The organism is Euzebyella marina (genome assembly GCF_014855515.1).
In the GTDB taxonomy this organism is placed as follows: Bacteria; Bacteroidota; Bacteroidia; order Flavobacteriales; family Flavobacteriaceae; genus Euzebyella; species Euzebyella marina.
In genome coordinates this window covers 1153433-1384118 of sequence record NZ_JACYFK010000001.1, presented here as the reverse complement: position 1 = coordinate 1384118, position 230686 = coordinate 1153433, and the positions used below count along the sequence as shown (strand labels likewise).

Sequence of the window (230686 nt, the reverse complement as noted above, 5' to 3'; positions counted from 1 at the left end):
AACTCGACTTTTACAGCCTCTCTCTTTATTTGCGGCGTACTAAAAAGAAGAAATGAGATTATTATTTACTGTTCCCCTAGCGTTTTTCATGACGCTACAATTACTGGCCCAAGACAAGGGGAGTATTGGGGGAAAACTGACAGACAAAGAGTTCAACAACGAACCGTTACCATTCGCCAACGTTATTATCAAAGGCACAACCACAGGAACCACTTCAGACTTCGACGGTCTTTATGAAATTTCAAACTTAGAGGCAGGTACCTACACCGTTCTATTTAGCTATTTGGGTTATGAAACGATAGAAATACCGGACGTTGTGGTTGAAGGTGGCAAGGTAACCACTATTGATGTGCCCATGAGCGCATCTGAAGGTGTTTCGTTAGACGAGGTAGTCGTAACTACGGTTGCCCGTAAAGATTCAGAAGTAGCTTTACTTTTAGATCAAAAGAAAGCTGTTGAAATCAAAGAAAGTATTGGCGCACAGCAACTGGCCAAAATAGGTGTTTCAGATGCGGCTACGGCAACTACAAAAATTTCCGGAGTATCGAGTAGTGAGGCTTCCGGTGATGTTTTTGTAAGGGGACTTGGGGACAGATATCTTTCAACAACCCTTAACGGTCTTCCCGTACCTTCCGACGACGTAGAAAGAAAGAATATCGACTTAGGCTTGTTCCCAACAAGGGTTATAGAAAATGTGAGCGTAAGTAAGACCTATGGGGTTCAAACTACCGCTGACCAAGCATCAGGTGTGGTCAATATTACCTCAAGAGAACTTCAAGGTTCAAGCGATATCAGTATAGGCGTAAGGGCAGGTGTCAATTCGAACGTCGCTAAAAGCGGGGTTTTCGATAGCTATAAGATATCTCCTAACTCCGATGATATCATCGGTGGTTTCTATACCCAAGACAACCCTGTAAGAAATCAGCTGACCCAACAAGGTTGGAATACATCGGAAGAAAGCGCCCCCATCGATTACCAATACAACATAACGGTTGCAAAAAAGTTCAAAGAAAAGTTTTCAGCTCTTTTGACCGCTTCTCAATCGCGCTCGTACGATTATGCCGAAGGTCTGTTCAGACAGTTCAGGTCTAACTTTATCGATGATACCATCACCGACGCGACCACTTACACAAAACAATTAAATACTAGTGGTCTATTAGACCTTACGTACTACATCAATTCTGACAACAAAATTAAATCGAGCACTTTCTTTGTGAACAAGGTGTCCGATCAGGTTTTTGAAGGAGGTAGAAATGGTGAAGCGACCATTTTTGAAGAAACCGATCCTGCCGAAGGGTTATTCCAGTTCATTCGTGACCAAAACGTTAAACAAACCCGCTTATTGGTAACCCAACTATTGGGTACGCATCGTCTTAAAGAAAACAATTTCTTAGAGTGGGCAGGTGGTTTTAACAAGGTAGACGCAGATGAGCCCAATCGTATTCGTAACGAGGTCAACTTTGACCCTGACGGAAGTTTCGTTCAGTTGGGTAGAACCGGTGGGTTTCAACAACGAAAGTCGAACCAACAAATCGATGACCAAGAATTTAATGGGTACCTAAGGGATATCATCAATGTCATCAATGAAGAAGACAACCAAAAGTCTTTTGATATTGAGCTAGGTTTAAACTACAGAAACAAAGAGCGTGATTTCAGCTCAAAATTTGTAGGTGTCGAAGAACGTAGCACTAACACCATCAACCCATCATCTATTGATGATTTAGGAAGCATTTTCACTTATGAAAACTTCTTGAGTGGCGACCTACAGATAAATGAATTACAGCCGGATACCTATTTAGGTGAATTGGAATCGAAAGCGGCCTATGCCAACTTTAATATCGGTTTGAAAAAATGGCATTTTAACACGGGTATGCGTTTTCAAAAAGATATAATCGATGTCTCTTATGATGTAGGTAATATTCCCGGTAGAATCGGTGAAAGCACAAAAGAGTATGCCAATCTCTACCCAAGTGCCAATATTAAGTACGATATCAGCGAAAAAAACGCCATTCGCTTGGCAATGAGCCGTACCATTACCCTACCTGAGTTTAAAGAGATTGCTCCTTTTGAGTATGTTTCCCAAACCGGGCAGGTAACAAGAGGTAACCCAGACTTAGAGGCTTCTCTTGACCTCAATTATGACCTTAAATGGGAATATTTTCCTTCTAACGGCCAATTGATTTCGGTAGCGGCTTTCTATAAAGACATATCAGACCCCATCAATAAGGTTCAAGATAGAGGTTCTGCAGGTGTATTCTCGTATTTCAACTCTGGCGATAAAGCCGAAGTATACGGCTTGGAAATTGAGACCAAGATTGACCTGATAACCATTGATGATTCAGGTGAGACCCCAAGGGGCTATGACCTTAATCTGAACTTTAACGCCACCCGCCTTTGGCATAGTCAAGACCTAAAGGAAATCAGGGATGAAAATGGCACTTTCATCAGAACCTTCAGATACAACGGTCGTACAAAAGCCGATTTACAAGGCGCTTCCGATTACATAGTAAATGCCAGCCTTAATCTAAGTACCGCTTCAGAAAATCCGTTCTCGGCCTCTTTGACCGCTAATTACGCATCGGATAAAATCTTCGCATTGGGCGCTCCTGAAATTCAAAGCCAGAGCGACCGGTTCTACAATGAGTCAATCGTAGAAAAAGGATTTGCCGTACTCGATTTAGTAATGACCAAAGAATTCGGTGAACACTGGACCTTGAGATTTATGGGCAAGAATTTATTGAACCCCGAAATAAAGAGAACCCAATTAGTAAGACCTAGCACCACAGGTATCGAAACGGAAGAAATCGTTCGTTCGTACACTGGTGGAAGCTCTTTGACCTTGGGTTTGAATTATAGCTTTTAACAATTGGATCTAATATTTAAAACAACAATTATGAAAACGAAAACAATCAAATTTTCAATGATTTTCGCCATGGTTTCAGGGCTTTTCCTTGCCAGCTGTGGTAATGATGATGGGGGCACTACTCCACCCCCACCAGCAGCGGCCACTTGCTCCGATGGTGTTCAGAACGGTGATGAAACAGGTGTTGACTGCGGTGGATCTTGCGCCAACTCTTGTGAGGCTGCTGAAGATACTGCCTTAACAGGTTCTATGACTGAAGACAGAGAACTAGACCCATCTAAAGAATATACTATTACCGGAGTATTCAGTGTTGAAAGTGGTGCTACCCTTACCATTCCTGCTGGAACAAAAATCGTATCAGAAACTGGTACTGATAGATATATTGTAGTTCAAAAAGGTGCTATGATCGATGTTCAAGGTACTGCTGCTGCTCCTGTAATTATGACTTCAGCCAATGAAACTCCTGGAGACTGGGGTGGTTTGGTAATCGCTGGTAACGCTGAAACTACTGAAGGTGTTGACGCAACTGCCGAAGTAGGTGGTATTCTTTACGGTGGTTCTGCCAATGATGACAACTCTGGTTCTATTAGCTACTTGGTAATTAATTATGCCGGTGCTCAAATTAACTCAGAGTCTCAATACAATGGTCTTACTCTTTACTCTGTTGGTTCTGGTACAGCTATCGACAATGTTGCTATCTTGAACGGTACCGATGACGGTGTTGAGTTCTTTGGCGGTACCGTTAGCGCTACAAATCTTTACCTAGAAAACAACGAAGATGATGCTGTTGACTGGACAGAAGGATGGAGCGGTTCTATCACCGATACTTACGTACTTCATACCAATGCCGGTTTCTCTACTGCTATCGAAGCTGACGGTGTTAATGCCAACCCAACTATCACGAACTTCACTGCCGTATCTACAAAAGGTGGTACTGCCCTTCAGTTCAAGAAAGAGTCTGGTGCAACTATCACAGGTCTTTCTTTGACAGGTTACCAAACTTCTGTCGATATGCCTAACGATGGTCCTTTGGCCAACATTCAAATCGATGGTGCCGATGCCGATCCAGCAATGACTTATTTAGCTGATCCATCAGTTGATATTTCTGCTTTCGCATGGGTTTCTACTGAAACTTCAGTTGAAACTATGGATTTAGTAGGTACTGTTGATGCCGATATGGAATTGGATTCTGACATTATCTACAGATTGACTGGTAGCCTAAGCGTTGAAACTGGTGCTACATTGACTATACCTGCTGGTACCGTAATCATTGCCGATGCGGCTGAAGGTGAATCAACAAGTACTTATATCGTAGTTAAGAAAGGTGCCATGATCGATGTTCAAGGTACTGCTGAGGCTCCGGTAATCATGACTTCTAGCGACCAAAACCCTGGTGATTGGGGCGGTTTGTTACTTTTAGGTAACGGTGTTACTTCAGAAGGTGTTGATGCTACTGCAGAAGTTGGTGGCTTCCAATACGGTGGAACTGACAACACAGACAACTCTGGTTCTATCAGCTACTTGGTTATCAACTATGCCGGTGCTCAAATCAATTCAGAATCACAGTACAACGGTCTTACTCTTTATGCAGTAGGTTCAGGTACTACCATTGAAAACGTAGCTATCTTAAACGGTACCGACGATGGTGTTGAGTTCTTTGGAGGTGCTGTTAACGCAAGCAACTTCTACCTAGAAAACAACGAAGATGACGCTGTAGACTGGACAGAAGGTTGGAACGGTACTTTGACCAACACTTATGTTTTACATAGCGTAGCTGGTTTCTCTACTGCGGTAGAGGCCGATGGTGTTGATGGTGCCGATCAGGCAAACAACCCAACATTAGAAAACTTCACTGCTATTTCTAGTGTTGACGGTACTGCTCTTCAGTTCAAAAAGACTACTGGTGCTACTATCACAAATCTTTACTTAGAAGGTTATGCTACTTTGGTAGATATGCCTAACGATGGTCCTTTGGCCAATATTCTAATCGATGGTGCTGCCGCCACTACAGAAGGTCCTTATACTTCTGGCACTCAAGTTGACGTTGCAACGTTTGCTTGGGCAACTGGTGAGTAATCACGATTAAAAAGCATAACAAAAACCCCGCAATTGCGGGGTTTTTTACTTTCTATCCAGAAAATGAGACCGTTTATACGATCGAGCAACGAAGGATATAAAGATTTAGTATATTTGTGGTACATTTTTTGTTTAACCTACCATATGAAGCACCTTTACCTACTAGTTACATTGCTTTTTGTTTCCTTTACGTACGGGCAAGATCGTAACGGTAAAGCCGATATTGATGGGTTCAAGCTATACCCCAACCCAGTAACCGATGGTAAGGTTTATATCAGCACTACGAAAAATGCCCCTAAGCAAATCGCTATTTATGACGTTTTAGGAACCAAGGTTCTCGAAACAAAAATTACCGGCAAAGAATTATTCTTGGCCGACTTAGACGCCGGGGTATACGTACTTAGAGTATATGAACTCAATAATGTTGCCACCAGAAAGCTGATTATCAAATAGGTTTCATATTTCAATTCAAGGCTACTGGTCTTCCGCCGCTGGATGTGCTTTCCCGAAGACAATCCATCACTTAATAACATACATTTATAGCCATTTGACAACATTTTTAGTGCTTCAATTGAAGGTATCGCTATCTTTAAGGTATTGATCCCAAATCAATTACCATGCGCCTACTCTTTATTTCTATGGCTTTCTTATTTTTCACTCTAAACCTATCGGCGCAGGAGAGTGAATTAAGAATGGCAAGTGAACAATTAAATCGACCAGAGTTAAAATTATATCCCAACCCAGCCTACGGCGAATCGGTAGAATTGATTACCCATAGCAAGGCCACTAAAGAAGTGAGGGTGTATGATGTTTTTGGCAAGATTGTTCTTGAGCAAAAGGTATTTAGAAATACCCTTGTCATTTCAAGTTTAGAACCTGGTATCTATGTACTTCAAATAAAGCAAGAGCAGCACAGTTTTAATCGAAAACTTGTTATAAAGTAAAAGCCCCGCTTGTGCGAGGCCCTATAAATTACCAGAAGTTTATACTTACTATAATATTTCTACTACTTCTAGATCAAAAATCAAATCTTTTCCGGCGAGTGGGTGATTGGCATCTACCACTATTGAATCTTGTTTAACATCTTTCACGATAAGATTCATTTTTTGTCCGTTCGGTCCTTCCGAAACTAGACCCATTCCTATTTCCGGCTTTATATCTTGAGGTAATTGACTTTTAGGCACTTCTTGTATCAACTGCTCGTTCGTTTCACCATAAGCTTCGGCCTTCGGAATATTTACGGTTTTCTTTTCGTTCACTTTCATATCGATTATACCCTTTTCAAAACCGGGAATAATTTGTCCTTGCCCCACGGTAAATTGCAATGGCTCTCCTCTTTCAATTGAACTATCGAAAACTTGACCGTCTTCCAATTTTCCTGTATAATGTACTTTTACCGTATCATTATTCTTTACCTGACTCATACTTTTTAGTTTAAGGTTTGACCGAAAATTCGGTTAAGCGGCAAAGGTATAGGTCTGAAAACGGACTCAAAATATTCAGATAGTTATCCTTCTTATTTAATAAAGGATTAACGCCATACGTGCCAGATGTTAATTTTCTTAACATTAATTTACTCTAGCTCTATCAGCCTATCTACTATCGGAGATTCGTACTTTTGTGAAGGATTAGAGTATGGCAAATCAATCAATTTTTAATATTGCTACAACTGAGGAATTCGAAAGTGCCACCATGGAGACTTTTCAATTTCAATATCAGAACAATGAGGTCTATCGCTTGTTTTGCGACTACTTAGAGAAATCTCCCAATATTATCTCAAAGATTGAAGACATTCCCTTTTTACCCATCTCGTTCTTCAAAACACACCCGATTATATCAGGTATAGGCCAGGCAGAAACTGTTTTCACCAGTAGTGGTACTACCGGAAGCCAAACGAGCAAACACCAAGTTCTTGACCTGAACCTTTACGAGGAAAGTTTTTTGAAGGGGTTTGAACTATTCTATGGCGATATTTCAGACTATTGTATTCTAGCACTGCTTCCCTCTTATCTAGAGCGCAATGGCTCTTCGCTCATTTATATGGTAGACCGGTTGATAAAGGAGAGTAAACATGAGGCGAGCGGTTTTTACCTAAAGGACCTTACTTCTTTGGTAAGCAATCTATCCTCCCTAGAAAAAAAGAGTCAAAAGACATTACTTATTGGCGTTTCTTTCGCTCTTTTAGATTTAGTCGAGGAGTATGGACTTAGCCTTGAACATACTATTGTGATGGAAACAGGAGGGATGAAAGGACGTAGAAAGGAACTGATTCGGGAAGAGTTGCACGAAATTCTCACCAAAGGTTTTGGTGTAAGGCAAATTCATTCGGAGTATGGTATGACAGAACTCCTATCTCAGGCTTATTCTAGCGGAAAGGGTATTTTTAAAACTCCGCCTTGGATGAAAATTCTGATTAGGGATACGGAAGACCCGCTAAGTTATCAAACCATCGGAAAAACCGGTGGCATCAATGTTATCGATCTGGCCAATAGAGATTCTTGTTCGTTCATAGCAACCCAAGACCTGGGTAAGTTACACTCGGATGGCAGTTTTGAGATATTAGGCCGATTTGACCATTCAGATGTACGTGGATGTAATCTAATGGTTCTTTAGAGACCTAGAATTTTAGCATCCACAAAAAAAGTAGAGTTCACTTCGATTTCATGGTCTCTACTAATGGCTTCATCGGTTACTGTATATAACCGTAAACTGAACTTATCTTTCTTAATGTATTCTTTTAAATCGATATCGATAACATCTACATCAAGCGTATTACCCGTGTTGGGGTCTACCTGTGCCTCTTCAGCAATCTTTATCTCATCAAGATCTTCGGCCGAGATGTAAATCTCAATCGATTCTAAAAAACTAAAGTCAGCGTCTTCAGGAGAAGTAATCTTCAAGACCAACTGCTTAAGGCGAATTTCTTCTATTAAATCTTTACGAGTATCATTGACTTCAAACTCAGATTCTGAGTTCGTTTCTACATCGGGAGTAAAAATATCGAAAGGTAAATCAACCCCCATGGTTGAAGGTATCGTCACGTTACTTTTGTAGTCGATATCAAATTTGGTAAGCTCATCTATCTTATCACAACTCACTAAAAGAAAGATAGCGATTACGCCATAAATTAGGTTTTTCATTGCAATCAGTTTTCTTTTTCTGAAAATTCTAACGCAAGAAAATTTAAAATATTGGCTAAGAGCTTATTGTAAAATCAATTACTTTCTTAGACTACGACAAGAACGAAATAATTTTTCTTACCCCGTTGCAACAAAACGAACTTGTTGTTGATCAAGTCGGTATCTGTAATCATGTAGTCAGCTTTCACCTTTTCTTTGTTAACAGAGATAGAGTTCTGCTTAAGCTCTCGCCGTGCCTCACTATTAGAACCTAGAAATCCGGTCTTGTCTGCCAAGGCACCGATCATATCAAGACCGCCTTCTAATTCGGATCTAGAGACCTCAGCTTGGGGCACACCCTCGAAAACATCTAAGAATGTCTTTTCATTAAGCTTTCTCAAATCTTCTGAAGTTGATTTCCCAAAGAGAATATTACTGGCCTTTTGTGCATTTTCCAAATCATCTTCTGAATGAACCATTACCGTGATTTCTTCGGCCAAACGCTTCTGAAGTTGTCGTAAATGCGGAGCTTCTTTATGCGATTCAACTAATGAAGCCACCTCATCTTGACTCAAAAAAGTAAAAATCTTAATGTACTTTTCAGCATCTTCATCTGAAGTGTTCAACCAGTATTGGTAAAAGCGATAAGGTGATGTTCTCTCGGCATCTAACCAAACATTACCACTTTCGGTCTTTCCGAATTTTGTACCATCGGCCTTGGTAATTAACGGACAGGTAAGGGCAAAGCCCTTGCCGTTACCGATTCTTCGAATCAATTCGGTACCGGTAGTAATATTTCCCCACTGGTCGCTACCACCCATTTGCAGTGTGCAATTGTACTTTTCGTACAGATACAAAAAGTCGTAGCCCTGAACCAACTGATAGGTAAATTCAGTGAACGACATACCTTCTTTTGCTTCCGCAGAAAGTCTCTTCTTCACCGAATCTTTGGCCATCATATAGTTGACCGTTATATGCTTGCCAACATCTCTAATAAAGTCAAGAAAGGAGAAATCTTTCATCCAATCATAATTATTGACCAATACGGCACTGTTGTCAGTATCGCTATCAAAATCTAAAAAACGGCTTAACTGCTCTTTCAGGGCATTTTGATTATGCCTTAAAGTAGCTTCATCAAGTAAGTTTCTTTCTGCAGATTTCCCCGAAGGATCACCAATCATTCCTGTGGCACCACCGATCAATGCATAGGGTTTATGACCGGCCAACTGAAAATGGCGAAGCATCATCACCCCTACCAAATGCCCGATGTGCAAAGAATCTGCCGTAGGGTCGATACCTACATAGGCAGACTGAATGCCGTTCATCAGATGTTCTTCGGTTCCGGGCATTGCATCATGCAACATTCCCCTCCATTTTAATTCTTCAACAAAGTTTGATGCCATTTTAAGCTGTTTCTTAAATTTCATGCAAATATAAAGGTTAATAACCGCCTTGCCCTGTAAGTTTAAAGGAATTTATACGGCCCTATTGCCTATTTTTGAAACATGATTCTAGTTACAGGAGGTACCGGATTGGTAGGTGCGCATCTATTATTAAGATTGACAAAAGAAAACGATTCGGTACGGGCCATTCGAAGAAAAGAGAGTGATCTGGAACAGGTTAAAAAAGTATTCAGCTATTATGAAAACGACGTAGCGACTCTTTTCAATAAAATTCAGTGGATTGAAGCAGATGTAACTGACATTCCCGCTCTCGAAACAGCTTTTGATGGCATTGATTTGGTATACCATGCCGCCGCCCTTATTTCATTTGATCCGGCAGATTACAAAAAACTTTACAAAGCCAATACCGAGGGTACGGCCAACATCGTAAATCTTTGTATAGCCAAAAAAATTCGTAAGCTCTGTTATGTAAGCACCATTGGTGCTATCGGAAAAAGCTTGAAGGGAAAAAATGCCGATGAAAACAATGCCTGGACCAGCCAAGACGCAAATGTTTATGCCCTTACCAAACATGCCGCAGAAATGGAGGTATGGCGTGGCTCTCAAGAAGGCTTGGAAGTTGTAATAGTAAACCCCGGAGTTATTATCGGCCCTGGGTTTTGGGAAACCGGAAGCGGTTCCCTTTTCAAAATAGCCAGCAAACAACATCAATTTTACCCTCCGGGCGGTACAGGGTTTATCATTGTTGACGATGTGATAGAAATGATGGTCGGCCTAATGAATTCAGACATCAAAAACGAACGGTTTATTGCCGTAGCAGAAAACCTGACCTACCTAGAGATACTCACACGAATAACGAAAGCCATGAATCTTAAACCGCCGTTTAAAGAATTGAAAAAATGGCAGCTGGAGATAGGAAGATGGTTCGATTGGCTGAGAAATCTATTTATTAAATCGGGTAGAAGAATCACCAAGAACTCGGTTCGTTCTCTTCACAATCGAGAACTATACCAAAATGAAAAGATAAAAGAACGGATGGGCTTTCAATTCCAGCCGCTTGACCCGCTTATTTCGTTTTGCTCTCGGAAATTTCTCGAAGAGAATCCTTAACCCTTTGAGCCTCTTCTTGCTTACGCTCTAACTCTATTCTCTTGATACTATCTTGAACTTCTTTGGCTTCTTTAAAGACATTCTGGTCTTTTTCCAATAAAGCCTCCACATTTAGATACATGGTCTTATATTCTGCAGGTAACGATGCATAATATTTATCGCTCTCAACAAATTGCAGGCTATCAACGTCATACTTCGCATAGATATACTCCATAATATCAACATTGTTTTCACGAAGCACACTTACATTCGTTGTTTTGGCCGCATTAATGATCGCTACATCTTTCAATATCAAGACCATCTTATCTTTACCAATAAGGTTCTCGGGCGGTTCAATCAACTGGTCATTGCAAGCGCACAAAAGAACCACGGAGCAAAACAAAACTATTTTTAATTTGATAGCCATCGTTACCTAACGGTTAAAAGTGAGTCTACGACCATGGGTTTCGGGGGAGAATTTACCGTTTGCATAAGCCATATGCCCGTTGACAAAAGTATGGGTAATTTTAGAACCAAAGGTATGGCCCTCAAAAGGTGACCAACCACACTTGTAGGCGATATTGCTTTTCTCTACCTTCCAAGGATTGTCTAAATCGGCCACTACCAGATCGGCATAATACCCTTCCCGCAGATAACCTCGATTTTCTATATCAAAAAGAATAGAGGGGTTATGGCACATTTTTTCGATAATTTTTTCAAGTGAGATTACTCCTTCGTGATATTTATCGAGCATAGCGGGCAAAGCATGTTGTACCAACGGCCCTCCTGAAGGTGCTTTGGTATACACATTCTCTTTTTCTTGCAACAAATGGGGTGCATGATCGGTAGCGATTACATCAAGCCGGTCGTCAAGCAAAGCTTCCCATAATCGAGATCTATCTTGAGCCGTTTTCACGGCCGGGTTCCATTTGATAAGCGTGCCCTTCTCATCATAATCTTCATCGGCAAACCAAAGGTGGTGTATACAAACCTCTGCTGTAATCTTCTTATCTTTTAAAGGAATGTCATTTCGAAAAAGTGAAGTCTCTTTACCTGTAGAGAGATGAAAAACATGAAGCCTTGCACCCGTTTTCTCAGCCAAGGCTATGGCTTTCGAAGATGATAGATAACAAGCTTCTTCACTACGAATCAGGGGATGAAATTTAACGGGAATATCATCTCCGTATTTTTCTTTGTATTTCGCTAAATTAGCTCGAATGGTGCCTTCGTCTTCACAGTGCGCCGAAATGACCATTTCGGTGCTGCTGAAAATTTTCTCTATGACCTCTTCATTGTCAACCAGCATATTACCTGTAGAAGAGCCTAAAAAGAGCTTGACACCGGAACAAGCTTTTTTGTCCAACCGCTTGATTTCTTCAAGGTTGTCATTGGTACCACCAAACAAAAACGAATGATTGGCAAAAGCGCTTTTTGCGGCCATGGCAAATTTCTCTTCGAGCTTTTCAATGGTCACTGTCTGCGGATTGGTATTCGGTTGCTCCATAAATGAAGTAATACCTCCGGCGACAGCAGCGCGACTTTCAGATGCGATATCACCCTTATGCGTCAAGCCTGGCTCCCTAAAATGAACTTGGTCATCTATTATTCCCGGCATTAGGTACTTTCCGTTTACATCTAATACCTCTGCCGATGCCTCGGTAATGTCACGGTCGATTCTTTCTATTCGATCGTCTTTCAATAGAACATCACTTTCGTAAACCTTATTCTCATTTACAAGAATCGCGTTCTTGATCAAGATCTTTTTCATACTAAAACTTACTTTTTTGAAACAAGCTTCTCAGTTTCATCATAAAAACTCCGATTACGGCCTCATTGATGATGGCCGAGCTCATCTTCGATTTGCCCTTGACCCTATCCCTAAAAATAATCGATATTTCTTCAATTTTGTAGTTCTTGAGATAAGCCCTGAATTTCATTTCTATTTGAAAAGCATACCCCACAAAACGTACCGAGTCAAGATCTATATTTTCCAGAACATGCCTCTTGTAACAAACAAAGCCGGCAGTAGGATCATGTACACGCATACCGGTAATCACCTTTACATAAAATGAGGCCCCATAAGACAAAAGAACTCTATAGAGTGGCCAGTCGACCACATTAACCCCTTTTTTATACCTTGATCCTACAGAAACATCTGCCCCGTTCAGACAAGCCCTGTACAATCTTGGAAGATCCTCAGGATTGTGCGAGAAGTCAGCATCCATCTCAAAAATGAAGTCATATTTTTTAGCAATGCCCCATTTAAAACCGTGAATATAAGCGGTACCCAAACCTGACTTCTCGGTACGTGTCTCTAGAAACAAGCGGTCGCTATATTCTTCTTGCAGCTCATTTACCTTGCCTGAAGTGCCATCTGGCGAGTTGTCATCTACAATTAAAACATGAAAAACCTTGTTCAAAGAAAATACAGCCCTGATGATGGCCTCTATATTCTCAATTTCATTGTATGTGGGTATAATTACAAGACTATCTGACATACGTGGGTCAATGGTTGCGCAAAAATAGTGTTTTCGAGGCTGTTGGGGCAGACCCGTGTAGGAATTGTGAAATTTTTAGACATTGTTGAAATATCATAATTCGTAATTTTGCCCGTTGTATAAGCAAATGCCCACCTTTAAACTGAATTCATCGAACCAATAATGAAGTCCAGCCTTTCCCGAAAATTCCTTCTTTTGCTAGGAGTCATTTTTGTGCTCAACCTAATTCAGTCGTATACCACCCCTTTAATTTTTGATGAGGCCTATTATTGGCATTACGCCCAAAATTTAAGTTGGGGGTATTTTGACCATCCGCCTTTTGTGGCCCTTATGGTCAAGTTGGGCGGTCTTGTTTTTGAAGGAGAACTTGGGGTTCGTTTCGTCAGCTGCATTCTCTCGGCAGCGATGATGATTGTTTTATGGTTATGTATCGACGATGAGCGAAAGAAAAATTACGAAGTTCATTTCTTTGTCTTGGTGTTTTCTATGGCGCTTTTGAATGCCTATGGTTTTTTTACCCTGCCCGATACACCCCTTTTGTTCTTCACGGCACTGTTTCTCTATGTTTATAAAAGATTTCTTGAGCATGGCACTTGGTTATGGTCATTAGCACTTGGCCTAACGATGGCGGGTCTTATGTATAGCAAGTACCACGCGGCATTGGTCATTTTCTTTGTTTTGTTCTCCAACCTCAAATTGACTTTGAACAAATATGCTTGGGGTGCCGTTCTTATAGCATTGGCATGCTACGTTCCTCATTTTATCTGGCTTTTTGACAACGATTTTGTTACCATTAAATACCATCTTTTTGATAGGCCGAACGACCCCTATAGTTTTACTAAATACACTTTAGGTTACTTTGTAAATCTTATCGCACTATTCGGGCTTACTTTCCCTTGGGTTTATTGGTCGCTGTTCAAGACGAAGAATACCGATAAATTCACCAAGGCATTATTATTTCTGACCTACGGCATTATCATTTTCTTTTTCGTATCGAGTTTCAACCGCCGTATTCAAACACAATGGATTATTGTTATCACCATTCCTTTAATCTTATTGGTTTTTAGACAAATAATGGCTCATAATTCCATAAGAAAATGGATTTTTAGAACCGGAATCGCCAACGGAATTTTAATACTATATCTTAGAGTTGGTCTCGTCTATGAGTCTATCTCTCCCATCTATTATGAAACCCATGGCAATAAAGAATGGGTAGCGCAGATTAAATCTGAAATTGGCGATATGCCGGTAGTTTTTGAGAACTCGTACCGCAATGCGCCCATGTACCAATTTTATGCTCATGTACCTACCTACTCACTGAACAATCTGATGTACCGCCGCAATCAATATTCCATTGATGATTCGGAAAGCAAGGTACAGCACCAGAAAATCTTGTACATTTCAAGAAGACCTTCTAATGCCGATCTAGAATTCCCGAAAGGGGACGGCAAAATGTATTACGGACAGTTTATTGATGATTTTGAATCTTTTCGAAAGTTAGAAACTTTGATTGAAGAGCCTGTCTCACTCAATTTTGAGCAGAACCAAACGTTTAAGGTATACAATCCGTATAACGAACCGATAGACTTGAGTAAACTAAAGTTCAATATTGCCTATTTGACACCCTATAAAGACGTGAAAGACCGTATGGCAATTAAGGCAACACCTCTTGAAAAGAATATAAGCTCATTGCCGGCCAAAGACACAGTTTCGTTTAGTTTCAAGTTTCCCAAACCCAAAATGTCAGATCCTACGTATTTTAGGATAGGTATTTCTGAAAACGGACTCATACACGGCATTAATGGCGTAAACACAAAATTTGAATAATGGAACCTATACTACGTACCGTCGGAACCGCTGATTGGATGACCATTATTCTAGTGACCAGCCTCGTCTTCTTGGTATTGGCCAAGCGACTTTTTTACACACGGTTTATGAATTTCATCATACTGCCCTTCAACAACAAGTACATATTTATGTATAATAAGAAAGAGAAATTAGTCAGCTGGTTTCATATTTTCTTTACCATTTTTCAAACATTGAATTTTGCCTTGTTCGTCTATTTGGTCAGAAAGGTCTTGATTGCCCCTTCGACCGACGAATACCCTTTTATGTACCCAATTATATTAGGGTGCATCGTAGGTTTTTTGGTCGTGAAAATGGTTTTACAGCTAAGTAATGGCTTCATTTTTGGCTCGAACAGAACCATAGGTGAGTTAATTTTTAAGAAATTGTCATACTTAAACTACAGCGGCTTAGTTATGTTCATTGCGAATTTACTAATGGTATATGTAGTAAAAAACTCAATCGTTATCGTTTATGCTTCAATTCTAATCATTCTCCTCATAAATATAATTGGTTGGGCCACAGTACTGAGGAATCATCAAAAATTTATAACCAACTACTTTTTCTATTTTATTTTGTACCTTTGCGCTCTTGAAATTTCCCCGTTTATTATTATTGGCAGTTATCTGAAACTTTAATTCGACTTATATGAAAGTAAAGACGATTTTGGTCTCTCAACCGGAACCAAAAATGGAGAATTCGCCTTACTCAAGGCTGATTGACAAGGAAAAAGTCAAAGTTGATTTTAGGCCTTTCATCCATGTTGAGGGGGTTGATGCAAAAAATGTCCGCCAGCAAAAAATTGATCTTAAGAACTACTCCGCTATCATTTTGACCAGTAGAAATGCTGTAGACCACTTCTTTAGAATTGCGGAAGAAATGCGCTTTAAGGTGCCGGACACCATGAAATATTTCTGTCAGTCGGAAGCTGTAGCCTACTATTTGCAAAAATATGTGGTTTACAGAAAGAGAAAAATTTATGTAGGGCAGAGAAACTTCCAAGACCTGGTTCCTTTGTTCAAAAAGTATAAAAACGAAAAGTTTTTACTTCCTTCTTCCGATGTTTTAAAGGAAATAATTCCTACAACTCTAGATGAAGTTGGTGTTGATTGGAAACGCGGTATTTTTTACAAAACCGTCATCAGCGACCTTTCAGACCTTCGTGATGTATACTACGATATCTTGGTTTTCTTCAGCCCTTCAGGCATTGAATCATTATTGAAGAATTTCCCTGATTTTGAACAAAAAGAAACCCGTATTGCAGTATTCGGTAATTCTACCATTACAGCAGCGACCGACGCGGGTCTTCGAATCGACATTAAGGCACCGACACCTGAAACCCCATCAATGACCATGGCACTTCAAAAGTATATTACTACGGTAAACAAGAAGTAAAAAGGTTCTACAAAACACATTAAAAAAGCCCGTTACATCAACGGGCTTTTTCGTATCTAAAACTAAAAGGCATACCGCTGCGGACCGCCACGACGAATTTCTTCGCTGGCATAAGACTCAAACTTTTTAAAGTTCTCACGAAATGCATTGGTCAATTTAAAGGCAGTGGTATAATATGCCTGATCATCGTTCCAAGTGGCCCTCGGGCTCAAAACACTGGTAGGCACACCTGGGCACTCACGAGGTTGCGCTACACCAAAAACCGAATGAATATGGTAATCATCATAGTTGTATAGACCAAGGTCTCCGTTTAGAACGGCATTGATCATGGCCCTTGTGTATTTCAGTTTCATTCGCGTACCAACACCATACGGTCCACCCGTCCATCCGGTATTCACCAACCATACGTTCACTTTTGCTTCCTGCATTTTCTTACTTAGCATTTCGGCATATTTCGCAGGATGCAAAGGCATAAACGGAGCCCCGAAACAAGCAGAGAAAGACGGGATGGGTTCAACCACACCAGCTTCGGTTCCGGCCACCTTAGCAGTGTAACCCGATATAAAGTGGTAGGCCGCCTGGCTCGGTGTGAGTTTAGAAATGGGAGGCAGAACACCAAAGGCATCCGCCGTTAAAAAGAATATATTTTTTGGGTTCTTGCCAATAGATGGCCTTTGAACATTTTCTATATGATAGATGGGATAGCTAACACGGGTATTTTGGGTAATGGAGGTATCGGAGAAATCAACCCTTCCATGTGCATCCATCACAACATTCTCAAGAATGGCGCCTTTCTTGATCGCACCGTAAATTTCAGGTTCATTTTCCTCTGATAGATTGATTACTTTTGCATAACAGCCTCCTTCAAAATTAAATACGGCATTTTCATTGTTCCAACCATGCTCATCATCACCAATTAATTTTCGGGAAGCGTCAGTAGAAAGGGTGGTTTTACCTGTTCCGGAAAGACCAAAGAAAATAGCTGTATCACCTTTGGCACCAACGTTCGCCGAGCAGTGCATGGGCAAAGTATTCTTTTCAACAGGCAAAATAAAGTTGAGCGCCGAAAAAATGCCTTTTTTGATTTCTCCCGTATAACCGGTGCCGCCAATCAAAGCTATTTTTTGTGTGAAGTTGAGAATGGCAAAATTATGTTGTCGCGTACCATCGACCTCTGAGTTCGCCATAAAACCTGGGGCATTGATGACCGTCCACTCCGGGTCGAAGTTTCGTAATTCTTCCTCGGTAGGGCGAATGAACATATTGTAGGCAAACATATTCGACCATGGGTATTCATTTATTACCCTAATATCCATACGGTAATTATGGTCGGCGCAGGCATAACAATCACGTACATACAATTCTTTACTGTTCAAATAAGCGATTACTTTTTTATAGAGCGCATCAAACTTATCCGCTTCAAAAGGTATATTGATATCTCCCCACCATACCCTATCTTTCGTCACCTCATCTTTAACAATAAATCGATCTTTGGGCGATCGTCCGGTAAATTCACCTGTTTTGATAGCCAATGCTCCCGAAGAAGCTACTTCGCCCATACCTTTTTCTAAAGAGATTCGATGAAGTTCTTTCGGTGGCAATTGATAATGAAAATTGTCATGTTCGATACCGTAGGCCTTCAAAGAAATGCGAGACCTATTGTTCTTTAAGTTGTTCATGAAGTTGAGTTTATCTGTAGTTAAAGTTTTTTAGTCCAAACTTTTATATACCCTGTAGCCCAATAACCCCCAGCCTACAATCAAAAGAGTGCCCCCAATAGGCGTAATAAAAGCTATTGACTTAAAATCAAAACCCGTCAATGAATTGGTCGCCAATAGATAAATGGAAAAGGAGAAAAATACGATTCCAACAAGCAGCAACCAGAATACGCTCATTTTAGATTTTTTGGAGAGATTAGGCATAATAGCCACTAAAATCATGAGCAAGGCGTGGTACATTTGGTATTTGACTCCTGTTTCAAAAGTCTGAAGAGCCCCATCGTCTAAAACCTTTTCAAGACCGTGCGCCCCAAAAGCACCAATAATTACGGCCAGCATTCCTAATGCGATTCCCGACAAACAAATTGTTTTGTTCATAACATCAAATATATTCTTTTTTGTATTTATAACAATTGATACCTTAGTAGTACGAATGTTGAACAAAAATAATGGCCTATGCGTAAAATATTGGTCCTTGGAGCTGGCAAATCAACTTCTTACCTTCTTGACTATTTTTTGGAGAAATCTGAATCGGAAAAAATTAGAATCACTATCGGTGACCTACACCCTGAAGCGATTGCTCCCCATATCAGAAACCATCACGCCTGTGAAGTAGTTTCGTTAGATATTTTTGAGGAAGCATCTCGTCTGCAATTGATATACCAAAGCGATATTGTAGTCTCAATGCTTCCTGCAAGTCTTCATTACATTATCGCCAAAGATTGTCTCATTAAAGGCAAACACCTCGTTACCGCTTCATACATCAGTTCTGAACTAAAAAAGCTTTCTAAAGATGTGGAGCATAAAGGGCTGATCTTTATGAACGAAATCGGCTTAGATCCCGGCATCGACCATATGAGCGCCATGCAGGTTATCGACCGTATTCGAAATCAAGGTGGAAAAATGATTTTATTCGAGTCTTTCACTGGAGGATTGGTAGCACCCGAGAGCGACAACAACCTATGGAACTATAAATTCACTTGGAACCCGAGAAACGTAGTGCTTGCAGGACAAGGCGGAACCGCCAAATTTATTCAAGAGGGCACCTATAAATACATACCGTATCACCGCTTGTTCAGGCGTACCGAATTTTTTGACATTGAGGGGTATGGGCGTTTTGAAGGATACGCCAATCGCGACTCGCTCAACTATCGAGAAGCCTACGGACTCAAAGATGTTCTCACCCTATACAGGGGTACCTTAAGGCGTGTCGGCTTCTCAAAAGCATGGAACCTATTTGTACAGCTGGGCATGACCGATGATAGCTATATAGTTGAAAACTCAGAAGGAATGTCTTACCGTGACTTCACCAACCTTTTTCTGCCCTATTCACCTACCGATTCGGTTGAACTCAAATTACGTCATTACCTAAAAATCGATCAAGACGATATCATGTGGGAAAAGCTACTGGAGCTAGATTTGTTCAACCCCGAAAAAACCGTTCCCTTGGAAAATGCCACTCCCGCCCAAATGTTGCAATACATTTTAGAATCATGTTGGACTTTGAGCGATACTGACAAAGATATGATAGTCATGTACCACAAATTCGGATATGAGCTTGATGGAGAAAAATATCAGATAGACTCCAATATGGCGGTTATCGGCGAAAATCGCACACATACGGCCATGGCAAAAACGGTGGGCCTTCCAGTTGCGATGGCAACGTTGGCCATATTAAACAAAAAAATTACCACCCCCGGGGTGCAAATACCGCTTAAAAGCGAAGTATATGAGCCTATTTTGTCAGAACTTAAATCATACGGAATAGCATTTAAGGAGTACGAAGTGCCCTATCTCGGTTACAACCCTGAAACTTTCATTGTTTAATAGCATCTTCCAAGTTATCGATTCACTATATTTTCGTTAATTTGAACATCAACTTGAAACGAAATCATGAAATCTGATAACGAAAATGTCAAAATAGATGGCATTGACAAAAAAATACTTAGATATCTCATGGAAGATGCGCGTAAACCTATTCTTGAAATAGCCCGAAAAATCGGTATTTCAGGGGCGGCCATTCATCAACGTCTTCGAAAGTTAGAGGCGTCCGGCCTTTTATCGGGGTCTAAGTTTGTCATCAACCCCAAAGTAATGGGCTATACTACGATGGCCTATATTGGCATTTATTTAGATAAGGCCATGAGCAATCCGGCAGCGGTAAAGCAACTGGAGAAAATTCCCGAGGTGCTCGAATGCCATTACACCACTGGCAACTGGTCGATTCTTATAAAAGTGCTTTGTAGGGATAACGAGCATTTGATGCATGTTTTAAATAAAGAGATCCAACAAATTGAAGGTGTATCAAGAACTGAAACCTTTATTTCGCTCGCACAGCAAATTGATCGACAAATTCAGATATAATATTTGTATTAAATCTAAATAAGGATTATTTTTGTCCTCAATGGAGCTAATTCACTCATCGAACTACTACGCTTTTTTCCAATCGGATAAGGAAAGATGCTTTTATATTGATTTTGGCCAGAAGGTGGTACGACTATCTTTCTGCCAGTTGTTGGCTTTACGACAAAAAGTATGGGCCATTCGTATAGAAGACCATTTCGATGGTGAACTCAATGCCCACGGATTCGAAATTTTAGCCCTTTGTAATAAAGAACACCTTTTTGTTCTTAATACTTTAGAAATTTTAGACCTTAAAGAACTTCTTATCGGAGCTTTCTCTTTTTTCGATATCTGCGTTCCTACTTCAACCCGAGCCCAAAGGGTCTAGTTCTTCACTAATTTTTAATCAATCTAAAACCAGTTACAAACTAGCCTGACTAGTAGCTAAATAGCTATTTCTTTGGTATCTTTGGTGTAGAAAGTTAGATACCATGAAAGATATAGCTAGACAAAGTTTGAGTATAAAGGTCGAAAGTATGGACCTACTCAACAATCAGATAAAAATGGAGGCACACGCCTCTGCAACATACTTGGCCATGGCCTCTTGGTGTGATCAAAACGGATTTTTCACCGGCGCCAAATTTTTCTATAAGCAAGCGGAAGAAGAGCGCGAGCATATGATGAAAATTTTTCAATTTGTCATCGATGCCGGCGGAAATGCCATTTCGCCTGAAATAGGTGGAATTTCACATGAATATTCTTCTATTGTAGATATTTTCGAGAATGCTCTAGATCATGAAATACGAGTGACCAAATCAATTCATAATATTGTGATGAAAGCCCGTGAAGTGGGTGATTTGGCTACAGAGCGTTTTCTAGACTGGTTCGTATTGGAGCAAGTGGAAGAAGAGAACACCATTCGCGATATTCTCGATATGATCGAGTTGACCGGCACCGAAGGCGTAGGTCTACAAATAATCGATGGCAAAATTAATGATTGGATAGACTAATTTATCCAAAAAGAAAAAAGCTTATAAACTAAAAGACCCCGAACCAATGGTTCGGGGTCTTTTTTTATTTTTCTGAACGAAACTTAATCCCTTCCGCCAAGTACCTGCATTCCCCAATAGACCAATGTTGCCAAAGAACCTATAGCAGCCACCAAGTAGGTTCTAGCCGCCCATTTTAAAGCATCTTCTGAACCCTTATATTCTTCCGGGGTTACCATGTTCTTGTTTTTTAGCCAAGCCAGGGCACGGTTACTGGCATCATATTCAACAGGCAATGTCACAAAACTGAACAATGTGGCAAAACCCATCATTACCAAACCTGCTATGGCAATCCAAAAACCCAAACCGACTCCGGCTGCCGCACCAAGCATCAATCCACCAAAAACAACCCACATCGAGAAACTGGAAGTAACACTAACTATTGGCACCAATTTAGATCTCATCGTCAACCACTCATAGGCCTGTGCATGCTGTACCGCGTGGCCGCATTCGTGTGCCGCAACCGCTGCCGCCGAGGCATTTCTCTGACTATAAACACCCTCACTCAAGTTTACGGTTTTGTTCTTCGGGTTGTAGTGGTCGGTCAACATTCCAGGAGTTGAAATCACCTTTACATCACGAATGCCGTGGTCTGCCAACATCTTTTCGGCAATTTCGGCTCCGCTCATCCCGTTTCGTAAATGCACTTTAGAATAGTGCTTGAACTTACTTTTTAGTTTGCTACTTACGAGCCAGCTCACCAAGGCAATGGCTCCGATAAGTATATAATAACCCATCATAATTTTCTAATTTAATCGTAATAAAGATACTAAGTTTCCCCATCCAATGGGAAACCTTCTTCACTTAACGTCAAAAACCCCGCCATATTAGAACGGGGTGCTCCTTACTGACAAAATGTACATGGTCAGGCTTTCGTTCCCGTCCAATTGAAGGCCTCTATAATTTCCCTATAAACCACCTTCCCATCGGTGATATTAAGTCCCTTTTGCAAAGAACTATCCATCTCACAGGCTTTTTGCCAACCCAAATTGGCCAACTTAAGAACATACGGCAGGGTAACATTCGTCAAAGCCATAGTCGAAGTATAGGGCACGGCACCGGGCATATTGGCTACCGTGTAGTGCAACACATCATCAATTATATAAACAGGGTCTTCATGGGTAGTCGGCCGTGTAGTTTCAACACAGCCACCTTGGTCAACGGCTACATCTACGATAACGGTGCCCGGCCTCATTTCGCTCAACATATCTCTAGTGATTAGATTGGGGGCTTTTGCGCCTTTGAGCAACACTCCGCCAACTATGAGGTCGTGTGACCTTATGTGCTTTCTAATATTGAATTCATTTGAAAACTCGGTTACTACGTGCGGTGGCATAACATCGTTTACATAGCGCAATCGTTTCAAATTAATGTCAAGAATGGTTACGTGGGCGCCCAATCCTGCTGCCATTTTAGCAGCCTGAATACCAACGACTCCCGCCCCTAACACCAGAACCTTACCAGGTGCTACCCCAGGCACACCACCTAAAAGTACCCCTCTACCCTTGGCCGGTTTCTCCAGGTATTTGGCTCCCTGCTGAATCGCCATTCTACCGGCCACCTCTGACATCGGTGTCAACAAGGGCAGGGTGCCGTCTTCATCTTCTACCGTTTCATAGGCAATACAGGTCGCACCACTCTTAATCATGGCCTTGGTCAAGGCTTCACTGGATGCAAAATGAAAATAGGTAAATATTACTTGCCCTTTCTGCACCATCTCATACTCTTCTTCAATTGGCTCTTTTACCTTCACGATCATTTCGTTCATGGCATAAACATGCCCGATGGTATCTAAAATGATAGCACCGGCCTTTTTATAGTCGTGGTCGTAGAAACCACTGCCTTCTCCGGCACCCGATTGAACATGAACGCTATGGCCATTTTTTACCAATTCGTAAACCCCGGCAGGGGTCATACCCACTCGACCTTCGTTGTTTTTGATTTCTTTTGGTACACCTATTTTCATTTGAGTTGCCTTTTAAGTTCCTTCAAAATTGGAATAAAAATTGGGCAACTGAAAACAAAGTCGTTAAAAACTAATGCTTAATAGGCTAGAAAACACATTTTTATAACAAAACACCCCTCAAAATAGAGGGGTGTTAATTTCAAAAGTTGATATTTTAGGAATTTCTAATAATAGAATAGCCGTTAGCCAACGATATTTACGATTTTACCGGGCACCACAATTACCTTTTTGGGGGTTCGCCCTTGTAATTGCTGCTGCGTTTTTTCGTGGGCCAATACAGCGGACTCAATATCTTCTTTAGACATATCCAAAGGAAGCTCTAGTTTAAAACGCATTTTTCCGTTAAAGGAAATAGGATATTCTTTGCTACTTTCTACCAAGTACTTCTCCTCAAATTTAGGGAAAGGCGCCTCAGAAATAGATTCTGTGTGACCCAATTTTTCCCAAAGTTCTTCAGCGATATGAGGCGTATAAGGCGATACTAGAATAATCAAAGGCTCTAAAATTTGACGACTGGCGCATTTTTGAGACGATAGTTCGTTTACGGCAATCATAAAGGTAGAAACCGAGGTGTTAAAGCTAAAGTTCTCAATATCTTCCTCTACTTTTTTAATGGTTTTATGAAGCGTTTTCCAAGAGTCTTTACTAGGTTCTTCGTCATTGACCATAAAAGCACCATCGACACCACCATGGTACAAACGCCAAAGTTTTTTCAAGAAGCTGTGAACACCGGTGATTCCGGCTGTATTCCAAGGTTTGGATTGCTCCAACGGACCCAAAAACATTTCATACAAACGGAGGCTGTCTGCCCCAAACTCTTCACAAATAGCATCTGGGTTGACTACGTTGTATTTGGACTTGGACATTTTTTCTACTTCGCGGGCAACTATATAACCATTTCCTTTCCCTATTATTAGCCTTCCAGTATCATCTACAAATATAGCTTCTGCGAATTCAGGCCGCCACTTTTTAAATCCTTCAATATCTAATTCGTCCGAAGCATTTACCAAAGAAACATCAGCGTGTATTTTCTGAATATCATCAACTCTTAAACTTACATTGGCAAAACCTTTCCCATACTTTCCTGTAAAAATATCTTCGAGTGAAGTTTGCAAATCGGCAGCAACGTCAGCATCTTTTACCAAACTAGAAACTAAGGTATAACTGACAAAAATCTGAGTATTGAGAACTTCATTTTTAATATTATAAGTCTCATCGAGGTTTTCTTTATCAAAACCTAACGTAATGGGCAACCTATAAACAAAGGCACTTGTCCCCGTAATCATCCCCTGGTTGATGAGTTTTTTGGCAAACTCGTCTTTGGGCACCAGGCCCTTATCGAACATAAACTTTTGCCAAAAACGGCTATACAACAAATGGCCGGTTGCGTGCTCGCTACCGCCAATATACAAGTCCACATCTTGCCAATAATTAATGGCATCTTGGGAGAAAATCTCTTGACTATTCTTGGGGTCCACGTTCATATATATATTGAAGTACTGCGAGCTACCTGCCCAACCAGGCATAGTATTCAAATCTAAGGCGAAGACCGTTTCGTTATCTATCTTACTGTTCGCCACTACTTTTTTGCTTACGGTATCCCAAGCCCACTCGGTGGCGTTACCCAAAGGCGGTTCTCCCGTTTCTGTTGGCAGATACTTATCCACCTCCGGTAAAGTTATTGGCAAATACTCTTCTTCGATCATGTACGGCAATCCATCGGCATCATAATACACCGGGAAAGGCTCACCCCAATAGCGTTGACGGCTAAAAACGGCATCACGAAGGCGGTAATTGACCTTGCCTTCTCCCTGGCCTAGTTTCTCCAATTCGGCAATCACTTTTTTGGTCGCCTCTTTATAGGGCAATCCGTTCAAGAAATCAGAATTGGCAATCACTGTATTTTCTTTGTCCGCAAACGCCTCCTCAGAAATATCAACACCTTCAAAAATATTCGGTATGTCGATATTAAAATGCTTAGCAAAATCATAATCGCGCTGATCGCCACAAGGCACGGCCATCACGGCACCTGTTCCGTAACCGGCCAAAACATAGTCTCCAATCCAAACAGGAATCGGTTCTTTCGTAAAAGGATGTTCTGCATACGCACCGGTAAATACTCCCGAAATGGTCTTTACATCTGCCATTCGCTCGCGTTCGCTTCGCTTGGCCGTAGCCTCGATATAGGCATCTACAGCCTCCTTTTGCTCAGGGGTGGTGATTTTTACCACCAAATCGTGCTCGGGAGCAAGAGTCATAAAACTTACCCCAAAAATAGTATCAGGTCTTGTTGTAAAAACTGAGATAGTATTCTCAAAATCCTTTAAGTTAAAGTCTACGGAGGCTCCAACGCTGCGACCAATCCAGTTGGTCTGTGAATCTTTTAAAGGCTGTGGCCAATCTACTTTTTGAAGTCCGTCTAACAATCGCTGGGCATAGGCGGTAATTCGCATGCTCCATTGGGTCATTTTTTTACGAACCACCGGGTGACCACCACGCTCAGAAACACCATTGACAATCTCATCATTTGCGAGCACGGTACCCAAGGCAGGGCACCAGTTCACTTCGCTTTCGGCCAAATAGGTCAGACGGTATTTTAGTAATAGTTCTTGTTTTTCCTTTTCTGAAAAAGCTTTCCAATCTTCTGCACTAAAAGAAGGGGTGTCTTCATCGCAAACGGCATTGATATCGGTGTTTCCGTTCTTCTCAAAAGCAGAAATTAAATCTGAAATATCTTCGGCCTTATCGGTATCGGTATTGTACCAAGAATTGAACAATTGAATAAACACCCATTGCGTCCATTTGTAATAATCGGGGTTAGAGGTACGCACCTCACGGCTCCAATCGAAAGAGAAGCCCATGCGGTCTAATTGATTGCGGTAACCCTCAATTTTCTTTCCTTCCTTATCAACTCCCCCTTCAATATTTACCCGAGTGGTATCGGCCGGATGCTGGCCTGTTTGAATGGCATACTGCTCCGCCGGAAGTCCGAAAGAGTCATAGCCCATGGGGTGCAGCACGTTAAAACCCTTATGCCTTTTATAGCGTGCATAAATATCACTGGCAATGTACCCCAAAGGGTGCCCCACATGCAGACCTGCACCGGAAGGATAGGGAAACATATCAAGCACATAAAACTTCTCTTTCTCAGAGTCGTTGCTGGCTTTAAATGTTTGATTTTTGGCCCAATATTCCTGCCATTTTTTCTCTATGCTATTGAAATCGTACTGCATGGGTGTGCTTTATTTTCTATGTCGCGCAAAAATAAGTTTATTCAATTTACTTTCCTAAATTTACGGCTGTATAGGCGTGTATGGGAAAATCATTTGAACAGTATCAAAGGCAGAAATTGATATCATCGTACTTCTCGGTGGCGTTAAGTATCGGGCTCGTACTGTTTTTGTTAGGTATTCTAGGCCTTTTGGTGCTCAACACCAAAAAGATGGCCGATCATTTTAAAGAGCAAATTACCATTTCTGTTTTTCTAAAGGATGAGGCGAAAGAATCGGAAGTCGACCAGCTTCAAAAAACGCTTATGCAGGCCGAACACACCAAAGCGGCCATTTATGTTTCAAAAGAAGAGGCCGCCGAACAGCACAGCGAAGAAATTGGTGAAGATTTTCAGGATTTTTTAGGTTACAACCCTTTAAAAAATTCCATAGACGTTCAATTGAAGGCCGATTTCGTTACCCCCGAACAAATTGAGCAAATTGCCCAAAATTTATCGGAGAAAAGTTATGTAGAAGAGGTGAGCTATGACAAACCTTTGGTAGGTCTTCTAACGGATAACGTGAAAAGAATCAGTTTCTGGATCCTGGTGGCCAGTGGTATTTTCACATTCATCGCCTTTCTTCTTATCAACAGTTCGATTCGTCTATCGATTTATTCAAAAAGATTTATCATCAAGACTATGCAGATGGTCGGGGCCACCAAAATGTTTATTCGTCGGCCTTTCATCTGGACGAACGTTAAACTTGGTATGCTCGGAGCACTTATCGCCATTGGGGTTCTGATCGCTTCATTGTACTATCTCGACCAAAATTTTCCGGAGCTGCAGCTTTTTGAAGAGTTGGAGATACTTGGCATGCTTTTCGGCGCCATCTTTTTGTTAGGTATACTAATTTCACTGGTCTGCACGTTTTTTGCAACACAGCGATTTCTCAATCTTCGTACCGACGAACTCTACTATTGATGTCGATGGTACGCTGAATTGTCAAGAAGTTCATAAAAAGTGACAACCAATAACTTTTTCCCTAAATTTGCAGCATGGGTAAAAAACATCAGAAGCAGGCCAATCAACCGCAGCGTCAAGAATTTATATTCCAAAAAAAGAATTACACTTTTATGTTCATAGGGGTGGCTTTCATTGCTTTGGGCTTTATTCTTATGAGTGGCGGTGGCAGCGATGACCCTAATGTATTCAACGAAGATATCTACAGCTTTAGAAGAATACGCTTGGCGCCTACCCTGGTATTGATCGGGTTGGGCATTGAGATTTATGCCATTTTGTTGAATCCGCACAAGAAGAAAAAATAACTTTGGATACTTTAGACGCCATCATTCTCGGAATCATTCAAGGATTGACCGAATTTTTACCTGTATCATCTAGCGGACATTTAGAACTGGGGAAGGCTATTTTAGGAGACAACTCCGTACCCGAAGAGAGTCTGTTGTTTACAGTTTTGCTCCATTTTGCCACTGCCTTGAGTACCTTGGTAGTCTTCAGAAAAGATGTTTGGGAAATTATCAAAGGTCTTTTGAGCTTTAAATGGAATGAAGAAACCCAATTTTCATTGAAAATTATTGTTTCAATGATTCCCGCTGTTTTTGTGGGGCTCTTTTTTGAAGAGCAGCTAGAAGCATTTTTCGGCGGCAACATTCGTTTTGTCGGTTTTATGCTATTGATCACGGCAGTACTTCTTTATTTGGCCGACAAGGCGAAAGACACCGATAAAACAGTGAGCTTTACAAATGCATTCATCATCGGTGTATCACAGGCAATTGCCATGCTACCTGGTATTTCAAGAAGTGGTGCCACTATCTCTACTTCCGTTTTATTGGGCGTCGATAAGACCAAAGCCGCACGTTTTTCTTTTTTGATGGTAGTTCCGTTAATTTTCGGAAAGATTGCCAAAGACCTGTTAAGCGGTGACCTTACCTTTAGCGGTAACAGCGGTATGGCCATGGGCGCTGGGTTCATTGCAGCTTTTTTAGCGGGATTGGCCGCCTGTACCTGGATGATACAATTGGTCAAGAAAAGTAAGCTATCGTATTTTGCCATTTACTGCCTTATCGTAGGCCTTATTGCTGTGGCATACGGATTTTGGGGATAGTTTTCCGCTTCCCATTTATTTATTTCATAATTCAATCAGGTAATGGATACCCGTACCAAAGAAGATTTTCTTAGCGGTCAGATTTTGCTCATTGACAAACCATTGAAATGGTCTTCATTTCAGGCAGTGAATAAATTAAAATGGGCCATCAGAAAGAAATTCGGCCTTAAAAAAATTAAGATTGGCCATGCCGGCACTTTAGACCCCTTGGCTACGGGTTTATTGATTGTTTGTTGTGGTAAGTTCACTAAAGAAATTCCCGAACTACAGGGTCAAGAAAAAGAATATACCGGCACAATTGTGTTGGGAGCCACCACCCCTTCTTATGATTTAGAAACCGAAATCGACCAAACCTTTTCCATTTCACATATTACCGAAGACTCTATACATAAAGGGGCTCAAAGCTTTATTGGAGAAATCGAACAACTACCTCCTGTATTCTCGGCCATAAAAAAAGATGGCAAACGACTCTACGAATATGCCAGAAAGGGTCAAGATGTAGAAATAAAAGCTAGAAAGGTTCATATTTCTACATTTGAAATAACAGAAATAGCATTGCCAAACCTCCAATTCAGGGTAGTTTGCAGCAAGGGTACTTATATTCGGAGTTTGGCACACGATTTGGGGCAAAAGTTAGGGTCGGGAGGCCATTTAAGTCAATTGAGAAGAACCAAAATAGGTGATTTCAACGTAAATAAAGCCCTAGACCCCAATAGCTTTGCCGAAAATTTATTGGGCCGACAAGAAGAGGAATAGTTTGATGTAAGGAAGGACTCCCGTTCGTCGACAAAACAAAATAATTTTAAAAATTTGTGGTTATAAACATAGTATGAATCTCAACCGTAAACAGTTATCGTTATTAATTACCTTTTTCTCAATGGGTATCGTAGTGCTTTGTCTCTATAATATTCATTTGGGAGGAATGGAAAAGGAAGACGAATATGTTGTTGAGATGGTACTGGACCAAGAAGAGCTGGAAGAAATTGAAGAGGAAGAGCCCGAAGAAGAAATGTCTGAGGCAGAAGCTATTAAAAGTCACATGGCTTACAACGAAGCTGCAAAACCCAGTTATGGCAATCCAGAACCACTAAAAACGTTACAAGAGATTTTAGAGGAACGCGAAGCTTCGGAAGAGGGCGAAACAACCGATGAACTTTCAGATTCTGATTATGCATCCCGCGTTGAGGAACTTCGTAAAAAAAGAGAAGAAGCTGAGCAAATGTTAGGCGAAAAGGAAGCCCAAAAGCAAGAATTCACCAATAATCTGGCAAAGCGCAGAACATCCGTATCATTTTCTTTGGTCGAGCGCAGCGGTTATAGATTACCCCCGCCAATATACACTTGTATCGAAGGTGGCAAAGTGGTCATCAATATAGAGGTTAATTCGGCGGGCAATGTGGTCGATGCCGATTTCAATTCAAAAAGCTCGGGCACATCGAATGGTTGTTTAGTAGATAATGCCATTGCTTACGCCTACAAAGCCAAGTTTAGCTCGGCGAGCAAATCTTCCCAAAAAGGAACGATCACGTACTTATTTCAGGGCAAGGCTCGCTAAAACCTCCCTTGCAATAGTTTGACCTTTGTCTTTATTATACCATTGCTGAAGCTCTTCTTTGAGTTCAGGCATAATTTTACCAAATTTCTCTTTGTGTTCGGTAACCATTCGTGCCGCCGGTTCAGGCCTAGGGCCCCATTCTTCGACCACTTCGTTTGAATTCTTATCGATTACAAGAAGTTTCGGTATCGAACGCGCACCATTGGTCAAAAACTCATCCATCAGTTCTAGGTGTTCATCCCGCAATACCACTTTTAAATCAACAACATCGCTTAACTCGGCAACCTTGTTCATAACAGGTAAGGCTGGTGACGCATCTCCACACCAACTTTCGGTCAAAACCAACAAAGTCAACGGCCTGTCTATATTTTCGATATCGCTTATTGTTTCGTCCGACAATTTAACGGTCTTATCAAACCGCTTCATGCGTCTATCGTTCAACATGGTATAATTGGCCAAAGCTTCAGTTTGATTCGGGCCGGTCGACCTACCCTCTAAAGCCAACTGGTTTACCATCTCACGATAATCGGGGTATGAAACGGCCTGCGAAAGGGCTTTCTTAATCAAAGTGGTCTGGGCTTCGTTTTCGGTAGATATTGACATTCTCATTTATTTTAACTGCCTTGTTGGTAGATTAAATTTCAAAAACCTTACAAAGGTCTTAAATGCTTTCCGTGATAAAAAATGATAAGAGTTTCTTTAACGGAAAGACCTCTCATTCACCTTGGCTTTTTAAAGTTTAGCCTATCTTTATTCAAAAAATTCACCCATGGAAAAACACCGCTGCGGATGGTGCGCCGGAGACGAGCAATACAAAGCATATCACGACCAAGAATGGGGCGTTCCCGTAAAAGATGATGATACACTTTTCGAGTTTTTGTTATTAGAATCTTTTCAAGCCGGATTAAGTTGGATCACCATTTTAAGAAAAAGAGAAAATTTTAAAAACGCTTTTGACAGTTACGATTACCGGAAAATCGCTACTTATTCACAGGAGAAAAAAGATGAGCTACAACAAAACGCCGGAATCATTCGAAACAAACTAAAAATAAATGCAACGGTCGGCAATGCACAAGCTTTTATGAAAGTGCAAGAAGAATTTGGTAGTTTTAGCAATTACATCTGGGGCTTCGTCAACCACCAACCTATTAAGAATTCGGTGGAAAACTATAAGAGCGCACCTGCCACTACCACTATTTCCGACGCGATAAGCAAAGACCTTAAAAAGCGGGGGTTTAAATTTGTTGGCAGCACCATCGTCTACGCATTTATGCAGGCAGTAGGCATGGTCAATGACCACGAAACTTCTTGCTTCAGGTACAACGAAGTTTAAACAACTATTTATGTTCAGTAAAAACCATCATAAAACCATTCTAACGGCCCTATTAATCTTCGTAACCACTTGGGGCTTTACCCAACATAAATACGAATGGGAACACCGCATTAGAAAAGCACAATTTCCTGATGAAGCGTTGCAATTGATTTCAGAAAAACTTCAAGATGCTAAACGCGTCAAGTTTTACAAAGAAACCGATAGCACAAAAGTGAGCTACGAAGCCAAATTCAAAAAAGACCGTTTGCACTACAGTATAGAGTTCGATGAAAATGGCGTACTAGAGGATGTTGAGATTCTTATTAAACCTGTAGATATACCGGATGATTCATACACCAAAATGACCAACTATCTCGGTAACTCCTTTAAAAAATACCGCATCAGAAGAATGCAGCAACACTATTCGGTAGGTAAAGAAGGTGTGGAGAAGACTTTGAGAAATGCTTTTCAAAACCTCATGCTGCCAAGTATCAAATATGAGTTGATAGTGGCTGGTAGAAAAGACGATGGGTATGAACAGTTTGAGATACTTTTTGATGCTGAAGGCAATGTTGAAAAAATAAGAAAGTCGCTACCACCGAACTATGACCACGTACTCTATTAAAAACTGGCTTTTTCTTATTTGCTTTCTTTCGGTTTTTCGGGTTTTATCTCAAGATGGAATAGTGGTGTATTTTGAACCGACCATGGCCTTCAACTATAAAGTGGCCACTAATTATTCCCACAACTTTGAGATTGGTAATCGTAACTACCTCTATGATGAAGAATTTCAATATAAGGTACGGCAGCTTGAAATAACTCATTTCTCTAAGTTGAATATTGGTATCGACCAAAGTATTGCTTTGGGTATCAGATACCGTTTTAGAGAAAATTTCGAAAACGATAAGGAGAACGAATTGCGACTTACAGAACAATATAACATTACCGACCGATTTAGAAATATGAGAATCGGTAACCGATTGAGGGTCGAGCAACGAATTAGTCCATCATTGACCACTCATAGATTTCGTTACAGGTTTGCTGTGGATGCACCTCTAAACGGAGAAAAGCTTGATGTAGGTGAAGCGTACGTAGTGGCTTCAACAGAAAGTCTTTTGAGCGCTGCCCAAGGGAACAAGCCTGAGTTTGACCAAAGACTGACCGGACATATCGGTTGGCTCTTGACCCCTGACACCAAATTACAGACAGGGCTTGAATACCGTGTCGAAAACTATGGTCAAACCCCCCAATACGTTATGCTTTTATTGACCAGCCTTGTTTTTTCTCTTTAGAATCTTTATAAATTCTTTTCTTGGTAGTTCTTTGGCCCCCAAGCTGGCCAAATGCTCGGTATACATTTGGCAATCGATAAGTTCATAGCCCTTTTCTTCGAGTTCTAGCGCCATTTTTATAAAAGCGTATTTTGAAGCATTGCTTTCTTTACTAAACATACTCTCACCACAGAAAACATGTCCTAAATCGATACCATAAAGTCCACCAACTAGGTTGTCCCCGTTCCAGACTTCATACGAAGTAGCCCAACCTTGTTCGTGCAGGGTGCTATAGGCTTTTTGCATACGATGGGTGATCCAAGTGCCGTCTTGGTCTTTTCGCTCTATTTTAGAACAGTTTTTCATTACCTCGGCAAAACAGGTATTCTTCGTTAACCTAAAATTACCCGTGCGAAGAACCTTTCTCATACTTTTAGAAATCTTCACCTCAGATGGCTTCAATACCATTCTTTTGGCAGGTGACCACCAAAGAATTAAGGCATCATCATTGAACCAAGGAAAAATACCGTTCGAGTAGGCCAATACAAGGCGTGCTACCGAAAGGTCTCCACCTACGGCCAACAATCCCTCGCTATTAGCCTCGGACACTGGAGGAAATTCTAATTTTTGCTCGACTACGTACATTATCGCTGTCTTTGTTCCAAAAATATTAAAATCAAAAAAATAGAAGCCCTAAAGTTCAAGTCTCTAAGAAAGTACTGGCAGGCAAGGCTTTTATCTAGAAAACAAAAAACCCGTAGCCTTTAAAGGCCACGGGTTTCGATTTTATCGGCCACTTGAACTAGAACGGTAGATCGTCGTGGTCATCTTCGTTTAAATCATCAACTGGGGCAAAAGCTTCCATAGGTGGTACCGGTGGCATTTGGCCTCCACTTGGCTCTTGCTGAAGGTTCTCGATACGCCAACCTTGAATAGAGTTGAAGTATTTAACCTCACCTTGTGGGTTGGTCCACTCCCTACCTCGAAGATTGATGCTTACCTTCACATCTTGCCCTATATTGTAGTTGTTCAAAAGGTCAGTTTTATCTTGAACGAACTCGATCATCAAATGCTGTGGGTACTGTTCTTCAGTCGTTATCACCACCTCACGCTTTCTAAAACCATTGTTACCAAAGGTTTGAACATCCCCGATTTGCTTAATTTTTCCCTGTACTTCCATGACTACGAATTATATGTTAACTAAATACTTTAATTTTTAAAAGTAGGGTTATTAGAAGTTTTCACCTAACAAAAACAACATAAGTTATCAATGATTTTCAAGCTAGCCTCGCACCCCTTTAAACTATTCAATTTGAGCGGATTGGCAAGCCCAAAACATAGCTGCCCATTGCTTTCCCGTTCGGCTTCAAGGCTTTTCCTTTCTTCCAAAGGTATTCTTTGGAATGAAGGCCTTTTAGCAGTTCGTCGATATCATTCATGCTATACATTCGGGGCAGCGAAGCCTGCCCATCCCAAGCGTAACAAATGGGAATGACAGGAATCAAATAAGTAAAAATAATCTGCTTAACCGTAAGCGGTTTAACGAAGGGCGTCATAAAGAAAACCATAATTATTAAAATCAATAAAGAAATCGGCAGTAAGAGCCACCAAAGAAGTAACGGCATCTTATTTTCTGCCATTTCATAAATCAACAAAGGTTCTTTATTGGTGGTTGCGGTCTCTAAAATTTGCCGTGCTTCTTTAGGTGGCATATGGTGAAAGCTATTGACCATGGTTTTTAATCCCTCAGGCACATCTGACAAATCTGTTGCGTTGATAGGTTTGGGATGATATTTTATCAAACGGTCTCCTTTGTCAATAAATCGCTGCACCACATTTTTATTGGGAAAAAGGTCTGTCATTAACAAACGTACTTCTGAAAGATCTTGTTCTTTGTGCAATTCCTTCATCACTTGGGGCATACAGCCACCGGAACCTGACCCTAAATCAACAATCTGATTGATATGGTTTTCTCGTAAAACCCCTATCAAAAGATGGGAGAGTACGCTAGGGATACCGGTCATTCGGTGAAGAACTGCTATCAAATTGGTCATACCAGTTCTTAAAAAGCTAGGGAACCAATGCAAATCTTCGAACTCAAAAAGTTGAACCCTTTTCATGGCGCCAACAACGTTTTTAAAGCTGCCTGCACGTCATTATTCCTTAAATATTCCTGGGCCCTAACCTCTAAATCTTTTCTTTCCCCTCCGCTGATAATTGACCTGATTTCTATGTTTGAATCGATAAACTCATCAACTTCCTTTTGGGAAGGTATCTTTTCAACATTGGCCAACATACCCAAATCATTACCGGTCAAAACTTTGCTCAATCTTATCTGAGACGGTAAGGCGTCTACACCAACACCCATGGTAGACAGAGGTTTTGCTACTTCAAAAAGACCCATATTGGCTCGACTGTACCAATTACCCCCCATACGCGCCACTTGATCAATTTTAGCTTGGTCGATAACTCCCTCTTCATCTAAAATGGCCTTGTCAATATGTACTTTCAATACTTCCGAAAAAATCAAATTACCGGCACCACCCTCTTTTCCCAATGCCTCGACTTTCGTCACCTTACATTCAAATTGAACTGGTGATTCACCAACCCTGAACGGTTTTACCAAGTCTGACCGAACCATGGTGAGTCCTGCTTTTTTAAACTCATTTTCACCTTTCGGATATTCTGTACTGGAGAGCGACATCTGTTGAACCATGTTATAATTCACGATATTGATGACCACTTCTTTCGTCAATAAGACATTCTGCAGTGTATGTTTGGTGGTATTATCACGCACCCTTCGGGCCGGAGAAAAGATAAGAATGGGCGGTTTGCTACCAAATACGTTAAAAAAACTGAAGGGCGAAAGATTGGGTCGGCCCTTTTCATCTACCGTACTGGCAAATGCAATGGGTCGTGGGCCAATAGCACCTAACAAATAACCATGTAACCTACCTGTAGAAACCTCATCGGGTGTAACTGAAATCATTTCTTTTGCCATACCCTTAAAGGTACAAATTTTAGAACCCCCGCCATGTCCCACGTAAGGTATTCATATACCAATTTGCCCGCAATTACGTTATATTTGAAGAGAACCCTATGAAGATGAAAAACGGGTTGTATAAGACTATTCACTGAATGAACTTTAACCCTAAAAAAAAGACTTCAAACCTGTTTTTACTGATAGCGTCATTTGTTATCGTAAGTCTCATTCTTTGGAATACGAACAGCTTTTTCAAAAAATTCAAGGAGGAAGAACGCCTAAAAATGGAAATTTGGGCCACGGCCCAATCAGAGTTTCAACAGTCTTCCGAGGATGCCGATTTGGGTAACTTGCATTTGAAGGTATTTCAGAACAATACCTCAACTCCCATGATATTGGTAAACAAAGACGGGTCTATCAAAACCAACAATATGCCTGCCGATAAAATTACCGATACGGCATACATACAACGGCGAATTTCAAAGTTCGAGAACGAAAACACGCCTATTTCAATTGACCAACAAGGTGAACATCTGGCCACTTTGTATTACGGTAATTCAGAAGTGCTCAACAAATTGAAATATTACCCTATCGCCCTGCTATTGATTATATTTCTTTTTGGGGCGGTCATATTTTTCTTTTTTAAGACCAATAAGGCTTCTGAGCAGAACAAACTGTGGGCAGGTATGGCGAAAGAGACCGCCCATCAAATAGGCACTCCTCTTTCTTCTCTTTTAGGATGGAATGAATTATTAAAGGCCGAAAACATCAACCCAGAGATAACACAGGAAATTCAAAAGGATATTTCTCGACTCGAGACCATTACCGAACGATTTTCAAAAATAGGTTCGTTACCAAAACTAGACCATCAAGACATAGTAAAACAGACTAAGGAAGCTTATGAGTATTTAAAATTAAGAAGCTCAAGCCTCATACGATTTACCTTTGATAGCCAATTAAACAGTGCCCCAGTATTACTTAATCCGTCACTATATCACTGGACCATTGAAAACTTGGTCAAAAACGGAATCGATGCCATGAAGGGCAAAGGCGAAATAGGCATTAAAATCCTTCCTGATGGAAAGAACGTACATATTCAAGTATCGGATACCGGACACGGCATTCCGAAAAGTGATTTTCAAAGTATCTTTAACCCCGGTGTAACCTCAAAAAAAAGAGGCTGGGGCTTAGGTCTATCACTCGTAAAAAGAATAATAGAAGAATACCACCAAGGTAAAATAAAGGTGTTGTCGTCGAATAAAGAAGGCACCGTTATGCAGATATCGCTTAAAAGAATGGATATCTAGCACTGGATACCCGGTGCCCGCTTAAAAATGATATTATGGCGAAGGAAAAATTAGTACTCTTAAAAGAGGCAGATTTAACCAATAACTGCCCAGAATGCTTTAATCAAGATTTGAAACTATCGTTTTACCAAAAGCATTACCACACCAAGTTTGCAAGAAGAACCAGCAATGAAATAACACATGAATTGATTTGCAATAAATGCAAATGCCATATCTACCCCGTTAGCTGGACGGAAGATATTGAACGCACTTTTGACTACTATCAAAAAATGGTTCGGCCCAAGCCAAGTTCTTTAAACCTCACCACTCTCTTTTGGGTATTGTTATTCGTACTTATAGCGGTAGTAGGCATAGGCGTATACCTACTCATTCAGCAAGAAATTGTATAGCTAATCTATTTACAACTTTGCTCGAATAGCCTCTGCTGTAGCAACGAAGTCATTTTTGTCAAGATTCACTTTTTTCTGAAAGGTAGCGTCTTGCATGCCGTTAAGTGGAATCAAGTGAACATGTGCATGCGGCACTTCAAGCCCAATAACGGTAAGACCGACCCGTTGGCAGTCGATAGCTGACTCTATCGCCAAGGCCACTTTTCTCGAAAAGGCCATTAGGCCCATGTAGGTTTCTTCATCCAAATCGGTCAACTTATCGACTTCTTTTTTGGGTATACACAAGGTATGCCCCTTGCTATTCGGATTGATATCTAAAAAAGCGAAATAGTTTTCGTCTTCGGCAATCTTATAACAAGGTATTTCTCCGTTGACAATTTTCGTGAAAATAGAGGCCATACAAGTACTATTACTAGTTTCGGGTAATTTCTAGAATATCGAATTTAAGAGTCCCGTTCGGAACGGTAATTTCGGCCACTTCACCTACCTTTTTACCCAACAAGCCTTTACCTATGGGCGAGTTCACCGATATTTTACCCGATTTTAAATCGGCCTCACTCTCGGCCACCAAGGTGTATTTCATTTCCATACCATTGTTCTGGTTCTTTAACTTGACCGTTGAAAGTACCAACACCTTTGAAGTATCTAACTGCGACTCATCAATCAAACGTGCATTGGCCAAGATATCTTCCATTTTTGAAATTTTCATCTCCAAAAGACCCTGTGCTTCTTTGGCGGCGTCATATTCGGCATTTTCGGAAAGGTCACCCTTATCTCTAGCTTCGGCAATTGCCTGTGAAGCCTTTGGCCTTTCAACATCTTTTAAATGGTTCAGCTCGTCTCTTAATTTTTTGAGACCTTCAGCCGTATAGTATGAAACTTTACTCATAATATTCAGTTTATAAACCCGGGTTCTTGCTGCAGTAAGCGTCAATCGGCTACTAAAAAATAGCCTGCCAAGACACCAAATGGCAAATTTAGGGCGAAGACACCTGACCTTGATTTTTCAAGACCTTGATTTCTTGTGGTTTACTACGTGCCCGTGAAAATTGCTCCGATTTCATGGCCGCAATAGCGGCAGAACCCATTAAAGTAATAAATAAGAAAAATCCTCTACTTATTCCGAGTCTACCCCGGCTTTTTTAGAGAGGATTTAACGCAAATATACATAAATTTTAGTCACTTTTGTGCTGTATTGATGATTTTGAATCTGTAAGATGCCTCGTTTAACCAGTGTTCTACTTTTGCTTTTTTTACTCTCTTGTGACAATGATCGAGGAGAGCGAAACCCCTATTTGCAGGAAATAGGCTTTCGTTTTGATATGAACCTTAACCTACCTCTTTACAGCCCTTTGACCAATTTGGGAAATGCTGTATTTGTTGATACCCCAGGCACCGGAATCAAAGGTATTTTCGTCATCAAATCGAATTTCGACCAGTACCGTGCATTTGAGGCCAGTTGCCCGAATCATATTCCGAATGAGTGCTCAACGATGTCGTTAGACGGACAAATTGTAACCTGCAATTGTGAAGGCTACGAATACTATCTTTTTACGGGCCAACAAAAAGATAGGCCCGATGATGGCCAACGCTATTACAACCTCTTGGAGTATCAGGCAACCGTAAGTGGTAACGTGGTAGTGGTAACCAACTGACCACTTATTTCTATTCATTTCTATACCGCTCCATCGTCGACTTAAAAAGTTCACCGGTACTCGGTGGCGTATATGAAATAGCATTGGCCCCTGCCGCGATAGCGTTTGCAATGGTCTCTTCCGTTTTTCCTCCTGTTGCAATTATGGCCACCTCGTTATTCATGTCGCGAATCTTTTTTATGATATCGGATGTTTTTGTAGCCCCGGAAACATTAAAAATATCGACCCCTGCATCAATTCTTCCCTTAATATCATCCCTTTCGGAAACTACGGTAACCGTAACGGGAATATCAATTTTATCCTTCAACCTTTTAATCAAATCATTAGGCGCAGGTTTATTAAGAACCACCCCTAAAGCACCTTGAAAATCGGCATGAACAGCCAATTCTACAGACCTGTTACCCGTAGTAATACCTCCTCCTACACCGCAAAAAATAGGCTTATCAGCCGCCAAAATCAAAGCTTGAGATATTGTAGGTTGAGGTGTAAAGGGGTAGACGGCTATAATGGCATTGGCATTCGTATTTCTGATAATGGCCACATCGGTGCTAAAAAGAAACGACTTGAGAAGTTGCCCAAAGACCTTGATACCCGAGCAGGTGTTAATCACTTCGGGAACCGTAACAATATTCTTTCGCAGTTTGCTGCCAAACTCCGGTATTTTTTCCATAGCCTTCCTGAATTTATTGGTCTCACCAAGCTGTAAGACCTTAATTAAAAGTAATTCAGAAAATGATATGGAAAGTCATAAAAATTAAAGGTGACCCAAAATTTTATCCATTACCCAACTGGTGTGCAAAGCGGTCGTTCCCGTAGACGGATGCTTATCTCCACCAAATAGGTCTTCTTTTAGGGCAGCCACATGAAATTGTTGAACGTGCTTAGGGTGCGCTATAAACTCTTTAAAAGTGCCTTTCTCATTATGTAATAGAACATCTTCATCTTCAAAAACGGCAAAGCTGATCTTACCCTTACTACCAAAAATTTCAACCTTATCTTCTCGGCGGTCGCAACCAAAATTCCAAGTACCTGTACCAGTAATTCCGTTCTGGTGTACCCAGGTACCAGTTATAGCGTCTTTTGCCGTATATAGATTTTGTTGATTCAAAGAGATGCCGAAAACCTCTTTAAATTCCCCAAAATAGTAACCGAAAAGATCCAGCCCATGACTGGCCAAATCATCAAAATAACCGCCTGGAGCAACACTGGCATCGGTTCTCCAATTATATTCTCCTTTCACGTCAATTTTGCTAGGTGTTTTACTTAACATCCAACTGATGTGCCGAACTTCACCAATAGCACCATTATCGAGCCATTGCTTAACTTTTAAGAAGCGGGGCAGGGTGCGCCGGTAATAAGCAACAAAAAGAGGAAGCCCCTTTTCTTCAAAGGCCTTATGTATGGCTATGCTTTCTTCATAACTGGGGGATAATGGCTTTTCGATACAACATGGTTTGCCCGCGGCAGCTACTTTCAGGGCATACAACTTATGGCTATCGGGCGGTGTAGCGATATACACGGCATCTATATTGTTATCGTTGATCAATTGATCGGCGTTCGAGTAATAAGATGGCACTTCATGCCTTTTGGCATAATCAGCAGCCTTCGATTCATCTCGACGCATTACCGCTTCCAATTTAAAACCCTCGGTCAATTGATAGGGCGGGCCACTTTTGACTTCCGTCACGTCTCCGCAGCCAATAATTCCCCAACGTATATTTTTTTTATCCATACTATTCATAGCCTTTGTTATGCCGTTATTAATTCACTCCTTGAAAATAAGGAATAAATATGAAGCTTGCCGCAACACTGTTCAATAGTATTATTCCCTTTTTAATTGGATTAGAAAAAGAAAGCCACCGACCAAATGGCGATGGCTTTCAACCTTAATAAAAAGTCAACTTCTAAAAGCGCGCTGTGGCTCCCAATAAAAAGTTGATACCGGCCTGAGGGTAGTAGCCTGCACCTTCATAGGTAACTACAGACCCAGTTGAATCATCATCGTAGGTATAGAAATAGCCGTTGGAGACAATATCAGCGTCAAAAACGTTGTTAACTAACGCTGATAAAGTGATACTCTTTAAAACCGATTTAAAATCTATGGTATACTGTACGTTTAAATCTGACTGTGTATAGGCATCTAAAGTCGAATCTTCAGAGTCGATATTGCCCATATACTGCTTGCCGACATATTTGGTCAAAAAAGTAGCTTGCAGATTTTCTGTAGGCATGTAAGTTAGCCTATTGCCTAACACTACATTTGGTGAGTAAGCGATGTTTGTATTACCTAGATTTTGTAATTGCCCATCTCTTTGAAATACGAAGTCGACATTTTTATTGGTGCTTAGGGCAACGTTAGGACTCAACCGAAAACTATCGCTCAACAACAAGTTGGCATCGAGCTCTAAACCGGCGCGATAACTATCACCCACATTGGCACGCAAGGGTGCACCCACATCATTTAATTCACCCGTTAAGACCAATTGATCTTTATAACGCATGTAGTAGGTATTCGCATTCAATTGAAATTTGGGTGACACATATCGCCAGCCCAGTTCAAAATCGTTCAGTCGTTCGGGTTTTGGATTGCCACTCTCATAATCATTGCGATTCGGCTCGCGATTGGCCACAGCATAACTGAAATAGAAATTGTTATTACGGTTCAGGTCAAAAACGATACCTGCTTTAGGATTGAAAAATCGGAAAGTATCATCGACCAGACCGGTATCTTCACCATTGGCCGAATAACCGACCCTTCTATACTGTAAATCACCGAACAAACTCCATTTCTCATTCAGCCCATAGTTGGCTTTCGCATAGAGATTAAAATCACTCTTATTGGAATCGTTATCATAATACCTATCCCTAAGCTCACTATTCGAGGCATATCGCGCCCAAATAACTTCCCCGAAATGGGCGCCTTGGTAAGAATTCCATCCTCCACCTGCAATAATATCAAGATTATCTTTCGAATAATTAGCGGAAAAAACCGTCCCGTAAAAGGCATTATCGAGCCATCTCCTGCGTACTAAATCGGTCGTATTCAAAGTTTCACCATCAACTAGTAAAGGAGCAAAACCATAGTCGGAAAAAGCATCGTCTTCCCTGAACTGTTCAAAATAACCCCTGCCATTCGTGAAATGCAATGCAACATTGGTACTCCAATACGGAGAGAGTTGTTGGTTCCAAAGCAGCTGGGCATGATCTTGTCTGTAATTGTCCTCTTCCTTATCATAGAAACGCTCATTTCCGTTTTCATCGGTGTATGCTCCCGCAGAATTATAGGTTCTATCCGTCTTAAGGGTTTCGCCATCAATGCCGTTCCATGATTGATAGGTAATCTCATGCCCACCGAAAATAAGGGCCTTCAGAAGCGTATTGCCATCTTTGTAAGCCGCTTGCAAGAAGTAAGATTCCAGTTTTGACGAGGCCCTATCGATATATCCATCTGAGGTTATTCTTGACAACCTACCTGATATTTCTACATGATCGTTTAATAGCCCCGTACTAAACTTAATATTGTTACGAAGCGTATTAAAGCTACCGACCGATGAAGATATTTGGGCATAGGCCTGTTCAGCTACTGCGTCGGTCAGAAGGTTAAGGCTCGCGCCAAAAGCACCGGCTCCATTGGTTGAAGTACCGACACCTCTCTGCAACTGCAAGCTTTCGGTCGAAGAAGCAAAATCGGGCATATTGACCCAAAAGGTACCATGAGACTCAGCATCGTTGTAAGGTATTCCGTTGATGGTAACGTTCACCCGAGTAGCATCGCTACCCCTTACCCTTATACTGGTATAACCAACACCGGCTCCGGCATCGGACGTCGTAACCACCGCAGGCAAGTAATTCATCAAAATGGGTATATCTTGACCCAGATTACGCGGAGCGATTTCTTCCTTTTTAAGGTTGGAATAGGTGACCGGCGTTTCATTGGTTACCCGTACCGCTTGCACCAAAACTTCATCAAGCACCACCTTGGTGCCTTCTAAAGAATCGGTAGGTTGCTGTTCTTGGGCCAATGAATAAAAGGCCTGCCCTACTGCCAAGGCCAAAATAAAATGATTTCTTTTGCGACCTTTTGAAAAAGTTTTTGGTCGTCTTTTTTCACTGTTGTAAACAGCTTGCTTAGAATTGAAAATGGTAAAAGGTATTTTCATCCGTACTAATAATTAGTTACGAATAAAAGGGGCCATTATTCTAATGATTAAACATGATTTTTGGTTTCCAATAGGAAACCTTGGAAATTCCAAATGGCGAACTTTTCGCCTCCCTTGGCAGCATTACCCGCCCAGGTTCATTGGGTATAATCTCAGCCTTTTCGAGTTTTTTACCTTGAGAAGGAATATGAGTTTATATAACTCTTTCTCTTGGCATCTAACGGGAAAAAAGCACCCCTTTGAGACGCGGCAAATATAAATTGGGCTTATTTAATATCATAACAAATTGTTTAAAATTTAGTAACTCTCTTGAGAGCTAAATAATTAACGGTTCGTTATAAACCCTAACAGCTTTATATACGTACTTTTAGAAACTGCTTTGAAAAAGAATACTATGGGAACGGAAACAGGAAGATCTAAAAATAAATTCACCCTAAAAATCATTGCCAGTTACCTCGTTTTGGCATTGCTCACAGCAGGTGTCGGTTATTTTATCTATACTGAGATACAGACCTATATTTCTACCGAAACCAATGACACCAATGATGAAAAGCTTTTGCGAACCAGCTCATTGGTGACTAATTTGTACGAAGCCGAAAGTCTCTCAAAACTGGCCATTCAAAACGGCAATCAACTTTCTTTTAGCGCATATTCCAAAAAAATCGATTCGGTTCAAACGCAAATCGACACGCTCAAACAGCTCATGTTGGGCCAGGAGCAGAAAGACCTTTTAGACAGTCTTCAAGTACTGTTAAAGCAAAAAGTAGCCAATAACGGTGAACTTCGAAAGCTTAAAGTGAGTAGCGCCAACAATAATTCATTGGATAAGGCCCTAAAGGAATTCGAAAAGATAGAGGAGTCTTTTGGGAAATTTTCAGCCGAGAATCTTTTTTCAGAGTTTGATAAGTTATCGCCCCAAGTACAACGTTCGCTAAGGGAATATGCAGCGCTCATTAGCAGCAATGCCCCCCAAAATGGTGATGCCACCCAAAATGCGGCCTATGTAGATTCTATATTGAACGTCTCTAAAACGATGATCCGAAAGGCGAAGTTGGCCGACACCCGATCGCAACGATCGCTGGCTTTAAAAGAGATTGAAATGAGCCGCAACGACCTCGAACTTTCGCAACAGTTACAGAACATAATTGCCGCGTTCGAACAAGAGGTCATAACAAGTAGTTATAACAATAGTCTTAAAAAAAGGGAAACCTTAAGAAGAACCACTCGAATTGCCGGCCTTGCCGCATTACTTGGCTTTGTTATTGTTGCCATTTTCTCATTCTTGATTACCCGCGATTATTGGAAAGTACAGACTTATCGTGCCAAATTGGAGAAAGAAAAGAAGTTTTCAGAATCGCTTCTTAGAAGCAGAGAACAGCTGATTTCAACGGTTAGCCATGATTTAAGAACACCCTTGAACACTATTGGAGGTTACTCAGAATTATTGGAAAGTACCGAGCTTTCGCAAAAACAAAAAGGCTACATTAAAAATGTAAAATCGGCCTCTCAGTACGTAGGTAACCTGGTCAATGATCTGCTCGATTTCTCGAAACTGGAAGCAGGCAAACTCAATATAGAAAATGTTCCTTTTATACCTGCCAATCTTATTCAAGAAACAGCGGAAAACCTACAGGCTATTCACAAAGACAAGGGACTCAAACTTATTTTGAATATCGACCCCGTGTTCGAGAAAACGGTTTTAGGCGACCCTTTTCGTATAAGACAGATTCTCACGAACCTATTGGGCAATGCTTTTAAATTTACCGAAGAGGGTCATGTTAAAGTGAATGCCATTGCTGAAAAAGGCAAAGCTCGAGGTATTTTGGCAAAAATATCGGTTTCGGATACGGGCATCGGAATTGCCAAAAACAAGCAGCATTTAATATTCAAAGAATTTACTCAGGCCGAAAAAGACACCGAGAAAAAATTTGGAGGTTACGGGCTCGGTCTTACCATTTCGAGAAAATTGGCAGAACTGCTCAAAGGCAAGCTTACTTTAGAAAGTGAGGTCGGTAAAGGCAGCACCTTCACGCTTGCCCTGCCTTTAGAAATAACGGATGCCGTAAAAGAGACCGACAAGTCTATGCCTTATATGGCGCCCAAATTACGAATGTTGATTATCGATGACGATACCGCTTTGCTACATATGTTACGCGAACTGGCCGAAAGTATGGGTATCACCGTTCATACATACACCAATTTTCTCTCTATCGAACAAGATTCGCATTTAGCGTATGATATAGTACTTACCGATATTCAAATGCCCCAGGTTACGGGTTTTGAAGTTTTGAAAAAACTTCAATCGGGCAACTACAAACACTATAAAAAGCAACCCATCATTGCGATGACGGGAAGAAGAGACCTTGGGCCAGAGGCCTATATTGGCGTAGGGTTCTCCCAAGTTTTGCAAAAACCTTTCTCAAAAGGCGAACTCGTTGCGACCTTAAAACTAATGGGTATCGTAACGGAGCCTGAAGAGAAACCATCGACAAAAAGCAATGTAGAAGTTGTAGTTAAAAAGGAGGAAAAAGAAACTTCACAGCTATACAATCTAGATATTATACATTCATTTTTGGGCACTAACGAAGATGCCATTTTTGATGTATTGGCAACTTTTTTGAGCGATACCAAAACCAATATGTCGCTTTTAGAGCAGACGGTAAGCTACAGAGATTACCCTCAAGTCAATCAAGTGGCCCATCGTATGTTGCCGATGTTCAGGCAATTGAAGGTGAATAAAAGTGTCGGCATTCTTGAGAACCTCGAATTGGCCAAGCCTGATAAAATGGAATGGGGCGAGATGGATGAATCTTTTACCGAATTAAAAAGGGAAGTGGCCCTATTGACCAAAGAGCTGGAAGAACGGTTGGCTACAAGTCCAAATTATAGTGGTTAATCTTATTATACAGCGTTTTACGGGTAACCTGCAGTAATTTTGCAGCTTTCGATTTATTGAAATTCGTCTTTTTCAGGGCCTTTATAATTCTTTCTTTTTCAAACTCCGACTTTGAAAAACCCTCTGCCACCGTAACTTTTTCTTGTGGTTGCAAGACTTCTTTAGGTAGCGCCGAAATCTCGACCTCGTTTCCGGCAGTCAATAACACCGCCCTTTTGATAACATTTTGAAGCTCCCGTAAATTACCTGGCCAATGATATTGCTGAAAAGCTTCTAAAACTTCTTTTGAAAACCCTTGTACATTCTTATCTAAACTGGCATTAGCCTTATCAAGAAAATTCTCCGCAAAAAGCATTAAGTCTTCAAAACGGTCTTCTAAAGAAGGAATTTCAATAGAGAATTCGTTAAGTCTATGATAGAGATCTTCCCTGAAGTTTCCTTTTTCAACGGCATCGGTCAAATCTTCATTTGTGGCAGTGATAATGCGTACATCTACATTAATTTCCTTTGTGCTTCCCACTCTTTTTATCTTCCTCTCCTGAAGCGCCCTTAAAAGCTGAATTTGGTTTTCGTAGCTAAGATTTCCTACCTCATCCAAGAACAAAGTTCCCTTATTGGCAGCCTCGAAATTACCTACCTTATCTTCAACAGCTCCTGTAAAACTACCTTTAATATGGCCAAAAAACTCACTGGTTGCCAGTTCTTTGGGAATGGCACCACAATCTACGGCCACAAAATTGAAATCTCTTCTTTTACTGTTATCGTGAATCGCCTTGGCAGTAACTTCTTTACCTGTTCCGCTCTCTCCGGTAATCAAAACAGACATATCGGTCGGTGCCACCAACTTGATGTAATCATCTAATTTTTTAGAGGCATCGCTGATACCCTTAACCACTTTAGAGCCTCTAGACCTTACCGGTGGGGTGCTGACACCCACATTTACAGGTTCTTCAATTTCTTCATCATCTTCAACCTTCGCAGGAATCTTCGCCTCTACTTTCATGGCGTTGTCTAAGACCATGACTATTTCATCGGGTGTAAAAGGTTTAGAGATGTAGTCGAATGCTCCCTTTTTCATGGCATTCACCGCAGAACCTACCTCGGCGTAGCCCGTCATAACAATTACTTGGGTAGCCGGGTTTACAGCTTTGATATCCGATAGAAGTTGTATGCCATCATAATCGGGCAAACGAAGGTCTGTAAGTATGAGATCAAAATTGCTCTTTTGAATTTTTTGCTTGGCATCAGGAGCGTTGAAACTGGTCTCAACTTCGTAACCGCGTTTGGTCAAAAACTTTTGCAGCATTTGGCAAAAAGCTGCATCATCTTCAATAATAAGAAGGTTTGGCATACGGGAAATATAGGTTCTATTTCTATTTACGTAAAAATAACACAAGATAGCTGTTTCCTGTCTTAATTTCTCTTAAAAGATACCCTGCCCTGAACTCTATGAAAATAAAAAAGGGCCCGAACGAATCGGACCCTTTTTTAACCGGGAGCTTACTCCCAAGAAAGAATTAACTATTCTTATTGCTCTACAGCATTACCTTCTTCATCAACGATAAGAGCACCTGAAGTACCATCTTCTAGAGAAACTTCGATTTTATATTGGTTCTCTTCGTTTTTAGCGGCTTTATTGATTGTTGCACCAGGATAGTTGGTCTCAATCATTGTAGTCACAGCCTCAGGAACTTCTTCTAGGGAAATTTCAGAAAAACTATCTTGAGCTACAGCTTCAGTAGCAGCAGCCTCTTGTTGATCAGCAGCTTGCTCTTCTTGAGCGAATGCAGTTAAACTTCCCAAAGCGAATACGGTTGTGATAAATAACTTTTTCATGATGTTCTAATTTTAGATATTATAATAATTTATTAATCAAATTCACTTAGTACATTGAAAATATGATACCAAAACAGACGAAAAACACAACTATCTAATTTTCAATCGCTTAAAATTTTTAAAGGATTTTTAATCTGTGTATTAGTGTGAAACCAAATGGTGAGTGGGTAATTTTTTCACAAAAATAGCTGGAACCGATAACCATATTTCCCTCTTAGTAATTAACGGCATAACGACCTTACTTAATAGAGATGTCGGGAAGACCAATCCCTTAAATGCAAAAATCCATCACGATTGATGGATTATCTAAAGGAATTGAAGCGAAGGATAAAAGTGTCGTGATACTTTGTTATTTATTATGGAAAGTCATATCTAGGAATTAAACTGCTCTTCTTTTTGGGAACCCTCTCTCCAATTAACTTAAAATCTCAGTATCTAATACTAAGAAGGATAAAATGTTATGACAGAAGAAATAATTACAAATAGAAAGGGATCGCTATAAGCGATCCCTTTCCGACCAAACCAACTTGATACAAAACAAATAACTCAAGTTATTACATTTCAATCCAGTTACCATTCTCGTCAGCGTACAGAGTACCAGCAGTACCATCTTCTAGAGAAACCTCTAGTTTATATTGCTTAGCTTCGTTTACATATGCTTTATCTATAGACGCGGTAGGATAGTTTTTAGAAACAGCAGCTGTTACAGCTTCAGGTAGTTCTTCAGCAGCAACCTCTGAAAAATCATCTTGAGCTACAGCCTCAGTTGCATTTTCCTCAACAGCAGTTGCTTCTTCTTGAGCAAAAGCAGTAAGTGTTCCTAGTGCGAATACAGTGGTGATAAAAAACTTTTTCATTTTCTTAGAGTTTATGTGATTAACTGATTACAGTAAAGAAATAATGATACCAAAAATCAAAAAATTTATAATTTATTGAAAATCAGTTGTTTAATAAATATCGTGTAATATTTATGTGTGTAATAGTGGATACTGCATTTAAAAAGTGTGTAACCAAGTAAACACGTTACACATTAGGTTTATAAAGCCGAGGTTGAATCACTCGGTAAAACTGAGTAATTAGGCACAATAAAAAAGTCCTATCTACTTTAAAAGTTGATAGGACTTTCTTCACCGATTAATTATCGGCTATCTGCTCGAGGAATTACTTTTCAATCCAGTTACCTTCTGCGTCAGCGTATAGCTCAGCAGTTTCACCGTCTTCTTTAGCAACCTCTAGCTTATATTCAGCTTCTTCATTCATAAAAGCCTTAGAGATGGTAGCACCTGGGTGAGCAGCTTCTAGTGCTTCAGTAATAGCAGCAGGAACTTCTTCAGCAGCTATTTCGGTGTAATCATCTTGAGTAGCTTCTACTTGTTCAGTAGCAACTTCTTCTACAGTTGTTTCTTCTTCTTGAGCGAAAGCAGTCATTGTACCTAAAGACAATACTGCAGCAAACATTAAATTTTTCATTTCTAATAGTGTTAAGATTAATTTATTTGTTTTGATATTCGCTTAGTATAGAACTAAAAAGATGCCAATTGCTTCGCAGTATACTTTTTTTAGTTTAAAAAACTGATTATCATATATTTAGATAAATAAACAATTTTTAATGAACTGAGTAGCAGTGTGTAACGAACTAAAAAAGTGTGTAAAACTTACACACTTTTTTATTACTTTAAGAGCATTAGGTTTGTTCTACTATTTATTATTTACTTGATGGGCAGGTCTCAATAAATCATTTACCGTTTTTACTGGGTTAAATGTAATGGAAGGTACTTCTACGAAAATGGTATTCCAAAATGCCATGGCACCGTTCCATAGCCCTGGTAGCTCAAGTGCCTTCAATTCTCTTCCTTCCTTAGTTTTTCCTGTAATGAAACCTTGCTTAGGGTCTACATATTCAAGCAGGTCGTATTTTTCGCCTTTATAATTTCTAACCCCACAGACCAAATCTACCGGGTTAAAGTGTGTTGCATTTTGTAAAATACTATTCTGCTCATCGTCTGCGGTATCTATTTGCGCCGATTCGATAATCTGTAGCGAGATATTTCCTTTTCGATTATCGATCCAAAAAGGGCCACCGCCAGGTTCCCCTTCATTCTTTACCATACCACATATTCTGATAGGCCTGTTGATAGATTGTTTTAGAATTGTCAACTGTCCCTCTAAATCGCTATCGGCATATTTCTGCGATACCTTTACGTTCAATTCACTTTCGAGAAAGCTTCTTATCTCGGCCAAGTCGTCTGAAGACAGTTCTTCATCATCTAATTTTTTGGCATAATCAAATGCCTTTTCTTGAACACTCAGTAGTACACCTGCGAGAACTTTTTTGCTATCGGCAACCTCATCGGCATATCTAGGCACCGTAACATTGTCGATGTTTTTTATGAAGATGATATCGGCATCTTGCTCATTCAAGTTTTCGATAAGCGCACCGTGCCCTCCTGGTCTGAACAACACAGAACCATCTGAGTTTCTGAACGGTTCATTATTCATATCTACGGCGATGGTATCGGTAGATGGCTTTTGATAAGAATAGCTGACCTTGAACGAGGTTTTAGTTTCAGAAGAAACCCTTTCTTTTACAGCTGCAAATTCAGAATTGAACATATCGCCATGTTGCGGCGATATAGTGAAATGCAGTTCGGCGGTATCACCAGATTTTGAGTAAGCGGCCGCTTCTTTAAGATGCTCTTCAAAAGGGGTTGCCGTATTGGCTACATACTTATGAAATGGTAAAAGACCCTTCGGGTAGAAACCGTAATTCAAGGCTTCTTCTGACATCATCTCTTTCACGAACAAGTATACTTCTTCATCTTTTGAGTTTGCTTGACCCGATATTCTTTTTTTAACCAAATCATAAAACGCAAATTCTGTAATACCATCTGCGAACACCTCTAAATCTTTATCACCGGTTCTCTCAAAGTAAGCATCAAGAGATTCTTCCTTTGGATTATAAGCGTCAAGAAAATTGAACAAAGCCTTGAACATACGTGACGCAGCACCCGATGCGGGTACAAATTTCAGTAGAGAAAGTCCGTTTTTAGCTGATTCTTCAAACTTACCAATCATGTTCTTTTCTTCTTCGGGAGTAAATTTCGATATGCCATCGCCAACCGTAACAGCTTTTTCAAGCTGTACAAATGGTATTCCCTCTTTAAAAGTTTCGATTTGTTGAGTTACCTTCTCTTGTGAAATTCCCTTTTCAGAAAGAAATGTCAAGTCGTTCGCAGTTAAATTCATGTCTTATTCAATAATTGGTCAATATATTCAATGGCCGTAGCCAAACGTTCACTATTAGTGCCTTTCAAGATAGTGAAATTCCTTTCATAGCGCTTTAAGGTATCTTTAAAATAAGTATACATTCTTTCCCTTTCAGTAGGTTTGTCACGCAGGTCATCTGCAACCCACGGTACATCTATATAGGTAAGCAAGTACAGATCATACGTATTCTCTAGCGCATATTTCTCAAGAAGTGGGTCACAATATCCTAAATAATAAGCTTCGGAATATACTTTAGTCTCTAGAAGGTCTGTGTCGCAAACAAGAAGATTTGTAGCTTTTTTGGTCATTTCGTTTTCCATCTTAACCTGACCCTGTGCTATCGGAATTAAGTCTTTCGGCTCGCAGGTTTTCTGCTCTCTGTTCCACTTTTCCTGCAAATATTCGCGGGCATACTCAGGCACCCATAAAGTGCCATAATGTTCAGCCAATTGACGGCTCAACGTGGTCTTTCCTGTAGATTCAGGACCAAATAATACTACCTTAATAAGGTTTGAGGGCTTTTGTTTAAGCGTTTCTTCCATGCCAGATAACCGAAGACTGCAATAATGGTTAATACAAAATATAAAATGGCACTAAATATAAGCCCTTTATATAAATAGAGCGGAACGGTAATAACATCACCGACAATCCAATAAACCCAATTCTCTAGCTTCTTCTTGGCCATCAACCACATACCGACGAAAAATATGGCCGTCGTAAAAATATCGGTATAAGCCGTCCAGCTATTGAATCTATCAGTAAAAGAATAAACTAGGGCGACAAAAACTATGGTGCCTATAAACAATAGAACCGACCATTGCTTTTCTTTGGAAGTGGTCAGCGTTACGGGAATATAATGATCTTCATCCACTTTTCTCGTCCATTCATACCAACCAACAATACTCATTATGAAGTAGTAGGCATTGATAAACATATCACCCAATAAACCGTAGATCCATAAAATATAAACTGCGATACCAGTACCTACGATACCCGTGGGAAACACCAAGATGTTTTCCCGTTTTGAGTAGACCACACTTAAAAGCGCAAAAACTACGCTGATCAGCTCTAATACGACAATATGATTCGGAACTCCTTCGTATTGGGCGAAAAGCCAATCAAAAATGTGGCTCATAATCGCTTCTGTCAGATTTTACCAGTTTCATGTACATAAGCCCCCTATCCATCAATTCAAAAGCATCTTTGATTTCATTCTGTAACACCTCCATAACGGTATCATAATCGCCATATACCTGGGTACTCAACGGGTTTTCTAGAACTGTTAGATTAGAGCTTCTTAACTTTTTGATGAATTTCATTATATGTTCTTCAAAATCATCCTGTAAAGGGGAAAAAGTAAGCTCGACTGATATTTTCATTATTTGGTTGGAATATGAACCCTGAATGAGGGCCTAGTATTAAATATTTTTAGGTTCTAAGTGCATAAACACAGGTAAAACCTTCGAATTCAAAAAAACGGATGTTATAGAAAGAAGAATCGCCATGATATAAAATTTCGGCAGTGGTTGCCGAACTATCAAAAGAGAAGTCTTTAACATCTATGTGATGTATAAAGCTCAGACCTGGTTCTGCATAAATTTTATAGAGCGCCTCTTTGCATCCCCAAACAATCGTCAATTTTCTAATCAAAGCATCTGTATTGGCGATGGTTTTGTATTCTTCGATCGGTGTAAACTTATGCGCGATCCGTAAAATCTTTTCACGTTGTTTTTCAATATCAATGCCCACTTCATGGGTACTACTGACAATAATCGCCGTAAAATTGTTCGAGTGGGTTATAGAAATTTTATTACCATCCTTTAAATGGGGCTTACCGACTTCATCATAATATAAATCTGCATCAACATAGCCTGCTTCGGCCATGAGGTGCCTGATACTGAGAAAAGCGCGTCGGTGAAGTTCAGACTTCATACCGTTCATGCGGTTCTGGCAATGATCGGTCAATGTAACTTTTTCTGCAAGCGCCGCTTCACTTTCGACCACATTCCATATATAGACCGTAGTCGAAGCATTTACCTTGAGTATCTTATAAATAGGCATAACTTTCTGTACCTTTTTCTTAACTTTGCCACCACAAAATGTAGTACGTATCGGTATTACGAAAGTAAAAAATAAAAAAGACTATGGATACCAAAACTGTTTCCTATCTACCGTATAAGGTTAAAGATATTTCACTAGCGGATTGGGGAAGAAAAGAAATTGAACTTGCCGAGGCCGAAATGCCCGGTTTGATGTCACTTCGTGAAGAATACGGAAACGAGCAACCTTTGAAAGGCGCAAGAATTTCCGGTTGTCTTCACATGACAATTCAAACCGCTGTACTTATAGAAACCTTGGTAGCCTTGGGTGCCGATGTTACTTGGAGCTCATGTAATATTTTCTCTACCCAAGACCATGCAGCTGCTGCTATTGCCGCTGCCGGAGTTCCCGTGTATGCTTGGAAAGGCATGAACGAAGAAGAGTTCGATTGGTGTATTGAGCAAACCCTTTTCTTTGGTGAAGACAGAAAGCCTTTGAATATGATTTTAGACGATGGTGGTGACCTTACCAATATGGTGTTAGACAAATATCCTGAATTGGCCAAAGACGTAAAAGGCCTATCGGAAGAGACCACTACAGGTGTTCACCGTTTATACGAGCGCATGAAAAAAGGTACTTTGCCAATGCCCGCCATCAATGTAAACGATTCGGTTACCAAATCTAAATTCGATAATAAATACGGTTGTCGCGAAAGTGCGGTTGATGCCATTAGAAGGGCCACCGACACCATGCTTGCTGGAAAAAGAGTTGTAGTTTGTGGTTATGGAGATGTGGGCAAAGGTACCGCAGCCTCCTTTAGAGGTGCCGGGTCTATCGTTACCGTTACGGAAATTGACCCTATCTGTGCCTTACAGGCCTGTATGGATGGTTATGAGGTGAAAAAACTTGAAACGGTGGTCAGCAATGCCGACATAGTTATTACTACAACCGGTAACAAAGATATCATTAGGGCAGAGCATTTTAAAGCCATGAAGGATAAGGCAATTGTTTGTAATATCGGTCACTTCGATAATGAAATAGACATGGCGTGGTTGAATTCTAACTTTGGGGCTACCAAAGATGAAATTAAACCCCAAGTAGATAAATATACTATTAACGGAAAAGACATTATTGTTCTTGCCGAAGGTAGATTGGTCAACCTAGGTTGTGCGACGGGGCACCCTAGTTTTGTAATGAGTAATTCATTTACCAATCAGACCTTAGCGCAAATAGAGCTTTGGAACCATAGTGACAAATACGAAAATGAAGTATATATGCTTCCTAAGCATTTAGACGAAAAAGTGGCGGCCCTTCACCTCTCTCGTTTAGGAGCTGAGCTTACCGAACTAAAGCCAGACCAGGCGGAATATATTGGTGTTACCGTAGAAGGTCCGTTTAAACCTGAGTATTACAGGTACTAAGACTGAATGTCGCGCGTATAAAAATGAAAGCCCTTGTAAATACAAGGGCTTTTTATTTTTTTAAAAAGTTTTATCAATTACTTAAAATCTTACTGATAGCATTACCTAAACTCAGAAGTTCCGCTTTCTCTTTATCCGTAAAATCGTAAGGAACGGGTTTAGCAACACCTAGAGTACCGTAAAGCTTTTCATTTAGCAACATAGGGGCTGCAATTGAACCCTCTACCTTTGTCTCTTTCGCTGCTGGCCTGGCAACTCCGGAATCATCGGTTTGCAAGTTGCACATTTCAACGGCCTCTTTTCTTTCTGCGGCAATACCTGCCATACCCTTGCCAACAGGAATAGTTTCCAATTTCGGAATGAGAAACGGGGGTATACCTTTTTGTGCCTCTAACTTTAATAGTCCAGATTCTTGATTTAGAAAGTGAAGAGTACCGGTAGAACAGTCAAAATAAGAGATAATGGATTCCAAGACCTGATTCCAATCTCTATTTCCATTTTCTATTTCAGTATATATTTTACTAAGGTCAACAGCTTCGGCGGAGTTCATAAATATGAAAGTAGTTTGAATTTTAGATTTAATCATTTATCAGCCGTGCCCAAAAAGTCAATAACTTTCAGGGAAGGCGTATTAGAGCATTCAGAAGAAATTAGGTCAACTGGTTATATTTTCTCATCAATGCCTTGTACTTTTCGGTGTCTTCTACCGAATGGTTTCCAAAGTCATCAATAATAGAGTGCTCAATATTGTTGGTCTTTAAAAAAATAGAAACCCGCTCAAGCTTCTCGGGCGTACCCTTAATTTCAATTTTAGCCATTGTGGTCAATGTTTAATTTGAACTTCGTTGAAAATGAGTGATATGGGGGCGCCTTCTTTGTTGTTAAAAAAGAAGCGGACAACAAATTTAAACAAATACAGCATACAAATTACGCCTTTTTGAAACCAAAAAGCCCCAAGCTGAACTTTAGCTTGGGGCTTTTTAAATTCTTAAAAAGTTTGCTTACGCAGTAAAAGGTTCGATTGAAACGAACGACTTTCCGCCAGCTTTCTTTTCAAATTTCACGATGCCATCTATTTGGGCATGTAAAGTATGGTCTTTTCCGGCATACACATTCTCACCAGGATTGTGCTTAGTACCACGTTGTCTAACGATGATATTTCCGGCAATAGCGGCCTGACCACCAAAAATCTTAACGCCCAAGCGTTTCGATTCTGATTCTCTACCGTTTTTAGAACTACCTACACCTTTTTTGTGTGCCATGATATTTATTTTTTGTTGTGTATGGCCTTAACGGACAAACACGTGATTAAATTTTAGTTCAAGCGTAAAACTTATGCCTTACCACCATCCAATTCATCTTGCCATTTCTTAAGCTCATCCCACTTACCTTCGGCAGCGAGTTTTGCTTGAGCTGGCCATGTATCGGTAACATGGTTACCACGTACATCTGAAATGATTTCGGCGATTTTGGTAGCATCTGTAGCAGCCAATTCAGCGAAAGTGGTAATACCTGCCTCCGCCAATGTCTCGGCAATTTTCGGACCGATACCCTCAACTTTCTTAAGGTCATCACCTTTAGCCGATTTCTTTGGAGCCGCTTTCTTAGCCTCTGTCTTTTCAGCCTTTGGTTTTGATGCTACAGAAACATCTACATTCGCATCTTTACCTTTGGCCTCAGGTTTAGCAGCTTTCGGCTCTTCTTTCTTGGCAGCCTTTTTAGCTCCTTTGGCTACAATACTCTCAATAACTATCTCAGTTAACGATTGTCTGTGACCATTTTTCTTTTTGTAACCTTTACGTCTTTTCTTTTTAAAGACGATTACCTTGTCACCCTTCAGGTGCTTCACGACTTTAGCCTCTACAGCTGCGCCGTCTATAGCCGGGGCGCCAACAGTGATATCAGAACCATCTGCCAAAAGAAGAACATTGTCAAAAACAACTTTCTTGCCTTCTTCGGTCTGCAAACGGTGCACATACACTTTCTGGTCTTTCGCAACTTTGAATTGCTGCCCTGCCATCTCTACGATTGCGTACATAATGTATATAAATTAGTTTTTACAAACACTTATTTTTCAATAAGCGGATGCAAATATACGTCTAATTCATTAATGTACAACACAATCAGTTAGATTTTGGCATGTAAAATCGCCCAATCACTACTTCTTAATAGCAAGAGAGTAACTAACGCTCCAAATTACTTGTGTTATCATTGACTACCAACGCATTGGAACTATAACCCCATACGGTTAGAAATGGGCTTTTTTCGAATATTGTTGCTTGTTTTGAACAACTGCATGAATGAAAGAGTCAAAACCAAACTAGTTACAAAGCCCATAATAGCTACGGTAAAGAAAACAATACCTTCAAAATTCTTAAAGTCATTGAACCAAACGGTAGTCAGCTCTTGCAAAAATGCTATGTTTATCTCGGTTGCATAAAGTGCAAAAAACAAAGTAAATATAAAGGTGGCCACAAAACCGGTTACCAGACCGGCGGTAAAACCCTTACCATAATCAAAGCTGTTCTGCTTTTCCATCTTATAGTATTTAATGGCCTCGTAAATTCCAAAACCGGTTATTACGCCATTGAAAAGACTATAAAAGACATTGGTATGCAAATCAAATAGGGATAGAATCAAAAAGTAGGCAACAAGACAGCCACTTGTGGCTACTCCAAAACGAATGGGTAAAGCAAACTGTTTCATAATCCAAAAATTTTTAGGTTCACACATTTAAATTACTGAAAATTAAGAACATATTTTTCACAATTCTTGTTAAATTGAAATACCCCAGAAGAAATTTTTATCAAAAATCGATAAACTTGTAACGAGAACATCTTAATCGCTACCAATAGGTATCTAAACACGCTACTATGACCAAATCAGCTTTCGTAGCCCTCATTGCCCTTTTAACGGCTACCCATCTCGTAAGCCAAGAAGTAACTTTCGAAGAGTACGATCTGAGCAATGGCCTGCACGTAATTTTACATAATGACGACACGGCTCCATTAGTGACCACGTCGGTCATGTACCACGTCGGTGGAAAAGACCGCACCGAGGGACGCACGGGTTTTGCCCATTTTTTCGAGCACCTGTTGTTTGAAGGCTCTAAAAACATAGAAAGGGGAAAATGGTTCGAAATCGTTTCCTCAAATGGCGGGCAAAATAATGCCAATACTACCCAAGACCGCACGTATTATTATGAAGTATTTCCATCGAACAATTTAGAACTGGGCCTTTGGTTAGAATCAGAGCGAATGTTACATCCGGTCATTGACCAAATAGGTGTAGACACCCAGCAAGAAGTTGTTAAAGAGGAAAAAAGACTCAGTTATGATAACCGCCCGTATGGCCAACTTATTATCGAGGTAGGTAAGAGTCTGTTTAAAAAACATCCTTACAAAGACCCGAATATAGGCTATATGAAAGATTTGGATGCCGCCACCTTAAACGATGTTGTTGCGTACAATGCCAAATATTACGTGCCGAACAATGCGGTGTTAGTAGTGGCGGGCAACATCGATATACCACAAACCAAAAAATGGGTCAAAGCATATTTCGGTGATATACCTCGGGGAGAAGCCGTAACAAGAAACTATCCGAAAGAAGACCCAATTACCCAAGAGTCAAGAATTCAAACTTACGATCCGAACATTCAGATTCCCGCCTATGTAATCGCCTACAGAACACCCGGTTTCAGAGAAAGAGATGCCTATGTTTTAGATATGATTTCAACTTATCTGAGTGATGGTCAAAGCTCAAAACTTTATAAAAAAATGGTAGACGACCAAAAACAGGCCGTACAAGTAGGTGCTTTTAATGTGGGGCAAGAAGATTACGGCATGTATTTGGTCTATGCCCTACCGGTTGGCGAAACCACAGGTGAAACGCTCATTGCCGAAATGGAAGAAGAAATAGCCAAAGTAAGAACAGAGCTCATTACCGAAAGAGACCATCAAAAGCTTCTCAACAAGTTTGAGAACAGTTTTGTCAACTCGAATTCAAGCGTAGCAGGAATTGCCAACTCTTTAGCGCGCAATTACCTTTTGTACGGTGATACCGATCTCATCAACAAAGAAATCGAAATATACCGCTCTATTTCCCGCGAAGAGATACAAGAAGTAGCCGATAAGTACTTCAAACCAAACCAACGTGTGATAATCGATTATTTGCCAAAAGAGGCTCAAGCTAACTAGAAACAGCCTAATACATCAAAATAAAAGTCATGAAAAAGTCACTTACCCTCTTGTTCATAACGCTGATTACCATTGGGCTTAATGCACAGATAGACAGAAGTCAAATGCCCCAACCAGGGCCAGCTCCCGAAATAAATTTACAAGACCCCCAACGGTTCGAGCTACAAAACGGTCTAGAAGTTTTGGTGGTAGAAAATCACAAACTACCAAGGGTTTCCATACAGTTACGAATCGATAACCCCCCGGTTTTAGAAGGTGATAACGCCGGCGTTTCTTCCCTAATGGCAAGTTTGCTGGGCAAGGGATCAAAAAACATACCTAAAGACGAGTTTAACGAAGAGGTAGATTTTCTAGGGGCAAGAATCAATTTTGGCTCTCAAAGTGCCTTTGCTACCTCACTTTCGAAATATTTTCCGAGAATTTTGGAGCTCATGGCAGATGCGGCCATTAACCCCAATTTCACGCATGACGAATTCGAAAAGGAAAAACAAAAGTTGTTGACCAATCTCAAGGCAGGTGAAAAGAATGTTCCCGCCATTGCTCGACGTGTGAGCTTGGCCTTGGCCTTTACCACAAAGCACCCCTATGGTGAATTTATTACTGCTGAGAGTGTCAATAAAGTTTCGCTCACCGATGTAATTCAGTTTTATGAAAATTACTTTGTGCCGGCGCATGCCTATTTGGTGGTAGTAGGCGACATCAACTTTGAACAGGTAAAAGAATTGGTCGAAGAAGAATTCACGCCATGGACCAAAGCCGCTCCACTATCGTTTCAATTTTCGAGACCTTCCGATGCGCTATACACCCAAATCAATTTTATTGACATGCCCAATGCGGTGCAGTCAGAAATAACGGTCGAAAATTTGGTCGATTTGAAAAAAAACGACCCTGATTACCTGTCAGCAGTCATAGCCAACGAAATATTGGGCGGTGGCGACGGTCGTTTATTCTTGAATCTTCGTGAAGATAAGGGTTACACATATGGATCTTATTCACAAATAGGATATGATAAATATGCCCCTTCAAGATTTCGGGCCACTGCCAGTGTTAGAAATGCCGTTACCGATAGTTCGGTGGTAGAAATACTCAAAGAAATTGACAAAATCAATTCAGCACCAATATCGGAGGAAGAGCTTAAAAACACCAAGGCTAAATATACTGGTAGGTTCGTAATGGCCCTAGAGGACCCAGCGACCATTGCTGAATATGCCTTAGATATTGAAACTGAAAATCTTCCAAAAGATTTTTACAAAACTTACCTGGAAAAAATTAATGCCATCACTATTGAAGACGTTCAAAAAGCGGCAAAGAAATACCTCAAACCATCGAATCTCAGAATTGTGGTGGCCGGAAAAGGAAGCGAGGTCCTCGAAAACTTGGAAAAAATAACATTTAAAGGTAAGGCCTTGCCAGTGAGCTATTACGACACTTTCGCCCGTAGTGTCAAAAAACCCGATTACTCTGCAGAAGTACCCGCAGATGTAAACTCCAACGATATTCTGAACAAATATATAGATGCCATAGGCGGAAAAGAAAAACTGAACGAAGTAAACAATTTTACGCTTTTGGCCGAGGCCGAACTTCAAGGTATGAAACTGAATCTTGAGATGAAAAAAACCTCTAAGAACCAATTTTTCCAAGAAGTAAAAGTTGCCGGCAACTCAATGAGTTTACAAGTTTACGATGGTGAAAAGGGTTATATGGTAATACAGGGCCAAAAGAAAGAGATGGGCGATGATGAGTTGATAAAGGTTAAGGAAGAAGCTACTCCATTTCCGGAAATTGAATATTTGCAGAAAAACTTAGAGTTGGAAGGTGCAGAGCCCATTGATGGCAAGACCGCCTATAAACTGAAGGTTTCCGATGAGAAATGGCTCTATTTCGACAAAGAGAGCGGCCTTAAGGTTCAGGAAGTCAACATAAGCGATATGGGTGGCCAAACGGTTACCAGCACCATCAATTATAATGATTATCAAGAAGTGAACGGGGTTCTCTTTCCCTTTAGTATAAGCCAGACAGTCGGTCCGCAGAGTTTTGAATTCAAGGTTTCAGAAATAAAGGTCAATGAAGACCTAACCGATGCCGATTTTGAATAAATCTTATTTTGACAATCATTTACCCCATTAAATACATCTTTGACGAATAGCGAGACGGGACTAATTTCTATCTTTGTATAAAATCTGGGTTTATGAGAATATTAATGGTATTGGCAGTCTTCACGCTATTTTTTGGCTCTTCTTGTAAAGAAGAGAAAGAAACCTCCCAAATGAAAGAGGTAATGGCCATACACGATGAAGTAATGCCAAAGATGAGCCAACTGGGTGATTTGGTAGGTGAACTGAACTCAAAGGAGAACGACAGTACCGAAATCGGCTTGAAATACATGGAAGCCCGAAAAGAATTACAATCGGCACACAAATCGATGATGGATTGGATGCAGAACTTCGGAAATCGTTTTGACCCAGATGAAATCTTGAACGGAAAAGAGTTATCCGCACAAAAACAAGAATGGCTCGATGAGGAAGAAAAAAAAGTAAAAGATTTAAAAGAAGAAATCAACGCCAGTATCGCGAATGCCAAAGAACTACTTGGCATTACGGAGTAATCATCACACGTTCATCGAATTAAGCTCTTCATTTAAAGAAGGCTTTTGGTAAAACTTACCTGCGGTTATTAATTTAACGGCTTCTAATAATCATTAAAGATGACAAAAGGCCTTCGTACCTCACTACTGATTTTGATGTTGACATTATTTGTTTCGGTAAGCCATTCGCAAGAAAGTGGTGAAGAACCCAACAAAATGATTTCGGTCATGGCTTCTCACGACGAAGTTATGAACGATATGCCCAAACTATCCAAGCTCATTAATAAACTGACTACTAGGGCCAATGCCTCGTATAAAAAGGAAAAGTATGAGCTTGCTATAAAAAATCTAAAAGCTGCCAACCAATCTATGGTAAGCTGGATGGAAAATTTTAGCGAACGTTTCGATGCAGACGAAATGATGAAGGGCAAGCAACTGACAGAAGAGAAGAAAAAATGGCTTCTCGAAGAAGAGAAAAAAATTGCCTTATTAAAAGAAGAAATCGATTTAAGTATTTCCCAAGCTGAAAGAATACTTAATAATTAAAGGTAAGCCTTATTCACTAATCTTGCCTTAAATCTACTTCCATTGAAGGCTTTCCATAATCGCCCTAATATCTTTTCTTAAATAGACCGCTGCGGGGTATATCGAGTCGTAATTTGGCTTGGTATAGAAGTACAAAGACCCGGTTACAAAATGCTCTGTACTATCGGTGACATAAAACTGCGCCTGTGAGGCGGCATCGCCACTTACTTCATAGAACATTCCGTAAACTTTATCATCAGAATTAATAAACGGTTGCTCAAGAATTCCGTCTGCCTTCACCGAATGTTCGTAACTGAATTTCTGGGCGTCAGATAGAAGTTTTTGCAAATTTGTCTCCACCGATTTGTAATTGATAAAGATTTCACCTTTCATTTCGGGGTACTCTAACGTCAATGAAGAAGCATTGGTATTTTTCACCTTTGCTAACCCGTTATAACGAAAGCTGAAGTAATCGGTATCGAATTTCACAGGTTCAGGATTAGGGTATTCTAACCTCAACTCTGCCTTTGGCTTTGGCAAAACATCTTCCTTACAACTCGAGAGCACGACCAAAACCGACATCAAAGGCAATAATCTCAATGGCCAACTTGGTTTTTGTCTAAAATTCAAGAACATGCTACGTTGATTTTGAAAGTTACCATTATATCTATTGAACTGATTCGGGTTTGGGCAAGGTTACCTTTATCTGTTTTAGTCTCTTCTTATCCATACTTTCAACGATGAAGGTATGGTCGTTAAATGCAATTTTTTCTCCTCGCTTCGGAAAACTTCCAGCAATTTCAAGAACAAAACCTGCCACGGTTTCAGCTTCGCCCTTTTTCTCTTCAAACTCATCTTCGTTCAAGATTTTGGTGACCTTATAAAAATCTCTCAGCGCCGTTTTGCCATCAAATACAAAGTTATAATCGTCGAGTTTTGAAAAAATAAGGTCTTCATCATCAAACTCATCAGTAATATCACCGACTATTTCCTCTATGATATCTTCTAAGGTAACAATACCGGAGGTACCACCATACTCATCAACAACGATGGCCAAGTGGTTCTTTTTTTCCTGAAACTCTAAAAGCAAATCATCTAACTTTTTGTTCTCCGGCACAAAGAAGGGCTCACGAATGAGACTCATCCAATTGAAAGCTTTACGGTCGATATAGGGCAGTAAATCCTTTACATACAAAACTCCCAGAACATTATCCATATTCTCAGAAAATACCGGTATTCTAGAGTATCCGTTCTTTTTGACCTCGAGCATAACCTCAGGAAACTTCATATCTTCGCTTAAGGCAAAAATATCTATCCGAGGGCACATAACTTGTTTGGTATCGGTATTACCAAAAGAAACGATACCCTCTAATATTTTTTGCTCTTCTTTGGTTGTATCGCCTTCATCGGTGAGCTCTAAAGCCTGAGAAAGATGGTCAACACTAAGGTTAGACCTTTGCTTACCCAATTTATTGTACAGAAACAACGTTCCGGCCCGCATGGGCAGGCTTAAAGGTGAAAAAATCACATCTAAGACCTTTAAGGGAAAGGACATGAAATGGGCAAAGGCCACCCTGTTTCTATTGGCATATACCTTCGGCAAGATTTCACCGAACATCAAAATCAAAAAAGTTGCGACCACCACCTCTAGCACGAAACGAACCCATTCGATATCGACATTTACAAACAAAGTTTCGCCTACATCGCTAAAAAGCAGAACCACCCCAATATTGATTGCATTATTGGCTATCAGAATTGTCGCCAGCAACTTTTTAGGTCGGTCGAGCAATCTTTCAATTATGCCACCCTGAGTGGTTTTTTTCTCGATGATATCTTTTAAATCGGTAGCGGAAAGGCCAAAAAATGCTACTTCGGCACCTGAAATAAGGGCTGAGCAAATAAGAAGTAATATTAAAACCGCTATTTGGAAGGCAAAAGTACCTCCGGAGGCCATAAAATTCGGAAGAACACTAAGAGGGTCAGGGTCCAATCGTTAAAATTTATTTGTAAAACGCGATTTACTATTAATAAGTATTCGGTTATTTAAATATGGAATATGAATATACAAAACACTACCTTAATTTTATAGCGTATTTCAATAGCTTAAAACGGCAAATCATCTTCTTCCGGCTCATTGACTGTATGTTGCTGAGCCGTATTTCTCTGTGCAGGTTGTTGCCCCCCTGATTGTGCCACAGGTTGAGATGAATTACTTTGGCTATTCTCCATACTCTCCTTTTTAGTGGTCAAAAAAGTAAAGTCTTGCACGTGTACTTCAGTCGTATAACGGGTATTGCCATCTTCACCCTGCCATTGCCTGTTCTTTAAACGGCCCTCAACATATATCTTATCGCCCTTGCTCAAATACTTCTCGCATATTTCGGCAGCTTTGTTGCGCACAACTACATTATGCCAATCGGTGTTGGTCACTTTTTCTCCCGTCTGCCTATTTGTATAGGTTTCATTGGTCGCAATCGGAAACCTACCGATGCATCCGCCTCCTTCAAAGTAGTGCATTTTAACCTCATCGCCCAAATGCCCTATCAACATCACTTTGTTTAATGTACCGCTCATAATCTGCTGTCGTTTAATGGCCAAAAATACGAATTTTTAAGTCTTTTCAAGAACTCATCTATTAAAACAGGAACGGGATATTGCTCAACTTTTTCAAAAGGAATGCCTCCATTGGAAATATCGTTCAATTCTATAATCCAAAATACCGTATGAATGTGGCGATGCGACAGTTTATGTATAATCGACATGGGGTCGAACCTTGAAACATTTAATGCTTTTGAAAAATGTTCAGATGCTTCAAGTTGAACTTTCAATTCTTTCAATTCAAGTTCTTTTTTAGATTCGAGCAACGGAAACTGCCAAAGGTTGCGCCAAATTCCATTATCGGTTCGTTGTTCCAAGATAGTCAAACCACCTTTAGATATCGGAACCAAGTAATTAAAGTAAAGTGTTTTTACCTTGGTCTTTTTCAATTTCACGGGCAAACTTCCTACAGTGCCCTCTTTTAAAGCCTTACAGCTTGAACTTAACGGACAGACCTGGCAATTCGGGCTTTGAGGCACACATTGCATGGCGCCGAACTCCATTATACCTTGATTATAATCCCTTATTCGTTCAAGGTGCATAACTTCCCGGGCCAATTGTTTAAAGTATTTGACACCTTCGGTACTATTAATAGGTATGTCGACACCGAAATATCTAGAAAGAACGCGATAGACGTTACCATCAACCACCGGTTCAGGTCGACCGAAACAGATAGAAGCTATGGCACTTGCTGTATAATCGCCCACACCTTTGAGCGCGAGCAGTTCTTTATAGGTATCAGGAAATTGCCCATCATATTCGTAGGCTACCATTTTAGCGGTCGCATGTAGGTTTCTGGCCCTAGAATAATACCCCAACCCTTGCCAGAGTTTGAGAACTTTCTCTTCGGAAGCCTCGGCCAGATCTTCCACAGCAGGAAAATTCTCAACAAACTTTTGGTAGTAGGGCAAGCCTTGGGACACCCTTGTTTGCTGCAACATTATCTCGGAAAGCCAAATATTGTAGGGGTTTGTCGTTGTACGCCATGGCAAATCGCGCTTGTTACGCTCGTACCAGGCCAATATTTCATTTGCAAAAGTCATTTACCTCTAAAATGGATGGCAAAAGTAAAGGTTTAACAACCAAAGCAGATAGCCTATATAGGTAAATTGATAAATGTAGAGTTGAACGACTTAAAATTAGTTTGTTAGCGAAAAAGAATGAATTTAATTTATATATTTGCATCCCAAAAAATTTATACTGAAAATTTAACACGACAAATGACGAAAGCAGAAATTGTATCAAAAATCTCAGACAAGCTGGGAATTGAAAAAGGAGATGTTCAGGCGACTGTAGAGAGCTTTATGGAAGAGGTGAAGTCTTCCCTAGAAGGTGGTGACAATGTTTACTTGCGTGGTTTTGGTAGTTTTATCATCAAGACAAGGGCAGAAAAAACCGGAAGAAACATCAGCAAGAATACCACTATCAAAATTCCGGCACATAATATTCCGGCGTTTAAACCAGCTAAGGTTTTTGTAGAAGGTGTTAAAAGCAACGTACAGGTTAAATAATAATAATCATTAAATAGGAATCTATGCCGAGTGGTAAGAAAAGAAAAAGACATAAGGTGGCTACCCACAAGCGTAAGAAACGCAGGAGAGCCAACCGACACAAGAAAAAATAGACCGTAAGGGCTAAATAAAAAGGGCTGAGATTTTCAGCCCTTTTTATGCTGAACCCTTTTGTTTTTTCTTCCCCTACGTTCATTGACATAGAAATTCAAATAGAAATTTCGGCGGATCGGTAATTTACTATCCGTTTCAACCATTGTTTAATCGATCCCGACACATTTCGGGATACAAATACATTCAGGTGAATAGAGAATTAATCGTAAGATCTAGTTCCGATGCCGTTGATTTTGCCTTATTAAAAGACGGTAAGCTCACTGAACTGCACAAAGAGGAAGACAACAATAATTTTTCCGTTGGCGATATATTTCTTGCCAAAATACGGAAACCCGTTACCGGCTTGAACGCCGCGTTCGTCAATGTTGGTTATGAGAAAGATGCCTTTCTACATTACCATGACCTAGGGCCACAATTGTCTTCATTGCTTAAGTTCATCAAACAAGTGAGTACTGGAAAATTGAAGGACTATTCCCTTGGCAACTTTAAATTCGAAAAAGACATTGACAAAAATGGCGTGATAACAGATGTTGTCAAAGCCAACCAGTCCATTTTGGTTCAAATAGTAAAAGAACCCATTTCTACCAAAGGACCAAGAATCAGCTCAGAACTTTCCATTGCTGGGCGTTATTTGGTTATGGTACCCTTTTCAGACCGTGTCTCGGTATCACAGAAAATAGCGAGCAACGAAGAAAAAGATAGACTGAAAAGGTTAGTTAAAAGTATTAAGCCTAAAGGGTTTGGTGTCATCATTAGAACAGTTGCCGAAGGCAAAAAAGTAGCGGAACTTGACAAAGATCTAGAAAACCTGTTGGCCAAGTGGTCAACGATGTGTAAAAAATTATATAAAGCACCTACTCCCTCTAAAGTATTGGTCGAGCTAAATAGGGCATCTTCTATACTTAGGGATATTTTCAACGATACCTTTACAGGAATTCATGTTGATGATGAAACGCTTTATGGACAAATTCAGGACTATGTTGAAGAAATAGCTCCTGGAAAAGATTCTATAGTTAAACTATACAAGTCTAACGTTCCCATTTTTGAAAAGTTTGGCATAGAACGACAAATCAAAACTTCATTTGGTCGTACTGCCAGCATGAGTAAAGGCGCCTATCTAATTATAGAACACACTGAAGCGCTTCATGTTATCGACGTCAATAGCGGCAATCGTTCTAACAAGGCAAAGAACCAAGAAGAAACGGCCTTGGAGGTCAACCTCCTCGCTGCTTCAGAAATTGCCAGACAGTTGCGTCTAAGAGATATGGGCGGTATTATCGTAGTCGATTTTATAGATATGGTAAAAGCCCCCAATCGAAGAAAACTTTATGACCATCTAAGGGACGAAATGAAAGATGATCGGGCGAAGCACAAGATACTTCCTCCGAGCAAATTCGGACTGGTTCAGATAACTAGACAACGGGTAAGACCCGAAATGAATATCAAAACAACCGAAGAAAACCCAAACGGCACCGGTAAAGAGATTGAAGCGCCTATCGTTTTAATCGACAAAATAAATGCCGATTTAGAGCGGTTACTCAAAGGGCCCAAAAAAGATAACGGAATAACGCTAAACATACACCCGTTTATCGCAGCCTATTTGATGAAAGGTTTTCCATCCATTAGATCCAAGTGGTTTTTGGAACATAAAAAATGGATTAAAATACAACCTAGAGATGCGTACACGTATCTCGAATACCGTTTTAAGGATAAAGACGGTAAAACCATTTATTAAAGACTTATAAAAGCGGCTTTCGTTCAACGGAAGCCGCTTTTTTTATACTCCAATATTATCTAGCTTAGCCATAAATTGCCCAAACCTTATCAAACATGAACAAGGCCTACACCCTTCAAGAAGCTACTACCAAGATGGAAAAATACTGTGCCTATCAAGAGCGCTGCCATAAAGAGGTCGTTGAAAAATTGAGGTCTATGCGCATGATTCCGCAAGCTATCGACAAAATCGTAGTTCATTTAATAGAGGGAAATTATCTGAACGAAGAACGCTTTGCCCAAAGCTTTGCCAGAGGTAAGTTCAATATTAAAAACTGGGGCAGAAAACGAATTGTAAGAGAACTTAAAATTCGAAATATTTCTACTTATAACATCAATACAGCCCTTAGTGAAATTGAAGATAGGGCATATTATAAAACCCTTGACAATTTGGCCCAAAAGCGCCTATCTCAGATTACCGAAAAGAACCCTCAGAAGAAAAGGAAAAAACTGGCCGACTATCTCTTATACAGAGGATGGGAATCTCATCTGGTTTACGAAAAAATCAAGGAATTAATTCCTTAGAAAATTTGTCCAAAACCTATTAAAGAAAGTTAAAGGACACCCCAATATTTACATTGAACTGATTGTGAAACTTATCGGAGAGCGTTAGGTCTTCTGTCTGATATTTAGCAATTGGAAAACCGAATTCGGTGTAAACACCTAGCCCTTCAGAAAAGAAATAACGCGCTCCTGTATGAAAGCCGAAATTCTTAAGTCCTAAATCCAATCCCGGATATATATCAAAAGCTGGCGATACGTCAATAATGGGCCCTAAATGTGCGCTAAAGCGAACCTTTGCGTCGAATCGCTCTCTGGTATCATCATCAATTCCGCTTGCTATACCCAAAAGGTATGTAGAAACGGCCCCAACCGAAATATTTTCTCCTAGACCATAATCGTACGAAGCAGTTATTCCGGTACCGTTCTCTTGAAAATTGGCGCCCACCTGAAACTTTTGGTCACCCCTACCTTCGTAGGCTTGAGAATACATAAAATTGGTAAATACAAATATTGTTAAAAAGGGTAATAGGTATTTTTTCATATCAATTTATTCAAGATCAAACCAATACCGCCCGCTTAGTGCGTTCGATTGCCTGACTGTTTTTATAATCTATCCATTTTTGGCCCTTAAGCCGGCGCATGGCCACATCAAAACTACGCATAACCAAAATATTATAGATGGCATGCACGAAATTCTTCGGGTTTTTTGGCCACGACCTTAGACTCATTGAAAATCCTGGAGTTATATATTTCATATAGTGCCAGTAACCTTCGGGCATATACAGCACCTCACCATGCTGAAGCTCGGTTCTATAACCCAAGACCTTTTCTAGAGCCGGCCATTTTTTATAATCCGGGGCCGAGAAATCGATGCTTTCATGAGTAATCAACGAGTGTGGAACCTTGTACAAGTATTTGGTTTCCGATTGCGGAAATAGTATAACATCTTTTTTTCCATCGAAATGAAAATGAAAAATATTTGCCATATCGATATCATAGTGCATGAAAGTGTACGAATCGCGCCCACCAAAAAACAACATGGGTAATCTTTTCTGCAGTCTTAACCCGAAATCAGGAAAGTCATAATCTTTTTGAAGTAGGGGCACTTCCTTTAAAATATTCCAAAGAAAGATTCGGTATTTGGTGGGTTCCCTTTTGAGCAAATCGATATATTCCGCCATTTTCATTTCGGCGTGGGGCTCATTAAACCCATCTTCATGATTAACGGGCCTATCATCGTACAAGGGTACGGTCTTCTCACCGGCAACCTGTTGCATATAGGCCAAGTTCCATTTTTTAATGGCCGGCCAATGCCCAACTGCACTTTCAATAACTACTGGCTTCTGTGGCTTGAAATAGTGCTCTAAGAAATCTTCCTTAGTAATGGAACTTACCCGTGGAATAGCTTCTAATTTCAATACTATATAGGTTGAATTTAAAGACCAAATTTAATTAACCTTTTGTAAAGATTTTCTTAAAACAAAACTAATATTGGCCTATTCGACGAGCTTAGACTTTGCTTTTGCCTCTTCGTTTCTAGCGATGGAATGCCCGGGCCTCGTCCACTTTGGCTTCTCGCCCAAATCTTTGAATTGCGACTCTGAAGCTTCTACCGTTTTTGGTTGTGACACTTTTGTAAATGGCTTTTGCGGATTCAAACCGAGAAGCTTGAACATTTCCATATCTTCATTCACATCGGGGTTGGGAGTCGTCAATAATTTATCGCCTGCAAATATAGAATTGGCTCCGGCAAAGAAACACATGGCCTGCCCCTCTCTACTCATTTGCGTACGGCCAGCAGAAAGCCGTACTTGTGTTTCGGGCATAACTATTCGGGTAGTAGCGACCATACGAACCATTTCCCAAATAGAAATAGGCTCCATATCTTCCATTGGTGTACCTTCGACCGCTACCAATGCATTGATCGGTACCGACTCAGGCTGAGGATTAAGGGTGGCCAAAGCCACGAGCATACCTGCACGGTCTTCGATAGCCTCGCCCATACCAATTATACCGCCACTACAAACGGTTACATTACTCTTGCGAACATTATCAATGGTATCTAATCGGTCTTCAAATGCCCTTGTAGAAATAACATCTTTATAATAATCTTCAGAAGTGTCTAAATTATGGTTGTAAGCGTAAAGACCTGCCTCTGCCAAACGCTGTGCCTGATTTTCGGTCAACATGCCCAATGTACAGCAAACCTCCATATCCAATTTATTAATGGTGCGAACCATTTCTAAAACCTGATCGAACTCCGGCCCATCTTTAACATTACGCCAAGCAGCACCCATACATACACGAGAGCTACCGGAAGCTTTGGCACGTAAAGCTTGTGCCTTTACGTGAGAAACCTGCATTAGGTCGTTACCTTCAATATCTGTGTGGTAGCGCGCCGCTTGCGGGCAATAACCACAGTCTTCAGGGCATCCGCCAGTCTTTATAGACAATAGCGTAGACACTTGAACCGTATTGGGGTCATGAAACTTTCTATGAACGGTGGCTGCTTCATAAAGCAGTTCCATTAGGGGCTTATTATAAATTTCTAGAATTTCCTGCTTGGTCCAATCGTGCTTTTGTTCGCTCATACTCATATCTAAATCTGGGTCAAAAATAACCTTTAAAAAATTGAAATTACAAAAATGCCTTTCAAATGTTGTTCTATGGCAAGGTCAACAAAACGCTGACAGCATTACCTCCGAAACCAACGGCATTTACCAGAACCTTCTTTATTTCCTTTAAATCAGTGTTGTTTTTGAAGGGAGTTGATATAAATTTTTGTTTTTGAAGCATCAATACAGCCAACTCCATACTTAAAAGCCCCGAACTGGCAAACGTATGCCCCAATTTCCATTTATTGGAAGTCATCAGCGGAATCTTATTTCCAAATACCTTCTCTATTGCCAATAGTTCAGAAGAATCGCCCTTTATCGTACCGGGCGCATGCATCACCACTACGTCTACCTCATCGGGTGAAATACCCCCCAAGGCCATTTTCATCGAACGCTGAAAGCAAAGTGCATCCGTAGAAATAGAAATATTATGTTTTAACGGTTCGGTAGCGTAACCCACTCCGGAAATCAAGGCCATGGCATTTTTCTTTTGCCCAACCTCTAGACATGCTACCGAAGCTCCTTCACCAAGCACCATCGTGTTTTGGGTCTTATGCATATCCAATGCCAAGCAAGGAAAGGCAACCTCCTCATCCAACCCTATTCTAGAATAAACCTTTAGCGCTTTCATTTGAGAAATGGTAAAAGGTGTCAATGGTGCCTCACTACCACCTACCAAAAACTTATCGGCCATACCGCTTTGCAGCCAAGCTACACCGTTAAGAACGGCATGCAAACCTGTGGAACAAGTAATGGAATGCGAAATTTCTGGGCCATGTGTTTTTAGGTCATGTGCCAACCAAGATGAAATATTTCCTAATGTAGTGGTCGGTGAGGATAATGTGGAACTTTTACCCTGCGCCAAAAATTCTTCGTGATAGGTTTCAAAAAGTTCGGTAGCCCCGCGCGATGATCCGATATTTATTCCGAAGTCGTCGTTTATGGTCCATCCTGCATCGGCAACGGCATTTCTAGATGCAAACAAAGCATAAAGCACGGTTTTGTCAAGATTCTTATATTTTGGGTCGGAATGACGAACCTTTTCAATGCCTCTTTGGTTTTCTTCAGAAATAGCTGAAACCCACTCCCATCTTTCATTGAACTTTCTTTTAGATAAATAATGGTCGGGCGAAAGGTATGCTTGCCATATTTCTTCTTGGCTACTGCCCAATGGAGAAATTGAAGAAACCGCGGTGATAGAGATTGGTTCTTTCACTAAAATAATGATTAAAGTGCCTCTAGGGCCGATTTAATAGTGTCGTAAATCTTATGAAGTTGTTTGTCTGAAATGGTAAAGGGGGCAGAAATATAAATGGTACTGCCCAATGGTCGTAAAAACACACCATTATCCATAAAATGTTTGAAAAGTTGATCCCTTAGATTTCCGTAGCGTTCCATTTTTACATCGAGATCAAGTGCATAAATAATTCCGCATTGACGAGTCGAAGCTACTTTTGAATGGTTTTTTATCTCTTTATCAAAACTTTTATGGGCTTCCGTAATCCGATGAATACTCTCTTGTATCTCATTCGATTTCAACAACTCTATTCCTGCCAAAGCTGCTGTACACGCCAATGGATTGGCTGTATAAGTATGCCCATGAAACAGCCCTTTACCGATATCATCACTATAAAAAGCATCATACACGTCTTGGGTACAACTTGTGACAGCCATGGGCATTAAACCCGCTGTCAACGCTTTCGACATGCAGATAATATCCGGTTTGTTAAGCATGCGGTCTGAAGCAAAAAAAGAGCCTGTTTTGCCGAAACCCGTCATCACTTCATCGGCAATAGCCAAAACCCCATTCTTTTTCAATAAACCTAGTATCCTATCAAGGTGCTTGGCATCGTGCATTTTCATGGCAGCGGCCCCTTGCACCAAAGGCTCGTATATAAAACCAGCTATATCGCCCTTTGCTAATCTAGTCTCCAGAAATTTTAATAGATGCTCGATGTTTTTTTCGTTGGGCACCGGTAACCGCTCCACACTTATAAAAAAATCTTCAAACGGACCATTGTACACAGATAAACCAGAAACGGACATGGCCCCAAAAGTGTCACCATGAAAACCTTCTTCAAAAGCTACCAGAACAGGACGCTTCTCACCTCTATTAAAGTGATATTGCAAAGCCATCTTTATCCCGATTTCAGTGGCTGTAGAGCCATTATCCGAAAAGAATAGCTTTTGCTGATTACCAGGTAAAATATCTATAAGCTCTTCTGAAAGGCGCACTGCAGGTTCGTGGGTAAATCCACTAAAGACCACTTGATCCAGTTTTTGCATTTGTTGATGCACCTTGTCAAGTATATAATCATTGCAGTGACCGTACATACAAGTATACCATGAAGCGATGCCATCAATATATTCCTTTCCCGACTCGTCGTAAAGAAGAGCCCCTTTGGCCTTCTTTATACCCAACATCGTAGGGTGTAATTTATGCTGTGTGAGAGGATGCCAGATGTGCTTTTTATCCCTTTCGGAAATACCTTCGGATATCATCGTACCTAAATCAAAATCATTATCCATCTTGCAAAGATGAGGAATAATTGACTTCTATATAAAGATTTTGGGCATCTTTGACTTTGAAAACCTACCAAAACCATGAATGCTATTGATAGAAATTCTTCAAAGCTTGACAACCCGAAAAGCCTTCAATGGTTATCAATAGGCATTTTTTCGCTATATATCATTTCTCTATTCTATAACCTCGGCGTACCACCTATACATACCGAGGAACCCAGAAGAGCCATTGTAGCCATGGAAATGCTCTTCAACAATAATTATGTGGTTACCTCAATTTTCAATGAAACCTTTTACGACCACCCTCCATTGTGGAACATCATACTTGCCGGAAGCATTAAGCTTTTCGGTGGCAATGCATTTGCATTGAGATTGCCCGCGGCCGTATCACTGATACTTACCGGACTGTTACTATATTGGATGAACAGGAAATATATAGGCCAAAAGTTCGCCTTGTTGAGTAGCTTGTACTATTTAGTATGTGCCGACATCTATTTTTATTTTTCCGTTACCGCCGAAATTGACCTTTTTTATTCGTTACTGGTAGTACTTTCGATATTCAGCATATTTCATTTTTACCAAAAAAAGCGGCTATTTCTATTATTTGGCGGTGCGTACTTTTTTATTACCCTAGCCTTTTTCACCAAAGGTTTCGCGTCTTTCGCCTTTCTTTTCATCACATTATTTTTCTATTTATACCAACAGAAAAATTTAAAAATACTTTTTTCACCAGCTCATTTTACTTCTATACTTCTCTCGGCAATAGCCGTCGGGCTCTATTTTTATTGGTACAGCCTACATGAAGATTTAACGACCTACCTTTCTGATATGTGGGGACTCACCAGTCAACGAACGCTACTTGAAAGGGATTTTCTTGAGCTTATAGGCCATCTCTTTTTCTTTCCCATGAATTTTTTGGCGGTTCTCTTTCCGGCAACGCTTTTTATATTTCTCTGGCGGAAAGAATTCATTCAGAAAATACTCAAGCACCCGTACCTATCCTTTGTTTTAATTGCCTTTACTGCCAATTTTATGGTTTATTGGGTATCTCCAGGAGCACGGATTCGATATACTTACATGTTTTTCCCTTTGCTTATCACTCTACTTACCTACCTAGCGTATAACCAACTCAATAAAATGAAGCTGATGCACCTGCTCTTCAAGATACTCATGGGCCTTGCCATAGCATGCTGTATTGCAATTCCGTTTCTACCGTACTTTGAGCAAATACCAAATATAAGATGGACTCCCTTGTTTATACTATTTCTCGGTGCTTTGTTGTGGATGACATATAAAACCACAGACTACGGCAAACACTTGGGCATTATATGTTTTTTAATTGTGGGAAGATTAATTTTTGATCACGTTGCCCTTCCACTAAAAGCATTAAATTCATCAAGTGCCGTTCAAAAAAAGTATGCGGTAGAAATTGAAAACCTGATAGGCGAAGAACCGCTTTATGTTTTCTCTCAAGAAGATACACGAACCCATTGTCAAATACCCTTTCGGTTTTATGAAACAGGCGCTTACCTTGAACTATGGCGGCAAAAACCCCTTATAAAAACTCAACAATGTCTAATACCAGGCTACTACATTTTCAACAAAAACAATTTAGAAGGAAGAAAAAATCTATTGGCCTTCAACATCGGTGATACCGAATTGGTTCTTACTTATATTGAAAATTAGAGGGTTTCTAGAATAGGTTTGAATTTTTCAGCGTATTTTTTAATGACTGCTTTATCGAAAGATTCCTCCTCGTCTATTCGACCGATCATTGAAACGCCCGTTTTATGAAGAATTATGTTCTCGGTCTGAGGGTTGGCATTACCACTAAATAATACGGAAACATCATAGCCCTTTTGAGACAGCCAATTAATGGTCAACAGAGTGTGGTTGATACTACCCAAATAATGTCTTGACACCACAATTACCTTATAAGTAGGCATAATTATATCGAGTACCGTATCGCTGCTATTAAAAGGCACTAAGATGCCCCCACAGCCTTCTATCACAAGATGGTTATCGGTCTTGGGCTCGTTTATATGTTCCCTATCGATTAAGACACCTTCGTTTTCAGCCGCTGCATGAGGGCTCATAGGTTCTTTTAATTCGTAACTGCTTTTATGAATAACCGTTTTACCGTTAGACACCAACGATTTGACCTTGTCACTGTCGGTATTATCAAGTTCACCTGCTTGAACGGGTTTCCAATAATCTGCTTCCATGGCTTCTGCTATGATTGCAGAAGCAATTGTTTTGCCTACTTCCGTAGAAATTCCAGTTACGAAAAATTGTGTCATACTACTCTTGGGTTTGTGATCATGCCACAATTTAGGCATTTGTATTTTCTTTTCTCAAAAAACGGGAAAAGTTTATTTAAAACGCCCTTTCTATCGTAGTAAACCTCTGATTTTTGCGCTTTACAGTTAGGGCAAGTTCGAGGGTTACCCAAATCATCAATGGCGAAAGCCCTAATTTGGTCGTAAATTTCTAAAGCCGACTCTTTATCTTCACTGTACACCTGCAATTTTACACCCCCTATCGCATTGCTAATGATGGGGTCGGAATTCAAGGTGTTTTCATCTCGCAGAAAAACAGGAATACCCTCAGATTCTAACTTACTTTTTAAAATCTGAACATCTGCCGGAAACTCGAAAGAAGCAACAGTGAAAAATTTTTGTGCCATTCAATTTTTAAATAGGTCGACCAGATTTTCAAGCATCGTTTTAATTTGGTCTTCGGTATTGTAGCTATGCAAACAAATTCTTAATCGCTCTTGCCCCTCGGGCACCGTTGGTGAAAGAATAGCCCTAATATCAAAACCCAACTTTTTCATAGCGCCTGACAGTTCTTTGGCTTTCTTGATATCACCTACCAAAAAACAGTGAACTGCCGAATCGCTATCTATAAAACGGTCATCAGCACCTAATCTTTTTATTTCAAGTTTAAAAAATTCAATGTTATTCCGCAACCTTAAAATATCACCAACCGGTTGACTCATAAAGCGATAAGCAATGAGAATAGTGGCCAATGAATGGGGTGGCATACCTGTAGTATAGATAAAGCTACGGGCAAAATTCACCAAATATTGCTTTAGTTCTGTACTGCCCAATATAGCGGCACCATGACAACCAAGGGCTTTGCCAAAAGTCATTATCCGTGCAAACACCTTTTCGTGCAAGCCTAAACACTGTACCAAGCCAGCGCCATTACCTCCGTAAACGCCGAGAGCGTGGGCTTCGTCGATTACCAGCCTTAAGTCGTATTTTTTACAAAAATGGACCATTGCCTCTAAATCAGGCGAGTCTCCGTCCATAGAAAAGACAGATTCTGTAACGACATAAACCTCTGCATCGCTGGGCACTGTTCGTTTTAATTTATCAAGTTTTACAGACAGGTCATTTAGATTGTTGTGGGCAAACTTCTGAGCTTTGGCATTTCCTAAAGTGATACCGTCTCGTATACTGGCATGACTGAACTCATCATACAGCACTAAATCGCCTCTTTGCGGTACGGAAGCAAAAAATCCTAAATTGGCATCATACCCTGAATTGAAAAGCAATGCTGCCTCTACTTGATGAAAGTTTGCCAACATTTTCTCTACTTCATTATGAAGAGGATGGTTACCAGAAATGAGTCTTGAACCCGTAGCGCCGTTACTGTTTATATAATTGCCTGCCAAAAATTGACCGACCGCATCAAAAAGCTCAAAATTACTGGCCAGACCCAGATAATCGTTCGATGAAAAATCTATCAAGGAGTCATCGGAAAAAGGTAACTGGCGAAGAGACCCCTGTTCTTTTCTCAACAGTAGTTTGCGCTGCAATTTTGATGGTAAACTTTTCACAGACCAAAAATATAACCTTTCTTAAAACAAATCTTTTTCACTGAAAAAGTCTAGTTCAAGACCCAGGCTTTTGGTGAAAAAAGTGTGCTCACCTAAAAAGAGGTTTTCCTCAGAGGTAAAAAGTACTTGATTATCTTCTCCATAAATATTGACAATCAATTCGCTTTCGGTCTTAGAGACGGAATAATAACTCATATTCTGACCGCCGTATCCTTTATTTAGATAAACAACCCCATTTTGCAGCTCACCCCTTTCAAAATTAGCCTGAGCTAATTCAATACCATTTTTATCGAACTTGACCACTACACCACTCAGATATCCCTCGAACATCTGATATTGATATTTTACTTGGTCAGAATCTTGATAATAGCTTTTGCATTCAACATTTTGTTCGTTCAAATACGTCTTGACCAATAAGGTATCATCCGTTTTAATTTCTTCTTTGATGAGTTGCCCATTTTTGTAGGTCTGTAAAGATTTTTCATTTTTATAATTGACCGATACCGTGCGCATGCCATTCATCGGCTTACCTTCTTTATACTCCATTTGAGCGATCTCATCCCCTTCATTGTTGTAATAAAAGGCTTTACCATTTAGGTGGTCATTGGCATAGTTTTCCTTTGAAACCACCATTCCGTCATAAGTATACGTCTTGAAAACACCCTCTTTTTTATTATCAACAAAAGAGCCCTCGGCAATTACATTCTTGTTGTAATCGAACTTTTTATAACAACCCGTTTTCTTACCTTTTTGAATTTGATATAATTCTTTTGTCGCAGGGTCGTACAAATCACCGCTCCAGGGTTTCTCATCTTTGAACTGTATCTCTGCCAGCAAGTTCCCCTCCCTATCATAATAAGAGGCGCAACAAGTAATATCAAAATCTTCAACTAGAACTGGGTCTATACTGCCATAAGAGACATTATTACCATAATCATATTTTTTGAAGGCCAACTGTTTACCATTGCTGGTCAACTCATATTCTTGAACTTCATCTGAATCACCAAAAAACTGATATCTAGCGCCATCTTTTTTCTCAAAATCATACTCGCCCATGATTTTGCCGTCTTTATCATAATAGACACCTTTTAACTCTTTGTAATTTCTATAGGTGATATCACTTTGCTTGTGTCCGTTACTATAGAAAAGAATCTCATTTATTTTATTAAAACCAGAGGCATCATATTTCTCTATTCTTTTAAACGTATCAGAATTTTCTTCGCTTATTTTTCGTTTTCTCCAAGAAGTTTTTTGCACAATGGCGCCTTCTTCATACTCTTCTATAGAACTTACCGTACCATCATAATAATCATAGCGAAATCTTTTACCCTTCCATGGTTTTGGATAAGAAGCACTATTTTCCATAGTTAGCGTACCTAGCTCATCTCCCTTACTGTCAAAATAAACTTCCTTTTCAGGAGTTTTAGAGACTTGAACCATTTCGGTTTTCGGGAAATAAACCTCTTCTTTGATCAGCTTGCCATTAGCATAGGTGGCTCGACCCGTCTCTCTTATTTCAGTACCATTAAACGGACTGTAATTTTCATATTCCATTCGGGCCAATTCAGTGCCGTCTTCGGAATAACTTATTTGAAGCGTCTTTTTGCCTTCTTCATATTTGGTAAGCGACCTTAGTTTATCGTTTTCATAATAGGTTGCGTCTTCTTGTACCTTACCATTTTCATAAACCGTTTTTCTTTCTACGCGGTATTCATCGGCGTAATCGTTCTTATGCACACCATACCCGAACCTGAAAACCACACCCTCTTTTGGTAAAATACCATAATTATCGATTTTGTATTCTACCCTTCCCATTTCTTCACCTTTGGGCGTATAATAGACATGGGCCAATTTCGGTTCTTGAAGAAATTCAGCTCGAACCTGACCATTAGGGTAAAAATCTGTCTGCCCTAAGACCTTGCCCCTACTGTAATAGGTGATACTTTTGACCCTCATGGGATCGTATACATACATTACTTCAACACCCTTCGTGTAACCATCAGAACCTGGTTGTTTTTCTCCAAGAAATTCACCCCCCTGCCCATAGTATTTACTATAGAGCTCATATTTTTTATTGGTACCTACCCGCTCTTGCCTAATACCATCTATATCATCTTGGTAAATAATTTCACGAATGGTATCCCCTACTTTTTGCATGTAGAACATACTATTGCCATAACCGGTATTTCTCTCACCCGAGATAAATTTTCCGTTTTTATATTTTGCAACCAACTTGTTCTTATTAAGAAAAGTAACAAAATCTCCATCTAGATAGCCATTGGCGTAGTTGCCTTCTTGTTTGATAGAACCATCTTCATTAAACCAAACCACCTTACCCTGCCATACTTCTTTAGTTGGCGATTGTGAAAAGCCCTTCATTTGCTTTTTCCCTGAAATAAAGAAATCTTGTATGTGGTACAAGTCACCTTTTTTGGTAACTGGCAAGCGATAGAAAGAAGCACTGTCTTTCTGCTGAACCAACTTCCAGTTCTCACTGTAATAGATAGTATCATTTTGAGCGTAGCTCGAATAAATCGATAAAAAGAGAATGAATAATGAGAAGCACTTTTTAATGGTTGTAATCATAATGCGTATTTTTCTTTTGTTGGAACAAAATTAAATCTGCAATAATTCTTACCTACCCCTTTTTTCAGGGATTTTCACTCAAAAGGCACTTTTGATTGGATTATTCAGTAACGGTAAACTCCCACAGCGCTTCTTCTTCATTTGAAAATTCATGGCGAATATCAAGATAGATTTCGTTGGCCTGATTATAACCATTATGAAAGATAACATGGCTTAGATTGAGCCTGAAGCTACCAGCTTCAGCCAAAACAATTCCGAATCTTGATTCGTACGCATCTCTTGAAGAATTGAGTAATGCCAAAATTTCTAGAGAATTATAGCCCCCATCATCTTTGTTGCCTAAAATAAACTGAGGGTCGAGATTAACCCAATTGTAGTCTTGCGAAAGATTTGAATATTTTTCTATTTGAAAGCTATAGCCAAACTCCTCATCTTTAGTAGTTTCATAAACATCTAACAGCTCTTCGTAGCCTTCTTCCGGTAGATATCTACTAAAATATTGTTCAACATAAAGTGTATCGCCAACCGAAAACTCATTTTGCAAAGGAAAGTCAAAAGCATTTTGTGCCGTTAACCAGATAGGCCTATATTCATCATCATCTGTTGACAAGCAACCCAAGAACAACAATGATGAGAAAAGAGATAGAAAAAATTTGAAAAGCCTCATAATTACAACCTAAAAACGATATCCTATTTTAATTCCGGTTCGTACAAAAGCAGCATTCAAGAACACGAAATCTACGTCAAAATTGGTTCGTAATCCTATCTGCGCTTCTAACACTACTTTTCTCCGGTAAAACAAAAAGCGATATCCGTAACCAACTCCTAACCCGCCGACCGAAAAGCTTTTTGAACCGACAGAATAAACACCATAACCCTCTTGATTCACATGCCTTAAATACCTACCAGATTCTTCTACCTGACTTAAAGACCCAAACACCTCTAGAAAATGACTTCTCTTTTGTGACCCATTAAAATAGATTCTTACAAAAGGGGTAATCTCGTAATTTGTTATGCGCTCGTAATAAGAGTCGTAAGTACTTAAATTTTGGAAACCTTCGCCATAGAGAGCAGCACCTATTCCTACAGCCCATTTATTGGCCACAATACGTTCATAGCTCAAATCAAAACTACCCGTTATCGGCAAAACTAGATTAGTGGAAATCTGATTATTAAGGTTTTCAGAAACCGATTCATTTTGTGCTACAACGGATAAGGAGAAAAAGAAAACGAGAATTTGAACTAAAGTTCTTACCATGAACCCAATCGATAGAAAAGTGTTTAAATAACCGACGAATCGGGTGCTTTTAAAATGGATTAAAGCGTACAACAAATTTAGTGTATGCACTCTATTAACCCTATATTAGCTCTAAAAATATTCAAATGAATTTGAATCTTCTTCTGATACTGTTTGCTTCCGCCTTTGTTTCTGCACAGACCAACACTTACACTATTTCTTTTGAAAATGCGGTACACCATGAAGCGACTATTCAGGCAAAATTTACAAACTTAGAAAACGACACCCTTTCCCTAAGAATGAGCCGAACATCTCCGGGCCGATATGCCCTGCACGAATTCGCCAAAAATGTATATGGCTTTAAAGCCACCGACAGTTCGGGAAAAGAATTAACGGTTATCCGGCCCGACCCTTATCAGTGGTTGGTTAGCGGCCATGATGGCACAATCAATATTCAATACACTCTATTTGCGAATAGAGGAGACGGCACGTATTCGCAAGTTGATGAAACCCATTCACATTTGAATATACCCGCCACTTTTATGTTTGCCCCAGGCCTCAAAGAAAGAAAAATAGAGGTTGATTTCAATGTTCGGGAAGACCTTGGGTGGAAGGTGGCCACACAGTTACCCTTAGTGTCAGGAACCACCTATAGTGCACCGAACCTATATTATTTTATGGATAGCCCTGTAGAAATAAGCAACTATTCCGTTAGGGAATTTAAAGTGGGGCCCAATAACAATGAACAGACCATTCAATTGGTGCTTCATCACAACGGAAGTGAAGAAGAACTAGATCAATATTTCGAGCAGGTAAAAAGTGTGGTAATTGCTGAAGAAAAAGTATACGGCGAGTTACCTAAATTCGATTACGGCCGTTACACTTTTTTGGCTTGTTACATACCAAATGCTTCAGGTGATGGTATGGAACACCGTAATTCGACCATTTTAACTAGCACCACGGCTTTGGCCGACGGGGGAATGAAAGGCAATATCGGCACGGTTTCGCACGAGTTCTTTCATGCCTGGAATGTAGAAAGGTTACGACCCAAAGCATTGGAGCCTTTTGATTTTGAAGAGGCCAATATGAGCGGAGAACTTTGGTTTGCAGAAGGATTCACCAGCTATTATACCGGTTTAAGCCTATGCAGGGCGGGAATATTATCGGCAGATGAATACATAGAAGGCATAACGGGAACGTTCAATTATGTGTGGAACTCTCCGGGTCGTCAATTTTTCAATCCAGTTGAAATGAGCTACCAAGCCCCCTTTGTTGATGCGGCCACTTCGGTAGACCCTGTCAACAGAGGCAACACTTTCATTTCGTACTATTCTTACGGAAGCATTCTCGGCCTTGCATTAGACCTATCACTGCGCGAAAACGATCTCACTCTAGATGATTATATGAAACACATGTGGTCAACGATGGGTAAACCTGAAAAGCCGTACACATTGCATAACCTACGTGAAGGACTTCAAGTGTACGCAGGTGAAAATTTCGCCGACCAATTTTTCGACAAGTACATATTCGACAGCCAAATGCCCGATTACCGATCACTGCTTGAAACGGTGGGCGTAATATTGGAACAATCAAAATCGCGACCTCATTTTGGGGTCAATGTAAGTCTTAATGGCGATGGTAATGGCGAAATCAGTTCGACACCCAAAATAGGTTCTCCCGCTTATAGAGCCGAACTGGAGGAAGGTGATATCATCACCCAAATAAATGGTGAAAACTTCCCGAACGGTCAACAGTTTACCGAATTCATAGGTGGTCTTAAAATTGGCGATCAGTTAAATATAACCTTTGAGAGATTCGGGATTCAGAAAAGTACACAAGTAACTTTAGAAGCCGACCCATCGTATTCCCTTTACACCTTTGAAAAAAAGGGTCAAAAACCATCGAAAAAGCAACTTAAAAAAAGAGAAAATTGGCTGTGGAGCAAGTAAATTTAATTACTTACAAAAGTTGTAGCTCAGATAGTGAGTTACAGCAAATATTATCGCTGCAGCAAAAAAATCTACCTAGCGCCCTGACTGAGGAAGAAAAAAGCAAAGAAGGATTTGTTACGGTTGTTCACACCTTTGAGATTTTAAAGAAAATGAACGAAGCCTGCCCCCACATTATAGCCATTGCTAATGATCAAGTAATAGCCTACGCGCTCAGCATGCACCCCAAGTTTGGCAACCAGATTGAGGTGCTTGTACCCATGTTCAATGAAATAGAAAAGTTAGAACTTACTGATTTTATAGCTATGGGACAGATTTGTATAGATAAACAATTTAGAAGAAAAGGCGTGTTCAGGCAATTATACCAAACTATGAAAACTACCGTTTTCCCCGAGTTTTCATCTATCGTTACCGAAGTTGATGCTGAAAACAAGAGGTCTCTAGCGGCCCATCAAGCGATAGGTTTTACCGACTTAACGGGTTATTGGTCTGGAAGCACATTTTGGAAAATCATTCAATTGAAGTAATTCAAATCGGGCTTTCAAATTTTACTTTCTATGGAAATAATATTGTAAATCTCTATATTGTAGACCATAATAACTTTAAACAATTAGAATTCCCCTGAAAAAGAGTTATTGTCAAATATGAAAGTAGCCCCAGAACATGAGAAGGAAGCTGAACGGCTAGAGCTTTTAAATTCCTATTCCATTTTAGACACCTTACCGGAAAAAGATTATGATAATCTGACCAAACTGGCTGCTGAAATTTGCCAAACACCTATTTCTCTGATTACCCTTTTAGATGACCACAGGCAATGGTTTAAATCGAACCATGGTTTGAACGTTAGGCAAACCCCCAAAGAACAAGCCTTTTGCAGCCATGCCATTCATCATAAAGATAGGGTATTTATGGTGAATGACTCCCGTGAAGACGAACGGTTTTTTGATAACCCTTTGGTAACGGGAGACCCCAATGTTATTTTTTATGCGGGGGTACCGCTAAAAGATTCTTTAGGGTTACCATTAGGAACCCTATGTGTAATCGACCATAAACCCCATTCGCTTAGTCAAAGCCAAATTGAAGCCTTGAACATTTTGGCCGAACAGGTAATGAATCTGCTCGAACTAAGAAAAAGCAGGCTAGAACTGGAAAAGAGAAACAACGAACTAACACTGCTCTCCAAAGATTTGGAAAATAAGGTGAAGATGCGCACCCAAGAGCTTAAAGCCCAAAATGAAGAGCTTGAAAAGATGAATGCCGAACTTCAATCGTTCGCCTACATTTCGAGCCATGACATGCAAGAACCCTTGCGCAAAATACAGACTTTCGTATCGCAAATTTTGGCAACCGAACATAAGAACCTTTCAGAAAAAGGTATTTATAGGTTCAATAGAATGCAATTGGCCGCTAATAGAATGCAGACCTTGATTCAAGATTTATTATCATATTCCCGTGCGGAAAAGTCAGGTCAACTGTTTATAGAAACCAAATTCGAAACCTTGATCAAAGAGGTAAGTGAAAACCTTAGAGAAGAACTTCACGATAAAAAAGCGAATTTAAATCTAAAAGGTTCGTGTAAGGCAGAAGTGATACCTTCACAATTCAAGCAGTTGTTCGTTAATCTTATTATCAATTCTCTAAAGTTCTCAAAAAAAGATATGCCTTCGGTTATCGATATTGAATTACAGGAGGCAATGCCAGTAGATATTAAAGGCTTACCCCTTAACCAAGAACGATCATATAGCCTTTTAACCTTAAAAGATAACGGAATAGGCTTTGATCAAAAATATGCCGAACAGATCTTTAAAATATTCCATAGACTTCATGACCGCAAGCAATATGAGGGTACGGGTATCGGCTTGGCCATTGTTAAAAAAATAGTTCAAAACCATCATGGCCATATTCGGGCCAAAAGCACCTTGGGTCAAGGGGTAACTTTTGAAATCTTCATACCCAAAAAACAGGATTTTTAGGTTTTTCGCAGTTAATTATATTCTATTACCTAAATAAAGTGAACCAAAAAAGCCCAAAAGATAACTTTTGGGCTTTAAAATTATTTGGCAATTATAATTAATCTGCCAGAACTATCACTTTATTGTCCTTCATTTCGACGGTACCACTTTTTATGTGCAAAAGGGTCTTACCATCTGAATCTTTAGAGAATTTAGAAGCATGTTCTTCATCGACGACAACATTGCCATCTACTTTCACATTACCTTCTTGCAACAATGAAATAATCGGTTCGTGATTATTTAACATCTGAAACTCTCCATTTACACCGGGTACGGTTACCGAGGTAACTTCTCCTGAAAAAAGGGTTGCTTCTGGTGATACGATTTCTAAATACATCTCTTATTAGTTATAAGTTCTAAGCTTTAAGTCAAAAGCCAAAGTACCTAAACCTTGAACTATTAACTTATAACTATTTACGCTTCTGCCAACATTCTCTCACCAGCCTCCATTGCTTCTTCAATGGTTCCTTTTAGGTTGAAAGCCGATTCTGGAAGATGATCCAATTCACCGTCCATAATCATATTAAAGCCTTTGATAGTTTCTTTAATATCAACCAAAACACCTGGAATACCTGTAAATTGCTCAGCTACGTGGAATGGTTGAGAAAGGAAACGCTGAACACGTCTTGCACGACCTACGGCCAATTTGTCTTCCTCAGACAATTCTTCCATACCCAAGATGGCAATGATATCTTGTAATTCTTTATATCTCTGTAAAAGCTCTTTTACGCGCTGTGCACAGTTGTAGTGGTCTTCTCCTAAGATTTCGGCAGTAAGAATCCTAGAAGTAGAATCCAATGGATCCACTGCAGGATAAATACCTAACTCAGCAATCTTACGAGACAATACGGTTGTAGCATCCAAGTGAGCAAACGTTGTTGCAGGAGCAGGATCCGTAAGGTCATCCGCAGGTACATATACCGCCTGTACAGATGTAATAGAACCTCTTTTGGTTGAGGTAATACGCTCTTGCATAGCACCCATTTCGGTAGCCAATGTAGGCTGGTAACCCACCGCTGATGGCATACGACCTAAAAGAGCCGATACCTCAGAACCTGCTTGGGTAAAACGGAAAATATTATCAACGAAGAAAAGAACATCTTTACCTTGCCCGTCTCCAGCACCATCACGGAAATACTCAGCTATTGTCAAGCCTGAAAGAGCCACACGAGCACGTGCCCCTGGTGGTTCGTTCATCTGACCGAATACGAAAGTTGCCTTTGATTCTTTCATTGCAGCTTTATCTACCTTGGTCAAATCCCATCCGCCATCTTCCATACTGTGCATGAAATCTTCACCGTATTTAATAATACCGGACTCCAACATCTCACGAAGCAAGTCATTACCCTCACGGGTTCTTTCACCTACCCCTGCAAATACGGAAAGACCACCATGGCCCTTGGCGATATTGTTAATCAATTCTTGAATCAAAACGGTCTTACCGACACCAGCACCACCGAAAAGACCAATTTTACCACCTTTAGCATAAGGCTCGATAAGGTCGATTACTTTAATACCAGTATAAAGAACTTCTGTAGAAGTAGATAAATCTTCGAATTTAGGTGCTTCTCTGTGGATAGGAAGCCCCTTCTCTCCAGCTTTTGGCAAGTTGCCCAAGCCATCGATAGCATCACCAATTACATTGAACAAACGGCCATAAACATCATCACCGATCGGCATTTGAATGGCATTACCGGTCGCCAATACATCAGTTCCGCGGCTTAGACCATCGGTTGAATCCATAGAGATAGTTCTTACCGTATTTTCACCTACGTGAGATTGAACCTCTAGCACCAACTTAGAACCATCCTTATTGGTGATTTCCAATGAATCGTAGATTTTAGGAAGGACATCACCTGATTGGAATTCAACATCCACAACCGGCCCAATAATCTGCGAAACTTTACCTGTAACTTTAGACATTACCTTTTCGTTTAAAAATTCAATTGATTAACTATTGATAGACAGTTTTTTTCACCTGTGTTTTTCAGGGTGCAAAGGTAGCTTTTTCAATTTTAACTAAAAACTACTTTTTGTTCTTTTTTAAACACAAAAAACGGCACCTTACAATAGCACCGTTTTTTGTTGATTTTCTCACACTTACCTATCGCAAACTAGGTGAATAATTGGTTGGGAAATCTCCTATATTGTATAGACTTCCGGAAGCCTCAAAGTTCGATTCATAAGTGGCGTCGATAGCTTTCATAAACTCATTTGCCAACAGGGCATAACCTCTAGCGGTAGGGTGAACACCATCAAGTGAAAAGGCGCCCCCTGTTACTAAATTGGCAGATAAAGTGAAATCACCATCGGTGACGCCGCCATTTGCCAAGTCTTGCATAATAGCGTTTGCATCAACGAAAGCCAAGCCGGCACCTGAGGCAGCTGCAGCAATCGTAGCATTAAAATTATCTATTGCCGTGCTAATTTCAGCTTGCTCTTCAGGGGTCAAAACCCACTTATCGGCCAAAGGCATACTAATACCTTCAACAGAAAACTGGCCGGCAATTTCCATTGGCAATCCTTGAGACATTAGAAAGGCAACCGAGTCTGTATTCACCGTTCCGATGATCTTACTACTAGGTAACACCAAAAGGTCTTCTTCGGTTGCTTGTCTGGTCTGCCCGTAAGTAACCCCTAAAAGATTAGCTACAATAGGCGCCGCCTCTGAAGGAAGACCGAATTGTTGAACGAACAAAGGAAAACCAGGGTTTGCATTTAATGCTCCGGCAATTTGAGCCGACAAATCGGTTAAGTTTTCATCTAAAATGACCACCGCACTGGCTTCTGTTTCGGAAAATGTTACAATTCTATCAGTTTCTCCCAGTGCCGTATAGATTTGATTGAGCGTACCAAAAATAGTATTCAATGTAGGAATCTGAGGTCCGAAATCCGGGTTTGTAGGATCTAATGGATTATGAGGTACGGTCGTAAAATGAGGTATGGAAGTCACATAAGGTATGTTGGCCATTACTCCTTTTGCACCATTGCCAGTCAAACTAGTGACCAACGTACTGATGGCCACATCAAAAGTGGCTTGATCAGTAATCGGGTTGGTACCGTCACCACCAGAGGTGGCATACCCGAGCACATCATTATTACCTGCCCAGAGGGTGAAAAAAGTAGGGGACTGTGCCAACGCAAGCTCTAAAATTCTTGCATCGGGCGTACTGCCCGTCATTCTAACAAAAAAAGGGTTCGCTAATTGAGCCTCAAGATTAGCAATATTTCCATACCCCGGTGCCAAAAGATGAAAACTCTTAGCTCCAGGAACTCCTAAATTATTAAATGGCCCCGATGGATTGTTCAGTACTATATCGGTCGTAGGACTTATAGGTCCGACTACTTCCTCTAAATCAACCGGTCCGGCACCACCGAAAACCAACCTCGGCTTAAAACCTTCTAATTGAGCACCGCCTACCAACAGACCGCCAATATTATCGTTCGCCAATGGCTGGGTAAACGCTCCGCCTCCTACCAAAGAAAATTTGGCCGCAAGTAGATTTGGCATTGAATTTTCTTGACCTGCAATAAAAAGTGCGTTATCGGTATAACCTGCCGTAAGGGAATTTCCTAAAGAAACATAAGTTGAAAAGTCTGCCGACCCAGCTGTGAGTTCGGGTATTTCTGCCACCTCTTCGGTGCGGTCAAAATCCTCTTCAGTATTACAAGCAACAAAGACCAATGACATGGCCATTAATGCAATATATCTAGTTTTCATCATCATATTCTATTATAGGTTGTTGATTGTCCAAGAAACATAATACATCGATCCGATAAATCCGGTACCAAAAGCGGTAAAGTATTCATCGCCCAGCAAGTTGGTAGCACCAGCCTTAAAAGATGATTTAATTTTTGGCACTTTGTAGCTTATCTGAGCGTCCAATACATGAAATTCGGGCACGACGCCATTACCAAAAGTTGCCTCCCAGAAATAATCATCACTAAAACGATAGGCAAGATTGAACCCAAAATTTTTGAACACATCGGTATTGCCCAACGAGGCCTTGAACTTGTGCTCAGGCGTATTGAAGTTGCTCATAAAATCAGGATTCGCCTCTTGATCAAAATCTTGCTTGGCATAGGTATAACTTCCACTTAAATCATACCCTCCAAACAATGAAGCCGTTAAACCAATGGAAGCTCCGTAAGAAGATATATCAACATCTGAATTGGTATAAGCGCTGTATGCTTGAAAATCATCATTGACTATGGCCGCCACAGAAAGAGAACCGTCTCCGACCGTTCCGTAATAAGGTGCTATTACCACCTCTTGCGAAATAAAGTCTTTGTAGTTGTTATAATAAGCACTAAAATCAATGACTAACTTATCTATTTTACCACGGTAACCTACCTCTACCGAGGTTACCTGCTCAGGCTTCACCACTTCTGGGTTGGCTATGACCAAATCGGCCGGATTGCCAGTAACCCCAAGTCTTTGCACAGAGCTTAAGGAATATGAATTCTCATAAGCCGCTTTACCGGTTTGAGTAATGGCAGCGGGCTGCTGAAAATTCTGTTGAGCTGCACCACTGACTTCGAAACTTCTTGAATACCTATCTAAGTTATCAGGTGCCGAACCTACAAGAATTGCCCGACCGGCATCAAGACCGATAAAAAGGTCTTGTGTAGTCGGATTTCTGAAGCCGGTCTGTACAGACGCACGAATATTGTGGTCTCTGTTCAACGTCAAACCTGCGGATAACCTCGGGGAGAAGAAACCATCAAAAAACTCCGATTTATCATAGCGCACAGAACCCGTTAGTTTTAGGTTCATGCCTTCGTTGAAGTCGATTGTTTTTTGAACTTGGGTATACAGTCCAAATTCCGAATAATCGATAGTTCCATCATAGTCTGTATAAATGGTGCCGAACGAGTTTAGGCCATATCTTCTAAACGAACCACCGACCTGAATTTCGGCAAAATCTACCAAATGGCTGAAATTATAATTACCATCTACATGATAATATTTGGAAGCATCTCTAAATTGAGATCCGGTAGACAAATTAGGATCATTGATACTTCTGTTAAAGGCCGCTTCAAATTCTGGTGTACCCGGTTCAAATCGACCAGATTCGGCTTGGGCCCTTGCCGCCGCATGAGCTTGCTCATTCGTAGCTCCTGCCAAAGTCGCTTGTACATAGGCCCCAGTATACTCTCCGAACCAAGTTTGGTCATCTTTCCAAGCCCTATTGATATTTATTCCCGTAAATACCATGTCATAAGAATCACCAGCCTTATCGGCCACCATATAACCTCTTAGAAAGAAATTATCGTTTCGAAATTCTATTTTATGCTGTTCTTGAAAGAAGTTATTGATGTTATAGCGGTTGGTACCTTGATAAATGGTTGATCCTGTACCTACCTTACCCACATAAGCAATTTCAAAATCGTTCTCCCAAGGCCGGTAATAAAGACCCCAATCCGCCTTAACACTTTCTGCGTTGTAATTAGTAAGGTATCTTTCATTGTAACCCGTTCTACTTACTTCTTGGGATGGAACCAAAGCATTAGCGCCAGCTGGCAATAAGCCTAAACCCTCCAATGTTACCGCTACATCTTTGATATCGGCGGAAACCTCATCCCCATAAACGTTGATACCATCATAGTTAAGATCGGACCTTGTACCTCCAACGCGAGTTTTGTCCACTTCACTGGTGGCGGCCCAGTCGGTGCCTTTCAAGTATCCGAAGTTCACTTTACCGGCAAACTTCTCACTAAACTTATGGGCGGCCCTGATACCAAAATCGGTGTACGGATTATCGCCTGCGGCTTCTTGAGAAGTGATACCTCTTTTAATATAACCACTCAACCCTTGGTGGTCGAATGGATTTTTACTTCTCATAAAAAGAATTCCGTTAAAGGCGTTGGCCCCATAAAGCGCAGAAGATGCCCCTGGCAAAAGTTCAACACTTTGTACATCGGTCTCAATCATACCGACCAAGTTACCTATAGGAAAGTTCAAGGCAGGTGTTGAGTTATCCATTCCATCTACCAACTGCATGAAGCGCGTGTTTGCAAAGGTGGCAAAACCCCTAGTATTGACACTTTTAAAGGTTAAACTGTTGGTGTTGACATCAACCCCTTTAAGATTTTCTAGTCCGTCATAAAAATCCGCGGATGCCGTATTCCTAATTTCCTGTAAACCAAAACGTTCAACGGTAACTGGTGATTCAAAGATACGTTCCGGAGTTCTAGATGCCGAAATGACCACCTCATCCAAAAAAGTTTGGGTTTCAGAAAGTACAATTGTAAGTGTTTGGTTGTTTGAGGTTACTTCCTCGGTTGCGGAAGCATAACCGATACTGGTAATAGTTAACTGAAAGGGGGGGACTTCAGAAGTTTCAAGAGTAAAATCCCCATCGAAGTTCGCTGTTGCCCCAATCGCTTTTCCAGTAATCACGATATTCGCACCAGGTATGGGCTCATTGTTCTGATCTACCACTTTCCCGTTTACCGTCGTTTGGGCGATAGCAAATCCACCAAAAAACAGCAATGCCAAAAATAGTACTCTTTTCATGTTAAGTTTAAGTTAAATAGGTTCGTATAGGCAAGTTACATTTTTTTTCACTCCAAAAATACTAATTTGAAAAAAATTATGCGCGCATAATATATTTTTCTCAATCAGAACGTGCAAATATTAAGAAAACCCAATAAAAAAGGCCACGGTAAGAACCGTGACCCTTAAAAAATATTGCTTATAAGTTGTTAAAATTACTCTACCGTAACCGATTTGGCCAAATTTCGTGGCTGGTCAACGTTGCAACCCCTCATTACCGCAATGTGGTATGATAATAGCTGCAGCGGAATGGTAGTAAGTAATGGCGAAAGACTTTCCAAAGTTTCTGGAACCTCTATAACATGATCGGCCAATTCTGTTACTTGCTCGTCACCTTCGGTAACGATAGCTATGATTTTTCCTTTTCTAGATTTTATCTCTTGAATATTACTGACCACTTTTTCATAATGCCCTTTTTTGGTAGCGATTACAAAAACCGGCATTTGATCATCTATTAGGGCTATGGGACCATGTTTCATTTCAGCCGCAGGATAACCTTCTGCATGAATATAACTTATCTCCTTCAACTTAAGTGCGCCCTCGAGTGCTACAGGAAAATTATACCCTCTACCCAAGTATAAACAATTGGTCGCATCTTTATAAACATCAGATATAATTTCAACTAGGGGATTTGATTCCAAGGCCTTTTCAACTTTGGCGGGAATAGTTTCCAACTCTGTTAAAAATTCATGGAACTTAGATTCTGAAAATTCACCTTTTTCCTTGGCCAATTTTAAGGCTATTAGCGTCAAAACTGTGATTTGAGTAGTAAATGCCTTGGTAGAAGCCACCCCAATTTCCGGCCCGGCATGCGTATAAGCTCCCGCATCGGTTTCTCTAGCTATAGAAGAACCAACTACATTACAAACGCCAAAAACAAACGCACCTTTTTCTTTTGCAAGTTTGATAGCTGCCAAGGTATCGGCAGTTTCTCCAGATTGCGAAATAGCAATCAAAACATCTTTATTTGTTATCACAGGATTTCTGTAACGAAATTCAGAAGCATACTCGACCTCGACCGGAACCCGTGCTAAATCTTCAAAAATATATTCGGCTACAAGACCGGCATGCCAAGACGTACCACAGGCAACGATAATTATTCTATTGGCATTCATGAATTTTTCTAGATGCTCATCAATACCGGCCATCTTGATAATACCTTGATCGGCACGCAAACGACCTCGATAGGTGTCTAAGATAGCCCTAGGTTGCTCATAAATTTCCTTCAACATAAAATGGTCATATCCGCCCTTCTCGATCTGTTCAATATTCATTTTGAGTTCAAGAATATTGGGGTAGGCTATCGCGTCATCCTTAATTTTACGTAATTTAATTTCTTTGCCCAGTCTTACAATGGCCATTTCTTCATCTTCAAGATAAACGGCATTGTTAGTGTACTCGATGAAAGGTGACGCATCCGAAGCGATAAAGTACTCATTTTCACCAATACCGATTGCTAAAGGGCTACCTAATTTAGCCACTACTATCTCATCTGGTTTTTGTTTATCAAATACGGCAATGGCATACGCGCCAACAACTTCATTTAAGGCTATTTGAACGGCCTTACCTAACTTTACATCTTCCTGTTTTTTGACTTCTTCAATCAGGTTAACTAGAACCTCGGTGTCGGTGTCGGACTGAAAAGTATAGCCTCTTTTTATCAACTCTTTTTTTATGGATTCATAGTTTTCAATGATCCCATTGTGTATAATGACCAAATTACCTGAATTCGAATAATGGGGGTGTGAGTTAACATCGTTGGGCACCCCGTGTGTTGCCCATCTTGTATGTCCCATACCTAAAGCCCCTGAAGTAGATATTGATTTATCGGCTTTCTTTTTAAGGTCTTCTACCTTCCCTTTAGTTTTTGATAAGTTGATATCTTCCCCGTCATATAATGCAATACCAGCACTATCATAACCTCGATATTCAAGTCTTCTAAGTCCTTTAATTATAATCGGATAAGCATCTCTATGACCGATATACCCTACTATTCCACACATATATTAGTAATTTATAGCTGAAGTGAGTTAGTGTTTCAAACAAATGTACAAGAACCTTTTAAAAACAACGGTTCTATAAAATGTTAAACGGGGTATTTTCTTGAATAGTATGTTGAATTCAAGAGAAGAAAATTGACGCTAACTACTCTACTCTACCTCAGTATAGAATATTTCAAGCTTAAGCTTTTTATCTAAATTTTCAGGGGCAACATTGCTGCCGTAAAGTACAGTTCCTAATGGGCTGAGGGTTGACGTTAAAGGAACTTCTTCCTCGCTATCATCGGGCAAAATGGAGTTACGCAACCCCGTTCTGTTTAATGCGGAAGCTATAGATAAACCTAACGTGGCATTCTGAGCGTCTCTAACAATCAAGTCATTAATGTGCTCGGTAATTTTAATGGTATATTTTAATGCTTTACCAGCACTTGTTCTTTCAAGCTTGCCATCATAATCAAAAATTCTGACTGATTGATCATTCTGATTTGAAGGTATTCCATAGACCGGATAAGTGGTCTCTGTATTGTACAAATACAAACTAGGAGGCGTAGCAACATCACTATTATCATCTACATACAATACTAAATTGGCCTCATTAATAATCCAATTGTTTGACTTAATCTGATTAATTACAGAACGGCCATTCTCTTCATCAAAAAGCTTTATTTCGGCCATTGTACCTGAGCCACCCTTAAGGTATATCTTTTCTGCATTTTCTTCACTTGTAATAGCATCAGAAATTTCAGCTGGGTAACTTTCATTAATATAGGTATTGGCAGCATTGCCATTAACCTGACCAGTAGCCTGACCAGTACTACCAACCACAGCAGTTAAAAAATTCAAGACATAATCACGCTTGCCATTACCTTCTGTTACAACACCATTAGAATCGGCAGTGTCGTAACTGTATGAAATGGTAATATTTGCATTCTTAATGTCGAACAGCATCATTACCTCATTAGACACCCCGTTTAACGATAAATGAATACCCCGAAAAAAGTCTTTGAAATTTTCTTGATTCAAGAGCTCTGCACTTCCCTCTTTATTAATGAAATTATTTTGGAAAAATTCATTGCTTAATTGAACCCTGATCCCAGGATTCAGATAAGTGAAGTTTTCCGACTCATCGACATCTTCAGTTGAAGCATCATCTCTACTTTTAAGAGCTATCTGATCTGGGTTAATTGTTACTTCCCCGTCGAATAGTAAGCTATCAACAAAAGTTGGAGAAAATTCTTGATTGCTATAATATTCTTGAGCCTCTTGAAAGTTAGCATTAGGGTCTAAATCACGCAGATAGTAGCTTGACCTTTCAACTCTTAAATTTAAGGGGCCTACCGCTGTAGATGGGCCATACAATTTTCCATCCACAAAAAGACTATCAATATCAAGTGTTTTTTTGTATTGGTTGGCGGTAAAATCATCATCTTCTGCATCTCCAATATTATCGTCGTCGGTATCAGAATCATTAGGGTCGGTTCCACGATTTATTTCTTGCGCATCTGACAGTCCGTCACCATCAGAGTCACCTGCCGGGTCATCGGGATACTGGTCCAGTTCATCTACCAGCCCGTCACCATCAGAGTCCCCTCCTGGGTTTGTCAAAAAAGGTATATAGAGATAAACAGAGTCGATTTTTTCGTTTTCGGGAATTTGCGTAGCGATTGTACTACTCGGATTATCTTCTTGAGCTTGTGAATTTATCCCAAAAGTCGGATTTACACTTGACAACTGCACTTGCGAAGTTACACTAGCCGTTGTTTTACCATAAACAGGATGAGTAAAAGAACCCAATTGATAAATAGGCAATTTATTGGTACTTACGGCCTTTATCTTTTTGTTGTAGGCATAAACATCAAAAACAGCCTTATCAGTAATAAAAGGTGAACTGCCAATTACCCCAGACCCAATAGTGGTAGGATCCTGTTCGCAAGACACTACAAAGGCCATTAGAAAACCCACTGCCAAAGCAGCAAAAATTGAATTCTTTAAAAATGTCATTCGGACTATTTTAAAACTTCAGTGTTATAAAAATTAGCATACGCTTCTTCAAACTCTTGCAAAGAAACGTAAGGCAACACCGGTTTTTCTAGGTTGGAAATATGGTCTTTCAAGTCTGCCGGAATTTCTTCCGCGGCTAAAATAACGGCATCGGAATGATCTACGGCAACTTTTAACAAATTATTATACGTAGGGGTTTCAAGAGCAGAAATACTTTCTTCGGGTATACCATCGAAAGCTATTTTTTTGATCATATCTTTTTCCAATTCACCCTCGAATGACTTACCGTAAACAGAAATTACGATTTTACTTGTATCAAAAAGAGGCTCATCGGCGTAATACTTTTTCAGATATAGAGGCAAAAGAGAGGCCATCCAACCATGAACATGTATAATATCGGGAGTCCAATTCAACTTTTTCACCGTTTCGACAACGCCCTTGGCAAAAAAGATAGCTCGCTGGTCATTGTCGGGAAATAAATTGCCGTCAGCATCGGAGAAAGTCGCCTTTCTTTTGAAGTATTCGTCATTATCTATGAAATATACCTGAATTCTTTCTCTGGGAATAGAAGCCACCTTGATAATCAAAGGCATATCCATATCATTGATAACCAAATTCATGCCCGACAATCGAATGACTTCATGCAATTGGTGCCTTCTCTCATTGATATTGCCGTACCTTGGCATAAAAATCCGAATCTGGCCACCGTTACTGTTTACCATCCTCGGAGTTTCGTAAGACATTAAGGAAACTTCGTTCTCCGGAAGATAGGGTACTAATTCCGACGATACGAACAATATCTTTTTACCATTCATGTATTTTGCTTTTTTCTTTTGGTGTAACGTGGCTGCAAAATTACAAAAATTATGCAGATTAGCTGTAATATAGTAAGTTTGCTCGCTTTTAAATAAAACCCATGTTGATTTGCAGCACCAAGAATGAGTTAAAAAAAGCGGTAGCAGGCTTAGAACCAACGAACACCTTAGGCCTTGTCCCTACTATGGGCGCCCTACATCAAGGGCATATTTCTTTGGTGAAAATGGCCGTCGACGAAAACGCACTAACTGTCGTAAGCATTTTTGTAAACCCGACCCAATTTGACAAACAAGAAGATCTTGAGAAGTACCCCAAAACGCTCGAGGCCGATCTCGACCTTCTTAAGAACGTTTCCGATGAGCTCATAATTTTCACCCCCTCAGAATCGGAGATGTACGGAAATCAAGTAGAATCAAAAGCCTATGATTTCGAAGGTTTAGATCAAGTTATGGAGGGTGCCTTTAGAGACGATCATTTCAATGGTGTCGGAACCATAGTGGAGGCCCTTTTAAGATTGGTCGAACCGAACAAAGCCTATTTTGGGGAAAAAGACTTTCAGCAGTTGCAAATTATAAAGAAACTGGTTGAACAAAAACAGATTCCTGTAGAAATAATACCCTGTCCGATAGTTAGGGAAGCGCACGGTCTGGCAATGAGTTCGCGCAATGAAAGGTTGGGCTCTGCTCTTCGACTAAAAGCAGGTTTTATTTACGAAACCTTGTTGACTGCCAAGACAAAATTTGGCATGAAAAGTGCTATTTATGTGAAGGATTGGGTGACTAGCGCATTTGAAAAACAACCGGAATTAGAACTGGAATATTTTGAAATCGCCAATGTTAAAACATTGAAACCGATCGAAGAAAAACTGAAATCTGAAAAATATAGGGCCTTTATTGCCGTTTATGCCGGAGGGGTGCGACTGATAGACAACATTGCCCTTAACTAATGACCTTTGAGCAACCGAAAGCCAGAAGTGTCATCGCAAAATTTATATTTACCTTTGTGCCATGCAAATAGAAGTTGTAAAATCTAAAATTCACCGAGTTAAAGTTACTGGCGCCGACCTAAATTATATCGGTAGTATTACTATAGATGAAGACCTTATGGACGCTGCTAATATCATCAGGGGCGAAAAGGTACAAATCGTTAACAATAACAACGGTGAAAGGCTAGAAACTTATGCAATACCAGGACCAAGAAACAGTGGTGAAGTAACCTTAAACGGGGCAGCAGCCAGAAAAGTTGCCGTTGGCGACATACTGATCTTAATCACCTATGCTTGGATGGATATCAAAGAAGCGAAAGAATTTAATCCCGCCTTGGTTTTTCCTAACGAACAGAACAACTTGTTGAATTAATCATTGAAGACGACCCTCACAAAAATACTTAAGACCTTACTCCCAATTGCATTGGGAGTTTTTTTGGTTTTATACTGGTACTATTCCACATCAGAAGAGGAGATAAAGCAAATTATTTTTTATATCAAGAATGCTGATTTGCTCTGGGTAGGTGCTTCGATGATACTTGGCATTCTAGGCCATATCTCAAGAGCTATACGATGGAATTGTCTTTTACAGCCTTTGGGCTATCGGCCAAAAATCATCAATAACACTTTCATCATTTTAATGGCCTACCTCACCAACCTTGGCATTCCCAGGGCTGGGGAAATTTTGAGAGCCACGGCACTAACCACCTACGAAGGGGTTCCGTTCGATAAAGGAATCGGAACGATTATTACCGAAAGGGTTATCGATGTAATCATGCTTTTGCTTGTTATACTGATAACGTTATTATTACAGACCGATATTATTTTAGGTTATTTAGACAACATTGGCATACCCTTAAATAAAATCTTGTTATTACTGGCATTGGCTGTTTTAGTCGGTATTCTTTTCTTGGTTTTCATTAAAAAGTCTACCAAACCTTTTGCAGTTCGGTTAAAATCATTTCTAAAAGGCCTTTCGGACGGTGTTCTGAGCATTTTTAAAATGGAAAAAAAGTGGGCGTTCATTGCTCACACCGTGTTTATTTGGGCATGCTATATTGGCATGCTGTGGGTCATTAAATTTACGGTGCCCGAGACATTGGGCCTTACCACCAGCGAACTGCTTGTCGCCTTCTTAGCCGGCTCTCTGGCGATGATGTTTACCAATGGCGGTATAGGGCTATATCCACTGGCCATCAGCAAAGCACTCGCCATTTACGGAATCAGCAAGGTTTCGGGAGACGCTTATGGTTGGATTATGTGGATTGCCCAGACTTTAATGGTTGTTGTATTTGGTGCAATATCTTTTCTGCTATTACCGTTATTGAACAGAAATAGATAGCCAAACATTTAACCATGCTACGCAAATTTACTTTTATCGCACTTTTGGTGTGTTCCGGTATATACGGTCAAGTTACCCAAGAAATATTCGAATCTTTCAAACTACAAGAAAGAAGAGATGTGAGATATTATTTTCCAGAGGACTATGACAAGGAAAAAAAATATCCTCTTATTGTAGTGCTCGATGCCGAATATTTGTTCGATCAAGTGGTAGCCAATGCCAAATTCTACAACCAATTTCATGGTATGCCCGCGAGTATTGTAGTAGGTATCGATCAAAGTAAAAAAAGCATACGTTTCGATGATTGCGCATGGAATGAAGAAGATGGTCTTCCTTCAGAAAAAGGAAAGTTGTTTTTCGAATTTTTAGGAATGGAAATCATTCCATATCTAGACTTGAACTACAGTACGGCGCCATTTAAGATGGTAGTTGGTTATGACATTACAGCCAATTATACCAATTACTGGTTGTTTAAAGAAAACTCTCTTTTTAATGCCTACATCAATATTTCTCCCACTTTGGCTCCAGAAATGGAAAATAGGGTTCCTTCTCGCTTGTCGGCTTTCGATAAACAAATGTTCTACGAACTAATAGTGGAAGGCGAAAAAAATAAAGATACCCCCAGAATAATGGCAATGCACAATGCTATTAAGGCAATCGAAAAAGAAACCCTGCACTACAACTTTCATCAATATGAGAGTGCAGACCACATTTCTGTAGCCACCTATGGTATCGGTAAGGCCTTCGATAATATATTCGGCATGTTCAAACCCATAAGTCCAAAAGAATATAAAGAAGAAATTTTGACCTCAGAAGACCCTGTATTTAAATATTTAGAGAATAAATACAAGGGCATTGAAGAATTGTTCGGCATTCAAAAGACAGTCGACCTCAACGATATAATGGCCATCTACGCGGCCAGCAGAAAAAAGGAAGATATCGAATCGTTAAAACCGCTATCAGATCTTTGCAAGAAAGAGTTTCCTGACACCATGATGGGCTTTTATTTCGAAGGAGAATATTATGAGCAATTAGGGGAACCTAAAAAAGCTCTCAAAACTTTTGAAAAAGCTTTCGGAATGGATGAGATTGATTTCTTGACCAAAGAAATGGCCCTTGAAAAAATTGACGCTTTAAAGGCTGACTTCGGGTATTAGAATTTAACCCTTAAACTCCTATTTATCACCTACCTTTAAAAGACATTAGACAACTAATTAATTGACGTAGTTACTATTGGTTTTTGTATCTTCAAAGGAATTTACCTTTAAATTCTCTTCCTGAAGGAAACCTTACAACCTCCCTTGGGGCAGACCAACAACCAAGAACTGTCAAAATGATTAACAAAATTAGGGTGTACGCATTATGCCTAATGTGCTTACTATCCCACCTAATCCTGTTTAGTAACGAGCTCGATTTACAAACAATCAAGAAAAGGGTTGTTTCCTCTATATTAGACCCAGTATCAAACAACGATGTCGAAAAAATTCTTTCTTCAATAAAGGATAACGGCACATGGCCAGAAATTGACTATAGCGATGTATCAAGAGAAGGTTTTCTACATCGTTTTCACGCCAGCAACATTCTTACCCTTGCAAAGTCATATAGAACAGATTCTTCCCGGTTCTTTAAAAAACCTCAAGTTAAAAATACGATTATAAAGGCTCTTAAACACTGGGCTGACAATGATTACATATGTGATAACTGGTGGTATAATCAGATTGGCATTCCTGATTTAATGGTAAGAATATGTCTGCTTATGAATGACGATTTACCTTCAGATTTAATTAATGAGCTACAACCTATTATCAACAGGGCCAATGTGAATGCTCAAGGGGCAAGACCTGGGGGCGACAGGGTAAAAATAGCCGGTATTGAGGCTAAAAATATGTTGTTTCTAGATAATCATGAAAATTTCAAACATGTCATTAAAGTGATTGAAAATGAAATAAAGCGTGTACCATGGATTGGTGACACTTTTGGTTATGGATTTAGAGACGGCGAAGGAGGTTTTGGTAGCAGAGAAGCAAATGGTAGGGGTATTCAGTACGACAATAGTTTTCACCATAGAGGAGATGGGGTCAACAATACCTTGTCATACGGTCTGGGATATGCCAGTGCATTTATCGAGTGGGCCGTCTTTGTTGATGACACCCAATATTCATTTTCAAACTCCAAAATAGAAGAGTTGACCGATTACTTTTTAGATGGTATTTGTAAGACCTCCATATATGGCAAATTTCCTGATCCAGGTGCTAAAAATAGAAGTATGAGCAGACCTGGATCTCTAAAACCTTTTAATCCTGACATGCCTGAAAAGCTATTATCGCTTTCCGATTATAGAAAAAAAGAATTACGGTCGATAATTAATCTTAGGCAAGATAAAAAGGGCGATATAATTTCCCACGCCACCTATTTTAGACATTCCGAGCACTTTACATTTCAACGTCCAAATTTCTTTACATCTGTGCGAATGTATTCTACCAGAGTGCACAACATGGAAGAACCTTACAATAGTGAAGGATTAATGAACCACTACAGGGGCGATGGTGCCAACCATATTTCAATTTCTGGTGATGAGTATTTCGACATCTGGCCTGTCTACGATTATCGCAAGATTCCTGGAGCCACCATTGCCCAAAATGACAAAATGCCAACCCCTAAAGAAATTACTAAATTAGGGCATACAGATTTTGTAGGAGCGGTAACCGACGGCACATATGGCGCGGTGGCATTCGACTTTAAAACATTAAGCGATACTCTAACTGCCAGAAAATCTTGGTTCTTTTTTGACACAGAGTTTGTTTGTCTAGGGGCCGGTATTTCGGCCGATAATGATAGTGATAAAATCGTAACAACATTAAATCAAACATTGCTACGAAGTCAACCTGCTGTTTTCAGTAATAATACCCTACTAGAATTAAAACCAGGTATAGAAAAGATTGATAACACCAGCTGGGTATTTCAAGATGGCATAGGATACGTATTTCCCAAACCAACAACGGTATATGTAAAAAATCAACAAGAAAGTGGAAGTTGGTGGAGAATCAATAAACAAGTCACATCCTCCAAAGAACAAATTTCCAAAGATGTGTTTGCCATATGGTTAGATCATGGGGCGAAACCCAAAAACCTGTCTTATCAATACATAGTAAAGCCGGCAACCACAATAGATAACTTAAAGAATTCAGATATCAACGAGGCTATATCCATCCTTTCAAACACCCCTTACCTACAGGCCGTAAAAAATAACGACCTAGGCATTTATCAAGTGGTTTTTTATAAGGGAGGCACAATTAAACTTAACGAATATCTAGAACTAACCTCAACTACTCCGGGAATAGTTATGCTAAAAATCGATGGAAATAACATAAACCAAATATCAGTTTCTGATCCAAACAGAGAACTTTTACAAATGCAGCTTACAGTATCTGCCAAAATAAACGAACAAGGGGAGCACTTTTCGGCAAAGTGGGAAAAACGTGAAAAACAATCCCACATAAAAATTAATATGCCAGTGGGTGTTGATGCCGGCAGTACAGTTACCCTGCAACTTTAATCTAATGACCATTTAACCACATTCACTTCTTAAGAAGCCAAGTAATCTATAATTTACTCATTACCTTTACCCTATTCTTAAAAGGTAGTTCATGCCCAAAACAAAAACCGCTTATTTCTGTCAAAATTGTGGTGCCCAGTACTCCAAGTGGGTCGGTCAATGTAGTTCTTGCAAACAATGGAATACAGTTGTAGAAGAGTTAGTTCAGAAGGAGGAAAAGCAAAGTTGGAAAACTACTTCGAACACCGCCAAAAAAGTTTCTAAACCCCTTCGTGTAAATGAAATTAGCACCGATAAGGAACTGAGGTTAAATACTTTTGACCTTGAGTTCAACAGGGTTCTAGGCGGAGGTTTGGTTCCTGGTGCTTTGGTGCTATTGGGTGGCGAACCTGGTGTTGGAAAAAGTACATTATTACTGCAAATCGCTTTAAAACTACCCTATAGAACATTGTACGTTTCGGGGGAGGAAAGCCAAAAGCAGATAAAAATGCGTGCTGACCGCATACACCCCGATAGCGAGAATTGTTATATTCTGACCGAGACAAAAACACAGAACATTTTTCGCCAAATAGAAGCCACGGAACCTGATATTGTGGTAATCGATTCCATTCAAACCTTACACTCCGATTATATAGAATCTGCCGCCGGAAGTATTTCTCAAATTAGGGAATGTACCGCCGAACTGATGAAATTTGCCAAAGAAACGAATACCCCGGTCATTTTGATCGGTCATATCACCAAAGACGGATCAATAGCCGGCCCTAAGATATTGGAGCATATGGTAGACACGGTTCTACAGTTCGAGGGAGACAGAAATTACGTCTACAGAATTTTGCGGTCTTTAAAAAATAGATTTGGATCTACCGCAGAACTTGGTATTTACGAAATGCAGGGCGCTGGCCTTCGAGAGGTCAATAACCCTTCTGAAATATTGATCTCAAAAAACGAAGAGAAACTAAGTGGTACGGCAATCGCTTCTACTATCGAGGGTATGCGGCCATTAATGATAGAAATACAGGCATTAGTCAGCACTGCAGTTTATGGCACCCCGCAAAGGTCGACTACTGGCTACAACGCAAAAAGACTTAATATGCTTCTGGCCGTCTTGGAAAAAAGGGCCGGTTTTAAACTGGGGGCGAAAGACGTCTTCTTGAACATTACAGGTGGAATATCTGTTGACGACCCCGCTATTGACCTTGCCGTAATTGCCGCCATACTCTCAAGCAATGAAGATATTCCAATTGAAAAGGGAGTCTGTTTTGCCGCCGAAGTAGGTCTGGCAGGAGAAATAAGGCCCGTACAACGAGTTGACCAACGAATCTTGGAAGCTGAAAAATTGGGCTTCACCTCGATCTACGTATCAAAAAACAATAAGATTAGTTTAAAGAATACAAAAATAGCCGTTCACAAAGCTGCTAGAATCGAAGATGTTGTTGGCGATTTATTCGGCTAGCGCCTATCTCTCATAATTCTAGCGCAAACTAAAATGACCAAAATTACCAAGACAATTAGCACCAATTGCCCTAACCCTACTTTTAAGAAAATCATACTTATGGTGCCGGATTAGGGATTTGATTATGAATCTCTTCTATACCTTTTAGCACATCGTCTGTCAGTTTAACATCGATACTACCTATATTTTCTTTCAATTGAGTCATGGTAGTCGCACCCACTATGTTGCTTGTTACGAATGGTCGCGTATTAACGAACGCCAAAGCCATCTGAGTAAGCGACAGGTTGTTTTCTTTTGCCAGTTGATGATACTTTTCCGTAGCTTTCACCGCCGTTTCACTACTATATCTATTGTATTGCGGAAAAAGACTGATTCGTCCGTTAGCTGGTTTCATTCCACCTAGGTATTTTCCTGATAAGGTACCGAAACCTAAAGGGGAATAGGCCAACAATCCGATTTTCTCCCTCATGGAAATCTCAGAAAGACCTACCTCGAACAATCGGTTCAATAAATTGTAGGGGTTTTGAATAGTCAAGGAGCGTGGTAGCCCAGCATGCACCTTACTTTCCATCAAAAAACGCATCGTACCCCATGGGGTTTCGTTCGATATTCCTATGTGTCGAATTTTCCCTTCCCTTACCAAATCACGAAGAGTTTCCAATACTTGATGAATGTTGTCTTGCCAATGGTCAGAAACATCGTGTTTATAACCCCTCTTTCCAAAATAGTTGGTGTTTCTTTCTGGCCAATGAAGTTGATAAAGGTCGATATAGTCTGTTTGCAAGCGACCCAAGCTACCTTCGACCGCCTCAATTATCGACTCTTTACTAAAACCCGTTGTGCGAATGAACTTGGTCATCTCCGCCTTTCCGGCAATCTTCGAGGCCAAAATAATTTTATCGCGATTGCCGTTCTTCTTAAACCAAGTGCCAATAATTTTTTCTGTGACCGAATGCCTATCGGGATGGGCAGGAATGGGATAAAGCTCGGCGGTATCAAAAAAATTGATTCCTTGATCAACAGCATAATCCATTTGCTCATGACCTTCAGCCTCCGTATTTTGATTTCCCCAGGTCATTGTACCTAGGCAAATTTTACTTACTTCAATATCGGTGTGCGGAAGTTGGGTGTACTTCATGTTGTTTATTTGGGGTGTTGTTTCTTGAAAAACCCAAATTTAAGCAAAACCTATGGCCTAAGTCTGTTGCTCAGGTTAATTTTCGATTTCTAGTAAAATCGGACAGTGGTCACTATGTTTGGCATCTTTAAGAATAACAGACCTTTTAAGTTGATCCCTTAATGGTTCGGCTACCATGCCATAATCAAGGCGCCAGCCTTTATTGTTTGCCCGGGCATTGGCCCTATAACTCCACCAAGTATAATTATCAGCTTCTTTGTTGAAGTGACGAAAACTATCTATAAACCCGCTATTAATAAAATTACCTATCCATTCACGTTCAACAGGTAGAAACCCTGATACGTTTTTTAAGCCTACAGGGTTGTGAATATCAATTGCCTTATGGCAAATATTGAAGTCGCCTACAACAACAAGGTTCGGATGGTTCTTTCTGAGCTCTTCGGTATATTTCTGAAAATCGGCCATATAGGTCAATTTATGTTCAAGACGGGCTAAGTTAGTACCTGATGGCAGATACATGCTCATGACCGACAAATTTCCAAAATCGCACCTTATGTTCCTTCCCTCAAAATCCATGTAATCAATGCCGGTGCCAACTTGTATGAAATCGGGTTTAATCTTTGATAAAATGGCCACACCGCTATAGCCTTTCTTTTGGGCACTGAACCAATAATGATAAGGAAAGCCTGCGGCTTCAAAAAGGGTAAGATCAAGCTGCTCTTTCATGGCCTTTATCTCTTGTAAACAGACAACATCAGGTTTGACGGCCTGCAACCAATTCAAAAGACCTTTGTTTAAAGCTGCACGCACCCCATTTACGTTATAAGAAACTATTTTCATGCATTTGAAGAATTAATGGCAAAATAGGTATTAGCCCAGTATTAAAAAAACGTGTGGTGAGTTTACCCGTTCTCCGCTTATTTCAAAGAAGCACTCTATTTACGACTGGTTAAGATTTTAGCCGTATTTTTGGTACTTACCCAGCCTCATAAATGAAAGCACTTACATTCCCCTTTTTACTTTTTACCGCCTTAGTCTTTGCCCAAAACAATTCACAAAATGATAGTATCACCCAACTGGATGAAGTGATATTGTTAGATGCCTTGAAAACCAAAAATGCCATAGGTATTGAGCCATCTTCGGTTATATCGGCCCAAATATTCCAGAATTATAGCCCTGCCGATTTGGCTTCTTCGGTAAATCAAATACCGGGAGTTTTCATTCTCTCCGGAGCTTTGAACACCAACCGTATAACTATTAGGGGTATAGGCAGTAGAACTGCTTTTGGCACCGATAAGCTCAAATTATATTATAACGATATTCCTGTAACAGATGGTTCAGGTTTTTCGACCATCGAGGCCTTTGACTTAGAAAACCTGAGTCAGATTGAGGTCATTAAAGGCCCGAAGGCATCTTCTTTTGGCTCCAACCTTGGGGGCGCCATAATTTTAACACCAAAAAAGGCCATTGGCAATTCGACCAACCTGAATAACAATTTTACAGTGGGCTCATTCGGAATGATAAAGAACAATCTTTCGTTCAATCATAATGACGGCAAGTTACGGGTCGGCCTTCAGTATGGCCATATGGAAACTGATGGCTATCGTGATAACAGCCGTTTTGACAGAGACGGATTGTTGCTTAATACATCTTACAAGATCAATGATAAAAATACGCTTGGTCTCTTGGTCAACCATATTGACTATACTGCGCACATCGCCAGTTCTATCGGAGCAACGGCGTTTGCAGAAGACCCAACACAGGCCGCCGCCAATTGGGGAGGCGTTTCGGGTTACGAGGCAAATAACTATACTTTGGTAGGCTTGAACTATAAACGCTCGATCAGTGAGCATTTGTCGAATTCTACCAGTGTTTTCTATAGTTATTTAGATCACTTTGAAAAAAGGCCCAGACCTTTAGGTTTTCTTGATGAACATACAAATGGTTACGGAATTCGAACCAACTTTACCGGTGATTTCTCCATTTTCGAAACGGTTACGGAATATTCTTTTGGAGGGGAGCTTTATAAAGATGAGTATGATTGGGCCTTATATGAAACTCTTGAAACAGAAAGTAACGGCAGCCTACAAGGCAATTTGTTCGCTGACAATAAAGAGTTCAGGAGGCAACTCAACTTATTTGGCACTGTATTATTTCCAATAACAGAAAAATTAAGTTCACAGTTGGGCTTCAACATCAATAAGACCAGCTACGATTTTCGTGATAAATTTAATACGGGTGCGGCCAATACGAGTGCAGAACGAAGTTTTAAAACCATCTTTTTGCCAAGTTTGAACCTTCAATATAGCATGAACGAAGACCTGCAATTCTTCACGAATATCAGTAGAGGTTTTTCTAACCCTACAGTCGAACAAACTCTCACCCCAGAAGGTGTGATCAACCCAGATATAGCGCAAGAAATCGGCATCAATTATGAAATCGGAACAGAGCTGTTTTTACATCAAAAACGGTTTCATTTAAATCTAGTGGGCTATCAAATGGATGTAAAAAACCTTTTAGTGGCCGAAAGAGTTGCCGAAGACCAATATATTGGCAGAAATGCAGGTAAGACCAAACACAGGGGGTTAGAAATCACCATGGATTATAGGTGGAATATAAATTCAAACATAGTTTTATCGCCATTTTTGAGCTTTACCCTCAATGACCATAAGTTCGTAGACTTTGTTGACGAAGATGAAGTGTATTCTGGTAACCCTTTGACAGGAGTGCCAAAACAACAAAGAACAGCCGGTATTCAGCTGCGTTTGTTCCAAGACTTTTATTGGAATATTACCCACAGACATGTTTCGGAAATTCCCCTACGGGATGACAATAGTTTGGAAAGCGATCCTTATACCGTATTTACTACCAGATTAGGATACCACAAAAAATTGACACCCAAATTTACATTGGGTGCCGATTTCGGAATCAATAATATTTTTGATGAAGTTTATGCCTCGTCAGTTCTTATCAATGCCGGAAGTTTTGGCGGTGAACCCCGCTATTACTATCCCGGTGATGCAAGAAATTATTACGGCAGCCTACGATTGGGTTATCAGCTGTAATTATTTACTTGGAGTAAGGCCAGATTCCTTTTAAAGTTTAAAGCATCTTTTTAAGCCACCCTTTCATATCGACCTCTTGATGAATGATACTTTTCAAATCATCAATGGCCACACGCTCTTGCTCCATACTATCCCGATAGCGGATTGTAACGGTTTTATCTTCTAGAGTTTGGTGGTCAACCGTGATACAGAAAGGGGTACCATTAGCATCCTGTCTTCTATAACGTCGCCCCACAGCATCCTTTTCATCATAAAGAACATTGAAATCCCATTTAAGGTCATCAACAATCTCTTGGGCAACTTCCGGCAGACCGTCTTTTTTAACCAACGGAAAAACTGCCGCTTTTGTAGGAGCCAAAACAGCCGGTAATTTCAAAACAGTTCTAAAAGTTCCGTTCTCCAGTTCTTCTTCCTGTAGAGAATTTGCGAAAACGGCCAAGAACATACGATCAAGACCAATTGACGTTTCTAATACATAGGGCACATAGCTTTCACGAGTTTCGGGGTCAAAATACTGTAGTTTTTTTCCTGAATACTTTTCGTGGCTGCCCAAATCAAAATCGGTTCGAGAGTGTATGCCCTCCAATTCTTTAAAGCCAAAAGGAAATCTAAATTCTATATCGGCAGCGGCATCTGCATAGTGGGCCAATTTTTCATGGTCATGAAAACGATAGTTATCCTCTCCCATTCCTAAAGAAAGATGCCACTTCATACGGGTTTCTTTCCATTTCTCGTACCATTCTTGCTGGGTTCCCGGCTTAATGAAAAACTGCATTTCCATTTGTTCGAATTCCCGCATTCTAAAAATAAATTGCCTCGCGACAATCTCGTTTCTAAAAGCCTTTCCGGTTTGTGCGATCCCAAAAGGAATTTTCATCCTTCCCGTTTTCTGTACGTTCAAGAAGTTGACAAAAATACCTTGCGCAGTCTCTGGCCTAAGATAAAGATCCATAGCACTTTCGGCAGAGGCACCGAGCTTGGTTCCGAACATAAGATTGAATTGCTTAACATCGGTCCAGTTTTTTGAACCTGACATTGGGCAAGCTATCTCAAGTTCTTCAATCAACTTTTTTACATCGGCCAAATCTTCCTTTTCCAAGGATCTGGCCAATCTTTTAAGTATCGTATTTGCTTGTTCTTGATAATCAACAACACGTTGGTTGGTTGCCAAAAATTGCTCTTTGTCAAACTTATCGCCAAATCTCTTGGCTGCTTTAGCAACTTCCTTCTCGATTTTTGCTTCGATTTTTGAAACATAATCTTCTACTAAAACATCGGCCCTATACCTTTTTTTAGAGTCTTTGTTATCAATAAGCGGATCATTGAAAGCATCTACGTGGCCCGAAGCTTTCCACGTGGTGGGGTGCATAAATATGGCAGCATCTATACCGACGATATTATCGTTCAGTTGCACCATGGCCTTCCACCAATAATCCCTTATATTTTTCTTAAGTTCAGAGCCATTCTGAGCATAGTCATAAACAGCGCTCAACCCATCATAAATCTCACTTGATTGGAATACATAACCATATTCCTTAGCATGGGAAATTACCCTCTTAAAATCGTCTTCTTGTTTTGCCATGCGGCAAAAATAGGATATTACGGAAAGTCAAAAAAAATTATTTCAGTTCAAATTCTGTGGAAGACAACAGTTTCTGGCCTTCAAAAATATTAAGCCTGTACGTACCTTCTTCCAACGAACCCTGAGGAATGGTTATAAAATCGCAGATAGTGGTTTCTTCACCATCAAAATTGAACTCGACCCTTTTGCTGTATACGTTGCCGTTAAATGAGATTGTATTGGCGTTGTCTTCTATAACCTTCATATTGGGATCTAGAAACTGATAGTAAATAACCTTAGTGGTATTCATCTCGGTTATATCGGCAAGTACAGTAACACAGCCACGTAACTTTTCGATAATCGAGGCTTTATTGGTATTGATAGGACGGCCACTTCTCAAACGGAAACCACTGCCTTCTGTAGCCTGTAGACTTAAATAACTCTTTGATTTAAGCTCTCTATTAAGTTCTTGAATTTTTTGTCTTTGCAAAGCTTCGGCCTCTGCCAACGATATACTCTTGCCCTTTAATTGCTCAAGCTCTTGTTTCGTCTTTTCGTATTTTTCGGTAAGCAGAACATTGTTATATCTCAAGAAATTATTCTTAAGCTTAAGACTATCGTTCTTGGCTTCTAACCTGCGGAGTTCGGTCTTGTATTCCCTTAGCTTTTCAACCGTAAAGTTCAATTGACCGACAGAATCCAATAATTGCTGAATTCGATACTTTGAACTTTCCAGTTCTATTTCATTTACCTCGTTGAGAGCCGATAATCGATCTACATCGGTCTTCATAAGGCTTAAATCTTGCACCAAGATCTGCTTTTCCCTTTCCAAGAAAGCTATTTCGCTTCTTGATTGGGCATAGCTATAATAGAATGCAATCAAAATACCTATAATCACAGCGACTAAGGCAGCAAAAATTATCTTGTAATTGAATTTGTTATCTTGAACGTTCATTGGGAACGGATGAGCTTTAGGTAAGTTGGGCTTTAAGACTTAAGATTTTGCTGTACAAAAAGTTAACAAATATACTAATAGATATCAATTCGGTTTTGTTTCCAAGGGTGTGTTTTGGATGTAATGACCATTTAATCAGAGGAGAGGAAACGCTCTGTACAGTTTGTCGGAACAATTTGCCACTCACCGATTATACTTTTAACGAAGAAAACCCAGTAGACCGTATATTTTATGGTAGAATTAACATAGAAAAGGCCAGTTCGTTCCTCTTTTTCATTGAAAAAGGCATCGTTCAACAAGTCATACACAACCTAAAATACAGAAACCAAGAACATATAGGCGATTTTCTAGGAGACTGGTATGGGCAACAGCTACTAGAAAACCACGAGCTCAAGAATACTATTGATTTGGTTATACCCGTACCCCTACATTTCAAAAAACTAAGAAAAAGAGGCTATAACCAAGTTTCAAAATTTGCCCAGAAACTCGCATTCTATCTAAAAGCTGAATACGTTGATAATCTTTTGGTCAAAACATCAAATACCAAAACACAAACACGTAAAAGTAGGGTGGGCAGATGGCAACAAGAAAAATCACTTTACAAATTGCAAGACCCATCGCGAGTCAACAACAAAAGAATACTATTGGTTGACGATGTAATTACAACCGGAGGAACTATGGAAATTTGTGCCCAAGCACTATCAAAAGGCACAAATACCACCATCTATATAGCCAGTATGGCAGTGGTTCCTAAAACTGGCAATTGAAAAATTAGTTGTTTCTTTGTGGCCTAGATTTTACGATTATGGTTCGTAGGTTGGTGGCCTTTCTCTTCTTAGTTTTCATCGCTCTTACTGTATGGCAATGCGCCAGAAAAGGCAGCCCTTCGGGAGGGCCGAAAGATATAACGCCGCCTAAATTGGTCAGAACCGAGCCCGATAGCATGACTATCAATTTCAAGGCGAGTAAAATTCGCCTCTACTTTAATGAACTCATCAAATTGGAGGATGTACAAAATCAATTAATAGTTTCCCCTCCATTGAAATATCAGCCTGAAATTACGCCTCAAGGGGGTGCCAACAGATATGTTGAGTTTAAATTTAAGGATACCTTACGAGAAAATACCACTTACACCCTCAACTTTGGGCAAAGCGTTCAAGATAACAATGAAGGCAACCCAAGTAGTTTCTTAACCTATGTTTTTTCTACGGGTGATTATATCGACTCTTTAAGATTATCTGGGGCGGTCAGAGATGCCTTCAAAAAAAAGGCTGATGATTTTATCAGCGTAATGCTATACGAAATCGATACGGCATATACCGATTCTACTATTTTTCAGAAACCACCCAACTATATCACCAATACACTTGATAGTGCCGTAATCTTTAGATTAAAAAATTTGAAGGAGGGTCAGTACAAGTTATTCGCACTCAAAGACGCAGGAAAGAATAATATTTTCGATCAAAATGCCGATAAGATTGCCTTTTTGAACGACACGATTACTTTGCCCACAGATTCTACCTATGTGCTGACACTGTTCAAAGAAGTGCCCAATTTTAGTATGGCAGTGCCCAGTTTAGTGGCTAAAAACCGGATTCAATTTGGTTATTATGGGGATGCCTCAGGTGTGAAAATCGAACCTCTTACGGCCTTACCCGATACTGTAAGGACGAAAGTGGTAAAAGAACGTGATAAAGATACGCTCAACTACTGGCTGACACCCTTTGAAATGGACTCTCTCATTTTCACCGTAACCAATGAGCGTTTAATGGTCAGGGATACCTTTACTGTTAAAAACAGAAAAGTGGGTATTGATTCTATGCGATTGAACCCTAATCAAAGTGGCTCCTTAAGTTTTAGTCTGCCTTTCTATATAGCATCAAACACACCTATCAGTGAGGTCGATACCACAAAAATGAGCATGATGAACCAAGATTCGCTGCCCGTTTCCTATTTGGCATCTTTAGATAGTATAGAGAATAAAGTTGACTTTAAGTTTGAACGAGAACCCAATCAAAGCTATCAATTAGACCTTCTACCAGGTGCTATAACCGACTTTTTTGGTCAAAGCAATGATACTACCGCTTATTTTCTTTCCACTGGCAGTTATGCCGATTATGGAAACCTCAGATTTGAAGTAAACGTCAAAGAAGATAGATACCCTTTAATAGTTCAACTCACGGATGAACAAGGCACCCTCAAAAGGGAGATTGTCGCAAGAGAGCCCCAATCATTTGAATTCAACCATTTAGAGCCAGCGATGTACCTGCTAAGGGTTATTTTCGACACTAATGATAACGGCAAATGGGATACTGGCAGCTACCTCAAAAAAAGACAACCCGAAAAAATAAGTTACTACCCAGACGTTATCGAGATTCGTGCCAACTGGGAAAAAGTGGAAACCTTTACTATTCGAGAGTAAAGTCATCCATATCTTCTAAGAATTTTAATTTCTCTCTAGTTTCCTCGATGTGGTTTCTTTCGATAGTTGAATAGAGAATAGCTTCCCTTTCGGAGTACGCCAATTGCTCGCCCAAGCAATCGTATGTAGCAGAGTGGCCGGAATATTTATGCCCCTTCTCGTCTACACCTACTCTATTGACGCCAACACAATAGGCCATATTTTCAATAGCCCTAGCCTTTAAAAGTGCATCCCAGGCTCCGACTCTGGGTTTTGGCCAATTAGCTACATATAGCAATACGTCATATTTCTCGACATTTCTGGCCCAAACCGGAAATCTTAAATCATAACAAACCATCGGGCAAATCTTGAAGCCTCTAAAATTGACAATCAACTTTTTAGCACCCGAGTTATATACTTCGTTTTCACCTGCCAAGGTAAAAGTGTGCCTCTTGTCATAATAGTCAATTCCGCCATCCGGCTTCACAAAAAACAAACGATTGGTAAAGAATTCTTGTGCCTCATAAACAATGCTACCAACAATGGCGGCATTCTGTTTTTGGGCCAACTTTTTCATCCATACCAAAGTGTTTTCTCCTTCTGAGCTGTGGATATTTTGAGGGGTCATGGTAAACCCAGTCGTGAACATTTCCGGCAGAATCATCATATCAATTTCCTCATTTACATCAGCCAATTTGTTCTCAAAATAGTTTCTATTGGCTTCGGGATTCTCCCAAACAAGAGGTGCCTGTATCAACGCAATCTTTAGCTGGTCTTTCATTTTAGTCGAAATAAACTTGATTTGAACCATTATTGGTCAATTCGAACAGGTGTTCAATTTGAGATTTCAAAATTCTGTCCTCCGATAGCTCGGGTAATTTATCCACATCAAAATAATCAGCTCCTTGCATATCGAATCCGTGGTTTAGATGACCTCCTTTAACTTCGCAGTAAAATATAAGCTTATAAATATAAAATGGTTGCGGTGGGTGCGGGTGACAACGCTTATCATAAACCGCCAACAACCGTTTCACCTCGGCCTCCAGCCCCGTCTCTTCTTTAATTTCTTTCAGTACAGCTTCCGAAGGCGTATCGCCGATATCGGCCCATCCTCCAGGAATCGTCCATTTACCATCTATACGCTCTTTTGCCAAAAGTATTTGCTGTTTGTCATTTAGCACAAAGGCCCTAACATCTACCTTTACGGTTGGATAATCTTTCTCAGGTAAAAAGAAATTGTCTAAAACTGATAATTCAGAATTTGACAAATGACTCAATAATTGAAGGCTTATTTGTCTTATTTCGGTATATCGCTCTTCGGAATAATCGCTTTCAGCGTACACAAGACCTGTTTCGGCTATAGCCTTTAATCGTTTTATTAAAGTAAGCTGATCTTCATTCGTTAAACCCATCAATCTCGCTCTAAAAGTTGCACCAACTCATCGGAACCCTGAAGTTTGGCGTGATCAAGGGCTGTTTGACCCCGATTATCTTTTACCGATTTATCAGCGCCGTTTGCCAGTAATAACTTTGCTATCTCAGGCCTCTTAAAAGTTGCGGCGTAAATAAGACTAGTACCGCCCATTGCATTTCTATGATTGACATTCGCTCCGTTTTCGACCAGAAGTTCGGCCAATTGGTCATAGCCTTTAAAACAGACTCCCATTAAGGCGGTATTGCCCGCCCCGTCAACTTCGTCTACCCCGGCCCCTTGGTTTAAAAGTAATTGGGCAATATCAAATTGATTGTAGTAGGTTGCCAATATTAAGGGTGTAGAGCCGCGTTGGTCTTTTAGACCTATCAATTCTGGATTTTGTTGAACCTTCTTCTCTACCTTGGTCACATTACCCTCCCTAATGTCGTTTAAAAAATCTTCATTCATGTTTGCCATAATAATTCACCCGAAAAAGCAGTTAATCTATAGTATTAAGTTGTCATTGTAAATTACGAAAATCGATGTTTACAAAGTTTATAAAGCGTATTTTAATATTATGGCTTCATCGCTTTTGTTTATAGTTTGAAAGCTGACTTCGTACGACGTCGGCAAAAAATTTGAAAGAAATGTCCATAGCCAGTTAGTTATTTTCCTACTTTAAACTTTATTTTTAACTTCACACTAACCAAATTCCCCTAAATAATTGGATGCACTGACCGTTGATTCACTTATAAAAGATTCTCCAGTAGCCATTGCCCTACTTGATGAGGACTGTCGTTTTCAAAATTATTCCACTGTTTGGCTACATCAATTCTGCCCTGATCATACAGATATCGAAGGAAAGTTTTTCTTCGACATTATGCCAAATTTACCCTTAGACCTTAACGATGTGCTTCCGTTGGCACTTGAAGGACAATCGAGTGAACATACCGGCAAAAAATTTCTTTCGGACAATGGGGCCTTTAAATGGCTCAAGTGGAAGGTGAACCCTAAAAAGAATTCAGCGGGTGAAATAGACGGTCTTATAGTTGTTCTTGAAGATGTAACGGAACAGCGCAAAAAAGAAGTCATTCACCAACGCGCCTTGGAGGTAGCCCGTATCGGAGGATGGGAAATCGACCTATTGACCAATGACCTTTTCTGGACTGATATTACCAAAGAAATTCATGAAGTTCCCCTCGATTATGTACCCAAATTAGAAGAGGGTATTAATTTTTATAAAGAGGGAAGACATAGAAATACTATCAACAAGGTGGTGGATAGGGCTATAACCACAGGGACACCATGGGATGTCAAGCTGGTCATAGTAACCGCCAAAGGAAGGGAAAAATGGGTCCGGGCAATGGGCGATGTTGAAATGCGTGACGGCAAGTGTGTTCGTATCTTCGGAACATTTCAAGATATTGATGATGAAAAGAAAATGGAGCTCAAACTTAATGAGGTCTCCAATAGGCTGGCGATAGCCACAACCGGGTCTAAAATCGGTATTTGGGAATATGACCTGACTACTGAAAACATTGTATGGGATGACAACATGTATGCCCTTTACGGGGTAAAAAGGAAAAAATTTAATCCTAACAATACGGAGGATTGGACATCGATAATGACGCCCGAGGATATGGAAGCTCTATCTAAAACCCATGCCGCCGCACTAGAAGGAGAAAAAGATTATAACACCAAATTCAGGGTGAGATGGCCCGACGGACAAGTAAAACATATTGGTGCTAGGGCCGTCATTCTAAAAAATAGTAAGGGCAAACCAATCAAAATGATTGGTACCAATCTTGATATTACAGAACTCACTCAAACTCAAATGATGCTTGAAAAGAGCGAAGAATCTTTTCATGAGGCATTTGAACGATCCAATACGGGTATGGCATTGGTCGGCATCGAAGGTAATTGGATCAGAGTTAATAAAAGATTGTGCGAAAAGCTGGGGTATTCGCAAGAAGAACTTCTAAAGACCACCTTTCAAGATATCACACATGTAGATGATCTGGATAAAGACCTACAACTTTTATATGAGGTTATCGATGGCAAAAGAGACAGTTATAGAATAGAGAAACGATACCTGCATAAAAAAGGGCATACGGTATACGCCATTTTAACGGTGACCGCTGTGAGAAATATCGATGGCGACCTTTCGCACTTCGTATCTCAAATTATGGACATTACCCATCGAATTAGAGCTGAAAAGGAATTGACCCGATTGCTTGAGGTGACCAAAAACCAAAATGACAGCCTCTTGAATTTTGCGCACATCGTCTCTCATAATCTACGATCGCACGCCACCAATCTATCAATGCTTACTGGTTTCTTAGCTGGCGAGAAAGACGAAGCGGAAGTGACAGAAATTCACTCAATGTTGAAGGATGCATCAGAAAGTTTGAATGAAACAGTCATTCACTTGAATGATGTGGTACAATTAAAGGTAGGTGCCTCAGAAAAAATGGTACTGGTCAATTTATACGATACCTTGTTCACCGTTAAGAAAAATCTGAGCGTACTCTTTCAAGAAAAAGATGTTACATGCCAAGTTGATATGCCCAAAAATTTGAATATCATGGGCATACCAGCTTACGTAGATAGTATTTTTCTTAATTTACTTACCAACGGAATTAAATACAGCTCGCCCGATAGAGCGCCTTTGTTGAAGATATCTTCAGAAATTACTGATAAAAATGTAATTTTAAGCTTTGAAGACAATGGTTTGGGCATTAATCTAAAGAGACACGGAAAGAAAATCTTTGGAATGTACAAAACCTTTCATAGAAACAAAGATGCCAAAGGCATTGGCCTTTTCATTACCAAAAACCAAATTGAAGCGATGAACGGTCATATTGAAGTTGAGAGTGAGGTTAACAAGGGAACCACTTTCAAATTATATTTTGACAGGACTCAAATTAAATAGAGATGGCTAAAATTAACACTACTTGTATTATTGACGACGACCCCATTTTTGTTTACAGCACGAAGCGAATAATGAAGGAGGTCGATTTTAGTGACGAAATCATTGTATTCAACAATGGCCAAGATGCCATTGATGGATTATCAGATATGGTTGAGGATAATTTGAAACTGCCTCCGGTAATTTTTCTCGATTTAAATATGCCCATAATGAATGGGTGGGAATTTTTAGATGATTTTGTTCAAATACCCAACCCTAATCGTGAACAGGTGGTCATTTACATCATCAGTTCTTCTATCGATCCCCGTGACTTAGAGAGAATCAAAAACTACCCTGCCGTCAACAATTATATTCTTAAGCCAGTGGTTCGCGAAGACCTGCATACGGTTTTAGAGCAGATAAGTGGCGTTCAGAGTAGTTAAAGTACTTTTTGTGTCGTATTTTTAAATCATCCCCACACAGAATAAATAAAACTTAACTCTTGATGCAAAAAGGTTTTGAAAACATCTGTATAGTCGATGATGATGCCATATCAATTTTCGGGCTTAAAAGGGCCCTTCGAAAATTCTGCCCCGATTGTGACCCCGAACCTGAAGTTTTTGAAAATGGTTTGGATGCCCTTGAGACCTTCGAACGTAGAGTTGAAGTGAATGAAGAATTACCCTCCATCATTTTTGTTGATTTGAACATGCCGGTAATGAACGGTTGGGAATTTGTTGAAGACATCAAAAGAGATGAAAGTTTGAAGCATCTTGCCCCTCATATCTTCATTATGAGTTCGTCAATTGATCCTGCTGATAGAAATCGCGCCAAAATACTGGGTCTAGAGAAAAACTATCTTTCTAAACCGGTTACCTATGAAACCTTAAAAGCTAGGTTCTCTACCTAATTATTCCCTTTTGAGCTTTACAATTAATCCCTGATTCCAGGAGAGAAATCACTCGGTGCTATTTGAGGCTGATTTATAGTACCGGAATCACCTGTATCATTAAATATCTGCCATTCGGCAGCATTAAAATTAGAGTTTGCTCTTAAGACTTCCGGTAAGCGCACAGCGCGGCCATCTTCAAATTCATGGTCGGTTCCCGAACCGTCCTCGCCAATACGGCCAAATGTATCTATAACGTTTCCGAAAGGGTCTATCAATTGTAAATTATCGTCTCCATTAGAGTCTGCAGGCGTATTGGTACCTACTGAAATATCCGCCGGAAAACCATAAACGATTTCGAATTCGGTAGCATTGGGCGATATAACCATAGTAGATTCCGGCTCTATGTAATAATCGGATAAATCAATAATTGAGCTCAAATCTGAATTGGCATTGGTATAGCGAACCAATGACCATCCTTTTAGACTTAAAGTTTCGGAACCTGAATAGTAAAGTTCAACAAAACGGGCGCCGGAATTATTATCAGGGTCGGCCAATTCTGAGATAAAAAGCTGATCAGACGTAAATTCATCTATCAATTCTTCGCACCTGTCATTCGTAAAGCTCAAATCGTTTAAATCACGAATGACCAAATACCGATTGCTTCTGTCTGAAATCAGCACACCTGTCAAGCTTCCACTTTCATTGGGTATTACCTCTGACTGAAAATCGGAATACCCGCTATTCAAAATTTTTAAATCTTCATCATTACAATCAATCAGATTTCGTACGGTTTCCTCCTCTCGAATGGCAAAGGGTTCACCGACTTCATTTTCTAAAAATTCGACACGGTCGAAACGAACCAAAGTGCCCAATGGCGCCTCTTCTATATCAGCTACGGAAATAATCACTGGATTTATCTCGGCCGGGGCGTCACAAGACTTGAAAAGGTAATCGTCGATTACCCCTGCGGGCAAGCGCCCTACCGACGTATTACCAAAAGACTCAAAAGTAGCCCCCAACTTGTATTGCTCATTAGACTTTCCAAAATAAAGGCCTTTGAGTTTTATAAATATTTTACTGCCTACCGGATAAAACAAATGACTTTCCCGTAAATCGATTTCTATTTGAAGCCCTGCAGTTGGATTAGTAGAACGGTCTTGAAAATAAATTACGCTAAAAAAATTATTGTCCCTGTCCGATGAAATGACATAACCTTCAATTATCAAGTCATCTTGAATCTGAAATGTTTCTCCTTCGTGGAGACTCATCAATTCTAAATAGCTAATGTTGGCACTTAGGTTTTCACGGCAAAAATCGGAAGGATTCTCAAATTCTCTATTACATGCAAAATTCAAAACAAACACAATCAAAATACCCAATAGTATTGAGGCCCTTATTATTGGTGCAAATAAATCATAGGTGATGTATTTTGATAAAAGATTCATTCTGATACCATTTTAAAAACTAAAAGCAAGGTTGATAAAATAAGTTCGGCCATAGCCATACCAATATTTGGGCGCAAAAGATGGGCTACCGCTTAGGTTATCATCTCGTAATTGCCCGAAATTTCCATTTCTACTCTGTTCGTACCCACCAGTTCGAAATGTAGCATCGAACAAGTTGTTTATACTGGCAAAAACGCTTAAATACTTACCGTTGTGAAGCCAAGATTTGCCTCCCACCAAATTAAGTAGATAGAAGTCTTCTAGCGGACTTTGCCTCAATAATTCAGCCACGTTTTCTTCAGTTGCATCAGGAAAATTTTGACCAGTTTCAGGGTCTAGCAAGAAACTTTGGGTACGAGTAATAGTAGAAATATTTATGTAACTATCCTTAAGGTAATTGGTTGTCATGCTCAACCACCAATATTTAGGGTCGCGATATTCTATGCCCATTGAATAGGCCTGTTGCGGCCCTTGGGCCAATTTATAATCTTTGACCATGGCAGGACCTAAGTCCAAAGCCCCATCCAAATTAATAAGGTCCTCCTCGCGACCTGCTGTATCAAAATTTATTCTCACGTTCGGGTTACTAGCATATACGAATCTACCAACTGCTGCAACTGCACTTAACTTTACGTAAGATGAGGCTTGATATTCGAGCCCTAGTTCTAATCCTTTATGAAGTTTATCCAAGTCTGTCAATACTTCCTGAACAAAGTCAGAGCCGACACCTGTATCTACAAAAAAGAAGTTGATATCGGTAGTATTTTGAAAACGGGTGTAATAAGCGTTTAGTCTACCGCTTAGTTTTGGTAGCCTCAAATGATAACTAAAATCAATGGCGTTCAATCTTTCATTTTGAATCTCTGGAACTACCAAATTGTTTTCTCTAGGATTAATAAAGGTATTTTGGAGGGTGGGCGCTTTTAAAATATAACCCGCATTTAAATCAAGCCAATGCCTATCGTTAATCTTGTAACCTAAGCCGGCCTTAGTTTCGATATTCTGAAAAGAAACATCTTCACTCTTACCCAACGAAGTATCATTAAAGCGCTCATTTTGAAAAAGCCCCTCTCTACTATAACCTAAACTTTTGAATGCAATGGCCGAAAAGACATTGAATTTTTTACTGTGATATCTAGCCTGTCCAAAAAGCCGATATTCCGCGGCACTCAATCGATAGTTGTAATTGAAAATATCATTTTCTCTCTTTTCTATCGGACCATTAACGTCATTTAACGTGCTTGAAAAAGTATCAATGTCAGAATGGTAATCAGCACCCAACAAATCATCTATTTTAGCGTAATTGGAAGACTTAAGAAATTTTGCATTCACCCCAAAATCTAATTGTAAATGATTGTTCAAATAAATATTGGCAATAGTGTTTACGGTATACTGCTCATCGTCTATCACGTCATCATACAGCATATAGCTAGCCATACCATTGTTGTTAGCCGTATATAATTTTGACCAGTTTATTTGCGGATTTTCAACGAAACCTTTTTCCGCCATTACAGCACTCTTAAAATTGGCTCCTAAAGGACCATTGATGTAAAAACTAGGTAAGTACCTGTAGTAAGTTGGATCGGGATTTGGCGCATTATAATAGCCCAACCTACTTCTTCGATGAGTCCCGAACTGATAGGCAAATCCAGAATTTATACTAACCTTGTCGGATTCATATCTATGATTGAACATTAAAATGGGCTCAGAAATCTTTCTTTCGCGCGAGTTTCTTATTTTGTCATTTTGCTCGCCCCAATAAGGGTTGTAAGTATTACCCATTAAATTGAAAACTTCTTCGGTAATGGCAGAAGACCTACCTCGCCGATTAGATGCTAAAATTCCTGTGAAATTAATACTGTGATGGTTATTAAAGTGATATTCCAATCCGCCGAAAAAGCTATAGGCATCATATAAGGTTCCATCAATATACCCTTCACCGCCCCATCTTTTGGAAGACGATACGGTATAGGCCAAACCATTATCTTTAAGACCGGAATTATAGGTAACCATTAATCGGCCCGTATAGGTTCTGTTCGATGCCGAAGCTGTCAATCGAGTACCTTTTCTTAAACCAGTGGGTCGAACATCAATATTGGTATTTCCCAAAATTCCCCCAAATGTGTAATCTGAAGGACTCATACCATTTGAAAATTGTTGATTTCGCTGAATATCATTAAGCCCTCCCCAATTATTCCATTGAGGTCTGCCATCGTAGAACTTGTTCATTGATATTCCATTGATAGACACCTCTCCATTACTAGAATCATAACCTTTTACCCTGAAGAAAGCTTGTCCGAAATCGAAAGCCGCTCTTTGAAGAAAAACGTCACGTGTAGCCTGTAGAAGACCAGAGGGGTTAGAGATATCATTATCATCTGTGAGCTCTGAATCGGTAAGTGTTATAAGATTGGCAGATTGTTCGATTGTGACATCGTCATCGAGCCAAATAGTGCCAAGTTCCAATTCCGCCTTTTCTAAATAGAGTTCTATCCTTTTTGAGGAATATCCCGGAGCCTCAACTGTTAGTAGTACATCGGCAGTAAGTGATTCAATATGAAAGTAGCCTTCTTCATCACTCAGTTCTGAAATATTGGTCTGGTCTATTCCAATTAATGCTTCACTGATAGGGGTATTAGTTCTTGAAGACACTATTCTTCCCTTGACCCCATAAACATCTTGCGCGTAACTTATCAGGCCAATGAAAAATGTAACAGTAAAAAGAAGTAGATACCGCATTAGATACTTTTGATAAATCTTTTGCCGTTTCTATAACGAAAATTAAGAACATTCTTACATATGGATGACATATTATCTATATTTTTTCGTTTATTAAATGATATGCTTTGATTCTTAAAATGAAAATTGGCCTTTTAATTTACTTTATTTTATCCCTTTTATCGGTTCACGGGCAGACTGAACAAACCTATCAGGTTAGAACTATCGCTTTTTATAACTTGGAAAACCTATTTGATACCAAGAACGATACTTTAACTTTTGATGACGACAGAACCCCTGAAGGAAAAGACAATTGGACCGATGAACGCTATCAAAAAAAGCTTCACAACATGGCACAAACGCTATCTGAAATAGGCTCTTCTAACACAGGTACCGCTCCTGATATTATCGGAATCTGTGAAGTAGAAAACATTGAGGTCATACAGGATCTCTTGGTCAGTAAGTCTTTAAAGAACTTAGGGTATGAAATTGTGCATTACGACTCGCCCGATGAACGCGGAATCGACGTAGCCCTACTCTATAAAGAAAACGCCTTTTTACCTGCATCATATGCCAGCCATCGATTGATTTTAATGGATGAAAACGAGGAGCGAAACTATACAAGGGACCAACTTGTGGTGGGAGGAAGATTAGACAATGAACAGATGTACTTTATAGTCAATCACTGGCCTTCTAGAAGTGGCGGTGAAGCACGAAGCGAGCCAAATCGCTTGGCAGCGGCCCATTTAAACAAACGTATTATTGATTCCATTCAAAAGATGGATAGTCAGGCCAAAATAATTAGCATGGGCGATTTTAATGATGACCCCAACAATAGAAGTTTTAAAAAGGTGCTGAAAACAAAAGCTAATAAGCGAAAGCTGCAAGAAGGAGAATTGTTCAATCCCATGGAAAAATTATTCAAAAAAGGGGTCGGCTCGCTTGCCTACAGGGATAAATGGAATCTTTTTGACCAAATCTATTTTACTGAAAGCCTTGTAAATAACGAAAACAAAGGATATCAATTTTGGAAGGCCGGCATTTTTAACCCTGCCTATTTAGTTACGCAAAAAGGAAGGTATAAAGGTTACCCGTTTAGAACTTATTCCGGAGGGAACTATACAGGTGGTTACTCCGACCATTTCCCGGTCTACATATATTTGCTTCGGAAACCAGAATAAAAAAACTCCCCTAAGCAGGGGAGTTTTCTCAATATTTTAAAACGCTTTTAAAGCTGTTCGATTTTAAGGTTTCTCCATTTCACCTTGATACCACCACCGTCATGAATTTGTAATGCTACCGAACCTTCGCCAGCACCTATCTTTTCATCGGTAAATGTAATCATTTCGGTTCCGTTAAGCCATGAAGTGATTTTGTCACCTTCAACACGTATCTTCATTTTGTTCCATTTGCCCATCTTTAAGGCCTTATCTTTTTCGGCATCCGGTTTGATCAACCATCCGCGACCATAAGATTCATACACCCCACCAGTATCGTGCCCTGGAGGCGCCACCTCGACTTGCCAACCGGTAATCTTCGTTCCTTCAATGGTAGAACGAATAAAAACACCGCTATTGCCATTTGCCTCTTGCTTGAACTCTACGTTCAATTCAAAATCTTTGTAATGCTTGTCAGTAGCCAAATAGCCATAACCCTTATCAGGACCACTTTCGCAAATTAAAAGACCGTCTTCCACGTACCATTTTTCGGTACCGTAGACCGTCCACCCATCAAGGTTTTTCCCGTTGAACAATTTCTCTTTTTGCGCGAAGGTAAATGACGCAAAAAGTACTGCAGATAATACAAGTAACTTCTTCATTAATAAATTTGGTATAATTAGAGTTTGGATTTAAAATACTAGTTGAACCAGGCCGACCACGGAATTCTACTGAGGAGAAATACTAACCCAAGGCCGTAGAAAATGGCGATACTCTTGAACTTCTTATCTCCTTCTACGAATTTCTTATGCCTTGACCAACCAATGGTTATCAAAGCGATAGCTATTATGTTGATCACAGGGTGTTCTAAAGCTAGTAATCGTGCTTGAGCGTTCAGACCACCCATACCTAAAGACTGAATGGCATTTAACCCACTTGGGGATACAAAATATAGGATTAGGCCAACCAATAATTGAATATGCGATAATATAAGGGCAAAGAGGCTCAAACGAAGATCTTTATGCATGGTAAAAACCTTTTTACCTAGCCAACCCGAAAAAGCATTGAACACTGCCAAAATTAGCAAGGCCAAAACGATATAAGCTAAGTAAGAGTGAACTACCTGAATGATTTCATACATAATGGTCAAATTGAAATTTAAGCTCTAAATGTACGGCTTTTTGAGCATAAAAAAACCCCGCTAATAGCGGGGTTTTAATTAAAAATATAAGTCTATTAGAACCTGTACATAACACTAGCGTTCCAAGTACGACCCAAACCGTAAAATACACCAAATGCATCGGTTTGATTTATGTAAGATGTATTAAAAAGGTTATAAAGGTTTGTTCTCAAAACGATATCTTGGTCACCCATTTCAATAGTATAGCCTGCCGAAAGATCGATAATCCCGTACGGATCTAATTTACGAGTTTCATAAGTATTACCTTCTGCGACTACGTCAGCAACATCAACAAATTCGTAAACATTACTGAAACGATTATAGAATAACGAAGCTTCAAACCCGCTAAGCGTTTCATAAGTTACGTTTGCTCCGAAAGTGAACTGAGCTGCATTACTTACTTCCACACCGTCCAAATTAACATTACCATCAAAGAAATTAGCAGGTAGGGGGTTGCCATTTTGATCTACAAAATCATCAATATCAGCGTTGGTAAAATATGTATTATCTCTAAAATCGCGAGTTCTATATGGTGTGCTTCCATCAAATTTCCAATCACCAATAGAAGTGTAGCCCCCAAGAACTAGTCCTTGCATTACACGATACTGAGCATCTAGCTCTATACCTTGGTGTAATTGGGTAACATCTGTTTGCTCTCGGTTAATATCAACATCTTCACCTGTTGCCACACTTGTAATCGTGTTACCATTAGCTACGAAACGATTTGCCCATTGTGTGCGATAAAGGTTAACATTTACCCTCAAATCGTATGTATTATACTTGTAACCAAGCTCGATACCTGTAATCTCTTCATTATCAACCTCAGGCTCAGCTAATTCGGCTGTTCCGGCAAATATATTATCTAAGAAAGGTTGTCTAGAATAGTAACCTGCATTTAAGAAAACTGAATTTTCTGTATTAAAGTTGTAGGCACCACCTCCTTTTACGTTGTAACCAATCTTATTAGCCTTATCTGATTCTTCAGTTGTTTGATTTCCGCTTGAATCTGTCGCAAATCTATCTTGTCTTATATATGACTGATTGGATAAAGCTCCTTGAAAAAATAAAGAGTATGTTTCTTTAGAGTACTCTAACTGTCCAAAAACACCTTGATAATTAATATCTTCAGAGTAGTCGTAGTTAATTCTTTCTGATTCATCAGCAAAATTACTAACAGTTTTCCAAGGATTAAAATCAAAAGACTCGGTTACCACTCTACCATCTGGGCGATCATCTCCCCAACCACTTAAACCGTAGAAATCTACAACCTGTCTAAAGTGGTCTCCAGTATAAAACCTGAAATCAGCACCCACATTCATACTCAAACTTTCGCTCAATTCCAGACCATAGTTTGAAACCAAACCAAACCATCTATGGTTATTCATAGAAGCCCGTCTAATATATCCAGCTCCATTCGGGGCACCGTAATCACCACCAATACCAACTAGAGCATTTCTCTCTCTGGTTGCAGCATAATCGATTTGACCGTCAACTCCCCCAGCAAGAGGATAATCCGGAAGTCTCAATGGGCTGTTACCTCTGTTACCAGTACCACCACCTCTACCGAAAGAAGCATATAAAACTGTCGATAAATCTGATTTGTCAGATATATTCCAGTCCCAGTTCAAGTTCAGAACAGGCTTGTGATAAAAGTTGGTTCTCTCAGATTCCAGCTCTCCTTCGTCGATACCCCAGTGCTGGTTATATTTTCTATAAATAGTAGCAACTTCTTCCGGCTGCGACCAGCGCTGCATATGCCATTGAGGGGCACCAAAAATCAAAAAGTTAAAGTTATGGTCTCCTAACAACTTACCCACTGAAAAGAAGTAATTCTGTCCTTGACCCTTAGTACCTTCAGCATATTTTCTTTGCGCTTGCCAATGATCTAACATTACAGAAAAGCCCCATCCATTATCATTAAGTCCGGAATCATATGAAGCTGTAGCCTTGAAATAACTATCGTTACCGGTCATAAATCTACCAAAACCACCTTCTTTTCTATCCGTTGCCTTTGTAACTATGTTTACCGTTCCTCCAACAGAAGATATAGCTAGCTTAGAAGAACCAAGCCCCCTTTGCACCTGCACTGCATTCGCTATATCCATAACCCCTTGCCAGTTAGACCAGTACATTTGACCATCTTCCATACCATTAATTGGCTGTCCGTTAAGCAAAAATGCGGTATTAGTTTGGTCAAATCCTCTAAGGAACATTTGAGAATCACCAAAACCTTGTTGGTTTGAAACATAGACAGAAGGGACGTTCTTCATCACCTCTGGAAACTCAACGTTACCGGTAGAAGTTGCCTGAATTACATCTTTCGTAATTGTAGATACCGCTATCGGGGTACTTCTGTCTTCTTCTAAGTCAATAATACCTGACCCAATAACTACCACCTCACCTAGTTGTTCCGCATCTGGCTGCAAAGTTACACTACCCAAATCTCCTGTTGAACTGTAGTTTTTGTCTTGAGTAACAAAACCTAAGTAAGAAAACCTTAGGGTTCCGGAGTTGGAGACTACTTCAATACTGAAGTTCCCATCAAAATCCGTTGTTGCTCCAACTGTAGTGCCTTTTACCACAACGTTGGCTCCAGGCAACGGACTACCTGTTTCTCCATCAATGACGGTTCCTGTAATAGTACCTTGTGAAAATGCTACGGCCGTCATGAAGAATACGACCATTGTAAAATAAATCTTTCTCATTTGAATGTGTTTGTTAGTCTTCAATTTCGCTGCAAAAGTGCTCCATTTTATAAATATGAACATTAACACAACGTTAAATTAAACACCGCGAAATTAACACAATTTTTGCACTAAGAAGACTGACAAGCAATGAGTTACCCTTTATTGAATAATTATTGGGATATCTTCAGATTATTTCTTAAAATAATGTAAAAGCCTAAGTGTAGAACCATCATGATCGCCAATCTCTGAACCTTCAATATCTTTCAAAATATTACCGGCCAACTGTTTTCCCAATTCAACACCCCATTGATCATAGCTAAAAATGTTCCAAATGACACCTTGAACAAAGATTTTATGTTCATAGAGAGCAATTAAACTGCCTAAGCTTTCAGGAGTTAGCTGGTCTATTAATATCGTATTGGTCGGTTTATTACCCTCAAATACTTTAAAAGGAACCAAATCTTTCATTTCAGTTTCACTCATACCTTTCGAGGTAAGTTCGGCCTTGACTTCTTCTTCAGTTTTACCATTCATCAATGCCTCTGTCTGTGCGAAAAAGTTTGCCATCAATTTATTATGATGATCCTCATCGCCGTGAAGCGAATGCTTAAAGCCTATGAAATCTGCTGGAATAATTTTAGTGCCTTGGTGAATCAACTGAAAAAAGGCATGTTGCGAATTTGTACCGGGTTCACCCCAAATAATGGTACCCGTTTGATAATCGACCCGATTTCCGTTTCTATCAACACTCTTACCATTACTCTCCATGATTCCCTGCTGAAGATAAGCCGAGAACCTACTTAAATATTGAGAATAAGGTATTATAGCTTCTGTTTCGGCATCGAAGAAATTATTGTACCAAACACTAATTAGAGCCAGCAAGACAGGAATATTCTCTTCAAAGTCTGTAGCTTCAAAGTGATTATCCATTTCATGTGCTCCAGCCAATAGCTTCTCAAAATTGTTAGTGCCTACCGCCAAGGCAATGGAAAGGCCTACAGCACTCCACAATGAAAAGCGGCCTCCGACCCAATCCCACATCGGAAAGACATTGGCAGCATCTATACCAAATTCGGAAATAGCCTTCGTATTGGTGGAAACTGCGGCAAAATGTTTTGCGATATCTTTTTGCGAGGCATGCCCTAAAAACCATTTTTTGATAGTAGTTGCATTACTCAGGGTTTCTTGAGTCGTGAAAGTTTTAGAAACAACCACAAAAAGAGTGGTTTCAGGATCGAGTTCTTTAAGAACCTCATGGACATGGTCACCATCAACGTTGCTCACGAAATGGGTCTTAAGGTGGTTCTTATAAAATTTTAATGCTTCGGTTACCATAGCAGGCCCTAAATCAGAACCTCCAATGCCTATATTGACCACATCGGTAAATTGTTTACCCGTAAAACCTTTTTTCTCTCCGTTGATGATGCTTTCTGCGAATTCCCTTATGTGATTTTTAACTTCAAAAACTTCGGGAACTACATTCTCTTCATCAACGATAACCTCATCCGACAATTTGGCCCTGAGTGCAGTGTGAAGAACAGCCCTATTCTCAGTCTCGTTAATATGATTGCCCGAGAATTGTTGAGAAATGGCATCGGCCAATTGTACCTCTTCAGCCAATTGAAGTAATAAATCTAATGTTTCTTGGGATATTCGGTTCTTCGAAAAATCGACCAAAAAGTCGTTCCAAACTATTGAAAACCGATCAGCTCGATTTTTATCTTCTGCGAAAAGTTGCTTTAACTCTAAATTTTTGGCAGTTTCGAAATGCTTGCCTAAAAGTTGCCAAGCCTTTGATTGCGTAGGATTAATTTTATGTAGAGACATGAGGGTTGTTTACCTTATTAGTTACTAAAACGGCTAATTTAAGCCATAATAGCACTATTCACAACCCGCAAAATGTGATTATTCCGTTAAGGTAGTCAGTTCACCGGCCAATAATTCTTCTTCGACCGGTTCCGGCGGATAGGCAATACAGTCTAATTGATCTTTAATAGGGGTAATGTAATCAAAGTAAGCAGGCTGTAAGGTCTCTGCCAAAGGCTCTGCCTTCGGAAGCTCTTCCCTTAGAGGATCCACCTGTCTGCCGTTTTTCCAAAAACGATAACATACGTGAGGCCCACTGGTATTTCCTGTCATACCAATCCACCCGATAACATCTCCTTGTCGAACAAAATCACCTCTCTTGACGTTTTGTTTTTTCATATGAAGGTACTGAGTACTGTAGGTACCATTATGGCGTATCTTCACATATTTACCATTACCGCCCCTTCTTGTAGACTCTGTAACCGTACCGTCGGCAGTTGCCATAATCGGGGTGCCTATAGGCGCGGCATAGTCGGTACCCTTATGAGGACGGATTTTATTACCGTAGTAACGAATTCGTCTTTTAAGATTGTATCGAGACGAAAGTCTACCAAATTCTACCGGCATTCTTAAAAAAGTTCTTCTAAGATTATTGGCGCTTTCATCGAAATAATCGACCAAACTTTTCAAAGAATCATTTTCGTAAGCGAACGCATAAATTGGTTTACCATTGTGTTCGAAATAGGCGGCATCGATTGTTTCTGACCCAGCATAGATCGAATCATTTATAAATCTCTCTTTATAAATTACCTTGAACCTATCGCCTTTTTGTAACATTGAGAAATCTATGGTCCAAGCATACACGTTGGCCAAATTGTGTGTAACCATGTAGTCGATACCTTGCTCTAACAGGGCTTCCGATAAATTTGTTCTGATTACCCCTGAGACCTCTCGTTCAACAAACTTTACCTGTTTCTTTTCTTTGTATGCCCTCACGGAATCACGTAAATCGACCACGGTGTAGTTGATTGCATCGTTTTCGTAGATAAATACCTGGGCAGTTTCAGTGGTATCGCGAGACTTTAAAATCATATAGGGCTTACCTACACGAATTCGTCTAACATCAAAAGTATCTTTGAAATCTTGGGTTATTCTTGCAATTTTTGGGTAATCTACCTTATGTTGAAGCATAAGTTCACCGAAACTATCACCCCTCTTGACAGTATCCAATTTTACGGTAAACTCATCAAGGTTAAAACCAAAATGTTTAACGATCGGCTTTTCAATAGGAGCAACCGCCAATACGTCTTTAACTTGTTTGGTTTCTTGAACGGCTTTCTCTTTACAGGCTAGAGATAAGGTTAGTACTAAAATTAGGCCCCAATATTTTTGCATTCGTCTCTTATTTCTTTTCGGGATTAAATATATGGTCTACCCATTGTTTACCCCAATTATTTAACTCTTGTTTAGAATATATTTCTGGAAAAAAAACTACTTTTTGAAAACTAGGGGGCAGATATTCCTTCCAATTGGTTCCCCCTGTGGCATCAACTTGCCCTTCTCCCTTGGCCAAATACCTATGGGCAGATCCCATATGCATAAGAGGCCAGTTAACGTTTGCGTTGATATCCATCTTCTTTAACGCATCAACGAGCTCTTTATTATACCTTTTGGTTTCCGGTAATTGTAAATATTTATGATAAATGGTATTACCCCTAACTTGCTTGGCAATTCTTACCAATCTAGGGGTATACCTATATTCAAATTGTTTTAGGGTCAGTGTTTTATCGCCAGTTGACATATCGGTAGCACCTCTTTTCCAATATATCTGCTCATAAAGTTCTTCAATACTGTTTTCAGAGGAAAAATTTTCTCTTTGCGACTGATGTACCAAATTTTCAAGCGGGGTAGAGTAGATTTCAATCATGCGAAACTGTGCCGACTGAAAACCGCTGGCGGGAAGCAAGGCCATTCTATATTGTAAAAACTGCTCCCTTTCCATACCCTTAATCATTATGCTGAACGAAGAGATCAAAGCTTTGTAATAACTATTGATTCGACGAACTTTCTCAATAAAAAAATCAAGGTTTTGAGACTTATCGTCTACCAGTTGCTTTTGTTCATGTAAAATCAGTTTAAAATACAGCTCTGTAATCTGATGGTACATGATAAATATTTCCTCATCGGGAAAATAGGTTCTGGGCTGCTGTAAGCTAAGCAGAGTATCGAGATTGATATAATCCCAATAGGTGAGGTATCGTTGATGGAGAAGGCCATCGAGGTAAGAACTCAAGTCTTGACCAGAGTCTTTATATTTTTCTTCAAGCTTTTCTATCTGCGAGTCTATTCGCTCCTTATCCTTCATTAAAAGTTAGTCCATTATAATCTTGAACTGGTGCTTTAGTCCGTTATATCCGTCAAGATCTGCTTTGATCGCACCCACAGCCAAGTCTGCTTGAATTCTTATGGGTATTCTATTCTTATCGGTCGAAACCCACAATGATAGGCTTTCTTTTTCTTTAAAAACCCGACCCGACTGAACCAAAGGCCTAAATTTATAACATTCTACCTTACCGAACTTAGTTTTAAGTACTTCTGTACCCAAATATTTAAGTTGAAAATTAAAAACGCCATCATCGTCGTACAGCATTTTAAGCTTTACCGCTTCCCCTTTGACCAAATCTTTGGGGTCGTAGTTGTTTCTTAAGTAGTAAAAAGCCGATAAAAGATCTTGAATGCTATCTTGAAGTTCAAAATTATATTTTTTCTTGTTCTTTTTGTCGTTTAGAACGGCTTTATCCTTATCGTGGTGAAAATTTATCTCGATATCTTTGGTATATCCTCCTTCGTCAATCTTACGTATGAATCGGTATGGCTTGCCATCTTCTTTACCAAAATAGCTTTCATAGGTGTCATCGACCTTAAAGAACAAGCTCGCCAGACCGGTCGTTTCGCCCTTACCTACTACATGGTAGACGGGCACTTCACCGATATTATCAGATTTGACATGTAATGTGGCGTAACTGGCATTCAAAAAACCATAATGCATGCGAAACTTTAACCACTCACCAACCTTAAATGCAGAACTTTCATATTGTGCATGAACAAAAAAACCAAAGCAGCAAAAGAGTACAGTAAACAGTTTTTTCATAAAGCCCATTTTATTGTAAAAATAAATAATGCCAAAGGGATTTTATTCGGATTACAATAACTTAAACAAAATTTATTCCAAAGTATTGTCTGCTAAACTTCAGGATTATTTAGGTGCGATTGGCAACTATATCAAAAAAAGCCCCAACATTACTGTTAGGGCTTTTCCTAAATAACCAACCAAACTTTAAATTATGAAAAACCAATACTTAAAGTTGTAAGGGAACCACCCCTTACACCAACAAATTTACTGCTTGTTTTAAGACTGTCAACGGTTTTAACTTACTTTAACTATTACATTAACAGTTATTTTTACCTACAAATGAGAATTTGGCAATACGTTAAGAATACCTATTAAAAAACTACCTTAAAAACCCTCTCACGGGAAATGAAATGGGCATTAATTATATCGAGAATCTCATTAAAGGGTTCCCCTAGATTCTTGTTCTCTTTCTATCGCTTCAAAAAGAGCCTTGAAATTACCCTTACCGAATGATTTGGCTCCCTTGCGCTGAATTATTTCTATGAACATTGTAGGACGATCCAATATAGGTTTCGTAAAAATTTGAAGCAGATACCCCTCGTCATCCCTATCTACCAAAATACCAAGTTCTTTTAGTGGAAGTAGGTCTTCATCAATCTCCCCGACCCTATCCAACAAATCTTCATAATAACTAGATGGCACGGTCAAAAATTCTACCCCGCGATCTCTTAGGGCAGCTACTGTTTCAATAATATTGTCAGTAGCCAAGGCCATATGCTGCACACCTGCCCCGTTATAAAACTCGATATACTCCTCTATTTGCGATTTTTTACGTCCGTCGGCAGGCTCGTTAATCGGAAATTTAATTCTTCCGTTTCCATTACTCATCACCTTGCTCATTAGAGCCGTGTATTCGGTAGATATGTCTTTGTCATCGAAAGAAACCAACTGGGCAAAGCCCATTACTTTTGCATAAAACTCACACCATTTGTTCATCTCGTTCCAGCCTACGTTACCTACCATATGGTCTACATATTTTAAGCCGACATCAGAGGGCCTGTAGTGAGGGTTCCAAGGCCTAAAACCTGGCATAAATACCCCTTTATAGTTTTTACGCTCGACAAATATATGTACGGTCTCGCCGTACGTGTGAATCCCTGAAAGAACTACCGCTCCTTCTTTATCTTCCTTTTGAATTGGGGCATGGTAACTTTCAGCACCCCTTTTTACGGTTTCTTCATAACTTTTGGTCGCATCATCAACCCACAGGGCAATTGACTTGACGCCATCGCCATGAGAATCTATATGTTTATTAATTTCTCCTCCGGGCCTCAGCGGAGAAGTGAGCATAAGGCGTATTTTATCTTGTTGAACAACATAGCTTACGCGGTCTTTCAAGCCTGTTTCGAGCCCTGCATAGGCAACAGGCTGAAAACCCCAGGCGGCCATGTAATAGTGAGCTGCTTGTTTGGCGTTACCGACATACAGTTCTATATAGTCAGTACCTAATAGTGGCAAGAAATCTTCAGCTTCTAAATTTTCTTTAGGCAATTTTAAGGAGGTAGTATCTAAAGTAGACATAATAGTTTAAGAGTTGAATTTGTAAGAATAACTAAGGGCCAAAGGCCGAAAAAAGTAAAGTTGATGATAAAGAAATAGGACTAATACCTATTGGGTGGTAATAACTTACCACATAGCTCTGAGGTGCGAGGTGATATCGATTCTGAATAGTAGCATCTCTTACAAATATCGGAAATTTTAAATAATTAAAGACCTAACTATCTTAAAACCAATATCCCAAACTAAAAAAGAAATTGCCGTTATTACCTTCAGGGGACCATGAGTAATGCACCTGTAGGGGGCCTAAAAAAGATTCCCATCCGTAACCTATACCGTAGCCTGAATAATCAGGCGGGGTAAACCATTCACCTGTGCGAAACAGGTCATCTTCTACATTCGCGTAATTGGCCGTAAACATCAAATGGTTCTTTGGTACAAACTCATAATCTAACCGCCCACCAAGTTTTACGTAGCTGTTTCCGGCCAATGAAAGAAAATCATAGCCAAAGAAATGAACTAAGTTATTCACTTGCGCCGAACCATATCCACCCAAAACAAAATCAAAAGAGGTTACGTTTGAAGTACCTAATTTAAAACCTCCCTCTGTTTCAATATTTAAAGAGACCGGACCGTAAATAGGTACAGCCGACCCCACTTTTGCCTTTGCGACCGAAAACTCTTTAAAGTTGTTATTGAAGTCAGAAGATAGCAGGTAGAAATGAAAATCTCCATCAAAATAAACCCCTCTTTTCGGGAAATACTTGTCGTCGTAAGTATCTAATTGCAAGCCCCCAAAAACACTATAGAAATCACCTTTTTCAAAAAAAGTGCGCCCGTCTTTCACCCTAAAAGACTCAGAGCCTTCCAGACTTTCATCAGCCCCTAAGGTTCTAGTACTAAACTTCAACAGTTTATGTTCAACCCCAGTTCTAAAGGCGAACTCTTCTCGCATAACCGTTTCAATGTAAATCTGATTGGTCATGTCGGTAATATCCAGATTTATGGTATTGATGTTCGATGTTATCGGCACTTCGTAATTGCCCCTTATTAGATTAAAATCGATTTCCTTGGCCGTTTCCCTAAAACTCGAGTTGATACCAAAACTCCAATAAGAACCTTTATCTACATAATATTGAAGGTTATACCTGATATTATCGCCTATGATAAAATCAAAGGAAGTAACATCATCTCTGGTGATAAGGTTTTTTTGTGTGAGATTGATAATGGCCCCCGTCTGAAATAGATTATCATAATGGGCGCCCAACCGAAGAAAAGTCTTGTTTCTACTTTCGACCAGATTCAACAACAACTCTTGATCACTGCCATTGGTTAGCAGCTTATAATGAATCGTCTGAAAGTTACCCGTGGCCGACAAGTTGCTCACCCCTTGTTGAAGTTCATCAAAAGTCGGCGACTCATCGGTATCGAAACGTAACTTACCCTTTACATAACCACGCGAATAGTTTTCGCTTCCGGTAATGGTCAGCCTGTCGACCGACACATAATCGGAGGGTAGATACATTTTCGCAACCTGCTTTTTTTGCCTGTCGGGGTTTCCTATTTTTTTAAGTTCATCAAATTTTTCCCGCGCCGCCTCTTCTCCTTTATCGACAATGGTTCCGAAGAGATTAAAATCGATGACCGAAAAACCGGTGATATCAGGTTTGATATAAATATCCGTCAATTCTGATTTCTCCTGCATATCGAGAGCGGTACGATAGTTATTTATCTGCATCAAAATTTCAGTTGCCGATAATAGCGCCTCTCTATCTTTAAGACCATGTTGTACATCTACACCGATTACAATATCGGCACCCATTTTTTTAACTTCAAGAATGGGGTAATTATTTACCACACCGCCATCAATCAACACCTTACCATCTATTAAAGCAGGCGCAAAAAGAGAGGGCAAGGCCCCACTGGCTATAACCGCTTCGGGCAAATAACCTTGGTCTAACAAAACCTCATCTCCCGTTTCAACATCTGTGGCAATACATAAAAAAGGTATGGGTAACTTACTGAAATCTTTAATATCCTTCACAGGGTAGAGCAACCGCACCAATTCGTTATAAATGTTCTGCCCACCCGATAGCGCCGGAGGAACTGATACCTTAAAATTATTGAAAGGAAGGGTTATCGAATAACGCTCCGAATCTTCTTTCTCATAAAATGTTTTGGCGTTTCTCGGTAGATTATCTTCAATAAGGTTGGTGAAATCGGTCGTTCTGAAAATTGAATCTAGCTCTTTGGCATTATAACCGGCCGCATAAAGTGAACCCACAATGGCGCCCATGCTAGTCCCGCCGATATAATCTATCTCAACACCTGCTTCTTCAATTACTTTTAAAGCACCGATATGGGCCATACCCTTTGCCCCGCCACCACTGAGTACAAGGCCTATTTTCAAATCTCGTTTTTGGGTCGTTTGTGACCACCCACGAAGGTTTACTGCCAATAGGCATAAAATAAAAAATACATAATGTATCTTTTTGTTGGTCATGTGGTACTAATGAAAGGTTTCATAAATCTTTTTAGCCTTCGCCATACCGACCGTTTTGGCCAGGTTTTCTATGGTAGCCTCTTTAATTCTCTTCACCGATTTGAAATTTTTCAACAACTCTTCCGCAGTTTTTTCTCCGATACCTTCAATACTTTCCAATTCTGAATTGATAGCGGCCTTACTCCTTTTTTTTCTGTGGAAGGTTATTCCGAATCTATGGGCCTCATTACGTAATTGCTGAATGATTTTTAAAGATTCTGAGCGTTTATCGAGGTACAACGGAATTGGGTCTTCAGGAAAATAGATTTCCTCTAGGCGCTTTGCAATACCCACAATAGCAATCTTTCCTCTGAGACCAAGAACATCCAGACTTTTTAAAGCTGAGGATAACTGTCCCTTTCCACCGTCAATCACTATTAATTGCGGTAAGGGTTCATCTTCTGCCAAGAGACGTTTATATCTTCTAAAAACCACTTCTTCCATCGAAGCAAAATCATCGGGGCCCTCAACAGTTTTTATATTGAAATGGCGGTAATCTTTTTTAGAGGGTTTCCCGTCTTTGAAAACCACACACGCCGCCACCGGGTTCGAGCCTTGAATGTTACTATTATCAAAACACTCTATATGTCGTGGCTCTTCCGAAAGCCTTAAATCTTTCTTCATTTGGGCCATGATCCGGTTGGTATGCCGATCGGGATCTACAATTTTTATTTGCTTAAACCGCTCTTGCCTGTAAAATCTTGCATTGCGCTCAGACAGGTCAACGATTTTCTTTTTATCACCTAGTTTAGGAACCGTTACTCTGATGCCTTCTTCGACGGTAACTTCAAATGGTAGATAAAGCTCTCGAGATTGCGAGTTGAAACGTTGCCTTATTTCGGTAATGGCTAAAGCCAACAATTCTTCATCGGTTTCGTTAAGCTTCTTTTTAATCTCTAAAGTGTGCGAGCGAATGATTGAACCATGAGACAATTGTAAGAAATTGATATACGCATGAGATTCATCGGAGATAATCGAAAAGACATCTACATTATTGATTTTTGGATTAACAATAGTCGATTTCACCTGATAACTTTCAAGTACCTCGATTTTGTCTTTTATCCGCTGGGCTTCCTCAAAACGCATCTCAGCGGCCAAACTTTTCATTTCTTTTTTAAAATAATGAAGCGACGACTTAAAATTTCCTTTGATAATCTCTCTGATATCATCAATTTGAGCATGGTACTCTTCTGCCGATTGAAGATCTTCACAAGGCCCCTTACAATTACCAAGATGAAACTCTAGGCAAACTTTGTACTTGCCATTCTCAATTTTTTCTTGAGAAAGATCATAGTTACATGTTCGCAGAGGATAAACGCTCTTTACCAGATCCAACAACGTTCTCACTGTTTTCATGCTCGTATAAGGGCCATAATATTCCGAACCATCTTTAATCAGCTTTCTCGTCGGAAATATTCTTGGGAAACGTTCATTCTTGATACAAATCCATGGATAGGATTTATCATCCTTCAGCAACACATTGTACCTAGGCCTATACTTTTTTATAAGGTTATTTTCAAGCAACAGGGCATCCGACTCTGTAGGAACCACTATGTGCTTGATTTTGCGAATTTTCTTTACCAGCACCCTGGTCTTACCGTATTCGTGATTTTTGGTAAAATAAGATGAGACCCTTTTCTTTAAATTCTTAGCCTTTCCGACATATAGTATTTTCTCATCTGCATCATAGAACTGATATACACCCGGACCGTTGGGCAAGGTACTCAACTGAACATCTATAGAAATTTGGGGCATTGATCAAACAGTTAGCCGCAACAGTATCCAATATTGAAGTTACGGGGCAGTTAAATTACTATGTTTTAATGTAAGCGAGCAGGGTTTTAATCCTTTTTAACAATGACGATAATCTCATCAAATAACTCTTAAAATACGATTTTGAATAGAAGAAAAATTCAAAATGATAGATTCTCTCTAAAAACACTCAAAAATTGTCATAGGCATAAAATCTTTCATGAAAGGGCTCAAACCTGTTAATTTCTTGACCCTATCGGTTAGAAAAAGTTAAACTTGACCAAAAAAATGCATTTCATCGATAAAAAGTTGCACTTTATAGTGTATGTAAATTTATTTTTAACTAATTTTAAAGTATCAAAATCAATTACCAGCATGGATAAATATGTAATAACCCTAGGTCTTTACCTAATCTTGATGATTTCTTTCAAGATTTATTACCTTGTGAATGTAAAAGAATAAGGTAACCTAGACCCCCAAATACTACCTTAGTCTGATCATGAATCAATGCAAAAAAAAGATTTACGATCTCGCTATAACGCTTTAAGGAACAACTTATCGGACGATGCTCTAGTCAATTCTAGTCTGAGCATTGCTAATCGTGCACTTCAACTGCCTACTTCCGTTTGGAAATCCGATTACTATCACCTGTTCTTACCCATTGCGGAAAAAAAAGAAATTGATACTTCATTTCTTTTATCCATTCTGCAAGGAAAAGATAAACACGTTGTTTTGCCAAAAGTGGTTGACTCAGAAAATATGATTCATTTTCTGTTGACGGACAGTACCCGATTAAAAAAAAGCAAATGGAGCATTCCCGAGCCTGTTGATGGTATTGAGATAGCACCCAATAAGATTGATGTTGTTTTTGTTCCTTTACTGGCTTTTGATGGCCAAGGGCAACGGGTTGGTTATGGCAAAGGCTTTTACGACAGATTTCTTGCACAGTGCCGCAAAGACACAATAAAAATAGGTCTTTCACTATTTGAGGCAGAGGAAAGGATATCCGATTTTGAAGAAAGCGATATTCCTTTAGATTTTTGTGTTACCCCTAAGAAAGTTTACTCTTTTTCAGAAGTTTGAACCTCAACAGTGGCATCTTCCTCCTTTTCATCAATTTTAGAAAAGGCTTGCTTATTAAAGACGATTAAGATGCCGACCCCTGTACTAATGGCCATATCGGCGATATTAAACACTGGTTCGAAAAAACGGAAGTCTTTTCCGCCCAGACCGGGCACCCAATCTGGCCATGTAGTATCTATCATAGGGAAATAAAGCATATCTACTACCTTACCATAAAACAAGCTACCATAAGGCTCAGCGCTGAAAGCCGTTGCCACCTGCTGATAACTATCGTTAAAGACTACGCCGTAAAAAACAGAATCGATAATATTACCCAAAGCACCCGCAAAGATGAGCGACACGGCCAATATCAACACCTTTGAAGTTTGCTTTTTAATGGTATCAAATAACCAGTAACCAATACCAGCCACGGCAAAAAGCCTGAATACAGTAAGAATCAGCTTTCCGATAGGCTCGCTTACCGGAAGAAAGTCACTCAATTTTGCGCCCCAAGCCGCACCTGAATTCTCAATAAAAAGTATTTTAAACCAACTGAAAACCTCTATCGATTCACCAAGAACGAAATTCGTTTTGATATAAACTTTACTTATCTGATCAACTAGCAAGACCGCTATAATAAGTACTAGTGATTTTTTTAGGCCCATGGCTTAATAGTAGTTTGAAGTCGCAAAAGTAGGTATATTATTCGGTTTTCGTGATGTTGATATTACCCGTAATACTCGATAGATGGTATCGGTTGTCGGAAGCCGGCAATTCATCAGAATTCAATTTACCATATTTGGTTTCAGCATCTACAATCGCAGCAGTTGCCTGTACATAAATATTACCACTGTTCGTCATCACATCTACTTCTTCCTTAACATCGAGTAAGGTACAGCTACCATCATTTAATGTTGTTTTTAACAACTTATAGTCACCGCTAATCTCTACGTTACAGTTTCCTCCATCAATAGAAACATTCAAATACTGTGGAACGATCAACTTCAAACTGATTGAAACTACCTTATGCGCACTTAGTTTATCGTTGGGATTCTGAAAGAGAGGCTGAAACCCTGCACTGATAAAATAGGTATCACCGCTTTGATGTAGCTTGAGTGCTAAATCCTTTTTATACTCTCCATCAATAATTGCCTCTGCCATTACCTCATTTTCCTTTGATGTTACCAATGACAGCTCATAGCAATTGTTCACATCAATATGTATTGCACTGATGTGACTATCGACTATCGATTTCTTGACCACTTTTTGGGCCAATGCACAATTCGAACATAGAAATAATAAAAGTACTAGGTGCTTTAGCATATTCATATATACCAAAAGACCTACAAGAGAGTCTCTTGTAGGTCTATAATATTATAAACAGAATGGCTTACTTCTGCATGTTTTTGGCTTCAATACTCAAAGTAGCATGTGGCACCAATTTCAGTCTCTCTTTGGCAATGAGCTTACCTGTTACCCTACAAATACCATACGTCTTATTCTCTATACGCAAAATGGCATTCTTTAAATCTCTAATAAACTTCTCTTGCCTAATAGCCAATTGTGTATTAGCCTCTTTACTCATGGTCTCAGACCCTTCTTCAAAAGCCTTGAAGGTTGGTGAAGTATCATCGGTACCATTGTTACCGTCGTTCATGTAAGAACTTTTCAAAAGCTCTAAGTGGCTTTTGGCCTTTTCTATTTTTTCTTCTATCAATGCTTTGAACTCGGCCAAATCTTTGTCCGAATATCTAACTTTTAAATCCTGTGCCATTCTCTTTAATGTTTTTCAATAAATAATTTCGTGTTCACCTCATCGAAGGTAATTACGGTACCTTCATCTAGTTTCTCTTCAAAATCAAGCTCAGCGGTCAATGTTTCGGTCTTGATATAATTTAAGTTACTTTCAACCGCTTTTTCGACATGGCCATCTTTCAATATCTTGATGTCAATTCTGTCGGTAACTTCAAATCCCGAATCTTTTCTCAGGTTCTGAATACGGTTGACAAGTTCACGGGCTATACCCTCTCTTCTCAAATTATCGTTAATCGTTATGTCAAGGGCCACGGTCAATGGTCCTGCACTTGCAACTAACCAGCCTTCAATATCTTGAGAGCTTATTTCTACGTCTTGTAACTGTAATGTAACAATTTTATTATCAATTTCAAGTGATAATTCGCCCTCCTGCTCAATTTTCTGGATGTCTTTTTGTTCAAGCCCAGCAAATGCTTGGGCTATTTTCTTCATATCCTTACCGAACTTCGGACCCAAAACCTTAAAATTAGGTTTAATTTTTTTAATCAACACGCCGGAGGCATCATCTAAAAGCTCTATTTCCTTTACGTTTACTTCCGACTTGATCAAGTCTGCTACTGCACTGATTTCTTGGCGCTGCTTTTCGTCCAACACAGGTATCATAACTTTCTGCAAAGGTTGGCGTACCTTAATTTTCTCTTTTTGACGTATCGACAGAACCAATGAAGAAATAATCTGTGCCTTTTGCATCTTACTTTCCAAATCTTTGTTCACAAAGGCTTCATCATAAACAGGAAATTGCGATAAGTGAACACTTTCAAAATCTTCGGTCTTTGTAGTCGCGACTAAATCTTTATACAACCTGTCCATAAAAAACGGTGCCACAGGTGCGGACAGCTTGGCGACAGTTTCTAAACAAGTATACAAAGTTTGGTAAGCCGAGATTTTATCTTTTTGATATTCACCTTTCCAAAACCTTCTTCTGCACAAACGCACATACCAGTTACTTAGGTTTTCTTGCACGTAATCAGATATGGCCCTAGTAGCTCTTGTCGGTTCATAATCGGCATACGCTTCATCAACCGCCTTAATCAAACTATGAAGTTCAGAAAGGATCCAACGGTCTATTTCAGGGCGCTCCTCTAATGGAATATCTGCCTCCGAATAATCGAAAGAATCAATATTTGCGTAAAGTGCAAAGAATGAATACGTATTGTAAAGCGTACCGAAAAACTTACGCTTCACCTCAACAATACCATCGATATCAAATTTCAAATTATCCCATGGGTTCGCATTCGAAATCATATACCAGCGAGTGGCATCGGCCCCATGTTCGTTCATCGTATCGAATGGGTCTACGGCATTACCCAAACGTTTCGACATCTTCTTGCCATCCTTGTCCAAAACAAGTCCGTTAGAGACTACATTTTTATACGCTACCGAATCGAATACCATGGTAGCGATAGCATGCAAGGTATAGAACCAACCTCTTGTCTGGTCTACCCCTTCGGCAATAAAATCGGCTGGATAGGTAGTACCTTCATCAATCAGTTCTTTATTCTCAAAAGGATAGTGCCATTGGGCATAGGGCATTGATCCACTATCGAACCACACATCTATCAAGTCGCTTTCCCTTTTCATTGGTTTGCCGGAATCGGAAACCAAAGTGATGCCGTCAACAATATTTTTATGAAGGTCTATTTTCTCATAGTTCTCGTCTGACATGTCACCAACCGTGAAAGATTCGAATATATCTTTCTGCATCAAACCTTGACCTACAGCCTTTGCCATTTCTTCTTTCAACTCCGCCACCGAACCGATTATTTTGGCCTCTCGGCCGTCTTCAGTTCTCCATATAGGCAATGGTATGCCCCAATACCTGGATCGACTAAGGTTCCAGTCGTTGGCATTGGCCAACCAATTACCAAAGCGACCGTCACCAGTAGATTTCGGTTTCCAATTGATTGTTTGATTAAGCTCAAACATTCTTTCTTTTACATCGGTAATCTTAATGAACCACGAATCTAATGGGTAATATAAAATAGGCTTATCGGTTCTCCAACAATTGGGGTAGCTGTGAACGTATTTCTCAACCTTAAACGCTTTGTTCTCCTCTTTTAAACGAATAGCAATTTCAACATCGACCGATTTTTCGGGCTCTTCACCTAAATCGTAATATTCGTTTTTCACATATTTACCGCCAAGCTCTTTCAACTCAGGTCTAAACTTACCTTGTAAATCGACCAAAGGAACAGGATTGTTGTTTTCGTCGAGCACTAACAAAGGTGGAACTTCAGGCTCTGCCTGTTTGGCAACCAAGGCATCGTCTGCACCAAAGGTAGGCGCCGTGTGAACTATACCTGTACCATCTTCAGTGGTTACAAAATCACCTGCTATTACCCGAAATGCATTTTCAGGGTTTTGATAAGGAAGTGCATAGTCAAGAAGCTGCTCGTATTTTATACCCACTAAATCTTCACCCCTAAACTCTTTGACCACATAAAAAGGAATCTTTTTATCTCCTGACTTGTATTCAATCAATTCGGGTTTTGAAGCAACCTCAAAATACTTTCCGGCAAATTGTTTGGCGACCAATTTTTTGGCCACTACCACGTTCATTGGCTCAAAGGTGTACTGATTATAGGTTTCGACCAAAACATAATCTATTTTAGGCCCTACGGTCAATGCGGTATTCGAAGGCAAGGTCCATGGTGTGGTCGTCCATGCCAAGAAAAAGATGTCTCCCTCGTCTTGCAAAAAAGAAGGCAAGGTCGATTCTACAGCCTTAAATTGCGCAACAACTGTAGTATCGGTAACATCTTGATAAGTACCCGGCTGATTCAGCTCGTGCGAACTTAGCCCAGTACCGGCCTTGGGAGAATACGGCTGAATGGTGTAACCCTTATAAATAAGATCTTTGTTATAAATCTGTTTTAGAAGCCACCAAACAGACTCCATATATTTAGATTTATAGGTAATATACGGGTCGTTCATATCGACCCAATAACCTACTTGTTCGGTCATACGGTTCCATACGTCTGTATAGCGCATGACCGCCTTTTTACAGGCCGCATTGTACTCCTCAACCGATATTTTTTTACCGATATCTTCTTTGGTGATGCCCAATTCTTTTTCAACACCCAACTCAATAGGCAGACCGTGGGTATCCCAACCCGCTTTACGTTTCACCTGAAAACCTTTCATGGTCTTGTAGCGCGGAAAAATATCTTTGATTGTTCGGGCCATTACATGGTGAATACCGGGCATTCCGTTTGCAGAAGGCGGCCCTTCATAAAACACATAACTTGGTTTACCTTCCCTTGTAGAAATACTCTTTTCGAATATTCCTTCTTTCTTCCAGTAATCAAGTATCTCTTCTGCGACCTTTGGCAGGTCTAATCCTTTGTATTCCGCAAACTTCATAAAAGCCTTTCTTCTGAGCGAACTATCTTGAGTTCTATTATTTTAAGGCAGCAAAATTAGGCATTTTTAAGTAATTATCAGTCCCCAAACACAAATCTGAACGCTTGATATCAACAGGTTACTCTTAAAAAATAAAAAGCTTAACCAGCATGATGGCATTTGTTAAAAAAAGGCATCCAAACCAGAGCATCAACCGTATATCTTTTAACTAGTAACTAACATAAATACAAACAAAATGAAAAGAATCGTTTTAAGTTCAATTTTGGCACTTGCCCTATCTACCACAGTGGTTTCTTGCAGAGATGCAGAGGAAAAAGCAAAAAGCGCTGCCGAGCAGGCCAGCGAAGCTATGGAACAAGCTGGAGATGACATAAAAGAAGCTAGTGACAAAGCTATGGACGAAGTTAAGGAAGCCGGTAAAACGATGAAAGAAATTGGCGAAGACGCAGCTGACAAGGCGAAGAAAGCCGGGGAGAACATCAAAGATGGTGCAAGCAAAGCCGCCAATGACGTTAAAAATGCCGCCAATGATGCGGCCGATGAAATTGAAGAGGAGGTAGAAAACTAAAATTACAGCCTTATTTTACAATCTCTAAAGACCCTTTTTTTAAAGGGTCTTTTTTTATGCATCTATTATTTTTTCAAACAGCACATGGCGTTTTATCGAAGAAAACGTACCGGTCATATTTTTCACCACAAGACTGCGCCCATTCACAACAATATTTTCGAAAACAGGTAAACAAGCCCTAGTTTTACATTGTAATTAAGTGATAGAGTTGACCCCAAATCGCCCCTTGAACTTGACCGAAAAATTGATTCCGAACCCAAATCGGAATTCATACCTACAAAAAGCTTAACCCAAACTCGACCAAACCTACTTGATAAAACCACCCTCTGCAAAGAGGGTTTTTTTATGCTTTTTATTTAGAAGGAATACCCAAGACCCAAAACAAGATTTGTTCCTGCGGCTACCACCCCCGAGCTATAGGGTCTGTATCGTTGCCCCGTAATATTTTCTACGCTCATAGAAGCCTTCAACTCTTGTGTAAATGCATACTGCGACCTAAAATTCAAGGTATGCCAAGATGGTGAGTAAGGGTTTCCCTCATGATCAACGGCATAGATATACTCTTTACTTCGTTCTGAAGCCGCCAAATTGTCGTAAGAAATTCGACCATTGTAATTTAAAAAAACATCGGCCTTTAACCTTTGGTTCTTCCAGATCAAATGAAAATCGCCGAATGCCGGGGCTACATGCCTTCCGGGCGAGTCGCTACCATCTTCCTCTTCTTCTAAACCTTCGGTTAATGTTAAGTTTGAAACGATTGAAAAGTTGTTGGCAAGAAAAGCCTCCAATCCTACTTCCAATCCATAAACATAAGCTTTTGCAGCATTTTGAATGGCCAGAACCTGGCTGAGCTCACCTTTATAGTCTATCTGGCTTTGACCACCAAATTGAAACTCTCTTCGCACCAAAGCGTCGACCAGATAAGTATAATAAGCAGCCCCTCTGAGCATAAGCTTATCATTAAAATTTTTATGCGCCCCTAACTCTATATTGTACGCATATTCAGGTTCAAGGTCAGGGTTCGGCACTACCACCGCACCAGGCTCGGAGTCAAATATTTTACCTACATCATTAATATTGGGTGCCCTAAAACCAGTGGATCCATTAAGAGTGATTTGCAAATCGGTTTTAGGAAACCAGCTGAAACCAACACTTCCTGTCAAAGCGCCGTTGTTAAGATTGGCATCGTCAAAAGGAAAGGGATAAAAGGTCTTGTCAAATATAGCATCTATCCACACATGACTATATCGAAGACCGGAAAGTAGTGTGAAGTTAGGCTTGGCCTTGTACTCAGCATTCATATAACCTGCCAAGGTCTGCCATGTTGAACCATCAGGGTATCTAGTGGCCGATTCAGAAGTTTCATTGGTTATGATATTCAATTCACTGCCTATCGAACCTATCTTATTGTAAACATATTCCCCTCCATAATAAAGCCTTAAGTTTCCGATACGTTTATTCTCGAAATCGATATTGGTAGAAATGGCATCTACCTTTTCTTGGGTCGTATATCTAATGGCATCATTGAAACCTCTATCATTTCTGCTTTCCTCAAAAAATTGATAGGCAGCCGTAATTTTAAGACCATCATAAAAGATACCTCTACCCCTTTGTTTTGCCTGAAGATTGCCCAATAACCATTTTTGCGGACCATAAAACCATTCGGCAGACCGCAAACCATTGTTTTGACTATTCGGTCGAATCAATCTATCGTATCTAGAGTAGTCGGTAGTTTCTGAATAATGAAGGCCAAGATTGTACGACCAATTATTGTTCGGGGAAAAAAGAACTTTTTGCATTAGGTTGATTTGGTCATAGCCTGTGGGCAACTGCTTTCTTGGGTTTTCATTCAAGACCTTATAATCTTCTTCACCCCTAGATTCCACATAGTAATTACGAAGATATGATTGCGGACCATGCTTACCCATTACCAAATCACCAAAATTGTTATAGGTCGCACTGGTTAAAAATCCCCACTTTTTTTTCGCCAGATTGATGTCGGCATGAACAGTATTTTCCATATTGGCAGATGAAAATCGGTAAGCTGCCTCACCGGAAATCTCAAGGCTGTCAGTAGTGGCCAGTTGTGGATTTTGTGTATAAAAGTTCATGACCCCTCCCATAGCATCACTACCATATATCACGGACCCTGGGCCAAAAATAATTTCGGTATTCTTGATGGTAAAAGGGTCAATAGAAATAACATTCTGTAAGTTTCCACCCCTAAAAATGGCATTGTTCATTCGCACACCGTCAACAGAAATCAACAATCTATTGGTGGCAAAACCCCGAATCATGGGGCTACCGCCCCCTAATTGGCTTTTCTGAACAAAAACCTTTCCTGTATTGGCCAATAAATCGGCCGATGTTTGCGGGTTGGTGAAACGTACTTCTTTGGCACCTACAACTTCAATTTTGTTGGGCACATCTTTTTTCTGTTGCTCCCATTTCGATACCGACATGACTACTTCATCTAGTTGTTCGGCTTTCATTAACATATAGAGTCGGTTGTTCTGCTTCCAGATTTGAGATCGGCTACTTCTTCGTATCTGATAGCTCAAATGTTTGAACATTATGCGTTCGGTAGGAGAAAAAAGACTTAAATCGGCCATACCATCGATATCTGAAATGATCGTTTTCGACCGATCTAGATTGTAGATGGCTACATTTGAAATGGGGTCTCCGGTATCTGCGTCCAAAATTTTGATTTGTTGAGCGCTTAGTACCTGAAACACCATAAAGAATAAGATTGGTAAAATCTTGTTCATGTCAACTAAAGACTTCGTTCAACACAGCAAGAGACCTTGGCTTACGAAACCCTTGTAAATGAAGTTCGTAATATGAAACAAGTGAATTCAAGAGTTCTTGGCGGTTTTTTTTGTTCATTTTGATGCTTTTTATACCATCAAAATTTATGCCCAAGAAGGTCTTAAAGAAATCAAGATTGGTATCGGCCAGCATTGGGTTCAAAGATGGGGTATCGGTAAACTCTCCTTCCAACAAATCAAAATAAGAAGCATCAATATTATCTGCATCAGGATAAAAACCAAGATACTTGGTCAATCTCAACAACAGAAAAATATGAAAGTTGGCTATACTATCATGGGTGTCGAACCATTGCAACGATGCTTCTAAAAACTCGAATAGCGAAGGGTTGGCCTCTTCTTCATGTATACTGTTCGATAGCATTTCGGCCAAGAACAAAGTCATAGCGTTTTTCGCTATATCGGCATGCAGAGTTTGATAGTGATAACTCACTTTAGTCTCGCGAATACTTTCTAAAGTGCCTTTATTTTTATGGTATGCAATAATTTCGAGTTGTGTCAAAGGTTGAAAGTAAGCCGCCTTTACCTTTCCCTTTTTAGAGGCAAGAACTCCCTTTAGCAAATACGACTTTAAACCTTCGGAGGCAGTAAAAGCCTTGACGATTAAACTTGTATCGCCGTATTTGAGTGCCGATAAAACTATGGCCTTGGTGCGAACCTGCATTTAAAGTGGAATTATCGCAAATATAAGTTTTGCAGTGCAATAGAAAACAAAAATCGGGAAACAGAGTTGTTCGCTCCGCTTCCCGATTCGCTAAATCAAATAACAAAACAAAGGTTTTAGATAACCCCCTGTGCCAACATAGCGTCGGCCACTTTTACGAAGCCCGCAATATTGGCTCCTTTAACGTAGTTGCAAAACCCGTTTTCTTCCATTCCGTACTCAATACATGAGTCGTGAATATCTTCCATTATATCTTTTAATCGCTCGTCTACCTCTTCCCTTGTCCAACTGATTCGCAGAGAGTTCTGAGACATTTCCAACCCGGAAGTGGCCACACCACCTGCATTGGAGGCTTTACCGGGAGCAAACAATATCTTGGCATCATGAAATGCATGAACAGCCTCTGCCGTACATGGCATATTGGCGCCTTCGGCTACACATTTACATCCGTTTTTCAACAGAACCTTCGCATCATCAACATCAAGCTCATTTTGAGTTGCACAGGGCAAGGCAATGTCACAAGCTACTTCCCATGGCGTTTTTCCCTTATGGTACTCGGCTCCTTTGAACTTATCTGCGTATTCAGAAATTCTTCCTCTTCTATTATTCTTTAAATCCATAACAAAGTCAAGCTTTTCTTTATCAAGCCCCTCTTTATCATAGATATAACCACTTGAGTCGGATAGGGTAATAACTTTACCGCCCAACTGAAGAACTTTTTCCGCCGCGTATTGTGCCACATTACCCGAACCGGAGATAACGACTGTTTTACCTTCAAAACTCTCGTCTTTGGTCTTCATCATATTTTCGGCAAAGTATACCGTACCATAACCTGTGGCTTCCGGACGTATTTTCGAACCTCCCCAGGAAAGACCCTTTCCAGTAAGAACCCCCGTAAACTCATTTCTAATTTTCTTGTACATGCCAAAAAGGAAACCGATTTCACGAGAACCTACACCAATATCACCAGCAGGAACGTCTGTATTCGGACCAATATGGCGACATAGTTCGGTCATGAACGCGTGACAGAAACGCATCACCTCATCATCTGATTTTCCTTTAGGATCAAAATCAGAACCTCCTTTTCCACCTCCCATCGGCAGTGTGGTAAGGCTGTTCTTAAAAACTTGTTCAAACGCCAAAAATTTGAGGATACTGGCATTTACCGTTGGGTGAAATCGCAAACCTCCTTTGTAAGGCCCTATCGCAGAATTCATTTGAATTCTATAACCACGGTTCACATGTATCTCGCCAGAATCGTCGACCCATGCCACCCTAAAAGAAATCAATCTTTCAGGCTCGACCATTCTAAGTAGAATGTTCTTACCATTATAGATTTCGTGCTGGGCGATATAAGGTATGACCGTTTCGGCAACTTCTTGTACCGCTTGAATGAATTCTGGTTCATGGCCATTACGGGCCTTCACCTCATCCATAAATGCTTTTATTTTTGCTTCCATATATTTTAAAAGATATATAATTGACCTGCCTTAATTCGAGGTCGAATTGTTGAATTTAAAATTTAACGGCAAAATTATACTATTTATATAATTTAACTATTATTTTTTTATTAATTCAATAAACCTGCTATTCGATAGCTTGGTTTAGGTCGGCAATAAGGTCGTTGACATCTTCGATTCCGACACTTAAACGAATAAGGGCGTCGACTACACCGCTCTTTTCACGCTCTTCTTTGGGTATACTCGCATGGGTCATGCTTGCCGGATGACCGGCCAAACTCTCTACACCGCCCAACGATTCGGCCAAAGTAAAAACCTTTAGATTGCTAACGATTTTCAGTGCATCTTCATAGTTATTTCCTTTGGTGACAAATGAAATCATTCCGCCGAAGCCTTGCATTTGTTCTTTTGCTATCTGGTGATTGGGATGGTTTTCAAAACCGGGCCAAAAAACTTTTTCAATCTTTGAATGGCTTCTCAAGAAATTCGCGATGGCCTCACCATTTTCACAATGCCGCTGCATTCTTACATGTAACGTTTTGATACCCCTTAGAACCAAAAAGCTATCCATCGGTCCGCAAACGGCACCACTGGCATTTTGAATGAAATATAGCTCATCTGCCAGTGCTTTGTCATTCACTACTAAAGCTCCGGCTACTACATCGCTATGGCCACCCAAATATTTGGTGGCCGAATGCATGACCAAATCGGCACCCAAATCTAAGGGTGTTTGTAGATAGGGGGTGGCAAAAGTATTATCTACTGCCAAAAGTATACGGTTCTTTTTAGCAATTTTGGCCACCCTTTTTATATCGATAATATTCATCATTGGGTTGGTCGGTGTCTCAACCCATATCAGTTTCGTTTTTGGGGTAATGGCCGCCTCAATATTCAAGACATCTTGCATGCCTACAAAATGAAAAGTGATACCGTATTTTTCGAACACTTTTTTAAACAACCTATAACTACCCCCGTAGAGATCGTTGGTAGAGATGACTTCATCTCCTGGTTTTAGAAGTTTTATAACGGCATCCATCGCTGCCAAACCACTTGCAAAGGCAAGACCATAGTTACCGTTTTCGATACTTGCCAATGAATTTTCAAGAGCACTTCTTGTAGGGTTTCCGCTACGCGAATACTCATAGCCTTGATGACCGCCCGGGTGCGACTGCGCAAAGGTCGAAGTCTGATATATTGGTGGCATTACCGCGCCATAAGCCTTGTCAGGCTTTTGTCCTCCGTGAATGGTGCGGCTGTTGAACTTTAAACTATTTTCATCCATTTTAAATAATTTACCCTACAAATGTATCGTTATCTTTGCTAGCATACAATCTGCCTGCCTTGTAGGCCATTTCTTAACAGCTATGAAAAGAACCCAAATCGCCATCCTTTTATTCACTTTTTTATTTATCGCTTGCCAAGAAGAAAGAACCCTTGTTTTTGAAGCGCTGATTTTAGATGAAACCCGATGCTCGGAGTGTCCGGAAGTTGTTATTAACATTCCGAAGGCTGTTGAGAAGTCTAAGGTGGGTGAAACCATCAATAATAGCATTCAAGAGGAAATTATCGAAATCTTGAACTATGACGATGAAAATGACGCCACTACCATAAAGGATGCGGTAAAGACTTTCAGCCAAGGTTATTGGGACCTAAAAAAACTTTACCCCGAAGAAACCACGGTGTGGGAGGCCACTATCGACGGTCTGGTTACTTTTGAAGACGATTCTATCATAACCATTGAACTCAACACTTATCTATTCACTGGCGGTGCCCACGGATATAGCTCAAAAAGATACCTGAACTTTGACAAATCGAACGGGGTCGAGCTTGAAAACTGGCAGCTTTTTCAAGACCGAAAGAACTTTGAGAGTTTTGCCGAACAAAAGTTTAGAGACCAAGAACAAATACCTTCCGAAGAACCCATTAACAGCACTGGCTTAATGTTCGACAGGGATAAGTTTTACCTGCCCGAGAATATTGGCTTCACCACCGAAGGCATTAAACTACATTATAACCCTTATGAAGTCGCCTCTTATGCAGACGGCCCTATTGAGGTAACACTTCCATTTAAAGAAGTAGAGCCTTTCTTGACCAAGCGCACCAAATCTTAACTACAGTAATTTTTGAAGTGCCAATATCGCTCCGCGGTGTAAACCTTCGTGAAATAAATTAAAAGCCAGGGCATCGTCAATATTGTTCAGGGTCACATTTACGCTGGTCGTATACGAATTGTAACTTTCAAAAAGTCCGTTTTCATAATCTTCTTCCAACCATTCTATGGTAGAGATTAAAAAAGCCCCAACTTCTTTTATTTCTTCGTCGGTAGCCTTTCCATCAGGCACTGTACCTTTTTTGAACTTATCAACCAATGCTTCTGGAATTCTCATTTGAAGTCCACTCAGTTTATAGGCCAAGAGCTGCTGTGTCACGACTACATGGGCTATATTCCACCAAATATTATTACGAAAGCCCTCCGGAATTTTCAATAATTTCTCTTTCGGAGTTTCGGTTAAAATCTTATATAAATGTTTTCTGTTCTCCAGAGTAGGGTGTAGTATATTTTTCAAGGTGTGCTGAATTTAAAGTACGCCGTAAAAATAGCACAATTGCATAGAATTAGGTTTCTTTGTGGTCGTAATATGAGCATAGAGAAATGAAGAAAATTTACCATTTAAGCACCTGCGACACTTGTAAACGTATTTTAAAAGAATTGCAACCTCTTGACCAAGTAGGACTTCAAGATATTAAAAACGAATCGATTACCGATAGTCAACTTGAGCAAATGCATGAACTTGCAGGCACATATGAATCTCTGTTCAGTAAAAGAGCCCGGTTATATCGAGAAAAGGGCCTACACGAAAAACAATTAAGCGAATCGGATTATAAAAATCTAATTCTTGAGCATTACACCTTTCTTAAAAGACCTGTAATTCTAATAGACAATCAAATTTTTATTGGCAATAGTAAGAAAACGGTGGCCTCGGCCAAAGAAGCATTGCATTCTTGAGCAAAAGAACGTTAGCCATATTGGCCGCTATTGGGGCAACTACCATCTATGGACTTAACCACACCATAGCCAAAGGTATAATGCCCCACTATATGGGTGCTTATGCGTTGGTAGAGCTTAGGGTTATCGGTGCCGCCTTTTTATTCTGGTGTATGTCTTTTTTGGGGCCAAAAGAAAAAATAGAGAAGAAAGATTTTTTGCGTCTTTTCATTTGCGCCCTTTTAGGTATGGGCTTTAACATGTTAGTCTTTTTTAAAGGATTATCGCTATCAACGCCCATTAACAGTGCCGTTCTTATCACGACTACACCAATTATCGTGGTTTTACTTTCTGCTATTTTGATCAAAGAAAAAGTACTTCCTCTTAAAATAGTGGGAATCGCTATCGGTTTCTTAGGAGCATTGGGACTCATTCTACTTAGTTCTGAGACCAGACAGGATGCACCCAATATACCATTTGGCAATTTTTTGATTTTAATGAACTCCATCTTATACGGGTCTTATCTTATTACGGCCAAAACCCTCATAGAAAAATACCATCCGTTCACTTTTATGAAATGGCTTTTCTTCTTGGGTATTTTTATCTGCCTCCCGTTTGGCTACGAAGAACTGGCAACCACAGACTGGAGCGCCCTTAATTTCGATGCGGTCTGGAGAATAGGCTTTGTAATCATTGGTACTACTTTTTGCACCTATCTTTTTAACATTTTTGCATTGACGCAATTGAAAGCCTCAACCGTGAGCGCCTTTGTTTATGTGCAGCCACTGATAGGCATTCTTTTTGCATTAATTACAGGTCAAGACAGGCTAACTACGGTGAAAATTGTAGCGGCATGTTTTGTGTTTGTAGGGGTCTACCTAGCAAGTAAGAAGCCCAAGAGAATAGTAGAACACTAATCGTTTTAGATGCTAATATCTTTTGGCACCTTCGCAAATCTTCGAGTATCTTCTTTGGTCAACACACGAAAACCCTCTCCCTTTTCAACCCCGCTGAACGATACCAGAAAATTATTGGTAAGACCGGTCAATTTTCGCGTGTTTAAATCCATCCAAGCGCCCATCATTTCGCAATGTGCAAAATGCTCGCCTTTGTGATTATAGAAATTATGGTGAAATTCAAAGAATTTAGCGTCTTCGCTCATTCCCATGATTTCCATAGAAACCTTAATAGGCCTACCCGGAAAAGCCTCTTTAAAGTAGTACATATGCTCGTAGAAAACCACCGGACCTATCTGTTGTGAAGCCAATGTCTTTTGGTCAAATCCAAGCTCGAACAAAAATGCCATTCGGGTATGGCTCATATAGTTTAAATAGGCTGAATTGGCTAAATGTCTATTGGCGTCTAAATCGCTCCATCTAATTTCAAATTCTTTCAAGTACATAGGAATCGTGGTTTTTGTTATGCATGCATAGGAATAGTAAAAATACTATTTTTTTAACCCCTAGCCGAAGCTATTCGAGGAATGTATTTAATTAAGAATTCGGAGAATAGTTTGTGGTATGAAACTTTCGACTTGAAAACCTGTATATTGATATCAAAGCATTGGGCAACGCCTACAATTGGTCTTTCCTTTCTTCTTGTACTTTTTGCAGCATTTCTTTTTTTTCTTTAAAACACTACATTCTGCACGAAAAGAATTATCTAAAAAAAAGGGGGTTATGAAAACTGCTGTCGTCATTTCTTTTAGCAACTCAAAATCATCGCAAAATTACGCAAACAATCGAATAAATCTGAGTGCTTTAGCACTTATCATAAAGCCTTTACACAAATTATATTCTCAAAGGGTGACCGGGCTTCCTTTTTGAGCCGATTTGTTAATAGCTTCAACAATGGCAATATCTTTTAACCCCTCTTCGCCAGGCACCATCATGGGGCGGTTATTGATGATTGACAATGCGTCATCATCCATTTGGCGCGCCTGTTGATTTTCTATATAAGTATTCAAAAGTGTACCGTCGCTAGCTTTACCCTTGACTCCGGTATATGATTGAAAGGGTTCTAATTGATACCATCCCTTCTCACATTCGGCCCTTAAAATATTAACGCTTTCGGCCGCTGAAGTTTTGCCGCTACCGGTTAAGCCTCCTCCGAAATCTAGATTAAAGGTAGTAATCTCTTCCACCTCTTTAAATAGCTCCGGCCTATTGTTCTCATGTTGACCTGTTACCGATATAGGTTCTTTTCCCGTAATATAGCGCAACCCATTGATGGCATAAACCCCTACGTCATAAATTAGCCCACCGCCCAGTTCTTTATCCATTCGCCAGGTATTGCCAGGGTTTGCAATATTGAACCCCACATCGCCCCGAACCTTTTTTATTTGACCATAAGGTTTTGTATCGGCCCATTTTATAACAGTTTGCGTATTAGGTTCATGTTGCATGCGATAGCCAATGGCCAATTTTACCTTATTCTTTTCGCATGCCTTCATCATAGCCTCACATTCGGCAACGGTCTTTGCCATTGGCTTTTCACTCCAAACGTGTTTACCGGTTTGGGCCGCCTTAATGGCGTATTCAGCATGAAGACCTGTAGGTAGCACTATATAAATTACATCGATGTCATCATTATTGGCAATGGCATGCATGGTTTCATAATTGTACACATTTTTGTCGGGTATACCATGTCTCTTTTGCCAAACAGGTATCTTCTCCGGGCTACCTGTCACTATGCCTCTTAACTCACAATGTTTCGTCAATTGCAGTGCCGGCGCCAAAAGATTTTCGCTATAATTTCCTAAGCCTACCAAACATATACCCAGCTTATCTTTTTGATAACGGGGCTTAAAACTTAGATGAGGTAGAATACTTAGCCCTCCCAACAAAAGGCCGGTATCCTTCAAAAACTTTCTGCGATTGTTCATGTAAGTAATGTTTAGAAGCTGATCATTACAAGTTAACCAAATTATGAACGGCTTAATCACTTTTAACTTCCCATTTTTATATAATTGCTAAATACAAGAATTGAGTGTAGATTTATGGTCGACTCGAATTAACTTAAATCCGATCCATCATGTCAAACAAACCTGCCTTTATCAAAGATTTGGATCTGCCGGCCATTGCCGCCCCCATGTTTCTGATTTCTGGACCTCAATTGGTCATCGAATGCTGTAAAAATGGAATTGTGGGCACCTTTCCCGCTTTAAACCAAAGAACAAGTGAAGGTTTTGAAGAATGGCTGATAGAAATAATGACCGAATTGGAAGCTTTTGAAAAAAAGACCGGTAAAAAACCGGCCCCTTTCGGTGTCAACCTAATTGTTCATAATACCAATCCTAGGTTGGAAGCGGATATTAAACTGTGCATTAAACACAAAGTACCGATTGTGATTACTTCACTCGGAGCCGTATCGATGGTGGTCGATGCGATTCACAGTTATGGCGGACTCGTATTTCACGACATTATTAAAAAAAGACATGCGGAAAAAGCACAGGAAGCCGGAGTTGACGGACTCATTTTGGTAGCCGCCGGTGCAGGAGGTCACGCCGGAACCATCAACCCAATGACCTTGGTTTCGGAAATAAAAAAATTCTTTCACAAAACAATCATTCTTTCAGGATGTATCAGCACTGGGCGTGATATTGCGTCGACATTGCAAATGGGTGCCGACATGGCCTATATGGGTACCAGGTTCATCAATACCGAGGAAAGTGGAGCCAATGATGAATATCGACATATGATTGAGGATGCCGGGTCGAGCGATGTGGTGTATACAGCTGCCATTTCAGGTGTTCATGCCAACTTTTTGGGCCAAAGCCTAAAAGCGGCCGGTCTATCTGATGAAGACCTTAAAAAAGATACCAAAATAGATTTTGGCAAAGAGCTGAATACCGAAGCAAAAGCCTGGAAAACAATTTGGTCAGCTGGTCAAGGTTCGGCATTAATAGACAATACCCTTCCGGTGAAAGACTTAGTTGCCCAATTGAAATCTGAATTTAAACAAGCGATTGAAGAGCAGGCCAAATGGTTAGAAACCTATCCGAAATAGGATGATTACAACTAGCGGTTAAACGGCCACCTCTCGCTGCCGAAGTTCAGACAAGAATTGATGCACTTGACTGACGGCCATAGAACCCTCTCCTACAGCAGAGGCCACCCGCTTTACGGATCCCTTTCTAACATCGCCGACGGCAAAAAAACCAGGGATGCTCGTTTCTAGCGATTGCGGTTTTCTAGTTGAATAAATATCGCACATGTAAAGATCTTTTCGTTCGATACCTGGGCCCGTACAAATGAAACCCCTTTCATCAGTGGCTACAATACCTTCAAGCCACTCTGTGCATGGCTTGGCGCCAATAAACGTGAATAGGTTTGTCATGTTCATTTTAGACTTTTCGCCACCGGTATACTTTAGAGTTACTTCCTCTAAATGATGGGTTCCCTTTAGTTCTGCCACTTGGCAGTTCAGTTGAACATGTATTTTTGAGGAAGCGTTTATTCGCTGAACCAAGTAATCGCTCATTTTAGATCCCAAATCGTCCCCTCGTAAAATAATATGCACCTCATCAGCGTAATCGGCCAGAAAAAGAGCGGCTTGCCCGGCCGAATTCCCTCCACCTACCACGCCGACAATTTCATCTTTGCACGAAGAGGTATTCATTCCGGTAGCGGAGTAATAGACACCACTACCCTCAAACTTTACAATATTCTCTAAATCGAGTTGCCTATAGTTCGCACCTGTAGCAGCAATTATAGATTTGGTCTTTATTACCTTGCCATTGGTGGCGCAGAGTATAAAATGATTTCCGGTATGCTCAATACTTTCTGCCCTATGAGGAATGGAAATGTTACAACCGAACTTTTGTGCCTGTAGGTAAGCCTTATTGGCGAGGTCTCTACCTGATATACCTGTGGGGAAACCCAAGTAATTTTCAATTTTCGAACTCTTGCCCGCCTGCCCTCCCGGGGCATTGCTATCAATAGTTACTACACTGAGCCCCTCAGAAGAGGCATAAACACTTGCTGCCAAGCCAGCTGGGCCAGCACCGATTACCAATAAATCGAAGATTTTATCCTCAAAATCCATCAGAACCCCAGAAAATCGGGCCACTTGATCAAGGGTAGGTTTCATGTGCAGGTGGCCCCCATGGCAAATCATCAACGGCAGGTCTTTATCACCAAGCGCAAAGTTTTTGAGTAGGTCACGAGCCTCTTCCGATTCGTCTACATTCAAAAAATTATACCAGATATAATTCTTGTCCATAAAATCACGAATGGCATAAGCTTCTTTCGAATTTCCTGACCCCACCAATTTGAGTCCGCCTACATATTCACTCAAAATTGCGTCTTGTCTCTGAAGAAATGTATTAAGAAGAATATCGCTTAAACTACTATGCTTGGCTATCGCCTCTTTTAAGCGATCTGGGCTCACTCGAATTAGCTCAGAACCCTCTTTGGCTATACCTTTGAATTGCGAGCCTCTTTCTGAGAGTATGCCGCTATCGCCCGAAAACTCTTGACTTTGGTGATGGGCAATAATTTTTTGACCGTAGGAAGGGTCGATAATATCTATTTCTCCCTGAAGCACTACAAAGAAGTCATATTTAAGTTGGCCAATGTCAAAAAGAATGGTTTCTTCATTAAAGCACTCGATAGTTCCGTACTCCTTTAAAATATTGATGTGCCCTTGTGGTAATTGAGGAAATCTTGGATCGTTCATGTTTTCTATTTACCTTACTATAGTATCGTTTGACAGATATTTTTTTGATGCAATTGTCATCCTTAAATTTACAACAACTTTCAAAATCAATTTATAGGTCAGAGTTTCGAATTCTGCACCTATTCCCTTACAGAAATAATCATCTACAATGCCCCTACTTGAATCAGATTACAGCCCCATTTTGCCCTTCAAAAATGGGCATGTGTCAACAATTTATTCGGGTCTTTTCAGAAAAGTGGCAGGATTGCAGCAAACAAGAGAGCGATTGGAATTGAGTGACGGTGATTTTCTTGATTTAGATTGGAGTTTCTCTGTGTCTAGCACTAAAAAGGTGATACTACTTTTACACGGGTTGGAAGGAAACGGGCAACGACCTTACATCACAGGGTCAGCACAAGTTTTCAATGAAACAAATTATGATGCCTGTGCCGTAAATTTTAGGGGTTGCAGCGGCGAGACCAATAGACTATTCCGTTCTTATCACAGTGGTGCCACAGAAGATCTGGAAGAAATCGTTCAGCACATTCTGAGGCTCAAAAAATACGATGAAATCTATATTAAAGGGGTAAGCCTAGGTGGTAATTTGGCACTGAAATATATTGGTGAACCTCGAAGTCTGCCCAAAGAAATTAAAGCCGTGATAGGCATATCGGTACCTTGTAACCTTTCTAGTTCACTGACCGAACTATTGAAAGCCAAGAATTTTGCCTATTCACAACGATTTAAGAAGCATCTGGTAGCCAAACTTCGCTTAAAAGAACCTCTGTTTCCTGAGCGACTGACCAAAAAAGATATCGCTCGCATTAAAAACCTTAAAGATTTTGATGACATCTATACAAGTCGCGCGCACGGTTTCAAAAATGCAATGCATTATTATGAGAAATGCAGTTGCCTGCAATTCTTGCCAAACGTTCAAATACCTACCCTGATCATCAATGCCCAGAACGACTCTTTTCTTGGACCTGAGTGTTTTCCAATAAAAGAGGCCAAAGACAACAAGAATATTTACTTAGAAATACCAAAATTTGGAGGACATGTAGGTTTTTGGGATTATGGTAATCGATATCACAATGAAAAAAGAGCAATAAAGTTCATAGAAGAAGGGCTTTAAAGATGGGTAATCACTATATTAGTGCCCATAAATTTTGTTACCAATGAAAAAAATACTTGTTGTACTTGCCCTAGGAGCGCTTGTAGTTGGCTGTGGCGAGAAAAAGAAGGAAGAAAAGAAAGAAGGTTTTGAAATGAACCGCACCAAAACCGAAGAAAAAACTACAGAAGCCCAATCAGAAGGTGTTCCTGTTGATATGGACAATGAGGGAGTCGGCCCGTTTAAAGATATCTCTTTTGACGGTGAAATCGATGCTGAGTTGGCAGCTGCCGGTGAAGCCAAATTCAACGCTGTCTGTACTGCTTGCCATATGGCAGAGCAGCGAATGATAGGCCCCGCCTTAAAAGGTGTTTATGAAAGAAGAAACCCAGCTTGGGTAATGAACATGATCAGTGGTCCTGATAAAATGTTGAAAGAAGACCCGATTGCTAAAGCTTTGTTGAAAGAGTACAACAATGCTATAATGCTCAATCAAAATCTATCTGAAGACGAGGTAAGGGCGGTAGCCGAATACCTAAGAACCTTCTAAGAGGATTTTATCTTATACCAAAACCGGGCTTCAAATGAAGCCCGGTTTTTTTTTGCCCAATATGAGGTATTTGTTTTTTAACAAAATTTTATCAATTGCTTAGATAGGTCTTCGTCTATATAAACAAAGACATTCATCAATTAATCTAGGCGACATGAAAGAAGATCTACTACTGCTCAATGAGCATAATTTACCCGAGAGAATTCTCAATAGAAAACGCTCATACATATCATTAAGGTATTGGATAGGATGGGCAGGCGGATATACCGATTCAAAAAAAGAAGAGGATAATGAAAGATAAAATCGACTTTGGCACTTAATTGCCTATTTGGTCGGAAACTACCTTGTAGGTAGGGTCTTCCAATACATTTACATCGATAATATCTTCTGCATTCTTCAACAACCTCACACAATCTTTACTTAGGTGCCTTAAATGTACTTTTTTTCCCACCTTGGCATAGCGCTCGGTAATTTTATTCAAAGCTTCTATACCAGACATATCGGCCACCCGGCTTTCCTTAAAATCGATTATGACCTCATCGGGGTCGTTAAGCACATCAAATTTCTCTGAAAACAAGGTTGTGGAACCAAAAAATAGCGGTCCGTAAATTTCGTAATGTTTTACTCCATTCTCATCTACACGCTTGCGTGCTCTAATTCTCTTGGCATTTTCCCAAGAATAAGCCAATGCAGAAATGATGACCCCTAATAATACGGCTACGGCCAAATTGTGGGTAATTGCCGTAATAAGTGTTACCAGAACCATGACTACCACATCTGATTTTGGCATTTTACCGAAAGTCTTAAAACTGGCCCATTCAAAAGTACCGATAGCCACCATAAACATCAGGCCCACTAAAGCCGCCATTGGTAAACGTTCAATTAAACTTGAACCGAACATTATGAAGACCAAAAGCATAACGGCTGCAGTTATGCCCGACAACCTTGCCCTCGCCCCGGAAGAAGTATTGATCAAACTTTGACCTATCATGGCACAACCTCCCATACCGGAAAGGAAGCCCGAGAATATATTGGCCGTACCTTGGGCCACGCACTCTTTGTTGCTCCTACCCCGTGTTTCAGTAATTTCATCAACAATGTTCAGGGTAAGCAAACTTTCAATAAGTCCGACCCCAGCCACTATAGCAGCATAAGGAAATATAATTTTCAGAGTCTCCAGCGTAAAAGGAATTTGAGGGATGGAAAGCGGAGGAAACCCACCACTAATACTCTCGCCTTCAGACATCGTATCGGCCACGGTAACGGTATCGATTCCAAAGCCTATTACAATCGCAGACACCACCAAAATAGCCAATAAAGAGGAGGGTATGGCCTTTGTCAGCTTTGGAAAACCCCAAATGATCAGCATCGTCAACAATGTAAGCCCCAACATCATATAAAATGATGATCCTTCCAACAATTGATCCGTACCTTTTTGATAAAAGTTCGGAAACTGAGCCATGAAAATAATTATGGCCAACCCGTTTACGAACCCGAACATCACCGGATGGGGAACCAAGCGAATAAATTTTCCCAAACGTAGAACACCGGCCAGAATTTGCAAAATACCTGCAATAATGACGGTAGCGAATGTATATTGAAGTATACCTTCCGGACCGATTTCAGGAAAAGTTCGTTTTAATTCAAGAATCAGGCCTACGAAAATTACTGCCACTGCTCCTGTTGCTCCGGAAATCATACCTGGTCTACCCCCAAGAATGGAGGTTATAAAACAAAGAACAAAGGCCGCATACAAACCTGTTAGCGGTGAAAAGCCTGGTATCAAGGCAAAAGCAATTGCCTCAGGCACCAATGCAAGCGCCACCGTGAGTCCTGAAAGGATTTCGGTCTTATAATCTACTTTTTGCTTAAAATCGAAAAGGTTGAAATACTTCTTCATGGTCGGTTTTGAGCGTGCAAAAATAGACCAAAATAAGCTATTGACCTAGTTATAGCTATCAATTATACAATATCACCTCAACAGAACAAATTGTCTACCAGCTTCTTAGACCTAACAGTTTTTGTCCTAATTCACTTAGTTCGGCCGTTTCATATTTGGTCTGTTCCCAATTTCTTGGATCCCCAGGAAAGGCATAACCTTCTGGTGCAATTCTATTTTTCCATGAGTTGACCCGCCAATTTTTCATTTCAACATTGTCTTCTTCTGCGGGCATCATTGAAATATATTGTGCAATTCTAACCTTGTTCTTCGAATTGTTAGGCCGTATGCCATGAGGTTGGGTACTATTGAATATCAAGAGGTCACCTGCTTCCATTTTCACTTTGACCAATTCATCTTCTAAACCGGTAATATCAGGTTGAAAGTGGTCGCGGTCTTCGGGCTGCGTCAGCTTCCAACTATCATAATTGCGATAAAGCCATGGTATGCACTGAAAACCACCCATATTTTCATCGGTCTGATCGGCTAGCGCCAATACGCCCTGAACGTTTTGAGGTCTTGTTTCCGGGTCATAGTCCCAATGGATAAATCCTTTTTTCTTAACCCCTTCCGGTAGAGGAAAATTCAAATTGGCCCTATCAATGGTTACCCATAGATGCTCCGTTCCCCATATATCGACAAAGGCATCGTAGACCCGTTTGGTTTGCCGGTTATTCCATAAGTGCTGATGATTATATACCTCTACCATACCAGTACCGGTCAGTTCTTTCATTTTCATTTCTGCACGGGGTGCTTGATACCACGTTTCAGGATTGTTGGGGTCTTTTTCATCAAATTCCCAAATAAAATCTGCCGTGGCCTGAGCCTGCTCCTTCGATATGGCATTCTTGACAACTATATAACCGTTCTCAATCCAAAATCGCCAATCCTCTTCGCTCAGCACTCTCAATGGTTGACCATTAGAGCGGTCGTTTAATTTTACTTTACTCGTGGTTGCCGTGGAAGGATTACCGGGTATCTCTTGGTGTGCCTTGTTGGCCATTTCAAGCTTTTCATCAATGTTTTTCATGACGCCTATATTTAGAATTTCTAGAGATAAAACTACTCTACAAGAAAATGGAAAACTACCTTGATATTGATATAGATTTGAACAATATTGATATTTATGATGATTTATAGATGAAATACTAATAATTTAGTGAAACCTTTATGAAGTGTTTTAATCTAGAGTAAACTTTGAAAGTTCAATTAGAGACCATAAAACCTGAGTCGGACAGCCCTTTTCGTTTGCTGCACGACCCTAAGCTCAATCATTTGTTCTATTGGCATTTTCATCCGGAATATGAATTGGTCTATATAGAAGGGGCCACTGCCACCAGACACGTCGGCAACCATATTTCAACTTATACCGAAAGTGATTTGGTTCTCATCGGTTCTGGCATTCCGCATTTAAACTTTGATTACGGGGTTAAAACAGAATATCGCAAGGAAGTGTTGCATATAAAACCTTCATTCAAAGATAGTTTTATAGCCCCACTTCCAGAATTGAAGAACCTCAACCGCCTTATGGACTTGGCAAAGTACGGTATAGCCTTTCACGGAAAGACCAAAACAGAAATAGGTGCATTGATGAGGCAACTCTATCAGTTGCACCCCTACGATTTCTTTATGCAAGTCTTGAATATATTGAAGCAACTTTCTGGCAGTAACGAGTTCGAGGTTCTACACAAAAAACCATATATCAACACCTATAGCAGTAAAGAGCAATCTCGAATTAGGGAAATTTATGCTTTTGTCGATAAGCATTACCAAGACCATATCTCGATAGGTGAGGTCGCCGATATTTGCAATCTGAGCAAACCTGCCTTCTGCCGATATTTCAAAAAGGCTACCAACAGTACATTTATCAACTTCTTGAACCAATACCGTATAAGTCAGGCCAAACGTTTATTATTAATTGGCAAAAACGTGAGCGAGACTTGTTTTGAGTGCGGTTTTGAAAGTCTTTCATATTTCAACCGAACCTTTAAAAAAATAACGGGCGAAAACCCATCAGATTTTAAAAAGAGAATGAAAATGCGGTTATAATCTTTAGAGACAGTAATTTATCTTCTACCGTTTATTGAAAAAAGTAAATAGTTTATGTTTTAAACATGTCAATGAAAAATCAAGAACTATGTTTTCAATAACTCTCTCTACCATCTTAAAAATCGCTCTTGCCGGTATCTTGATCTATATGTATATCATTTTTATAACCCGATTGGCCGGCAAACGAACCTTCGCCAAAATGAGCAGTTTTGACTTTGCCATCACTATAGCCATGGGCTCAATATTGGCGAATGCGGTCAACCAACCTTCAAAAAGTTTCATGAGCGCAGTGGTTGCCCTGGCAATTCTAGCATGCCTTCAGGTGCTTTTTGCCAAACTGGTCAGTTCTTCGCAGGCTTTGGAAAACATCGCCACCAATTCTCCCGTACTTCTTATGAAAGATGGCGAGATTATAGAAAATAACCTTAAAAAATGTTTGGTCAGCAAATCTGACCTTATGGCAAAACTACGAGAAGCCAACGTCTTGCAACTTTCAGAAGTGAAAGCTGTAGTTTTCGAAACTACCGGAGATATCTCGGTATTGCATTCATCGGACAAACAAACTATCGACTCGGAGATTTTGGAACAGGTAAAATCATCGCACTAAAACAAAACCGCCCCAAATCAAGTGAAATGGAGCGGTCTCTAACTAAATAACCAACCAAAAAAATCTTATTTACTATCTCTACTTCTTTCGACCTTCATTAAAGGATTAGAAGTTTTAATTCTTTTTTTATCGGTACTACCTGTGCTTGATTTCAAGTATTGCCTGTATCCCCTTCCTCTAAACTTATAGACCGTTCTGCTAGAAGGATGATACAGTTCGATAGTACTATCATTAATAACGTATAGTTCAAAGTAATCATTGCTCGATGAATGGTAGGCCAGTGTTAAAGTTTTGAGCATTTCATCGTTTTGTATGTCATACACCTGATATTCGCCTTCAAAATCCCATTGTAACCTATTAATGGCCGTTCCGGGCTCATCAATCGAAGACCTAAAAAATTCAGGTTCGAAGTTTAAGAAATTCTCATTGTCGAAATCATTAAGAGTACCTCTTTCGCTGGTGTATACTTTTTCCCAAGCATCATACTCCTGCAAAAAATAATTGAGGTTATCGTAAAAGACGAAGTCAAAATCAAAATTGTTCAATTGGTAACCATCTAGAAAGTAAGAAGTATCGGTATAGCCATCATATATTTCCACCGTATTACCATCGATGACAAATACATCTAAAATATAATGGCCGTCTAAATCGTGGTTAACCTCAATAGAACTATTACTCCCATTATAGTAACCTACATCGACCCCCAATCCATCTCCTGTTCTACCAATACCCACAATATTGTTATTGGCAATTAGCTTACCATTGATAAAGGACACCGTGAACGCTCTTTGCAAAAAGGGTATCTCACCATTACCTTGAGTTGCATTGATATCTACGTACCAAAGGTCATATGATCCCAATACCGCTTCAGCATTTACAGAAGGCTCTTGTATATAATCGTCTTCAACTATAACCTCTGTATAACAAGAGGTGGCCAACAGGCCAAACATTAGTAGCGTAAATAGTTTTGTTTTCATATTCATAGCATTAGAATTCAACAGATTAAAAACAACCACCGTGCCAAAACTTTTAACTTTTTGATAATCAAAGAATAAGGATGCGATTTTTTATTTCACTAGTTTTGTTTCAGGAAAAACAAACATGATTTTAGCCTAAGATTAAATGAACAAAGCTTTGAAATTTGCCGTATTGGGCGGGGGAAGTTGGGCAACGGCCATTGTTAAAATGCTCTGCGACAATCAAGAAGAGGTGGTATGGTACATGAGAAATACCGATGCTATTGGATTCATTAAAATTCAAAAACACAACCCCAATTATCTTACCTCGGTCACTTTCAACACAGAAAAATTGCACCTAACTGACGATATCAATGAGGCCGTCTCAAAAGCTGACATTTTAATTTTTGCCATTCCTTCGGCCTTTTTACATACCGAACTTCAAAAACTAACCAGTTCTATAAAAGAGAAAATAGTGTTTTCCGCTATAAAGGGTATCGTACCGGAGACGGGATTGATTGTTGGCGAACATTTTCATGAAACCTATGACATTCCTTTTAAGAACATAGGTGTTATCACGGGTCCTTGCCATGCTGAAGAGGTAGCCATGGAGCGTCTATCTTACCTTACTATTGCCTGTGCCGATACTTCAAAGGCGAAGTTCGTAGCCAAAAACCTGAGCAGTAGCTATATTAAAACAAAGGTGACCAAAGACATCATAGGCACCGAGTATGCCGCCATGCTTAAGAATATCTATGCCATTGCCGCCGGTATTGCACACGGGTTGGGTTACGGAGATAATTTTCAGAGCGTACTTATGAGCAATGCGATTCGTGAAATGAAACGCTATACCAAAAGCATTCATAAAATCGACCGTAATATTAACGATTCTGCCTACTTAGGCGATTTACTCGTTACAGGGTATTCCACTTTTAGTCGTAACCGTATGTTCGGAAATATGATTGGTAAAGGCTATACCGTTAAAAGTGCCCAAATGGAAATGAACATGGTAGCCGAAGGCTACTATGCGGCCAAAAGCGCTTATGAACTGAAGGGCAAATTTGAAAAAAAGGTAAAGACCCCCATTATCAATGCAGTTTATAAGGTACTTTATGAGGGTAAAAATGCTAAAAAGGTCTTTTTGGCATTGACCGATAAGTTGGATTGATTTAATTAGGACCGCTCCAATGAAAAGTTAGAATGATCTTCTAATTCACTTAACATCGTATCTCGCCATAAAGAGATTTTACCGTCATTGATATCGAAGTATTTTTTGAATTCTTCTAAAATAGGCTCCAAAAGATTCCGAACACTATCGATATCAAAATACAAACGCCCCGTTCGTCTTATAAAGAAATCCATTGGGTTCTGAACCATCTCATATTCGATGCAGAACCGTAATTCCGCCTTGGCCATACCCAATTGGGGGTTGTCATCTTTCTGCTCTTTATAATATTCTAAGATTTTTTCTGTCTGCTTGCCGTAATTGGTGACCAAAAACCAAGCATCATGCTCACTGAACCCCTTTTTTTCAATACGTTCAAAAACCTCTTTGATATACTTCTTTACATGTTTGTATTTCTTGAAATCGGTATTGCCGCACAAAGCAATTTTATCAGTAAAACATTCTTTCAACTGCGTGTCGTGCTCCTCTTCCATTTTTTTGGCGATGCGATTTACTACTCGCTCGGCCATTTTGCGATAGCCGGTAAGTTTACCTCCCGCTATACTGATAAGTCCGGTATCGGATGTAAAGATTTCATCTTTTCTTGATAACTCAGATGCCGATTTACCTTCTTCATGAATCAAAGGACGTAACCCTGCCCAAGAAGAAATAATATCTTCCATTTCAAGATTGATTTTTGGAAACATATTGTTCACCGCGGAAATTAAATAAATAGCATCGGCCAAATCGGTGCGTACATTGTCTTTATCCTTATTATAATTGGTATCGGTAGTACCTATATAGGTGATTTTGCCGCGAGGTATGGCAAACATCATTCGCCCATCGGGAATATCAAAATACACCGATTGTTTTACTGGCAGTTTTTCATGTGGAAACACCAAGTGAACACCTTTCGTCAAATGGAGCTGCTTGCCCTTCTTAGAATTATTCTTGCTTCTAAGTTCATCTACCCAAGGCCCCGCCGCGCTGATAACATATTTCGATTTTATATCGTATGTTTTGCCGTTTATAACGTCTTTCACTTTGACCCCGGCCACCTTGTCTTTTTTATAAACGAAATCTTCTACAGCCGTGTAATTGATGGCCCTAGCACCAAAAAGCAGGCTTGTTTTTATGTTCTCGATGGTCAATCGGGCATCATCGGTACGATACTCTGCATAATAACCGGCTCCTTTTAAAATCTTTTTGGGAAGTAAAGGCTCTAGCTTAAGCGCCTCTTTTTTCTCTAGCATCTTTCGCTTATCATCACCTGAAACTTCGGCCAGTATATCATAGACTTTAAGCCCAATCGAAGTAAGCCATTTACCGTACGAGCCATTTTCTATCAAAGGAAGCAACATCTTTTCAGGTATAACCAGGTGTGGCGCCAACTTATGAACTATAGCTCTCTCGGAACCCACCTCTTTGACCAACCAAAAATCGAATTGCTTAAGATAGCGCAAACCCCCGTGAATCAATTTCGTTGATTTACTACTGGTACCCGAAGCAAAATCTCCCTTTTCAACAAGCGCCACTTTGAGTCCGCGTGAAGAAGCATCCAAAGCGATGCCCGCACCTGTGATTCCACCACCTATTACGACGAGGTCATATTTTTCTTTTGATATTTTTTCTGCGGTTCTTGACCTATCTAGATTTGAAAACTTGATGTTCTTCATGAAGTACGCTTGGTGTTTATTGCTCTTCCCAACCTTTGGTTCGTTCAACGGCCTTTTGCCATTTTTTATAAAGTCTCTTTCTTTTTACCCGATCAAAATTAGGCTTAAAAATTCGGTTCATAGGTCTATTTTGATCCACATCGTCCTGTTTCCATAACCCAACTTGTATACCTGCCAAAAAAGCGGCACCCATGGCTGTCGATTCTATAACCTCAGGTCTGTGAACCTCCGAATCTAAAATATCGGCTTGAAATTGCATTAGATAATTGTTTGCACAGGCACCCCCATCTACACGAAGATTTTTTAGTTGTATGCCCGAATCGTCTTCCATCGCCTTTAAAATATCTTTGGTCTGGTAGGCCAACGATTCCAAAGTGGCTTTTGCCAAGTGTGCCTTTCCGGTATCTCTGGTGAGTCCAAAAATGGCTCCTCTGGCATACATATCCCAATAGGGGGCACCAAGACCTGCAAAGGCCGGCACTACATAAACGGGGTTTTCTTCTTCCACACTCTCAGCCAAAGGTTCGGTTTCCTTGGCATCTTTAATAAGTTCGAGTCCGTCGCGCAACCACTGAATGGCGGCACCAGCAATAAAAATACTTCCCTCAAGTGCATAGTTCACCTTACCATCTAAACCGTAGGCAATGGTTGTCAATAAGCCATTTTTTGAAAATTGGGGCTTTTCCCCAGTATTCATAAGCATAAAACAACCGGTACCATAAGTGTTCTTTGCCGTTCCTTTTTTAAAACAAGCTTGGCCAAACAAAGCGGCTTGCTGATCACCCGCAATACCGGCTATCGGTATTTTTGTTCCTTTAAGGTCATAATCACCAAAATGATGTGCTGAAGGCATTACTTCGGGCAACATCAACTTGGGGATGCCCAAAGCTTTTAAAAGTTTATCATCCCACTTTAACTCAACGATATCATATATCATGGTTCGAGATGCATTGGTATAATCCGTCACATGCTTTTCTCTTCCGGTCATATTCCAAACCAGCCAAGTGTCAACGGTACCCATTAGCAAATCGCCATTCTCAGCTTTCTTTTTGGCACCTTCAACATTGTCAAGGATCCATTTGACCTTCGTACCAGAAAAATAGGAATCAATAACGAGCCCAGTAGTTTTCTTTACATGCTCGGTCAAACCGGTATTCTTCAAGTGTTCGCAAATATCGGCCGTTCTCTTGTCTTGCCAGACTATGGCATTGTAAACAGGCTCGCCGGTAGTCTTATCCCAGACCATGGTAGTTTCCCTTTGGTTGGTAATACCAATGGCAGCAATATCTTTGGGGTCTACTTTTTCTTCATCCACCAATTGCTCTAATACGGCCATTTGGGTATCCCAAATTTCAATGGGATCATGTTCTACCCAGCCCGATTTCGGAAAAATCTGTTTGAACTCTTTTTGGACCATTCCTTTGATTTGGCCAGTTTCATCGACAAGTAAAGCCCTAGAACTCGTGGTTCCTTGGTCAAGTGAGATAATATATTTCATGTATAAGTTGAGTAAGTTGTACCGGTTATTTCTTCTCGAAGGAAACCTGAAATAAGAGATAAGCTTTGGAAAAGCATATAACCGACCCTGATTATGGTTAAATATAGAGTTTAAACCATGCAATTCAAAGTACAAAGTATAGCAGTACGGCTTGGTAACGAAAAATTCACAAAGACGACAATGAGGACAAATTTAGATACAACAATATAAAACGTACTATCGGCTGTATTCGCGCTCTACCCTGCAGATTCTAACGCGATACCATTGGTACCAGTCTTTAATTCCCCTTGCTTGAGCCTTTTGGTGATCAAGGTTGACTTTCCAAGCCGCGATTGATTCTAAATCTTTCCAATAACTAACCGTGATTCCTATTTCGTCTCTAGCGCTTTCAACATCTAAAAAACCTGGCTGTTCTCTTGCCAAATCGACCATCTTTTGGGCCATTTCTGCATAACCTTCATCATCGGGCTTTTTTAATGAAGTAAAGATGACCGCGTAATAAGTACCTTCTTTCATCCGAATCGAAATAGTTTGTAGTTAGGTGATATACTCTTTCTCTATAAAGTAGTCTACCAACGCCTCTTTCATGAGAACTGATTGCTCACCGGATTTCAGTAGGGGCAATTCTTCTTTCACCTTATAATGTGGCCAACCCTCTTCGTCAAAAAAATCGAACTCATAGTAACCATAGGGCTCAAGCAGCCGACAGATGGCAATATGCATCAAATCAAGTTTGGCGTCCTTTTTGAATTTACGGTGGTATTGACCCAACTCTTGCAGACCTACCAAGTAAATAATCGCATCTAGCTCAAGAGCGTCTCCATCTGAAAATTGCGACGATAATTTCTCTACCAGCACATCCCACCTTTCTTTTAACCTAATATCTCTCGACATAATAGACTTCTCTTAGTAAGGGCAAAAGCCCTCGTTGCTATTGCGATAATGAGGTGCAAAGGTACAAATCAAAACACTATTTTTGTGAAAATTCAGTGCTCATGGGCTTTCTAGACATTATATTCGGTCTGCTACTTCTTTGGGGTCTTTATAAGGGAGTTAAAAACGGACTTTTTATAGAACTTGCGTCTATTGTTGCCCTAGTTGCAGGCATTTATGGTGCTATTCACTTTTCATATTATGCCGGAGATTATCTATCGGAGAACATGAAATGGGAAGAACGTTACATCAACATTACTGCATTTGTCATAACGTTTTTGGCCATTGTTTTTGTCGTACATCTTGCTGCCCGACTATTAACTAAAATCGCCGCATTTGCAATGTTAGGGTGGCTGAACCGTATTGCAGGCGGAATTTTCGGTGTGGTTAAAATCGCCGTTATATTGGGTGCGCTGATCATATTTTTTGAAAGGGTCAACGAAACAGCGGGAATGGAAAAAAACGAAAAGGTCGAACAATCGGTTCTATATGAACCCATAAAAAAGATAGGTGCCTTTATATTTGCCAAAGTACTTCGCGCGCCCAAATATCAAATCAGTCCTCAAGAAGACAATCCAGAAATTGTAATCTGACACCAAAAACTTCCCCCAATTTATGTTCTTAAATTCGCTCAACACTTATCGTGGCATCGCCATATTGCTGATTGTTTCGGCGCATTGCTATTCGATAGCCGACGTGAAAGTTGACTCTTTCAGCGAAGCACTCTTTGCGAACTTAACGGCCGGAAGCACCTTTCATTTTATTTTCATTTCTGGCTTTTTATTTCATCACATTTTCGTTTTAAAAGATAGAACGACTACTTTCTTACCAAATAAGATAAAGAGGTTATTGATTCCTTATACAGTATTATCAATAGTTCCGATACTGCTGAAATTAAGCACAGAACCCGATTTTTGGAATACCTACTTTCCTTTGCAAGAGGATACTTTCTTAAATAATTATGTGATTCCTATTTGCTTATATTATGTTACGGGAGCCCACTTGGTAGCCTACTGGTACATACCTTTTGCAATGTGTTTGTTTTTAATGTATCCGCTACATATAAGATTTATCAACTGGCCGATCAAACTTCAGTTTTCGGTTTTCGGCATATTATTTTTAATCGCCTTGTTCGTTCATAGACCGGTAGACGAACTAAACGTATTTCAGTCTCTTGTTTATTTTACACCAACCTATTTAATGGGTATTCTCTGCTCACTTTACAAAGAGAGGGTGTATTATATATTTCTTAAAAAGGAATTATATCTCTTACTCTTAGCATTAGGTATAGCAGCTTTTCAAGCGTTCATCGGCCGCTACGACAACTATCAAAAACCGATGTTCGATTATGATGGCCTTGACCTAGTTCTATTACAAAAGACTTTTCTCTGTATTTTCTTTATGGTTTTTCTACATCGTTTTGAATCTTTCAACAATAAGTTGCTCGTTCTTTTGGCCTCTACCAGTTTTGCTATATACTTTATACACGGTTATGTGCTACAGGGTTTGTTTCAATTCAAGCGAATATTTAATTATACTAGTGATTACCCTTGGGCAACTTACTTTTTGGCTTGGTTCTTATTAGTGGGGGTAAGCATGGCTCTGGCTATCATCCTAAAAAAAGCAATGCCTAAATACTCTAAATATATTAGTGGCTATTAGACCGCCTAGTAATTTCCAGTGGCACATTGAAAAAATGAAAATAGATAGTTTTTAATAGGCTAAAACCTACAGCCGTTTAACATATGGCTGCAATTCATCGAAAAGGAAGACTTTTTATCTCTACCGACGACTAAATTTTCGATATTCGCTTATCGATATTCCCCTATCGATTTTTTGAGAACACGAGAACACCCCATTTCTCAGACCTACCTTAGAGAACATACCTACTTACAAATAGAACACTATATGAAAATGACAAGGCATTATTTTGCCCTCGTTTTATTTGTATGCACATTGGCGTCTTGCACAAAGGAGTCAATGGAAACAGCAAATATTGTTGAGGCCGAGAACATTCCGGAAATAGAACAAGAATTACTTGAAGTTGTTAATCAACACAGGCTCTCTTTAGGCCAAAACTCTTTAGAATTCAGCTCGGTAGCCTATCTTTTGGCCAATGAGCACACCGATTACATGATGACAGTCGGATCTTTAAACCATGATAATTTCAGTAAACGCGCTTCTACGATATCAACTGAGGTTGATGCAGAGTTTGTGGCTGAAAATGTTGCTAAAGATTACCTAAACGCTTCGGAAGCATTCTCAGGCTGGTTGACCAGTTCCAGTCATAAAAAGACTATGGAAGGAGAGTTTACCCATACCGCTGTAAGTGTAAAAAGAAATGAAGAGGGCAATTTGTTCTATACACAAATCTTCTTCCGATAAACGTACGGTGCGACCCTAGAAAACTATGCGTATGAACTAGTGGCATACATTTTATACCTTTGAAACCTAAAGGTATTTATCATTTTTAATTAACCGTGCGTTGAACTTTCGCAAAGTTGTAGTACGTTTAGGTGGTAGTTACCAAATTATTAACCTTTAGTATTACAAATATGGCGGTACAACCCCCCTTTAACCTTTCAAAGTGGATCGATGAAAACCGAGACTCTTTAAAGCCACCAGTTGGCAACAAGAACTTATACAAAGATGCCGGTGACTACATAGTCATGATAGTTGCAGGGCCCAATGCCCGCAAAGACTACCATTACAATGAAACCGAAGAACTCTTTTTTCAGTTAGAGGGAAATATCGAAGTTCACATTCAAGACGAAGGTAGAAAGAAAACTATGAAGTTGGGGCCTGGCGACATGTATCTTCACCCAGCAAAAATTCCGCATTCTCCAGTAAGAAAAGAAGGAAGCATTGGTCTGGTCGTTGAACGAAAAAGAGCGGATATGAATGTTGACGACGGTCTTTTATGGTTCTGCGACAATTGCAACCATAAATTGTACGAGGCCTATTTCACATTAAACGATATTGAGAAAGATTTCTTAGGTCATTTTAAACACTTCTATAGCTCGGAAGAACTTAGAACATGTGATAATTGTGGCACCGTTATGCCAGTAGACAGTCGATTTGTTGCAGACGAATAAGTGTTTATCGGCCAAACAATGTCTTTATTCGTAGATAACCTAGACATTCAGAAAAAGTACTTTAAAACCCCCAAGTAATTCTATGTCAAGGTTTCAAATCTTCAAATACTTTTCCGTTCTTTTAATAGGGGCGTCTATTTCGTTATTTGTTTTCTTTTCGATTAACAATCGATATATAAGCAATCAAAAAGATTTGGTAGATAATGCCATTTCTAGGGCTTTGATCAAAATAGATGACGAATTGAACAAAATTACGCTGGTAATGGAGTCGATGGGCTTCTTTTTCGAAAACCATGATGACGTGCCCCAAGAGCTTTTTGAACGGTTTACGAGTCCTTATTTAAGTGAATTGCGAAGTATCGGCGCCTTAGAGTGGGCCCCTCGTATTTTGGAAAGCGAAGCAAATTCTGAGGATTTGGAAGTGCCTAAAATCACCCAAACCGATTCATCAGGAAATTTTATTACCGCCCAATCGCGAAAGGTACATTTTCCCATCGCATTAATAAATCCGCTAGAGCCACTTAAAGATGCCGTTGGTTTTGACAATTATTCCGAAGAAATTAGAAAAGAAGCTATTGACCAAGCTATTGAGTCAAAGAAAACAGTTCTAAGCGCGCCCATAGAATTGGTACTCAAAAACAATGGGTTTCGGGGCTTTTTGGCCCTAAAATCAGTTTTTAATTCGGAAACGGCTGAAGTAAAAGGTGTTGTAGCCGCAATTTATCGGATGGATATTTTCTTAAGACGTACCCTAAAGAATGAATTGGCCATCATCGACTTGGCAATTACAGACTCTTTGGCGCAAGACAATCTTCTTTATACCAATCGAGAACCTCTTTCTTTAGAGAATCGAACAAACGAGAGCACGTTTAAACATATAAAGGCAGGCAACCGGGTTTGGAATATTGAGTTCTCTCCGAAAAGCAAACATTATAATTTTCCACATGTATTAGAATCATACTTGGTCTTGATCTTAGGCTTGCTGACAACAGGCCTTCTTATTTACGCCATTAAGGTAAGCGATGAACATAATGACAGATTAGAGGCAAGGGTAATACTGAGAACCAGCGAACTGGAGGCCTCGAACAAATTGAAAGAAAATCTGTTGCGCGAAATTCATCACCGAGTCAAAAACAATCTTCAAATAACCTCAAGCCTTATGAACATGCAGAAAAGAAGGCTTTCGAGCAAAGAAGCGATTACGGCACTTTCTGATAGTCAGGCCAGAATATCGGCCATTGCGCTTACACATCAGAAAATTTATCAAGATAAAGATTCAAAGGCGGTCAACCTTAACGATTACCTTATCGACCTGATGGAATATCAAAAGAAAATCTCTCCCTTTTTCACGTATAAAATCGATTGCCCCTTGATTACGGTAGACCTCGACCGTGCAGTACCTTTGGCATTGATCATTTCTGAGCTGGTCACCAATGCGGTGAAACATGCCTATCCTGATAATACCAAGTATAACGAGCTTAAAATAGATGTTACCCGTTTAGATGATGAATCGGTTTTACTTTGTATCAAAGACAACGGTAAGGGGCTTCCTGAAAATTTTGATTTAGATAAAGCAGAGGGCATCGGTTTTGAAATCATACGTGCCCTTTGCAGACAGATTTCGGCTCAACTGAACTACGAATCAGCTGAAAACGGGACCCAATTCGACCTTATTTTCATGAACCAAAGTGAATAATTAAGTGTCATTGGCGATGCTTTTTTAATTATATTTAATAATGATTGTGTCGCTATTGATTGGCCTTGTCGCCCTCTTACATCTATACTTTATGTGGTTCGAAATGTTCGCTTGGACCACAAAAGGAAGGAAGATATTTAAAAAGTTTCCGGCTGAGTTGTTCGAACCCACCAAACCATTGGCCGCCAATCAAGGTCTCTACAATGGATTTTTAGCCGCCGGCCTTATATGGACATTTTTTATCACAGACATCGATTGGAAATGGAATGTTGCCCTCTTTTTTCTTTCATGTGTAAGTATTGCTGGTATTTATGGCGCCTTAACCGCTGATAAAAAGATTTTCTTTGTTCAGGCCGCCCCTGCGTTAGTAGCCATTTTGCTTATTCTGTTCACGTAGTATTGAAAGTTAAAAAGCTCTTATCATTATCCGGTTTGCATGGATTGTCAAGAACAATGAAGTATATTTGATATATAACAATTTGTACTTAAAAAGTTAAATTATGATTTCTACTGCTCCTCAATTTGCTATTAATGATGTTTTAAAAGATTTAAATATCGAAAGCACCAACTTTGGCGTATCTACCGGTTCAGACTGTTTTGGATCGGGTGAAGAAATCATATCGAAAAGCCCTGTAGATGGGGCGATAATTGCCAAGGTAAGCACAGCTACTTCAGATGACTATGAAAAAACTGTAAGCACCTCTTTAAATGCCTTTAAAGAGTGGCGAAATACGCCAGCACCGCAACGTGGCGAAATTGTAAGGCAGTTTGGCAACAAACTAAGAGAATTAAAGCAACCACTGGGCAAGCTTGTTTCATACGAAATGGGTAAAAGTCTACAAGAAGGCTTAGGAGAAGTGCAAGAGATGATAGACATATGTGATTTTGCTGTAGGCTTATCACGTCAATTACACGGTCTTACCATGCATTCCGAGAGGCCGGGCCACCGTATGTACGAGCAGTACCATCCGTTGGGAGTGGTCGGTATTATATCGGCATTTAATTTCCCCGTAGCCGTATGGGCGTGGAATACGGCCCTAGCTTGGGTCTGTGGCGATGTCTGTATTTGGAAACCCTCGGAAAAAACGCCTCTATGTGCCATAGCCTGCCAAAAGATTGCTGCCGATGTGTTTAAGAAAAATGGTCTTCCCGAAGGCATCAGTTGTTTGATCAATGGTGACTATCGAGTGGGCGAAATGCTTACTACTGATACTAGAGTGCCTCTTATCTCCGCTACCGGGTCGATTAGAATGGGCAAAATTGTTGCACAGGCCGTAGGAGCTCGATTAGGAAAATCATTGCTTGAATTAGGTGGAAACAATGCGATTATAGTAACCCCTGATGCCGATATAAAAATGACCGTCATCGGTGCAGTCTTCGGTGCGGTGGGCACTGCAGGTCAGCGCTGTACTTCAACGCGAAGATTGATTATTCATGAATCAATTTATGACAAGGTTAAAAAAGCCCTGGTTGATGCCTATGCACAATTGCGTATTGGAAATCCCTTGGATGAAAATAACCATGTAGGTCCCCTAATAGATTCAGATGCAGTTGAAAGTTATCTAAGGGCCTTACAAAATGTGGTAAAGGAAGGTGGTAAAATTCTAGTTCATGGCGATGTACTATCAGGAGATGGTTATGAGAGCGGTTGCTACGTAAAACCGGCGATTGCAGAGGCAGAACCGGAGTTCAAAATCGTTCAAGAAGAAACTTTTGCCCCCGTTCTTTATCTTTTAAAATATAGTGGGGAAGTAGATAAGGCCATTGACATTCAGAATAACGTAGCCCAAGGTCTTTCTTCGGCAATTATGACTAATAATTTACGCGAGGCGGAAAGGTTTCTTTCGGCCGCCGGAAGCGATTGCGGTATTGCTAATGTTAATATTGGAACTTCAGGTGCAGAAATTGGTGGGGCATTTGGCGGAGAAAAAGAGACCGGAGGCGGAAGAGAGAGTGGTTCCGATGCTTGGAAGGTTTATATGAGAAGGCAAACCAATACCATTAATTACACTACTGAACTGCCTTTGGCGCAGGGTATCAAGTTTGACCTATAATGGAAAAACCCGTCAATTTTCTTCCTTGCCCTTCCCCCGAACAGACAAGAATCAATGTAACGGGCTTTTAAACTAAACTAACTCAAACAATATATTGTACCGTATCTATACAGAACAATTACTAGAACCTCATTTTCTCACTCTACATCACTAATCCGTTCAGCTTGGGGCACTTTCCAACTTCCCTTTAGCAGCTCTTGTAATCCCAAGACAACTACCATACAGACAAAAGTGACCCATTTTAAAATTTCGGATTTCATTTCACCAGGTTCATAAAGTGGGCTAAATATACTTAAGGTAGACAGGCAAGACCATCAATTTTGTATAAATGGTCATTAATTCTGTATCAATGTACTTTTAGATACATTAAGTGTCATTTTCTAATCACATTTAATCTTAACTACACGGTAAAATGAGCATTTTATCGCATGCAAATTCTATGTTCTAAAAAAATCGCAAAGGCTTAAGTAATAATTTGCCTACTTATTATTCCAATAAATCATTCAACATTAACACGCTTTTAGTTTTTTTTAATACATTGTATAGTACAACTATCAATTTCTAGACATGACTAAAACGACCATTCTTTCGTTAGATATAGTCATCACCTTTTGGGTAATAACCTATGGCTCTATCATTAATAGATTCAAGAGTAGCGTGCCATACCTAAAGAGAAAATCTCAAGTTTATAAAAAAATCAAAAATTCAATTTTTAGGCTTTCAATTCCTTACTTCCCACCATCTATTTGTTTACAATCGACCTGTCCATTAAATAAAGAACCTCAAATCAATTTAGCCGTATGAATTTCGAAAACATAAGTATTTGGTATTGGCTCATTTTTATTCTGTTCGGTATTTTATGTGCCTTCTTAGGTTATTGTCTTGGTAAGAGAAGTATAAAAGCGGTCAATAATGTTGCAGAGTTACAAATGTTTAAGGATAGAAATATCAAACTGCAAGCTGAATTAGATGCCTGTACCCAAAAAATTGCCAGCGCCCCGGCAATAGACGACACTACTTCTTTCGTAGATACCTCAGATGATATTCCTGAACTTCCTGTATTAATTCCTTTTAATGCCGATAACGCAAAAGCCGTGTTCGGCAAAACCATTCAAAATAACGACTTAAAGGTGATTGAGGGAATCGGACCTAAAATTGCAGGTCTTTTTCAGACTGCCGGTATCGCCACTTGGAAAGCACTTTCAGAAACATCAGTGGCCAGTTGCAAAGAAGTGCTGGCAACTGGAGGCGAGAGATACAGAATTCATGATCCTTCTTCTTGGCCCATGCAAGCTAAAATGTGTTATGAAGGTAAATGGGTAGAATTGGCCAAATGGCAAGATGAACATGACCATGGGCGACTATAAACAAAAAAGGGAGGCTTAAACTAAGCCTCCCTTTTTTGTTGTTATCATAGGTCTAAATCATTCCGTTAGCCTCGACCCATTTAAATTTGTATTGGTCTTCAGGAAACTTCATTCGCTCGGCGATACGCTCTAATCTAGCCGGTAATTTTATCAGATAATCCCTTGCCTTTTCTGCTTCATCATTCAAGCCACGCACACTTTCCAGTTCCCAGTAAGAATTAAGCTTTCTTAAAATATCAACGTAATCTTGTGCGGTATATACACCTAGGCGTTGGGCACAGTTAGAAAAGTTTTCAAACGCTTCACCGATAGCACCACCGGACTCCTTTAGAAAGTGGGCCGGCATGACTATTTTCTTCTTCATCATATCGGCAAAGGCCAACATCATACCTGATGGGTCTTCGCCAAAAATAGTCTTAACAAACTCCCTGTAAGCAAGGTGATGTCTCATCTCGTCACCGGCAATAATCGTACACATTTTACCTAAAAGAGCATTGCCCTTTTTTCGTGCCATTTGACCCACCCTTTTATGAGAAATATTGGTAGCCAATTCTTGAAAAGAAGTATATACAAAGTTTTTATAGGGATCTCTATCGGTACCGATATCAAAACCATCTGATATCAGGTGCTGAGTGGTAATCTCTATCTCGCGCATATTCACCCTGCCCGATAGATAAAGGTATTTATTCAATACATCACCATGGCGATTCTCTTCCGCCGTCCATGCCCTAACCCATTTGGCCCAACCTGTTCTCTTATTATCACCATGTTGGTCGATACCTTCAACATCCATCAACCAAGATTCGTAGGTCGGCAATGCCTCTTCGGTAATGGTGTCGGCCACCATAGTAACCCAGAAGTCATACCCGAGTTCTTTAGACTCTCCACGCAGTTCTCTTACTGCTTCCAAAAAATTGTCATTTTCCGAATCGGGCAAAAAATCACTTGGCTGCCAAATCTTATCCACGGGAAGAAGAAAAGATTCCATAAACCCTTCAACCTGTGGCTCGATAGCCTTCATTACCTCTAATCTTATATTCTTTTCGGGCATCTTTTCCTTTTTTACAAAGTTCGTTTAAAATAGTCAAATTACAGAATTAAGGAAGCTATTTTCAATTTCTTCCTTGCTCATTTGGATAAAGGTCTTGAACCGGCTCACTTTGCCAAACCTCTTTGGTGTCGACATCGAGCATCGATAAAGGCCCTCTAAAGGCTGCACCTGTATCGATATTCCAGACATTAGCGGCCCTTGTGGGTTTCGCAACACCCGTTTTTGTTATGGGCGTATGGCCAATAAAAATCTCCTTATAATTGGTAAGCCTTTTCGGGTACCTGACATCATCAGGTCTCAATTCCGGATTCAATGAACAAGCTAGCTCCCATAAAGTACGGTCCCAATAGAAAGTCTGCTCAAAATACTCGTAATCAATACCTTTTAAATTAGTGAACCCTGCATGCAAGAACAACCTGTTTTTCTTATCTAAATAGTAATTACGCAAATTTTCATAAAAGTTCAGGTGATCGGCAATAAGAGCGGGGTCGGCCGCATCATAAGAACTCAACGTGGCCCTGCCCCCATGTTGCAACCACAGGGGATTGTCTTTTTTATGCAACAGCCAATCTTGACAAAGAACATCATGGTTGCCACGTATAAATATACAATTATGGGTCTTTTTCAATTCGATAAGAAAAGAAACAGTTTCAACGGCAGTGCTCCAACCGTCTACATAGTCTCCTAAAAATATTAGCTGGTCTTTTTCTGTAACCGAAGCCCTTTTCAATAACTGCTTCAAACCCTTTAATCCCGAGTGAATATCGCCTATAACCAATGTTCTCATTTTGCAAAAGTCGCAATTATGGCGATGATGGCAAGAACAAACAGCACCAAAAAGAAAATTTTCCAAAAAGAGTAAGGTCTTGAGCCGCTTAGGGTTCCAGACTGACCATTGATAAAGAATTGAAAATCCTTTCCATCATATCGATATGAACTGATATACACGGGAAGCAAAACATGCTTGAACGTTTCGTCTGCCAACTTAATATTTGCGTGATGTATACGTTGGGTGTCACCGCCAATATCCCTTCGGATCCATGAATGGGCAATTTCCTTCGCCTTTTGAAAAGAGAGGTGATGCCCATCTTTTAAAGAAACGGTGTACTTCTCGGTTACGAAACCTGAAAGGTATTTAGAGTTAAAGGGCACTAGCGCTTTCATGTCCCAAAACGCAATTTTAGTTGGAATATCATTTCTTTTACTCTGAGAAGCATTAATGAGAATATCATCAACAAAACCATTAACGGAACCTGACGCATTAGACCATCTGGTTTTTCGTACCTGTTGGGTTCTGGTTCCGTTTTTTGTCCTTACACGTTTGGTTTCGTAATAATAGTCACCTCTTTGCCCTTGATATTCGGCAAATAGGTTCGCGTCGAATGTCCAAAAAGGTAAGTACAGGCCATGTAGGCCCTCTGGGTCGAGTGCTGCCCTTTTCAGCTTGTTGGGTGCAAACCATAATTGGTTGACCCACTTTTTGAAGATGGCCTTTGCCGATTTACTGTCAAGTTGAAAAGGAACGAGCGCTCCGGGCAAGATCCAACCCTCTTGCTCTTCGTCTTCCTTTATTAAAGGTTCTCCACAATACACACATTGCAGTGATTTGTAGTTCTCTTCTACATGTTGATTAGCCCCACAATTTTTGCAGTGAAGCAAGTTGATGGTATGCGAATAAGCATTTTCACCCACCACTTCGAGGTAATGTTTCAGCTCTAGCTCTTCAAAACTGCTCTTTGTTTGCTCAATAAATTCTTCATAACCGCAATATTCACATTTCAGCTGGTCAGATCCTGGCTTGAACTTTAGTTCGGCCCCACAATTCGCACATGCTTTTTTATGTTCAGACTTCTGAGAATCGTCTAATGTCAATGGGCTCGTGTTTAAGTAATTACTGATTTAGGCAGTTGGTAACGGTGGGGGAGTATTGCCGCCCAAAAACGATTTCAGTTCTTCGACATCTTTTAAAGGTTGCCAATTCTGCATTCCTTGTTTCCAGACCAATGAATCTTTGTTTATAGTTCTACTGGCGAACAACTCCCTTAACTTTTCAATCGATACCGGCCCGTTTTGTTGGCTGTTTACCACATAATAGTATAACACTTGGCCCGGAATTGGAGGAGGAACAGCACTCTGAGCACTTGGCGGTGGAGCTGTTTGGTTCGATGGAGCATTCATTAAATTACCCATCTGTTGTGCAAGCGCAAAGCCCATTCCCATACCCATGCCGGCGCCGGCAGTACCACCTTCATTTTTGGCCGCGGCCTCCATAGCTTTGGCAGCTTTGAATTGAGACAGTTTGACCATATCGAGTTTATCGAGCCTACTATATTCAAATATTTCTTTTTTCAGCTCTTCTGGCATTGAGACATTTTCAATGTAGAACTTTTCCAATTCAATACCCACTCTATCAAATTCGGGTTTCATTACCTCTTGACAGGTATCGGAAAGCTCGGTGGTATTGGCGGCATACAGCTCGATCGGCAAATTGGCCTCACCTACGGTGTCGGTGAATCGGGTTACAATTAGACTTTTCAAATGTTCATTGACCTCATAACTGGTAAAATTACCATCGGTACCCACCACATTGACAACGAACTTGCCGGGGTCGCTAATTCTAAACGAATATGTGCCATAAGCACGTATTTCGACTAACCCAAAGCGATTGTCACTAAGCATAAACGGACTTTTAGTTCCCCATTTCTCATCTGTAAACAATCTCGTATTTACAAAATAGACTTCCGCTTTGAATGGGCTATCAAAACCATATTTCCACCCTTTTAGAGTGGTCAGAATCGGCAAGTTTTTCGTGTTAAGAGTATAGGTGCCCGGCGTAAAAACATCGGCCAATTGGCCTTCGTTGACAAATACCGCCGTTTGTCCCTCTCTAACAATTAACTTGGCGTTATTTTTTATTTCATTTTGGTAGCGCTCAAATCGATGAACGATGGTGTCATTGGAAGAATCGAGCCACTCGATGATATCGATGAATTCATGGCTTAACTTCTTCTTTATCTCATTGAATATATCCATTTCTAGACCTGTTTTATTTTTTTAAAAAGGTAACGATTTACAACATGCGGTCAAAGAGACTTCACCAGAAGGCCTATCAAAAAGGAAAAATGTCTTATTTTTTGGTACAAACCTACATTTGTAATTACCTTAGAACATCAAACTTCTTTTATGAAAACCGTCTATTGCATTGGCGAACTGTTAATTGATTTTGTCGCGGAAAAGCAGGGCAGCGACCTCTCTAAAGCAGATGAATTCACCAAAAAACCCGGTGGTGCCCCAGCAAATGTTGCCTGTGCCATTGCGAAATTAGGTGGCGACAGCAGGTTTGTCGGGTGCGTAGGCTTTGACCCGTTCGGCACTTTTCTTCTTAATGTTCTTGAGAAAAGTCATGTAGATATTTCATTGGCCCAACGGTCAAAACATTTTACGACCTTAGCTTTTGTCTCATTGGCAGAAAACGGTGAGCGAGACTTTGTTTTCAGTCGCGGGGCGGATAAAAAGCTAAAGTATGATTCGGGAATAAAGAAAGGTTTCAATGGGCACATGGTTCATTTAGGCGCCGCCACTGCTTTGTTAGGTGGCGATTTGGAGGAAGCTTACGGACGCTACTTTTTTGACGCCCTTACCCAGGACGCCTTTATCAGCTTTGATCCAAATTTCAGGGGCGATCTCTGGAAGGAAGAAGAAGAGACCTTCATAAAAAAATGTACAACCTTCATCGAAAAATCGCACTTATGCAAATTTAGTCTGGAGGAAGCCCAATTGCTCTCTGGGGAAGACGATATTGAAAAAGCCTGCGATGTTTTACACAAGAAAGGAGCACAAATAATAACGGTAACCTTAGGCGGAAAAGGCACATTGGTCAGTACCGCCAACATCAAGACAATAGTACCAAGTATAACTGTAAACCCTGTTGACACCACTGGGGCTGGGGATGCGTTTATCGGCTGTCTTTTATACCAAATATCTTCACTCGCCCACCCTACCGCTATTTTGAAGGACGACGAACTATTGCTTAAGATGGTTAAAAAGGCAAATATTGCAGGGGCCATCACTACCACCAATTATGGTGCGATTCCCTCATTGCCCACATTGGAACAATTAAAAGAAAAATCAGAAGCTTAACTGTATTTTACTTTTCTTAATATTCTAAGAGACTCCTTTAAAGACTCATAAACCTGTCGGTCATGTTTTTTCAGAATAGGTCGCGCCTCTTCCATTCGTTCACGGGCTTCTTCAAATCCGTTCAAAAAACAAATCAAATAGGTGTCGGGCAATTGCTTTAAATCTTCGGTCTCGGGTTTGTTCAAGCTTATTTGACTCTCCAACTTTCTCAAAAGTGAATTGTTCGTGTTATAAATGTGATAAAGTGTCTTTTTATCATACTGCGGGGGGTCGAACAACAAATCACTTTTTATATGATAAGTGCCGTTATCATTGAAGGTGATGACCATTTTCTCCAAAGGGTAGTAACCTTGCTTCTGACCAAGGCCCAATTGAACATATTCAATGGTAGCAAAAGAATGGTCATCATAGTTAATGGTAATTTCATCTAAAGCCGAATAAAACAATTTTACTTGTTCGTTGATTAGTTCAATGTCAACCCTAGAAAAATAAGTCTGCCCCTTTACCTTTTTCTTATGGCCTGCCCAACAGACCACAAATTGCTCTTTAAAAACCTTGTAATCGCTTTCAAGGTCTTTGTGCCTAAAGTTGATGAAATCAATAACTCCATCTAAGGTAAGTTCAATATTATTTCTGGCATGCTGCTCTATAGTAGCTACGGCATGCGAATTAATATCTTTCAAGACCACATCGAAGGCTTTGGGCATGCTAATACTGCCTTCCCTAAAGAAAACCATCCCCCCGTAATACTTCCAGATATTTTTGCGGAGTGCACAGACCTTACCCGCCGATTTGATGGTCACTAGCCCCACTACCTTACCTTCGGGAAGGTGCGGAAAAGGTATATTTTCATAGGAAATCAAAGGAGGATTTTGCAGATAGGCATTTACCAAGTTCTGAATCTTGCTGTCATCGAAAAAATCGACCCCTACAATCTTGTTATCCTCATCTTCAACACCGATAACGATATACGAATTGTTGGTAGGGTTACTGTTCGCCAAGGCGCAAACATGTTTTAAAAACTTGGCCTTACCCTCTTTCTGACCTATGGCGATAAAACGCTTCTTATCGTAAAAACTATTCTCATCATTATGTGCTAGCAGGTTCTTTACCAGTAAACGTTTATTGATCATAGCACCAAAGGGTCTTTCATAGCCGATTTAGTCTTAGTCGACCTATCTAATACTGAAGATATGAATGAAGATACAGAAGCATCCTTCATTTACCGATTATTTATGATAATTTCAGAATACCTTAAAGTTTAAGCACTTATAATCAAATATCCATATAGCCTTACGATTCCGATTTATTAAAAATCGTTGCTGAAGCCTGAGCAGTAGGTGTTATAATCAAATCGGCAATATTTACATGAGCGGGCCTAGTAACTACGAACAATAAAGTCTCTGCTATATCTTCGGCAACCAAGGGGTCAAAACCATTGTATACCGCATCGGCGCGCTCATCATCACCTTTGAATCGCACATTACTGAATTCGGTTTCAACCGCTCCTGGGTTTACGGCACCCACTTTAATGCCGTGGGGATTAAGGTCCATTCGCATACCTGTGGTAATGGCATCGACCGCATGCTTACTGGCACAGTATACGTTTCCTTTTGGATACACCTCTTTACCCGCAGTCGAACCTATATTGATAATATGCCCCGATTTTAGCTCAACCATTTTAGGTATAATGGCTTTAGATACATATAACAACCCTTTCACGTTGATATCCAGCATGGCATCCCAATCTTCTTCATTACCATGCTCAATGGGATCGAGGCCATGGGCATTTCCGGCATTGTTGATCAGTACGTCGATTTGAGAAAATTCGGGGGGCAGCGAATTAATAGCCTCGAATACCGAATCTTTATCCCTCACATCAAAATTCAAGGTGTGAACATTTGTTTTTTTGCCTAATTCGGTCTGTAGAACATCTAGCCTTTCCTGCCTTCTTCCGCAGAGAATCAAATTAAAGCCTTTAACTGCAAAAAGAATAGCCGTTGCACGACCAATACCGCTTGTTGCACCGGTAATCAAAACTGTTTTATCTATCATTTCATTTGTTTTTTAGGGAACTTCATTTCCTTTCGCGGCCTCAAGTAAAACAAACCAATCTTGTAAATCCAAATCGATTTGTACCGCATCAATTGCTTTTGACAAGCGAGATTTTGTCGTTGTTCCGACCACTGGCCGAATGTTCGAAGGGTGCTTCATTACCCAAGCCAATAAAATTTGGTCTTCAGTTGCATCGTATTTCTCAATAAGTGGCGTCATGGCTTCTTTCAGCCTTCTTACCATTGGCGTTTCATCGTTGAAATAAACCCCGAGCGGGCTCCATGCCATGGCTAATCTATCATTTGCCGAACAATCGTCTAACGTGCCATCGTACATTACTTGACTTTGAGTAAGTGAAAATTCGACCTGGTTGGCCCTTACAGGAATTCTCTTTTCCAACTGGGCTATTTGAGAACTGTTGAAGTTAGAGACCCCGAACTCTTTGATTTTTCCGGCATCCTGTAAATACTGAATTGCTTCCGCTACTTCATCAATGTTCAAAAGAGGGCTGGGTCTGTGCAGTAACAATATATCTAAATACTCTGTCTTGAGGTTTTTCAATGATTGCTCTGCCGAGCTTATGATGTAATCTTTTGAATAATCGTAGTGCTTCACACGATTATTTCTAAAGCCTGGCATTTGAATGCCGCACTTGCTTATAAACTGAACTTCGCTCCTAGAAACCTTGCTTTCTTTAAAGGCCTCGCCGAACTGGGTTTCCGTTCCGTAATCGCCATAAATATCGGCATGATCAAAGGTGGTAATTCCGATTTGAAGGCAATGGTGAATCATTTCTACCATTTGTGCCGTTGAAAATTGCTTGCCCCAACTACCCCAAGTCATAGTTCCGGCAATGATATTTGATAAGAAAATGTTACTTTGCATAGGCGCGTTAAATTATAAATAAATACCTTAAAAACTTCACAAAAATAGGGGCTTACGCATTTTTTTAACCAATCGTTAACAGCTAAGCAATGAATAAATTTTCAATTTGCACTCTGTTCAAAAAACAACCGACCCCAAACCGAAATTATTAGCTTTATATGGAAGAAACTACTACTGTTGATATTAGCGCGGTAAATGAAAAAATTGCTCAAGAGAGTGCTTTTATCGACTTGTTGATATTGGAAATGAACAAGGTAATCGTTGGCCAAAAACATATGGTCGAAAGACTATTGATCGGTCTGCTCGGTCAGGGCCACATTTTGTTGGAAGGGGTTCCCGGTCTGGCAAAAACTTTGGCCATTAATACGCTGTCAAAGGCCGTAAAGGGAAGCTTTAGCCGAATTCAATTCACCCCCGATTTGCTACCTGCCGACGTTGTAGGTACGCTTATTTACAACATAAAAGAGAACGATTTCTCGATTAAAAAAGGTCCTATTTTTGCCAATTTCGTATTGGCAGATGAAATTAACCGGGCTCCGGCAAAAGTGCAATCGGCATTACTCGAGGCCATGCAAGAGAAGCAAGTGACCATTGGTGATGAAACCTTTATATTGGATAAACCCTTTTTGGTAATGGCAACGCAGAACCCAGTCGAGCAAGAAGGTACTTATCCTCTACCGGAGGCGCAGGTAGACCGTTTTATGCTAAAGACGGTAATCGACTACCCCAAAATGAACGAAGAGCAGTTGATCATGCGACAAAATCTTTTGGGGGCCTACGAAACCGTTAAACCGGTCGTTACACTAAACCAAATATTGAGTGCCCAACAGGCGGTGAAAGAGGTTTATATGGATGAGAAAATCGAGAAATACATTCTCGACCTCATCTTTGCCACGAGATATCCAGAAAAGTATAATCTTGAAAGCCTAAAGCCGTTAATAAGCTTTGGGGCTTCTCCAAGGGGTAGTATCAATTTGGGCAACGCTGCCAAGTGCTACGCCTTTATTAAACGTCGTGGGTATGTAGTGCCTGAAGATGTAAGGGCCGTAGTGCATGATGTACTTCGTCATAGAATCGGTATTACCTATGAGGCCGAGGCAGAAAATATTACTTCAGAAGAAATTATCAATAGGATCGTAAACGAGATTGAAGTTCCTTAAAATTTCGGTTTCCCAGATTGATTTGACAACTCAGAAACTTTGTAGGCCAAAAAAGACTGAGAATTGTAGGCCAAGCCTTTTATAGTAATATGAACACCAAAGAGTTACTTAAGAAAGTACGTAAGATCGAAATTAAGACACGCCGTCTTTCCGATCATATTTTTGGTGGGGAATACCACTCCACTTTCAAAGGTCGTGGTATGACCTTTAGCGAGGTTAGGCAATATCAATTTGGTGACGATGTTAGAAATATTGATTGGAACGTAACCGCTAGGTACAATGAGCCTTTTGTAAAGGTTTTTGAAGAGGAAAGGGAACTCACAATGATGCTCATGGTAGATGTTAGTGGTTCAGAATTGTTCGGAACCACCAACCAGTTCAAGAAAGAAATTATTACCGAAATATCGGCAACACTGGCGTTTTCAGCACTTCAGAACAATGATAAGGCCGGGTTGATTCTTTTTTCAGATGAAGTAGAACTTTTTATTCCCCCTAAAAAAGGAAAAAGTCATGTACTGAGGATTATCAGGGAGTTATTGGAGTTCAGGCCCAAAAGCAACCGCACAAATCTATCGGAGGCCTTGAAGTTTTTAAGCAGCGTGATGAAGAAAAAAGCAATAGTCTTTGTTCTTTCTGACTTTATTGCCGAAGACTATGAAAAGACCCTAAAAATATCTGGTAACAAACACGATTTAACGGGAATTAGGGTGTACGACCATCGAGAAGAGGAGATCCCTAATTTAGGAATGGTACAGATTCAAGATGCTGAAACGGGTAAATACCAATTGGTCAACACCCAATCAAAAAGTGTGAGAAGGGCCTACGGAAGCTATTACCGAGAACGTGTCGATTATTTTTCGGATACCTTCAAAAAATCTGGATGCGGAGTCATTAGTTGCCGAGTAGATGAAAGCTATGTAAAAAAATTATTGGGCTATTTTAAGCGCAGAGGTTAATGCAGAAAAGAGAGTTGAAATCAATACCCCGTATAAAGTCGTTGTCTTTGCAACGAACATTTTTTTTGCTGTGCTTATTGGTCATCGGCCTTAAGAGTTGGGCCCAGACCGAGCCAAAGGTATCTTCACAGGTCGACACGACCTCCATCAAAATAGGTGAACAGATCAATTTCACCGTAACGGTAGAAACCGATACTTTGGCGCAAGTTATCTTTCCCGATGGGCACACTTTTTCACCGCTTGAAACGGTAGAGGCTTTTGAAACCGATACGACCCGAAAGCAAGATCGTATGACCTTGCAGAAAATCTATGCCCTTACCCAATTCGATTCAGGTAATTACAAATTGCCTTCGCAACGTATTGAAATCAATGGTAAAGGCTACTTTACCGACTCTACCCAAATCAGTGTTGCCAATGTACCTGTAGACACCTTGGCCCAAAAAATGTACGATATCAAACCTCTCATGCAGGTAGATAAAAGCAATGTCGACCTCTTCAAATGGTTATTGATCATTTTAATTGTCGTTGCTGTAGTTGCAGGTCTTGTATATTGGTTCTTTTTAAGGAAAAAACCTTTGACCGAAGAAGAGAAAGAAGCCCTTCTACCCCCTTATGACAGGGCTTTGTTAGAACTGAAGAAGCTCGAAAATTCTAAATACATTATTCAAGACGAGTATAAAGAGTACTATTCTGAGCTCACCAACATCGTGCGTTCTTACCTTGAAGAAGATGTTCACGTTACGGCTTTGGAAAGCACGACCGATGAGTTGATCGTAAAACTTGAAATGTTGAGGGATGCAGGTGAGCTAAAACTCGACAATGACACATTATCGCAATTCAGACGAATATTGCAAACTGCCGATTTGGTCAAGTTCGCGAAATCAAAACCGGAATCGTCGGTTGCCGAAAATGACCGTAAGGCCATAGAGCAAATTGTGATAAAAACGCATGATGCACTTCCTGAACCGACGGAAGAAGAACTTCTTGAACAAGAAGAATACAAAGAAGAACTTGCTCGAAAAAAGCAAAAGAAAAAACTGGTCATCGCCGGTGTTTCTGTGATTGCGGCCATTTTCATTGCAGCGGCAGTTGCCATAGGTTATTACGGGTTCGTACCGGTAAAGGATACCTTGTTGGGCAATCCGACCAAGAAATTGTTAGAAGGCGAGTGGGTAGCAAGTACTTATGGCTATCCTCCTATCAGCCTAGAAACACCTGAAATTCTTAGACGTCAAGAGGCGGAGCTGACTCCGGACATGAAAGCCAATATTTCAGACCTTCAGATTTTCATGTACCGCAACGCCAAAAGTCTATTTACCGTAGGCACCTCTTCAACCGTTTTAACACAAGAAGTAGAGCCCGACTTTGAAAAATCGGTAGAGATGTTCATCAAAAATCTGGAAGATAAGGGAGCCAAGAACATCATTACAAAACAAGAAGAATTCACTACAATAAGTGGTGTGAAGGGTATAAAAGTATATGGAAGCGGAAAGTTTGCCGTACCGGAATCTGACGAACTTGTTCAAGGCAAATACAGTGTCATACTATTCGGTGGCAAGGGTTTTCAACAACAAGTGATTTTGACATGGCGCGATAATGACACGTACGCCGAAGAAATTGTAGAACGAATTTTAAAGACCTTAGAGGTCAAAACCGAAGTTTAGATGCTCGAAAATATATCATTTGCCAATCCTGAGTTTTTCTGGTTGCTTTTATTGCTTCCATTGGCAGTGCTGTGGTATTTTTACAAGCGCAAAGAGCAAGTAGCATCGCTGAAATTGCCCACTATCAAAGGTTTCTCAAAGAAAGGCATCTTACCTAGACTTAAACCCCTTTTATTTATCATGCGTCTTTTGGCACTTGCTGCCATAATTGTGGCCATGGCCCGCCCTCAGACCGAAGATATCTCTACGAGAACCAAAACCACCAAAGGAATAGATATTGTAATGGCAATCGACGTATCGTCGAGTATGCTGGCCCGTGACCTTAAGCCCAACCGTCTTTCGGCCCTAAAAGAGGTAGCTGCCAAGTTTATTAGGGAAAGGCCTAATGACCGAATCGGTTTGGTGGCCTATGCCGGTGAAGGGTACACGAAAACACCGATTACAAGCGACAAATCAATTGTACTAAGTTCATTAAGAGAAATTACTTATGGTCAATTGAATGACGGTACGGCCATTGGTATGGGCTTGGCCACTTCGGTCAACCGCCTAAAAGAGAGCAAGGCTTCAAGTAAGGTCATCATTCTATTGACCGATGGTGTCAACAACTCAGGTTTCATAGAGCCTCAGACCGCCGCAGATTTGGCTATTGAATTTGGCATTAAGGCGTATACGATAGGTCTGGGCACCAATGGTAATGCGCTTACGCCGATTGCGTATAATGCCGATGGTTCCTATAGATACGGAATGCGGCAAGTTGAAATTGACGAAGAATTACTAAAGGATATTGCCAAGGTTACCGGAGGTAAATATTTCCGTGCAACGGACAATGAAAAGCTTGAGGCTATTTACGAAGAGATAAACAAGCTTGAAAAAACCGAGATAGAAGAGTTCAAATATTATAAATACGAGGAAAAATTTAGGCCGTGGATATTTTTGGCAGGGGGTTTGCTTTTGCTAGAATGGCTGTTAAGAAATAGTATTTTCAGAAGCTTTATCTAAATCATTTGGGTGATTTAGGTTTCAAGCAAAATTTATAAAGATTTTTGACCATGATACAGTTCGACGAAGAAATATATTTCTACCTGCTGGGTGTTATACCAGTGGTCGTAGTACTGTTCGTATTACTGCAAGTCTGGAAAAATCGCACCCAACGAAAATTTGCCGACCTGCCTTTGCTCAAGCGCATTACTCCCAACAGGTCTAGGTATAAGTCTAGTTTGAAATTATTGTTGTTTTTATTAGGAATCACCTTTCTCACATTGGGTCTGGTAAATCCCAAGATTGGAACCAAACTTGAAACGGTCAAACGTGAAGGCGTCGATATCGTCTTTGCCGTAGATGTCTCTAAAAGTATGCTGGCCGAAGACATCGCGCCCAACAGGCTTGAAAAAGCGAAGCGCTTGGTTTCAGAAATCATCAATCAACTGGCTAGCGACCGAATCGGTATTATCGCTTATGCAGGTCAAGCATTTCCGCAGTTGCCTATAACCACCGATTATGGGGCGGCCAAGATGTTCTTACAGAGTATGAATACCGATATGCTTACTTCACAGGGTACAGCTATCAACGAAGCTATTGAATTAGCTACGACATATTACAATGACGCAGAACAGACCAACCGGGTGCTTTTCATCATTTCTGATGGGGAAGACCATTCTGAAGGTGCGGTTCAAGACGCAGTCGAAAATGCGGTCGATGAAGGTATTCGAATCTATACGATAGGCGTCGGTAAAACTAAAGGAGCCCCCATACCCATCAAAAGAAATGGTATTGTCGAAAGTCTAAAAAAAGACGCACAGGGTGAGGTAGTCATAACCCGACTTAACGAAGAGGTCTTGACTGACATTGCAGATGAAGGAAACGGTGAATATATAGATGGTACCAATACCGAAGATGCCGTTGAGCTGATAAAGGAACAGTTGTTGCAGATGGATAAAAAGGAATTTGAAGCCAAGCAATTTGCCGAGTTCAAAGACCAATTTCAATGGTTTTTGGCCATAGGGCTATTATTTCTATTTTTAGACATCTTCGTTCTCGATAAGAAAACCAAGTGGTTGAAAAAACTGAATTTGTTTAACGAAAAGATTGAGGAATAAATGAAAAATCTGTTTTTCATACTATTACTTCTGGTGGCCAATTTCATCGTTGCCCAAGATGATGAAGATGAGCAGCGTGCCCGTAATTTGCGTGACTCAAAGAATCTCACTTGGGACGGTAATAAAGAATTATCTGAAGATAATTTTATCGATGCCGAGGTTGATTACAGAAAGGCCATCGCAAAAAGTGATCAAAATGCGGCTGCGCCTTACAATCTTGGAACAGCTTATTATGACAAAGAAACCTACAGTGAGGCTTTTGGTCGATTTAAAGAGGCGGGAGAGGTTGCCACCACCAAAGCCGAAAAGCACCAAGCTTACCATAACATGGGCAACGTTTTTATGAAGCGTAAAGAGTATGAAAAAGCGGTCGAGGCCTATAAAGAAGCCCTCAGAAACAACCCAAAAGACGACGAAACACGCTATAACCTTGCTTTGGCCAAAGAGATGTTGAAGAAAGATCAAGAACAGAACAATCAGAATCAAGACAACAAAGACCAAGAAGACAAACAAGACCAAAAAGACAAGAACGAAAATAAAGAGGAAGGAGAAAACGAGGAGGACAACAAAGATCAAGATAAGCAAGATCAAGGCGACCAAGGTGATGAGGGCGACCAAGAAGATCAGCAAAAAGAAGAGAATAAAGAGGGTGAAGGAGACCAGAAAGAAGAACAGAAAAAGAAACCTGATCAAGGCGACCAGCAACAGCAAGAACAACCGCAGCAGCCTCGACCCAATCAGTTAAGCAAACAGCAGATCCAAAATCTGCTAGAAGCTATGCAAAACGAAGAGAAAAAGGTTCAGGAAAAAATAGACGCCCAAAAAGTGAAGGGTGTCAAGGTCAAAAATGAAAAGGATTGGTAATGCCAGTAATGTTGAAAAAAATATTGACCTATTTTTTAGCGGCGTTCGCTACTTTTTGGCTCAACGCACAAGATAAAGATGCCGTTACTTTCGAGATCAAACTCAGCAAAGAAAAATTAGGCATCAATGAGCGTCTTCGTGTAGATTTCACCATGAACAAAGATGGTGATAACTTCATGCCCCCAGATTTTGAAGGCTTTAGGGTATTGATGGGCCCATCTCAATCGATCAGTTCTTCTTGGATCAACGGGGTTCGCAGCTATTCAAAGACCTATTCGTACACTTTGGCACCTACCGCTAGGGGCCAATTTAACATTCAACAGGCCTCTATAGTCATTGACGGAAACACTTATAAATCACTTTCTAAAAAGGTAGAAGTAACGGCCGCCGTTGATAAGCCCAGTGATCAAATGACCGTCGATGACGTAGCCGACGAAAGCCTGCATCTCGTCGCAGAGGTTTCAAAAACAAGCCCCTATCTCAATGAGGCCTTGAGCGTTGTTTATAAGTTGTATGTGGCACCATCCATTAGCGTTTCTAATTACCAACCACTTGACAACCCGAAGTATAATAATTTTTGGAGCCAAGATATACCCGTTAGAAGACTATCGGCCGAAAACGGAACCTATAAGGGAAAACCCTACAGATATGTGGTATTGAAAAGAGTGGTACTCTATCCACAAAAATCAGGGCAACTTGAAATTGAGCCGTTATCCCTTGATGTAACAGTTGATGTACCTACTAACAAAAGAGATTTTTTTGGAGGTCGTATCTATTCCCAAACAAACAAAACCGTATCGGCCGGTAGAAGAACCATTAACGTAAAGGCCTTACCTGAAAAAGGCAAACCGGTTAATTTTAGCGGTGCTGTAGGGTCATATGGTTTTTCGGTCACGACAAGCAAAACTGCTTTGAATGCCTCAGAATCCTTACAGGCAAAAGTGGAGGTCAGCGGTAAGGGCAACCTTAAGCTTTTTCAACTTCCGGAACCTAATCTTCCCGGTTCGTTAGAAGTGTATGACCCCGAATTCAGTGAAGACGTTCGAACTACCTTATCAGGTTCTCAAGGCAAGGTGAGCAATAATTATACGATTGTTCCCACTTTTAAGGGCAAATATCCCATCCCCAGTATTTCATTTACTTATTTTGACCCTAATTCTGAGACATACAAGACTTTAAGTTCCGAAGAAATAGTAATCGATGTAAAAGAAGGCCCTGTAAATTCGGCATCTGCAAATGCCCCTAATTTGAATGGAGCGAAACAGGCAGTAACTACAGGCAACCAATTCAATTTTTTAAAACTTCAACCAAACCTTTCTCCTACGGCAACCAATGTGTTTTTTGGTTCGACCTGCTTTTATCTCTGGTTGTTTTTGCCCTTATTACTGATTCCGGTTGCAATTTTGATAGGTAAGAAAAGGGAAGCTATTGCTAGCGATGTAGCCGGAAATAAAATAAAACGTGCCAACAGATTAGCTAGAAAATATCTTTCGAAAGCCCGTAAGGAACTAGGGCATAAAGATGCCTTTTATGTAGCGTTGGAGAAGGCTCTGCACAATTACCTCAAAGCTAAGCTCAAAATTGAGACCTCTGAGTTCAGTAAAGACAAGATTGCACATTTGCTCAAGGAAAAAAATGTGGATGATGTGACCATTCATGGATTTATTGCGCTTTTGAAAAATTGCGAAATGGCCAGGTATAGCCCCTTTTCTGAGGTACAGATGCAACAAGATTATGATAAGGCCAGCGAAGTCATATCGCAGCTTGACAAACAACTTTAAACAAACCGTACAACGATAAATTACAGCAAAGTACAATGAAAAAATTACTGTCGGTCGTAATCTTTCTTTTCGGTTTAGTAGCCTTTGGGCAAAATGAAACCTTGTTCAATCAGGCCACTGAGGCCTATAACGAAGGAGCCTATCAAAAAGCGGTCGATAATTATCTGGAAATTCTCGATAATGGCCAGCATTCGGCGGAGCTCTATTACAATCTCGGAAATTCATATTACAAACTAAATCAAATAGCCCCTAGTATTTATTACTACGAAAAGGCGTTGTTGCTTCGACCCAATGACGAAGAAATAAAGAACAACTTGGCTTACGCCAATAACATGACCCTTGACGCCATTGAAACCTTACCCGAAACCGGACTTTCCAACATTTATAAAAATATAGTAGGTCAGCTAAGTTTTGACCAATGGGCCTATTTGGCAGTGGCATTCCTTATACTTTTTGTTTTTCTTTATATCGCCTTTTATTATTTTAGGTATTCATCACGAAAGCGAATTTCGTTCGTGATAAGTATCGTCGCTTTATTTCTTTCCGTTGTTGCTTTGGTATTTGCTATCTTGCAGTATAATAAGTTCAAAGATGACATGCCTGCAATTGTTTTCGCCGATGAATCAAGTGTGAAAGCAGAGCCCAATGCCCGAAGTCAAGAAGCTTTTGCACTTCATGAAGGCACCAAGGTAAATGTCTTGGAAGAACTCAATGACTGGAAAAAGATAAAAATTGCCGACGGCTCGATAGGTTGGATCCCCGCAGAAGACATCAAAGAGCTTAAGGATTTTTAAAACTTCCTTAACAAACTATAGTGGCTTATGCCGTTATATTTGTATATAACGTCGACCATGAAAAGCATCGTTCGAACTACACTTTTGGTTTTATGGCTATTTGCGATTGGCGCACCTAGCCTAATAACGTTATGCGATGTTGACAACCCTATAGTGGTCACCAATCTCAATGAAGAAGAGCATCAAGAAACGGGCAAAAAATCTCAAGCTGAGGAAAAGTTCGTAAATGACCATGATTTCGACTATTCCCTTATCAAGCACTCAAAAGAATCTGAGATAAGCGATTTTCATCTTTTGGGAACATTCGATCACATTCTTGAAATAGTACCTCCCCCACCGGAACAGTCTTGTTAGTCATTTACGACCTTCCATTTTTTACTTTACGATTGACTAACCAGTCCTTTCCTCTTTTTGGTTAAGGGCCAAAAAATTATCTCTATGTTTAAACATATCAAGAGCGACCTTCCTGCAAGTATCGTCGTTTTCTTCGTTGCTTTGCCCCTTTGTTTGGGTATCGCATTGGCCAGTGGGGCCCCATTATTTTCTGGATTAATTGCCGGTATAGTCGGCGGTATCGTTGTTGGTGCCATGAGTGGTTCCAATATCGGTGTTAGTGGCCCTGCGGCCGGTTTGGCAGCTATTGTACTGGTAGCTATTACCGCCTTGGGCGGATACCAAAATTTCTTGGTAGCCGTCGTCATCGGTGGTATTATTCAAATTTTGTTCGGTGTACTCAAAGCCGGAGTTATAGGATACTATTTTCCTTCTTCGGTTATTAAGGGCATGCTCACAGGTATCGGTATCATCATTGTATTAAAACAAATTCCGCACTTTTTCGGTTACGACCCCGACCCTGAAGGCGATTGGGCCTTCTTTCAGGTAGATGGTGAAAATACTTTTTCAGAAATACTCAACACAGTCAACAATATAAGCCCGGGAGCGACCTTGATTGCCATTATTGGCCTGGCGATACTTATTTTATGGAATAACGTTCTAAGTAAAAAGGGCAAAATATTTCAATTGGTTCAAGGTCCTGTAGTTGCAGTGGCCGTTGGTATCATTTTCTATGTATTGACCAAAGACCATGAAACCTTGGGCATATCAAAAGAACATTTGGTAAGCGTTCCGGTTCCTGATGATATCGATTCATTTTTAGGGCAGTTCAGCTTTCCTAACTTTAGTGCCGTAAGCAATCCTCAAGTTTGGATTACCGCTTTCACCATCGCCTTGGTAGCTAGCTTAGAGACTTTACTATGCGTTGAGGCGACCGATAAATTGGACCCTCATAAGAACGTGACCCCAACCAACAGAGAGCTATTGGCGCAGGGAACAGGAAATATTGTTTCAGGTTTGATCGGAGGTTTACCAATAACCCAGGTAATCGTTAGAAGTTCGGCCAACATTCAATCTGGTGGTAGAACTAAGCTTTCGGCCATTATACATGGTTTCTTTTTATTGATTTCAATCATACTTATTCCGAACCTACTTAACATGATTCCTTTATCGGTATTGGCCGCTATTCTGTTTATTGTAGGTTATAAATTGGCTAAACCGGCGCTTTTCAAAGTGATGTACAATTTAGGCTGGAAGCAATTCGTACCATTTATTGTTACCATTCTAGGTATAGTCTTTATCGACCTTTTATGGGGTATTGGGCTAGGTCTTGCCGTAGGTATCGTGGTCATATTAATCAAAAGCTACCAAAACTCTCATTTTCTTCATATCGAAGAGAATGGCGACGGTAAAGATTATGTGAAAATGACCCTGGCCGAAGAAGTTACTTTCTTCAATAAAGGAGCTATTTTAAATGAATTGGATAAATTGCCAAGAAATACCTTCTTGGAAGTCGACGTAATGAAAACGAGGTATCTTGACAACGATATCATAGAGATTCTTGAAGACTTTATCATTAAAGCGCGGGAAAGGCAAATTGATATAAAATTGGTGTCAAAAAGAGGTATTGTAGAAAACCCCGAAAGTTTTGTAGAATTCTTCAAGAATAGACCCAAATCAGATTTGAGCCTTAGCTGATTTTAGTTACAGGCGATTAATAGTACTAATTTTAATAGAAAATAAAATATATATGAGAGCACATACTAAAGAAACCCAAGCCACCATGAACCCCGACAAATCATTACAATTCTTAAAAGAGGGAAACCTAAGGTTTCAACAAAACCTTAGGGCCAACAGAAATTTATTAGAGCAGGTGAACGATACCCGAGAAGGTCAATTTCCGTTTGCGACTATACTAAGCTGCATCGATTCTAGGGTTTCGGCCGAGTTGGTTTTTGACCAAGGGCTTGGTGATATTTTCAGTATTAGAATTGCAGGTAATTTTGTTAATGAGGATATTCTTGGAAGTATGGAATTTGCCTGTAAACTGGCAGGTACCAAATTGATTGTCGTTCTGGGCCATACTAGTTGTGGTGCGGTTAAAGGTGCCTGTGACCACGCAAGGCTTGGAAACCTCACTGCCCTTATCAATAAAATAGAACCTGCCGTAGACGAGGTTAAAGAACCTGCAGATGAAAGCCTGAGAAATTCAAAGAACCTAGAGTTCGTTGACAAGGTTTCTGAGAAAAATGTTCATTTGACCATCGATAATATTCGAAAGCAGAGCGGAGTACTTAAAGAAATGGAAGATAATGGTGAAATTAAGATTGTAGGCGCCATGTACGACATATCGGACGGTGGCGTAACTTTCTACGAATAATCATAGCATTCAGTATAAAAAGGCCGGCGAAAATAGCCGGCCTTTTTATTTTTGAGTATTTGCGTTGGTGTTTTACCTTTTGTCGGGTACGCGGTAATTGTTCGATAGAAAGCAAAACGATGTTGATCAAAATGTTTTAAATTTGCGTCTTTAGTCAAGACCATGATCGATACGATAAAGGAACATATAGAGGAGGTTGAAAAATTTACTACGGATGATAAAGAGGCCATTGAAGCTTTCCGTATTAAATATCTAGGCAAAAAAGGGTTGTTGAACGATTTTTTCGCTGAGTTCAAAAATGTGCCGAACGAGCAGAAAAAAGAGTTCGGCCAGACCATCAATAAGCTAAAATCAGCAGCCACTGAAAAAGTCAACAACCTTAAATCGGCACTTGAAAACAGTACCGAAGAACAAGGTATCTATGGTGACTTGACAAGGCCTGGTGAGCCGATGGAGTTGGGCGCGAGGCACCCCATATCTATTGTTAAAAACCAGATTATCGAAATTTTCTCTCGAATCGGTTTTAATGTTTCCGAAGGACCTGAAATTGAAGACGACTGGCACAACTTTACGGCCTTGAACTTGCCTGAATACCATCCGGCAAGAGACATGCAAGACACCTTCTTTATACAAACCGACCCCGATGTTCTTTTGAGAACGCATACTTCGTCGGTGCAGGTTAGGTATATGGAAAATAATAAACCCCCTATTCGTACCATCTCACCGGGTAGAGTGTATCGAAACGAGGCCATTTCGGCCCGCTCGCACTGTTTCTTTCATCAGGTAGAGGGTCTTTATATTGATAAGGATGTTTCTTTTGCAGATTTGAAACAAACATTACAGTATTTCACGACTGAACTTTTCGGAAAATCTAAAATAAGATTACGCCCTTCGTATTTTCCCTTCACCGAACCGAGTGCAGAGGTTGATGTGTATTGGGGCCTAGAGACCGAGACCGACTATCGAATGACCAAAGGTACCGGGTGGCTTGAGATTATGGGTACCGGTATGGTTGATCCGAACGTACTTGATAATTGCGGTATTGATTCAAAAGAATACTCTGGTTTCGCCTTTGGTATGGGTATTGACCGCATCGCTCTTTTGCTTCACCAAATTTCTGACATACGCTTATTGAGTGAAAACGATGTGCGTTTCTTAGAGCAGTTCAAGAGCGCCTTGTAATTACCCCCATTGTGAAGAAAGATATTGAAATTCCCGTTGCTAAAGATGTTCATGTTGCCATCATTCGAGAATGGAACGATGAATTTCTATCAAAAGACTGGAATGCATACATAATCAATGACCGTTCTGATGCCATTGAAATGGTCATCGTAGTGTCAAAAGGTTTTGATGAAGACCGAAAAACATCGACAATGCGTCATGGTATAGGTAAAATGGAAGCTAAATCGTTTGCCAAAATTGAGCTTATACAAGAAGAAGTTCTAGCATTGGACAATGAGTTTTTCGTAACCTTCTTCGCCGAAGACAAACTGTATGAAAAGCGCTTCTTATTTCCCAAATACAGCGTTTCCGAAAAGAAGCTACAGCAAATTCCTATCGTCGAAAGGGAAGGCATACTACCCTAATTTGTAGTAAATACATTTGCCTCGATTTTTTTAACCAAACTTTAGGTTCTTTTGGTTTGTTTTATTCCGAACCAACTCTAAATTTGCGAAAAAATTCCGAGTTATGGGTAAAGAGGAAAGCAAACAGGTATTAATTGAAGAGCTAGGTATTCACCTAGAGTCTGAACATAACCTACCACCGTTGGCCGCAAGGGTGTTTGCCATTCTTATTCTTACAGATCAAGATGGTCTTACCTTCGAAGATTGCCTAATCAAAAGAGGGGCGAGCAAAAGTTCTATCTCAACTTCATTGAACCTGTTACAGCAGTTAGGCTTTATAAATTACTTTACCAAGGCAGGCGATAGAAAGCGGTATTTCAAGGTGGCTGAAAAAGATACCTTCTTCTTAAAGAAGTTAAACCTTTCTCTTACCAAAATTGAAAAAGAGAGCGAGATAATTGATAAAGTTTCTGCTTACAATAAAAAATTCAATCCCGAAAAATTCCATACCAATGAAGACAAAAGAGAAGTCTATACCAAATGTTTAAACGATATGACTAAAACACTTCAATCTACCATAACTAAATTAAAAGAAATACAAGTATAATTTTTTTACCAAACTGGTTCGTTTTATACCGAACGTTTAGAATTAACAAAACCTTAACAACATCCTCCTAAAATGAAAAAACTATCACTAATCATTTTATTGGCCGCCGGAACCCTATTAAGCTCTTGCTTTGGCACCACCTCTGCCTCACCTCAGGCAGCTGCAGCACCGCCGCCGAGCTTAAAAGTAGCCACTTTAAACAAACAGGATATGACTACCTACGACCTGTATTCCACAACTATCGAAGGTAAACAGAACGTAGAGATACGGCCCAAAGTGTCTGGCTTTATTCAAGAAATTTATGTTGAAGAGGGTCAGAAAGTCAAAAAAGGCCAGCTACTTTTCAAACTAGAAACAGAAACTTTATCACAAGACGCCAACGCCGCAAAGGCCGCAGTAAATGCGGCTCAGGTAGAGGTCGATAAGCTAAAACCATTGGTAGATAAAGAAATCATCAGCAATGTGCAGCTCGAGACGGCCAAAGCCCAGCTGGAACAGGCCAAGAGCGGTTATGAGAGTATTTCCGCCAATATCGCTTACTCACGCATCACCAGCCCAGTAGACGGTTACATTGGTGAGATACCTTTTAAAGTCGGTACATTGGTAAGTAATACTACCACCATGCCCTTGACGACGGTATCAGACATCAGTGAGGTAAGGGCCTATTTTTCACTAAACGAAAAGGAGCTCTTAGAAATTAAAAAGAGGGTAGCTAAAGAAGGTAGAACCATAGATATCACTAAAGCTCCCGAAGTGGAACTGATAATGGTGAATGGAGAAACCTATGACCAGAAAGGAAAAATAGCCATGGTCAACAACCTGATCAATACCACCACGGGCAGTGTTGCTCTACGTGCCGATTTTAACAACCCTAATCTATTACTTAGCTCAGGAAGTACCGGTGAAATCAAGATTCCAGCAGAGAGAAAAGACATTTTTGTGATTCCAATGACCGCCACTGTTGATCTACAGGGTAATAAGATGGTTTACATCATGTCTGAAGATAGTACCGTTACCAGTAAACCGATTACCATAGTTGACCAAACACAGAATGAGTACTTGGTAGAAGAAGGACTTGAAGAGGGTACCACCTTAGTAGTTGAAGGAGTCTCGAAGCTAAAAAGCGGACAAAAAATCTCTCCTATTACAAAATCATAGCCAGAAAAGAACAGACGAATGTTTCAAAAATTTATAGATAGACCGGTACTCTCTACCGTCATATCAGTTATTATAGTAATTCTAGGTGTTTTGGGTCTCACCACCCTGCCTGTAGAACAATACCCTGAAATAGCGCCACCAACCGTTCAGGTTTCGGCCAGCTATACCGGTGCGAATGCCGAAACCGTACTAAACAGTGTGGTAATTCCTCTTGAAGAGCAAATCAATGGTGTTGAGGGAATGACCTATATGACCTCATCAAGTAGTAACGATGGTTCGGCCAACATTAGCGTTTACTTCGAATTGGGTACCGACCCCGATATTGCTGCGGTAAACGTTCAAAACAGGGTGTCTCGTGCGAATAGCGTACTGCCACAGTCAGTAATCAATACTGGGGTTACCGTACAAAAATCGCAGACCAGTTCTTTATTGTTCTTTTCCATTTTTTCAAAGAACCCGGATTATGATGCAACGTTTGTAGAGAACTACGCAAAAATCAACTTGGTACCTAAACTACAGCGTATCAATGGTGTGGGTAACGTTAACGTATTCGGATCCAAAGATTACTCGATTCGTATTTGGATCGATCCTGATAAAATGGCCGCTTACAACATTGTTCCTTCCGATATTCAGGCTGCCCTAACCGAACAGAACCGCGAGGCTGCTACCGGCAAAATCGGTGAAAATGCAGAAGGAATCTACGAGTATGTACTCAAATACAGAGGTAGACTTAATGAGGTAGCGCAATATGAAAATATCATTCTTCAAACTACCGATGATGGCGGTTTTTTAAGGCTAAAAGACGTCGCTACTATTGAGTTGGGTGCTTTCAACTATGCCAGAAAGAACTACGGTATGGGTAACCCAGGGGTAGCGGTAGGGGTTTACCAAACATCGGGTTCGAACGCTTCCATCATTATTGATGAAATCGAAAGAATACTTGTCGAAAGTAGTGAAGAGTTTCCCAAGGGTCTCGATTATGTAATTCCATTTAACGTAAAAGACTTCTTAGATGCTTCTATCGATCACGTTGTTCAGACCTTGATTGAAGCATTTATTCTAGTTTTTATAGTGGTTTTCCTTTTCTTGCAGGATCTAAGGTCTACCTTGATTCCGGCAATTGCCGTACCAGTGGCCATCGTGGGAACCTTTTTCTTCCTTCAGATATTTGGCTACTCCATCAACATGTTGACTCTTTTCGCGATGATTCTGGCCATCGGTATTGTGGTGGATGATGCGATTGTAGTGGTCGAGGCCGTTCATGCTAAACTGGAAGAAGGTGCCGAATCGGCAAAATCGGCAACAAAATCGGCAATGAGTGAAATTTCCGGGGCTATTATATCCATCACATTGGTGATGTCGGCCGTATTTATTCCCGTATCGTTCATTCAAGGTTCATCAGGTGTGTTCTATCAGCAGTTCGGTATCACCTTGGCGGTAGCTATTTTGATATCTGCGGTCAACGCACTGACCTTGAGCCCTGCCCTAGCCGCACTTTTCTTAAAACCGCATCATGATGACCATGGCAAAAAACAAGGTTTTAAAGACAAATTCTTCAACGGATTCAATCGAGGCTTTAACGCTATAACCAACAAATACACTAGTGCAGTAAATACCTTAATCAAGCGCAAATGGTTGGCGGTAGGCTCATTAGTTGTTTTTTCGGCTTTGGCAATCTACCTCTTTAAATCGACCGCATCAGGGTTCGTACCTAATGAAGATAGGGGTATCGTATTTGCCAATGTTAGTATGCCGGCCGGTACCACTTTAGAAAAAACAGAGGAAACTTTAATGAAGTTGGATTCCATCTATGCTTCAATGGATGTTATAGACGCTCGAATGACCGTTTCCGGTTTTAGTTTATTGAATAGGGTAAGTGCCGGTTCATATGGTTTCTCTATTATGAAACTAAAGGATTGGAGCGAAAGAAAAGAGGATTCACTTTCCGTTGATGCCACAATTCAAAAGCTCTTTGGAACGGCCGCTACCTTTAAGGATGCCCAAATCATATATTTTACCCCTCCCAGTATTCAAGGCTTTGGTACCTCATCTGGTTTTGAAGTGCAATTACAGAGTAAAACGGGAGAGGCTTGGTCAGATATCGACCAAGTGAAAAATCAGTTCTTAGGAGCTTTGAACCAAAGACCTGAAATTCAATATGCCATTTCACAGTTTAGCCCTAATTATCCGCAATATCAATTAGATGTTGATGTGGAAAAAATTAAGATGGCCGGCTTTTCGACCACAGATATCTTCAATGCCCTTCAGGGCTATTACGGCGGAATTTATGCGACCGATTTCAATAAGTTCGGTAAGCAATATAGGGTTATGATCCAGGCCAAACCTAAAGATAGGGCCAATGAAAATTCTTTGAACAAGATTTACGTGAGAAATACGAACGGTGAGTCCGTTGCGGTAAGCCAGTTCGTTAATCTAGATAAAATTTATGGTCCTGAATCAGTAGAACGATTCAATCTATTGAGTTCGGTAAAAGTAACAGGGGTACCGAACCCAGGTTATAGTACCGGTGACGCATTGACGGCCATTGAAGAGGTAGCTGCCCAAGTACTACCCAACAGTTACACCTATGAATACTCAGGTTTAACCAGAGAAGAAAGTAAATCAGGCGGTACAACGGTCATCATTTTCATCTTGAGTTTGGTGTTCGTTTACTTCTTATTGAGTGCGCAATACGAAAGTTATATTTTACCTTTCGCCATATTGTTATCACTTCCGTTCGGTCTAGCAGGTGCCATTCTCTTTGTGAACATTGGCGGTTTAGAAAACAACATCTACTTCCAAATCGCATTGATTATGCTTATTGGTCTGTTGGCCAAAAACGCCATACTTATAGTTGAGTTCGCATTGCAACGAAGGCAAGCAGGAATGAGTCTTTGGGATGCCGGTATCGAAGGTGCCAAAGCTAGGTTCCGCCCTATTTTGATGACATCTTTCGCCTTTATTTTCGGTCTGTTGCCATTGGCCCTTTCTTCCGGGGTAGGTGCCGTTGGTAACCGTTCTATCGGCTTAAGTGCCGTCGGCGGTATGTTGATAGGAACCATACTAGGGGTATTCATTATACCTGTTCTGTTCGTCGTTTTTCAAGCGCTGCAAGAACGTTTCTCAAGCAAACCTCAACCTGTTACTGAAGAAAAAGCCCTCAATGCCTAAGAATTTAAGACAATGAAAAAACATAACCATATAAAATTACTAGTCGTTCTGGTCTTACCATTGATCTTGCAGTCGTGTTTCGTGGCCAAGAACTACGAAAGACCCGATTTACAGACCGAGAACCTTTACCGAACCGATCAGTTGCCCCAAGACAGCCTTTCAATAGCTGAAGTCTCTTGGAAAGAAATTTTCACGGACGCACAGCTTCAAGGCTACATCGAAAAGGCACTGACCAATAATTTGGATATTCGTATGGCCATGCAAAGTGTTGTTAGCGCCGAAGCCTATCTTAAACAAGGCAAGGCCGGGTATTTTCCAACCCTTTCGGCCACTGCTAGCGTGACGCGGACCAAGAACTCTGAAAATAGCCAGTTCGGAAGCATTTTTAGCGAAGCCATCGAGCAGTACCAATTATCAGGAAATCTTTCTTGGGAAGCCGATATTTGGGGAAAAATCAGAAGTAATAAAAGGGCTGCTGGTGCCAGCTATCTACAGAGTGTAGCGGCCCACCAAGCGGTCAAAACACAACTGATTGCCAGTATCGCCGACACCTACTACCAATTATTGGCGCTTGACCGGCAAAAAAGAGTGGCCGAAGAGACTTTAAATGCCCGAAAGAGCAGTCTTGAGACCACCGCCGCTCTTAAAGATGCCGGCCAAGTTACAGAAGTGGCGGTAAAACAGACCGAAGCCCAGGTACACACCACCGAAATTATTTTGATAGACCTTGAGAACAACATCAAACTACTAGAGAATAGCTTTTGTATTTTGTTAGGCGAACCCCCTCATGAGGTTGAGAGAAGTCAATTGTCACAACAAGAAATCGAAACCGAATTAAGAACTGGTGTTCCTGCGTCGCTTTTGGCCAACAGACCAGATGTAATCCAGTCTGAGTATGCCCTTGTGAATGCTTTTGAGCTAACCAATGTGGCCAAAAGCAGCATGTACCCTAGCCTGACGTTAACAGCTACCGGAGGGCTTCAAAGTTTGGAGCTTGACAATTGGTTCGATGCCAGTTCGCTCTTCTCGACATTGGTGGGCTCGTTGACCCAACCTTTGTTCAACCAGCGTCAGCTAAGAACCCAATTAGAAGTGTCAAAAGCACAGCAAGAACAGGCTCTTTTAAGCTATAAAAAGGTGTTGCTTACCGCAGGGCAAGAAGTATCGAACGCCTTGTATAGCTACAATGCCGAAACGAAAAAATTATCGGCACGTGAAAAAGAGCTCGAATCGTATGCATTGGCCGAAGATTATTCCGAAGAACTACTGAACAATGGCCTTGCCAATTATTTAGAGGTTCTTACGGCAAGGCAGAATGCACTTAATTCCGAGTTGAATCTTATCAATTCGCAATACGGTCAATTAAGTGCTACAGTAGAGCTTTACAGGGCTTTAGGCGGAGGTTGGCAATAGGAGGCCTGACGAGTTATGAAAGAGAAGATAGTTGTTTTAGAACAGGCTCACGACCTTTTTACACAGTACGGATGTAAGAGAGTCAGTATGGATGATGTGGCCAACTCATTGGGCATTTCCAAAAAGAGCATCTATGTTCATTTCAAGAACAAAAGTGAGTTGGTTGAGCAAAGTGTGGCCTACCTTTTAGAGCGAACACGCAGCGAAATGAGTTCTTTTTTTCATACCTCTGAAGAACCAAAAGACCCTTTTAACCGAATTGTACAGATATATAGGGTAGGGCTTAAAGAGTTGAGAAATCTCAGCCCTACCTTTTTGTTCGGTTTAAAAAAGTACTACCCCGAAGCCTATAAATTGTTTGAAAACTTCAGACGTGAAGTTGTCTGGGAATATGTTTACACCCTACTAAAAAAGGCTAAAGAAGACCAATTGATAAGAGAGGGCATCAATCTTAAATTGATGTGCGAACTATTTCTTTTACGCATCGATGAGGTCATCTTGCCCCATGGGGAATTCTTCGAAAATTACACTACCGAAGAGCTGCTTGACCATTTGATTATTGTACCCTTACAGGGGATAAGGAAATAGTACCTTTTTTCCCAACGAGGATTATGGAGAAACTACCCTCATGTTGATCAAATTTACCTTAGCCCAAAACCCTTAGCTGCCCACCATGGGTGAATTTCAATCACTAATCTTCCGGCTTTGACCATAGGGTCGGCGTTTGCCAAACTATCAGCCATTTCTAACGTAGGTGTGTTGTAAATGGTTATACCCCTAATGTCTCCATCATCACCGAAAGGCCCGGAAATATCGGCATGGCCCAACTCATACATTTTCCCCAAGTGGGCCAAATGTAATTTTTGAAGACTATCCGCCTCCGTCTTGTTTTGCGAACGATTGGGACCTCTTTTTAGAAAGGCTATAAAATATTGCTGCATCAGCACCGTATCTTTCGTAGACTCATCGACGTAATCAAATATCTGAAAGCCCCTTGCCTCTAAATCGGCTTTTTTCTGGGCTACCGAAGGCTCTTTCTCAACAACAGTGATATTGGTTTCATTATTCGTATTTTGCTTTTCCTCTTTACAGGCAACTAAACTTCCTAAAAGCAATAAAAAATACAAGTTCTTCATTTTACCATGTTTTAAACGGTTTCTTGCCCAATTGCGAATTGTAATACTTAATATCGCCCGTAACCTCGTCACCTAACCAATCAGGCTTGATGAACCTTTCATTTTCGGCCGAAAGTTCTATTTCTGCAATGGTGAGCCCCAAATTGTCGCCATAGAACTCATCTACCTCATAAAGGTGATTGCCTACCGGTACCAAAAACCTGGTTTTATCGATGATTCCCTTTTCACACAAAATCAATAATTGTTCGGCCTCGGTAACTGTTATCTTGTTTTCCCACTCAAATCGGGTCGTACCCTCTTTGTTCGACTTGCCCTTGACCGTTAAAAACCCTGAATCTCCTTTGATTCGAACACGAACGGTACGGTCTGGGTCGGTGTTCAAAAAACCTTGAACAATACGCTCATTATGAGTGGCATGTTCTTTAAAATCGTTCGAGTTTACCAAAAACTTTCTTTCAATTTCTATCACTTAGCAGCTAGTTTTTTAATGGTATGAGATTCAATTCTTATCTTATCGTAAGCATTATTCGCCAACCATACCATGCATTGGGCGATGGTATTAGGTTGAATGGAACGGTATTTTTCTAAACCGCCAACCAGAAGTAGATTGCCCACTTTCATTATTTGCTTGAAAAGCCATTCGCCTGCCCTCTTTTCAGAACGCTTGCCCCCGATTAGCGAGGGTTGTAAGATGTAGGTATTGTCAATCTTTAGGGCGAGAACCGCGTTTTCCATTTCACCCTTGGTGCGGTTATAGAAAATTTTACTTTTATCGTTGGCACCCATGGCAGAAACCACCAAAAATGTCGGTATTTGATTTTTTTTGCAGAGTTCTGCCGCAGCTACAGGTATGCCATAGTCTATTTGGCGGTAAACTTCTTTGTTGGGTGTCTTCGACTTGGTAGTACCTATGCAACAGAACACTTCATCGGCCTTAAAATGCTCCTCAAAATTCTTTAGGTTCATTAAATTTCCTAAGAATTCTTTCACTTTAGGATGTTCAAAACCTACGGTTGAACGTGATAACAAAATAATCTCTTCATAGCGATCATCGTTCAGTAGCAAATTAAGCAACTCGCTACCCGTAAGGCCCGTGGCACCAAGAATGATCGCCTTCTTTTTCTGTGCTTCCATCAAAATAAATATAACTTAATTTTACGGCATGTCCAATGAATTAGACAATCGCAAAATCATACACGTTGACATGGATGCGTTCTATGCCTCTGTAGAGCAATTGGACAATCCGGAGCTCAAAGGTAAGCCTATTGCCGTCGGCGGAAGCTCAAAAAGAGGTGTTGTTTCCGCAGCTAGTTACGAGGCACGAAAGTTTGGCGTTAGAAGTGCCATGAGCAGCGTTATTGCCAAAAGAAAATGTCCGCAATTGATTTTCGTAAAAACGCGTTTTGACAGGTACAAAGAAATATCGAAACAAATTAGACGTATTTTTTTCGAATATACCGATTTGGTCGAGCCTCTCTCGTTGGACGAGGCTTATCTCGATGTCACCATCAATAAAAAAGGAAACCCCTCGGCCACATTGATAGCCAAAGAAATTCGGCAAAGAATTCTAGAGGAAACAGGCCTCACCGCTTCGGCAGGTATTTCAATCAACAAGTTTATTGCCAAAGTGGCCAGTGATTATAACAAACCTAACGGGCAAAAAACGGTGAATCCCGAAGAGGTTTTAGAGTTTTTGGAAAACCTTGATATTAGAAAATTTTATGGTGTAGGTAAGGTTACTGCCGAGAAAATGTACAAACTGGGCATTTTTACCGGTGCGGACCTCAAATCAAGGCCCATGGAATTTTTAGAGGAGCATTTTGGCAAAAACGGGGGCTATTATTATCATGTAGTTCGGGGTATTCACAAAAGTGAGGTAAAACCGCACAGAATACCAAAATCCGTTGGCGCAGAGAGAACGTTCAACGAAAATTTGAGCAGTGAGATTTTCATGCTTGAGCGTTTGAACCACATCGCTGAAGAATTGGAACGGCGTTTAAAAAAATCGAAAATTGCGGGAAAGACGGTTACCTTAAAAATAAAATACAGTGATTTTACACTAAACACCCGCAGCAAAACACTTTCTTATTTTATTTCTGACAAAAGCCTTATTCTTGAGGCTGCCAAAGAACTTCTCTATCAAGAGGAAATGAAAAATTCAGTTCGCCTATTGGGTATTTCACTTTCCAATCTAAATACCGATAAAAGCAAAAAAACGGAACAAAGTCAAACAGTATCCGTTCAGTTAAAGTTCGAGTTTTAAAAAAGAAATGACCTCACTTATACAAGCGAGGCCATTCACTACTTCCCGTATTTAGACTGGTATTTTTTGGGCAACTTCCATTCTATTCCAGTTTCTATGCTTGGCAATGGCCGAAATGAAATCCTTTGGCTTTTTGTTCATCAACAAAGCCTCATCATCGGTATGGTTTTTAAAAGCGGTCGCCTCCAGTAAATCTTCGGCTTCTTTACCAAAAGCTATAGCCTTGCAGTGTGAAAAAGCTTCGTTCAAGAATTTTAAAAATTTAGGTTCGCCCATTATTCTCTTTAGTGACTTTTCCCCACCGGGCACATACACAGCATCAAAGAGAACACTCTCGGTCGTCATAATGGCCGCATCGACTTTGTGGTTCATATCTTCATCGCATTTAATGCTTCCGCCGTGTGGTGCCACAAGCTTTACTACCGCCTTTTCTTTTTCCAAGGCTTTCTGCATTGTTTCAAAATCTTTCATGTGAAAACCGTCCGCCACCAAAAAGGCCACCTGCCTAGTGACAATACTTTCAAACTTTGTATTAGCTTGACTAAGAACGGGCGATTCCTCTAGGTAGATTTTCTTTTTCCCAGGTTGATGGTCCTCCACAACGGCATCAGCACCAATAGCCTGATTTAAGGGCTTTTCTACACTTTTTGGCACTTTCACACCCAGGTTTTCTGCGACCTTCTTGGCCAAGTCGGTATCTATTTGCGCGATTATATATAACATACGTTCTTTGATGGGCTCATTATTACACTTGCCCAGCTCAAATGAATATGCTGATATCACATGTTCTTTTTCCCACTTTGCCAGACTGCGATAAAATAAAGCGGGTTGTGAGAAATGATCACTAAAACTTTCACTACGGGCCCTAATTTTTTTGGCATCGATTCGTTCTTGATACGAATCAAAACCTCCTTCTGCAACTTTGCTAAGATACGGGCACCCATTGCTTAGCGCATTGGGGAAATACGCGGTCTGTCCCTTAGGAACATCCATTTGCATATGACCGTCTCTTTGATTGACGTAAACATCAGCTACCGGCCTGTTGATGGGTATTTGGTGGAAATTGGGGCTGCCTAAGCGCGATAGTTGCGTATCGCGATAGGAGAACAACCTACCCTGCAAAAGGGGATCATTGGTAAAATCGATACCCGGAACAATATTTCCCGGTAAGAAGGCTACTTGTTCGGTCTCAGCAAAAAAGTTTTCTGGATTGCGGTTCAGTACCATTCTACCGATTATTTTGACCGGCACCATCTCTTCAGGAATCAATTTTGTAGGGTCAAGAAGGTCAAAATCATATTTATGCTCATCTTTCTCAGGCACTACCTGCACGCCCAATTCCCATTCGGGATAATTACCTGATTCAATGGCATCCCAAAGATCTCTTCTGTGAAAGTCGCTATCGGCCCCTGATATCTTTACGGCCTCATCCCAAGTGACGGAGTGTACCCCCAATTTAGGCTTCCAATGAAATTTTACGAAATGAGCCTCTCCATCTTTGTTCACTAGTCGAAAAGTATGGATGCCAAAACCTTCCATCATACGATAGCTACGAGGTATACCTCTATCGCTCATGACCCATATATGGTTATGCAACGTTTCGGTAGTTTTGGAAACGAAATCGTAAAATGTATCATGAGCCGATGCTGCCTGAGGAATTTCATTGTTCGGCTCTGGTTTCACGGAATGAATCAGGTCAGGAAATTTCATGGCATCTTGAATGAAGAAGATGGGCATATTGTTTCCCACAAGGTCCCAAGTTCCTTCCTTGGTATAAAATTTAACAGCGAACCCTCTAACATCCCTTGCCAAATCGGTAGAACCCTTCGAGCCCGCAACAGTCGAAAATCGTACAAAAACCGGGGTCTTTCGCGTAGTATCTGTGAATATGCCCGCTTTTGAATATTGTTCAATACTTTCGATAAGTTCAAAATAACCGTGGGCCGCACTGCCCCTAGCATGTACGATTCTTTCAGGTATTCTTTCGTGGTCGAAGCTATGTATCTTTTCCCTCAGGAGAAAATCTTCTAAAAGCGTTGCGCCCCTCACGCCCGCTTTTAAGGAGTTATTGGTATCGTTCACCTTTAACCCCTGTCTGGTGGTCAAGGGTTTGTCGGTATAATCGACCGAATAGTTTTCAAGTTGCTTGATTTTATCGGTTTTTGCCGGATCAGATTTTTTCTTTGCCATATTTTACAGTTCTAGGTTCAATTGAGTTAACTAAATGTATGGACAGAAGCCCAACTTAAGAACCTTGAAATTAGACTGCTTGATAGATTTTCAAGCGCTGTAAAAGGTATATGATTGACTTAAAAGAAGTATTGTGGCGAAGGAGTTACTATTCCACATTAGTGGGGGTCGCCATTCTTTGATTGATGGTTTCAATTGAAATGTTCAGGAATACCGCTTTGCCTACTTCTAAAGGTTTGTGATGATGAAAATACACATCGTGCTCTTCATAGATTCCGCCGATCATGTAATAACCTCCCATGTAGTAAGAACCTTTAACGACCACTTCTAATCCCGATTTTTCGGAAACCTTAAATTCGTGGGCATAAACAATAATGCGCCTTTTAGTGTCGGCATACGATTTTAATATGTTGATAGGAATTCGGTTAGCCTCGCCGAACAAGGAAGCAATGTAAAGGTCTTGGGGCCTTTCGTAGAGGTTTTTCGGGGTGTCTTTGGCAATAATGAACCTATCTTTAAGTACAACCACCCTATCAGCATACGGAAGCATATCCATCGGATCATGGGTAGCAGTGACCACCGTAATTTTTTGTCTTTTTAAATACCCAAAAAGATTTCTTCGAAGGCCGTTTTTTCTAAAATTGTCGATATGGCTGAAAGGTTCATCCAACAAAAGAACTTGTGGTTCTTGCGCCAAGACCCTTGCCAAAGCTACACGCTGTTGCTGACCACCGCTGAGGTAACGAACTTTGGTGTCGCCAAACTTGCTCATTTCAACAAGCTCAAGCAGTTCATCAATTCGCTCTTCCATCTTTTCAGAGTCAAATACCGAAAGGTATTCCCCTACATTTTCCCGAACCGTCGTAAACGGCATCAAGTCGAGGTCTTGCGCCAAATATTTCATAAATACCTGACCGGGCACTAAATTATAAGCAGGACCCAGTACTTGGGTATCGTTCCAATAAACTTCACCCACTTCAATATCAAGCAGACCGTACAAGATTTTAAGCAAGGTGCTTTTACCGCACCCGCTTTCCCCAATGATTGAAATGTGCTCGCCTATCGCTATTCTAAGATTGATATTCTCAAGAACAGGCTGACCGTCTTCATAAGCGAACGATACATGATCTACTTGTAGCATATACTTTTTGTTGGGGGAGGAAATTGATAACCTCTTATTAAAAAACGCAGGATACGGCGTTATATTGAATAAAAAGGTCGTAATCAGTTAATCTTTGAACTCCTTACTTACCGCCATATTCGGTAGTTTTTCAAAGCCCATATTATACAGCGTAAAACCGAAAATATCGGCATACTGTTCTATGGTCTTGCTAACGGGGGTACCGGCCCCATGGCCGGCGTTGGTCTCAATTCTAATCAACGTAGGGTTGTTGCCCGCTTGTTTCGCTTGCAGCTCTGCCGCAAATTTAAAGCTATGGGCAGGCACCACACGATCGTCATGGTCACCCGTGGTAACCAATGTAGCCGGATAAGAGACACCTTTTTCAATGTTATGCAAAGGCGAATATCCCTTTAAATATGAAAACATCTCTTCGTCATCTTCTGAGGTGCCATAGTCGTAAGCCCAGCCGGCCCCAGCTGTGAACGTATGATATCGCAGCATATCTAAAACCCCCACTGCAGGTAGGGCTACTTTCATTAGGTCAGGTCTCTGGGTCATGGTGGCCCCAACTAGAAGTCCGCCATTGCTTCCGCCCCTTATCGCCAAATAATCGGAAGATGTGTAGTTATTGTCTATCAGGTACTCAGCAGCAGCTATAAAGTCGTCAAAAACATTTTGCTTCTGCAATTTCGTACCGGCCACATGCCATTTTTTACCATACTCGCCACCTCCCCTTAAATTGGGTACCGCATAAATTCCGCCCTGTTCAAGCCAAATGGCGTTAACTATACTAAAAGAAGGCGTCAAGCTAATGTTGAAACCGCCATAACCATAAAGAATGGTCGGGTTTTTGCCATTCAGCTCAATGCCTTTTTTATGGGTGATGATCATAGGAACTTTTGTTCCATCCTTTGAGCTATAAAAAACCTGCTTGCTCTCATAAGCTTCAGGGTCAAAATCTATTTCAGGTTTCCAATACGGTTTGTAATCACCCGTTTCTACATTGTACTTATACGAAGAACCCGGAACGATGTAATTGGTAAATGAAAAGTAGAATTCTTTATCTTCTTTCTTTCCTCCAAAACCAGAAGCGCTACCTACCCCAGGCAATTCTACCTCTCGAATCAAATTACCATCGTAGTCGTATTGCAACACCTTACTGATGGCATCGACCATATACTCCGTAAAGAAATAGCCGCCCCCGGTGCTCGGTGATAGCACGTTTTCGGTTTCGGGTATAAAATCGACCCAATTATCCGTTGAAGGTTCTGATGCCTCTACGGTAACTATCTTCTTGTTCGGGGCATTTCTATTGGTAACAATATATAGTTTAGAACCCACATTGTCGATCACATAATTGTCGGAATCAGTATCATCTACAATAACGTTCAATGGGGTGTTAAGCTTTGTGAGATCTTTTATAAATAACTTATTGCCGGAGGTAGAAGTGGCGGCTGAAAGTAACAGATATTGTTGGTCTTCAGTAACGGAAGCCCCAATATAACGGTGTTTCTCTTCAAGCTTACCCCCAAATACCAATCGGTCTTCCTTTTGAGAAGTTCCTAATTTATGAAAGTAGACCTTATGCTGGTCGGTTTTTGCCGATAGCTCGCTACCTTTTGGTTTATCGTAGCTAGAATAGTAAAATCCTTCATTTCCTTTCCAAGACAATCCACTAAACTTAATGTCTACCAAGGTATCTTCGACTATCTCTTTTGAAACCGCATCGATGACAATTGCCTTTCGCCAATCGCTGCCCCCTTCCGATATGAGATAGGCGGCCAAAGAACCGTCTTTGGTAAAACTCAGGCCGGCCAGTGAGGTGGTACCGTCTTCAGAAAACGTATTAGGGTCTAAAAACACCTCAGGATTTTCTTCACCCTTGCTTCTGTAAACCACATATTGATTCTGAAGTCCATCGTTTTTGTAGAAGTAGGTATAGTCGCCCTCTTTAAAAGGAGCCCCGATTTTCTCGTAATTCCATAACTTCTCCAATCGGTTTTTCAAATCCTCCCTAAAAGGGATTTGATTTAAATAACCAAAGGTGGACTTATTCTGGGTCTTTACCCATTCTCCCGTTTCCTCACTTCGGTCATCTTCCAACCAGCGATAAGGATCTTTCACTTCGTGGCCAAAATAGGTATCTACTGAATCAACTTGTTTGGTGGTCGGATAAGTCACGGAAATTGCTTTTTTATTAGAAGGCTCACTACATGAGAAAATGAATAGACCAATTGAGAAAATTGAGAAGTACTTAAACATGCAGTATAGTTAAGAAAACGGCCAAAAATAGCATAAAAAAACCTGCACAATGAATTGACTGTGCAGGTTTTAACTTTATTTTAGGTGGAAACCAGATACTATACCAATTGGTTTTTAACCAAATACTCAGCTATCTGAACCGCGTTAGTAGCTGCACCTTTTCTGAGGTTGTCGGCCACAATCCACATATTCAATGTATTTCTTTGAGTCTCATCTCTTCTGATGCGACCCACGAAAACATCATCTTTATCATGCGCATAAATTGGCATCGGATAAGTGTTTGTGTCGGGATTATCTTGAACCACTACCCCTGGGGTCTCATGCAGTAATTTTCTAACATCACTTAAATCGAAATCATTCTCAAACTCTACATTGACCGACTCAGAGTGACCACCTGCTGTAGGAATACGAACAGCCGTAGCACTTACTGAAAAAGTTCTATCGTCCAATATTTTTTGCGGCTCACGGGCCAATTTCATTTCTTCTTTCGTGTAGCCGTTTTCCAAGAAAACATCGCAGTGCGGAAGTGCATTTCTGCTGATAGGATATGGGTATGCCATTTCGCCTTCAACGCCTGCTATTTCGTTCTCCAATTGTTTGACGGCCTTTACACCAGTTCCTGATACCGATTGGTATGTTGAAACCAACACTCGCTTCATTTTGTACTTTTTGTGAAGCGGGGCCAATGCCATCACTAGCTGAATAGTAGAGCAGTTAGGGTTAGCTATGATTTTATCTTCTTTTGTAAGTACATCTGCATTTATTTCCGGTACCACTAACTTTTTGGTAGGGTCCATTCGCCAAGCGGAAGAGTTGTCAACAACTGTAGTACCAACCTCTGCAAATTTCGGGGCCCATTCAAGCGAAGTATCGCCACCTGCCGAGAAAATCGCAATATCAGGTTTTTGAGCGACCGCATCGGCCAATCCTATAATAGCATACTCCTTACCATTATATTCCATCTTTTTGCCAACCGACCTCTCAGAAGCTACCAAAAGCAATTCTGAAATAGGAAACTGACGTTCGGCAAGCACTTTTAACATTACCTCGCCTACCATTCCGGTGGCGCCAACAACGGCTACTTTCATCTTTATAAATTTTGTGCCGCAAATTTACTATAACCACAGATAGTTGACAAGCAATATCTAGGCTCTATATAAAAATATAACAATTTGTTTCAAAAATAACATTATTCCAAAAAAGAACCGCCAGCAAATGACTATCTGCTGACGGCTTATGTGAAACTGAGTGTAGCGGTTACCGAGCCTTGATTAGACCCAGTTAATACTATTAATTTTTCTTCTTCAATTCATCACGTATCTCGGCAAGTAGCTCTTCAGCAGTAGGGCCTTTTGGAGCTGGCTCAGCTACTGGCTCAGGAGTACGAACCTTGTTGTACGATTTAACGATGATGAACAATACCAACCCAACGGTAATCAAATTGATAATGGAGTTCACCCAAGCACCATACCTTATGGCACTCTCTGGTTTTTCGACCGTACCATCTGCGGCCACAACAGCCTCTGAAAGTATTACCTTCATATCGGCAAAATCCATTCCTCCGGCAAAATACCCAACAATAGGCATCATGATATCGTTTACGAATCCGTTAACGACCAAGCCTACGGCACCGGCCAAAATTACGGCAACGGCCAAATCGATAACGTTGCCAGTCATGATAAAATCTCTAAACTCTTTTAACATGGTTCAAGTGTTTTTATTAGTTGATAATTATTTATAGTTACTGCAATGTACTAAAAAATACACTTGTCAAGAAAATGTTAAAGAAGATTTATTTATCGACAATCTGCCGCTTGACACGCTGTGAAATACCCGTGAGAATTTCGTAAGAAATTGTGCCCGCACCCTTGGCCAACGTTTCTGCACTTGCCTGTTTGCCAAAAAGGATCACCTCGTCACCTTCTTGACAATCTATTTCTGTTACCTCTACCATAATCATATCCATACAAACATTGCCGATAATTGGCGCTTTTTGCCCATTGATCCAAACAAAACCCTTTCTATTTCCGTAAGGTCTTCCGATACCATCGGCATGGCCAATTGGCAAAGTGGCCGTAACAATTGGTTTTTCAGCCGTAAACTTTCTGTTATAACCAATAGTATCTCCTTCTTTGATATGGTGTATCTGTGAAATGATGGTCTTCAATGTAGCTACGGGTCTCAACTCTTTATCAATCAAAGCCTCGTTACCATACCCGTAAAGACCAATGCCGCTACGCACTAATTCATATTGGGCCTCATGGGCATAATTGATAATACCAGAAGTATTTAAAGTATGCCTAAAAGGTTTATTCGGCAATGAAGCTCTCATTGCATTCGCAATTCTATCAAAAGTAGCCAACTGTCTTTTGGTAAAATCTCTTTCGTTCAGATCTTCTGATGCCGCCAAATGTGAAAATACCGAAGCTACCTGTATCGAATTCTGGCCCATAGCCATTTCAGCGATTTGCCGTACATCTTCCTCTAAAAAGCCTAAGCGGTTCAAACCGGTATTGAACTTGATGTGTACGGGAAAGTCTATTACTTCGCTCTTCTCAGCCTCCGCAATAAACTCCCTTAATATTTTAAACGAATAAATATTCGGTTCCAATCGATGCTTGATCATCTTTTTGAAACTGATGGGCAACGGATGCAATACCAAAATAGGCAGTGTTATGCCGGCTTTTCGAAGTGCCACCCCTTCTTTCGCATAGGCCACGGCCAAATATTCAAAGCCCAACTGCTGTAATTTTAAGGCTATGGCAACCGAATCGCTACCATAAGCGAAGGCTTTAACCACACCCATAAACATTGTATTCGCAGCTAGCCTTGAACGAAGGTATTGGTAATTGTGCGCTAAAGCCCCCAGATCAATTTCTAAAACTGTTTCCTTAGCCTTTGGCATCTGTATTTTTAGTCTTTGCTTTCAGCTCTTCGCCTTCAACATTCATATTCTTTACTTTTTCCTTTAGCATCGCTTTATAAAAAGCGGCTCGGCTCAAGGGCTCATATTCTTCGGTTTCACCCAATAAAACCAAGCTGTCATTACTTGACTTTCGGTAACTGTAATTGGCCAAATTGCCTGTACGCGTACAAATAGCGTGTACCTTGGTGACATATTCTGCCGTGGCCATAAGCGCGGGCATAGGGCCGAACGGGTTTCCTTTAAAATCCATATCCAATCCCGCTACCACAACTCGAACTCCCCTATTTGCCAAATCATTACAAACAGTTACTATCTCATCATCAAAGAATTGTGCCTCATCGATACCCACTACATCACAAGTATCACCTAAAATTCGAATGTTAGCGGCCGCTGGAACGGGGGTCGACGGTATTTCATTCGCATCGTGAGACACCACCATTTCTTCATCGTACCTTATATCGATCATCGGCTTAAAGATCTCTACCTTTTGTTTGGCGAATTGGGCACGCTTCAAACGACGGATCAATTCTTCGGTCTTGCCCGAGAACATTGAGCCGCAGATGACTTCTATCCAACCAAATTGTTCTTTATGATTAACAGTGTTTTCGAGAAACATTTTGTAATTTTAGACGAAAATACATGCTTTTTCGTTCCTATTTATACCTTCACTATTGAAGAAAGTTGGTAAAGACAAATTTAGGTCGAAAAATAGGTACAATGCTTTGAAACCCTAAAATTACCAACTTTGTCAATAAAAAGGTCGTAATCTAGGGTCTAAAAAATTCACCGATGAAGAGAAAATTAAAGGAAGAACTACGCAAACTATCTACCGATATCATTACTTCTCGCGATATGAACAACCTTGATGACCTCTACAGGGCCTCAAAGGAACTTTACGAGAAATTGGCGGTGTTAAAATTTATTGAGGAAAAGCTTCACGATATAGAAATTGACGTTTCGAAGAATGTAATTGCCGCAAAATTCGAATCGATGGCAAATGCCGTTCTTAATGCGAATTCTTCGGTGCCCGAAAGCAACCCCCACGAAGAGGATATCATTATACCCGGCATAGACACCATTAAAGACATTGTGCAAGAAATGCCGAATGATGAAAAGCCTGTCGATGAAGTTTTGGCCGAATTCTTGGCCACACCAAACTACATGAAGAACGACAAAGAGTTATTTATGCCTCAAAAAGAGGCAACGGTAAAAAATGATACGGTATCGAAATCGGTGAACGACCGTTTCAACACCAAAGAAATCAAAGTAGACCTTAACAATCGACTTGCTTTTGTGAAACATTTGTTTGATGGTAGTACTGAAGATTATAATCGCGTGCTATCGCAATTGAATACGATAGATAGCCAAGAACGCTCCATTTCGTTTATCGAAAATATGGTAAAGCCAGATTATAGCGGTTGGGTAGGTAAAGAAGAGTATGTAGAGCGATTTATGCAATTAATCGACAGAAGATTCAACTAGATATTTTCAAAAAGCTTTTATTAGACCGGTATTCTTCTTGAAGGATGCCGGTCTTTTTTTAATATTGCCAAAAACAAAAAACATGGGAAAGCTTTACATAGTGCCCACGCCGATAGGTAATTTAGAGGATATGACTTTTAGGGCCGTTCGGGTTTTAAAGGAGGTAGACCTTATCTTGGCAGAAGACACCCGTACCAGTGGCAAGTTATTGCAACATTTTGAGATTACCGCCCCGATGCAAAGCCACCATATGCATAATGAACATAAGACCGTTGACCATTTGGTTCAGCGTATGGAAAGCGGCGAAACCTTGGCGCTTATTTCAGATGCCGGTACACCCGCTATTTCCGACCCTGGTTTTTTGTTGACCCGTGCGTGCGTTGAAAAAAATATAGATGTGGAATGTTTACCTGGTGCCACTGCCTTTGTTCCTGCATTGGTCAATAGTGGCCTACCGAACGACAAATTTGTATTCGAGGGGTTTCTTCCGCCAAAAAAAGGGCGCCAAACTCGATTAAACCTATTGGCCGAAGAGACTAGAACCATGATCTTTTATGAATCGCCCTATAAACTATTGAAAACATTGGGTCATTTTACAGAGTATTTTGGTGCCGACCGCAGTGCCTCGGTTTCGAGGGAATTGACCAAACTTTATGAAGAAACCGTTCGCGGTAGCCTCACCGAAATCATTGAATACTACACCGAAAAGCCGCCTAAGGGAGAAATAGTTATTATCGTAGAAGGAAAAAAATAAAATATGCTTACCGAATTTTTAAAGAAGCTAAGAAACACACCCCAAGCTATAGAGTTTAGTGATACCATGGCCGTTATAGAGGCACTGTACTATTTTGAACCTACCTCGTTCAAAAACGGACAGCTCATTAACAAAACGGGCGAAAACTCAGGCTCGTGCAAGCTCTTGGCTTTTGCCCAAGACCAAGAATTGAGCAAAGAGGAAACATTGGCCTGTTTTGGTAGTTTTTATTTTGATGATGTTTTAAACGACCCTAGGGGCAACGGACATCAAAATATCAGGAATTTTATGCAGACCAGTTTCGGCGGACTGCATTTCGACAGATTTCCCTTAAGAAAAAAATAAATTTTCATGCAAAAAGTGCTTACTGAAATTCGCAATTGTACGGTTTGCAGCGAGCATTTGCCATTGGGCCCTAGACCCATAGTAGCGGGTAGTACTTCCTCTAAAATAGTATTGGTGAGCCAAGCACCGGGCAGAAAGGCCCACTCGCACAACAAAGCATGGGACGACCCGAGCGGAAGAAAACTACGTGAGTGGCTGGGCGTTTCCGATGATCAATTCTATCATCCAAATAATTTTGCCATTCTACCTATGGGTTTCTGCTATCCGGGTAAAGGAAAAAATGGAGATTTGCCGCCCAGAAAAGAATGTGCCCCTTTATGGCATGAACTATTCTGGAATAATTTAGAGAATGTAAAACTAACTCTGGTGATTGGCAAATACGCCCAAGACCGCTATTTAAAGAACTTTTCGAGAGGTAACCTAACCGAGAACGTGGCCAATTATCAAGAATTCTTGCCCAAATTTTTTCCGTTACCGCACCCGTCGCCTGTCAACCGGTTTTGGATGGCTAAAAACCCTTGGTTTGAAAGCGATGTACTGCCGGAGTTGAGAGAACTGGTTGCAAATATTATTTGAGATAGCAGGTTTTAAGATGTTTAGGAAAATAGCATAAATCAGCCTAACGCATTTTGATTCGTTTTTAGCAATGCAAAAAATGAACGGAGATATTATGAATATGCCCCAACGTTTCTCTCTTTGGGCACAGCATATTTTCCCATTGACGGCATTAGTAGTGAACTAAAAATACCCAACCTAAATTTAATAAACACTTCCATCATGCTTGCCCTTTTCCCAGCCATGTTTACCTAAAAATTGTTTGCCGCTTTCTACGGCCCCTTCTTCGATGGTCGTTCCCATAGAGTCGTTCCAACGGTTGAGATATCCAAAAAGGGAGATGACGCCCAACATTTCCACAATTTCACCCTCGTTCCAATATTGATAAAGTCGGTCTTTAATTTCTTTGTTCACCGTATTGGGCACTTGCGAAGCAGCTAGAGAAAAGTCCAACGCAGCCCTTTCAGCTTCCGAAAAGGCAGGGTGGGTTCTATATTCCCAAATATGATTCAATTGTTCTTGTTCGGCCCCGTAGCGTTCGGCGGCCCTAATGGCGTGTGCCTGACAATAACGGCAACCCGCGGCATTGCTACTTACCCAAGCAATCATTCGTTTCAAGGCTGAGGTTACACTGCCCTCATTTGTCATAACCGCCTTATTAAGGTTGATAAAGGCCTTTGAAATAGCAGGCCTGTGTTGCATGGTAAGGACAGAATTAGGGCAAAAACCCAAGGTTTCATTGAAAAACTCTGACAATCGTTGGGTCTCTGGATCATGGTTAGGGTTAAGCGGGGTTACTAAGGCCATATTTAATCTACTTTAAGTTACTTTTGTATTCTAACAAATAACAAAAAAATTATGCCCAGCACAAATCATATTACGACCAAATGGTTAGGTAAAATGGCCTTCGAAAGCACGAATCCGTCAGGTCTGAACTTGAATATAGATGCGAGCCCCGATGATGGCGGGGAAGGCAAGGGTTATAGACCAAAGGCGCTGATGCTTTCGGGTCTAGCGGGCTGTTCCGGTCTTGATGTAGCGGCCCTCATTAAAAAAATGAAATTGGAGGTCGATGATTTTCACATTGAAACGATAGCCAATCTTACTGATGAACATCCGAAATTTTATGATGCGGTCACCGTGGAATACCATTTTCATGGAAGCAATCTTCAGGAGAAAAAATTACAGCGGGCCGTTGATCTTTCAGTGGAAAAATATTGTGGCGTTATGGAAATGTTCCGCCAATTTGCCAAAATGGAGATCAAGACTATTTTTCATCACCTTTAAATGGCCGTTGCTAGATTAACAACTAAACCTGTATTTTACCCTTTATGCGCTGGACGATAAAGCCTAGACCCGAACAACGGCAGATAGATGCCTTGGCCAAGTCATTGAATGTCGATGACCTGATTGCCCAGCTTTTATTGCAACGAGGTATCTCAACTTTTGAGGAGGCTAAAAAGTTCTTTCGACCACAACTCAGCGATTTGCACGATCCTTTTTTGATGAAGGATATGAATATCGCCGTCAACAGAATAGAAAGGGCAATTGAAGACCATGAAAACATTCTGGTTTTTGGTGATTATGATGTCGATGGAACAACGTCGGTAGCGCTGGTATCCTCTTACTTACAGAGCTTTTATCCCAATATAGCTACCTATATTCCCGATAGATATACCGAAGGGTATGGCGTGTCTTTTCAAGGTATCGATTTTGCACACGATAACTGTTTTTCGCTTATCATAGCACTCGATTGTGGGGTTAAGGCCATCGATAAGGTTCGGTACGCCAAAAAAAAGGACATTGATTTTATCATTTGCGATCACCACCGCCCAGGCAGTGAACTACCGCCCGCTGTAGCCATTTTGGATCCTAAAAGAGAAGATTGTGATTACCCCTACGATGAACTGTGCGGCTGTGGGGTTGGATTTAAATTAGTACAGGCCCTGTCTTCGAGAAGAGGTGAGACCATCGAAGATTTAATACCCTATCTAGATTTGGTTGCTACCGCCATTGGTGCCGACATCGTGCCCATAACGGGCGAAAATCGGGTTTTAGCTTATTATGGTCTGCAAGTAATCAATTCAGACCCGCGCATAGGTTTTAAGGCCATCATCGATCAAATGAAGAAATCGGTGCTTACCATCACCGATGTAGTCTTTATCATTGCCCCGCGCATTAACGCGGCCGGTCGAATGGAGCATGGTCAACATGCGGTCAATCTTCTAAAGGAAACGAATTTGGACCGTGCCTTAACTTTCGCCTCGCAAATTGAAAAGTTCAATGCCGACCGACGTGGGCTAGACCAAGAAATTACCGAAGAAGCACTGCAACAAATACTGGACAACCAAGAAGAGAAAAAGTTCACTTCGGTGGTCTATAAAGATTCTTGGCACAAAGGGGTTATCGGTATTGTGGCTTCCCGTTTAACTGAAACCTACTATCGACCCACCTTGGTATTTACTAAAAGTGGTGATAAACTGGCTGCTTCTGCCCGATCGGTAAAGGGCTTTGATGTATATAATGCCCTGCAAGACTGCGCTGATTGCATTGAGCAATTTGGTGGACATAAATATGCGGCCGGACTTACTTTATTGGAAGAACAGTTCGAAAACTTTAAAACACAATTCGAGCAAGTGGTTTCCCAAACCATCGACCCTAAACTATTGACTCCTGAAATTTCTGTGGATGCCCAAATTGAATTAAATCAGGTTACCCCGAAATTGATGCGGATTCTCAAACAATTTGCCCCTTTTGGTCCTGAGAATATGACTCCCGTATTTATGGCCGAAAATCTTCGCGATACCGGTTATGGCAGGGGTGTTGGCGAAAATGGAGACCACCTAAAAGTGACTGTTAGCCAAAATGGCTCAATACCCATAGGAGGTATAGGTTTTAATTTGGGGAATAAATTGAACCTCATCACCAATCAACAACCTTTTAGTGCCGTTTTCTCCCTTGATGAAAATGAATGGCAGGGTAACGTGAGCCTTCAACTAAAGCTCAGGGATGTTAAGTAACACCAATTAAAAAGCCCAAGCATTACACCTGGGCCTTTCACCAATGAAAAAAGATTTGAAACGAATCTTATAATTTTTCGTAAATAAACTGAGGATACCCTCTCTCACCGCTAGCGCTCAATACTGCGGTAAACCTAAATTTATAGAGGTTTCCACTGGCATCTTTAATGATGTAGTACCTATCATCTTTTACCGAAGGAGTACCCCCAAAACCGGAAACTCGCCAATCACTGCCGATGACGGCCCTATCGTCATAAATAAAGGCACTGTCGTCAGCGTCTGCCATCGTAAAATCTGCATACGAAGGTACATTGAAATCGGTACGCACACCTTCTCCATCTACTTCATACGTCAGTACTTGATAAACTCCGACACCACCCAAGGAATTATGCGTCACAAAATCAGAATAGGTGAGTCCTGCACCGGCAAATCCGCCGAAAGGCCCGTAGTAACTATATACGGAAGGCACTTGAATATCCCACGCCTCTTTGGCCGGCTCTATGTCTATGGTTTGCCCAGAAGTCAAACTAAAGGCCGTTTGAATTTTAGATGCATCTTTGGCAATGGTTACTTCCTCAAAGGTAGTCGCATCCAGCTCAGCATACTGAATGGTATAATTATCGCCGTCAGTCAGGATGCGTACTTTCATAAATCCTCGATGCTCACCAGTTGTTGCAATGGCCCCGGCATCTGGGGTCGTATCGGGAATTTCCGCACCTAGACCCACGATGAAGACATTATTTTCTTCGGCAGTTGTTGAAATAGTTCCGAACGCAGTTCCTTCCAAAGAACCTTCCTTATCATCAGTAAATTTTATTCCTTCTGAAAGATTTCCATATTGCGAATAACCCACAGGTAGACCAACCAAAAGCTCTGCTACATTAGTCACTTGTACTTCTTCAGGTTGAAAAGTGGTAACGTTCAACGTATATAAATTCATCGGCTCGCTCAAATCGGTAGTCGAACTCACCGCATTTAAGTCGGTTACCCCTTGCAACTCAGCGGCGGAGACCAAAAGGGTTGGGTTTAATAAGACACGGTTCTCTGTTCCATTATAAACAGCAATTTCCCAAGCATCACGCCTAGACGAAACCTGTTGTTGAGAACTCAAATCAATAAATACGGCATTGGGTTGATTGGGTCCTCCTGATTCGGGTTCGATTGTTCCGCCAGCTGCCGCCGTAGGTGTAAAACTGACCAAAGTTGTCGAGGGGCTGCTAACAGTCCAATCCGTATTGCTCACAACGGATAAAGTGAACGAAACCGAAGCTGTGGTACCTTCAACGGGGTCGGTTAGCTTGTTCAATTCAAATGAAACGCTAGTCTCGCCTACCGCTACGGGAACTGACAAACTACCCGAACTAGCCTCAGGCGTAGTGGTAAAATCGGTGCCGTATTCGGCATTGTCACCCGTTAGACTGATCGTAATTGTGCCCGCTTCGGTAGCAGCCCGTGAAAAGTCAATGGCAATGGTCTTGCTATTCTCATCCTCCGAAAGACTTGCTGTCTCGCTATCGAAGGAAGCGGAAAAGTCAATTAAAGACCCACCGCCATCATCGCTGCTACATGATGCAAACATCATAAGGCTAGCACAAACTACATAAAGAAAGGATTTTTTCATTTTCAAAATTTAATTAAAGGTTAATAGGTATGATAGTTTTAGAAAATAGGAACGGCCGTTCCCAAAGAGTTGGGTACCCGTACCGGAAGAACCGTGCACCCCTGAGGATACGTTACCGGCATTAACGGTCACAACATCCAACACATTACGCACCCCGAAAGTGAGGTCTAACTGCGGTGTAAGCTCGATCAGGGCGGTAGTATCTAGCCAAGTAAAAGAATCTGTACGATCTAAGGTGTCTTCACCGCTGCCGTCATTGACTATGGTCTGTCTTCTACCCGTATATTTTAATATGGCGGAAAAAGTGGTGCCCCATTTCGGAATGGTATGGCTTAAATTAGAATTTAGGGCAAAACTCCATACATACTCAGAGTTATCTTCGCTATCTGAATCGTTCAAGGTTGTAGATTCACCAAGATAAGTGGAGCCAAGACCAATATTCCATCTTTTTAATTGTAGTCGATTGCTCAAGGTAACCCCTAAAATCTTCTGTTTTTCAACATTTTGATACGTAAAAAGAGGTGTGTCTCCCGAATCATCGCCTACTAGCGTAATCTTGTCTTTTAAATTATAGTGAAAACCTCTGAAGGCAGAAGAGAAAACACCCTCATCATTAGCTAGCGACCATTTTTTGTCGGCATTTAGAAATACAGAAATACCATCTTCTGGCTGTAAATCTCTATTGCCCTGAACATTGTGATTACTATCGACGAAATAGAAAAAAAACTCTTCAAAACTAGGCGCCCGAAAGGCAGAACCGAAGATGGCTTTGAGCTTTAAGTCGTTTTCGAAATCGTAATTGGAAGAAAAAGACCATATAAATTGATTACCGAACTGCGAGTTGTTCGTTAATCTCATACCAGGATAAATTGACAGTCTTTCGGACAAATTCACGTCTAAGTGGGCGAAAAGGTCATAATTCTCCAACGTATTTTCAGAAGTATTTGTCGAGTAATTTCCGGAGGCTGTGGCATCAAACCCTTTTTGAAAAATGAGCTCGTATCCGGTGAGCAAATTAAATCGCTCCGATTTGGAAAAAATGTTGTTGACAGTCGCCTTTGAATAGTAAATTTTACTGGATTGATTGAGCTGATCTAAGTTGAAGGCCTCTATTCCCCTTTGCAAAATATTATAAGTGTATTCTTCAACATACCTTTTCTGGTTTTGATATGATAGGGATAGGTTGTAGGTAGTAGACCCAAGAAAATCACCTGCCACATTTAGGTTATTGACCCAACGATGAGTGGTGAACAACTGGTCGTTTGCAGTAGGGTTGGGTTCGCCATTTCCATTAAGCCTCCCATTTACCAAATGATTATAAATGTCTAGCTCTTCGTTGTAATACTGAGATTTGAAATAGAAGGTGTGTTTGCCGACTTTTTGTCGTGCATCAAAGAAAGCCGTTATCTGTTCTTTAGGATTCCATTCCAGGCCTCTTAAACCGTCATTGACTACGGTACCATCTTGAATATTTACATAATCACGGCCTTTGTATTCATTGAAAAAGCCGGCAAAATCATTACGAGAAAAGCCCGCCGCTATTTGGGTAGCATCAAATAGTTGATGGCTTATTTTGAGGTTTTGTATATGCCTGCCTTCATTGGTCCACGCATACTCGTTTCCTAAAGTTTCTTCTTGTAAAGAGGTGCTGATAGTCCACTTATTGCCATCAAGTCCATTCTTTGAAACTATGTTTATAACACCTGCCAAGGCATTGTCTCCGTAAAGTACGCCTACGGCTCCTTCCACAATTTCGATACGTTCGACTTCTTCAAGGTTTATTTGTGTGATATCGATATTGTTACCCATTCCGTTATCACTGGCAATCGGAATACCATCCATTAATATCTTTACATATTGCCCATCAAGCCCAAACATGCTAATGGTACTTCTACCGGTAGACGGGTTGGGCATAACGGTAATGTTCAAATTCTGATTGAGAACATCGGCCAAATTATTTCCCGCCAATTGCTTGATGTCTTTATTAGTAATGGTTTCGACTCGGAACAATTTTTTGCTAACGGACAAAACCTTGCTTTCTCCTGTAAGAACCACTTCATCCAACTCCGTAATTCGGGTGGTGTCGGCAGACGTACCATTTTCCTGAGCCAAAATCAGCAGGGGAAATAAGAGAAAAACTAAAAGTGATATCCTCAACATTATTTAGAACAAATCTGAATAGAATTAATTTGAGCAAATATATCAGTTATTTTTAATCAATCTAAATTAATTTAATAATTTTACGCCAGAGCATCTAACATCCAACACTATGAAAACAACCTTAAGCGTATTGGCGCTACTTCTCGTCTGCGTTAGTAATACAAATGCCCAAAAAGGCCAGAAAGAAAAAGATATTCAAGCAATTAAAGCCATGTGCGGCTGCTATGACATCACCTTCAAATACACCGAAACCTTTGCCCCTGAAATTGATTATGAAAAACATCACGATTATACCGCCTATGGTAGGGAACTGGCACTCTTGATTGAAGATGAACCCAACAAACTTTCAATTCAACACATTTTGGTAGTTCATGATACCATGGTTATCAAACATTGGAGGCAAGATTGGATTTATGAAAACCAAAAGGTCTTTCACTACGACAAAGACAACAATTGGGTATTTACCGAACTGCCAAAAGAGGAAGTTAAAGGGCAATGGACCCAAAAAGTCTACCAAGTCGATGATAGCCCTAGATATAGCGGATCTTCTACATGGGTACATGTCGATGGCAAGCATTATTGGGAAAACACTAGCGATTCACCCTTGCCTAGAAGGGAATATAGTAAACGTGACGATTATAATGTGATGCGCAGAGGTAACCGGCAAGAAATAACCGAATTTGGTTGGGTTCATGAGCAAGACAACGATAAAATCGTTAGAACCGATGGGGAAGAAGATGTGCTATTGGCCCAAGAAAAAGGCTTTAACATCTACACCAAAACAGATGATAAGGCGTGTGCGACTGCCAACGAATGGTGGACCAAAAATGAAAAATTTTGGTCAAAAGCCCGTAACGTATGGGACAAGACCTATGATCGAGACGGAAGTCTAACTCTTAAGAAGAGTGTTGATGGCCAACCCATGTTCATGAAGTTCTACGGCCTCGAAAAAGAAAATGCCAATAAAAAATCAATTGCCGCATTAATCGATGCCTTTATAGCCGATGAAAATAAGAGCAATGTCAAAGGGAAATAGAAAGGGTTACTGCGTAGCCATCTTTCTTGGCCTCTTTATGGCATCTTTCACTATGCCACAACAATCATCTAAGCTGCAGGAAAAGATTGATAATGCTATTGTAACAACATATGGGGTTGAAGACTTTTCTTTGGAGCCTATTATCATACCCGAAGAAATGAATCAAGCCACTAAAGCCGAATTTTCAGGCGAGCATTTCTACGAGATAGTCAACTCAAATGGAGTTTTGGGTTATGCCTATGTAGGCACCGCCGCAA

General features: G+C 40.4%; 214 protein-coding genes (1 of these 214 only partly in view). 98 read left to right on the top strand and 116 right to left on the bottom strand.

Translation table 11 applies throughout. The features are described 5' to 3' along the window. The first annotated feature begins 52 nt into the window (after positions 1 to 52). The 4 genes from IL356_RS05630 to IL356_RS05615 all read left to right on the top strand — a co-directional run bounded on the left by IL356_RS05630 (position 53) and on the right by IL356_RS05615 (position 5883). Positions 53 to 2863, top strand: a complete 2811-nt coding sequence (locus IL356_RS05630) for a TonB-dependent receptor (protein ID WP_121850406.1) — start codon at positions 53 to 55, stop codon at positions 2861 to 2863. A gap of 30 nt (positions 2864 to 2893) precedes the next feature. Beyond that, on the top strand, positions 2894 to 4939 hold the full coding sequence (locus IL356_RS05625; protein ID WP_225621394.1) for a hypothetical protein: 2046 nt from the start codon (positions 2894 to 2896) through the stop codon (positions 4937 to 4939). Between the two features lie 144 nt (positions 4940 to 5083). Next, the gene (locus IL356_RS05620; RefSeq protein ID WP_121850407.1) at positions 5084 to 5392 is read left to right on the top strand and encodes a T9SS type A sorting domain-containing protein; all 309 of its coding nucleotides are present in this window, start codon (positions 5084 to 5086) and stop codon (positions 5390 to 5392) included. Positions 5393 to 5556: 164 nt separating this feature from the next. Continuing rightward, positions 5557 to 5883, top strand: coding sequence for a T9SS type A sorting domain-containing protein (locus IL356_RS05615; RefSeq protein ID WP_121850408.1), 327 nt, complete (start codon positions 5557 to 5559; stop codon positions 5881 to 5883). A gap of 48 nt (positions 5884 to 5931) precedes the next feature. Here the strand turns inward: IL356_RS05615 and IL356_RS05610 are convergent, their stop codons facing one another. Beyond that, positions 5932 to 6363 (bottom strand): FKBP-type peptidyl-prolyl cis-trans isomerase, encoded by a 432-nt coding sequence (locus IL356_RS05610; RefSeq protein WP_121850409.1) that lies wholly within the window; start codon positions 6361 to 6363, stop codon positions 5932 to 5934. A 211-nt stretch (positions 6364 to 6574) separates the two neighbouring features. Here IL356_RS05610 and IL356_RS05605 point away from each other — a divergent pair, with 211 nt between their 5' ends. Further along, positions 6575 to 7552 (top strand): LuxE/PaaK family acyltransferase, encoded by a 978-nt coding sequence (locus tag IL356_RS05605; protein ID WP_121850410.1) that lies wholly within the window; start codon positions 6575 to 6577, stop codon positions 7550 to 7552. On the opposite strand, the gene IL356_RS05600 is transcribed toward IL356_RS05605, so the two are convergent. Next, a complete protein-coding gene (locus tag IL356_RS05600) occupies positions 7549 to 8079 on the bottom strand; it encodes a hypothetical protein (protein WP_121850411.1) in 531 nt (176 codons plus the stop codon). The genes IL356_RS05605 and IL356_RS05600 overlap by 4 nt on opposite strands. Before the next feature lie 86 nt (positions 8080 to 8165). Then, positions 8166 to 9461: a tyrosine--tRNA ligase gene (gene tyrS / locus IL356_RS05595; RefSeq protein ID WP_121850814.1), complete on the bottom strand. Its 1296-nt coding sequence runs from the start codon at positions 9459 to 9461 to the stop codon at positions 8166 to 8168. Between the two features lie 102 nt (positions 9462 to 9563). Here tyrS and IL356_RS05590 point away from each other — a divergent pair, with 102 nt between their 5' ends. Next, positions 9564 to 10571 (top strand): NAD-dependent epimerase/dehydratase family protein, encoded by a 1008-nt coding sequence (locus IL356_RS05590; protein ID WP_121850412.1) that lies wholly within the window; start codon positions 9564 to 9566, stop codon positions 10569 to 10571. On the opposite strand, the gene IL356_RS05585 is transcribed toward IL356_RS05590, so the two are convergent. From IL356_RS05585 to IL356_RS05575, 3 genes are read right to left on the bottom strand one after another with little or no spacing between them, the layout of a single operon-like run. Further along, on the bottom strand, positions 10528 to 10977 hold the full coding sequence (locus tag IL356_RS05585) for a DUF4296 domain-containing protein (protein WP_121850413.1): 450 nt from the start codon (positions 10975 to 10977) through the stop codon (positions 10528 to 10530). The two genes, IL356_RS05590 and IL356_RS05585, sit on opposite strands and share 44 nt — an antisense overlap. Before the next feature lie 6 nt (positions 10978 to 10983). Next, positions 10984 to 12318: a dihydroorotase gene (locus IL356_RS05580; RefSeq protein WP_121850414.1), complete on the bottom strand. Its 1335-nt coding sequence runs from the start codon at positions 12316 to 12318 to the stop codon at positions 10984 to 10986. A gap of 1 nt (position 12319) precedes the next feature. After that, a complete protein-coding gene (locus IL356_RS05575) occupies positions 12320 to 13048 on the bottom strand; it encodes a polyprenol monophosphomannose synthase (RefSeq protein ID WP_121850415.1) in 729 nt (242 codons plus the stop codon). Between the two features lie 195 nt (positions 13049 to 13243). On the opposite strand from IL356_RS05575, the gene IL356_RS05570 reads away from it, so the two are divergent. From IL356_RS05570 to IL356_RS05560, 3 genes are read left to right on the top strand one after another with little or no spacing between them, the layout of a single operon-like run. Continuing rightward, positions 13244 to 14875 carry an ArnT family glycosyltransferase gene (locus tag IL356_RS05570; RefSeq protein WP_225621393.1) on the top strand — a complete coding sequence of 544 codons (1632 nt, stop codon included), beginning with the start codon at positions 13244 to 13246 and terminating at the stop codon, positions 14873 to 14875. Beyond that, positions 14875 to 15531 (top strand): DUF4271 domain-containing protein, encoded by a 657-nt coding sequence (locus IL356_RS05565; protein ID WP_121850417.1) that lies wholly within the window; start codon positions 14875 to 14877, stop codon positions 15529 to 15531. The genes IL356_RS05570 and IL356_RS05565 overlap by 1 nt, the downstream gene beginning before the upstream one ends. Positions 15532 to 15541: 10 nt before the next feature. Next, positions 15542 to 16288 (top strand): uroporphyrinogen-III synthase, encoded by a 747-nt coding sequence (locus IL356_RS05560; protein WP_121850418.1) that lies wholly within the window; start codon positions 15542 to 15544, stop codon positions 16286 to 16288. A gap of 62 nt (positions 16289 to 16350) precedes the next feature. Here IL356_RS05560 and pckA read toward each other — a convergent pair whose 3' ends face one another. Then, positions 16351 to 17967 (bottom strand): phosphoenolpyruvate carboxykinase (ATP), encoded by a 1617-nt coding sequence (gene pckA / locus IL356_RS05555; protein ID WP_121850419.1) that lies wholly within the window; start codon positions 17965 to 17967, stop codon positions 16351 to 16353. A gap of 30 nt (positions 17968 to 17997) precedes the next feature. After that, positions 17998 to 18384 (bottom strand): DUF423 domain-containing protein, encoded by a 387-nt coding sequence (locus tag IL356_RS05550; RefSeq protein ID WP_121850420.1) that lies wholly within the window; start codon positions 18382 to 18384, stop codon positions 17998 to 18000. A gap of 78 nt (positions 18385 to 18462) precedes the next feature. Here IL356_RS05550 and IL356_RS05545 point away from each other — a divergent pair, with 78 nt between their 5' ends. The 4 genes from IL356_RS05545 (at position 18463) to IL356_RS05530 (ending at position 21359) form a co-directional block, all read left to right on the top strand. Next, positions 18463 to 19833, top strand: coding sequence for a saccharopine dehydrogenase family protein (locus IL356_RS05545; protein ID WP_121850421.1), 1371 nt, complete (start codon positions 18463 to 18465; stop codon positions 19831 to 19833). Between the two features lie 66 nt (positions 19834 to 19899). Then, positions 19900 to 20370 carry an Lrp/AsnC ligand binding domain-containing protein gene (locus tag IL356_RS05540; protein WP_121850422.1) on the top strand — a complete coding sequence of 157 codons (471 nt, stop codon included), beginning with the start codon at positions 19900 to 19902 and terminating at the stop codon, positions 20368 to 20370. Between the two features lie 40 nt (positions 20371 to 20410). Next, entirely contained in the window at positions 20411 to 20737 is a 327-nt protein-coding gene (locus IL356_RS05535; protein WP_192466532.1) for a hypothetical protein, read from the top strand. Positions 20738 to 20840: 103 nt separating this feature from the next. After that, the gene (locus IL356_RS05530; protein ID WP_121850423.1) at positions 20841 to 21359 is read left to right on the top strand and encodes a ferritin; all 519 of its coding nucleotides are present in this window, start codon (positions 20841 to 20843) and stop codon (positions 21357 to 21359) included. 83 nt (positions 21360 to 21442) lie between these two features. Here IL356_RS05530 and IL356_RS05525 read toward each other — a convergent pair whose 3' ends face one another. From IL356_RS05525 to IL356_RS05515, 3 genes are all read right to left on the bottom strand, one after another. Beyond that, positions 21443 to 22138: a zinc metallopeptidase gene (locus tag IL356_RS05525; RefSeq protein WP_121850424.1), complete on the bottom strand. Its 696-nt coding sequence runs from the start codon at positions 22136 to 22138 to the stop codon at positions 21443 to 21445. A gap of 125 nt (positions 22139 to 22263) precedes the next feature. Continuing rightward, entirely contained in the window at positions 22264 to 23364 is a 1101-nt protein-coding gene (gene ald, locus IL356_RS05520; protein ID WP_121850425.1) for an alanine dehydrogenase, read from the bottom strand. Between the two features lie 182 nt (positions 23365 to 23546). After that, a complete protein-coding gene (locus IL356_RS05515) occupies positions 23547 to 26597 on the bottom strand; it encodes a leucine--tRNA ligase (RefSeq protein WP_121850426.1) in 3051 nt (1016 codons plus the stop codon). Positions 26598 to 26677: 80 nt separating this feature from the next. Here IL356_RS05515 and IL356_RS05510 point away from each other — a divergent pair, with 80 nt between their 5' ends. From IL356_RS05510 to IL356_RS05490, 5 genes are all read left to right on the top strand, one after another. After that, positions 26678 to 27556 (top strand): cell division protein FtsX, encoded by an 879-nt coding sequence (locus IL356_RS05510; RefSeq protein ID WP_121850427.1) that lies wholly within the window; start codon positions 26678 to 26680, stop codon positions 27554 to 27556. Positions 27557 to 27630: 74 nt separating this feature from the next. Then, positions 27631 to 27900, top strand: coding sequence for a DUF3098 domain-containing protein (locus tag IL356_RS05505; RefSeq protein WP_121850428.1), 270 nt, complete (start codon positions 27631 to 27633; stop codon positions 27898 to 27900). 2 nt (positions 27901 to 27902) lie between these two features. Then, on the top strand, positions 27903 to 28697 hold the full coding sequence (locus IL356_RS05500; protein ID WP_121850429.1) for an undecaprenyl-diphosphate phosphatase: 795 nt from the start codon (positions 27903 to 27905) through the stop codon (positions 28695 to 28697). 42 nt (positions 28698 to 28739) lie between these two features. Continuing rightward, a complete protein-coding gene (gene truB, locus IL356_RS05495) occupies positions 28740 to 29453 on the top strand; it encodes a tRNA pseudouridine(55) synthase TruB (RefSeq protein WP_121850430.1) in 714 nt (237 codons plus the stop codon). Between the two features lie 73 nt (positions 29454 to 29526). Further along, positions 29527 to 30252 carry a hypothetical protein gene (locus tag IL356_RS05490; protein ID WP_121850431.1) on the top strand — a complete coding sequence of 242 codons (726 nt, stop codon included), beginning with the start codon at positions 29527 to 29529 and terminating at the stop codon, positions 30250 to 30252. Here IL356_RS05490 and IL356_RS05485 read toward each other — a convergent pair. After that, positions 30229 to 30855 carry a thioredoxin family protein gene (locus tag IL356_RS05485; protein ID WP_121850815.1) on the bottom strand — a complete coding sequence of 209 codons (627 nt, stop codon included), beginning with the start codon at positions 30853 to 30855 and terminating at the stop codon, positions 30229 to 30231. The genes IL356_RS05490 and IL356_RS05485 overlap by 24 nt on opposite strands. Positions 30856 to 31021: 166 nt before the next feature. Here IL356_RS05485 and IL356_RS05480 point away from each other — a divergent pair, with 166 nt between their 5' ends. Genes IL356_RS05480 through IL356_RS05470 form a run of 3 tightly spaced genes read left to right on the top strand, consistent with a single transcriptional unit; the run spans position 31022 to position 32856 of the window. Further along, entirely contained in the window at positions 31022 to 31585 is a 564-nt protein-coding gene (locus tag IL356_RS05480; RefSeq protein WP_121850432.1) for a DNA-3-methyladenine glycosylase I, read from the top strand. Positions 31586 to 31595: 10 nt separating this feature from the next. Continuing rightward, entirely contained in the window at positions 31596 to 32189 is a 594-nt protein-coding gene (locus IL356_RS05475; RefSeq protein WP_225621392.1) for a hypothetical protein, read from the top strand. Continuing rightward, complete coding sequence (locus IL356_RS05470; protein WP_121850433.1) at positions 32170 to 32856, top strand: DUF2490 domain-containing protein; 687 nt, start codon at positions 32170 to 32172, stop codon at positions 32854 to 32856. The genes IL356_RS05475 and IL356_RS05470 overlap by 20 nt, the downstream gene beginning before the upstream one ends. Here the strand turns inward: IL356_RS05470 and aat are convergent. The 4 genes from aat to IL356_RS05450 form a co-directional block, all read right to left on the bottom strand. Further along, positions 32827 to 33480: a leucyl/phenylalanyl-tRNA--protein transferase gene (aat, locus tag IL356_RS05465; protein ID WP_121850434.1), complete on the bottom strand. Its 654-nt coding sequence runs from the start codon at positions 33478 to 33480 to the stop codon at positions 32827 to 32829. The genes IL356_RS05470 and aat overlap by 30 nt on opposite strands. Before the next feature lie 157 nt (positions 33481 to 33637). Beyond that, entirely contained in the window at positions 33638 to 34015 is a 378-nt protein-coding gene (locus tag IL356_RS05460; protein ID WP_121850435.1) for a DUF3127 domain-containing protein, read from the bottom strand. A gap of 127 nt (positions 34016 to 34142) precedes the next feature. Continuing rightward, positions 34143 to 34955: a hypothetical protein gene (locus tag IL356_RS05455; RefSeq protein ID WP_121850436.1), complete on the bottom strand. Its 813-nt coding sequence runs from the start codon at positions 34953 to 34955 to the stop codon at positions 34143 to 34145. Further along, positions 34952 to 35824, bottom strand: coding sequence for a flavin reductase family protein (locus IL356_RS05450; RefSeq protein WP_121850817.1), 873 nt, complete (start codon positions 35822 to 35824; stop codon positions 34952 to 34954). Before IL356_RS05450 ends, IL356_RS05455 begins: the two co-directional genes overlap by 4 nt. 149 nt (positions 35825 to 35973) lie before the next feature. Here IL356_RS05450 and IL356_RS05445 point away from each other — a divergent pair, with 149 nt between their 5' ends. Continuing rightward, on the top strand, positions 35974 to 37125 hold the full coding sequence (locus tag IL356_RS05445) for a sensor histidine kinase (protein ID WP_121850437.1): 1152 nt from the start codon (positions 35974 to 35976) through the stop codon (positions 37123 to 37125). Positions 37126 to 37160: 35 nt separating this feature from the next. Next, positions 37161 to 37514, top strand: a complete 354-nt coding sequence (locus tag IL356_RS05440; protein ID WP_121850438.1) for a hypothetical protein — start codon at positions 37161 to 37163, stop codon at positions 37512 to 37514. 9 nt (positions 37515 to 37523) lie between these two features. Here the strand turns inward: IL356_RS05440 and IL356_RS05435 are convergent, their stop codons facing one another. Both IL356_RS05435 and greA read right to left on the bottom strand, forming a co-directional pair. Continuing rightward, positions 37524 to 37913 carry an HIT family protein gene (locus IL356_RS05435; RefSeq protein ID WP_121850439.1) on the bottom strand — a complete coding sequence of 130 codons (390 nt, stop codon included), beginning with the start codon at positions 37911 to 37913 and terminating at the stop codon, positions 37524 to 37526. A 13-nt stretch (positions 37914 to 37926) separates the two neighbouring features. After that, the gene (gene greA, locus IL356_RS05430; protein ID WP_121850818.1) at positions 37927 to 38403 is read right to left on the bottom strand and encodes a transcription elongation factor GreA; all 477 of its coding nucleotides are present in this window, start codon (positions 38401 to 38403) and stop codon (positions 37927 to 37929) included. Positions 38404 to 38731: 328 nt separating this feature from the next. Here greA and IL356_RS05425 point away from each other — a divergent pair, with 328 nt between their 5' ends. Beyond that, positions 38732 to 39169, top strand: a complete 438-nt coding sequence (locus tag IL356_RS05425; protein ID WP_121850440.1) for a Rieske (2Fe-2S) protein — start codon at positions 38732 to 38734, stop codon at positions 39167 to 39169. A 10-nt stretch (positions 39170 to 39179) separates the two neighbouring features. Here the strand turns inward: IL356_RS05425 and IL356_RS05420 are convergent, their stop codons facing one another. The 3 genes from IL356_RS05420 to IL356_RS05410 all read right to left on the bottom strand — a co-directional run bounded on the left by IL356_RS05420 (position 39180) and on the right by IL356_RS05410 (position 43329). Continuing rightward, a complete protein-coding gene (locus tag IL356_RS05420) occupies positions 39180 to 39839 on the bottom strand; it encodes a hydrolase (protein WP_121850441.1) in 660 nt (219 codons plus the stop codon). A gap of 84 nt (positions 39840 to 39923) precedes the next feature. Next, on the bottom strand, positions 39924 to 40901 hold the full coding sequence (locus tag IL356_RS05415; RefSeq protein ID WP_121850819.1) for a Gfo/Idh/MocA family protein: 978 nt from the start codon (positions 40899 to 40901) through the stop codon (positions 39924 to 39926). Between the two features lie 172 nt (positions 40902 to 41073). Beyond that, positions 41074 to 43329: a TonB-dependent receptor gene (locus IL356_RS05410; RefSeq protein ID WP_121850442.1), complete on the bottom strand. Its 2256-nt coding sequence runs from the start codon at positions 43327 to 43329 to the stop codon at positions 41074 to 41076. A gap of 394 nt (positions 43330 to 43723) precedes the next feature. Between IL356_RS05410 and IL356_RS05405 the strand changes: the two genes are divergently transcribed. Then, complete coding sequence (locus IL356_RS05405; protein ID WP_121850443.1) at positions 43724 to 46225, top strand: ATP-binding protein; 2502 nt, start codon at positions 43724 to 43726, stop codon at positions 46223 to 46225. Here IL356_RS05405 and IL356_RS05400 read toward each other — a convergent pair. The 9 genes from IL356_RS05400 to IL356_RS05360 form a co-directional block, all read right to left on the bottom strand. Beyond that, a complete protein-coding gene (locus IL356_RS05400; RefSeq protein WP_121850444.1) occupies positions 46200 to 47576 on the bottom strand; it encodes a sigma-54-dependent transcriptional regulator in 1377 nt (458 codons plus the stop codon). The genes IL356_RS05405 and IL356_RS05400 overlap by 26 nt on opposite strands. Positions 47577 to 47752: 176 nt before the next feature. Beyond that, positions 47753 to 48061 carry a hypothetical protein gene (locus IL356_RS05395; RefSeq protein WP_121850445.1) on the bottom strand — a complete coding sequence of 103 codons (309 nt, stop codon included), beginning with the start codon at positions 48059 to 48061 and terminating at the stop codon, positions 47753 to 47755. 554 nt (positions 48062 to 48615) lie between these two features. Continuing rightward, positions 48616 to 48918, bottom strand: coding sequence for a hypothetical protein (locus IL356_RS05390; RefSeq protein WP_121850446.1), 303 nt, complete (start codon positions 48916 to 48918; stop codon positions 48616 to 48618). A 304-nt stretch (positions 48919 to 49222) separates the two neighbouring features. After that, positions 49223 to 49531 carry a hypothetical protein gene (locus tag IL356_RS05385; protein ID WP_121850447.1) on the bottom strand — a complete coding sequence of 103 codons (309 nt, stop codon included), beginning with the start codon at positions 49529 to 49531 and terminating at the stop codon, positions 49223 to 49225. A gap of 228 nt (positions 49532 to 49759) precedes the next feature. Then, positions 49760 to 51307, bottom strand: a complete 1548-nt coding sequence (locus IL356_RS05380; protein WP_121850448.1) for a DUF4301 family protein — start codon at positions 51305 to 51307, stop codon at positions 49760 to 49762. Next, complete coding sequence (locus IL356_RS05375) at positions 51304 to 51870, bottom strand: AAA family ATPase (protein ID WP_121850449.1); 567 nt, start codon at positions 51868 to 51870, stop codon at positions 51304 to 51306. Before IL356_RS05375 ends, IL356_RS05380 begins: the two co-directional genes overlap by 4 nt. Next, positions 51825 to 52463 carry a nicotinamide riboside transporter PnuC gene (gene pnuC, locus IL356_RS05370; protein WP_121850450.1) on the bottom strand — a complete coding sequence of 213 codons (639 nt, stop codon included), beginning with the start codon at positions 52461 to 52463 and terminating at the stop codon, positions 51825 to 51827. Before pnuC ends, IL356_RS05375 begins: the two co-directional genes overlap by 46 nt. Further along, positions 52447 to 52707, bottom strand: a complete 261-nt coding sequence (locus tag IL356_RS05365) for a thiamine-binding protein (protein WP_121850451.1) — start codon at positions 52705 to 52707, stop codon at positions 52447 to 52449. The genes pnuC and IL356_RS05365 overlap by 17 nt, the downstream gene beginning before the upstream one ends. Before the next feature lie 49 nt (positions 52708 to 52756). Continuing rightward, entirely contained in the window at positions 52757 to 53389 is a 633-nt protein-coding gene (locus IL356_RS05360; RefSeq protein WP_121850452.1) for a 4'-phosphopantetheinyl transferase family protein, read from the bottom strand. 83 nt (positions 53390 to 53472) lie between these two features. Here IL356_RS05360 and ahcY point away from each other — a divergent pair, with 83 nt between their 5' ends. Next, a complete protein-coding gene (gene ahcY, locus IL356_RS05355; protein ID WP_121850453.1) occupies positions 53473 to 54789 on the top strand; it encodes an adenosylhomocysteinase in 1317 nt (438 codons plus the stop codon). 73 nt (positions 54790 to 54862) lie between these two features. Here ahcY and IL356_RS05350 read toward each other — a convergent pair whose 3' ends face one another. The 5 genes from IL356_RS05350 to IL356_RS05330 form a co-directional block, all read right to left on the bottom strand. Next, entirely contained in the window at positions 54863 to 55339 is a 477-nt protein-coding gene (locus IL356_RS05350) for a GAF domain-containing protein (protein WP_121850820.1), read from the bottom strand. A gap of 100 nt (positions 55340 to 55439) precedes the next feature. Further along, positions 55440 to 55607 carry a hypothetical protein gene (locus tag IL356_RS05345; RefSeq protein WP_162987955.1) on the bottom strand — a complete coding sequence of 56 codons (168 nt, stop codon included), beginning with the start codon at positions 55605 to 55607 and terminating at the stop codon, positions 55440 to 55442. A gap of 183 nt (positions 55608 to 55790) precedes the next feature. Further along, a complete protein-coding gene (gene rpmA, locus IL356_RS05340; protein WP_121850454.1) occupies positions 55791 to 56051 on the bottom strand; it encodes a 50S ribosomal protein L27 in 261 nt (86 codons plus the stop codon). A 71-nt stretch (positions 56052 to 56122) separates the two neighbouring features. Then, on the bottom strand, positions 56123 to 56827 hold the full coding sequence (gene rplU, locus IL356_RS05335) for a 50S ribosomal protein L21 (RefSeq protein ID WP_121850455.1): 705 nt from the start codon (positions 56825 to 56827) through the stop codon (positions 56123 to 56125). Between the two features lie 194 nt (positions 56828 to 57021). Further along, positions 57022 to 57495, bottom strand: coding sequence for a DUF4199 domain-containing protein (locus tag IL356_RS05330; RefSeq protein ID WP_121850456.1), 474 nt, complete (start codon positions 57493 to 57495; stop codon positions 57022 to 57024). Between the two features lie 167 nt (positions 57496 to 57662). Here IL356_RS05330 and IL356_RS05325 point away from each other — a divergent pair, with 167 nt between their 5' ends. The 4 genes from IL356_RS05325 to IL356_RS05310 all read left to right on the top strand — a co-directional run bounded on the left by IL356_RS05325 (position 57663) and on the right by IL356_RS05310 (position 62115). After that, positions 57663 to 58985 carry a M16 family metallopeptidase gene (locus tag IL356_RS05325; RefSeq protein ID WP_121850457.1) on the top strand — a complete coding sequence of 441 codons (1323 nt, stop codon included), beginning with the start codon at positions 57663 to 57665 and terminating at the stop codon, positions 58983 to 58985. Between the two features lie 29 nt (positions 58986 to 59014). Further along, positions 59015 to 61081 carry an insulinase family protein gene (locus IL356_RS05320; RefSeq protein WP_121850458.1) on the top strand — a complete coding sequence of 689 codons (2067 nt, stop codon included), beginning with the start codon at positions 59015 to 59017 and terminating at the stop codon, positions 61079 to 61081. A gap of 92 nt (positions 61082 to 61173) precedes the next feature. Then, positions 61174 to 61590 (top strand): hypothetical protein, encoded by a 417-nt coding sequence (locus IL356_RS05315; RefSeq protein ID WP_121850459.1) that lies wholly within the window; start codon positions 61174 to 61176, stop codon positions 61588 to 61590. A gap of 99 nt (positions 61591 to 61689) precedes the next feature. Further along, positions 61690 to 62115, top strand: a complete 426-nt coding sequence (locus IL356_RS05310; protein WP_121850460.1) for a hypothetical protein — start codon at positions 61690 to 61692, stop codon at positions 62113 to 62115. A 33-nt stretch (positions 62116 to 62148) separates the two neighbouring features. Here the strand turns inward: IL356_RS05310 and gldD are convergent, their stop codons facing one another. From gldD to mutY, 4 genes are all read right to left on the bottom strand, one after another. Then, on the bottom strand, positions 62149 to 62730 hold the full coding sequence (gldD, locus tag IL356_RS05305) for a gliding motility lipoprotein GldD (RefSeq protein WP_121850461.1): 582 nt from the start codon (positions 62728 to 62730) through the stop codon (positions 62149 to 62151). A gap of 31 nt (positions 62731 to 62761) precedes the next feature. Continuing rightward, positions 62762 to 64084: a gliding motility-associated protein GldE gene (locus IL356_RS05300; protein WP_380084774.1), complete on the bottom strand. Its 1323-nt coding sequence runs from the start codon at positions 64082 to 64084 to the stop codon at positions 62762 to 62764. A 113-nt stretch (positions 64085 to 64197) separates the two neighbouring features. Then, complete coding sequence (locus tag IL356_RS05295; RefSeq protein WP_121850462.1) at positions 64198 to 64668, bottom strand: single-stranded DNA-binding protein; 471 nt, start codon at positions 64666 to 64668, stop codon at positions 64198 to 64200. Beyond that, the gene (gene mutY / locus IL356_RS05290) at positions 64665 to 65735 is read right to left on the bottom strand and encodes an A/G-specific adenine glycosylase (protein WP_121850463.1); all 1071 of its coding nucleotides are present in this window, start codon (positions 65733 to 65735) and stop codon (positions 64665 to 64667) included. The genes IL356_RS05295 and mutY overlap by 4 nt, the downstream gene beginning before the upstream one ends. 177 nt (positions 65736 to 65912) lie before the next feature. Here mutY and IL356_RS05285 point away from each other — a divergent pair, with 177 nt between their 5' ends. The 3 genes from IL356_RS05285 to IL356_RS05275 all read left to right on the top strand — a co-directional run bounded on the left by IL356_RS05285 (position 65913) and on the right by IL356_RS05275 (position 68615). Then, a complete protein-coding gene (locus IL356_RS05285; RefSeq protein WP_013992739.1) occupies positions 65913 to 66203 on the top strand; it encodes an HU family DNA-binding protein in 291 nt (96 codons plus the stop codon). Positions 66204 to 66504: 301 nt separating this feature from the next. Beyond that, entirely contained in the window at positions 66505 to 68052 is a 1548-nt protein-coding gene (locus IL356_RS05280) for an Rne/Rng family ribonuclease (RefSeq protein WP_121850822.1), read from the top strand. Positions 68053 to 68147: 95 nt separating this feature from the next. After that, a complete protein-coding gene (locus IL356_RS05275) occupies positions 68148 to 68615 on the top strand; it encodes a regulatory protein RecX (protein ID WP_121850464.1) in 468 nt (155 codons plus the stop codon). Between the two features lie 19 nt (positions 68616 to 68634). On the opposite strand, the gene IL356_RS05270 is transcribed toward IL356_RS05275, so the two are convergent. From IL356_RS05270 to bioA, 5 genes are all read right to left on the bottom strand, one after another. Then, positions 68635 to 69135, bottom strand: coding sequence for a DUF6646 family protein (locus IL356_RS05270; RefSeq protein ID WP_121850465.1), 501 nt, complete (start codon positions 69133 to 69135; stop codon positions 68635 to 68637). A 16-nt stretch (positions 69136 to 69151) separates the two neighbouring features. Next, positions 69152 to 70012, bottom strand: coding sequence for a cupin-like domain-containing protein (locus IL356_RS05265; RefSeq protein ID WP_225621390.1), 861 nt, complete (start codon positions 70010 to 70012; stop codon positions 69152 to 69154). A 78-nt stretch (positions 70013 to 70090) separates the two neighbouring features. After that, entirely contained in the window at positions 70091 to 71185 is a 1095-nt protein-coding gene (gene bioB / locus IL356_RS05260) for a biotin synthase BioB (RefSeq protein ID WP_121850467.1), read from the bottom strand. A 73-nt stretch (positions 71186 to 71258) separates the two neighbouring features. After that, positions 71259 to 72425 carry a beta-ketoacyl synthase N-terminal-like domain-containing protein gene (locus IL356_RS05255; protein ID WP_121850468.1) on the bottom strand — a complete coding sequence of 389 codons (1167 nt, stop codon included), beginning with the start codon at positions 72423 to 72425 and terminating at the stop codon, positions 71259 to 71261. Between the two features lie 11 nt (positions 72426 to 72436). Next, positions 72437 to 73738 (bottom strand): adenosylmethionine--8-amino-7-oxononanoate transaminase, encoded by a 1302-nt coding sequence (bioA, locus tag IL356_RS05250; protein ID WP_225621389.1) that lies wholly within the window; start codon positions 73736 to 73738, stop codon positions 72437 to 72439. A gap of 75 nt (positions 73739 to 73813) precedes the next feature. On the opposite strand from bioA, the gene IL356_RS05245 reads away from it, so the two are divergent. Further along, positions 73814 to 75418 carry a glycosyltransferase family 39 protein gene (locus IL356_RS05245; protein ID WP_121850469.1) on the top strand — a complete coding sequence of 535 codons (1605 nt, stop codon included), beginning with the start codon at positions 73814 to 73816 and terminating at the stop codon, positions 75416 to 75418. Here the strand turns inward: IL356_RS05245 and bioD are convergent. The 6 genes from bioD to IL356_RS05215 form a co-directional block, all read right to left on the bottom strand. Further along, positions 75415 to 76032, bottom strand: coding sequence for a dethiobiotin synthase (bioD, locus tag IL356_RS05240; RefSeq protein WP_121850470.1), 618 nt, complete (start codon positions 76030 to 76032; stop codon positions 75415 to 75417). The genes IL356_RS05245 and bioD overlap by 4 nt on opposite strands. Beyond that, entirely contained in the window at positions 76029 to 76418 is a 390-nt protein-coding gene (locus IL356_RS05235; protein WP_121850471.1) for a putative signal transducing protein, read from the bottom strand. The genes bioD and IL356_RS05235 overlap by 4 nt, the downstream gene beginning before the upstream one ends. Next, positions 76419 to 77579, bottom strand: a complete 1161-nt coding sequence (locus tag IL356_RS05230) for an aminotransferase class I/II-fold pyridoxal phosphate-dependent enzyme (RefSeq protein WP_121850472.1) — start codon at positions 77577 to 77579, stop codon at positions 76419 to 76421. Between the two features lie 21 nt (positions 77580 to 77600). Next, the gene (locus IL356_RS05225; RefSeq protein ID WP_121850473.1) at positions 77601 to 80165 is read right to left on the bottom strand and encodes a toxin-antitoxin system YwqK family antitoxin; all 2565 of its coding nucleotides are present in this window, start codon (positions 80163 to 80165) and stop codon (positions 77601 to 77603) included. A gap of 100 nt (positions 80166 to 80265) precedes the next feature. Then, complete coding sequence (locus tag IL356_RS05220; protein WP_121850474.1) at positions 80266 to 80832, bottom strand: hypothetical protein; 567 nt, start codon at positions 80830 to 80832, stop codon at positions 80266 to 80268. A gap of 9 nt (positions 80833 to 80841) precedes the next feature. Continuing rightward, positions 80842 to 81423 carry a DUF3575 domain-containing protein gene (locus tag IL356_RS05215; protein ID WP_121850475.1) on the bottom strand — a complete coding sequence of 194 codons (582 nt, stop codon included), beginning with the start codon at positions 81421 to 81423 and terminating at the stop codon, positions 80842 to 80844. 125 nt (positions 81424 to 81548) lie between these two features. On the opposite strand from IL356_RS05215, the gene IL356_RS05210 reads away from it, so the two are divergent. The 3 genes from IL356_RS05210 (at position 81549) to IL356_RS05200 (ending at position 85324) form a co-directional block, all read left to right on the top strand. Continuing rightward, positions 81549 to 83351: a M61 family metallopeptidase gene (locus tag IL356_RS05210; protein WP_121850476.1), complete on the top strand. Its 1803-nt coding sequence runs from the start codon at positions 81549 to 81551 to the stop codon at positions 83349 to 83351. After that, positions 83339 to 83878, top strand: coding sequence for a GNAT family N-acetyltransferase (locus IL356_RS05205; protein ID WP_121850477.1), 540 nt, complete (start codon positions 83339 to 83341; stop codon positions 83876 to 83878). The genes IL356_RS05210 and IL356_RS05205 overlap by 13 nt, the downstream gene beginning before the upstream one ends. A 117-nt stretch (positions 83879 to 83995) precedes the next feature. Then, positions 83996 to 85324, top strand: coding sequence for a GAF domain-containing sensor histidine kinase (locus tag IL356_RS05200; RefSeq protein ID WP_162987956.1), 1329 nt, complete (start codon positions 83996 to 83998; stop codon positions 85322 to 85324). 97 nt (positions 85325 to 85421) lie between these two features. Here the strand turns inward: IL356_RS05200 and IL356_RS05195 are convergent, their stop codons facing one another. The 7 genes from IL356_RS05195 to IL356_RS05165 form a co-directional block, all read right to left on the bottom strand. Further along, the gene (locus tag IL356_RS05195) at positions 85422 to 85700 is read right to left on the bottom strand and encodes a FoF1 ATP synthase subunit delta/epsilon (protein WP_121850478.1); all 279 of its coding nucleotides are present in this window, start codon (positions 85698 to 85700) and stop codon (positions 85422 to 85424) included. 77 nt (positions 85701 to 85777) lie between these two features. Continuing rightward, positions 85778 to 87286, bottom strand: a complete 1509-nt coding sequence (gene atpD, locus IL356_RS05190; protein WP_121850479.1) for a F0F1 ATP synthase subunit beta — start codon at positions 87284 to 87286, stop codon at positions 85778 to 85780. Between the two features lie 181 nt (positions 87287 to 87467). After that, on the bottom strand, positions 87468 to 89087 hold the full coding sequence (locus IL356_RS05185; RefSeq protein WP_121850824.1) for an SGNH/GDSL hydrolase family protein: 1620 nt from the start codon (positions 89085 to 89087) through the stop codon (positions 87468 to 87470). A 9-nt stretch (positions 89088 to 89096) separates the two neighbouring features. After that, complete coding sequence (locus IL356_RS05180; RefSeq protein ID WP_121850480.1) at positions 89097 to 91883, bottom strand: TonB-dependent receptor; 2787 nt, start codon at positions 91881 to 91883, stop codon at positions 89097 to 89099. 194 nt (positions 91884 to 92077) lie between these two features. Further along, complete coding sequence (glmS, locus tag IL356_RS05175; protein ID WP_121850481.1) at positions 92078 to 93925, bottom strand: glutamine--fructose-6-phosphate transaminase (isomerizing); 1848 nt, start codon at positions 93923 to 93925, stop codon at positions 92078 to 92080. 147 nt (positions 93926 to 94072) lie between these two features. Further along, a complete protein-coding gene (locus tag IL356_RS05170) occupies positions 94073 to 95923 on the bottom strand; it encodes a DUF4270 domain-containing protein (protein WP_121850482.1) in 1851 nt (616 codons plus the stop codon). Between the two features lie 5 nt (positions 95924 to 95928). Beyond that, positions 95929 to 96738, bottom strand: a complete 810-nt coding sequence (locus IL356_RS05165; protein WP_121850483.1) for a glycogen/starch synthase — start codon at positions 96736 to 96738, stop codon at positions 95929 to 95931. Positions 96739 to 96839: 101 nt separating this feature from the next. On the opposite strand from IL356_RS05165, the gene panC reads away from it, so the two are divergent. From panC to radA, 6 genes are all read left to right on the top strand, one after another. After that, a complete protein-coding gene (gene panC / locus IL356_RS05160; RefSeq protein WP_121850484.1) occupies positions 96840 to 97685 on the top strand; it encodes a pantoate--beta-alanine ligase in 846 nt (281 codons plus the stop codon). A gap of 61 nt (positions 97686 to 97746) precedes the next feature. After that, positions 97747 to 98097 carry an aspartate 1-decarboxylase gene (gene panD / locus IL356_RS05155; protein WP_121850485.1) on the top strand — a complete coding sequence of 117 codons (351 nt, stop codon included), beginning with the start codon at positions 97747 to 97749 and terminating at the stop codon, positions 98095 to 98097. A 3-nt stretch (positions 98098 to 98100) separates the two neighbouring features. Further along, on the top strand, positions 98101 to 99066 hold the full coding sequence (locus IL356_RS05150; RefSeq protein ID WP_121850486.1) for a lysylphosphatidylglycerol synthase transmembrane domain-containing protein: 966 nt from the start codon (positions 98101 to 98103) through the stop codon (positions 99064 to 99066). Between the two features lie 14 nt (positions 99067 to 99080). After that, complete coding sequence (locus IL356_RS05145; RefSeq protein WP_121850487.1) at positions 99081 to 100223, top strand: alpha/beta hydrolase; 1143 nt, start codon at positions 99081 to 99083, stop codon at positions 100221 to 100223. A 176-nt stretch (positions 100224 to 100399) separates the two neighbouring features. Then, positions 100400 to 102622 (top strand): polysaccharide lyase family 8 super-sandwich domain-containing protein, encoded by a 2223-nt coding sequence (locus IL356_RS05140; protein WP_162987957.1) that lies wholly within the window; start codon positions 100400 to 100402, stop codon positions 102620 to 102622. A gap of 91 nt (positions 102623 to 102713) precedes the next feature. After that, positions 102714 to 104075, top strand: coding sequence for a DNA repair protein RadA (gene radA, locus IL356_RS05135; RefSeq protein WP_121850489.1), 1362 nt, complete (start codon positions 102714 to 102716; stop codon positions 104073 to 104075). A gap of 97 nt (positions 104076 to 104172) precedes the next feature. On the opposite strand, the gene IL356_RS05130 is transcribed toward radA, so the two are convergent. After that, positions 104173 to 105213, bottom strand: a complete 1041-nt coding sequence (locus tag IL356_RS05130) for an NADP(H)-dependent aldo-keto reductase (protein ID WP_121850490.1) — start codon at positions 105211 to 105213, stop codon at positions 104173 to 104175. A gap of 75 nt (positions 105214 to 105288) precedes the next feature. Next, positions 105289 to 106053: an exodeoxyribonuclease III gene (locus IL356_RS05125; protein WP_121850491.1), complete on the bottom strand. Its 765-nt coding sequence runs from the start codon at positions 106051 to 106053 to the stop codon at positions 105289 to 105291. Between the two features lie 152 nt (positions 106054 to 106205). Between IL356_RS05125 and IL356_RS05120 the strand changes: the two genes are divergently transcribed. Then, the gene (locus tag IL356_RS05120) at positions 106206 to 108278 is read left to right on the top strand and encodes a TonB-dependent receptor family protein (protein WP_121850492.1); all 2073 of its coding nucleotides are present in this window, start codon (positions 106206 to 106208) and stop codon (positions 108276 to 108278) included. Between the two features lie 37 nt (positions 108279 to 108315). Here the strand turns inward: IL356_RS05120 and IL356_RS05115 are convergent, their stop codons facing one another. Beyond that, positions 108316 to 109860: a glycine--tRNA ligase gene (locus tag IL356_RS05115; RefSeq protein ID WP_121850493.1), complete on the bottom strand. Its 1545-nt coding sequence runs from the start codon at positions 109858 to 109860 to the stop codon at positions 108316 to 108318. Positions 109861 to 109897: 37 nt separating this feature from the next. Next, positions 109898 to 110794 carry a hypothetical protein gene (locus IL356_RS05110; RefSeq protein ID WP_121850494.1) on the bottom strand — a complete coding sequence of 299 codons (897 nt, stop codon included), beginning with the start codon at positions 110792 to 110794 and terminating at the stop codon, positions 109898 to 109900. 176 nt (positions 110795 to 110970) lie between these two features. Here IL356_RS05110 and IL356_RS05105 point away from each other — a divergent pair, with 176 nt between their 5' ends. Together IL356_RS05105 and IL356_RS05100 are read left to right on the top strand one after the other, a co-directional pair. Beyond that, positions 110971 to 111561 carry a ComF family protein gene (locus IL356_RS05105; RefSeq protein ID WP_225621388.1) on the top strand — a complete coding sequence of 197 codons (591 nt, stop codon included), beginning with the start codon at positions 110971 to 110973 and terminating at the stop codon, positions 111559 to 111561. A gap of 38 nt (positions 111562 to 111599) precedes the next feature. Beyond that, positions 111600 to 113216 carry an Ig-like domain-containing protein gene (locus tag IL356_RS05100; RefSeq protein WP_121850495.1) on the top strand — a complete coding sequence of 539 codons (1617 nt, stop codon included), beginning with the start codon at positions 111600 to 111602 and terminating at the stop codon, positions 113214 to 113216. Here IL356_RS05100 and IL356_RS05095 read toward each other — a convergent pair. The 3 genes from IL356_RS05095 to IL356_RS05085 are packed head-to-tail and all read right to left on the bottom strand — an operon-like array spanning position 113203 to position 115077. Continuing rightward, positions 113203 to 113976 (bottom strand): amidohydrolase, encoded by a 774-nt coding sequence (locus IL356_RS05095; RefSeq protein WP_121850826.1) that lies wholly within the window; start codon positions 113974 to 113976, stop codon positions 113203 to 113205. The two genes, IL356_RS05100 and IL356_RS05095, sit on opposite strands and share 14 nt — an antisense overlap. Position 113977: 1 nt before the next feature. Beyond that, positions 113978 to 114607, bottom strand: a complete 630-nt coding sequence (locus IL356_RS05090; protein ID WP_121850496.1) for an NUDIX hydrolase — start codon at positions 114605 to 114607, stop codon at positions 113978 to 113980. Further along, entirely contained in the window at positions 114607 to 115077 is a 471-nt protein-coding gene (locus IL356_RS05085) for an ankyrin repeat domain-containing protein (protein ID WP_121850827.1), read from the bottom strand. Before IL356_RS05085 ends, IL356_RS05090 begins: the two co-directional genes overlap by 1 nt. A 256-nt stretch (positions 115078 to 115333) precedes the next feature. Between IL356_RS05085 and IL356_RS05080 the strand changes: the two genes are divergently transcribed. The 3 genes from IL356_RS05080 to IL356_RS05070 all read left to right on the top strand — a co-directional run bounded on the left by IL356_RS05080 (position 115334) and on the right by IL356_RS05070 (position 118427). Further along, positions 115334 to 117541, top strand: coding sequence for a PAS domain-containing sensor histidine kinase (locus IL356_RS05080; RefSeq protein ID WP_121850497.1), 2208 nt, complete (start codon positions 115334 to 115336; stop codon positions 117539 to 117541). A 2-nt stretch (positions 117542 to 117543) separates the two neighbouring features. Continuing rightward, complete coding sequence (locus IL356_RS05075; protein WP_121850498.1) at positions 117544 to 117960, top strand: response regulator; 417 nt, start codon at positions 117544 to 117546, stop codon at positions 117958 to 117960. A 62-nt stretch (positions 117961 to 118022) separates the two neighbouring features. Then, entirely contained in the window at positions 118023 to 118427 is a 405-nt protein-coding gene (locus IL356_RS05070; protein WP_121850499.1) for a response regulator, read from the top strand. Between the two features lie 23 nt (positions 118428 to 118450). Here IL356_RS05070 and IL356_RS05065 read toward each other — a convergent pair whose 3' ends face one another. Both IL356_RS05065 and IL356_RS05060 read right to left on the bottom strand, forming a co-directional pair. Further along, positions 118451 to 119854, bottom strand: coding sequence for a DUF5689 domain-containing protein (locus IL356_RS05065; RefSeq protein ID WP_121850500.1), 1404 nt, complete (start codon positions 119852 to 119854; stop codon positions 118451 to 118453). Between the two features lie 12 nt (positions 119855 to 119866). Continuing rightward, positions 119867 to 122593 carry a TonB-dependent receptor gene (locus tag IL356_RS05060; protein ID WP_121850501.1) on the bottom strand — a complete coding sequence of 909 codons (2727 nt, stop codon included), beginning with the start codon at positions 122591 to 122593 and terminating at the stop codon, positions 119867 to 119869. A 119-nt stretch (positions 122594 to 122712) separates the two neighbouring features. On the opposite strand from IL356_RS05060, the gene IL356_RS05055 reads away from it, so the two are divergent. Beyond that, on the top strand, positions 122713 to 123753 hold the full coding sequence (locus IL356_RS05055) for an endonuclease/exonuclease/phosphatase family protein (protein WP_121850502.1): 1041 nt from the start codon (positions 122713 to 122715) through the stop codon (positions 123751 to 123753). Between the two features lie 47 nt (positions 123754 to 123800). On the opposite strand, the gene IL356_RS05050 is transcribed toward IL356_RS05055, so the two are convergent. The 10 genes from IL356_RS05050 to uvrC all read right to left on the bottom strand — a co-directional run bounded on the left by IL356_RS05050 (position 123801) and on the right by uvrC (position 138389). Further along, positions 123801 to 124391 carry a 3-keto-disaccharide hydrolase gene (locus tag IL356_RS05050; protein WP_121850503.1) on the bottom strand — a complete coding sequence of 197 codons (591 nt, stop codon included), beginning with the start codon at positions 124389 to 124391 and terminating at the stop codon, positions 123801 to 123803. 38 nt (positions 124392 to 124429) lie between these two features. Then, complete coding sequence (locus tag IL356_RS05045; RefSeq protein ID WP_121850504.1) at positions 124430 to 124870, bottom strand: hypothetical protein; 441 nt, start codon at positions 124868 to 124870, stop codon at positions 124430 to 124432. A 95-nt stretch (positions 124871 to 124965) separates the two neighbouring features. Beyond that, complete coding sequence (locus tag IL356_RS05040) at positions 124966 to 127614, bottom strand: TonB-dependent receptor (RefSeq protein ID WP_121850828.1); 2649 nt, start codon at positions 127612 to 127614, stop codon at positions 124966 to 124968. Positions 127615 to 127785: 171 nt separating this feature from the next. Then, a complete protein-coding gene (gene pgi / locus IL356_RS05035) occupies positions 127786 to 129423 on the bottom strand; it encodes a glucose-6-phosphate isomerase (RefSeq protein ID WP_121850505.1) in 1638 nt (545 codons plus the stop codon). 78 nt (positions 129424 to 129501) lie between these two features. Next, the gene (locus tag IL356_RS05030) at positions 129502 to 130797 is read right to left on the bottom strand and encodes a peptidoglycan DD-metalloendopeptidase family protein (protein WP_121850506.1); all 1296 of its coding nucleotides are present in this window, start codon (positions 130795 to 130797) and stop codon (positions 129502 to 129504) included. Between the two features lie 7 nt (positions 130798 to 130804). After that, the gene (locus IL356_RS05025) at positions 130805 to 131767 is read right to left on the bottom strand and encodes a tryptophan 2,3-dioxygenase family protein (protein WP_121850507.1); all 963 of its coding nucleotides are present in this window, start codon (positions 131765 to 131767) and stop codon (positions 130805 to 130807) included. Between the two features lie 6 nt (positions 131768 to 131773). Further along, complete coding sequence (locus IL356_RS05020) at positions 131774 to 132553, bottom strand: DUF3108 domain-containing protein (protein WP_121850829.1); 780 nt, start codon at positions 132551 to 132553, stop codon at positions 131774 to 131776. 420 nt (positions 132554 to 132973) lie between these two features. Next, on the bottom strand, positions 132974 to 134116 hold the full coding sequence (gene hppD, locus IL356_RS05015; RefSeq protein ID WP_121850508.1) for a 4-hydroxyphenylpyruvate dioxygenase: 1143 nt from the start codon (positions 134114 to 134116) through the stop codon (positions 132974 to 132976). A gap of 202 nt (positions 134117 to 134318) precedes the next feature. After that, complete coding sequence (locus IL356_RS05010; protein WP_317173267.1) at positions 134319 to 136502, bottom strand: patatin-like phospholipase family protein; 2184 nt, start codon at positions 136500 to 136502, stop codon at positions 134319 to 134321. Between the two features lie 99 nt (positions 136503 to 136601). Further along, positions 136602 to 138389 carry an excinuclease ABC subunit UvrC gene (uvrC, locus tag IL356_RS05005; protein WP_121850510.1) on the bottom strand — a complete coding sequence of 596 codons (1788 nt, stop codon included), beginning with the start codon at positions 138387 to 138389 and terminating at the stop codon, positions 136602 to 136604. A 504-nt stretch (positions 138390 to 138893) separates the two neighbouring features. Between uvrC and IL356_RS05000 the strand changes: the two genes are divergently transcribed. Next, positions 138894 to 139469, top strand: coding sequence for a 5-formyltetrahydrofolate cyclo-ligase (locus IL356_RS05000; RefSeq protein WP_121850512.1), 576 nt, complete (start codon positions 138894 to 138896; stop codon positions 139467 to 139469). On the opposite strand, the gene IL356_RS04995 is transcribed toward IL356_RS05000, so the two are convergent. From IL356_RS04995 to ileS, 4 genes are all read right to left on the bottom strand, one after another. Then, positions 139448 to 140113: a lipoprotein signal peptidase gene (locus IL356_RS04995; RefSeq protein WP_121850513.1), complete on the bottom strand. Its 666-nt coding sequence runs from the start codon at positions 140111 to 140113 to the stop codon at positions 139448 to 139450. The two genes, IL356_RS05000 and IL356_RS04995, sit on opposite strands and share 22 nt — an antisense overlap. A gap of 37 nt (positions 140114 to 140150) precedes the next feature. Beyond that, entirely contained in the window at positions 140151 to 140771 is a 621-nt protein-coding gene (locus IL356_RS04990; protein WP_121850830.1) for a DUF4097 family beta strand repeat-containing protein, read from the bottom strand. 67 nt (positions 140772 to 140838) lie between these two features. Continuing rightward, on the bottom strand, positions 140839 to 141222 hold the full coding sequence (locus IL356_RS04985) for a TraR/DksA family transcriptional regulator (RefSeq protein ID WP_121850514.1): 384 nt from the start codon (positions 141220 to 141222) through the stop codon (positions 140839 to 140841). A gap of 5 nt (positions 141223 to 141227) precedes the next feature. After that, a complete protein-coding gene (gene ileS, locus IL356_RS04980) occupies positions 141228 to 144626 on the bottom strand; it encodes an isoleucine--tRNA ligase (protein WP_121850515.1) in 3399 nt (1132 codons plus the stop codon). 235 nt (positions 144627 to 144861) lie between these two features. Here ileS and IL356_RS04975 point away from each other — a divergent pair, with 235 nt between their 5' ends. Then, on the top strand, positions 144862 to 145194 hold the full coding sequence (locus IL356_RS04975; RefSeq protein ID WP_121850516.1) for a hypothetical protein: 333 nt from the start codon (positions 144862 to 144864) through the stop codon (positions 145192 to 145194). A gap of 356 nt (positions 145195 to 145550) precedes the next feature. On the opposite strand, the gene IL356_RS04970 is transcribed toward IL356_RS04975, so the two are convergent. From IL356_RS04970 to IL356_RS04955, 4 genes are all read right to left on the bottom strand, one after another. Continuing rightward, complete coding sequence (locus tag IL356_RS04970; RefSeq protein ID WP_121850517.1) at positions 145551 to 147962, bottom strand: TonB-dependent receptor plug domain-containing protein; 2412 nt, start codon at positions 147960 to 147962, stop codon at positions 145551 to 145553. A 1-nt stretch (position 147963) separates the two neighbouring features. After that, complete coding sequence (gene recO, locus IL356_RS04965) at positions 147964 to 148683, bottom strand: DNA repair protein RecO (RefSeq protein WP_121850518.1); 720 nt, start codon at positions 148681 to 148683, stop codon at positions 147964 to 147966. Positions 148684 to 148799: 116 nt separating this feature from the next. Continuing rightward, positions 148800 to 150143 (bottom strand): NADP-specific glutamate dehydrogenase, encoded by a 1344-nt coding sequence (gene gdhA, locus IL356_RS04960; RefSeq protein ID WP_121850519.1) that lies wholly within the window; start codon positions 150141 to 150143, stop codon positions 148800 to 148802. A gap of 127 nt (positions 150144 to 150270) precedes the next feature. Continuing rightward, positions 150271 to 151425, bottom strand: coding sequence for a cystathionine gamma-synthase (locus IL356_RS04955; protein ID WP_121850520.1), 1155 nt, complete (start codon positions 151423 to 151425; stop codon positions 150271 to 150273). An 82-nt stretch (positions 151426 to 151507) separates the two neighbouring features. On the opposite strand from IL356_RS04955, the gene IL356_RS04950 reads away from it, so the two are divergent. Then, positions 151508 to 152254: a DUF3298 and DUF4163 domain-containing protein gene (locus IL356_RS04950; RefSeq protein ID WP_121850521.1), complete on the top strand. Its 747-nt coding sequence runs from the start codon at positions 151508 to 151510 to the stop codon at positions 152252 to 152254. Here IL356_RS04950 and IL356_RS04945 read toward each other — a convergent pair whose 3' ends face one another. Next, positions 152255 to 152710 (bottom strand): DinB family protein, encoded by a 456-nt coding sequence (locus IL356_RS04945; protein ID WP_121850522.1) that lies wholly within the window; start codon positions 152708 to 152710, stop codon positions 152255 to 152257. It abuts the gene before it with no gap. A gap of 86 nt (positions 152711 to 152796) precedes the next feature. On the opposite strand from IL356_RS04945, the gene IL356_RS04940 reads away from it, so the two are divergent. Both IL356_RS04940 and IL356_RS04935 read left to right on the top strand, forming a co-directional pair. Continuing rightward, a complete protein-coding gene (locus IL356_RS04940; RefSeq protein WP_121850523.1) occupies positions 152797 to 153150 on the top strand; it encodes an arsenate reductase family protein in 354 nt (117 codons plus the stop codon). Next, a complete protein-coding gene (locus IL356_RS04935; protein ID WP_121850524.1) occupies positions 153147 to 154046 on the top strand; it encodes a DMT family transporter in 900 nt (299 codons plus the stop codon). Before IL356_RS04940 ends, IL356_RS04935 begins: the two co-directional genes overlap by 4 nt. Before the next feature lie 5 nt (positions 154047 to 154051). Here IL356_RS04935 and IL356_RS04930 read toward each other — a convergent pair whose 3' ends face one another. Then, positions 154052 to 154531: an acyl-CoA thioesterase gene (locus IL356_RS04930; RefSeq protein ID WP_121850525.1), complete on the bottom strand. Its 480-nt coding sequence runs from the start codon at positions 154529 to 154531 to the stop codon at positions 154052 to 154054. Between the two features lie 396 nt (positions 154532 to 154927). Continuing rightward, entirely contained in the window at positions 154928 to 156013 is a 1086-nt protein-coding gene (locus IL356_RS04925; protein WP_192466531.1) for a Gfo/Idh/MocA family protein, read from the bottom strand. Positions 156014 to 156162: 149 nt separating this feature from the next. Here IL356_RS04925 and IL356_RS04920 point away from each other — a divergent pair, with 149 nt between their 5' ends. Next, the gene (locus tag IL356_RS04920) at positions 156163 to 157137 is read left to right on the top strand and encodes an NAD(P)H-dependent flavin oxidoreductase (RefSeq protein WP_121850526.1); all 975 of its coding nucleotides are present in this window, start codon (positions 156163 to 156165) and stop codon (positions 157135 to 157137) included. Between the two features lie 18 nt (positions 157138 to 157155). Here IL356_RS04920 and IL356_RS04915 read toward each other — a convergent pair whose 3' ends face one another. After that, a complete protein-coding gene (locus tag IL356_RS04915; RefSeq protein WP_121850527.1) occupies positions 157156 to 158808 on the bottom strand; it encodes an FAD-dependent oxidoreductase in 1653 nt (550 codons plus the stop codon). Between the two features lie 148 nt (positions 158809 to 158956). On the opposite strand from IL356_RS04915, the gene IL356_RS04910 reads away from it, so the two are divergent. From IL356_RS04910 to IL356_RS04900, 3 genes are all read left to right on the top strand, one after another. Next, complete coding sequence (locus tag IL356_RS04910) at positions 158957 to 159919, top strand: YheT family hydrolase (protein ID WP_121850528.1); 963 nt, start codon at positions 158957 to 158959, stop codon at positions 159917 to 159919. Positions 159920 to 159962: 43 nt separating this feature from the next. Continuing rightward, positions 159963 to 160448, top strand: coding sequence for a c-type cytochrome (locus IL356_RS04905; RefSeq protein ID WP_121846932.1), 486 nt, complete (start codon positions 159963 to 159965; stop codon positions 160446 to 160448). Positions 160449 to 160602: 154 nt separating this feature from the next. Then, the gene (locus IL356_RS04900; protein ID WP_162987764.1) at positions 160603 to 160749 is read left to right on the top strand and encodes a hypothetical protein; all 147 of its coding nucleotides are present in this window, start codon (positions 160603 to 160605) and stop codon (positions 160747 to 160749) included. Positions 160750 to 160764: 15 nt separating this feature from the next. Here IL356_RS04900 and IL356_RS04895 read toward each other — a convergent pair whose 3' ends face one another. Continuing rightward, positions 160765 to 162348 (bottom strand): SulP family inorganic anion transporter, encoded by a 1584-nt coding sequence (locus tag IL356_RS04895; RefSeq protein ID WP_121846933.1) that lies wholly within the window; start codon positions 162346 to 162348, stop codon positions 160765 to 160767. Positions 162349 to 162442: 94 nt separating this feature from the next. Then, complete coding sequence (locus IL356_RS04890) at positions 162443 to 163417, bottom strand: phytanoyl-CoA dioxygenase family protein (RefSeq protein WP_121846934.1); 975 nt, start codon at positions 163415 to 163417, stop codon at positions 162443 to 162445. Between the two features lie 167 nt (positions 163418 to 163584). On the opposite strand from IL356_RS04890, the gene IL356_RS04885 reads away from it, so the two are divergent. Both IL356_RS04885 and IL356_RS04880 read left to right on the top strand, forming a co-directional pair. Continuing rightward, complete coding sequence (locus tag IL356_RS04885; RefSeq protein ID WP_121846935.1) at positions 163585 to 164436, top strand: AraC family transcriptional regulator; 852 nt, start codon at positions 163585 to 163587, stop codon at positions 164434 to 164436. 88 nt (positions 164437 to 164524) lie between these two features. Then, the gene (locus tag IL356_RS04880) at positions 164525 to 165043 is read left to right on the top strand and encodes a DUF421 domain-containing protein (protein WP_121846936.1); all 519 of its coding nucleotides are present in this window, start codon (positions 164525 to 164527) and stop codon (positions 165041 to 165043) included. Positions 165044 to 165108: 65 nt separating this feature from the next. Here the strand turns inward: IL356_RS04880 and IL356_RS04875 are convergent, their stop codons facing one another. After that, positions 165109 to 166020 (bottom strand): nicotinic acid mononucleotide adenyltransferase, encoded by a 912-nt coding sequence (locus IL356_RS04875; protein ID WP_121850530.1) that lies wholly within the window; start codon positions 166018 to 166020, stop codon positions 165109 to 165111. A 145-nt stretch (positions 166021 to 166165) separates the two neighbouring features. Between IL356_RS04875 and IL356_RS04870 the strand changes: the two genes are divergently transcribed. After that, positions 166166 to 167167, top strand: a complete 1002-nt coding sequence (locus IL356_RS04870; RefSeq protein WP_121846937.1) for an NAD(P)H-dependent glycerol-3-phosphate dehydrogenase — start codon at positions 166166 to 166168, stop codon at positions 167165 to 167167. 5 nt (positions 167168 to 167172) lie between these two features. Here the strand turns inward: IL356_RS04870 and IL356_RS04865 are convergent, their stop codons facing one another. The 4 genes from IL356_RS04865 to IL356_RS04850 form a co-directional block, all read right to left on the bottom strand. Beyond that, positions 167173 to 168840: a glycerol-3-phosphate dehydrogenase/oxidase gene (locus tag IL356_RS04865; RefSeq protein WP_121850531.1), complete on the bottom strand. Its 1668-nt coding sequence runs from the start codon at positions 168838 to 168840 to the stop codon at positions 167173 to 167175. A 16-nt stretch (positions 168841 to 168856) separates the two neighbouring features. Continuing rightward, positions 168857 to 170338 (bottom strand): glycerol kinase GlpK, encoded by a 1482-nt coding sequence (glpK, locus tag IL356_RS04860; protein WP_121850532.1) that lies wholly within the window; start codon positions 170336 to 170338, stop codon positions 168857 to 168859. 216 nt (positions 170339 to 170554) lie between these two features. Continuing rightward, on the bottom strand, positions 170555 to 170854 hold the full coding sequence (locus tag IL356_RS04855) for an antibiotic biosynthesis monooxygenase family protein (protein WP_121846938.1): 300 nt from the start codon (positions 170852 to 170854) through the stop codon (positions 170555 to 170557). Positions 170855 to 170875: 21 nt separating this feature from the next. Then, complete coding sequence (locus tag IL356_RS04850; protein ID WP_121846939.1) at positions 170876 to 171232, bottom strand: hypothetical protein; 357 nt, start codon at positions 171230 to 171232, stop codon at positions 170876 to 170878. A gap of 101 nt (positions 171233 to 171333) precedes the next feature. On the opposite strand from IL356_RS04850, the gene IL356_RS04845 reads away from it, so the two are divergent. The 7 genes from IL356_RS04845 (at position 171334) to amaB (ending at position 178116) form a co-directional block, all read left to right on the top strand. Next, the gene (locus tag IL356_RS04845; RefSeq protein WP_121846940.1) at positions 171334 to 171864 is read left to right on the top strand and encodes a CvpA family protein; all 531 of its coding nucleotides are present in this window, start codon (positions 171334 to 171336) and stop codon (positions 171862 to 171864) included. A gap of 22 nt (positions 171865 to 171886) precedes the next feature. Continuing rightward, a complete protein-coding gene (locus IL356_RS04840; protein ID WP_121846941.1) occupies positions 171887 to 172933 on the top strand; it encodes an acyltransferase family protein in 1047 nt (348 codons plus the stop codon). A gap of 318 nt (positions 172934 to 173251) precedes the next feature. Next, on the top strand, positions 173252 to 173656 hold the full coding sequence (locus IL356_RS04835) for a CAP domain-containing protein (protein ID WP_225621387.1): 405 nt from the start codon (positions 173252 to 173254) through the stop codon (positions 173654 to 173656). A 170-nt stretch (positions 173657 to 173826) separates the two neighbouring features. Further along, a complete protein-coding gene (locus tag IL356_RS04830; RefSeq protein ID WP_121846943.1) occupies positions 173827 to 174366 on the top strand; it encodes a 3-hydroxyanthranilate 3,4-dioxygenase in 540 nt (179 codons plus the stop codon). 82 nt (positions 174367 to 174448) lie between these two features. After that, the gene (locus IL356_RS04825) at positions 174449 to 176062 is read left to right on the top strand and encodes a CHASE domain-containing protein (protein ID WP_121846944.1); all 1614 of its coding nucleotides are present in this window, start codon (positions 174449 to 174451) and stop codon (positions 176060 to 176062) included. Between the two features lie 40 nt (positions 176063 to 176102). Further along, on the top strand, positions 176103 to 176459 hold the full coding sequence (locus IL356_RS04820; protein ID WP_121846945.1) for a DUF1304 domain-containing protein: 357 nt from the start codon (positions 176103 to 176105) through the stop codon (positions 176457 to 176459). Between the two features lie 103 nt (positions 176460 to 176562). Then, positions 176563 to 178116, top strand: coding sequence for an L-piperidine-6-carboxylate dehydrogenase (gene amaB / locus IL356_RS04815; RefSeq protein ID WP_121846946.1), 1554 nt, complete (start codon positions 176563 to 176565; stop codon positions 178114 to 178116). 137 nt (positions 178117 to 178253) lie between these two features. Here amaB and IL356_RS20245 read toward each other — a convergent pair whose 3' ends face one another. Then, positions 178254 to 178376, bottom strand: a complete 123-nt coding sequence (locus IL356_RS20245; RefSeq protein WP_262688613.1) for a hypothetical protein — start codon at positions 178374 to 178376, stop codon at positions 178254 to 178256. 540 nt (positions 178377 to 178916) lie between these two features. Here IL356_RS20245 and IL356_RS04810 point away from each other — a divergent pair. Continuing rightward, a complete protein-coding gene (locus tag IL356_RS04810; RefSeq protein WP_121846948.1) occupies positions 178917 to 179483 on the top strand; it encodes a hypothetical protein in 567 nt (188 codons plus the stop codon). Positions 179484 to 179535: 52 nt separating this feature from the next. Here the strand turns inward: IL356_RS04810 and IL356_RS04805 are convergent, their stop codons facing one another. From IL356_RS04805 to IL356_RS04790, 4 genes are all read right to left on the bottom strand, one after another. After that, the gene (locus IL356_RS04805) at positions 179536 to 180534 is read right to left on the bottom strand and encodes an acyl-ACP desaturase (protein WP_121846949.1); all 999 of its coding nucleotides are present in this window, start codon (positions 180532 to 180534) and stop codon (positions 179536 to 179538) included. 61 nt (positions 180535 to 180595) lie between these two features. After that, positions 180596 to 181321, bottom strand: a complete 726-nt coding sequence (locus tag IL356_RS04800; RefSeq protein WP_121846950.1) for a metallophosphoesterase family protein — start codon at positions 181319 to 181321, stop codon at positions 180596 to 180598. After that, positions 181318 to 182406, bottom strand: coding sequence for a DNA helicase PriA (locus IL356_RS04795; RefSeq protein ID WP_121846951.1), 1089 nt, complete (start codon positions 182404 to 182406; stop codon positions 181318 to 181320). The genes IL356_RS04800 and IL356_RS04795 overlap by 4 nt, the downstream gene beginning before the upstream one ends. Before the next feature lie 27 nt (positions 182407 to 182433). Next, a complete protein-coding gene (locus IL356_RS04790; protein ID WP_121846952.1) occupies positions 182434 to 183567 on the bottom strand; it encodes an SPFH domain-containing protein in 1134 nt (377 codons plus the stop codon). A 150-nt stretch (positions 183568 to 183717) separates the two neighbouring features. On the opposite strand from IL356_RS04790, the gene IL356_RS04785 reads away from it, so the two are divergent. After that, the gene (locus IL356_RS04785; protein ID WP_121846953.1) at positions 183718 to 184674 is read left to right on the top strand and encodes a carbohydrate kinase family protein; all 957 of its coding nucleotides are present in this window, start codon (positions 183718 to 183720) and stop codon (positions 184672 to 184674) included. On the opposite strand, the gene IL356_RS04780 is transcribed toward IL356_RS04785, so the two are convergent. The 3 genes from IL356_RS04780 to IL356_RS04770 all read right to left on the bottom strand — a co-directional run bounded on the left by IL356_RS04780 (position 184671) and on the right by IL356_RS04770 (position 187614). Further along, positions 184671 to 185807 carry an ATP-binding protein gene (locus IL356_RS04780; protein WP_121846954.1) on the bottom strand — a complete coding sequence of 379 codons (1137 nt, stop codon included), beginning with the start codon at positions 185805 to 185807 and terminating at the stop codon, positions 184671 to 184673. The two genes, IL356_RS04785 and IL356_RS04780, sit on opposite strands and share 4 nt — an antisense overlap. 160 nt (positions 185808 to 185967) lie before the next feature. Continuing rightward, positions 185968 to 186729 carry an SDR family NAD(P)-dependent oxidoreductase gene (locus tag IL356_RS04775; protein WP_121846955.1) on the bottom strand — a complete coding sequence of 254 codons (762 nt, stop codon included), beginning with the start codon at positions 186727 to 186729 and terminating at the stop codon, positions 185968 to 185970. A 12-nt stretch (positions 186730 to 186741) separates the two neighbouring features. After that, positions 186742 to 187614: an aldo/keto reductase gene (locus tag IL356_RS04770; RefSeq protein ID WP_121846956.1), complete on the bottom strand. Its 873-nt coding sequence runs from the start codon at positions 187612 to 187614 to the stop codon at positions 186742 to 186744. 158 nt (positions 187615 to 187772) lie between these two features. On the opposite strand from IL356_RS04770, the gene IL356_RS04765 reads away from it, so the two are divergent. The 18 genes from IL356_RS04765 (at position 187773) to IL356_RS04680 (ending at position 208144) form a co-directional block, all read left to right on the top strand. Beyond that, positions 187773 to 188774 (top strand): AAA family ATPase, encoded by a 1002-nt coding sequence (locus IL356_RS04765; RefSeq protein ID WP_121846957.1) that lies wholly within the window; start codon positions 187773 to 187775, stop codon positions 188772 to 188774. A gap of 89 nt (positions 188775 to 188863) precedes the next feature. Continuing rightward, positions 188864 to 189730, top strand: coding sequence for a DUF58 domain-containing protein (locus IL356_RS04760; protein ID WP_121846958.1), 867 nt, complete (start codon positions 188864 to 188866; stop codon positions 189728 to 189730). Further along, entirely contained in the window at positions 189730 to 191394 is a 1665-nt protein-coding gene (locus tag IL356_RS04755) for a BatD family protein (protein ID WP_225621386.1), read from the top strand. Before IL356_RS04760 ends, IL356_RS04755 begins: the two co-directional genes overlap by 1 nt. Next, positions 191395 to 192393: a vWA domain-containing protein gene (locus IL356_RS04750; RefSeq protein ID WP_121846959.1), complete on the top strand. Its 999-nt coding sequence runs from the start codon at positions 191395 to 191397 to the stop codon at positions 192391 to 192393. It abuts the gene before it with no gap. Positions 192394 to 192443: 50 nt separating this feature from the next. Continuing rightward, positions 192444 to 193490, top strand: a complete 1047-nt coding sequence (locus IL356_RS04745) for a VWA domain-containing protein (RefSeq protein ID WP_121846960.1) — start codon at positions 192444 to 192446, stop codon at positions 193488 to 193490. Beyond that, the gene (locus IL356_RS04740; protein ID WP_121846961.1) at positions 193491 to 194354 is read left to right on the top strand and encodes a tetratricopeptide repeat protein; all 864 of its coding nucleotides are present in this window, start codon (positions 193491 to 193493) and stop codon (positions 194352 to 194354) included. Beyond that, positions 194354 to 196135, top strand: coding sequence for a BatD family protein (locus tag IL356_RS04735; protein ID WP_121846962.1), 1782 nt, complete (start codon positions 194354 to 194356; stop codon positions 196133 to 196135). Before IL356_RS04740 ends, IL356_RS04735 begins: the two co-directional genes overlap by 1 nt. A gap of 35 nt (positions 196136 to 196170) precedes the next feature. Beyond that, positions 196171 to 196929, top strand: coding sequence for a tetratricopeptide repeat protein (locus IL356_RS04730; protein WP_121846963.1), 759 nt, complete (start codon positions 196171 to 196173; stop codon positions 196927 to 196929). 57 nt (positions 196930 to 196986) lie between these two features. Further along, positions 196987 to 197283: a hypothetical protein gene (locus IL356_RS04725; RefSeq protein WP_121846964.1), complete on the top strand. Its 297-nt coding sequence runs from the start codon at positions 196987 to 196989 to the stop codon at positions 197281 to 197283. Between the two features lie 84 nt (positions 197284 to 197367). Continuing rightward, on the top strand, positions 197368 to 198960 hold the full coding sequence (locus IL356_RS04720) for a SulP family inorganic anion transporter (protein WP_121846965.1): 1593 nt from the start codon (positions 197368 to 197370) through the stop codon (positions 198958 to 198960). Positions 198961 to 199006: 46 nt separating this feature from the next. Further along, positions 199007 to 199642, top strand: coding sequence for a carbonic anhydrase family protein (locus IL356_RS04715; RefSeq protein WP_317173276.1), 636 nt, complete (start codon positions 199007 to 199009; stop codon positions 199640 to 199642). 162 nt (positions 199643 to 199804) lie between these two features. Next, positions 199805 to 200824 (top strand): phenylalanine--tRNA ligase subunit alpha, encoded by a 1020-nt coding sequence (gene pheS / locus IL356_RS04710; protein WP_121846967.1) that lies wholly within the window; start codon positions 199805 to 199807, stop codon positions 200822 to 200824. A gap of 11 nt (positions 200825 to 200835) precedes the next feature. Continuing rightward, positions 200836 to 201228, top strand: coding sequence for a hypothetical protein (locus IL356_RS04705; RefSeq protein WP_121846968.1), 393 nt, complete (start codon positions 200836 to 200838; stop codon positions 201226 to 201228). Positions 201229 to 201331: 103 nt separating this feature from the next. Further along, a complete protein-coding gene (locus IL356_RS04700; protein WP_121846969.1) occupies positions 201332 to 201814 on the top strand; it encodes a GbsR/MarR family transcriptional regulator in 483 nt (160 codons plus the stop codon). A gap of 72 nt (positions 201815 to 201886) precedes the next feature. Next, positions 201887 to 202972: an efflux RND transporter periplasmic adaptor subunit gene (locus IL356_RS04695; RefSeq protein WP_121846970.1), complete on the top strand. Its 1086-nt coding sequence runs from the start codon at positions 201887 to 201889 to the stop codon at positions 202970 to 202972. Between the two features lie 18 nt (positions 202973 to 202990). After that, positions 202991 to 206143 (top strand): efflux RND transporter permease subunit, encoded by a 3153-nt coding sequence (locus tag IL356_RS04690; protein WP_121846971.1) that lies wholly within the window; start codon positions 202991 to 202993, stop codon positions 206141 to 206143. A gap of 12 nt (positions 206144 to 206155) precedes the next feature. Then, positions 206156 to 207556 carry an efflux transporter outer membrane subunit gene (locus IL356_RS04685; protein WP_121846972.1) on the top strand — a complete coding sequence of 467 codons (1401 nt, stop codon included), beginning with the start codon at positions 206156 to 206158 and terminating at the stop codon, positions 207554 to 207556. 15 nt (positions 207557 to 207571) lie between these two features. Next, on the top strand, positions 207572 to 208144 hold the full coding sequence (locus IL356_RS04680) for a TetR/AcrR family transcriptional regulator (RefSeq protein WP_121846973.1): 573 nt from the start codon (positions 207572 to 207574) through the stop codon (positions 208142 to 208144). A gap of 53 nt (positions 208145 to 208197) precedes the next feature. Here the strand turns inward: IL356_RS04680 and IL356_RS04675 are convergent, their stop codons facing one another. From IL356_RS04675 to IL356_RS04665, 3 genes are read right to left on the bottom strand one after another with little or no spacing between them, the layout of a single operon-like run. Further along, positions 208198 to 208692: a YciI family protein gene (locus IL356_RS04675; protein WP_121846974.1), complete on the bottom strand. Its 495-nt coding sequence runs from the start codon at positions 208690 to 208692 to the stop codon at positions 208198 to 208200. Between the two features lies 1 nt (position 208693). Beyond that, positions 208694 to 209161 (bottom strand): CYTH domain-containing protein, encoded by a 468-nt coding sequence (locus tag IL356_RS04670; RefSeq protein ID WP_121846975.1) that lies wholly within the window; start codon positions 209159 to 209161, stop codon positions 208694 to 208696. Next, a complete protein-coding gene (locus IL356_RS04665) occupies positions 209158 to 209826 on the bottom strand; it encodes an NAD(P)H-binding protein (RefSeq protein ID WP_121846976.1) in 669 nt (222 codons plus the stop codon). Before IL356_RS04665 ends, IL356_RS04670 begins: the two co-directional genes overlap by 4 nt. A gap of 28 nt (positions 209827 to 209854) precedes the next feature. On the opposite strand from IL356_RS04665, the gene dinB reads away from it, so the two are divergent. Then, complete coding sequence (gene dinB, locus IL356_RS04660) at positions 209855 to 210955, top strand: DNA polymerase IV (protein ID WP_121846977.1); 1101 nt, start codon at positions 209855 to 209857, stop codon at positions 210953 to 210955. Positions 210956 to 211006: 51 nt separating this feature from the next. Here dinB and IL356_RS04655 read toward each other — a convergent pair whose 3' ends face one another. From IL356_RS04655 to IL356_RS04625, 7 genes are all read right to left on the bottom strand, one after another. Next, positions 211007 to 213145, bottom strand: a complete 2139-nt coding sequence (locus tag IL356_RS04655; RefSeq protein WP_121846978.1) for a catalase — start codon at positions 213143 to 213145, stop codon at positions 211007 to 211009. A 148-nt stretch (positions 213146 to 213293) separates the two neighbouring features. Continuing rightward, positions 213294 to 214286, bottom strand: a complete 993-nt coding sequence (locus IL356_RS04650) for an ABC transporter ATP-binding protein (protein ID WP_121846979.1) — start codon at positions 214284 to 214286, stop codon at positions 213294 to 213296. 87 nt (positions 214287 to 214373) lie between these two features. Next, positions 214374 to 216530 carry a prolyl oligopeptidase family serine peptidase gene (locus IL356_RS04645; protein ID WP_121846980.1) on the bottom strand — a complete coding sequence of 719 codons (2157 nt, stop codon included), beginning with the start codon at positions 216528 to 216530 and terminating at the stop codon, positions 214374 to 214376. A 98-nt stretch (positions 216531 to 216628) separates the two neighbouring features. Further along, positions 216629 to 217618 (bottom strand): aspartate-semialdehyde dehydrogenase, encoded by a 990-nt coding sequence (locus IL356_RS04640; RefSeq protein WP_121846981.1) that lies wholly within the window; start codon positions 217616 to 217618, stop codon positions 216629 to 216631. Positions 217619 to 217820: 202 nt separating this feature from the next. Continuing rightward, positions 217821 to 218234 (bottom strand): large conductance mechanosensitive channel protein MscL, encoded by a 414-nt coding sequence (gene mscL, locus IL356_RS04635; protein ID WP_121846982.1) that lies wholly within the window; start codon positions 218232 to 218234, stop codon positions 217821 to 217823. An 88-nt stretch (positions 218235 to 218322) separates the two neighbouring features. Next, positions 218323 to 219435 (bottom strand): alanine racemase, encoded by a 1113-nt coding sequence (gene alr / locus IL356_RS04630; protein WP_121846983.1) that lies wholly within the window; start codon positions 219433 to 219435, stop codon positions 218323 to 218325. Next, on the bottom strand, positions 219422 to 220072 hold the full coding sequence (locus tag IL356_RS04625) for a thymidine kinase (RefSeq protein ID WP_121846984.1): 651 nt from the start codon (positions 220070 to 220072) through the stop codon (positions 219422 to 219424). The genes alr and IL356_RS04625 overlap by 14 nt, the downstream gene beginning before the upstream one ends. 173 nt (positions 220073 to 220245) lie before the next feature. Between IL356_RS04625 and IL356_RS04620 the strand changes: the two genes are divergently transcribed. The 4 genes from IL356_RS04620 (at position 220246) to IL356_RS04605 (ending at position 222613) form a co-directional block, all read left to right on the top strand. Beyond that, positions 220246 to 220938, top strand: coding sequence for a hypothetical protein (locus tag IL356_RS04620; protein ID WP_121846985.1), 693 nt, complete (start codon positions 220246 to 220248; stop codon positions 220936 to 220938). An 82-nt stretch (positions 220939 to 221020) separates the two neighbouring features. Further along, positions 221021 to 221692, top strand: coding sequence for a 16S rRNA (cytidine(1402)-2'-O)-methyltransferase (rsmI, locus tag IL356_RS04615; protein WP_121850534.1), 672 nt, complete (start codon positions 221021 to 221023; stop codon positions 221690 to 221692). Positions 221693 to 221695: 3 nt separating this feature from the next. Continuing rightward, a complete protein-coding gene (locus IL356_RS04610) occupies positions 221696 to 222037 on the top strand; it encodes a HopJ type III effector protein (RefSeq protein ID WP_121846986.1) in 342 nt (113 codons plus the stop codon). 6 nt (positions 222038 to 222043) lie between these two features. Then, complete coding sequence (locus IL356_RS04605) at positions 222044 to 222613, top strand: uracil-DNA glycosylase family protein (RefSeq protein WP_121846987.1); 570 nt, start codon at positions 222044 to 222046, stop codon at positions 222611 to 222613. 183 nt (positions 222614 to 222796) lie between these two features. Here the strand turns inward: IL356_RS04605 and IL356_RS04600 are convergent, their stop codons facing one another. Further along, a complete protein-coding gene (locus tag IL356_RS04600; RefSeq protein ID WP_121846988.1) occupies positions 222797 to 223399 on the bottom strand; it encodes a carboxymuconolactone decarboxylase family protein in 603 nt (200 codons plus the stop codon). A gap of 51 nt (positions 223400 to 223450) precedes the next feature. On the opposite strand from IL356_RS04600, the gene IL356_RS04595 reads away from it, so the two are divergent. Together IL356_RS04595 and recJ are read left to right on the top strand one after the other, a co-directional pair. Next, a complete protein-coding gene (locus IL356_RS04595) occupies positions 223451 to 223879 on the top strand; it encodes an OsmC family protein (RefSeq protein WP_121846989.1) in 429 nt (142 codons plus the stop codon). Positions 223880 to 223923: 44 nt separating this feature from the next. Continuing rightward, complete coding sequence (gene recJ / locus IL356_RS04590; RefSeq protein ID WP_121846990.1) at positions 223924 to 225612, top strand: single-stranded-DNA-specific exonuclease RecJ; 1689 nt, start codon at positions 223924 to 223926, stop codon at positions 225610 to 225612. Positions 225613 to 225679: 67 nt separating this feature from the next. On the opposite strand, the gene IL356_RS04585 is transcribed toward recJ, so the two are convergent. Both IL356_RS04585 and IL356_RS04580 read right to left on the bottom strand, forming a co-directional pair. Beyond that, positions 225680 to 227233 (bottom strand): HmuY family protein, encoded by a 1554-nt coding sequence (locus IL356_RS04585; RefSeq protein ID WP_121846991.1) that lies wholly within the window; start codon positions 227231 to 227233, stop codon positions 225680 to 225682. Positions 227234 to 227242: 9 nt separating this feature from the next. Continuing rightward, complete coding sequence (locus tag IL356_RS04580) at positions 227243 to 229393, bottom strand: TonB-dependent receptor plug domain-containing protein (RefSeq protein ID WP_121846992.1); 2151 nt, start codon at positions 229391 to 229393, stop codon at positions 227243 to 227245. A 109-nt stretch (positions 229394 to 229502) separates the two neighbouring features. Here IL356_RS04580 and IL356_RS04575 point away from each other — a divergent pair, with 109 nt between their 5' ends. Further along, a complete protein-coding gene (locus IL356_RS04575) occupies positions 229503 to 230429 on the top strand; it encodes a DUF6607 family protein (RefSeq protein WP_121846993.1) in 927 nt (308 codons plus the stop codon). Further along, positions 230413 to 230686: the 5' portion of an FMN-binding protein gene (locus IL356_RS04570; protein ID WP_162987765.1), read on the top strand. It continues 284 nt past the right edge of the window; only the first 274 of its 558 coding nucleotides appear in the window; it begins with the start codon at positions 230413 to 230415; the stop codon falls past the right edge of the window. The genes IL356_RS04575 and IL356_RS04570 overlap by 17 nt, the downstream gene beginning before the upstream one ends.

Excerpts from the sequence above, each read along its gene's own strand:
- IL356_RS05630 (WP_121850406.1), top strand. The coding sequence starts at position 53 with ATGAGATTATTATTTACTGTTCCCCTAGCGTTTTTCATGACGCTACAA.
- IL356_RS05625 (WP_225621394.1), top strand. The coding sequence starts at position 2,894 with ATGAAAACGAAAACAATCAAATTTTCAATGATTTTCGCCATGGTTTCA.
- IL356_RS05620 (WP_121850407.1), top strand. The coding sequence starts at position 5,084 with ATGAAGCACCTTTACCTACTAGTTACATTGCTTTTTGTTTCCTTTACG.
- IL356_RS05615 (WP_121850408.1), top strand. The coding sequence starts at position 5,557 with ATGCGCCTACTCTTTATTTCTATGGCTTTCTTATTTTTCACTCTAAAC.
- IL356_RS05610 (WP_121850409.1), bottom strand. The coding sequence starts at position 6,363 with ATGAGTCAGGTAAAGAATAATGATACGGTAAAAGTACATTATACAGGA.
- IL356_RS05605 (WP_121850410.1), top strand. The coding sequence starts at position 6,575 with ATGGCAAATCAATCAATTTTTAATATTGCTACAACTGAGGAATTCGAA.
- IL356_RS05600 (WP_121850411.1), bottom strand. The coding sequence starts at position 8,079 with ATGAAAAACCTAATTTATGGCGTAATCGCTATCTTTCTTTTAGTGAGT.
- tyrS (WP_121850814.1), bottom strand. The coding sequence starts at position 9,461 with ATGGCATCAAACTTTGTTGAAGAATTAAAATGGAGGGGAATGTTGCAT.
- IL356_RS05590 (WP_121850412.1), top strand. The coding sequence starts at position 9,564 with ATGATTCTAGTTACAGGAGGTACCGGATTGGTAGGTGCGCATCTATTA.
- IL356_RS05585 (WP_121850413.1), bottom strand. The coding sequence starts at position 10,977 with ATGGCTATCAAATTAAAAATAGTTTTGTTTTGCTCCGTGGTTCTTTTG.
- IL356_RS05580 (WP_121850414.1), bottom strand. The coding sequence starts at position 12,318 with ATGAAAAAGATCTTGATCAAGAACGCGATTCTTGTAAATGAGAATAAG.
- IL356_RS05575 (WP_121850415.1), bottom strand. The coding sequence starts at position 13,048 with ATGTCAGATAGTCTTGTAATTATACCCACATACAATGAAATTGAGAAT.
- IL356_RS05565 (WP_121850417.1), top strand. The coding sequence starts at position 14,875 with ATGGAACCTATACTACGTACCGTCGGAACCGCTGATTGGATGACCATT.
- IL356_RS05560 (WP_121850418.1), top strand. The coding sequence starts at position 15,542 with ATGAAAGTAAAGACGATTTTGGTCTCTCAACCGGAACCAAAAATGGAG.
- pckA (WP_121850419.1), bottom strand. The coding sequence starts at position 17,967 with ATGAACAACTTAAAGAACAATAGGTCTCGCATTTCTTTGAAGGCCTAC.
- IL356_RS05550 (WP_121850420.1), bottom strand. The coding sequence starts at position 18,384 with ATGAACAAAACAATTTGTTTGTCGGGAATCGCATTAGGAATGCTGGCC.
- IL356_RS05545 (WP_121850421.1), top strand. The coding sequence starts at position 18,463 with ATGCGTAAAATATTGGTCCTTGGAGCTGGCAAATCAACTTCTTACCTT.
- IL356_RS05540 (WP_121850422.1), top strand. The coding sequence starts at position 19,900 with ATGAAATCTGATAACGAAAATGTCAAAATAGATGGCATTGACAAAAAA.
- IL356_RS05535 (WP_192466532.1), top strand. The coding sequence starts at position 20,411 with ATGGAGCTAATTCACTCATCGAACTACTACGCTTTTTTCCAATCGGAT.
- IL356_RS05530 (WP_121850423.1), top strand. The coding sequence starts at position 20,841 with ATGAAAGATATAGCTAGACAAAGTTTGAGTATAAAGGTCGAAAGTATG.
- IL356_RS05525 (WP_121850424.1), bottom strand. The coding sequence starts at position 22,138 with ATGATGGGTTATTATATACTTATCGGAGCCATTGCCTTGGTGAGCTGG.
- ald (WP_121850425.1), bottom strand. The coding sequence starts at position 23,364 with ATGAAAATAGGTGTACCAAAAGAAATCAAAAACAACGAAGGTCGAGTG.
- IL356_RS05515 (WP_121850426.1), bottom strand. The coding sequence starts at position 26,597 with ATGCAGTACGATTTCAATAGCATAGAGAAAAAATGGCAGGAATATTGG.
- IL356_RS05510 (WP_121850427.1), top strand. The coding sequence starts at position 26,678 with ATGGGAAAATCATTTGAACAGTATCAAAGGCAGAAATTGATATCATCG.
- IL356_RS05505 (WP_121850428.1), top strand. The coding sequence starts at position 27,631 with ATGGGTAAAAAACATCAGAAGCAGGCCAATCAACCGCAGCGTCAAGAA.
- truB (WP_121850430.1), top strand. The coding sequence starts at position 28,740 with ATGGATACCCGTACCAAAGAAGATTTTCTTAGCGGTCAGATTTTGCTC.
- IL356_RS05490 (WP_121850431.1), top strand. The coding sequence starts at position 29,527 with ATGAATCTCAACCGTAAACAGTTATCGTTATTAATTACCTTTTTCTCA.
- IL356_RS05485 (WP_121850815.1), bottom strand. The coding sequence starts at position 30,855 with ATGTCAATATCTACCGAAAACGAAGCCCAGACCACTTTGATTAAGAAA.
- IL356_RS05480 (WP_121850432.1), top strand. The coding sequence starts at position 31,022 with ATGGAAAAACACCGCTGCGGATGGTGCGCCGGAGACGAGCAATACAAA.
- IL356_RS05475 (WP_225621392.1), top strand. The coding sequence starts at position 31,596 with ATGTTCAGTAAAAACCATCATAAAACCATTCTAACGGCCCTATTAATC.
- IL356_RS05470 (WP_121850433.1), top strand. The coding sequence starts at position 32,170 with ATGACCACGTACTCTATTAAAAACTGGCTTTTTCTTATTTGCTTTCTT.
- aat (WP_121850434.1), bottom strand. The coding sequence starts at position 33,480 with ATGTACGTAGTCGAGCAAAAATTAGAATTTCCTCCAGTGTCCGAGGCT.
- IL356_RS05460 (WP_121850435.1), bottom strand. The coding sequence starts at position 34,015 with ATGGAAGTACAGGGAAAAATTAAGCAAATCGGGGATGTTCAAACCTTT.
- IL356_RS05455 (WP_121850436.1), bottom strand. The coding sequence starts at position 34,955 with ATGAAAAGGGTTCAACTTTTTGAGTTCGAAGATTTGCATTGGTTCCCT.
- IL356_RS05450 (WP_121850817.1), bottom strand. The coding sequence starts at position 35,824 with ATGATTTCAGTTACACCCGATGAGGTTTCTACAGGTAGGTTACATGGT.
- IL356_RS05445 (WP_121850437.1), top strand. The coding sequence starts at position 35,974 with ATGAACTTTAACCCTAAAAAAAAGACTTCAAACCTGTTTTTACTGATA.
- IL356_RS05440 (WP_121850438.1), top strand. The coding sequence starts at position 37,161 with ATGGCGAAGGAAAAATTAGTACTCTTAAAAGAGGCAGATTTAACCAAT.
- IL356_RS05435 (WP_121850439.1), bottom strand. The coding sequence starts at position 37,913 with ATGGCCTCTATTTTCACGAAAATTGTCAACGGAGAAATACCTTGTTAT.
- greA (WP_121850818.1), bottom strand. The coding sequence starts at position 38,403 with ATGAGTAAAGTTTCATACTATACGGCTGAAGGTCTCAAAAAATTAAGA.
- IL356_RS05425 (WP_121850440.1), top strand. The coding sequence starts at position 38,732 with ATGCCTCGTTTAACCAGTGTTCTACTTTTGCTTTTTTTACTCTCTTGT.
- IL356_RS05420 (WP_121850441.1), bottom strand. The coding sequence starts at position 39,839 with ATGGAAAAAATACCGGAGTTTGGCAGCAAACTGCGAAAGAATATTGTT.
- IL356_RS05415 (WP_121850819.1), bottom strand. The coding sequence starts at position 40,901 with ATGGATAAAAAAAATATACGTTGGGGAATTATTGGCTGCGGAGACGTG.
- IL356_RS05410 (WP_121850442.1), bottom strand. The coding sequence starts at position 43,329 with ATGAAAATACCTTTTACCATTTTCAATTCTAAGCAAGCTGTTTACAAC.
- IL356_RS05405 (WP_121850443.1), top strand. The coding sequence starts at position 43,724 with ATGGGAACGGAAACAGGAAGATCTAAAAATAAATTCACCCTAAAAATC.
- IL356_RS05400 (WP_121850444.1), bottom strand. The coding sequence starts at position 47,576 with ATGCCAAACCTTCTTATTATTGAAGATGATGCAGCTTTTTGCCAAATG.
- IL356_RS05395 (WP_121850445.1), bottom strand. The coding sequence starts at position 48,061 with ATGAAAAAGTTATTTATCACAACCGTATTCGCTTTGGGAAGTTTAACT.
- IL356_RS05390 (WP_121850446.1), bottom strand. The coding sequence starts at position 48,918 with ATGAAAAAGTTTTTTATCACCACTGTATTCGCACTAGGAACACTTACT.
- IL356_RS05385 (WP_121850447.1), bottom strand. The coding sequence starts at position 49,531 with ATGAAAAATTTAATGTTTGCTGCAGTATTGTCTTTAGGTACAATGACT.
- IL356_RS05380 (WP_121850448.1), bottom strand. The coding sequence starts at position 51,307 with ATGAATTTAACTGCGAACGACTTGACATTTCTTTCTGAAAAGGGAATT.
- IL356_RS05375 (WP_121850449.1), bottom strand. The coding sequence starts at position 51,870 with ATGGAAGAAACGCTTAAACAAAAGCCCTCAAACCTTATTAAGGTAGTA.
- pnuC (WP_121850450.1), bottom strand. The coding sequence starts at position 52,463 with ATGAGCCACATTTTTGATTGGCTTTTCGCCCAATACGAAGGAGTTCCG.
- IL356_RS05365 (WP_121850451.1), bottom strand. The coding sequence starts at position 52,707 with ATGAAAATATCAGTCGAGCTTACTTTTTCCCCTTTACAGGATGATTTT.
- IL356_RS05360 (WP_121850452.1), bottom strand. The coding sequence starts at position 53,389 with ATGCCTATTTATAAGATACTCAAGGTAAATGCTTCGACTACGGTCTAT.
- ahcY (WP_121850453.1), top strand. The coding sequence starts at position 53,473 with ATGGATACCAAAACTGTTTCCTATCTACCGTATAAGGTTAAAGATATT.
- IL356_RS05350 (WP_121850820.1), bottom strand. The coding sequence starts at position 55,339 with ATGAACTCCGCCGAAGCTGTTGACCTTAGTAAAATATATACTGAAATA.
- IL356_RS05345 (WP_162987955.1), bottom strand. The coding sequence starts at position 55,607 with ATGGCTAAAATTGAAATTAAGGGTACGCCCGAGAAGCTTGAGCGGGTT.
- rpmA (WP_121850454.1), bottom strand. The coding sequence starts at position 56,051 with ATGGCACACAAAAAAGGTGTAGGTAGTTCTAAAAACGGTAGAGAATCA.
- rplU (WP_121850455.1), bottom strand. The coding sequence starts at position 56,827 with ATGTACGCAATCGTAGAGATGGCAGGGCAGCAATTCAAAGTTGCGAAA.
- IL356_RS05330 (WP_121850456.1), bottom strand. The coding sequence starts at position 57,495 with ATGAAACAGTTTGCTTTACCCATTCGTTTTGGAGTAGCCACAAGTGGC.
- IL356_RS05325 (WP_121850457.1), top strand. The coding sequence starts at position 57,663 with ATGACCAAATCAGCTTTCGTAGCCCTCATTGCCCTTTTAACGGCTACC.
- IL356_RS05320 (WP_121850458.1), top strand. The coding sequence starts at position 59,015 with ATGAAAAAGTCACTTACCCTCTTGTTCATAACGCTGATTACCATTGGG.
- IL356_RS05315 (WP_121850459.1), top strand. The coding sequence starts at position 61,174 with ATGAGAATATTAATGGTATTGGCAGTCTTCACGCTATTTTTTGGCTCT.
- IL356_RS05310 (WP_121850460.1), top strand. The coding sequence starts at position 61,690 with ATGACAAAAGGCCTTCGTACCTCACTACTGATTTTGATGTTGACATTA.
- gldD (WP_121850461.1), bottom strand. The coding sequence starts at position 62,730 with ATGTTCTTGAATTTTAGACAAAAACCAAGTTGGCCATTGAGATTATTG.
- IL356_RS05295 (WP_121850462.1), bottom strand. The coding sequence starts at position 64,668 with ATGAGCGGTACATTAAACAAAGTGATGTTGATAGGGCATTTGGGCGAT.
- mutY (WP_121850463.1), bottom strand. The coding sequence starts at position 65,735 with ATGACTTTTGCAAATGAAATATTGGCCTGGTACGAGCGTAACAAGCGC.
- IL356_RS05285 (WP_013992739.1), top strand. The coding sequence starts at position 65,913 with ATGACGAAAGCAGAAATTGTATCAAAAATCTCAGACAAGCTGGGAATT.
- IL356_RS05275 (WP_121850464.1), top strand. The coding sequence starts at position 68,148 with ATGAACAAGGCCTACACCCTTCAAGAAGCTACTACCAAGATGGAAAAA.
- IL356_RS05270 (WP_121850465.1), bottom strand. The coding sequence starts at position 69,135 with ATGAAAAAATACCTATTACCCTTTTTAACAATATTTGTATTTACCAAT.
- bioB (WP_121850467.1), bottom strand. The coding sequence starts at position 71,185 with ATGAGCGAACAAAAGCACGATTGGACCAAGCAGGAAATTCTAGAAATT.
- bioA (WP_225621389.1), bottom strand. The coding sequence starts at position 73,738 with ATGGATAATGATTTTGATTTAGGTACGATGATATCCGAAGGTATTTCC.
- IL356_RS05245 (WP_121850469.1), top strand. The coding sequence starts at position 73,814 with ATGAATGCTATTGATAGAAATTCTTCAAAGCTTGACAACCCGAAAAGC.
- bioD (WP_121850470.1), bottom strand. The coding sequence starts at position 76,032 with ATGACACAATTTTTCGTAACTGGAATTTCTACGGAAGTAGGCAAAACA.
- IL356_RS05235 (WP_121850471.1), bottom strand. The coding sequence starts at position 76,418 with ATGGCACAAAAATTTTTCACTGTTGCTTCTTTCGAGTTTCCGGCAGAT.
- IL356_RS05225 (WP_121850473.1), bottom strand. The coding sequence starts at position 80,165 with ATGATTACAACCATTAAAAAGTGCTTCTCATTATTCATTCTCTTTTTA.
- IL356_RS05220 (WP_121850474.1), bottom strand. The coding sequence starts at position 80,832 with ATGAGGCTTTTCAAATTTTTTCTATCTCTTTTCTCATCATTGTTGTTC.
- IL356_RS05215 (WP_121850475.1), bottom strand. The coding sequence starts at position 81,423 with ATGGTAAGAACTTTAGTTCAAATTCTCGTTTTCTTTTTCTCCTTATCC.
- IL356_RS05210 (WP_121850476.1), top strand. The coding sequence starts at position 81,549 with ATGAATTTGAATCTTCTTCTGATACTGTTTGCTTCCGCCTTTGTTTCT.
- IL356_RS05200 (WP_162987956.1), top strand. The coding sequence starts at position 83,996 with ATGAAAGTAGCCCCAGAACATGAGAAGGAAGCTGAACGGCTAGAGCTT.
- IL356_RS05195 (WP_121850478.1), bottom strand. The coding sequence starts at position 85,700 with ATGTATTTAGAAATCGTATCACCAGAAGCAACCCTTTTTTCAGGAGAA.
- atpD (WP_121850479.1), bottom strand. The coding sequence starts at position 87,286 with ATGTCTAAAGTTACAGGTAAAGTTTCGCAGATTATTGGGCCGGTTGTG.
- IL356_RS05185 (WP_121850824.1), bottom strand. The coding sequence starts at position 89,087 with ATGATGAAAACTAGATATATTGCATTAATGGCCATGTCATTGGTCTTT.
- IL356_RS05180 (WP_121850480.1), bottom strand. The coding sequence starts at position 91,883 with ATGAAAAGAGTACTATTTTTGGCATTGCTGTTTTTTGGTGGATTTGCT.
- glmS (WP_121850481.1), bottom strand. The coding sequence starts at position 93,925 with ATGTGTGGAATAGTAGGGTATATCGGTCATAGAGATGCTTATCCGATT.
- IL356_RS05170 (WP_121850482.1), bottom strand. The coding sequence starts at position 95,923 with ATGACATTTTTAAAGAATTCAATTTTTGCTGCTTTGGCAGTGGGTTTT.
- IL356_RS05165 (WP_121850483.1), bottom strand. The coding sequence starts at position 96,738 with ATGAATGGTAAAAAGATATTGTTCGTATCGTCGGAATTAGTACCCTAT.
- panC (WP_121850484.1), top strand. The coding sequence starts at position 96,840 with ATGTTGATTTGCAGCACCAAGAATGAGTTAAAAAAAGCGGTAGCAGGC.
- panD (WP_121850485.1), top strand. The coding sequence starts at position 97,747 with ATGCAAATAGAAGTTGTAAAATCTAAAATTCACCGAGTTAAAGTTACT.
- IL356_RS05145 (WP_121850487.1), top strand. The coding sequence starts at position 99,081 with ATGCTACGCAAATTTACTTTTATCGCACTTTTGGTGTGTTCCGGTATA.
- IL356_RS05140 (WP_162987957.1), top strand. The coding sequence starts at position 100,400 with ATGATTAACAAAATTAGGGTGTACGCATTATGCCTAATGTGCTTACTA.
- radA (WP_121850489.1), top strand. The coding sequence starts at position 102,714 with ATGCCCAAAACAAAAACCGCTTATTTCTGTCAAAATTGTGGTGCCCAG.
- IL356_RS05130 (WP_121850490.1), bottom strand. The coding sequence starts at position 105,213 with ATGAAGTACACCCAACTTCCGCACACCGATATTGAAGTAAGTAAAATT.
- IL356_RS05125 (WP_121850491.1), bottom strand. The coding sequence starts at position 106,053 with ATGAAAATAGTTTCTTATAACGTAAATGGGGTGCGTGCAGCTTTAAAC.
- IL356_RS05120 (WP_121850492.1), top strand. The coding sequence starts at position 106,206 with ATGAAAGCACTTACATTCCCCTTTTTACTTTTTACCGCCTTAGTCTTT.
- IL356_RS05115 (WP_121850493.1), bottom strand. The coding sequence starts at position 109,860 with ATGGCAAAACAAGAAGACGATTTTAAGAGGGTAATTTCCCATGCTAAG.
- IL356_RS05110 (WP_121850494.1), bottom strand. The coding sequence starts at position 110,794 with ATGAACGTTCAAGATAACAAATTCAATTACAAGATAATTTTTGCTGCC.
- IL356_RS05100 (WP_121850495.1), top strand. The coding sequence starts at position 111,600 with ATGGTTCGTAGGTTGGTGGCCTTTCTCTTCTTAGTTTTCATCGCTCTT.
- IL356_RS05095 (WP_121850826.1), bottom strand. The coding sequence starts at position 113,976 with ATGAAAGACCAGCTAAAGATTGCGTTGATACAGGCACCTCTTGTTTGG.
- IL356_RS05090 (WP_121850496.1), bottom strand. The coding sequence starts at position 114,607 with ATGGGTTTAACGAATGAAGATCAGCTTACTTTAATAAAACGATTAAAG.
- IL356_RS05085 (WP_121850827.1), bottom strand. The coding sequence starts at position 115,077 with ATGAATGAAGATTTTTTAAACGACATTAGGGAGGGTAATGTGACCAAG.
- IL356_RS05075 (WP_121850498.1), top strand. The coding sequence starts at position 117,544 with ATGGCTAAAATTAACACTACTTGTATTATTGACGACGACCCCATTTTT.
- IL356_RS05070 (WP_121850499.1), top strand. The coding sequence starts at position 118,023 with ATGCAAAAAGGTTTTGAAAACATCTGTATAGTCGATGATGATGCCATA.
- IL356_RS05065 (WP_121850500.1), bottom strand. The coding sequence starts at position 119,854 with ATGAATCTTTTATCAAAATACATCACCTATGATTTATTTGCACCAATA.
- IL356_RS05060 (WP_121850501.1), bottom strand. The coding sequence starts at position 122,593 with ATGCGGTATCTACTTCTTTTTACTGTTACATTTTTCATTGGCCTGATA.
- IL356_RS05055 (WP_121850502.1), top strand. The coding sequence starts at position 122,713 with ATGAAAATTGGCCTTTTAATTTACTTTATTTTATCCCTTTTATCGGTT.
- IL356_RS05050 (WP_121850503.1), bottom strand. The coding sequence starts at position 124,391 with ATGAAGAAGTTACTTGTATTATCTGCAGTACTTTTTGCGTCATTTACC.
- IL356_RS05045 (WP_121850504.1), bottom strand. The coding sequence starts at position 124,870 with ATGTATGAAATCATTCAGGTAGTTCACTCTTACTTAGCTTATATCGTT.
- IL356_RS05040 (WP_121850828.1), bottom strand. The coding sequence starts at position 127,614 with ATGAGAAAGATTTATTTTACAATGGTCGTATTCTTCATGACGGCCGTA.
- pgi (WP_121850505.1), bottom strand. The coding sequence starts at position 129,423 with ATGTCTCTACATAAAATTAATCCTACGCAATCAAAGGCTTGGCAACTT.
- IL356_RS05030 (WP_121850506.1), bottom strand. The coding sequence starts at position 130,797 with ATGCAAAAATATTGGGGCCTAATTTTAGTACTAACCTTATCTCTAGCC.
- IL356_RS05025 (WP_121850507.1), bottom strand. The coding sequence starts at position 131,767 with ATGAAGGATAAGGAGCGAATAGACTCGCAGATAGAAAAGCTTGAAGAA.
- IL356_RS05020 (WP_121850829.1), bottom strand. The coding sequence starts at position 132,553 with ATGAAAAAACTGTTTACTGTACTCTTTTGCTGCTTTGGTTTTTTTGTT.
- hppD (WP_121850508.1), bottom strand. The coding sequence starts at position 134,116 with ATGTCTACTTTAGATACTACCTCCTTAAAATTGCCTAAAGAAAATTTA.
- uvrC (WP_121850510.1), bottom strand. The coding sequence starts at position 138,389 with ATGCCCCAAATTTCTATAGATGTTCAGTTGAGTACCTTGCCCAACGGT.
- IL356_RS05000 (WP_121850512.1), top strand. The coding sequence starts at position 138,894 with ATGCAAAAAAAAGATTTACGATCTCGCTATAACGCTTTAAGGAACAAC.
- IL356_RS04995 (WP_121850513.1), bottom strand. The coding sequence starts at position 140,113 with ATGGGCCTAAAAAAATCACTAGTACTTATTATAGCGGTCTTGCTAGTT.
- IL356_RS04990 (WP_121850830.1), bottom strand. The coding sequence starts at position 140,771 with ATGCTAAAGCACCTAGTACTTTTATTATTTCTATGTTCGAATTGTGCA.
- IL356_RS04985 (WP_121850514.1), bottom strand. The coding sequence starts at position 141,222 with ATGGCACAGGATTTAAAAGTTAGATATTCGGACAAAGATTTGGCCGAG.
- ileS (WP_121850515.1), bottom strand. The coding sequence starts at position 144,626 with ATGAAGTTTGCGGAATACAAAGGATTAGACCTGCCAAAGGTCGCAGAA.
- IL356_RS04975 (WP_121850516.1), top strand. The coding sequence starts at position 144,862 with ATGAAAAGAATCGTTTTAAGTTCAATTTTGGCACTTGCCCTATCTACC.
- IL356_RS04970 (WP_121850517.1), bottom strand. The coding sequence starts at position 147,962 with ATGAACAAGATTTTACCAATCTTATTCTTTATGGTGTTTCAGGTACTA.
- recO (WP_121850518.1), bottom strand. The coding sequence starts at position 148,683 with ATGCAGGTTCGCACCAAGGCCATAGTTTTATCGGCACTCAAATACGGC.
- gdhA (WP_121850519.1), bottom strand. The coding sequence starts at position 150,143 with ATGGAAGCAAAAATAAAAGCATTTATGGATGAGGTGAAGGCCCGTAAT.
- IL356_RS04955 (WP_121850520.1), bottom strand. The coding sequence starts at position 151,425 with ATGGATGAAAATAGTTTAAAGTTCAACAGCCGCACCATTCACGGAGGA.
- IL356_RS04950 (WP_121850521.1), top strand. The coding sequence starts at position 151,508 with ATGAAAAGAACCCAAATCGCCATCCTTTTATTCACTTTTTTATTTATC.
- IL356_RS04940 (WP_121850523.1), top strand. The coding sequence starts at position 152,797 with ATGAAGAAAATTTACCATTTAAGCACCTGCGACACTTGTAAACGTATT.
- IL356_RS04930 (WP_121850525.1), bottom strand. The coding sequence starts at position 154,531 with ATGTACTTGAAAGAATTTGAAATTAGATGGAGCGATTTAGACGCCAAT.
- IL356_RS04925 (WP_192466531.1), bottom strand. The coding sequence starts at position 156,013 with ATGAACAATCGCAGAAAGTTTTTGAAGGATACCGGCCTTTTGTTGGGA.
- IL356_RS04920 (WP_121850526.1), top strand. The coding sequence starts at position 156,163 with ATGTCAAACAAACCTGCCTTTATCAAAGATTTGGATCTGCCGGCCATT.
- IL356_RS04915 (WP_121850527.1), bottom strand. The coding sequence starts at position 158,808 with ATGAACGATCCAAGATTTCCTCAATTACCACAAGGGCACATCAATATT.
- IL356_RS04910 (WP_121850528.1), top strand. The coding sequence starts at position 158,957 with ATGCCCCTACTTGAATCAGATTACAGCCCCATTTTGCCCTTCAAAAAT.
- IL356_RS04905 (WP_121846932.1), top strand. The coding sequence starts at position 159,963 with ATGAAAAAAATACTTGTTGTACTTGCCCTAGGAGCGCTTGTAGTTGGC.
- IL356_RS04900 (WP_162987764.1), top strand. The coding sequence starts at position 160,603 with ATGAAAGAAGATCTACTACTGCTCAATGAGCATAATTTACCCGAGAGA.
- IL356_RS04895 (WP_121846933.1), bottom strand. The coding sequence starts at position 162,348 with ATGAAGAAGTATTTCAACCTTTTCGATTTTAAGCAAAAAGTAGATTAT.
- IL356_RS04890 (WP_121846934.1), bottom strand. The coding sequence starts at position 163,417 with ATGAAAAACATTGATGAAAAGCTTGAAATGGCCAACAAGGCACACCAA.
- IL356_RS04880 (WP_121846936.1), top strand. The coding sequence starts at position 164,525 with ATGTTTTCAATAACTCTCTCTACCATCTTAAAAATCGCTCTTGCCGGT.
- IL356_RS04875 (WP_121850530.1), bottom strand. The coding sequence starts at position 166,020 with ATGAAAACAAAACTATTTACGCTACTAATGTTTGGCCTGTTGGCCACC.
- IL356_RS04870 (WP_121846937.1), top strand. The coding sequence starts at position 166,166 with ATGAACAAAGCTTTGAAATTTGCCGTATTGGGCGGGGGAAGTTGGGCA.
- IL356_RS04865 (WP_121850531.1), bottom strand. The coding sequence starts at position 168,840 with ATGAAGAACATCAAGTTTTCAAATCTAGATAGGTCAAGAACCGCAGAA.
- glpK (WP_121850532.1), bottom strand. The coding sequence starts at position 170,338 with ATGAAATATATTATCTCACTTGACCAAGGAACCACGAGTTCTAGGGCT.
- IL356_RS04855 (WP_121846938.1), bottom strand. The coding sequence starts at position 170,854 with ATGAAAGAAGGTACTTATTACGCGGTCATCTTTACTTCATTAAAAAAG.
- IL356_RS04850 (WP_121846939.1), bottom strand. The coding sequence starts at position 171,232 with ATGTCGAGAGATATTAGGTTAAAAGAAAGGTGGGATGTGCTGGTAGAG.
- IL356_RS04845 (WP_121846940.1), top strand. The coding sequence starts at position 171,334 with ATGGGCTTTCTAGACATTATATTCGGTCTGCTACTTCTTTGGGGTCTT.
- IL356_RS04840 (WP_121846941.1), top strand. The coding sequence starts at position 171,887 with ATGTTCTTAAATTCGCTCAACACTTATCGTGGCATCGCCATATTGCTG.
- IL356_RS04835 (WP_225621387.1), top strand. The coding sequence starts at position 173,252 with ATGGAAACAGCAAATATTGTTGAGGCCGAGAACATTCCGGAAATAGAA.
- IL356_RS04830 (WP_121846943.1), top strand. The coding sequence starts at position 173,827 with ATGGCGGTACAACCCCCCTTTAACCTTTCAAAGTGGATCGATGAAAAC.
- IL356_RS04825 (WP_121846944.1), top strand. The coding sequence starts at position 174,449 with ATGTCAAGGTTTCAAATCTTCAAATACTTTTCCGTTCTTTTAATAGGG.
- IL356_RS04820 (WP_121846945.1), top strand. The coding sequence starts at position 176,103 with ATGATTGTGTCGCTATTGATTGGCCTTGTCGCCCTCTTACATCTATAC.
- amaB (WP_121846946.1), top strand. The coding sequence starts at position 176,563 with ATGATTTCTACTGCTCCTCAATTTGCTATTAATGATGTTTTAAAAGAT.
- IL356_RS20245 (WP_262688613.1), bottom strand. The coding sequence starts at position 178,376 with ATGAAATCCGAAATTTTAAAATGGGTCACTTTTGTCTGTATGGTAGTT.
- IL356_RS04810 (WP_121846948.1), top strand. The coding sequence starts at position 178,917 with ATGAATTTCGAAAACATAAGTATTTGGTATTGGCTCATTTTTATTCTG.
- IL356_RS04805 (WP_121846949.1), bottom strand. The coding sequence starts at position 180,534 with ATGCCCGAAAAGAATATAAGATTAGAGGTAATGAAGGCTATCGAGCCA.
- IL356_RS04800 (WP_121846950.1), bottom strand. The coding sequence starts at position 181,321 with ATGAGAACATTGGTTATAGGCGATATTCACTCGGGATTAAAGGGTTTG.
- IL356_RS04790 (WP_121846952.1), bottom strand. The coding sequence starts at position 183,567 with ATGGATATATTCAATGAGATAAAGAAGAAGTTAAGCCATGAATTCATC.
- IL356_RS04785 (WP_121846953.1), top strand. The coding sequence starts at position 183,718 with ATGAAAACCGTCTATTGCATTGGCGAACTGTTAATTGATTTTGTCGCG.
- IL356_RS04780 (WP_121846954.1), bottom strand. The coding sequence starts at position 185,807 with ATGATCAATAAACGTTTACTGGTAAAGAACCTGCTAGCACATAATGAT.
- IL356_RS04775 (WP_121846955.1), bottom strand. The coding sequence starts at position 186,729 with ATGATAGATAAAACAGTTTTGATTACCGGTGCAACAAGCGGTATTGGT.
- IL356_RS04770 (WP_121846956.1), bottom strand. The coding sequence starts at position 187,614 with ATGCAAAGTAACATTTTCTTATCAAATATCATTGCCGGAACTATGACT.
- IL356_RS04765 (WP_121846957.1), top strand. The coding sequence starts at position 187,773 with ATGGAAGAAACTACTACTGTTGATATTAGCGCGGTAAATGAAAAAATT.
- IL356_RS04760 (WP_121846958.1), top strand. The coding sequence starts at position 188,864 with ATGAACACCAAAGAGTTACTTAAGAAAGTACGTAAGATCGAAATTAAG.
- IL356_RS04755 (WP_225621386.1), top strand. The coding sequence starts at position 189,730 with ATGCAGAAAAGAGAGTTGAAATCAATACCCCGTATAAAGTCGTTGTCT.
- IL356_RS04750 (WP_121846959.1), top strand. The coding sequence starts at position 191,395 with ATGCTCGAAAATATATCATTTGCCAATCCTGAGTTTTTCTGGTTGCTT.
- IL356_RS04745 (WP_121846960.1), top strand. The coding sequence starts at position 192,444 with ATGATACAGTTCGACGAAGAAATATATTTCTACCTGCTGGGTGTTATA.
- IL356_RS04740 (WP_121846961.1), top strand. The coding sequence starts at position 193,491 with ATGAAAAATCTGTTTTTCATACTATTACTTCTGGTGGCCAATTTCATC.
- IL356_RS04735 (WP_121846962.1), top strand. The coding sequence starts at position 194,354 with ATGCCAGTAATGTTGAAAAAAATATTGACCTATTTTTTAGCGGCGTTC.
- IL356_RS04730 (WP_121846963.1), top strand. The coding sequence starts at position 196,171 with ATGAAAAAATTACTGTCGGTCGTAATCTTTCTTTTCGGTTTAGTAGCC.
- IL356_RS04725 (WP_121846964.1), top strand. The coding sequence starts at position 196,987 with ATGAAAAGCATCGTTCGAACTACACTTTTGGTTTTATGGCTATTTGCG.
- IL356_RS04720 (WP_121846965.1), top strand. The coding sequence starts at position 197,368 with ATGTTTAAACATATCAAGAGCGACCTTCCTGCAAGTATCGTCGTTTTC.
- pheS (WP_121846967.1), top strand. The coding sequence starts at position 199,805 with ATGATCGATACGATAAAGGAACATATAGAGGAGGTTGAAAAATTTACT.
- IL356_RS04700 (WP_121846969.1), top strand. The coding sequence starts at position 201,332 with ATGGGTAAAGAGGAAAGCAAACAGGTATTAATTGAAGAGCTAGGTATT.
- IL356_RS04695 (WP_121846970.1), top strand. The coding sequence starts at position 201,887 with ATGAAAAAACTATCACTAATCATTTTATTGGCCGCCGGAACCCTATTA.
- IL356_RS04690 (WP_121846971.1), top strand. The coding sequence starts at position 202,991 with ATGTTTCAAAAATTTATAGATAGACCGGTACTCTCTACCGTCATATCA.
- IL356_RS04685 (WP_121846972.1), top strand. The coding sequence starts at position 206,156 with ATGAAAAAACATAACCATATAAAATTACTAGTCGTTCTGGTCTTACCA.
- IL356_RS04680 (WP_121846973.1), top strand. The coding sequence starts at position 207,572 with ATGAAAGAGAAGATAGTTGTTTTAGAACAGGCTCACGACCTTTTTACA.
- IL356_RS04675 (WP_121846974.1), bottom strand. The coding sequence starts at position 208,692 with ATGAAGAACTTGTATTTTTTATTGCTTTTAGGAAGTTTAGTTGCCTGT.
- IL356_RS04665 (WP_121846976.1), bottom strand. The coding sequence starts at position 209,826 with ATGGAAGCACAGAAAAAGAAGGCGATCATTCTTGGTGCCACGGGCCTT.
- dinB (WP_121846977.1), top strand. The coding sequence starts at position 209,855 with ATGTCCAATGAATTAGACAATCGCAAAATCATACACGTTGACATGGAT.
- IL356_RS04655 (WP_121846978.1), bottom strand. The coding sequence starts at position 213,145 with ATGGCAAAGAAAAAATCTGATCCGGCAAAAACCGATAAAATCAAGCAA.
- IL356_RS04650 (WP_121846979.1), bottom strand. The coding sequence starts at position 214,286 with ATGCTACAAGTAGATCATGTATCGTTCGCTTATGAAGACGGTCAGCCT.
- IL356_RS04645 (WP_121846980.1), bottom strand. The coding sequence starts at position 216,530 with ATGTTTAAGTACTTCTCAATTTTCTCAATTGGTCTATTCATTTTCTCA.
- IL356_RS04640 (WP_121846981.1), bottom strand. The coding sequence starts at position 217,618 with ATGAAAGTAGCCGTTGTTGGCGCCACCGGAATGGTAGGCGAGGTAATG.
- mscL (WP_121846982.1), bottom strand. The coding sequence starts at position 218,234 with ATGTTAAAAGAGTTTAGAGATTTTATCATGACTGGCAACGTTATCGAT.
- alr (WP_121846983.1), bottom strand. The coding sequence starts at position 219,435 with ATGCCAAAGGCTAAGGAAACAGTTTTAGAAATTGATCTGGGGGCTTTA.
- IL356_RS04625 (WP_121846984.1), bottom strand. The coding sequence starts at position 220,072 with ATGTTTCTCGAAAACACTGTTAATCATAAAGAACAATTTGGTTGGATA.
- IL356_RS04620 (WP_121846985.1), top strand. The coding sequence starts at position 220,246 with ATGAAGAGAAAATTAAAGGAAGAACTACGCAAACTATCTACCGATATC.
- rsmI (WP_121850534.1), top strand. The coding sequence starts at position 221,021 with ATGGGAAAGCTTTACATAGTGCCCACGCCGATAGGTAATTTAGAGGAT.
- IL356_RS04610 (WP_121846986.1), top strand. The coding sequence starts at position 221,696 with ATGCTTACCGAATTTTTAAAGAAGCTAAGAAACACACCCCAAGCTATA.
- IL356_RS04605 (WP_121846987.1), top strand. The coding sequence starts at position 222,044 with ATGCAAAAAGTGCTTACTGAAATTCGCAATTGTACGGTTTGCAGCGAG.
- IL356_RS04600 (WP_121846988.1), bottom strand. The coding sequence starts at position 223,399 with ATGGCCTTAGTAACCCCGCTTAACCCTAACCATGATCCAGAGACCCAA.
- IL356_RS04595 (WP_121846989.1), top strand. The coding sequence starts at position 223,451 with ATGCCCAGCACAAATCATATTACGACCAAATGGTTAGGTAAAATGGCC.
- recJ (WP_121846990.1), top strand. The coding sequence starts at position 223,924 with ATGCGCTGGACGATAAAGCCTAGACCCGAACAACGGCAGATAGATGCC.
- IL356_RS04585 (WP_121846991.1), bottom strand. The coding sequence starts at position 227,233 with ATGAAAAAATCCTTTCTTTATGTAGTTTGTGCTAGCCTTATGATGTTT.
- IL356_RS04580 (WP_121846992.1), bottom strand. The coding sequence starts at position 229,393 with ATGTTGAGGATATCACTTTTAGTTTTTCTCTTATTTCCCCTGCTGATT.
- IL356_RS04575 (WP_121846993.1), top strand. The coding sequence starts at position 229,503 with ATGAAAACAACCTTAAGCGTATTGGCGCTACTTCTCGTCTGCGTTAGT.